This window comes from Saccharibacillus sp. O23 (assembly GCF_002205895.1).
Lineage (GTDB): Bacteria > Bacillota > Bacilli > Paenibacillales > Paenibacillaceae > Saccharibacillus.
In genome coordinates this window covers 112,347-343,032 of sequence record NZ_NJDE01000009.1, presented here as the reverse complement: position 1 = coordinate 343,032, position 230,686 = coordinate 112,347, and the positions used below count along the sequence as shown (strand labels likewise).

Sequence of the window (230,686 nt, the reverse complement as noted above, 5' to 3'; positions counted from 1 at the left end):
CCGTCGTCTGTTCTCTGGCGTCGTATTGGGTCGCTCCCCGGTATTCGATCGAGACGTTGAGCGCTTCGGCCGCGTCTTCGAACCCTTTCAAGCCGTTTTTCCAATATTCGATGCCTGACAGAAACGTGACCATCACGTAATTTTCGCCGAGATCTCCCCGCAGCGCTTCCGAACGGAACGCGCTTTCGCCGACCTGATTCGTATAGACATGCCGCGCGGCGTAAGCGAGAAAAGCCGCGATCAGCACCATGTAGAGCAGCGTCGTTTTTTTCACGGGACCGTCTCCCCTTTCGTTGTCGCAAGCGGTCTGCGCCGCCTTCTCTTTCGCTTCGGGAACCTGCAGTTCTCTAGGCCGTGTACGCAAACTTAACGACGTGCATCTTTAGTCGCCTTTTCGCCCTCCACGACGTCAGTGCCCCTTGACGTGCCCCGGCACGCCTTCGGAACCCTTCCTTGTTGAGAACGAAAATTCGCCCAAATCTGCCTCCTTCGAAGTTTGCGTACACGCCTTAGGCGTTCATGTTGATTCTATCGGATCGCCGTCCCGAAAAAAAGCGCTTTCCTTTTTAAATGGAGCAAAGCCGTACCCGCAGGAGGCGAAAGCCGCCTGACAGGTACGGCCGATGCCGCGAGAAAAGGAGATCGATAAGGATAGCGTTTGTTCCGGAGCCGAAGACGGTTACGCCACCCGTTTGTTTTTGTTGTAAATGTCGAACGCGACGGCGAGCAGCAGCACCAAGCCTTTGATCCCCTGCTGCCAGTCGATGCCGAGACCGATCAGCGACATGCCGTTGTTCAGCACGCCCATGACCAGACCGCCGATGATCGCGCCGAATACCGTACCGATGCCGCCGGAAGCCGAAGCCCCGCCGATAAAGCAGGCCGCGATCGCGTCAAGCTCGAAATTGGTACCGGCTCTCGGCGTGGCCGCGTCGAGACGGGCCGCGAAGATCAGGCCGCTGACCGCCGCCAGCACGCCCATATTGACGAAGACCCAGAAGGTCACTTTTTTCGTTTTGACGCCCGACAAGCCTGCCGCTTTCTCGTTGCCGCCCAACGCGTACACATGGCGACCCATGACCGTCTTGTTCATCATGAACGAATACGCGAGTATCAAGACGAACAGCAGCACGAGGATATTCGGAATGCCCGCGTAGCTCGCCAGCATGAAGGTGAACAAGTTCAGCACGACCGCGATCGCGACCAGTTTAAAGATGAACAAGCCGGAAGAAGACACTTCGAATTTGTATTTGAGCTGTTCGCGGCGTCCGCGAAGCTCGTTCAGGATGAACAAGACCGTGAACGCGAGGCCGGCCAGAATCGCGACCAGATTGGTCGCCGTATCGGCCAGATTCGGCACGAAGCCGGAGCTGATCTTGGTGAATCCGGTCGGGAACGGCGAGATCGACTGGCCTTCCAGCACGATCATGGTCAGACCCCGGAACAGCAGCATCCCCGCCAGCGTGACGATAAAGGCCGGAATCTTGACGTAAGCGACCCAGAATCCCTGCCAAGCTCCGATCAGACCGCCGATGACGAGCGAAGCGATCACGGCGACCCAAGCCGGAAGCTCCCAATTGACCATCATGATCGCCGACATGGCGCCGACGAACGCGGCGATCGAGCCGACGGACAAATCGATATGCCCGGTGATGATGACGAGCACCATGCCGATCGCGAGCACGAGAATGTAGCTGTTTTGCAGAATCAGGTTGGTGATATTGATCGGCTTGACGAGCAGCCCGCCCGTCAGCACCGTAAACAGAATCATGATGACGATCAGAGCGATGATCATGCCGTACTGGCGAATATTGCTTTTAAACAGTTTGTTGATCGCTTCCACGCTTAACCCCTCCAGTATTGGTCATGTATTTCATCAGCGTCTCCTGCGACGCGTTCGCCCGATCGACTTCGCCGGTCATCCGGCCCGCGTTCATCACGTAGATGCGGTCGCTGAGCCCGATGACTTCCGGAAGCTCCGACGAGATGACGATTACGGCTTTGCCCTGCGCGGCGAGTTCTTGAATGATCGTATAGATCTCGTATTTCGCGCCGACGTCGATGCCCCGGGTCGGTTCGTCCAAGATCAGCACGTCCGGTTCGGCGAAGATCCATTTGCCGAGCACGACTTTCTGCTGATTGCCGCCGCTCAGATTGCCCGTTTTTTGCAGGATGCTCGGCGCTTTGATATTCATCCGTTTCCGCATGTCTTCGGCGACCAGCACTTCTTCGCGTTCGTTGACGATCCATCGTTTCGCCAGTTTGCGGATGCCGGTCAGCGAGATATTGCGTTTGATATCGTCCATCAGGATCAAGCCGTATTCTTTGCGGTCTTCCGTCACGTAAGCGAATCCGTTCTCGATCGCTTGATTGACCGTGTCGTTGCGAATCTCTTTGCCGTGCTTGATCAGACTCCCGCTGATATTGCGTCCGTACGATTTGCCGAAGATGCTCATCGCAAGCTCCGTCCGTCCCGCGCCCATCAATCCGGCGATGCCGACGATCTCGCCTCGGCGGATCGTCATGTTGATATCGTCCAGCGCTTTGCGGTCCGGGTGATGTTCGTGATAGACCGTCCAGTTCCGCACTTCGAGCGCCACGTCGCCGATCTTCGGCGTGCGTTCCGGGTAGCGGTGCGTCATGTCCCGTCCGACCATGCCGCTGATGATCCGGTCTTCGGTCACTTGGTCTTTTTGCATATCCATCGTTTCGATCGTATGGCCGTCGCGCAGAATCGTGATCGAATCGGACACCTTCGAGACTTCGTTCAGCTTATGGGAGATCAGGATGCAGGTCATGCCTTCGCGCTTGAACTCCAACATGAGCTGAAGCAGGTTTTCGCTGTCGTTTTCGTTCAGCGCGGCGGTCGGTTCGTCGAGAATGAGCAGCTTGACCTTTTTGGAGAGCGCTTTCGCGATTTCGACCAACTGCTGCTTGCCGACGCCGATATCGCCGACGAGCGTGTTCGGGTTTTCGTTCAGCCCCACTTTGCGCAGCAGCTCTCGGGTGCCGACGATCGTTTCGTTCCAATCGACGATGCCTTTTTTCGCCCGTTCGTTGCCCAGAAAAATATTTTCCGCGATCGACAGGTACGGGATCAGCGCCAACTCTTGGTGAATGATGACGATGCCTTTCTCTTCGCTCTGCTTGATGTCTTTGAACTCGCATTTCTGTCCTTCGAACAAAATGTCCCCGTCGTAGCTGCCGTACGGGTATACGCCGCTCAATACTTTCATCAGCGTCGATTTGCCCGCGCCGTTTTCGCCGCACAGCGAATGGATCTCGCCTTTGCGCACGCGGATATTCACGTCGTCCAACGCTTTGACGCCGGGAAACGTTTTGACGATGCCGCGCATTTCCAAAATGTATTCCGTCATGATCGGCCCCTCCTATTTCAATCCGATTTCTTCCTTGGTGTAGTAGTCTTGGTCCACGATCTCCTGCTGCACGTTGTCCTTGTCGACCGATACCGGATCGAGCAGGTACGCCGGCACGACCATCACGCCGTTGTCGTACGACTCGGTATCGTTGACTTCCGCTTTCTCGCCTTTGAGCACGCTCTCGGTCATGGCGACCGTCTGCTGCGCGAGCTTGCGGGTATCTTTGAACACCGTCTGCGTCTGCTGGCCCGATACGATCGATTTGATCGAAGCCAGTTCGGCATCCTGTCCGGTGATGACCGGCAGCGGCTTGTCCGCCGATCCGTATCCGATGCCTTTGAGCGAAGACAGAATCCCGATGCTGATGCCGTCGTACGGCGAGAGCACCGCGTCCAGATGATCGCCCGAATAATAAGCGCTCAGCAGGTTGTCCATCCGCGATTGGGCGAGCGATCCGTCCCAGCGCAGCGTGGCGATCTGAGCCATCGTCGTCTGCTTGCTGCGCACGACGAGTTTGCCGGAATCGATATAAGGCTGAAGCACCGACATGGCGCCGTTATAGAAGAAGTAAGCGTTGTTGTCGTCCGGCGATCCGCCGAACAGCTCGATATTGAACGGGCCTTTGCCTTCTTTGAGTCCCAGATGGTCTTCGATATAAGAAGCTTGCAGCACGCCGACTTTGAAGTTGTCGAACGTCGAGTAGTAGCTCAAGTAAGGCGTGTTGCGAATCAGCCGGTCGTAAGCGATGACTTGAATGCCCCGGTCGTGCGCTTTGCCGATCACGTCGGTCAGCGTGTTGCCGTCCACCGCCGCGATGACGATCACGTCGACGCCTTTGGTGATCATATTCTCGATCTGCGAGATCTGATTCTCCACGACGTCTTCGGCATATTGCAGGTCGGTCTTATAGCCTTTCTCTTCGAACAGTTTCCGCATATTGCTTCCGTCCGCTACCCACCGCTCCGACGACTTCGTCGGCAGCGACAAGCCGATATACCCTTTCTCCGCGCTTCCCGCGCTGCTCTCCGCCAGATTGCAACCGGCTAGCATCGCCGTCATCATCAACGCGAGCAGAAGCGCCGCCATTTTTTTCATGCTCGGATTCCCTCCCGTACACATTTTAGATAGCGCTTCCAATTCGGAAGCGCCGTACGTGTTCTTTACGTGTTTCAGCATAGCACCCGCCGATCGGGACGGTCTTTATACGGAAACGAAGCTTTTTTATGAAAAATCAACTTTTTTGTACGAAATGGCAAAAAAAGCGCTCCTCTGGATGAGGAGCGCTTCATGCGTCGAAACTTTCCGATTTTATTCGCCGTCCGGTTTCGGGAAACTCACGATGCCGACCGAATACAGGAAGATCAAGATGATCAGCAGCGGGCAAACATACTTCAGCAGGAACATCCAAGTACGGTATATGCCGCCGCCGAGTCCCGCTTCTTCTCCGGCTCTTTTCCATGCGTAACCGGTGAACAGCGTGATGATCAGGCCGCCGACCGGCATCAGGATGTACGAAGTCGAGAAGTCGAACAGATCGAAGATCGTTTTGCCGAAAATGATCACGTTGCTGAGCGGTCCGTTCGCGCCTTCGACCGACAACGCGGACGGTACGCCGAGCAGGAATGCCAGACTCGCCATAATGATCGCCGTTTTCTTCCGGCTCCATTTCCACTGCTCCATCGCGTAAGCGACCGGCACTTCGAGGATCGAGACGGCCGAAGTCAGCGCCGCGATCGCCAGCAGCAGGAAGAAAATGCCGCCGAACAAGAAACCGAGCGGCATCTGCGCGAACGCGGCCGGCAAAGCGATGAAGGCCAGGCCGACGCCGCTGGACGGCTCCATGCCGTAAGCGAATACCGTCGGGAAGATGACCAGACCCGCGATGAACGCGTAGAGCAGGTCGCCTGTACCGATTGCGAGCGTCGCTTTGCCGAGCGATTGGTCTTTGCGCACGTAAGAACCGTAAGTCAGCATGCAGCCCATCCCGAGCGACAGCGAGAAGAACGAGTGTCCGAGCGCGATGAGGACCGATTCTTCGTTCAGCTTCGAGAAGTCCGGTTTCAGGAAGAACTCCGCTCCCGCCAGCGCGCCGGGCAGCGTCAAGGCCCGAACCATCAGGATCAGCAGCAGGATCAGGAAGCCCGGAATCAGAATCTTGTTGAACTTCTCGATGCCGCCCGATACGCCTCTGGCAATCACGTAGCCGGTAATGGCCATCACGACCGCGCTCCAGAAGATCGGCATGTAGCCGCCCGCGAAGTTCAGGAAAGTCGAAGCGTAATCCATCTTCGCGTCCGACAGCGCGCCCGCGAACGATTGGACCATATAATGCAGCGTCCAGCCCGCGACTACGCCGTAGTAAGACATGATCAGGAACGCGGTGACGATCGAGATCAAGCCGAACCATTTCCAGTGCTTTTTGTTCGTCAGGTTAAACAGCGAGGACGAAGCGTTGCCGCGTCCGCCGCGCCCGATGGTCATCTCCGCCAGCAGGATCGGCAGACCGACCACGACCAGACAGAGGATGAAGAGCAGGAAGAAAGCCGCGCCTCCGTTTTCTCCCGTAATATAAGGAAACTTCCACATGTTGCCCAGCCCGACCGAACTGCCGATCGCCGCCAAGATGAATCCGTTTTTGGAAAAGCCGGCTCCGCCCTCTCCGGGTCTTTCGCCGATCTTTGCCGAATTTTTGTCTGTGTTTGCCATTCTGTCCCCTCCGACTATGACCCTTTCAACTCTTAATCAGAGGTTTACGTTTCACTGAAACGCACACGCTTTAAGTGCGATTCAGGGGAGCGTATGCCTACCTTTAGTGTTGACAAGGTACTAGTTAGCTTTTGTTTTTCTTGATGTGATTTTGCATTGTCTCATGGTAGCGAATCAACGCGTTATTGTCTAGACTTTTATTTTGCGCGGTCAATAACAAAAAGAATATTAAATTTATAAAGTGCCTTCTTTTTGAATATCAAAAGGAAAACATACGGGTTATGCGAACAGATTGACGCTCTATCGCTTTTGCTATATGATAACGATTATCATTCGCAAAAATTCAAGATTTAAAAGGAGTTCTTTTCATGTCCGTCAAACGTTCGATATCCGTAAAGTCTTCTCTGCCTCTGCTTCTTCTGACCGGCATCCTGCTGATCTCGGGCTGCGGCTCTTCCGGAAATGCGGACTCGGCCAACGCCGCCGCGCAATCTCCGCAAAAGTCGGCTTCTGCCGAAACGTCGACCCGGACGGTTACCCACCTCAAAGGAGAAACCGCGATCCCCGCCGATCCGCAGCGGATCGCTTCGCTCGATTACCGCCTGACCGATTTCCTGCTGGCGCTCGGCCTCAAGCCTTACGCCACCGTGACGTATCCGGGCGGCGGAATGCCGCCTTATCTGGATGCTTCGGCGCTCGAAGGCGTGCAGCCGCTCGGCGACGAAGCCAATCTCGAAGCGACGCTGAAAGCGGCGCCGGACGTGATTCTGGGCCGCAAAGCGCAGGCCGATCTGTACGATCAATTGACGGCGATCGCGCCGACGATCATCGCCGATTCGCCTTCGAAAGACTGGAAGCAGGAGCTGACCGTTTACGGCGCCATGTTCGGACGGGAAAAGCAGGCCGAAGATTGGCTGAACGCTTATCGGGCGGAAGCAGAGCAGGCCGAAGCCGAGATCGCCAAAGTCGTGCCGGCAGGCTCGACCTTTCTCTATCTGCGCATCATGCCCAAAGAAATCCGCGTTCACGGACCGGAGCAGGCGCTCTCGGCCGTGCTGTACGACGATCTCGGTCTGACTCCGGCCAAAGGCGTGGAAGGACTCGACGACGTCGTGCCGATCTCGCTCGAAGTGCTGCCCGATTACGACGCCGATTATATTTTCGTCGAGACCGGCGCGCCGAAAGCGGACGGCGACAAAGACGCGGAAGACAACCGCAGCCGCATCGAACAGACTTCCGTATGGAAGAATCTCAAAGCGGTCAAAGAAGGCCATGTCTACGACATGCCGCAGTGGATCATCAGCGAAGCGCCTTATATCAAACAGAAGTCGCTGGAACTTGTGAAAAAAGCGCTGGTGCGTTAAACGGTAAACGGGCCTTTTGTTCGGAGAACGGGGATTCCGCCGCGCCGAAGGTCAGCTTGCGAACACGGAAAAAGGAAGCGGAACGAATTCCGCTTCCTTTTTCTCATTCCGCCGGAGCCTGCCGCTCCAATCCCGCGCGTTCGCGAGACGTCTCCCGTCCCGCTCCGACCGGATTCAACGTTCCCGCGCGGCCGAGTCCCGTCGCCGGCATATTGACGTAGATCGACTCGTAAGCGCCGTCTCCCACCATGTAGGTCTCGTGATAAATCCCTACCGCGTTTCCGGCTCTCGATTTGCGGTTGAAGTCTTTCCACGCCTTGAGATGTTTATCGCCGCCGCGCGCGTACTGCTCCAACTGATCGTAAGAACGCCAGTACTGCACGATCGACAACCCGCGTCCCGTCATAAAAAAAGCCGCGTCGAGAAATCCCGTTTCCTTGTTGGCGTACAGCTCTTGGAGCATCGGCCCCATCGCCCGCACGACGGGAAGCCATCGGCCGACGGCCCACCATTTATTGATCCGCACCCCGATGATGAATACGACGAAAGGTCCTTCGATCGAAGCGGTCTGACGTCCCGGAATGATTGCTGCCATGCTGTCGCCTCCTTAGTTTTATTGGCTCAATCCTGTTCCAACCGGCTCAGATGCAGCTCGTAAAATCCGCGAATATCCGTAGACGCGTATAATCTCGCCGTCAAGAACGCGCCGTAGAAGACCGTCCACAGCAGCTTGACCGCATCGTCGACTTGCAGATCCGCGGCCAACTTGCCGTCCGCTTCCGCTTCGATCATGCTGCGGCGAAACAGCGCGTACAGATCCGGCGCTTCCGATGCCTCCCGCTCGCTGCCCGGAAACAGCAGACGAATCTCGGCTTCGCTCATCTCCGGCATGCAAGGATGCATATCGTTGTGCGCCAGAAAAGCGATCAGGCTCGGCATCACGCCCGGCACGTCTTCGCTCCACTCCGCCACGCTGGCGAGCAGATGCCGAACCGCCGCGAAGCCCCGCTTGCCTTCTTTGTCGATCTCCAACGTGCGCCGCGTCAACCAGACTCGCATGAAGTAGACGAGCAGCGCTTCTTTTTGCGGAAAACATTTGAAAAAAGTTACTTTCGACGTCTCGGCTTCCCGGCAGATCTCGTCCACCATGATGTCGGCGAACTTGCGCGATTTCATCAGCAATAATCCGGTGTCGTACAGCTTGATTCGCGTTCTGGCTTTCTTGATCTCCCTCAGCGGGTAACGAGGTTCCATTCCCGGCGTTCTCCTTCCTTCGAAGCATGCATGCGCTCATGATTAACTGTCGTTCATAATTTTACTCGAGTTAACTTATAATCACAAGTTTTATTTGCCCTTGTTGTCTGGTGCCCGGCCCTTTAGAATAAAAAGACTATCGGTTTGCCCGACGGTCTCGATTACATGCAAAAGGTGGAGATTCGCAATGCCCGTTGGGCCTCTTATCAATGCTCTGGCCGTCCTGCTCGGCGGTCTGCTCGGGGCCATGCTCGGCAGCAAAGTGCCCGAACGCCTCCGACTCAATCTGCCGTTGACGCTCGGCGCGGCTTCGATGGGCATGGGCGTCGTCATGATCGCCAAAGTCCATACGCTGCCCGCGGTCGTGCTCGCTCTGCTGCTCGGCAGCGTGATCGGCGAAAGCGTTCGGCTGGAAAAAGGCATCGAATGGCTGGCCGGCAAAGCTCGCGGTCCCGTCGACCGGTTCTTCTCGGTCCAAACGTCGAGCGCCGATCCCGAAGTGTTCATGCAGCAGTTCGTCGGCATCGTCGTGCTGTTCTGCGCCAGCGGTACCGGCATCTTCGGCGCGCTGAACGAAGGCATGACCGGCGATTATACGGTGCTGCTGTCCAAGTCGTTCCTCGACTTCTGCACGGCTCTGATCTTCGCGACGTCGCTCGGCTATATCGTCCCGACGGTCGCGCTGCCTCAGGCCGTGATCCTGCTGGCTTTGTTCTTCGGAGCCGGATTGATCCTGCCGCTTACCACGCCGGAGATGATCGCCGACTTCTCGGCGGCCGGAGGCATCATCATGCTGGTCACGGGACTTCGAATCTGCGGCATCAAAGCGTTTCCGGTCGCCAATATGCTGCCCGCGCTGCTTCTGGTCATGCCGTTGTCGCACTACTGGACGATTTTGTTCGGCTGAACTCTAATCCTATTCCCCGAAAGCGAGGCCTCCTTATGTCCGGAAGAACGCTCGCCATCAGCGATATCCACGGCGAACTCGAATTGTTTGAACGTTTATTGGAAAAGACGGGTTACGACCCGGCATCCGATCGGTTGGTGCTGCTCGGCGATTATATCGACCGCGGCCCCCGATCCATGCAAACGCTGGAACGCGCGATGCGGCTGCGCGAAGCCGGAGCCGTCGTCTTGATGGGCAACCACGAAGATCTGATGCTGCGCGCGCTGGACGGCGGCGGCGAAGAAGATTGGAAACGTTGGGTCGTGCGCAACGGCGGTTACGCGACGCTTCAGAGCTACGGCTTCTCGGATCGCCAACTTCGGATCGAAACGGGCGACGCCTACCGGCGGCCCGAACTGCTCTCCGATACGTTGGAACGTCATCTGGCCTTCGTGCGAAGTCTGGACCTGTATTACGAGACCGAGCGGCATATTTTCGTGCACGCGGGAATTCCGCCCGGCAAAACGCCGGCCGAAGCCGAACGTTCCGATCTGGTCTGGATTCGCGAAGAGTTCCATAAAGGGTACGACGGCGAGAAGATCGTGATCTTCGGCCATACCCCGACGCGCGGCCTGCACGGCGATCCCGATAACGACGGTCTGTATTACGGCAGCAACCGGATCATCGGCATCGACGGCGGCGCGGTCTTCGGCGGTCAGCTTAACGCGCTGGACGTCGAGAGCGGAGAAACGTTCGATATTCAGTCGGAAAGCTCGTATTGAAACCGGAAAAAGACCGATTCGCTCGTCGTGTTCTTTTCGACGTCGGATCGCCATCGGCTGCGTTGATCTTCGAAACCGCTTAACATTCCCGCATCGAAAAGCCTCCTGCCGCAGTTCGGCAGGAGGCTTCGTTTGGTTTCTTTGCGGATTCGGAAAAAGCTTGATCCGCGCAAGACGAGCGGCAGATCAGAACTCCGGCGGCGATGCCGGTCTTACGTCCGGCGGGTCGACCGGTTGGATCTCCGGCGGACTGACCGGCTGCACGTCGGGAGGGTTCACCGGTTGAATCTCCGGCGTCTGGCCCGGTTGGACGCCCGGCGGTTCTCCCGGCTGGATCTCCGGGTGATGCGGGCGCACGCCCGGCATGTCGTCCGGATCGAATTCCGGCGGCGGCGAAGGCTGTACGCCGGGCGGTTGTTCCGGCCGGATCTCCGGTTCTTGCTCCGGACTGACGCCCGGCGGCTCGGCCGGCGTCACTTCCGGCGGCCGGCCCGGCTGCACGCCGGGCGGCTCCTGCGGTTGAATCTCCGGATCGGGGCCGGGCTCCGTGCCCGGCGGCGAAGGCTCGGGAGCGGGCGTTTCCGGCGGATCGGAAGCGCGAACGATATAATAGTCATGGGTTTCGCCGATATCCTGTCTCATCGTCAATCGTCTCCTTATGGATCGAAATGGCGTTGCATTATCGACAATATGATCCGTACAGGAGTTATTACCCTATTCCGGCCGCTTCTCCCCACCGGCAAGGCGGACAGGCGTCCGTTGGGAACGTGCGCCTTTTCCAAAAGCGAAAAGCGCTCCCTGTCGCTCGGAGCGCTTCTGCGCAAAAAAACGATATCTTCCATTCCGGCATGTTCCAAACCTTTCCTACGGAATCAAACGGCTGCGGAACTCCGCTACCGCGCTGCTCAAATCCTTTCTCGCTTTATAAACGTCATCCTGCATGCGGGCTTGATCCAATGCCCGGGCTGCCGCGTTGACCTCGCGGCGCAGCGTGCCCACGGCCGAAGCCGGATATTGTCCGGGGCGGTTGCCGCGCGGAGAATCCAGCAGAAGCCGAGCATCGCGCAGCTCGGGCAGCATGTAGAATGCTTCGGTCAAAGCGAAGTAAGATGCATTCATTTTATTGAAGATATAAGCGAGTTCCGCTTCGCCGCGAGCCGCGCCCATTCGACTGAACAGGATCTCGCTTCGGGTACGAAACGCTTCCAGCAGATTGGAATAATCCTCGTCGATATCTTTGGTTCGTTCGATTTGGGCGTTCACATGATCCCGGGTGCGAATATACGCCGTGATGTAAGTCCCCATATAAGCCTGCATATCAAGCTCGATTCGAATCGACAGGTATTCCATGTAAGCCTGCATATAAGCTTCCGGCTCCAACCCGACTATCGGTACCCGCGCGTCGAGAGCTTTAAGCTTCCCCACAGCGGAGTCGATGGCTTCCTGCGGATATTTGGCGGTCGGATTGGCTGCGGGGGTCAACACGTAATCGGTAAGGCGCTGGATATAAAACTTGATATGCGCCCCGCTGTCCATCCGCGACATAAACAGCTTATTCGCGGCCTCTTTGACTTTCTTTCGGGCTTGAGCGACCTCCGAAGCCGAAGACAGACCGTCCGCCGAGATCGTCACGGCTTGTTCCGCCAGATCCAATCCTTTTCTCCGCTGCGTTTCGTCGATCGTGCCGCTGTTCTCCTCCAAGCCCAGATCCAAAGCCAGCGCTTCCTTCAGCAGCGCCGTTTTCGCTTCTCCGCGAATATCGTTGTCCGGGAACGCCGCCTGCTGCTGCGCGGCATCCGGATTGTCCGCGGCGAATGCCGGCACCGCCGTGCAGAGCATGGCCCCGGCCAGCGCGGACATCAATATGCGACGTGCCCGTGTTTGTGTCTCGGTCGATAAGTTCAAAAGATAACCTCCTCCGTTATGTATGAGACCGACTTTAGAAAAAGCCTCCCCCATTGAATAAACCAGAAAATCCCATTCTCAATCCGCAAAAAAAAGCCCCTTTTCCGATACACGGAAAAAGAGCTTCTCGTTCCAATTTTTCGAAGCACGAATTTCGATTTACCACTCGTTCCACAATCCGCTTCCGCCGATCTTCGCGATCGATTTTTTTTGCGTGCGCCCGTGATTGAAACTCGTCGTGCGCAGCTCGTATCCCGGCTCGTCGAGCGGAAGCATCTTTTTCCACTTGCTTACGGGGTAGGTAGGCTTGCCCGGCCGAGCCATATCGACCAGCATCAAATCTTTGTGCAGCAGGTTCAGGCATTGGCCGAGCGTCAAAGCCGCGGAAGGTTCGGCGTTTTCTTGCGGCTGTACGCCGGACCGTTCCTGCTGCGGGAAAGAAGAAGAACGATTGATTTTTTCGTGATGCGATTTCATGATGTTATCCGATCTCCTTATGATCAAAATGGTTGCGAACGGCTTTAAGCTTGCGCTTTTGGCGCATCAGTTTTTCAAGATTCCTTTGGCGCGCACTTCTTTCAGCCAGCTCGGGAATTCGTTCAGCAGACGGTCGTACAATTCTTCGTCGCTCACCCGGTCCAGATCGTCCAGCGCGAAAAAGTCGGCGTTGTCCACCACGCGGCCGCGCAGGTTGTCGAGCTGCTGCAGCACGCCGTAATTCGCGTTGCCGAGACCTACGAACTGCCAGAAGATCGGCTTGTCGGAATGGGCGATCAACAGCTTCGAGATCTTCTTCGTCTCGTAGATGCCGCCGTCGCTGAAGAAAATGATATACGTCGGCGTACGGTCGTCCGGATCTTCTTTCGTGTATTTCTTGATAATGTCTTCGATGACGACGGGTTCGTTGTTGCCGAAGCCCAGCTTGCTGTTCATGTTCGGTCCCGGATAGGTCTTTTTGACGTAATCTTCGTACTCGCGCTCCGTCACGCTCGGCGCTCTCATCATCTTGCTGGCGAAGAACCAGACGTCCATGATGCCGTCGTCGTCCATCCGCGCCGAGACGGCAAGAATGCGTTCGAACGCGCGCTGCACGGTTCCTCTTTGGTAAAGCTGAGTCATGGAACCGGAAGCGTCGAAGACCACGGCTACGCGGGCTTTCTCGTGCGCGATATTCTTCTTCTCGAGCGAGATGCCCACCTTGCGTTTGAGCAGGTCGATCTTGCCGAGCGGCGCGGAAGGCTCCGGCGGAGCCGGCTTGGACGCGGCCGGTTCGGGGATCGGCGCGGGCGTCGGAGCGGCAGCCGGAACAGGCGGCGGAACCGGAGGCGCGCTTGCGGCCGGTGCCGGGGTCGTCTCTTCTTCGATCTCGACGCCGTGCGCTTCCGCCAGAGGCTTCAGCCCGCCGTTGAATCCTCGTCCGATCGCCCGCAGCTTCAAGCCCGACGCGTGGCGATACAATTCCATGAAGACCATCGAACGCTCCTGCGCAGCTTCTTTGATCTCGTACAGAATCTCTCCGTTTGCCGTTTCCGCGACGATCCGGCAGCCCTGCACGTCGGCGAAAGTACCCGTTCCGTCCAACGTCGCCGAAAATACGCATTTGGCAATCGCGGTCGGGTCCAGCTCGTTCGTGCGGATCGTGAACGCTGCGCCGTTCGGCCCGGTTCGTTCGTATCGCACCTGCCCGCCGGGACTCGCGTCTTGATTATAGAAAATGAAATAGTCGTCCGAAGGAACTTTGCCGTTCTCGCCCACCATAAAACAGCTGACATCCAGATCCGCCGGCGAGTTCCCCCACTCGACCCTCACGCGAAGCTGCTCCGTGTGCCCGATCGGCGCGTTGGCCCCCGTCGTCAATACCGTCGGTGTACTCATCTGATCGCCTCCGTATTCTCTATTGTAAAGATGGATGTGTAAGACGTATGCCTGATTCCGCCGAATCGGCGTCTCTGCTTCCTATACGCCGAATTATATCATTCCGATTCGTCGATTGCGAAAAAGGCTCGGAACATCCGTTCCCCAAGCGCGAGTCGACGCCTCCGGGGCGGGAGGCTCGACGCGGGCGTTCGGCAGAATCGAAAGTCGGCGGGATCATCGGTTTGCAGGCAAGCGGTTTGTATCGGGAAAAAGCCGGTTAATGAACGTTCAGGCACGCTCCGTCCGGTCGAACCCGATCGGCGGCAGCGGCAACGAAAGGAGCGATTAGGCATGTGGAGCGCATTGCTGTGGGGCGGCATCTCCGCTTCGGCCGTCGTATTGGGAGCGCTGGCGGCGCTGTTCCTGCGAATCGGCAAAAGATACATCGGCTGGATCATGGCGTTCGGCGTCGGCACGCTGATCGGAGCGGCCGCGTTCGAACTGCTCGGCGACGCGCTCGAAGACGGCGGCTTGACGGCGACCGCGATCGGATTTACCGTCGGCGCGCTGGTGTATACGGTATTCGACCTGATCGTCTCCCGCCGCGGCGGCTCGAACCGCAAACGTTCGGGCAGTGACGAGTCCGGTTCGAAAGCTGCCGGCGAAGCCGACCAGAGCGGACTCGGCATCTTCGCGGGCACCGTGATGGACGCCATCCCGGAATCGATCATGCTCGGCGCGAGCCTGCTCGCAGGCAAAGGCATCAGCGTCGTGCTGGTCGTCTCGATCTTCGTCAGCAATATTCCGGAAGGCTTGTCCAGTACCGTCGGCTTGCAAAAAAACGGCTATTCGCGCGGCAAAATCTTCGTCATGTGGGGCGTCGTGCTGCTGGTATCCGCGCTCGCTTCGATGGGCGGCTACCTGTTCCTCGAACAGCTGTCCGACGAGATGAAAGCCGCGATCGGCGCTTTCGCCGGCGGCGGCATCATCGCCATGCTGTGCTCGACCATGATGCCCGAAGCGTTCGAAGAGGGCGGCCCGGTAGTCGGCTTCATCGCGTCGATGGGACTGTTGACGGCGATTTTGCTTGATACGTTCTCATGATTAGACGAGAGCCGTTCAAGCTGGCTCGATACGTTCTCGTAAGATAACGAGAGCCGTTCGAGCTGGCTTGATACGTTCTCGTGATTAGACGAGATTCGTTCAAGCTAGCTCGATACGTTCTCGTAATTAGACGAGAGCCGTTCGAGCTGGCTCGATGCGTTCTCGTAACTAGACGAGAGCCGTTCAAGCTAGCTCGATGCGTTCTCGTAATTAGACGAGAGCCGTTCGAGCTAGCTCGATACGTTCTCGTGATTCGCTCAAATGCTTTTCCCTTCAATCTTCATTGCTTAAAAAGCAACGCAGACTCTCGATTTGCGGTTTATACCGCGAATCGGCGTCTCTACGTTGCTTTTTTGTCAACGTAGACGGCTAATTTCGCCTCTTCTCTTCACCTACGTTGCTTAAAAGGCAATGTAGGTCTTCAATTTACCGCCTTTTCCCCGAATCAGCGTCTCTACGTTGCTTTTTTGTCAACGTAGACAGCTAATTTCGCCTATTCTCTTCACCTACGTTGCTTAAAAGGCAATGTAGGTCTTCAATTTACCGCCTTTTCCTCGAATCGACGTCTCTACGTTGCTTTTTTGTCAACGTAGGCAGCTAATTTCGCCTATTCTCTTCACCTACGTTGCTTAAAAGGCAATGTAAGTGTCAAACGCGTCAACGACTCCGTTTGCTCCGGATCGATTTTCTTTTTCCGCTCCTTATGACGATCTCCGCCGATCGGCGTTCGCCGTTGCGTTCAGCGCAAGATGCGCAGCGCCGCAGACTCAGGCCTCCCTTACCTCTCTAACTTTCGGCCTTCGCCTCCTGCGCGGAATCTTCTTCTTTTTCGCCATTGTTGTTTACATCTCGAACGAACGCTGGTATAGTCATCCATACGATCTGGAATCCAGATCATACTATTTCCAGATCGATAAGAAAACCGTCGCCCGACGGATTCATACGGAGGGAATCATCATGTCCGACAAAGAAAAACAGCAGCGGCTCACGATCGACGCGAAGCAGAATAAGCTGCTGCAAAACGCGCTTCGGATCAAAATCATGCATGCATTGTCCAAAGAACCGATGACTTCGAAACAAGTGGCCGATTTGCTGCGCAAAACGCCGGGCAACGTCCATTATCATATCCAGCGGCTTTATGAAGGCGGGCTGTTGGAGTTGGCCGACACCCGCAACGTATCGGGCATCGTCGAGAAATATTATTCCGCCAAAGCGTCGCAGTTCCATTTTCCCGGAGCGGCGGAAGGTCAGGAGTGGGCCAAAGACGACGACGACTGGACCGGAGGCAGTCCGTTTTCCGAATACCATGCGACGCGTCTGGATCTGTCCGAGGAAGAAGCCGCACTTTTCTCCGAAGAGTTGAAGGTGTTGCTGGAAAAATGGGAGCAAAATACCGAAGGCGGCCAGGAATACGGCGTCAGTATCCGGCTGGGCCGAATCGACGGAAGCGAGGAAGGATAAATATGCTGCCCGATCTCGAAAAAACGCCGACTTCCGCGGAAACGTCTGCTGCAAAAACCGGCGGCCATGCGGCTGCGGCAGCCGCGTCGAACGCGGCAGTCGCAGCGAACGATTCCGATCCCGAAACGTCCGCTTCGCGGCTGGCCGTTTTCCTGTCTCCGCTGCGCCGCTCCAAAGCTTTTACCTATCTCTGGCTCGGCCAATGGATCGCCATGCTCGGCAGCTCGGTATCCGTCCTCATTCTGCCGATCGTCGTCTACTCGCTGACCGATTCGTCGACGGCGCTCGGATTCGCCATGACCTGCTACATGCTGCCGAACATTCTCGCGCTTCCGTTCGCCGGATGGATCGTCGACAAGACCGACCGGCTGCGTCTCGTGATGATCAGCAATTCGGCGCGGCTCGTCATCATGCTGGCGGCGGCGATCTCGATCTTCGACGGCAGCTTGACGCTGGAACGGCTGTATATCGGGCTCGTGTTCTACGGCCTGATGGAAGGCGTGTTCAATCCGGCCTACTCCGCGCTTCGCGCCGAAGTATTTACCCCGGATATCCGCAACGCGGCCAACGCGCTCAGCCAGATCAGCATTCAAGGCGTTCGCCTGCTCGGTCCCGCGCTCGGCGGCATGCTGGTCAGCGCGGCTTCGCCGGGGGCCGGATTCGCGCTCGATTCGACGACCTATTTGGTCTCGCTGATCTGCTTCGCCATGCTGGGACGGGTGCTGTCCGCGCAGCGAAAAAGCAGAAGCCAAGCAGCACGAGAAACTGCCCCTTCTTTCTTGGGCACCGACGCGGGCAAGTTCGACGACTCCGCCGCTCGGATCGGAGAAGCCGCCGAAAGAATCTCGGATGCATCCGGCGGCGCTGCCAAATCTTCCGTACTTTCGGGTTTCGGCGCGGAGTTTATGGAAGGCGTGCATGTGCTTCGCCGGCTGCCGTGGCTCTGGATCACGATCGTGGCTTTCTCGCTGCTGAACATCTGTTATACCGGCATCGTCGCGATCCTCGTGCCGTGGTTGTTCAAAGTGCATCACGGCTTATCGCCTTCCGTTTACGGCGTCGCGATGGCGGGTACGGCGGTCGGCGCCATTCTGGCGGCGGTATTGTTCGGTTCCAAACGCGATTGGAAACGCCGGGGCTTGGTCGCCTACGGCGGAGCGCTGCTCAGCGGGGTCGCCCTGCTGCTTCTGTCGGTAATCACTTGGGTCCCAGGCCTCGTCATGGCGATGGTGTTGGAAGGCTTCGGCATGATGATGTTCATGATTATCTGGGAGATCAGCTTGCAGGAGCTGGTTCCGGCCGAGAGCTTCGGCCGCGTCGCCAGTCTCGATATGCTCGGTTCGTTCGCGCTGCTTCCGGTCGGCTATCTGCTGGTCGGACGGCTGGCCGACACGATCGGCGGCATCCCGAGCATCGCGATCTTCGCCTGCGCGGGCATCGCGATTCTGCTGACCGCGCTGTGTTCGCCGCATATTCGGCGGTTCAACTGACGAAGACGTAAGTTCCGCCAAAAAAAGATCCGCTTCGGCTTTTTCGGCCGAAACGGATCTTTTTGCGCTGCTTTTATGCTGCTTTTTGCGCTGCTTTTTACACGGCTTGCTGCGCCGCTGCCGAGCTTTCCACCTTCTCAGACTTCGCGGCTGTCGAACAGCAGAATCTGCATCGTCGTCAGCACCGTTGCGCAGCCGGCCAGAATGCCGGCTCCGAGCGCCAACTGACTCCATGCGATCTCCGAACCGATCACCGTCTTGTACAAAGTGACGTATTCGGTCAGCAGAACCGGCGATACGGCCGGGAAAGCCAGACCCAATCCGTTCAGCAGCGCCAACAGCACGATACCGAGCAGGAAGCCGGAGGTCGCGCTGCGAGCCAGCGTCGAAGCGAGAGCCGCAGCGGCGCCGATCGCCGCAGCGGGCAGCAGCGTCAGCACGTAAGCGCCCAGCGCCGCCGGAAGGCCGATGCCGCCCGGAGAAGCGCCCGACAAGAACGCGGCCGCGAGCGACATGACCAGCAGGACGGCCAGCAGCCCGGCCTGATAGATCCCGATCGCCGCGATCTTGCCGATCGCGAGCGCAGGGCGGCTCACCGGACGGGTGAGCGGAATCTTCAGCTCGCCGCGCTCGCGCTCGCCGGCGAACAGATCGGCCGCCGCCATGCAGGCGGCCAGCGGCAGCAGGATATAAGCCGCGAGCGACAGCAGCGTGTACGGCAGATTATCCGGCGAGAAACGGATAAAGCTGCTTGACGTCCGGTTCAGCAGCAGAACCGCAAGCGGCACCAGCGCGATCAGCACCGGCAGCGCGCGGTATTTGAACTGCGCGAGCATCTTGCGCAGCTCGACTTCCGCCGATCGGCCGATCATCGCGCCGACGGACAGATTCGCGCCGCTGCCCGTGCGGTTCGCTTTCCCGCTTGAGGCAGCCTTTCCGGACAAGCCGCGCCGCGCTTGGCCGTCGTCTTCGGCCGCACCGCCGCCGACCTCGACCGTGCCGACGCTTCCGGCTTTCGGGTTCGCGGAGTTTGCGCCGAGAACCGCAGTTCCGGCATCCGAATAGGCCGCGTTTTCGCTTCGTACGCTCTGCCCTTTCTTCGCTCCCGATCCGATCCCTCCCGATCCGCGCTCGAATCTTTTGCCGGTCGGTCTACCCGCTTCTTGATCCGTCATGCTCATCCGACTTCCCTCCCGTTCGCGTTCGTCGCCCGCAAATAATAGCGTTCGATGCTGCCGTACTGTTCCATGACCTCCGCCACCGGCGCCCGGTCGATCAGCTGTCCTTCCCGCAGCACCGCGACATGCGTGCAGAGCTGCTCCATCTCATGCGCCAGATGGCTGGACAAGACGACCGCGCAGCCGCGTTCGCGCTCCTGCCGCAGCAGTTCCCGGAACAACGCGGTTCCTTCGATATCCATGCCGTTCGTCGGTTCGTCGAGCACCAGCAGTTCGGGCTGCGGCAGCAGAGCCGCGGCCAGCGCCAGACGCTGCTTCATGCCGACCGAGAACTTGCGGACTTTCTCCGCGCGGTAAGGCAGCAGCCCGACGCGCCCGAGCAATCCTTCGACCGCCGCCGCTTCGAAACCCGGATAGAAACGCCCCGTCAGCAGCAGGTTCTGTTCGGCCGTCAAATACGGATAAAGGCCGGGCGTCTCGATCATGCAGCCTGTCCGGGCCAGAATGCCGGGAAGCTGCTCGGCCGGGTTCATGCCCAGCAGCGAGATCGCGCCGGAGTCGGGCCGCAGCAGTCCGAGCATCGCTTTCATGGCCGTAGTCTTGCCGCTGCCGTTCGGGCCGAGCAGCCCGAGCACCTGTCCCGCTTCCACTTCGAACGACAGATTGTCCACGCCTCGCCGATTGGCGTACTTCTTCGTCAGATTTTCGATCACGACGACGGTCATCGCGTTCCCTCCTTACTCGTGACGGCCGCGGCCGAAAGGCCCGTGACCGAAACCTTCATGTCCGCTCGGCATTTCGAGCGCTTCGATTTTTTTGCCCGTTACGTCGATATCCTGCGGAACGGTCGTGCCCACGTCGCTGAACGCGCTGTCGATCGACGCTTGCAGTTCGACTTGCTGTCCGCTCTTGTCCAGACCCGATACGCCGATCGTCGTGCGGATCGCGGAGATCGCGCCGTCTTTGATCGTCGCGTCCAGACGCACGCTGTCCACGCGGCCGTCGGACGCGATCGGGAACAGGGACGCATGGTCGAAGTCCGCCCAATCCGACTGCCATTTCGCTTCTTCGCTCAGACGGTCTTCGCCGTGTTTGGCGCTCGCTTCCAGCACCGCGTTCATTGCCAAGTTCGCGAGTTCCGGAATCTGCGCGTCCGTCAGGTTCAGCGTAATCGTATCGCCGTTTTCCGAGAAACGGTTCTTGATGTCGCCCAGCAGCAGATCGCTCGCCGCTTCCGCCAATCGGAGCGCGCTAGGCGAAGCTTCGAATTCTTTGCCGCCGCGGCCTTCCGTCTCTTTCGCGTCCACCGAATAATATTGGTCGCCTTTGCGCAGGATCATTTTCCCGTTCTCGGTCGCCTGTTCGATATCCAGCGTCTTGCCGCCGATGTTAAGCTTGCCCGTCGAGTAGCTTTCTTCGCCCGCCGACTGTACTTCGAACGTCCCGCTCGCCGTGACTTTGCCGTCCTGCTTCAATTCGACCGTCGAATTCATCGTCGAGTTGTCGAGCTGCATCGTCTTGATCGCCGCCGAACGGAAATCGTCGTACGCGTTCCCGCTCGCGTAAGCCGCCGCTCCGAGGCTGGCCGTCACGACCATGCCCGCCGCCATGATTCCGATCGTTTTGTTGCGCACGCTTTTTTTCATTCTCCGTCTCTCCTCCGATTTGTAGTTTGTGGAGTGTTTCTTCGGTACATCCTTATCCTACAGCCGAGGAATAAACAGCCTTTTCACACTTTCTAAACAAACCTTAAACGGTTCGTAAATATTGTGTCCGTCCTCTTGCGTTCCTTTCCATAAAAAAGAACCCCCGCTCCAAAGCGAGAGTTCCCGTTTTGCTATTGCCGCCTTTTCCCCGTCAAGCCTTAAGCCGGTAGCCGGCGCCCCACACCGTCTGTATGATCTTGGGATCGCCCGGATTGTCTTCGATCTTCTCGCGCAGACGATTGATATGCACCGCGACCGTCGCGCTGTCGCCTACCGCGTCGTAGCCCCAGATTTTCTCGTACAGCGTTTCTTTGGCCAGCACCATATCGACGTGTTCCACCATAAACAGCAGCAGCTCGTACTCTTTGTTTTTGAGCGTCAGCTCTTCGCCTCGCACGTAGACGCGCCGCGATTGCGGACGGATCACGATCTGACCGACTTTCAGCTCGCCTCCGTCCGCCGGCAGGCCGCCCCGATTGCGAAGGCGCTCGTATTGGGCGAGATTGGCTTTGACGCGCGCCACCAGTTCTCCCGGCGAAAAAGGCTTCACGATATAGTCGTCCGCGCCCAGCCCCAATCCCCGGATCTTGTCGATGTCTTCCTGCCGCGCGGTCACCATCAGGATCGGAATATCCAGCGTCTCGCGCAGTTTGCGGCATACCGCGAACCCGTCCGCTCCCGGCAGCATGACGTCGAGCAGAATCAGATCGAATTCGCCGCTGCCGCCCCGCCGTATGCCGGTCAAGCCGTCGCCCGCGATCTCCACCGCGAATCCGTCGATCTCCAGATAATCCCGTTCGATCTCCGCGATCGCGCTATCGTCTTCGACGATCAGCACCTTTTTCCCGTTGCTCATCCGTTATTCCTCCTTGTCGGCGGCGATCGGCAGCTCGATCACGATCCGCAGACCGCCGCTCCGTCCGTGTTCTGCCCAGATCCGTCCGTTCATGAACGCGATCGCTTTCTCCGAGATCGCGAGTCCGAGCCCGCTGCCCCGGTTCGGACTGCTGCGCGAAGCGTCGCTTCGGTAGAAGACGTCGAACAGCTTCGGCAGAGCTTCGTCCGTCACGCCCGGCCCGTCGTCTTCGACTTCGATCCGCAGCGCGTCTCCGCGCTTGAACGTCTCGACCGACACCGTCACTTCCGGGCGCTCTTTGTATTTCAAACTGTTTTCCACGATATTCGCCAGCACCCGCCGGAACTGTACCGGATCGGCATGCAGCGTAACGCCTTCTTCCAATCGGCCCAGCGCGACGATCAACCCCTGCTCCGCATGCTCCTCGGCGACCGCCCGGAAGAAACTTTCCAACTCTTCGCGCAGATACAGATCTTCGGGATAATTCGGGTAATCGCCCAGATCCATTTTGGAGAACAGGAACAGCCGCGAGACCATATGGTCGATGTCTTCCGCTTTGCCTTTGATCATCTTCACGTACCGATGCTGCGCTTCTTGAGTCTTCGCGACTCCGTCCAGCAGCCCTTCGGAATACGCTTTGATCGAAGTCAGCGGCGAACGCAGATCGTGCGAGATGCCGGCGAGCAGCTCTTTACGGTTCATTTCCTGCTTCTGCACCGCCCAGACCGACTCTTTCAGCCGTCCGGCCATCTCGTTGAACGCTTCGCAGACCGGGCGGAATTCGTCTTTGCGCGCATATCGAATCCGATAGTCCAGATTGCCGTCGCGGATCTGATTGACCCCGTCCGCCAGAATCTCCAGCGGCTGACGGATCTTCTGGAATACGAACCGGGTCAAGAAGCGGCTGGTCAAAAAGACGACCGCGATCATCCCCAGCAGCAGCGCGACCGGAATCCATCCTCCGTGATGGCTGCTTCGAGTATCCTGCGTATCCTCGGGCGTCCGCGTGCTGTACAGCTCGATACGGTAACCGGTCCCGTCTTCCCCCGGAATCTGGGATACGTACAATTCTCGCCCGTTTTTGCCGACGATCCCCGTTCCGCCGAGCGAATTCAGTGCTTCGTTTAACGACGGGTCGACAAATTCTTCCGAGCCGAGCGAATATTCGGGCGTATCGCCGACTTTCTGTCCGTCGAACGTCCCGTAGACGCGCAGCGCCATATCGTTGTTCGCCAGCAGCTTCTTGACCCGGCCGATCACGAAATCGACGCGTTCGGATTGCGAAGCTTCGGGATGGGTCACGAACTGCTCGGCCGCCTGCATCACGGAGTCGCGCGCTTCGTAATAATCCTGATTGCTGCTGAATTTGAAGTCGAACTGCGACCACAAGAGCAGCGCCAGAAGCGCCGACAGCATCAGGGCGAGCACGATCGGAATGACGATCATCAAGATATTGGATATAAAAAGCCTGCGTCTAATGGTCATGGCAGATCTCCCGTTCCGCTTCGGTATGGGTATCGGGCGCACGCTCGGGCGGATCGAACGAAAATCCCGAGCCGCCGCGTACCGCCTTTACCTGCATGATAGCATGCCGGAATAACTCCGGGCTAAACGAGAGTTTAACAAATGTTAAACGGGCATGCTATAATCGGGAAAACGAATCACGAACGTGACGAAGAACGTCCTTTCGGCCTAGTGAGTTGACCGCATTGAATCTAAGGTTTTCGGGGAGCGAAACCTAACCTCTCAAGCGGTCAACGTACTGATCCCTTTTCGACTCTTGATCGGAGGTTTACGTTTGCTTGAAACGCACATGCTTAGGTGCTGTTCAGGGAAGCCTAACCTTACCTTTAAGTGTCGAACGGGCACCAGCGGCCGGGAGGGCGTTTTTTTGTGCGCGTTTCGCCGGTCGGCCGGAGCCTCTCAGTCGTCGCCTGCCGCCCGCGTTCGATCGTTACCCGCGAGCTGCCGATGGATCTGCGCGCCGGGAACGTCCGATTTTCCGCTATCCGCCATAAGTTTCGAAGCCGACCGACCATACGAGGAGGTACTTTCATTGTCGAGTAAAAATCCGAGTCTGCCCGTTTCCGCTCCTTCCCTTTCGTCCGATGCTGCCGCGCCGTCTGCGTCTGCGTCTGCGTCTGCGTCTCGTCAAACGCTCGATTCCCTGTCCGAATTCGAAACCGCTCATACGTCATTCGTTCGGCACCATCTCGCCCGTCGTTCCGGCGAGCGGCGAGGACGGCTGGAGCGAGGGCACCTCTATGCGGAAAAGCTGTTTCTGGAACAAGTCTGGTGGCCGCTCGTCGGCAGCTTCGATCATCTTCACCCGGAATACGAGATTCAAGATTGGAACCGGCGCTCGCAGTTTCTCGACTTCGCGTTCCTGCCCGCCAGCGGCGGCAAGATCGGCATCGAATGCGACGGTTTCCAGAGCCATGTCAAAGACATGGACCGCGAGAAATTCAGCTATGCGCTGAACCGCGATTCTTTTCTCACCGGGATGGGGTGGAAAATGCTGCATTTTTCGTTCGACGATATTCAGCGCCGCCCGGAAGTCTGCCGGATGCTGCTGCAGTTGAGTTTGTCGCCGGCGATGATAAGTTCGGGCTTGATCGGCTCGAAAGCGCAGAAGCCATCTGCTTCCGCCGAACGGCTGTCTCCTTTTCAAAAAGACGTGCTAAAGCTTGCTTGGCAGTTAAATCGCCCGATTCGTCCTCGCGACGTGATGGAACGCCACGACCTGAGCTTCCGCCCGGCCAGACAGCTGCTTCAAGCTCTTGTCGAACGCAATTTATTGGCTCCGCGCGCTTCCGGCAGGCAGATCCGCGGCTACGAGCCGATCGGACGATTTCCCATGCACCTTTTCGAGTAGAGGGTTCCGGCTAGCTTTCACGTTATTTATCGCAAAAAAGACTTTATCGCTCCTTCCCGTTCGGGGAGAGACGATAAAGTCTTTGCGCGTCATCGGCCGGATTGACGAAAAGGCAATCTAGCTCGCCCAAAACGGTGATTCCGCGCCGCTACGTTGCTTTTTCGTCAACGTAGAAGGGCTCGGCGGACGGATTTCGGCATGTTCGGCGTTCTACGTTGCTTAAAAGGCAATCTAGCTCGCCCAAAACGGCGGTTCCGCGCGCTACGTTGCTTTTTCGTCAACGTAGCGGGGCTCGGCGGACGGATTTCGGCATGTTCGGCGTTCTACGTTGCTTAAAAAGCAATCTAGCTCGCCCAAAAAGGTGATTCTGCGCCGCTACGTTGCTTTTCCGTCAACGTAGCGAGGCTGGGCAGACGGATTTCGGTACGTTCGGCGTTCTACGTTGCTTAAAAAGCAATCTAGCTCGCCAAAAACGCTAGTTCCACGCGGCTACGTTGCTTTTTCGTCAACGTAGCGAGGCTGGGCGGACGGATTTCGGCAGGTTCGGCGTCGACTCACCCCGCCGCGCCACCGGTTTGACCGGAAGCTTTCCGGCCGCCGCCCGCGCCTTCCGGTTCGCCCTCGCCTCCCCGCCGCTTCCGCGTGAACAGGCGCCAGCCCGTCAGCAGCGCGCCGAGCACGCAGATCGACGCCGAGACGGTGAAGACGACATGCATACCGGCGAGGAAAATATCCGGGCGGCCCGGGATCAAGCCGGTTACCCGCTGCCCCGCCTGTCCGCTCATCACGCCGAACAGCGTCGTGGTCGCGACCGCGATGCCGACGACCATGCCGAGATTGCGGATCAGCGAGTTGACGCTGCCCGCGACGCCGAGACGCGGACGCGGAACCGTCGACATGACCAGCGAGTTGTTCGGCGATTGGAACATGCCTCCGCCGAGCCCGAGCAGCGCGATAAACGAACCGACCGTGATCAGCGTGCTGCCTTCATGCAGCGACGACAATCCCGCCTGCGCGCCGACCATGAGCAGCAGCCCGATAAACGTCAGCCATTCCGAGCCGAACCGGTCGGACATGGCCCCGCTGATCGGCGCGACCACGACCATCACCAGCGGGTAGATCATCATCATCCAGCCCGCGCTGCTCGGCGACAAACCGAGAATCGATTGAAGGTAGAAAGGCGCGATGATGTTGTAGCAGAACATGCTGACGAACACCAAGAATCCGCACAGGATGCTCAGCGAGAACAGCGGATTGCGGAACAAGCTCAGATCCAGCATCGGTTCCCCGATCCGCGATTCGATGCGCAGGAAGACGAGGAACGAGGCGGCCGCGAACGCCAGCAGCGCCAGGATGCGCCAATCGCCGTAGCCCCATTCTTGACCGAGCAGGATCGCCGCGATCAACGAAACGATAAACCCGGCGAACAGCAGGCTGCCCGCGCCGTCGACGCTTTTTTTCGATGTGCGGATATCGCGGGGCAGCAGTTTCCAGCCGAGCAGGATCGCGATCAGGCCGAGCGGCACGTTGATCCAGAAGATCGATTCCCAGCCGAGCGACGAGACCATCAAGCCGCCGATCCCCGGACCGGCGATGCTGCCGAGCGAGACGAACGTACCGACGAGACCGAGCGCTTTGCCGCGTTCGTTGGCGGGGAAAATATCCGTCACGATGCCTTGGCTGTTGGCCATGGTCATCGACGCGCCGATGGCCTGTACGATTCGAGCTGCGACGAGCGTCGCCAACGATCCGCTCAGGCCGCATAACAGCGAACCGACAACGAACACGATCGTGCCGATCCGGAAGATCCGGATCTTGCCGAAAATGTCGCCGAGACGCCCGAACAGCAGAATGAACGAGCAGATCGCCATCAGATAGATGCTCGAGATCCACTGGGCATGCCCCAACTCCAAGCCCAGACTTTTCGAGATCGACGGAAGCGCCACATTGACGATGCTGCCGTCGAGGGTCGCCATAAACGTAAACAAATTCAGAATGATCAGGACCGACCAGCGGCGCTGCTGCACCGAAGGATCGTCCTGATAAGAAGAAATGGCCGGACTCATGCTGACACCTCCGCTCTTTTTGGTTGCGTACGCAACGATCAGACTCGTTCAGTGTACGCCATAACGGTTGCGAACGCAACCATTTTTCTTTATACTAGTACCTTGACCGCATTGAATTTAAGGATTGCGTTCATCGGAAACGCGCACGGGTTTAGCGCGTTTTCGAGGGGCGTAACCTAACGTCTTAAGCGGTCAAGGTACCATTATTGTAAAATCTTTACAGAAAGGAGTGCCCCGCATGACTAACGAATCTTATCCGATCGGCAAATGGATTTCGCTGCTGTACCGCCAAAATCAAAAGCGTCTGACCCAGAGACTCAAGCCTTACGGTCTCGGCGGCCAGCATGCTTTTCTCAAAAATATTCTGGAGCATCCCGGCATTCGCCAAGACCAGTTGACCATCGACCTCAAATTCGATAAAGCCACCACCGCTCGCGCCGTGCAGAATCTGGAACGGGAAGGTTATATCGAACGGCGGGCCGACGAGCAGGATCGCCGCTCCTATCTGCTATATCCCACGCAAAAAGGCTTGGACATCCGTCCCGTTCTGCAAAAACTCATGGAAGAACATAACGCCGTCGTCACCCGCAACCTGACCGCGGAAGAAGAAGCGACGCTGAAAGGACTGCTGCGCAAACTCTACGAGGACTGAAGCGGCGGCTGTTCTTTTTTACCCTGCTTATGCCGGAACATCCCGCCGATCCGATAAAAAAACGGACAGTACGCTTATGCGCGACTGTCCGTTTTGATGCGGAGAGATCATCGTACCTACCTAATCGATAAAAGGATTCAGGTTACCGCGAACCGTTTTCCATGCCGTGAAAAAGTCTGAAGCGCAGAAGAGCCGCCCGCAGCAGAAACACGCAGCCGAAGATCACGATCGCGATCCATACGTAAAGCACGGCTTCGCCGGCTCCCAGACCTTGCAGCAGACGTCCTCCGTACCACACGAGCACGAAGGCGGACGCGACGGCAGCGGCAAAAGAAAGCAGCAGGCCTCCTTTTTGCTTCGGCGTCGTGCGCCGGAGCACCGAAGCGCACGCCTGCCGGTAGCGCAGCACGTTCAGCAGCGCATAGATCAGCAGCAGCGGCATCGCAAGCGCGCCTTCGAACGCGAACAAACTCAAAGCGGTCGACGCGATCCAAATCCAACTGATCGTCGCGAAATGCCGGTCGATCATTCGCACCGAATCTCCTCCTTTCGGAACAACATTCAGGCGGGCAGGAGCATAGCGCGAAATCGCAAAAGGTTCCGCAAGCTTGAAAAGCCTGTACGTTTCGACGCTTCGCCCGCCTTATCCGTTAAACGCCCGAAACGATCGGTTCGTTACTCCCCGGCGGAAAAACGGCGTCCTTCCGGCATGTCCACGTTCGGACTCGTATCCGCTTCGTAATCCACGCCTTCCGTTTCGAACCCGAACAGACCGAAAAATTCTTTGCGGTATCCGGCCAGATCGCTCAGTTCTTCCACGTTGTCCGAAGAAATCCGCGACCAAACGTCGGCCACTTCGGCTTGCACGTCTTCGCGCATCTCCCAATCGTCGATACGGATGCGGCCTTCTTCGTCGGTCGGCACTTCGCCGCCCGCGTACAGACGTTCCGCGAACAAACGATGCGTCTGCTCGATGCAGCCTTCATGCAGCCCTTTGGCTTTCATGACTTTGTACAGCGCCGAGACGTACAGCGGCACGACCGGAATCGCCGAGCTCGACTGCGTGACCAGCGCTTTGCTGACCGACACGTAAGCCCGGCCGCCGGTCGAAGAGAGCTGCTCGCCGAGACGATGCGCCGTCGCTTCCAGATGGTCTTTGGCCCGACCGATCGTCCCTTCGCGGTAGATCGGCTTGGTCAATTCCGGACCGATATACGAGTAAGCGATCGTCGTCGCGCCGTCCGCCAGCACGCCGCCTTCGCGCAGCGCGTCGATCCACAGCTGCCAATCGTCGCCGCCCATGACGGTTACCGTCGCGGCAATCTCTTCTTCCGTCGCCGATTCGAGCGTCACTTCGCTGACTTCGCCGGTATGAAAATTCACCGTTTTGTTGGTGTATGCAGGGCCGATCGGCTTGAGTACGGAGTTGACCGTCTCGCCTGTGGCCGGGTCCGTCCGGCGAGCCGTAGCGACGCTGTACACGACCAAGTCGACTTGACCCAGTTCGGCTCTGATCACTTCGACGGTCTTCGCTTTGGTCTCGTCGGCAAAAGCGTCGCCGGTCACGCTGAACGATTTCAGTCCGGCTTCTTCCGCTTTGCGCTCGAACGCGGCCGAATTGTACCAGCCTGCCGAAGCCGTACGGGTATCGCTGCTCTTGCTCGGGCGGTATACGCCTACGGTCGCCGCTCCCGCGCCGAACGCTGCGGCGATCCGGGCCGCCAGCCCGTAACCGGTCGAAGCGCCGATCACGAGCACGTTCCGCGGGCCTTCCAGACGCGGTTTAGCCGCGATATAGTCGATTTGTTGTTGAACCTGCGCGGCGCAGCCGTCCGGGTGGGCGGTCGTGCAGATAAAACCGCGCGTTCTGGGTTTGATGATCATGGGATTGTCCCTCGCTTTTCGCTTCTTTGATAACAGGCCGATTCATCGCGCCAAACGCGAACGCACCGGCCGTTTCGTGTTTTCCATCCGTTTATTGTAACAATTTTTTCGAAATGAAGCACTCTTCTTGTTCGTTTTGTCCTTGCGCAAGGCATGCGGAACGAGAATTTGTGTCGAATGAAATACGGGCCGGATCAAACGAAAAGGCTGCCGAGAATATCTCGACAGCCGATCCGTAACGTTCGATATAGCGATTAAGGTTCATGCGGCGAAACCGAAAACGGTCGCTTCCGCCTAATCGATTCTGACTTGCGTGCCGTCTTCGAGACGCACGTAATAATGATCTTGCGACGCTTCTTCGATCGCTTCCGAAGCCCAATGCGAGGTCGGAACGTCGGCCCAGACCGGTTGAACGGAAGAAACGCCGTCCGTTCGATCCAGCATCCGGTTGATCGCCGTTACGGCTTCCGCTCTGGTCAACAGATCTTTCGGCTTGAACGTGCCGTCCGCATAACCGGTGAACACGCCGGATGCTGCCGCGGCGCCGATCGCGTCTGCCGCCCAATGACCGGCAGACACATCCGCAAAACGGTTCGGCGATGCCGCATCGACGCTGCCTTCACCGTTCGCTTTTTGCAGCGCGGCCGTCAGCATCGCCATTTCGCTTCGGGAGATCGGAGCATCCGGCCGGAAACCGCCGTCGGGATCGCCGATCATCAGCCCTTGAGAACGGACAAAGCGGATGTCTTCGGCCGCCCAATGCGAGGAACGGACGTCGGAAGGCAATGCGGAAGACGCGAGCTTGCCGGACTGCTGTCCGAAACCGAGATTGCGCGCCAGAATAGCTGCCATTTGCGCCCGCGTAACGGAAGCGTCAGGCCGGAAAGAACCGTCCGGGAAGCCTTTCATATAAGCGGCATGTCCGGAATCGCGCCAACCTTCCATATGCAGGATCGAGAAAGTACTGAATTTGGATACTCCGAATTGCAAGCCGATCTGACCGGCTTTGTACTCGACGACTTTCGGCTGCACGAGCGCTTTCTCTCCGTCGCCGTGTTCGATATACACCAGAAGATCCGACAGGTAAGCATCGCGGGCCTGTTCGTTCGCAGGCAGTACGGTATCGCGCAGCGGCAGGGTAAGATCTACCGGACGGCTCTGCATATTGGTCTCGATCGTCATCGGTCTGGCTACGACTTCCGCCGATTTGCTGCCGGCAAGCGATTGGATCAACGGTTCGCTTTTTACGCGTTTGACCAGTTCGCTTCGCTGCTGCTCGGTCTTTACCGGAATCAGTCTGAAATACAAATCGTTCGCAAAACCGTCCAGCGAAGTTTGCGGAACGAAAATTCGCGCGTTTTCCGTAAAGATCTCCAGATTCACGTCAGATGCGCCGATCGAGGAAACTGCCGCTTGCGGTACGCTCACTTCGGTCTGAGAGACTTCATCCTGTTCGTCGGGAATCATGACGCGGGCAGTCTGCTGTCCGGCCGATTTCACGGCCGACAGAGCCGATTCGGCACGTTCAGGCGTCAGTTCGACCTGATCGCTGACTCGTCCCGACGGATCGGTCGTGCGCGTGATCGGCGTAGTGCCTACGACCGCTCCGTTATCGACGCTGCCGGTCTCCACGCGCACCGTCAACTGCTTGACGGCCGGAACGGACGGCTTCAGAGTACTTGGTGTCGGGTTCGTCGGCATCGGATTCGTTGACGGCGGATCGTTCAGCACCGGATTCGTCGGTGTCGGATTGTTCGGCGTCGGATTCGTCGGTGTCGGATCGTTCGGCGTCGGATTCGTCGGTGTCGGATCGTTCGGCGTCGGATTCGTCGGTGTCGGATCGTTCGGCATCGGATTCGTCGCATTAGGCGTAAAATTCAGCGTCGCCTTTTCCCCCGGCAGCGGATTGCCCTTTGTTCCGGCTTTGATCCGCACCAGAACCGTCACGGTTCCTTCGAATAGAGGTTCGTTTTCCGGATCGTAAGCCGTCCAGTTCGTTCCGTTATCGACGGAATATTCCGTCGACTCAAGCTCTCCGTTCATCTTGTTGGCTTCGTCGTCGGCCGTCACGAGCGGTGCAGCCGGCGGCGCGAAGACCGTATACGTTTCGTTCATCTCGGAACTGACGGCCATGCCTTTTTTCGTGGCAATCGCCCGGAGGTTCATGCCGTCCGTCACCTCGATGGGATCGGTATAGAAAAGGCCTTTGAGCGGATCGGTTCCGTCGGTCGTGTAATAAATTTCCGCATCCGGAGTGGACGTGGAAAGCGCGACTTTGCTTCCCGGCATCACTGCGCCGCTAGTCGGATCGGCTGTCGGTTTCGCGGCCGGTTGAAGTTGATACGGAATTTCCGGCAGTTCGGTAAAACGGTAACGAATCGCGTCGTAATCGGAGTCGTAAGTGCTGTCTACGCCGAATCCGATCAGTTGGTCATCTTGAAGCGCAAAACCGTCGGAGTAATAATACGCATCCCCGCCGACTTCGCCGATCTTGGTATACGTAATATTCGCGGGATCGAGCGCATTGATCTTATATAATACGATAAGCCCTTTGTTCCAATTCTCGAAAGCTTCGTTGACAGCCAGAATATAGGTGCCGTCGCGCGATTGAAACAGTCCGCCGGCTTCGGCGTCATGGCTGTCTACCGTCGGAGGAATGCGCAGCACCCACTCTTTGGTCCCGTCTTCCGAGAACTTGGCGATAAACGGATTGGAGCCTCCGGCTCCGATCGGCGTGCCGTTATCCATATCCGTATCGCTCGAAGTCGTCCGGCCCGCGATGACTACGCCGGGAGAGTCGGGATACGCCGAGCGGACCGAGAAGTACGGTTGTTCGGCCTGCGAACCGCCGAACTGCTTGATGCTGCCGATCGACAAGTCTTCCCGATTCAAGTTGGCTACATAAATATCGTAAATGCCGTAACCGGCCGATTGAAACCCGCTAAAATCTCCTTCTTGTCCGGAAGATTGGCCCGAGACGAGATAACCTTCCGAAGTCTCGACGACGGTCTGCACGCTGGAATACCCTTTGTTCCCGATCATATTTTTGGCTGTTAACGTTCCGTCTTCGGCAGATACTTTAAGGATAAATCCGCAGTCGCCTTCTTTGGTGATTCCCGTAAAATCCCCGTCGCGCGGCTGCGGAGCAGGAGCGACCTGTCCCGCGTTGGCAGGAGACGTACTTCCCGAGAGCAGAAAATGCCCGTCGGACGTTTCCAATACTTGATAAGCATAATCTCTGCCTGTGCTTCCGTACGATTTTCTCCATTCTTGATTGCCGTCTCCGTCCAATTTAAGCAGAAAAACGTCTTCCTTCCCCCATTTGACCCAATCGCTTGAGTCGGTCCGGCCTGCGATCACGATGCCGCCGTCGGACGTCTTCTTGACCGAAGCCGCATAGTCGGTTCCTGTACTTCCATAGACCTGCGTCCATACGGGGAGACCGTCCGGACCGTATTTGACGATCACCATGTCCCCGCCGCCGCCGCGACCCGGCAAAGCAAAATCTCCGTCGGAAGAATTGGTATTGTAGACGGTCACCTGGCTGCCGTCTTCGTACATCAATACGGCCAATGCTTCGTCGTACAGCGTGCCTGCCGTCCGGGTGACGGTCAGATTTCCGGGTTGATCGGCATAGGCTGTTCCGATTGCGGCAAAAGGAGACAGCAGCAAAGAACAACCGAGCGTACCGATCAGCGTCCGTTTGGCAAAAAAGCGAAAGCTTTTGTTCATCGAAAAATTCCTCCAAAGTATAGGGTTTTCATCATGCTCATGGTGTATCGGCGCTTGCGATCTCTTCGTTCGCGCCGGTCTGGGACAAGTCTCCAACCTGCCCTGCGGGTGTAAGTCCCTCCTTTGTCAGAATGCCGGAGCCGGATATTTCGGTCCGCAAAAGGCCTTAGCCTTTTTATTTTCGACGGGTCTTCTCCAAAACATAATAGAAAAATCGCAAAAACCGATAAATCCGACTTTATTCACTTTTTTCGGTTACGACAAAAAGGCGGTTCCCAAAAGGGAACCGCCGGACGATACCGAAAAAATCAATTTCAGACAAGCAGTTTTTGGCGCGAGCTTGCGCCGACGGAAGGCGTACGTCCCGAAACGGCTTCGGCCGCGGCTTCCGGCGAACCTTGTCCTTCTTCTTCGCTGCGCAGGAAACGGAAATAGCTCGCGACGCTTTGCAGCCGTTTGGAACTCTCGTTGGTACGGCGCGCCTGCTCGGCGACTTCGCCGGAAGCGGCTAATACGTCCGAAGCCTGAGCGAAGATGCTTTCGGTGCCTTCGGCCGCTTCGCTGTTCGCCGCGGCGATCTCGCTGATCGCTTTGGAGAGGTTCTGTACCGAAGCGCTGAGCTGCTCGCTCGTCGCGCTGAAATCGGAGACCATGTTTTCGATATACAGCGCGTCCTGCAAATAAGCGTCGGCGTTGCTCTGCATCATCTGGTAATCGGCCGCGATTTCCGTAGTCATCAGCTTCAGCAGACGGCCGGAATGGGTCTGAAGGTTATCGACCGAACCGACTACCTTTTCCGTAACGCTATGGATCTGCTCGACCGATTGTTTGGAAGCATCGGCCAGCTTGCGGATTTCGTCCGCGACCACCGCAAAGCCTCGGCCCGCTTCTCCGGCTCTGGCGGCTTCGATCGAAGCGTTAAGAGCAAGCAGATTGGTCTGCTGGGCGATCTGAAGAATGGAATTCGCCAACTCTCGGATCATATTGACGGAATGGGATTCTTCGAGAGCGAGATCCAATTGGGTCTTGACGTCGTTGTAGACTTTGGAAGTCGTCTCGATCGACTGCGACAGATTCTCTTGCACTTCCATCGCCCGCGTGCTCACCTCTCCGGCCTGCTCGGCCCCTTCTTCGGCGCGCTTGGCGATCGAATTGACGGCCCGTTCGAACTCTTGGGTCGAAGCATCGATCTCTTCGGCCGATGCGGCCGTCTGCTGCATGCCCGCGGCCATCAGCTCGGTTGTGGAGGACACTTCGCCGAGACGATTCTCCATCAGAACGAATTTCTCTGCGGCAACCTCGTTCGCTTCGCGAAGTTCGGCCGCTTCCTTGGCTACCGCGGACAGAAGCACATGGGCCGATTCCCGCATGCGTTCCAATGCCCGGCTGAGCATTCCGGTTTCGTCGCTGCGTTCCAGATACTTATTCGCTACGCGATGCGTGAAGTCGCCGTCCGCCATTCGGTCGAGATGCGACGAAGCGTCTTGAATCGGACGGACGATGCCTTTTACAATGAAGAACAGGAGCACGAAAGAAAGGACGAAACCGAACACCGACACGACCAGAGGACCGACATGCAGGACGTTCGCCTGCTGCACGATGTCGCTCATCAACACGAAATTCAACACGGTCGGCAGCAGCATCCCCAGTACGGCGGCGGCCAATACCCGGGTGAACAAACTTCCGAACAGCAGCTTCAAACGATTCTTCATAATCTGCACCTCTTTTGTCTTTATTGATAGTCGAAAGCAAAAAGAACTTTGGACCTACTTTTTATCTGGAAACGTCACTTTCTTGTCTGTATATCGTCCGCTCCGGGATCAAACAAGGTCTTTAGATCTGGTTCTTACTATCTATTATTTATTATAGCCGAGTTAGCGGGCATTTAAACACTTGTTCACGAATTTCTCGAAATTTTATTTTTCGCAATTTAATCTAAAACATTTTCATGCGCATAACGGCGCGAAAAGGAGCTTAACGATGGAGACGATTACCCAAGCACGGTTCGAAGCGTGGACGACGGCATGGTCGGACTTGATTCGACAAATGTCCGCTTATGATTCGGGAGCGCGAGGAAGCGGCATGATCAGTCATTTCACGAACGATCCCGAGAGCTTGATCGCGGAGCTGGAAGCGCGGCTCGATGTTTCCCTGCCGGACGATCTCAAAGCGTTGATCGCTCTCGGCTACGTGCAGGCCGATATGCGCTGGAGTCTGCCCGACGGCATCCTGCTGCCTTTCGACGACGTGTTCGAAGGCGATCTGGGCTGGAATCTGGCCGAAGCGGAATTTCCGATGTTCTTCGACGAAGACGGCGAAGAAACGGAGCAGCGGCACTATTTGTCGTTCCATATGGCGCGCAACGGCGATCTGCTGCTGCTGGATCTCGAACACCCGTCGGGCACGGCCGTCGTATCTTGGTCGCACGAAGAAGACGAATTTCGGCTGCTCGCTCCTTCGCTGGCGGAATTTCTCGACCGGATTACGAAGCTCGGCATGATCGGAGCCCACGCAGAGTCTTACGTTCCGTTTCTGAGCGAAGAAGGGTTGGAACCGGACGGCGAGAACGGACGGCTCTGGCAAGCATGGCTGAAGGATTATGCCGAACTGAAGTGGCAAAACGTGCGGGGCGACCTGACGGCTTCGCTGCGGCTGATCGAGATGATCGCTTCCGAGGATGCGCCGAGAAGCGAGATCGGTCCGCTGCTGCTCGAACATCACGATATCGAAGAGGTTCTGCGCGAGTGGACGGCCCGGAACGAGACCGAAACGTCCGCCAGCAATCGTCGGGATCGGCTCATTCTGATCGGCGATGCGCTGGGCAGCGCGGCGGCGGACTGGGTCCGCTCGCTCTGGACGATTCATGCCGAAGCGCCGGCCGGATTGACGCAGGACGTTCTGCATCGTCTCACGGCCTCATGCCTGCCGGAAGAAGAAGGCCTGGCGCTCGTGCTGCGCGAGATCGAAGCGCAGAACTCCGGCGGCCGGATGCGGCCGCCGTATTCGCTCGCCGCGTTCCGCAGCCGGCGGGCCATCCCGTGGATGGAGCCGCACGTGGCATTCCCTATCGACGGCTGGGCGAGCCTGCTCGCCGATTCCCGTCCGGCGGCGGAAGACCTCGTCCGCTGGCTGCGCGGCGAAGACGCGTTGCGGATGACGGCCGTCCAAGCGATCGGCCGAATGCCAGGTGGCGAAATGCAGGCCCTCTTCGTCGGCTCAAGCGGCGAGCCGGAGCGCGCGGAGCTGCTCCGGCTGCTCGAATCGCTGCACGCGGGCGCCGTGCTGCGCAAAGAAAAAGCGGCGATCCAAGAAGCGATCGCCGCCGTTTCACGGGCCTGACGCGTACCTCGCCGCGTCCCGCCCTTAACCCCAAACCCGAAGGGCCGCGCTCGTTCCGCGGCCCTTTTGCACATCTTATACCTTAAACCGCCCCACCAGAGCTTGCAGCTCGTCCGCCAAGCGGCTGAGCGAAGACGCGCCGTGCAGCATCTCTTCGCCCGCGGCGAGTTGCTGCTCGGTCGCGGCCGCGATCTCCTGCGTGCCGCCCGAGATCTCCTGCGTCCCCATGCTGACGGTCTCGATCGAACGCGACACGTCCGCGAAGCCGTCATGCACCTGCGCCGCCGAATCGGCCATCTCGCCGGTGCGCGCCGAGACTTCGCCGATCGATTGCAGGATGCCGCCGAACTGCTGCGCTCCGTAATGGGTCGCGCCCGCGCCTTCCGCTACCCGCTGTTTGACGTCGCGCATCTTCTCTAATGCCGCCTGCGTCTCTTGTTGGATGCTGGCTGCCCGCTCCTTGATCTCGCGCGTCGATTCCGCCGACCGATCGGCCAGTTTCTTGACCTCGCCGGCCACGATGGTGAAGCCCCGGCCCGCTTCTCCGGCGCGTGCCGCTTCGATCGAAGCGTTCAGCGCGAGCATATTGGTCTGCGCGGAGATCTCGTTGATCAGCGTCGTGATCCCGTCGATCTGCTCCGCGTGAACCGCCAACTGCGCGATCCGCTCGTCCGCTTCGCCGACGGCCGACCCGATGTAGGCCATCTGCTCGTCGATCTGCACGATCGCCCGCTCGCCTTCCCCCGCCTGACGGCTCATCTCCTGCGAGAACGAAGCCACTTCCGCGGTCGAAGAAGCAATACGGGTAATGCCTTCCAGCGTACGATGCGCCGTTTGCGTGCTGCTTCCCGTGACCAGCGCCTGCTCGCCCGCGCGTTCGGCAATCTGCTGCATGGCGGCCGCGACTTGATGCGAAGTCGACTTGGACTGCTCCGCGCTGGCGGAAAACTGCTCGGAAGCGGAAGCGAGATGATCGGACGCCTCGCCGATCCGCGCGACGATTTCGCGCAGCGAGCCAACGAATCGGTTGAAGTCGCCGGCCAAAGCGCCGAACTCGTCTTGCTGGCGCAGTTCGATACGGCTGGTGAGGTCCGCTTCGCCGTGCGCGATCTCGCTCATCTGCCGTCCGAGCAGCGTCAGCGGCTTCATGATCGAACGCAGCAGCCAGAACCCCAAGCCCAGACCCGCCACGACGGTAGCCAGAACGCTGTAGAACAAAATCTTTTGGCTGCGCAGCGCTTCTTGTTTATTTTGAACTTTCATGTCGGCGACTTCCCGATCCAAACGTTCTACAAATTCATTGACCGCCGGGTCCACCTGTTCTTTGCGGAGCGTGCGCTCTTCGCCGAAATGCAGCGTTCGCGCGGCTTCCGTTTGACTCGAAGCGACGAGTTTCACCACTTGACCGTTCAATTGGATCATCTCGTCCAGTTCGCTGCCGATTTTCTCGAGCGCCGCAAGGTCGTCTCCTTGAAGCAAGGCGGCTTCGTTTTTCAACAGTTCTTCGATCTCCTGCGTTTTCTTCTGCATGCTGTCCGAGAATTCCGGATCTTCGGTCAACAGATAGCCGCGTTCGTCATTGGCGAGCCCGGTAAGACGGTATTGAAGCTGCTTGAGGAAGACTTGAGTTTCCAGTTTGCTTTCCAACCGGACCGCACTTTGTTGGCTGCGTTCGATCGAGATCAGCGACAGCGAACCGCTGCCGACCAATACCGCGATCAGTAGGAAGATCACCGCGAATAATTTCGTTCTGACTTTCATCATTCTTCCGCTCCTCGTGAAATGTCGTGAATGCTCGTGATGGAGGGCGAGCCGCGCATGGGGACCGACCGATTTGCATGCTTGCCTGTTCAAGTTATTATCGGTTGTTCGTCGTCTTTTTTTGATGCATTTTGTCGAAAAAAGTCAATTCAATAATTTGACGCAAGTTTGCGGAAATGATAATTTGGATCTTATACTTGTCGGTTTACTTTGTTTTATCCATCTTGTATCGCGGGAGGCAGCAATCGATGACTACGCAAACGACCGAATCATGGAAAAAACGGCTCGACGACGAATACGAACAGATCGTGCAGTGGCGCCGCCATATGCATGCCAATCCGGAGCTGTCTTTTCAAGAAACGAATACGGCCCGGTTCATTGCCGATACGCTCCGCAGCTTCGGTTACGAAGTGCGCACCGGCGTAGGCGGCAACGGCATCTTGGCCGATCTCGCGGGCAGCAAGCCCGGACCTCGCATCGCGCTGCGCGCCGATTTCGACGCGCTGCCGATCGACGAAGAGAACGACGTGCCGTACAAATCGCAGAATCCCGGCGTGATGCATGCTTGCGGCCACGACGGCCACACCTCGACGCTGCTCGGCGTCGCCAAAGTGCTCGCGGGACGCCAAGACGAACTGGCGGGCAGCGTGCGCTTCATCTTCCAACATGCCGAAGAGAAGCTGCCGGGCGGCGCGATCGCCATGATCGAAGCCGGCGCGCTCGATGGCGTCGACGAAGTGTACGGCGCGCATCTGGCGAGCTATATGCCGCTCGGCAAGCTGTCGGTATCCTCCGGACCTTCGATGGCGGCGGTCGATTCGTTCGCGATTACCGTTCAAGGCAAAGGCGGTCACGGAGCCAAGCCGCACCAGACCGTCGACGCGATCGTCGTCGGCAGCCAGCTCGTGACTTCGCTTCAGCACATCGTGGCGCGCCACGTGAATCCGCTGGCGTCCGCGGTCGTGACGGTCGGCGTATTCCGGGCCGGTTCGGCGTTCAACGTCATCGCGGACAAAGCGGAGATCGAAGGCACGGTCCGCAGCTTCGACCCGGAAATCCGCAAGCAGCTCGAACGCGATATCCGCGATATGGTCCACGGCATCACGCTGTCCGAACATGCGACGTACAAGCTGGATTACGTCAACGGCTACCCGGCGCTGGTCAATCCGCCGCAGCAGGCCGAAGAAGTCCGCGATATTTTCGTCCGCGAATTCGGCGAAGAGTCTCTGTACGGACTCGACGCTTCGATGGGCGCGGAAGACTTCGCGTATTATCTTCAGCATCGTCCGGGCAATTTCTTCAACGTCGGTTCCCAGAACGACAGCGAAGATACCGCCTTCCCGCATCACCATCCGCGCTTCGACATCGACGAACGCGCGCTGCGCATCGCGGCTCAAGCTTTTCTCGCGATCATCGCGGACAAACTGCTGGGCGAAGCTTGATTCCGTTTCCCTCCCGCTCGGCAGCGCCGACGGTCTCCGGAGAATTCCGGAGCGCCGTCGGCTTTTTTCTTGCGACGGCGTTTCTTCGTTTGGATAAGACGCCGCAATCCGTTAAAATAAGGAAAACGCGCCGACTCGGCGCGTACCCGACAGGAAACGGAGGAAGCTCTTATGGAATCCGAACCGATCGCCGAGGAATGGAAAAATCTGCTCCGACCTCTATCGCTTTCGGAACTGCGTCATTCGGAGCGGTTATCGACGCTGCCGACCCGCATGCGTTCGGCCGCGCCTTATCCCTATTACGGGATCGAATTCGGCGAACCTCTGTATCGCTGCGCCCTATCCGGCCGCGACTTCGTCGTGTTCGGCCGAGATCTGGGCGGTTATTACGCGGCCGACGACGGCGACGGCGACGGAACGGTGTTTTATCTGTATACGGACGACGGCCAAGCGCAAGAAGTGTTCGCGAATACTTCGCTCGAAGCTTTTTGCGCCTGCCATAACCTTTTTATCGAATACGCGAAGCGGCGGGCCGCGCGGGAGATCGAGGCCGAAGCGGCCGCCGAAGTTCTGGATCGCCTGCTGCGGGAAAAAGACCCCTCGGCGATAGAGAACGACGAGACCTTCTGGCCGATGCGCCTATACGAGCTGTCCGAAGACTTTTTCCCGCTGGACGCTTCGCGCCTCGACTTCCATCGCCGGCGATCGGAACCTCCGCCTTCCCTACTCTGACAAAGGAGCTTGAATCTTATGCATATCGACGACTTCGGCGGACGCATGAAAAATTACGAAAACGCGTTCCGCCAATACCTGCCCGGCCGCATGCCTGTCGTGATCCGGATCGACGGCTGCCATTTTCACACGTTTACCAAAGGCATGGACAAACCGTTCGACGAGCCGTTGATCGCCGTCTTCTGGGAAACGTGCAAATACCTCGCGCAAAATATCATGGGCTGCAAACTGGTCTATCATCAGAGCGACGAAATCTCGATCCTGCTGACCAACTACGACAAACTCACGACGGCTTCGTGGTTCGAAAACAATCTGCAAAAGATCGTCTCCGTAGCCGCTTCGCTTGCGACGGCCAAGTTCAACGAAGAGATCCGCACGGTATATCCCGACCGTCCGCTCGCGACGTTCGACGCCCGCGCTTGGGTGCTGCCGCAGGACGAGGTCACGAACTACTTCCTCTGGCGCCAGATGGACGCGACGAAGAACAGCGTCTCGATGGTGTCGCAGGCGCATTTCCCCCATCATGAGCTGCAAGGATTGGACGGCGGCGCGCTGCAGGACAAATTGTTCAAAGAAAAAGGCCTCAACTGGAACGACCTCCCGGTCTGGCAGAAACGCGGCGCGTGCATCGTCAAACAGGAATATCTCAAAGGAACCGCCGTTCGCCGCAAATGGGACGTCGACCTCAATACGCCGGTGTTCTCGCAGGATCGGGAATATATCAATCGTTTCGTATATACCGACCGCGAATACCCGCAGCGGCAAAAGGACGTGTAGACCATGGAATGTATCGTGCTGATCGGCATTCAGGCTTCGGGCAAATCGACGTTCTACAAAGAACGTTATCTCGATACCCATCTGCGGCTGAACATGGACATGCTGCGCACGCGCTACCGCGAGAAGCTGCTGCTGCAAGCATTCGTCGAAGCGAAGCAGCCGTTCGTCGTCGATAACACCAATCCTCTGCCGGAAGACCGGGCGAAATATATCGAAGCGGCGCGTACGCAGCGTTTCCGGATCGTCGGGTACTTTTTCGTGCCGGATTACGAAGAATCGGTTCGGCGCAACGCGCGGCGGACGGGCAAAACGCAGGTACGCGAAATCGGGATTCAGAGCGTGGCGAAAAAGCTCGTCCAACCGAATTACGCGGAAGGATTCGACGAGCTGTATGCGGTGACGTCGAAAGACGGGAGCTTCACGGTCGAGCCGATCGAAAAGGAAGAGGAAACGCAGGGCTGAAGCTTCGAATCATGCGTGCGGCTTTTGTTCTCCGAGACGTCCGGACGCTTATGAAGTAGGCCGGTTCGCTTGCTGGAGGATCTTCCGCACGAACGCCGTTTTGCCTTCGACGTAAGCGTCGATATCCGTTCGATGCGCCCGCGCGAGCTCCAGCTTGAGCCGGGCGTATTCGTCGCGCGCTTCGTCATGGTTCCGCAGGTAGTCGCGCAGCGCGAGATGTTCGAGGTAACCGGCTCCGTCGGGCGCGCAGACGTACAGATGGTAGTTCGTAAACCCGAAGTCTCTCGTCGGACGAAAAGCTTCCCGGCCTTCGATCCCCAGATTGCCTTGATGTTCGAATCCCTGCTTCGCCAGACGTTCGATGACTTCCGGCAGCACGTCCCGGCTTCGCATCACCGCGTCGAGATCGATGATCGGTTTGGCCGCAAGACCCGGAACCGACGTGCTGCCGACATGTTCGATGCCGATCAGCAGATCGCCGATCCATCCGTTCACGGCGGCCGCGATCTGTTCGAACGCCTGCGGCCAAGCGGAATCGTAAGGCACCACCTCGATGATTTTTGTTCGTTCGGCCATATTTTTTTCCTCCGTTTCGCTTTTTGCGTGTTCGCCTGTTTTTTTCGTTTTCGCTGTAGTAACTTATATACGGACGGGTTCGAAAACGCTTAACCTTTTATCGCTCCCATTGTACCCATTTTACGACACCGGAGGAAGACGCACATGGCAAGGACGCTTTTCCCGAGACTTCGCGGCAACAGCCGGGGCTGTCTGGCTTTCGAGCCTTTTTTCCTGATTCCGTACAGCATGATGGCGACTTACGCGACGCTGTACATGTACGAGCTTGGCGTGACCGAGACGAATATCGGCTGGATCACGACGCTCGGTCTGATCGTGCAGGTCATGTCGTCGTTCATGAGCGGCTATCTGACCGACCGGATGGGCCGCAAACGCGCCATTCTGACGTTCGACGTGCTCAGTTGGAGCGTGGCGATGCTGATCTTCGCTTTTTCGCAGAACATCTGGTTCTTCGTGATCGCCACCTTCATCAACGGCTTGCAGCGGGTTCCGCATGTCGCGTTCTACTGCCTGATCGTCGAAGATACCCCGCCCAAAGACCGAACCTACGTATTCACGCTGCTTCAGATCATCGGCGTGATCGGCGGTTTGTTCGCTCCGCTCGGCGGCCTGCTGGTCGACCATTACGGACTCGTATCCGGCACGCGGATCATGTACGTGCTCTGCTCGGTGCTGATGACCTTCCAGTTTATCGGGCGCCATGTCACCACGACGGAGACGGAAATGGGCTACCGCAAAATGAAAGAAACCAAAGAACTCGGACTTCGCAGCAGCCTGATCGAATACAGCGGCGCGATCCGCGACCTGTTCGCCAGCCGCAGCTTGATGCTGATCTTCGTCGTCTATATTCTGTTCAATTTCCAAGCGACGCTCAAAACGACGTATTTGTCGCTCTATCTGGCCGACTTCCTGCATGTGGACAGCGGCTTGATCTCGCTGGTGCCGGCGGTCTCTTCGATCATCATGCTGCTGGCCCTGTGGTTCATCATGCCGAAGATCCCCGCCGAAGCGGAAACGCGTTCGATGATGGCCGGTTTCGGACTGTCCGTGCTGTCGAACGTGATGCTGGTGCTCTGGCCGACTTCGAATCTGGTCTGGATCGGCTTCAGCACCGTGCTCGCCGCCGTCGGTCTGATGATCAGCTCGCCGTATCTCGAAGCGGCCGTGCAGAACGCGATCGACGACGAGAAACGCGCCAAAGTGTTCTCCATGCTGTCCGTCGTCATCCTGCTGCTCACTTCGCCGGCCGGCATCGTCGGCGGCTGGGCGTACACGCTCGATCCGCGCATTCCGATCTGGATCATCACGGGATCGTTCGCGGCGGCGTTCTTGTTCTTGATGGTGCATTTGAACCGGACGCGCAAAAGCGGAGCGGCCGTTTGACGGTCGATCGCCGCTCGCATGCCGGCCTCATTCCGATCCGTATAGGAGGAACACCATGCAGCCTGTATTTCGTCACTCTTGGACGCTAAGCGAAGAAGAAGCGGTCCGGCTGCAAACCGAGCTGGCGTCGCGCATATCCTTGCTTGATCCGCAGCCGTTCGACGTCCGCCATGTCGCGGGCGTCGACGTCGCTTACGCCAAAGAAGACGACCGGCTCGTAGCCGCGGTCGCCCTGTTGGACGCGGCAACGCTCGAAGTCGTCGAAACGGCTTGCGCCGTCGGTACGCCGTCTTTACCTTACATACCGGGCCTGTTCTCGTTCCGCGAACTGCCGCCGGTGTTGGAAGCTTTCGAACGGCTTCAGGCCTCGCCCGATCTGATCGTCTGCGACGGGCAGGGCATCGCGCATCCGCGCCGCTTCGGGCTTGCCAGCCATCTGGGGCTTCTGCTCGGCGTGCCGACGATCGGCTGCGGCAAAACGCGGTTGGTCGGCGAATACGACGAACCGGATTCCGTGCGAGGTTCGTCTTCGCCGCTGATCCATGAAGGCGATCGGGTCGGCGGCGTACTGCGCACGCAGACCGGCGTGAAGCCGATCTTCGTCTCGCCCGGCCATCTGATCTCGCCGGAAACGGCCTGCGCGTGGATGCTGAAGCTGACGCCGCGTTATCGTCTGCCGGAAACGACCCGGCAGGCGGATCAGCTTGTGCGGCGCGAGTTGAACCGTTTACCGATCCGAAAGGAGAACCGTTCATGAGCGATCTCGACAAAATGTACAAAAAAAGAATGGCGTTGTTCAAAAAACTCTACTTCTACGCGAACGGCACTTACGATCCGCAGCTCGGCGTCAGCCTGTACGACGACTCCGTCCTCTCGGACGAAGACAAAACGTTCATGCACGAAATCGGCTGGAAAGCGAACGAACCCGTTCTGCTGGAACATGATGCGCTGATGAACGACATTGCCGAGCTGGGACGCGACGAGCGGCTGTCCGAAGCCCGATTGATCGGGGAATTCGTGGCGGCCGCCGGCGACCGTTATCGGCGCGGCGTCAACGGTCCGATCAGCCTGCGTTATACGCGGCTGCTGCCGGCGCACGGTTATCGCCGCGCCCGCAAGCTCGTGTCCTGCGGCGTCTGCGGCTATTACGAACATTCGCTGACCGACTGTTCGAATCTGTCTCAGATCCGCGAATCGCTCTGGATCGGCTATTCTTGGGCTTCGCCGGTCGGCGTCTATGCGGACTTGACCGAGCGGCTGGAACTGCCGGAGGTCGTGCCGACCAAGGAAGACGCCGCCGCGCTGCGGCGTCTGCTCGAAGCCGTCGACCGGGCGGCGGACGACGAGAAACCCGGCGCGCTGGAGAAACGGCTCAGCGCGGAGAAAGTGCTGCGCGGCAACGCCGGCACCCGCCGCGCGCTGCTCAGCGTATTGGCCGAGATCGGCGTGCTGCCGAATATCGGCCTGCCGATTCGTCCGGATCGCTGGATCGATCATGAAGACATGGTCGAAGCCGGCATGGAGCTGGACACGACGCAGGGCCGCTCCGATCTGGAAATGCCGTGGGCCGGTTGGCGCGGACGCCTCGGAGTCGATTGGGAGCGGGCGAAACAGGTCTTTTGGGCGTATCTTTAAACGTTTGACGAGCGCCGAAACGAATCGGGGTAACCCAAAAAGCCGAATGCGGTTATTCCGCACTCGGCTTTTTTCGTCTTATTTACCGAAACTCGTATTGCAGCCGTTCCTCTCGCGGCAGCGTGAGTTCGCAGGCCATGATGACTTTTTCGATAGAGGACATATCCGTCTGCGCTCGAATGTCCGCCAGCAATTCGCTGTAATCTTCGGTACGGATCAGCATTCCCCGCTCGAAAACCAGGGCATGCATCTCTCGATAATCCACGATTTCGTGCATTCCTCCGCCGCGCGCGGCTTCGGGTGCTTGGCCCAGCCAGACCGTCCCCGAGTAAGGCAGCGAGAATTCCAAATCGAGGTATTGATAAAAAAGAAACGGCTTTTTTACGTGCTGCGGACGGATGCCGTTGAACGGAGGTTGTTCGATACCTTCGACGGCAAAAACCGTCAATCTGTCCAGTTTCAACTGTTCTTGTTCCACCTTAAACCGGCAATAATACCCTCGATAACAGGCGGTAAGACGATCGCTCCCGACCGGTATTCCGTAAGCGGCAGGATCGAACAATAAGCGGGGCTGAATGCCGAGCAGTTCCCAATCGTCTTTGCCGTTCCAACAAAAATCGTCGGGAATCTGCATCGTCATCCGTTACTCCTCCGTTTTCTTAAACTTCGCCACCGACCAGACGATCAGCAGAATCAATACGCCGACGCAGACCCCGATGCTCAGCCGGTTCTGCGGATCGATCACGAAGCCGGCCGCGATGACGGCCAGCAGCAGCGCCGTGATGCCCGTGATATACGGGTAACCCCAGATGCGGAAAGTCGGCTGTTTCGGATAGTGCGGACGCAGCTTGATCTGGGCCAGGCAGATCGACAACCAGACGATCAGTACGACGAAGCCCGGTACGGCCAGCAGGATCGAGAACAGATTGTCTCCGGCCACGAACGCGATGACCGCGCCGATCACCAGCACGAACGCGCAGAGTCTCAGACTGCCGACCGGTACGCCTGTAGCCGTGGTGGTTCCGAGCGCTTTCGGCGCTTCCCCCGCGGCCGCCATCGAATGAAGCATTCGCGTCGCGCCGTAGATGCTGGAGTTGGCCGCCGACAGCACCGCCGTGACCAGAATGAAGTTGATGATATGCGCCGCGCCGCTAAGCCCCGTCGCTTCGAGCACCTGCACGAACGGACTCGATTGTCCGGCAATCTGATTCCACGGAATCAGGCCGCAGATGATCAGGATCGGCAGCGTGTAGAACAGCACGACGCGCAGGATAAAGCTTTTGACGACGCGCGGCATGACTTTCTCGGCGTCTTTGGCTTCCGTCAGCGTCAGTCCGATCAGTTCGGAACCGCCGTACGAGAACATGACGACCAGCAGCGCCGAGAAGACCGACAGCCAGCCGTTGGGCAGGAATCCGCCGTGCGACGTATAATTCGTCAATCCCGGCGCATCGCCGCTCGCTCCCGGAATCAAGCCGAACAGCAGCCCCGCTCCGAGAATCACGAACACGACGATCATGGCGATCTTGATGCCGGCCAGCCAGAATTCGGTCTCGCCGAACGTCTCTACGCTCATGCGGTTGATGCCCAGAATCAGCGCCGCGCTGGCGAGGCTGAGCACCCAGAGCGGTACGCCGGGCATCCAATATTGCAGGAAAGAACCCGCCGCCGTCACTTCGATGACGCATACGCTTAACATCAGGAAGGCGTACAGCCAGCCGACGATAAACGCCGGACGCGGCCCGAATGCCTGCCGGACGAAGTCTTTCATGTTGCGGTTCGGGTAGACGCTCGCGAGCTCCGCGATCGCTCCCATGACGACCAGCAGCAGGATGCCGCCGAACAGATAGGTCAAGACGACGCCCGGACCCGCAAGCGCGATCGTTTCCGCGCTTCCTTTGAAGATGCCGGTGCCGATGACTCCTCCCATCGCCATAAAACTGATATGCCGGGGAAGCAGTTTCTTCTGAAGGTTCTCGCCCTCCGGCTTGTTGGTGGTTTCCACTAAAAGTTCCTCCGATTCTGTGCTGCTGTGATGCGAACCCGCGTTCATCGGGAGCATACTCCATCCTACACTAAAAATCGGGAAACGGCATCAGTTCGGGAAAAAAATCATCGAACTGACGCAAGTTGTTCGCAGAGGGCGGACAATCGTACACGCAAAGGAAGCTTTAGTCGATGTCGTAGATGAGCCATTTTCCGTCTTTTTTGAGCAGCGCGTATCCCGGCATCCAGAGCTCCGTCTCGCCTTCGCGTTTGATCATCGGATATACGATCGAAGCGCCGTCGGCTTCGGAATAATGAATATCGGCGATCTGCATCTCTTTGACAGGCTGCGCATTCGGTTGAAGTTCGTTCATGTTGGAGCCGGGTCCGAACAGTTTGCGGTAAGCGGCCGCGTCGCCTTCGTTCCGGTACTTGATGCTGAGGTTGATCAGCTTCGCGATCTCCAGCGCATCGCCTTCGTAGATCGATTCGTCGACAAGCGGCCCCGCGGCGCGTTCGGCGGAACGTACCTTCCACTGACCGTTTTCCGCGACTAATTCGTAGACGACGGAATAAGATTCGCCGCTTGGTTCTTCCTGAAACTCCGCGCCGATTCGCTGCGGGCCGTCTCCTTCGCTGCGCACCCGAAGCTCGAACTTCGCGATCTTGAACGAGATCCGCTTGGCCTCTTCGGGCGTATCCGAAGCGAACAGCGCCGCGTAAGCTTCCTGATCGCCCGCGTTCTGCGCACGGATCAGATCGTTCAGCAGATCGGCTTGGCCGGGCTTCAGCTGCTGCACGGTGTAATCGGATTTATCCAAATAGTCGTCTTCCCGCGTTTGTTGTTCCGTTTGCGTATCCGCTGCGGCTGCCGTTTTGACCGACTCCGCGCTTTCGGAAACGGCCTGCGGCTTCTCGGACGTCACTTTCGCCGAGTCTGCTCCGCATCCCGCCGTCAGCGTTCCGAAGACCGTAAGCGCAGCCGCGAACGTCAGTCTTTTAGTTTTAAATGTAAGTTTTCGTTTGTTAATCGGCATATGAAAAGCCCTCCCGTCACGAAATAGACGCGGAGGGCCGGATTTAAGTTGCAAAGCAGTCCTACGATTCCGCGCCGGCCAAGTCGTAAACCTGCCGAACCTCGGTTGTTCCGTCGCCGAGCGCCAGCGCGATGCCCGTGTTCAAGCCGACATCGTCTTCGACCAACAGGATCGTCCCCATGCTTTTTCCCCGCTTTCTTATGTATGACGAGCTTCCCCCGCTCCGCATGATTCATTGCCGCAGCCGCTCTTCCACTTCTTCCCGCCAGAACGTGCCGTGCGCGAACGCCGCAGGGTCGATTCGGCCGAATTCGCCTACGGCCCATCTCAGCGTATCCTGCGGGATATCGTTTTCCAGAAAAGCGTCCGGACCGTTCTCTTTGATCGTGCGTTGAACCAGTTCCGCATACACCAGCAGAAATTCCGCGAACTGCGGCACGGAAGAGTTGATGAACCATTCCGTTCCGCCGCGGTCCATCCGAATGCAGACGACCTGCGAACTTCCCGCTTTCAGACAGACCGGATCGCCGTATCCCGTCGTTCCGAGCAGCCAATAAGCGGAATATTCGCGCGGCATGCCGAACGCCGTCTTGAGATCGGACAACGTCCCTTCCCCGGAACGGAATTCCAGATAAGGCGCGGAATCCGCCGGCAGGCCGGCCTCGCATAGAAAATGCCTGGCTTCGTCCGAGAGCGGTACCGCTTCCAACGCTTCGGGATCGAAGCGCAGCAGCGGACCGTCCACGGCCGTATTCCAGGCGCTCTTAAACTGTTCCGGCGTCATCGTCACGTCCCTCACCTCCGTCTTCCCCGGTCCGCATCTAGGATGCGGCCGGCGATCAATGCCCTGCCCGGGCTTCATGGCCGCCCGTTTGTTCGGCTTCGTCGCTAAGCAGCAATTGCGCGAAGCGGTCTACCTTCGTCTCGTAAAGTTCGGCTTGCATCCGCTTGATCTCGAGCAGCGTATTGAGCACCCGACGTATGCTTCTTGCGGGAATACGCCGCAGCGCCGAAGCATAGGCCGAAATATAAGGAGCGTTCGGACGATCCGCATGCAGCAGCATCCGATGCAGCCTGACCGCCCAGCCTTCCGCTCCGGGAAACAATCCCGGCACGCCCAGCGCCAGATAACACATGCTTTCTTCGATGCCGCAGCGATCCGAGATATAGAAAATCGTTTCCAGCAGATCCCCTGCCGCGCTCGGTTCGATCACGTCGTCTTCCAACATCCGGCACAAGTCCGGAATGACGTCTGCCGAAGCGTTCTCGCACAGTTCGTTCAGAATGTCGGTGAAGCGTTCCAGTTCGTCGTCGTTTCCGTTCAGATCGCGCATCCGGTACAGTTCGTCCAACAATCTTCGGTCCGGCACCAGGGATCGCCTCCGTTTCTTTATTCTTTCGCGCATCTATATCATACCCGATCCGGCGATAAGCAAAAACCGTGCCTTATGGGCACGGTTCGATTGACAGAAGGCCGATCGGTTCGGATCGGCCTTCTTCGAAACCTCAGTCCGCCAGCGAGCTGAGCGAAGCGTACGCAAGCTGCGCGAACGAATCGGCTTCCGATCCGGACGGCAGATGAATCTCCAGCTTGTAGCCTTTGGCAGGCGTTTCCCAAAGCGCGAACTGTCCGGTTCCGTTATCGCCTTCGGCCGTCATGAATAGACGCGAGAACGAAAGCGCGGACGGAATATCGCTTCCTTTTACTTCGGACGCTTTGCCGTAGGCTTCGAGCTCCGCGGTTCCTTCTTTTTTCAGCGAAGCCAACGAATATCCTTTGGCAAGCGGCGTGACCGTCGCGTAATAATCCGGGTTCGACTTAAGCGACAAACGGTTGCGTTCGGCATCGAACTCCAGTCCGTCCAGCGCGTATAACGCATAGCCGTAGCCTTCCTGAAGTTTGCCCGTTACGTTCTTGCCGTCGATCTGGAACGATTCGGTGTCGGGGCGATCGGTGCCTTCGCCTTTTTTGCCTTGTTTGGAGACGTCTACCGGCTTCTCGTCGTCGGCTTTGGCGGAAGTTTCCGATCCTTTTCCGCTTTTGTCCGCGCCTTTGTCCGTCGTGCCTTTGTCCGCCGCGCCTTGACTGCCGTCTTTGGCGCCCGCGCCTGTGGTGCCGCCGGCCGCGGTGTCGCCTTCGGCTTTGGTATCGTCTGCCGCCGCTTTGTCGTCCGCCGCGTTCTCTTCGTCGCCGGCCGGCGCGGTAGCCGGATCTTCAATCGAACTGTTATCGTTTTGGACTGCCTCCGAATCGGCCGGTTTGTTCTGAGATGCGGAGTCCGACTCGTTTCCGCAGGCTGCCAGAGCGCCGCTCAGCAGCAGTACGCCAAGCAAGCTTGCCGCACGGGTATAAGTTTTCATAGGATTGCACCTCCTGTTGGATTTAACGATTAGTGCCTTGTTAACACTAGACGAGACTTTTCGATAAAAAGTTTCGACAAAAAGTTCGTTTTTCGCACCCCATTTTCTTAACCCTCACATCGCCGCGTGACTCAGAAAGCAGGCAAAAAGGCGCGAAATCGAAAGCCTGCCGCACTTCCGAAACGCGCAAAGAACGGCTTGGCCGCCTGCCGTCGGCCGATGCTCCGAGTATCGCTTAATGCCAAAAAAGCGAAGAAACCGGCTAAGGTTTCTTCGCTTGCGGATCTGTCCGAACACGAGGTTACGCCGCGAATCGCGAGGCCGATTTCGAAAGAAAACGTTCGGACTCGCTTTCTTTTATTCGCGGGTCTCGCTGCCGGCTTCGATCTTCACTTCGTCCGGCCGGTATACGGCCGTAAGCCTGCCGTCCGCGTCGGCCGCGAACAGCACGGAACGCTCGCTCTCCAGCGTAAACGCGTAAGAAGCGCCCGTCGCCCGGTCGCGAATCCGCACTTCCGCGTCCCACGCATATTCGGACACGAACACGTACAAGCTGCCGCCGGCGAACTTCAGCTTGCGGCCGTAGATTCCGGCCAGCTCGCCGCCGGCCGACCATTCCAGATCGTCGACGACGCCCGCCTGCTCGGCGGCGTAGCGGTACAATTCGGCGATCGGTTCGTCGCCCGCTCCCAGCTCGACCGGCAGCGGACTCCAGATCACCCGTCCTTTGCCGTTCGGAACGTCGAGTACCGTATCGGCGCGGCCTTCCGCGTCGGCCGGCACTTCCTTGAGCGTCTCCGCGATGCGGCGGCTGCCGAAAGAGACCGGCAGCCGTTTGCCGCCGATGTCCAGCATTTCTTCGCGCCGGACATTGGCCAGCGTCCGAATGCCCAGCAGCTTGTCGGCGCGATCGGACTCGTGCCAATAAGCGTCCAGTCCGACCGGTCCCGTGATGACCAGCGTCGCCTGCGTGGACTTGGCGATGCGCAGCAGTTTCTTCATCGCGTCTTCGTCCATATTATGGGGACTCGGCAGGAAGATCAGCTTCGCGGGATGCGACTTCAGCGAATCGAGCCGGTATTCCGACACCGCGCGGAACGGCAGCTTCAGGTTGTACGTCAGCACGCGCGTCATCCGGTTGGTGGCTTCGGCCGCGAACGGGCGATTGCCGAAATCGTTCGAATACGGATAAACGGCCGCGACTTCTTCCAGCTTCCGTCCGGCGAACAAATCGCGGATCTCCGCCATGAAACGACCGAAATCGTACGACACGTCGGCTTCCGGCTTCTCCGTGCCGTCCGCCCGCAGCGCGCCGATATGCGATTCGTTGGCGTTATCCATATAGAAGTTCGTGTTCCAGATCCATTGGATCGCGCCCGCCCCGCCCGTCGAGAACGCGTACGCGTATTTGCGTTCGAGGAAATTCCGCAGTTCAAGCTCGCTGCGCTTGGCCCGGCCGTCCGGCGTCTCCACGTACATGATGCCGGTCTCTTGAATCACGTTCGGCTTGTCCGGGGTCTTGGCGAACACGCCGTCCCAGACCAGACTGTCGTTCAGCCACCACGAATGCACGGTCGTATAATCGACGGCGTCTTCGTAGAACAGCGGCGACGGACGCTGCGCGCCCAGCGCTTCGTCTTGGCCCACCGTGACCAGATGGTTCGGCACCAGCTGCTTGATCGAAGCCGTCAGTTCCGCGGCCCAAGCGCTGTGCATCTCGACCGAGAACAGCGCGTAATCGAGCCAGCGCGTGCCTTTTTTGCCCCGGTGCATATCCTGCACGTCGAAGTTGATCTCTTCCGCTTCCGGAACGACCGCCGCTTCGAACGACGGAAGCTGCTCCGGCGTCATGTTCCAGTGCTCGCGAAGCTGATGGATCGATTCGTGCCGTTTCTTGAGCCAGGTCACGAACGCCGCGCGTTCGTATTCGTCCCGCATCGAGCGCGGTCCGGCGGAGAAAATCTTCGCCGGATCGAACATCGACGGCTCGTTGATCAGATCCCAATCGACATGCGTCGTCTCCGTATGGCGGCTGACGATCGAGCGGATAAACCGCTTCTGCGCTTCCACGCTCTGCGGATCGAGATAAGGATTCTTGCCTTCCCACGTCTCGGGCGTGAACGAGAAGAACGTGAACGTCACGTGCAGCTTATGTTTGGCGGCCGTCAGGAAAAAAGCGTCGATCGCCCGCAGCACTTCTTCGGACGCGTGACCGTCCACCTGCATGATATTGCGGTACGCCGTCCAGATGCCCGTGCGGATCCAGTTGATGCCCGCTTTGGCCATCGCCGCCATATCGCGGTCCCAGACCGCCGCGTTCGGCAGGAACAAGAACTTGCGCGCCACGTCGGACGTCATGTACGTCATGCCGACGATCGGCAGCGGACGTCCGTCCTGCACGAAATAATCGCGGTTCGCGGAGATCGGACTGCCCAAGGCCAGCAGCGCGTCGTCGCGGCCCCAGAATCCTTGCCTCAGCACGCGAACTTCGCCTTCCGCGGACGTCGCGATGCAGGTCGCCACGTACAGGCCCGGTTCGATATCGACCGGAATCGGGACGTGCTTCGCGGTCCAATCCTGCGTGACCGGGATTTGCAGCGTACGGGAAAAGACTTCTTCGCCGCTCGGCGCGGCCACGGACAGCTCGAACGTCCAAGTTCCGGGCGCGAGAACCGCCGGGGTGCCCGCGAGCGAGCCGGATTCGCCGAGAGTATCGGCCGAAGAAGCGCCGGACGGCGCGGCCGGATTCGCGGCCTCGCGCGCGAGCGAAGCGGCTTCGCCGCCTTGTGCGCCGGCGCCGCTCTTGGCGATGCGCCCGGTCTTGCCGCCGCTGATCAGCGCGGCGGCGGATTCGCCCTGCCCGGCGAACGCCGGGAGGTCGGCAGGCGCGCCCGCTCGCCGAATGACCTGAGCGCGCAGCGTCAGCCGCGCGCGTTCGCCCGGCTCGTAGACGGCGCTGTGCGGAGCCAGCGACAGCTCGACCGCTTCGCGCCCGCAGAACGCCGCCCAGCGGGCCAGCGCTTTAAGCCCTTCGCCTTCGGCCAGCGAGCCGTTCAGCGGACGGTTGACGAACACCCAGCGCGAGCCCGCGAACGGCCCGCGCACCTGTTCCCACAGCACGGCCGGCGCGGCTACCGGCCGGTCCGACGCGTCGTAAGCCCGCAGCAGCGGCGTGATCTTGGTGCTCATCGTGCCCGCCGAGCCCATCTGCTCCGGCAGATCGGCGTCGCGGGTCGTATGCGGCACCAGATTCCAAGTGGCGTCGAACGCGCCGGACGCGGATTCTTCGCCGGTTCCGCCGACGAACAGCCCTTCGTCGCCGTTCATCAGTGGCAGCTCGGCAGCCGCTTCCAGACGTACGGCGCGGCCGCCTTCGACCGGCAGCGTCTCATGGATGAACAGCTCTTGATGGTAGCCCGTCTGCTCCGGGCCGATCCGCCAGCGTCCGCCTTCTTGACGTACCGGACGTTTGAACGGGGCGCCGCCTACGCTCAGCAGGCCGCCGCCTTTTCTTAAGAAGCCCAGAATCGCGCTCCATGCGCTCTCCGGGAAATAAGGCGCGTGCAGATTGATCAGCACGCCGTTGCCGTCGGCAAAGTTGTCGGCCAGCGTATCGCCCAGATCGGCCGCGCTGGACACGATACCGTACGCGCCGATCTCTTTGAGCCCCGGCAGCGGTCCCGAAGCCGGGAAGCTCGGATCGCGGAAAAAGACCAGCCGTTTATTCGGCGGCTCCGCCGCTTTTTTCAAATATTGCCCATTCACAAAATGTCCTCCTTCATCGACTTGTAGACGAGCTGCGAGAACAGGCTGTTCGACCAAGCGAACCATTTGCGCGTGAAGATCGCCGGATCGTCCGCATGGAACCCTTCGTGCATGAAGCCCGTGCCCGCGTCGGTGCTCTCCAACAGTCGGATCATCTCCAGTTTCTCTTCCTTCGAGCTTGCGGTCAATCCCTGCATGGACAGCGCCATATGCCAGATATACTGCGGCGGCGTGTGCGGACTGCCGATGCCTTTGGCCGCCGTGCCTTCATAATAGAACGGATTTTCCTTGCTCAACGCGAACCGTCTCGTATTCTGATACACCGGATCGTCCGCGCCGACGTAGCCCAGATACGGAATCGACATCAATCCCGGCGTGCCGGCATCGTCTATCAGGCAGTAGTTGCCGAAGCCGTCCGTCTCGTACGCGTAGATCGGCCCGAATTCCGGATGGCGGTAAATGCCGTACAGCCGGATGCCCCGGTCGATCTCCTGCGCCAACTTTCTCAGCTCGCGCACGACGTCCTGATCGCGGTAGATCCATTCGTAGAATTCGCTCATCTGGCGCAGCGAGACGACGGCGAACATGTTCCCCGGAATATTATAATGGAAATCGCACGCGTCGTCGCTGGAACGGAATCCCGACCAGACCATCCCCGTGTAATTGACCGGCATGCCGAGCCCTTTGTTTTGCAGCGAATCGTGTTCGATGCCGTTGTCGCGGGTGAAGCGGTACGGCGACTGTTCGAAATGGTACTGCTCCGTACGGAATACGTGCACGATCGCTTCCATCGCTTGGCGAAAGTTCTCGTCGAACACGTCGGTCAGCCCGGTCTCCTGCCAATACAGATACGCCAGACGCACGACGAAGCAGAGCGAATCGATCTCGAATTTGCGTTCCCAGACCCACGGAGACATCTCGGTACCGTCGCCTTTGTTCCAATGCCAATCGTTGGCCGACTCGTTAAACGCGTTCGCGTAAGGATCGATGAGCACGTACTGCACATGGCGTTTGATCAGCCCGCCGATGATACGCTGCAAATCCGTATCTTCTTTGGCGAACGGAAGATAATGAATCACCTGCTCGACCGAATCCCGCAGCCAGCTGGCCGGAATATCGCCGGTGATCACGAAGGTCGTGCCGTCGTCCAGCAGTTTGGTCGTCGTCTGAAGCGTGTTGGGAAAACAGTTCTTGAACAGTTCCAGCAGTTTCGGCCGGTGAGCCAGCTTGGTCTCCGCTTCGCTCAGCACGTCTTGAATCGCCTGCGGCAGCTCCAGCGCGGGCATCGGAATCTTCGGCAGTCTGAATTGTTCCATTATGAATCTCTCCTTCATCGGGATCTGGGGATCGGATTGGATTAGATCGGATTGGATCGGTACGGTTTGTTCGGAGTCGCAAGTAAATGTGGTCGTTTTGCACATATTTTGCGGCTAAATTGGTCTTTTTTATTAAAATGTTGACGTTTTGCACGCTTTTTAGTTTAAAAATGCCGAAAAACGTCTATTTACGCGGAAAATCTTGACGATATGCACACATTTAGATGGATATGAGGTTTTACGGAGAAAAATGTTGACGGTATGCGCACATTTGAGCAGGTACGAAGTGTTGCGGCAAAAATGCTGAACCTATGCGCCTTTTTTATACAAAAACCGGCGCGCCGCCAAAACCGTCACGGCCGTGAAAGCGGCTTTCGGATTTGTGCGGAGCGCCGGTGCGGGTTCAGGTCCGCCGCCGCGTCACGCGCGGAGGAACTTGACCGTCTTGATCTCGTAAGGCTTGAAGTCCAGCGCTACGGCGACGCCTTCGATCAACTCGATCTCTTCGCCGTCTTCTTCCAGCGCGCCGGACAATACGGCACGGTCGAATCCCTGACGCCAGTTCAGCATCACGCTCTCGCGGCCGCCCGCCGATTCGTACAGCCGCACGATCACGCCGCTGCCGTCTTCGGCCGGTTTGACCGTATCCAGAATGACATGTTCGCCCGTATAGAGCAGCGCCGGCATGCTCGGCGACAAATCGCCTTCGTGCGCCGTCGTCCGAACGACCGGAATCTCCTGATTCAGCGCCGCCGCGGCCTGAACCGTATTCGCGCTTCTCCAATCGCCCGCGTGCGGATACAGCGAATACGTAAAGTCATGTTCGCCGATGTCCGCCTGCACGTCCGGCCACTGCGGCGCGCGCAGCAGAGACAACCGCATCACGCTGCCTTGAATATCGTAGCCGTATTTGCAATCGTTCATCAGGCTAACGCCGTATCCGCGTTCGGACACGTCCGCGAAGCGGTGGCCGCAGACTTCGAATTGGGCGCGTTCCCAGCTCGTATTGCGGTGCGTCGCGCGTTCCAGCGAGCCGAACGGAATCTCGTAGGTCGCTTTTTCCGTCAGCACGTCGACCGGGAACGCTACTTTCAGCAGCTTGTGCGCTTCATGCCACGACACATGCGTTTTGAAATCGATGCGGCGGTCGTATTTGTAGAAAATGACGTCCTGCTCGATCGTCGAACGGTTCAGCTGCCAGCGGAAACGCAGCACGTCGCGTACGCCGCCGGAAGCGATAATTTTTTTGTCCAACAGCTTGGCTTTGCCCGCAGGCTGCTGTTCGAATCGGGGATCGACGTCCCAAGCGTCCCATTCCGTCGGACGGTCATGGAAGAACTGGAACACGTTCGCCGCTTGACCCGGCTGGATCACTTCGCGGCCGGCGTTTTTGTCGACCAGCGACACGATCTCGCCGAGTTCGTTGAAACGGACCGTATAATGCGTTGTTTCCCAGACGTCCGGGAATTCGGCGGCCGAGGCGCTCGGAGTCGGCATCACGGTCGTTCCGCCCGGAATCTCTTCCGGGTCTTCGTCTTCCGAGACCGGCAGAACCGGATTGGCCGCTTCCGCTTCGTTTTCCTCGTCTCGCAGCCAGATCGTCTTATATCCCAGAGCCGGCAAATGCGGCAGGAATACGAACAACTCGCCGCTCGCTTCTTCGTAATCCGCGGCCAAGCGTTTGCCTTCGGCATCGTAAGCCGCCCGGCCGGCCGCATTTTCAATGCAGATCGTGGCAAAACGGTTCCAGCCCTGGCTGTTGAACACCACGTAAGGCGTGCCTTCGCCGCGCGTATCGATCCGGCCGGCCAACGCTTCGGTGCCGATGTTCAGCGCCTGCCGACCTTCGGCAAACACTTCCGCGTATTCCTTGTCCGAAGTGGCGTACGTCTCCGTGATCGCCGAACCCGGAATGATGTCGTGGAATTGGTTGAGCAGGATCAGCTTCCAGCCTTTGTGCAGCGATTCGAGCGCTTGTCCGTAGCCTGCGTGCTCGGTCACCTCGTCCGAGCCGTCGCCGGCCGTTCCCGCCGCGAGCACGTTCCACAGTTCCGCTTCGCGGTACAGAATCTCCGCTTTGCGGTTCGCCCTTTTGTTGTAGGCGTGCGTCGTATAAGTGCCCCGGTGCAGTTCCAGATACAGGTCGCCGCGCCACGCCGGCAGTTCCGGGTTCGCCCGGCTGATCCCGTCGAAGAATTCCGCGGCCGTGCCGTAACGGCTGCCCGGCTGTCCGACCATCAGGTCGGCGCGGTCGATATATTCGAGCATCTCGCGCGTCACGCCGCCGCCTCCGTCGCCGTGTCCGTACAGCAGCATCTGCTCGTCGTGTTTGTCTTTTTGCCGGTAAGACTGCCAGTGTTCGTCGATGTCTTTCGGACGCGTATGCTCGTTCACGCCGTGGTTCAGATACGACAGCACCGGCGTGCCGTCGATGCCGACCCAATGGAACAGATCGTACGGGAACGGGTTGGTATCGTTCCAGTTGAGTTTGGTCGTCATGAAGTAGTCCACGCCGCCGTGCTTCAAGATCTGCGGCAGCGACGCGCAGTAACCGAAGGTGTCGGGCAGCCATTCGATCTTCGAAGTCTTGCCGAATTCTTCTTGATAAAAACGCTGTCCGTACAGCATCTGGCGCATCAGCGATTCGCCGCTCGGAATGTTCAGATCGGGTTCGACCCACATGCCGCCGACCAGTTCCCAGCGTCCTTCTTTGATCCGCTCTTTGATGCGTTCGTAGAGTTCGGGATCGTTGTTTTTGACGAATTCGAACAGGATCGGCTGGCTCTGCGTGTACAGATAACCCGGATACTCGCGCATCAGCGTATCGACGCTGGAGAAAGTCCGGCTGGCTTTGCGAACCGTCTCGCGTACCGGCCACAACCAAGCGATATCGATATGCGATTGGCCGACCATGATCTCTTGGCCTTCCGCGTTGTTGCCGCCGATCTCTTTGGTGCGCGTTCTGAGACGTTCTTCGATTGCCGATACGGCCGCGCCCTCATCCACTTCTTCGTCCGACAGATTCGTAAAAGCGTCCATCGCCGCGTGCAGCGCTTCGACGAGCTTGCTTCGGCGATAATCGCTTTCCGCCAGCAGAACGGCCGAGTCGCGCACGACCGTGACCGTGTACATCAGGCTGCGCACCGGCTCGTTCGGCAGCACGATCAAGCTTCGGATGCTTTTGATCGGAGGTTTGATGGTGGCCTGCTCGTTCAGCGGATCGTACGGCTCGGGGATGATATCGAACATCTCGATCTCCAGCTCCGGTTCGCGGCCGATCGCCCGAAGATCCAGCGTCGCGTACGTATGGTTATCGTCGATGCCTTGATAAGAGTTCCCGTTCACCCGCAGCAGTCCTTCGCCGCCGCTGTCGAAGATCAGCCCCGCCGTATCGGCGTTCCAATCTTCGGGCAGCGCAAGCTTCGTGCGGAAGAAATAAGTGTACCCGTTCTTGCTCGGAAAAGGATTCAGTTCCCGGCCTTCCGGATACGGCTGCGCGTCTTTATATTCGCCGGGCAATCCGTAGACCGTCCGGGTAATGTCCCAACTCTTCAATTCTTCTTGTCTCAGCCATTGGCGCTGCGACAATTCGCGGATAAATCGTGTCAAACGCTGCATCTATCGTCTCATTCCTCTCCTGCGATTGGACTGGATTTGCTTGTGTTACTTCATTCGGTCAGCTCACTACGGTCAGTTCGACGCTCCGCGCGTCTTCGACGTTCCGTCCGATCTTCAGCCGGAACAGTCCCGGTTCCACGACCGGCACGTAATCCGGTCCGATATAACGAAGCTGCCGCTCGCCGATCTCGAATTCCACGCGGCGGCTCTGCCCCGGCTCCAGCCAGATTTTCCGGAAGCCTTTCAACTCGTTCGCCGGTCTTGTCGCGGCGCTGACCGCGTCGGAAACGTATAACTGTACGACCTCCGCTCCCGCAAGGTCGCCGGTATTGGTGACGGTCACGGACACCGTGACCGTCTTACCGGCCGCAAGGTCTTCCGGCGAGAGTCGGCTGCGCCCTCCGATCAGCATCGGCTCGGAATAATCGAAGGTCGTGTAGCTCAGCCCGTAGCCGAACGGATACCGCGGCTTCGAGTCGTCTTCCAGATACCGTTTGCCGCGCGAGCGTTTGCCCCGGTAATGCACGGGAAGCTGTCCGACTCCTTTGGGTACCGAGATCGTCAAGCGGCCCGACGGATTGACGTCGCCGAGCAGAATATCGGCGATCGCATGACCGCCTTCCTGCCCCGGATAACCGGCTTGCAGAATCGAGCCGATCTGCTCGTCCACCCACGGCTCGACGACCGGACGGCCGCCGATATAGACGACGATCACCGGCTTGCCGCCCGCCGCCGCGTAGACTTCGCGGATCAGATCGAGCTGCACGCCGGACAAGCTCAGCGTCATGCGGTCGATCCCTTCGCCGCAGTCCATGTCGCTGATCGCTTCGCCCGTGACGAGCGAAGCGCCCGTCCGCAGATCGATCGTGCCTTCGCCGAAATCGCGGGCGCTCGATCCGCCCATGACGAGCACGACCGCGTCGGCCTGCGACGCGACCTCGACGGCCCGCGCGAAGCCTTCGCGCGATTCGCCGCGCACGCGGCAGCCCGGCGCGTAGAGCACGCGCTCCGGCCCCAACCGCTCGGTCAAGCCGCGCAGCACGGTCGCGGCGCTCCCTTCCGGCTGCGGCGACGTATAATCGCCGAGCTGGTTGTAGCCTCGGTCCGCATTGGGACCGATCACGGCCACGCTGCCGATATTTTTCGGCAGCGGCAGCAGGTTCCCGTCGTTCTTGAGCAGAACGACGCTCTCCGCCGCAAGCTGCCGCGCGAGCTTGCGATGCTCGTCGCAGCCGATGATCTCGGCCGCTTTCTTGCTGTCCGCGTAAGGACGTTCGAACAAGCCGAGTTCGAATTTGAGCTTCAGCACGCGCAGCGCAGCGCGGTCGAGCACGTCCGGCTCAAGCTCGCCGGACTCCGCGGCCGCCAGCAGATAGCGGCCGAACATCTCGCCGGACATCTCCATATCGATGCCCGCCCGTATCGATTGCACGGCGGCCGCTTCGCCGCCTTCCGCCGTATCGTGTCCGCTCGCCAGCATGTCGATCGCGCCGCAGTCGGTGATGACCAGCCCGTCGAAGCCCCATTCGCCGCGCAGGACATGATCCAGCAGCTCGCGATTCGTCGTGCACGGCACGCCGTCGATCTCGTTGTACGCCGGCATGATCGAAGCCGCTCCCGCGCGAACCGCGCGTTCGAACGGATACAGATCCGTCTCGATCAATTCTCTGCGTCCCATATGTACGGGCCCCGCGTTGCGGCCTCCTTCGGAAGCCCCGTAAGCGACGAAATGCTTAAGCGTCGCCGCGACGCTGTTCTCGGCGCTCAAGCTGTCGCCTTGCAGCCCTTCGACCGCCGCGACCGCCAGCTCGCCGATCAGGAACGGATCTTCCCCGAAACATTCTTCGGTCCGGCCCCAACGAGGATCGCGCACGACGTCCAATACCGGCGAATAAGTGACCGCCCCGCCCTGCGCCCGGGTCTCCGCCGCGACCGCGCGGCACATCTCCCGGTACAGTCCGACGTTCCAAGCGCTGCCGATATTCAGCGGCACCGGAAAGACCGTCGCGCCGATCGCCATATGCCCGTGCGAACATTCTTCGCCGATCAAGAGCGGAATGCCGAGCCGCGAATGTTCTATCGCGAAGCGTTGAATATCGTTGACCGCTTCGGCGCCTTCTTCCGGCGACAACCCGGTCGCCAGCGTCACGCCCGTCCACGGATCCGCCCGAAGCGTGCCGTAAAGCGAACCGACGTCGCCCTGCCGTACCCGTTCCTTGAATTCTTCCGTCAATTCGGTACGCCCTTCCCGGCGCGAATAGGCCATCCAGCCGAACGGCTGGACGAGCTGTCCGACTTTCTCGCGATCCGTCATCGCGGCCAGCAGCTTCTCGGCCCGTTCTTCGACCGGCAGCGCCGCGTCCATCCACGGTCTAGCCGCGGCCGTTTCGACCGTTTTGTCCGTCATGCGTGTTCCTCCTTCCGAAATGCGGCTGCGCGCATACTGCGGCGCAAGCCGTCCGATCCCTGTTCGATTCGGCCTGCTCGGACCGGCCGAATCGGATTGCGGGTTGCTGTTCGCTGCGATTGCATCCTTTATTTTCGCGACTTTGCTTGGAAGCTTCGATCATTCCGAATAGGCGTTGGCGCGTCTTCGCGATCGGCTTCCGCCGTACGGTCGGCCGCGATCGATTCGTTTCTATCGCTTGATTTGCAGGCGTTCGGTTTCCGAACGCTTTGTTTCTATATTGCCTGTTGCCCGACACCGATGTCGATACAATATCGCGCCATTTCTACCGGGTCTTTGCGACTTTTTGTGCTCGCGCTTCGCGAATCGCCTATTCTTTCACCGCTCCGACCGTCAAACCCTGCACGAAGTAACGCTGGAAGAACGGATAAGCGAAAATGATCGGCAGCGTCGCGAGCACGACCATCGCCATGCGCGCCGTATCCTGCGGCAGCGAGCTAAGGGCCGCCATGCTGATATTGCTGTTGGCCGAATTCTGCTGGATAAACTGCATGCTGGATTCGATCCGCATCAGCATGGATTGCAGCGGCACCAGATTCGGATTGTCGATGTACAGCAGAGCGTTGAACCAGTCGTTCCAGTACCCCAACGTGCTGAACAAACCGATCGTCGCCAGACCGGGCAGCGATAGCGGCACGATGATCTTGAGAAAAATGCGGAATTCGCCCGCCCCGTCGATCTTGCCCGATTCGACGAGCGCGTCCGGCACGCTGGTGCTGTAGAACGTGCGCAGGATCATGATATAGAACGCGTTCATCGCCAGCGGCAGGATCAGCGCCCAGATGCTGTTTTTCAATCCGAGCAGCTGCGCCACCACCATGTAAGTCGGGATCATGCCGCCGTTGAACAGCATGGTCAGAATCGCGAATATGGAGAAAAAGCGGCGGTAACGGAAGTTTTTACGGGAAATCGCATACGCGTAGAGCGCAATCATCACCAGACTGACCGCGGTTCCGATCAGCGTGACCGCGATCGTGACGCCGTACGCTCTCAGCAGCGTGTCGCCGCTCTCGAAGATGTACCGGTACGCTTCGAGGCTCCATTTCGACGGAATGATGCGGTAGCCTTCGCTCGCCAGCACGCTTTCGTCGGTGAAGGAGATGATCACGACGAAGATAAACGGAAATACGCAGGCGATCGCGAACAGCCCGGCGATCAGGTTAAAGATCACGTTCCACAGCGGGCTGATCCGGTGGAAATCGCGCGTTTTTTTCTTGAGTCGTTCGGGTTTGGGTTGACCGGCCTTTTCGGCCTTGCGCGCCATTTGCATAACGGCACCTTCCTTTCTTTTTGCCTAGGCCGTGTACGCAAACTCGCTGAAGTGCATCTTTACCTGCCTTTTCGTCCTCTGCCGCGTCACAATTCCTCGACGTGCCCCGGCACGCCTTCGAAATCGTTCCTTGCATAGATCAAAAATTCAGCTAAATCTGCGTCCTTCGGAGTTTGCGTACACGCCCTAGTCCGATTAGTTCGTCTTAGAACAGCGCGCTGTCCTTATCCATTCGCCGGACCACGTAGTTGGAGATCATGACGAGCGCGAAGCCCACGACCGATTGATACAACCCCGCCGCCGCGCTCATGCCGATCTCGCCCGTCGTCATCAAGCCGCGGTAGACGTAGGTATCGATTACGTTGGTGACCGCGTAGAGCGTTCCCGAATCGCGCGGCACCTGATAGAACAGACCGAAGTCCGCGTAGAAAATCTTGCCGACCGCCAGCAGCGTCATGATCGTCATGATCGGCGTCAGCAGCGGGATGGTGATATTGCGGATCTGCTGCCATTTGTTCGCCCCGTCGATCATCGCCGCTTCGTAGAGCGATTTGTCGATCCCCAGAATCGCCGCCAAGTAGACGACGCTGCTGTATCCGATCGATTTCCACAAGTTGACGACGACCATGATATACGGCCAATATTTCGCTTCCGAGTACCATTGGATCGGGTCCATGCCGAACCAACCCAGAATCTGATTCAGCAGTCCGCGGTCCATGCTCAGGAAGCTGAACACGAAGTAGCCGACGATGACCCACGAGAGGAAATAAGGCAGGAACATCCCCGTCTGGTACAGCTTGGACAGCTTGCGGTTGACCAGCTCGGACAAGATAATCGCCATCAATACCGAGAAGATCAGCCCGAGCACGATAAACGCCAGATTGTAGAGCAGCGTGTTTCGCGTAATCGTGTAGGCATCGCTCGTACTGAACAGAAATTTGAAGTTGTCCCAGCCGACCCATTCGCTTCGGGCGATGCTCGCCCAGAATCCGTCGCGGTTGAACCGGTATTGTTTGAAAGCGACGATCGTGCCGGCCAGCGGCAGATAAGAGAAGAAGAAAAACCAGATCGCGCCCGGAAGCACCATGAACAGCAGCGCTTTATTGCGGTACAAATTTTTGAAAAAAGTTCCCATGATTATGCCATCCTCCTTCTGCTTGCAGACGACCGTTTACGGGTTAAAAAAAGATCGGGCGATTCTCCTGCCTCCGCCCGATCCTTTTTCGACTTCCGCCGTTCCGACTTATTTGTTTCTTTCAATTCGTTTCTTTCGGCGGCTTCCGATCCGTTATTTGCCGTTCGCGGCTTTCCATTCGTCCAATTGTTTCTGCGCTTCGGCCATGATCTTCTCCAGACCGGCGTCGTTGAACTTCTGGATCGCCTGCGGCAGATACTGATCCGGATCGACCGTGCCCGTCATCAGCGAAGACCAGAACTGTTCTTTGACGTTTTGCACGGCGGCCAGTTCGCTCGAGACGCTTTTCGGATCGAAGTTGAAGCTCAGGATCGGGGAATCGACGCCCGACTCGTTGAACTTCTTGAATTCGTCCCATTTGTTCTCCGGGTCGTTCGGGTTCAGGTAGAGCAGCATGTTATTGCCAAGCGAGTAGGACGGCATATCGTAGTTCTTGGATTCCGGCAGGTTCTCCATCCGGTTGTCGGCCGTCTTCTTGTAGTGCGTGCCTTCGATGCCGGAGTCCACCATGTTGCGCAGGACCGGATCGGTGTTCAGCAGGTTCAGGAACTGCATCGCTTTGTCCGGGTGCTCGGAGTTGGCGGAGATCGCCATCATGGAACCCTGCACGGAATTGTTCGTGATGATCGCGTCGCTGGCCGGAGTCGAAGTGACCGGGTAGCCGTAGCTGGTCGACCAGACGTTGTCCGCGAACGGCTGCGTTTGCGCGCGGTCCAGCAGCCATTTGCCGGAGGTCATCAGATCGCTCGTCGAACCCGTCGTTGCCGCTTCCGGCGCGACGTAGCCCGCTTTGTAGTATTTGTGCATCGTCGCCAGCGCTTCTTTCATTTCCGGCGTGTCGAGCACGTTCACGATCTTGTAATCCGTCGTGTCCAGCTTGACCGCCATCGGCAGGTTCTGGATCACGTAATCGTAAGGCACGTAAGGCACATAGTTTTTATCCATGGCGAACGGCGTCACGTCGGGCGCTTTCTCCTTGATCGTTTTCAGCAGCGGCTCGAGACTGTCCAACGAGCGGACGTTCTTGGTGTCGATGCCGTATTGGTCGACCAAGTTCTGGTTGAACCGCCAGACTTCCTGCTGCGGCAGTTCTTTGTTGGCCGGAATCGCGTAGTTGTGCCCGTCGACTTTCGAACCTTCGAGGAACGCCGGGTTGATCGTGTCTTTGAGCTCTTTGCCGTATTGGTCGATCAGCGAATCGAGTTCGGCAAACGCGCCTTTGCGGGCGTTCTGCACGTAATCGAAACCGCCGGACGACGTGAAAATGATATCCATCGGTTCGCCGGAAGCGACCAGCACCTGCATCTTCTGCTGATAATCGCCCCAGTCGATCATTTTCATGGTGACGCTTGCGCCGATCTTCTCGGTCGTGTATTTGCTGACTTCCGCCATGACGCTGTCGACGTCTTTCTGCGGCGTGCCGATCGTGTACCAGATCAGCTCGACCGGTTTATCCGACGTGCCCCCGCCGCTGCCCGAAGCCGAGCTTTGATTGTTCCCGCCTCCGCCGCATCCCGAGAGCGCGAGCGTCAGAGCCGTCATCGTCGCCAGCGCCGCCGTCCATCTTTTTTTGCCTTTTTGCATGAAATAGACCTCCTCTTTGGAATCCCTGTCCGGAACTTCCGTCTGTTTGTCTGCTTCCCCTACTTAGCCGTATCCTGTTCCCGATGCCTGTCTTGCCACAAGAACTATCTTTACTTTAGATCATGGAAGCACTTTCAAAAAGAATCGAAACACAATATATTCAGGTACAAAATAAAGAAAAAGACCGCGAAAACCGCGATCTCTTCCACTGAAAGGAATATATTTTTACATGAAAATGACGTGAAATACATTATGATTCGCATCGCGGCTCGGCTAACGGATCGTAGATCCCTTAGAACAGCAAATCAAGCCTTTTTTCGGCGCTAACGGAACGTCGATTCGTTAGACGCTCGAAACGGCCCTTTTTTGCTTCAAAATCGCCTGTTTTTCTTTCTAAGCGTCATCTGGTTCCGTTAGAATTCCAAACCGCCGCAAAAAGCGCTCTAAGCGTCGTCTCGTTCCGTTAGCGCGGCGGGGAGAGACGGATTCGCGGATCATAGTCGTCATGCGCTATCCCGTCGCCGCCATACGCTGGCCCGTTGCCGCCATACGCTATCCCGTCGTCGCCATACGCTGGCCCGGCATCAGCTTCGTCTTTGCCAAGGACTATTCGCCGGTTTCCGCATCTGCTTTCCGGCGACCGGCGGTCTTCTTGATTTCCTTTCTCCGCATACTCACCGATCCGATACGTTTGCTTGTCCGTCCCGTCGATTTTTCTGCCGATTCGCAGACAATCGCAGTCTTGCCGTTCTTGTCCCTTGACTTGCCGTTCGCGCACGCTCATCGCAGAGCGCACGCTCGTTCCCGATCATTGGAGCGCTTTATACTCCATCGGCGAGATGCCGACGTATTTGCGGAATTGTTTGTAGAAATAACCGGTCTCCCAGTAACCGACGCTGCGGGAGATGTCCTGCACTTTCTGGCTGGTCGTGCGGAGCTTCTCTTTGGCGCGTTCGATCCGGTATTTGTTGAGGTAATCGGTAAACGTCTCGCCCGTCTCCTTATGGAAAAGTTGGCCGAGGTAGACCGGATGGATATGATACTGCGAGCCCAGCATCTTCAGCGACAATTCTTCGCCGTAATGGGCGGCGATATGGCCGAGCACCTGCTGGATCACGGGGCTGCGGTTGTCGCGGCTGAGCAGTCCGACCGTTTCTTCGGCCGCGCGGCGCACGGCTTCGATCAATTCTTCCATATGCGAAGCGGCGCGGATGCGCTCGAGCATCTGAAGCAGCGGCTCGCCGTCGTCTTCGCGCTTGACCTCGCGCAGCACGGCGCGGAAATCCGCGCAGACGCCCAGCGCGAGATTCTGAAGTTCCCCGGGCGTCATGCCTTCCGCCCGGCTCAGCTCGGCGAAGTCTTCGCCGATCCGCCGCGCCAGCTCGCCTTGGTCGCGCGCGAGCACCAGGCGGGCATATTCCCGCCCCAAGTCCGCGCGCGCCGGCACGGACGCGCCCTCCGCCGCCCCGCCTTCAGCCGGCGGCGCGTACTCGAACAGCCGACGCTCCGGGTCGACCAGCGCGTATTCCAGCGCTTTTTTGGCCTCCGCCCGGCTGGCCGGGCCGTGCTGCGGCAGCGGTCCCGCGCCGCCCGCACCGATGCGCAGGCCGGCGTCGCCGAGCCGCTCTTCGAGCTTCCTTGCGACGCTGAGCAGCCGCTCCCGCCCCTCGCCTTCGGCGAGCGGCACCACGACGGCCGCGTCGCCGTCCATATCCCGGAAGACGACGCAGTCCCCTTCGTCTTCCAAGACCTCTTCCGCGCGACGCGCCAACTCGTCGCCGCCCTGCTCAGCGCGCAGGATCAGCACCGCCAGCCGCGGATGCCGGAACGTCAGGCCCATCAGCCCCGCGCGCTCGGCGAATTCGGCCTGAGAGATCTGCCCGGTCAGCCACCGGTGCAGCACGTTGTCGCGGATGATCCGCGCGCCGAACGCGTCGAACTTCTCTTCGCGTTCCGCCCGGCGCAGCTTCTCCGTCACGCCTTCGAGCGTCGCTTCCAATTCTTCCACGTTGATCGGTTTGAGCAGATAATTTTCGATGCCGAGCTTCATGCCTTCTTTGAGATAATCGAACTCGTTGAAGCCGCTCAGCACGATCACCTTCAATTCCGGTCGTACCTCGCGGATTCGCCGGATCAGTTCGAGTCCCGTCATCTCCGGCATGGAGATATCCGTAATCAGCAGATCCGCGGGCGTATGCTTCAGCGCTTCGAGCGCCTCCCTTCCGTCCTGCGCGCTGCCGGCGATCTTCAGTCCGAACGAAGCCCAATCGATCAGGTCCTCCAGACCTTCCGTAATAAACGGTTCGTCATCCACCAGAAATACGTTGTACATGTCCTTCCCCCTCTCCCGGATCGGGATACCGGATCTCTACCGACGTACCTTGTCCCGTTCCTTTGCTGTGTACCGCGATCCCGTATTCCGAACCGTACAGCAGCCGCAGCCGTTCATGCACGCTCCGCAGGCCGAACCCGCCTTCCGCGTCGTCTTCGCCGCCGGCCAATCCGCCGCGCAGTTCGTTCAGTTTATCGGCCGGGATGCCTCGTCCGTTATCGCGTACCCGAACCGCGATATCTCCCTGCTCCCGGGTCGCGAAGATGACGATGCGATTGTCTTCGTCGCGGCTGCGGATACCGTGAACGATATAATTTTCCACGATCGGCTGTACCGACAATCTCGGCACTTCGACGTCCTGCAGCCCGGGTTCGATCTGAATATCGTACGCCAGCCGGTCTTTGTAACGAATCCGGAACAGTTCCAGATACAAGCGGCAGGCTTCGAGTTCTTCTTTGAGCGTATGCCGTTCCTTCTGCTGCACGAAACTCTTGAACAGCATGGACAGACTGTAGATCATCTCGCCCACGTCCCGCGCTCCTTGCGAGACGGCGCGCATCCGGATCACTTCCAGCGTGTTGTACAGAAAATGCGGATTGATCCTCGCTTGAAGCGCGGCAAGTTCCGCATGCTGCTGCTTGATATCCGCTTTGTAGACCCGATCGATGTACAGATTCAGTTCGTCGAGCATATCGTCGAAGCTGGTCGCGATCTGTCCGAGTTCGTCTTCTTTCGAATCGCGAATCCGCGTTTTCAGATCGCCCCGCTTCACCCGCTGCGTCAGCCGGATGATCCGGTTCGTCCGTTTGGCGAAATTGAAAATGAACAGCGAAGGAACCAAAACGGCGAATAAAATACAGACCGCGCCCAGCGTCAGAATCGTTCCCCTCAGATTCCGGTAGGATTCGGCCGCCTCCTGCTGCGTCATGATCCCGGCCACCGTATACCCGCCCGAAGTCGATGCCAACTTGTTGAAATACAACCCGCCTTCCGGCGCCGGTCCCGAAGAAGTGACGTCATAGACCGATTCCAGCCGCTTCGCGTAAGGAAACTTTTGCCCGTAATAGATTCCCGACGTATCGAACAAGACTTGGCCGTCCGCGGACAACACGAACAAATCGCCTTTGAATTCCTGCTCGTAAGCGGTCAAAGCGCCCGACAGCCGGGCGGAATCGAACCAAACGGTGAGCTGCCCCAGATTTTTCAGCGTTTGTTTGTCGTTGACCGGCACCGTGATCGAATACATCGCCTGCGAGTTCTGTCCCAGCGTCCGGCTGACCCAAGCGTTCGGCTTCGAGACGTTCGCGTTCTCGATCGCCATCGCGTCCGGCACGTAAGATTGCGAAGCATTGACCGGAACCGTACGGAATTCGCCGTTGTCGGCGAAAGAATAGAGCGTCTGCTGTTCGCTGCTGTAGAGCACGAGCATGCGGATATCCGGTTCGCTGCTCAGCACGTTCTCCATATGCTTGCGGGCATTGGCCGAATCGAGACCCGTCTGCGAATAGCGATCGAGGCGATAGCTCAGATAGTCGGAATACGGATGGAGCAAAAAGTAGGACAGATCCAGCGACAGCGCGTCGTCCCGATAAATGTCCGGCATGATCGATTGCGCTTCGCCGATCCGCAGCCCGATATAACGGTCGATCGCGGACATGGCGGCCCGTTGATTATCCAGTTCGCGCCGCACCGCCGTTTGCGACATGGATACGAACATGAAATAAGAGAATCCGATAACGGTCACGATCGTGATGAAGGAAAACAGCAGAATGGTTTTGGTAAACAGATTGTTTTTGACGGTTCTCCGGTAAAAACCCCAAATATCCATACTTCAGCCCCTTCATGTCGTGTTTTTTCGATTATTTTCGCACTCCGGCGGTTATCTGTCCACCTGAACCGGACATAAAACTTCCATGGTATCGTTCCCTTTATCTTTTTACGATAGTGCATGTAAACCCTTTCAATAAGAGCGAAAACTAAAGATGACGTGTACAAATTAAAGAAAGCGCTTTGGAATCGAGCGATACGCAAAAAAGGCGCGCTTCGCCGGGAAGCGCGCCTTGCGATCAAGATTCCCATTCGACTGCTCGAAGCAGACGGTTCGCCATCAAAGCGAGCAGGAACTCGTCGTAATGATCTTCGCGCACGATGACTTTGTAGGTCCGGTCGGGATACGTATAAAAGATCACGTCCGTATAATCCCGATCGCTCTCGAAATGCCTACGGACCGCTTTGGCGTTCTCCCGGTACGGATGGTCTTCCGACAATCGGATCTTGAATTCGATATCGCCTTCGCTGCGGGTCTCTTCGATATTCATCCATCGCTCGTCGTATCTGTACTTCAACATGTCCGAGTCCTCCTTTATGCGCTTAAGAACATTACATCAGGTAACGCAGATAGACATAAACGCTCGAGATCGCCACCGTCAGCAGCATGATCGGAAATCCGTATTTCAAAAACTTCATGAAAGTGATCGGCTTGCCTTCTTTGGCGGACAGGCCGGCCACGATCAAGTTGGCGCTCGCTCCGATGAGCGTGCCGTTGCCGCCGAGACACGCGCCGAGCGCAAGGCTCCACCACAGCGGTTCCAGATTCGAGATCCCCATGTCGCCCATATCCCGGATCAGCGGAATCATGGTGGCGACGAACGGAATATTATCGAGGAACGCCGACGCCAACGCGCTGAACCATAGGATCAGCATCGAAGCGGCTACCGCGTCTCCTCCGGTAAGATTGACGGCTTTCTCGGCCAACACCGTAATGACGCCCGTCTCCACCAACCCGGCGACCAGCACGAATAATCCGACGAAGAAAAACAGCGTGGTCCATTCCACCCGGGCAAGCGCCTGCTCCATCGTGCGTTCGCCGGTCATCAGCAGCAGCAGAAAAGCGCCCGACATCGCCACCGTCGCCGACTCCCAACCGAAACTTTGATGCAGGAAAAATCCGAGCACCGTCAAGCCGAGCACGGCCAAACATTTTCGGAGCATCTTCCGGTCTTCCAGCAGCTCTTTCTCGTCCAATTCCATGATCCCCTGCCGCAGTTCCGGAGTCGTTTTCAACTGCTTGCGGAACAACGCGACGAAGATCGGGACCAAGACGACGAGAATGATCAGAATGACCGGCGTCAGGTTGGCGATAAACGCCATGAACGTCAGCTCCGGAACGGCGCTTCCGATCATGATGTTCGGCGGATCGCCGATCAAAGTCGCCGTCCCGCCGATATTCGATCCCAGCACCTGCGTCAGCAGATACGGGAATACCGGAACGCGAAGCTGCCTCGTAATGCTGAACGTGACCGGTACGATCAGCAGCACCGTCGTCACGTTATCCAGAAACGCCGAGCAGATCGCCGTAATGAGGAATAGCGCGATCAAGATCGCGACCGGACTGCCTTTCGCTTTTTTAGCCGCCCAGATCGCCATATAATTGAATAATCCGGTCTCGGCCGTAACGCCCACGATAATCATCATGCCGATCAACAATCCTAAAGTGTTGAAATCGATATGGTGCAGCGCCGTTTCCTGATCCACGATCCCGAGTAGCAGCAGCGCCGCTCCGCCCGCCATCGCCACAATCGTCCGGTGAATCTTCTCGGAGATGATCAGCGCGTACACGATCAGGAAAATCGCGATCGCCCAGATCGCTTGATGGTCCATACGAATCCCTCTTTCTCTCTAAGTTACAGGTCTTCCGTCTCCAAGATGACCGGGCAATGGTCGCTTCCGGTAATCAGGCAGTCGATCCGCGCGCCCGTAAGCTTCGGCGCCAGACGTTCGGAAGCGAGGAAATAATCGATTCTCCAGCCGATGTTCCGTTCTCGGACCTTCGGCATGTAGGACCACCAACTGTAGACGTCTTGCGTATCCGGATGGAAATAACGGAACGTGTCGAGGAAACCGGCGTTCAGCAGCTCGGTCATCTTGCCGCGTTCTTCGTGCGTAAATCCGGAATTGCCGATATTCGCGCGCGCGTTTTTCAGATCGATCTCTTGATGGGCCACGTTCAGATCGCCGCAGACGATGACCGGCTTGTCCGCATCGAGCTTCAGCAGATAATCGCGGAAACGGTCTTCCCATTCCAACCGGTACGGCAGACGGGTCAAGTCGCGTTTGGCGTTGGGCGTATAGACGTTGACGAGGTAAAATCCTTCGAATTCGAGCGTCAAAATCCGGCCTTCGTCTTCGGAATCGGTCTCCATGCCGTAGCGCACGGACAGCGGACGGACTTTGGTAAACACGGCGGTGCCAGAGTAGCCTTTCTTCAACGCGTAATTCCAATATTGATAATATTCGCGGGTCGGTTCGAGCTTGATCTGCCCTTCTTGAAGCTTCGTCTCCTGCACGCAGAAGATGTCGGCATCCTGAAGTTCGAAATATTCGTTAAAGCCTTTATTGACGGCCGCTCGCAGACCGTTGACGTTCCAAGAAATCAATTTCACGAATCCATTCTCCTTCTGGCGTAAGCTTGAATAACGACCTTGCGCGGACCGAAAAAAACGGCGGCTCGCTTCGGGTCCCGACTGCCAGTGTATCATATTCGGCGCGTAACGTTCAGTGGCGGATTCGCCGCGTTCCGATCCAGGGAACATTCGTTCCTTTTTCGTTGACAGCCCGAGAACGCTCGTGCTATAGTGAGGGCAATCTTAATTGAACGGCGCAGGGAAGCACCCTGCGGAGAAGGTCTGCCGACCTTTTTCCGCAGGGTGCTTTTTTTGCGTGTTCTTCCATTTCTGTCTAAGGAGTGAATTCGAATGTCCAATCGTTTATTCCATCGTCTGACACCGCTGCTGTTGATCTTCGCGCTTGCCTTCTCGTTCCCGGCTTCGGGACGCGCTTCTGCCGCCGGCGACGCCTGGGCGGCCGCGCTCTCCGGCATCGACGCGCTGTACGACGGGTATACCGCGCTGGAGACGGCCAACAAAATCGAGAAGCAGGCGATCCAAGAGCTGCGCAAAAACAGCGAAGCCCGGCTGAAGACGGTCAACGCCGCCGTCAAGGCCATCGACAAAACCAAGATCGACCGCTTGGCCGCCGAGGCCGCCGCCGCGAAAAGCAAGCATGCCGCGCTGCTGAAACAGTACGCCGATCTCGGCAAACAGGCGGCCGAGGCCCGCAAACGCAAAGACAAGAAAAACGCCGATCTGCTGGATCTCAAACGCAATAAACTCAAGCCGTCGGTCGACGCCGCCAAATCGGAGATCGCGAAAACAAAAGAAGCTCTGGCGTCCGCCAAAAAACAGGCGGCTGCCAAAGCCCAAGTCGTCAAAAACGCGCTGACGCCGGTCGCGGCGCTCAAAAAGCAGGTCACGGCGGAAAACAAAACGATCGCCGCCTACAATAAAACGCGTGCGGCGTCTTACAAACGGTACCGCGCTTCCGTCAAATCCGGCGGCGCGATCACGGCCGCGGCCGAGCTGACGCTGATGTACGCCCAGCTCGACAAGATCCACGCTTCCCAGCAGAAGATTTACGGCTGGGAGAAACAAATCGCCGCGGCGATCCAATCCGCCGCGGCCAAGATTCCGTCCTGATGCCGATTCGCGTAAGGCTTACAGCTGCTCGCCGTTCGACGCGATCACGTCTTTGTACCAATAGAAGCTTTTCTTGCGCGAACGGCTCAGATCGCCGTTGCCGTCATTGTCTTTGTTGACGTGAATGAAGCCGTAACGCTTCTTCATCTCGCCCGTCGAAGCGCTGACGAGGTCGATGCAGCCCCACATCGTATAAGCGATCAGATCGACGCCGTCGGCTACCGCTTCCTGCATCTGCACGATATGGTCGCGCAGATAATTGATCCGATAGTCGTCGTTGATCGAGCCGTCTTCTTCCACGACGTCGACCGCGCCGAGGCCGTTCTCCACGACCATAAGCGGAATCTGGTAGCGGTCGTACAGATGGTTCAGCGTATAGCGCAGACCCTGCGGGTCGATCTGCCAGCCCCAATCGGAAGCTTCCAGATACGGATTCTTCACGCCGCCGATCAAGTTGCCGCTTACGCGTTCGACGGCCGGATCGGCGCTCTCGACGATCGACATGTAATAGCTGAACGAATAGAAGTCGACGCGGCCTTCCTTGAGCGTCTGCGCGTCTTCCGGCTGCGTCCGAATCTCGATGCCCTGCTCGTCGAAGAAGCGTTTCGCGAAGCCCGGGTAAGCGCCGCGGACTTGAACGTCGCCGCAGATCATGTTGGAGATCTGGTCTTTTTTCTGCGCCAGAACGATATCGTTCGGATTGCAAGTGTTCGGATAAGTCGTCATGAACGCGATCATGCAGCCGATCTTGAAGTCCGGATTGATCGAATGGCCCAGCTTGACCGCTTTGGCGCTCGCGACGAATTGATGATGCAGCGCTTGGAAACGAACCTGCGGATCGTCGACGCCGTCCGTCAGTTCGGTCTTGCCGTCGAACAGGATGCCGGCCGCCATGTACGCGCCCATCGGCATGGTCAAGCAGTTGATCTCGTTGAAGGTCAGCCAATATTTGACCGAATCTTTGTAACGATTGAAGATCGTGTCGCAGTAGCGCACATAATGATCGATCGTTTCGCGCGAAGCCCAACCGTTGTATTTTTGCGTCAAGCCGAACGGCGTTTCGTAGTGCGAGATGGTCACCAGCGGTTCGATGCCGTATTTGTTCAATTCCGCGAATACGTCGTCGTAAAATTTCAGGCCTTCTTCGTTCGGCTGCTCGTCGTATCCGTTCGGATAGATCCGCGACCAGTTGATCGACATACGGAACATCTTGAAGCCCATCTCGGCCATCAGCGCGATATCTTCCTTGTAATGACCGTAGAAGTCGACCGCTTCGTGACTCGGATAATACGTGCCTTCTTCCAGCACGGGCGTGATGCGGCGAGGCGTCGTGCGGGTGCCTCCGGTCATCATGTCGGACGTGCTCGGGCCTTTGCCGCCTTGATTCCATCCGCCTTCGAATTGGTTGGCCGCCGTCGCGCCGCCCCAGAAGAATCCGTCTTTCATTTTCATCGTATGTTCCTCCTCATGTCGTGTTAAGCTCTCGACATCAGTGTAACATTCATACCTTGACAGCTATTGTCATGTTATAATTCCGATTATGGAACATAACCGATTATTCAAGATTCTGCTGCTGCTGTTGGAAGAGAAAAAGATCACCGCTCCGGAACTTGCGCGACGGTTCGAGGTGTCCGTCCGAACGATCTACCGGGACATCGACCGATTGAGCGCGGCCGGCATTCCCGTGTATGCGACGGCCGGCAAACACGGCGGCATTCATCTGATGGACAACTACGTCATGGACAAGTCGCTGCTGAGCGAGGAAGAACAGAACGAGATTCTGCTCGGCTTGTACAGCGTCAGCTCGATTCCCCATCTGAACGGGAATCGGATGCTGACGCGGCTGACCACCTTGTTCGATCACAAATTGGACTGGATCGAATTCGAGCATTCGCCTTGGGAGAATATTCCGGATCAAGAAATGGAACTGTTCAATAAGGTCAAGCAGGCGATCTTCGCCCGCCAGCCGCTCGCTTTTCATTATGTGGATTCCAACGGGGTCCCGAGCGAAGAAACGGCTCTGCCCGTCAAGTTGGTGTTCAAGAATCATACATGGTATTTCAGAGGATGGAAGCCAAGCCAAGAAGAGGCGGACGGACGCTTCGAGACGTTCAAGATCAAACGGGTCACGCAGCTTCGTTTCGTGCCCGGCGCCTTTCCTGCTGCCGCGGCGATGCCTTCGGCCGCCGAAGAACGGTTCCCCGACGAACGGCAGCGGCCCGCCGTCGAAGCGTTATTCTCGGAAGCTGTCGCTTATCGGGTGCGGGACCAGCTCGATCCGGCTTCGATCCGTACGGAAGCGGACGGCAGAATTCGGGTCTTTATCGACGTGGAAGTCGACGAGCGGATCTACGCGTTTCTGATGTCTTTCGGAGGGGACGTGTCCGTCGTGCGTCCCGCGCATGTTCGAGACGAATTGCTTCGTCGACATCTGCGAGCCGTAGAGCTACTGTCGGAGAGCCAAGTTCCAAAAGGCTGAATCCGAAAGCAGCGTCAGCAGCGTGCGATCAGGCAGGCGAACGATACCGACGCTAAGCGCAAGAATCAGGACGCCAAGGGTGCGCAATTCCGTTTACACTGGAACCGACCCAGAAAACAGGAGGCGTTTTGATGAAACTTCGCGATACCGATCTTCCCTTGAATTCTTCTCCGACGACGACAAATCGTTCTTCGGCAGCTATTGCCGAATTCCGCAAGCTGCATGAAACAGACGGGATCTTATTTCTCGGCAACGCTTGGGACGCCGCTTCGGCAATCGCTTTGGAACAAGCCGGGTTCTCGGCGATCGGCACCACCAGTTACGGCATCGCTCGGGCTTCGGGCATGCGCGACGGCGAAGAAGTTCCTTTCGCGCGGCAGGTGTCGATCGTTCGCGATATGGCGGAGCGCGTGAATATTCCGGTATCAGCGGACATCGAAGCGGGTTACGCTTCGGCGCACGCGGAGATCGTCGATAACGCGCTGCGCGTCGCCGACGCGGGAGCGGCCGGGCTCAATATCGAAGACTCGCCCAAAGACTGGAACGGGCTGCGCGATACCGCCGAACATGCCCGCTTGCTGAATTCGATTCGAAGCGCGCTGGATGCCCGAGGCTTCGACGGCTTTTTCCTCAATGCGCGAACGGATACCTATCTAATGCCCGGCACCTCCGAACCGCTCGAAGAAACGCTGCTTCGTCTGCGGGCTTACGCCGACAGCGGAGCGAACGGGATCTTTGTTCCCGGTTTGTCGGCAGACGCGGATATAACCGCCGTCGTTTCGGCTTCTCCGATCCCGCTGAACGTCATGTCCCTGCCGGGATTGACCTCGGTCGCCCGCCTGCAAGAACTGGGCGTCAAACGATTCAGCTTCGGCAATGCGCTAGCCGATCTGACGCTCGATTTTCTTCGAAAATCCGCCGACGCCCTGCATGCAGGACGCGACACCGGGTTCTTGTACGAGACGCTGCCGAATTGAAGCGGCATTCTTCCCGAATCCTTGCATAAAAAAGAAAGCCGGTCTGCGCGCAGACCGGCTTTCGAACGTTTTATTTCAGCGAAAAGCATCTATCTTGCGCGGCGAGCAGTCGTCTCGCGGACATGCCGATCAGAACGAAGCTTTTTCGACATGCACCGCTACCGCTTCGATCTGCGCTTTGGTCAGCTTGCCGTTGTCCGACCAGATCGTCACGAAACGGTCGCCGAGCGGGAAGGTCAGCATCTCTTTATCGGAAGGCTTATACCAGTTGCCTTTGACGCCGTTCGACAGCGTGACCGGAGTCAGATCGTAGCCGAACGAATCGTCGCGCGGCGCGATCGAGACTTTCATGTTGTCGAAGACGTAAGTGACCGAATCGCCGCCTGCGCCCACGCTTACGAATTTGTCGCCGGCCGCGGTCTGCATCGGCGCGTACGGCGTTTCGAATCCTTGGAACATCGCGAACGCTTTTTTCGCCGTTTCTTTCTGCGCCGCCGTGTACGTGACCGCCGTCAGGCCCGACTGCGTGCTGCCCGGCGTCGTTCCCGGATTCGTCGTTCCGCCTGTCGATCCGGCGCCGATCACCACTTTCTGTCCGGCCGAATCGTACGTGACCGGTACGTTCAACGCTTCGCCGAGCGCGCGGACCGGCAGATAGGTCGTATTGTTGTAGACGATCGGATCGAGCTTTTTGCCCGCCGCGTCGGTCGGCTGATAAGCTTGACCGTTCACGACGAAACCGAGTCCGTGATTGAGCTGCGCTTTGATCGTTTGAATATTGGAAGCCGCATACGCGCCGACCGAAGCGGACAAAGCCATACCGGCCACCATAGCCGTCGCGATCCATTTTTTCGTTTTCATGATAAATTCCTCCTCGGGTATCGACCTTGCGGACTGCGATTTCGCAGCGCCGGCCGTTCGTGTTTAAGGGATGCTTTTCTTTCGATGCCCTAAATATACCCGAGGATTATCTCGAAAAAGCCAATGAATTGTATCCGAGACGTAAACAATTATTTTCCGCTCTTCTTCGCGGGCGGCAGCTTGCGGGCAGGAATATCGAATCCCATGTTCAAGTCGTCGTACGATTTGGAGAACTCCGTCCGGCGCAGCGTAAGCGAAGAAGGCAGCGTCCGTACGTCTTCGATCTGCATCCGGGTTCCGCTCTCCGCATAGACGAGCCCGTATCTGTTGCCGCTGCCGTCCTCGGCTTCCCAACTGCCCGGCCCTTCGTTGACCAGCTTCGCGGTATACGGAAGTTCGAGCACCGGACCGCCGAGCTCTTCCTTCATCTCGGCTCCGACGAACGCGAACCGGTCGCCTTGGCTTTCCAGTTCCGCGGGATGTTCCGGCGACACGGCGGACGGATCGAACGTGATCCGATCGGCAATCTCGATCGGCAGAACCAGACTGTCGAGCACCAGCTTGAGCGGACGATCCATATCGGCCAGCTCCCGCAGCGAATAGATCGAGACGATTTCTTGCGCTTTTGAGGCCTTCCCGTCTCCGTAAGCCTCCGACCTCCGCACCTGCGTCCAGTACGGCATATTTTCGTCCAAACGTTCGATCGTTTTGCCTCGATCGTCTTCGATATGATACTTCATCTTCTGCCCGTCGATCTTCGCCGCGTCGATCGCTTCGCCCGGTTTGCCGTCCGCCGCTCGGAAACGGACCGAGATCCGGATCTGCGCCGGCGTTCGCTGCACGCCGAGCAGTTCCACCTTCGCGCCGTCAGGCAGAGTGAAATAAGCATCGTCGAACCGGATATTCATCATCTCTTCCCGAACTTGCGCTATACGCGTCGCGTAACGGAACGCCAGCGATTGACCGAACTGCACCGGATGAGTCGCTTCTGTTTCCTCATCCCATGAAGTCCATCCGAATACGCCGCCCCGCAGATCGATCGGACCTTCCGCTTCTTCGCGCAGCAAGTAAGTGAAAGCCTGCACGCCTTCGTATCCGCGATCGTCCCAGACATGGTCCGCCGCCTCTTCTCCGGCTGCGTCTCTCCAAAAAAAAGACTGGGCAGAGATCGTCGCCGATACGGGAACGTCTTCCCTGTCCGTCGTCCGCACGATCACCGTCGCCGTCAGCCCGTCGCTCAGCACGGCAAGCACGTCGAGTTTGTATCCGGTCGATTCGTCGCGCAGCACGATGTCCGGATATTCGGCCAATCCCGCTCGGTCGTAAGCAAGCGTACGCCCGGTCCATGCCCACTTTTCGTCAGGGTCGTGCAGCAGCTTGCCGATCCGTTCGGCCGCGGGGATGCGCCGATCGCCCGCCGTCTCTGCTTCGGGAGCGCGCAGCGCCCCGCCGTCCAGCGCATACCAGCTTGCGCCTCCGGCAAGCATCAGCGCGGCCGCGATGCCGAGCATCGCTTTTTTCCGTTTTCCGATGCTCCGATTCTGCGGTCTTCGCGTCGTTCGACCGTCGATTTCTTCCGCGGAAAGGCCGGCGGCCGAACACTCTTCCGCAAAGCTCTCGGCGGCAATCGCCTTCATGACGTTGTCCGTAAAAGAAGCGCTCGGAACTTCCGCGTACAGCATCCGCTGCATGTCGAACTGCTCGCCGCGCACCCGTTCCAGCGTTTCCCGGCAGCGGGCGCAGCTTGCCAGATGCTTTTCGAGCCGCGCCCGCTCCGCAGCGTATTCGGTTCGTCCGCCGTTTTCCAGCCCCGTTTCGAGCGCATAACGTTCCCACTCGCTGCCGTCAAAACATCTCATAGCCCGCGCCTCCTTCGTTTTGCATATTCCGATGCAGCTTCTTTTTCGCCCGATGAAGCCGATTGCGAACTTGGCCGAGCCTTAGCCCCGTCATATCGGCAATTTCTTCGTAACTCAGTTCGTTGGTGTAACGCAGCAGCAGGATCAACCGCTCCTGTTCGGACAGAGCTTCCAACATCCGGTGCACGTCGCGTCTCATCTCTTCGGCCAGCAGCAGCTTTTCCGGCGTATCTTCGTTTCGAGGTTCCGGCATCCCCGTCTCGCCTGCCGCGATCGGCCGTTTTTTCTTGGCGAAGTCTTTCATGGCGTTCACCGCGATGCTGTAGAGCCAAGCGGCGAAGCGTTCACGCTCGCGCAGCTCGCCCAATCTTCTGTACGCGCGGACGAACGTATCTTGCGACAGATCTTCGGCATCCTGATGCTTGGCTCCCATGCCTCGCAGCAGGCCGTATATTTTTCCTTTGTAGCGATCCACGATCTCCGCGTAAACTTCCGGTTCGCCTTGCGCGACCCGTCGCAGCAGCTCCGCCTCCGTCTTTCTTTCGTTCATCGGCACTCCCCCGTCTCCTTCCGTTTCCGGACGCCGATGCGCCGCCCGAAAGCCATATGCAAATAGACGAGGCTCGAACGCGAACGTCTCTTTTTTGGCGAAAAAAACGGCGTTCGAATAAGATTCTGCGAGTTCTATTAAAATTTCGTCATTTTTCGACGATAATGAACAACGACTATCTACCGAGGAGGCACAACCGTTTTGAATAGTATCAGCAAAATCTTTACCAGCTTAAGAACGAGGCTTTATCTGATTATTCTCGTGCCGCTTCTTGCGATCGGCATACTTGTCGTGCTAACGACCCGTTCGGCAGTCGAACAGGCCGCGCTCACGACCATGCAGCAGGATACGCAGCGGTTGGCCGAAAATACGGCGGCTCGGCTCGGCTCTCAAGCGGAAGCGATCCAAAGCGTTTACGCGGGCGGCGAGAACACGGAAGCCTATCGAACTTTGCGCGAAGAATTGAGTACGCTGCGCGTCCAATCGGGCGTACTCTATGCCTATATGCTCAATAAGACGGACAAAGGCTGGATCTACACCGTGGACGGCGCCGACTGGGACGACAAAGACTACAGCCCGATGGGCACCGAAGCCGCGTTCGACGCCGATGTCGAAGGGAAGATGCTTGCGGGCCAAACCGTCAATACGTCCGTCGTCCACAGCGAAGAATGGGGCTCGTTGTTCTCTTCGTTTACTCCGATCCGCGGCGAAGACGGCAAAACGATCGGTTATCTGGGGATCGACGTATCCGCGAATACGCTTCAGCAGGTGACGGACAAGACGCTCTCCTCTTCTTATCGCATCGTGGTTCCGCTGCTTGCGGCCGTCCTGCTGCTGTCCGTATTGATCATGCTGATCGTGGTCAATCGGCTGCTCAAGCAAACGGACGTCATCAAAACGGGACTGGAACAAATCGCCGAAGGCAATCTGAACGTGCAGGTCAAGCGAATGACGCAGGATCAGCTCGGCGACATCGCGGAACTGACGGCGCATATGACCGAACGGGTAGCCGGAATGATCGGCGATATTCAGAGCGGTTCGCAAACGCTCGTTCTGTCTTCGCGAACGGTTCAAGCGACCGCGGATACCAACCGTCAGCAGGCCGACGAACTGACGAGAGCGATTCGCGAGATCGCCGCAGGCTCGATGCAGCAGGCCGAACAAACGGAGCAGGCCGCCCAGTTATCGGATCGGCTCGGCACCTTGATGGACGAAGTCGCATCCTGCGTCCGCGAATTCGCCAGCATGTCCGACAAGCTCGGCTCGGTGCAGACGCAGGTGAGCCGGGAGCACGAATCGCTGCTCGGCCAGAGCCGCGACAATGCTCGGCGCGCCGGCGAACTGACCGTCTTGTCGCAAGAACTGGACGGCAAGACCCGGCTGGCCGCTTCGATCAGCGGGCAGCTGAACGATATCGTGAAGCAGACGCAGATCTTGTCGCTGAACGCTTCGATCGAAGCGTCGCGCGCGGGCGACGCGGGCAAAGGCTTCGCGGTCGTCGCCGGAGAGATGGGACGGCTCGCCCAACAGTCCAAAGATTCGATCGGAGAGATCGAGGACATTCTCGCTTCGTTCGTGGATCAAGTCGAGCGGATGAACGGCCATTTCGAAGCCAATCGGATCGGCGCAAGCGAACAAGAGACGCAAATTCACGGCTGTCTGGAGACGTTCGGCGAAGTCTCGGAAGTATCCGGCCGCATCGAAGAACTGGCCGACCGTCTCGCTCTTCGCACCCGCGACATGCAGGAGATGCGCCGCGAAACCGAGCAGCATATGAACGATATCGCCGCGGCTACCGAACAGACTTCCGCCATGTCCGAACAGGTAGCGGCAAGCGCCGACGAACAGCAGCATTCCGCGGAAGAACTGAGCGGGATCGCCCGGCAATTGTCCGAACTGTCCGGCGACATGAAGTCTTCGGCCGGACGTTTCCGGATCGCGCAGGCCGAGCCGCTCGACGCGTCGGCGGACGCGGAGCAGGCTTAGCCGTTCGCTTCGACTTCGGATACCGCATCGCTCCATAAAAAACCCGGAAGCTCCTCATATCGAGCTTCCGGGTTTTTGGCGTACCTCGGCGCAAAACGATTTCTTGCAAGCGCGGATACGGTTTTCTTTCGATTCGAAGCCGTGCGGATCGATCGTTCGCTTCCGCAAAAAGTTATTCGTTCCCGCTTTTCGCCGGACGAACGACCAGTTCGTTCACGTCGACGCCTTCCGGCTGCGAGACGGCGTACAGGATCGCTTCGGCGATCGCTCGGGCCGGCAGCGCGATACGCCGGTATTCGCGCATCGCGGCGCGCGCGTGTTCGTCCGAGATGCTGTCCGCAAGCTCCGATTCGGTCACGCCCGGCGATACGAGCGTTACGCGGATTTCGCTTCCCGTCTCCATCCGCAGTCCTTCGGAGATGGCTTTGACGGCGTATTTGGTCGCGCAGTATACGGCGGCGGTCGGCGTCACGCTGTACGCGCCGATCGAAGCGACGTTCACGAACTGCCCGCCTCCTTGACGCCGCATAACCGGAAGTCCGGACGCGATGCCGTGCAGCACGCCGCGGATATTGACGTCGATCATGCGGTTCCATTCGTCGATCTTCCGTTCTTCCAGATTGGACAGCGGCATGACGCCGGCATTGTTGACGATAACGTCGACGCGGCCGAATGTCTCTTCCGCGTAACGTACGAAGTCTTCCATGCTCCGCGCGTCCGTCACGTCCAGCTTCATGTATTTCGCGGTTCCGCCCGCCGAGCGGATCTGCGCCGCCAGCGCCTCCAAACGATCGAGCCGTCTGGCTCCGAGCAGCACTTTCGCGCCTTTTGCTGCCAGCAGCTCGGCCGCCGCTTCGCCGATCCCGCTGCTCGCTCCCGTGATCAATACGATCTTCCCTTCGATTTGCCGATTCTCCATAAGATTCGCCTCCTTATTTTTGCTCACGATAAAAGATCATTCCGCCGTGATACAAGATGTCTCCGTCGAATTCGCCGTCTGCGGTAAAACCGGTATCGTCCACGTATTCGATCCGGCTGCCCCGAATCTCGTAGCTGCCGGTATAGGCGCTGCGGCGGCTGCCTCGCGCTTCGTCGTATCTTCCGTTCGGCAGCAGTTCTTGACGAATCACGCCGTCTCCCGTCACCCACATGCCGATGTAAGGCGATGCCGCTTGCGGCTCCCGGCTTTCGTTTTTCGCGTTCATCTTCATGCCTCCTCTCGCCTGATGTCCTCTTCATTATGCGGAATCGGCCGCTCGGGGAGGTAGAACGATCGCCGCAAAAAATTGCCCGATCCGCGCAGAAAGGTTCGTTTTGCCGAAAAAGCGTTGTATAGTGGTAGCGACGAAAAACGAAGAACGAAGAATCTCGAACAAAGGAGAATGCTTATGATCGCACAGGTCCGAACCTCCGAATCCGCACGCCGAACCTTAAACGAAACCGCTCGCTTGATTGCCCGATTCTCCGACGGCGAAGGCGTTACCGATACGCGATTCCCGCCGCTGACGCTGATTCGCAACGCCGAACCGACCACGCCGATTCACACGGTCTACGAGCCGTCGATCTGCTTGGTCGCTCAAGGCAGCAAGCTGGTCCTGCTGAACGACGAAGCGTATCGGTATCGCCCTTCGCAATATTTCGCCGTATCGGTCGATCTGCCGATCTCGGGCCAAGTCACGGAAGCTTCGGCCGAGCATCCTTATCTGGCGGTGCGGCTTCGGATCGATCCGGAGCAGATTCTGGAACTGATCCGCGAGACCGGCGGCGAGCGGCGCGGCGGCGCTGCCCGCGGATTGTACGTCAGCAGCGCCGAAGCCGGGATGTCGGACGCTTTTCTTCGCCTCCTTCGCCTGCTGGAGACGCCGGAAGACCTGCCCGTGCTCGCGCCGATGGCCGCCAAAGAAATCTTGTATCGCGCGATGCGGAGCGAGCAAGGAAACGTACTGCGGCAGATGGCTCCCGGAGCCGGCCGCGCCGCGTCCGTGGCGGACGTCATCCGGCGTATCCGGGAAACGTATAACGAACCGCTGCGAATCGGGGAATTGGCGGACGAAGCCGGAATGAGCACGTCTTCGCTGCACCGTTACTTCCGCGACGTCACGGCGATGAGTCCGCTCCAATTCCAGAAGCAGATCCGTCTTCAGGAAGCCCGCCGTATGCTGCTGAACGAACCGGTCCAAGCCGCGGAAGCCGCTTTCCGGGTCGGCTACGAGAGTCCGTCGCAGTTCAACCGGGAGTACGCCCGATTATTCGGACGCCCGCCGCTGTCCGATATTCGGCGGCTCAAAGCTTTCGCGCCCGCTCTGACCGCGGGAGAAGCTTAAGTTCGTATCAAGTCGGGCGAACGCCGAAAAGGAACGTTCCGCAGAACGTTCCCGGGTGCTATCCGATATTTGATCGGTTGCCTGCGCGCCGTTCAAAAGCGACGTGCATTCATGCCCGTTTTCTGGCCGGCGCGGCGTTCGATACGACCTTATGCACATGCAGCATCAGATCCAGCAGTTCGTCTTCGGGCACGGCGTTTCCGAAGCGGCGTTCCAGATCCGAACGGATCTCGCACGCGCATTCGTAGCAATCCGGCATATGCTGCCGAAGCAGGCTTCCCAGCGTCCCGTCGGTCGCCGATGCGCGAACGCCTTCTTCCGTCGCGCGCCGTACCGAAGTCCGCATATGTTCGGCAAAACGCCGGTAGGTCAGCACCGATACGTTCGCGCTTCCGATTCCGAAGCGGCGCTCGATCGTGCCGAATGCGTTTTCGACGACCGCAAACAGCATGTCGCTTTCCCGGTTATTCGCCCGCGTCAGCCAATAAGCCGCTTCTCCTGCCAGATCTTCTCGCGCGATTACCGCGTCTTCATTGATAATTTGCGTAATTTTCATCGCTGTCGCCTCCGTTTGCTTGACTTGTCCGACGGTTGATGCCTTTAGCTTAAGGTATGACATCGATTTCAGGTCAACCGCTTTTTTTTGCTATACTTTGGAGCAAAGGGAGGCAGCGGAAGTGACCAATATCAAAGAAATCGCCAAACGCGCCGGCGTGTCTCCGTCCACGGCTTCGCGCGCGCTCAGCGGCCGGGGCTACGTCAGCGAAGAGAAAAAAAGGTTGGTTCTCGCGGCAGCCGAAGAATTCGATTACGCGCCGAACTTGAACGCCGTCTCGCTCAAAACGGGTTCGACGCGCCGGATCGGGCTGGTCGCGCCGAGATTCGCCGAGCCCGTGAGTTTGTTTACCAGCGGGTTGGTCCGTGCAGCGGAAGCAAACGGGTATACCGTCACGTTGTTCATGACCGGATCGGATATCTCCAAAGAAACGGAAGCGCTCGAAGCGCTGCGCCGCAAGCAGGTGGACGCGCTGGTCTTCGTCGTCTTCTGGAGCGATCTGTCGACGATTGCCGAATATGTCAAATACGGCCCGATCGTGTCTTGGCAGCGGCTCGTGCACGAAGCGATCCCGTCCGTGTTCATGAATCAATACGACGGTTATACGCTCGCGCTCGAACATCTGTACGCGCGCGGTTACCGCCGAATCTGCAATGTTTACGGAGACAGCCAGCGCCTGAACACGCAGAGCCGGATCGAAGCGTTCGCGGATTTCTGCCGGAAATACGATCTGGACCCGCACGCATGCCCGTCTTTTCAAAATACGGATACTTCCGGCGACGGGGAGAAGCTCGTCCGTTGGTGGCTCGAAAACGGACGGCCTGCCGACGCGTTCGCCTGCACCAACGACTGGGTCGCTTCCGGCATCGTTGCCGAAGCGCGCCGATCGGGTCTGCGGATTCCGGAAGACTTCGCGGTCTGCGGGTTCGACAACCTCGACTTCGCGCATCTGCTCGATCTGACGACGATCCATTATCCGGTAGACGAACAAGCGAATAACGCGTTCGCGATCATTCGAAGCCGGATCGAAGAGATCGAGCTGCCGACGCGTCCGCCGGTCTTCCGTCTGGTCGAGCGTTTGACGACGTGAACTGCTTCTCTTTTCTTTGCCTCTGCATGCCGAAAAAGCGCAAGGACTCCCTCGTACGGGGCCTTGCGCTTTTTCTTCTGCTTCTTAAGGATATTCCGTTCCGGTTACGCAAGCAGGAGATCGAAATCGCCGCAGCGAAATTAATTGAAGCACGGCCTGCCGATCGGAACGCCGCAGCGGCAAGCGATGGTCCTGCGCTTGAATATTCGTATTTATTACGATTTAATCAGAGAAAGACGGTCGTTTCATCACGCACAAAGGAGAATCGAACATGAACCTGAGAAACAACTTTTGGAAAAAGACGGCTGCGGCCGCGTTGGCTTTGCTGCTGCTCTTGCTGTTGGCTCTGCCGACGGGCGTCCAACGCGCCGCGGCGGCGAACGTCGATGCCAGCATCATGCTGGACGGCAAAACGATCGACGGCGCGCAGCCGCTCGTCGTCGCCGGAACCACGATGGTGCCGATTCGCGTCGTATCGGAGCAGCTCGGTTACGCCGTCAAGTGGAACCGGGCCGAGCAGCGCATCACGATCGGCAGTCCAGCCTCTCCGCTGGTGCTGACCATCGGCAGCTTGACCGCTGACTCAGGCTCCGGCAGCGTCAAACTGCTGCAAGCTCCGTTCGTGCAAGCCGAGACGACATATGTTCCGCTGCGCTTCGTCGGTTCCCAGATGGGATTATCCGTCAAATGGGATCAAGCCGCGCATACCGTCTATCTGGAATCGCCGCCTCCGGCGCCCAGCGAAACGCCCGTTCCGACGACGCCACCCGATTCTTCGCCGATGCCGACAAGTCCGGCCGCTCCGCCCGTCGTTCGCGCGTCGATCGACGGTCTATCTTTCGCCGATAACCGTTTGACGATCTCGACCAGCGCTGCCGAGGCTCCGAAGGTACAGAAATTGGACAATCCCTCGCGCATCGTCGTCGATCTTCCGGGAACCGCATTCGGTTCCGGCATGACTCAGAGCGGCACGATGAGCTCGGCGCAATCCGGCACGCTGACCGTCGAAGGTTCCGCGCTCGTCAAACAAGTGCGTTTCTCGATGTTCGACTCCGCGAATTCGACGATTCGTTTCGTGCTCGATCTGAATCAGACTTCCGTCTACAACGTATACACGCAGGGCAACCTCGTCGTCGTCGACTTGAACGGCGGCGCTGCGCCTCCTGTCAATCCGACGATTCCGGCGATTCCCGGCACGGCGCCGACTCCGCCCGTTCCGACTTCTCCCCCTGTCGACGACGGTCGGAAAACGGTCGTGATCGATCCGGGGCACGGGGATCACGATCCCGGCGGTCTGGGCGTTACGGGCGTGCAGGAGAAAGACATCGTGCTGGCGGTCGGCCTCAAAGTCGCCGATCTGCTGCGCCAAGAACCGAATATCAATCTGATCATGACCCGCGGCGACGATACGTTCGTTACGCTGGACGGCCGGGCTCAGGTCGCCAATAACGCTCAAGCGGATCTGTACTTGTCGATCCACGCGAATATCGCCAATACGGCTTCGGCCGGCGGCACCGAAACGTATTACGCCGACGCGAAACGAAGCAAAACGCTGTCGGACATCATTCAGAAACATGTGCAGGCGGCGACCGGGTTCAAAGACCGCGGATCGAAGCAGGCCAATTATCTGGTTATCCGCAAAACGACCATGCCGGCCGCGCTGGTGGAGCTCGGATTCTTGTCCAATGCCGCCGAAGAGAGCGCGATGAATCAAAGCGACTTCCAACAGAAAGTCGCGGAAGCGATCGTCGCGGGCATCAAAGAATATCTGGGCATCAACTAGTCTGTTCGTTCATTCCCGGACTCGGGCTTAACGGCCACGATCATAAACCGGGTTCCGTTCATGAATCCGTACTTTAAATGATGCATCGGCAATTCGCGCGCGGACATGTGATCGCGGCGAATCTTTGCCATATCGAACCCGATTTCCCCAAGCACTCGTTCGTCTTCTTCCGGACGCAATACTTGTACGAAGGGCAAATCGTCCAATACTCCGATTTTGCGGCTTTCCCGCCTGCGCATCCGGCGTTCGGTCGCAAGGATCAGCAGCCAAGAGAACATATAACGAATCTTGTAGTTCAGGGAACGGTTTTCTTCATATAAATAGTTTCCGTCAAATACGACCAACCGACCGCCCGGCTTAAGCACCCTGTACCATTCCGCATAAGCGCGTTCCGGCTCCGGCAAAGTCCAGACCACATCCCGACAGACGACGGCATCGAATCGATCGCTCTCGATGCCTCGCAGATCGGACGCATCTGCCAGATCGACCGGCACATCCGGGAAACCGAACCTCCGAATATTCTGCTCTGCGCGCTTGACCATGCCCGGCGAAGCATCAACGGCTTCGGGGCGGTGTCCGAGCTGCGCCAACAGAATAGAGAAGAATCCGGGGCCCGTGCCTACGTCAAGTACGCGCTGCGATGCTTGGTCGGCCAAGCCTTCGGCCAGCCGCTTTTTCCAGAAAGCCACTTCCCGCCGACTGCGAAATTGGTTATGAATCACTTTGTCGTATCCGTCGGCGCTGGAAGTCCAATACTTCGAAATAGGCTCCAGCTTGCTCATCGTCCTACCTCCAGTTCGTTCCACCGAATCGCTTCGAATGTAGTATGTCCGGCCTTCGCCTGCCGAACCCGTTTATTGTAGACGAAAAGCTCTTCCGGGTAGTACAGCGTCGCGAACATCGCCTCTTCCTTCATGCGCTTGAAGATTGCGTCATACGTCGTCTGACGTTCCGCTTCATTTGTCGACGCCAATACCGCAGCGATCATCTCTTCCAATTGTTCATCGGACCAAGCTGCCGCAGGCGCGGACGCCGTCTTGCGGAACAACGAAGACAGGAAAGAATGCGGATTATACGCATCGTCGTAAGTACGGTAGATGATGATATCGTAAGCTTTGGTCGTCCAGAGCGCGTCATAATAAGCATTCGGTTCCAACACCTGAAGATTTACGCCGATTCCGATACTTTTCAGTTCCGATTGGATCATTTCGCTCATCGTTTTCCACTCCGGATAATCGACCTGCTGAAGCACCAGATTGAAGCTTAACGGCTTGCCGTCTTTTTCCGCGATTCCGTCGCCGTCTTCATCGGCATAACCGGCCTGAGTCAGCAGCGTCTTGGCTTGTTCCGGGTCGAATCCGTAGCCTTGGCTGTTGCTTTCTGTCACGTAAGGGACCGTAGCAGGGAATAACCCTTTAGCCTCGCTGCCGATTCCGCCCATCAGATCGCGCGCGATGCTTTGTTTGTCGATAGCCAGATTGATCGCTTTACGCACGTCGAGATTCTGCAGCTGAGGATTTTTTCCGTTAAATATAAGGAAATGCGAGCTGGTTCCTGGCGATCTCAGAATATTCAGCGATTCGTCGCCTTCCAGAACAGCGAGACTTTCCAACGGCAGACGCCCCATTGCGCCTCCGGCCAAATCCACTTCCCCGCTTTGCAGCGCCAATACGCGAGACTGCGGATCAGGAATCACCTTCAAGGTGATCTTCGACAGCTTGGGAGCCTCTCCCCAATAATTCGGATTGCGCACCAGCACAGCTTCTTGGTCGGCCTTGTAGCGTTCTGCCATCCAAGCCCCCGTGCCGATCGGCTTGACGAACGTACCCTTGATATCTCCCGCCGGTTCAACGGAATTCGGACTGATCATGCGTACCGGGCGGGCAAAAGTCAGTTCGGTCAACAGCGGATAGTAGGCGCGATCGAAGGTCATTCTTATCGTATAATCGTCGATCGCTTCCAAGGTCTGCATCGCAGTAGCGACGGCGAGCGAATTGGAGGGATCGTGAACCCAGCGTTCGAACGAGAACTTCGCCGCTTCAGCGTTAAACTCCGAGCCGTCCGAAAACTTTACGCCCTTGCGAAGATGAAACGTGTACGTCTTTCCGTCTTCGGAGATATCCCAAGTTTCCGCAAGCGCCGGTTCGATTTCTCCTTTTTCCCCATAGCGAACCAGACCGTCATAGATCATGGCATGCACATCCATCGAACCTTCGTAGGCGCCTGCATCAAGCTTATCCAATCCGACATCGCGGGATACCGCAATCGTCATTTCGCCAGAAGCTTCCTGCGGCATTCCATGCGTTCCCTTCGCCGCCGGCGTCTCTGCCGCTTCATTCGAACCTCCTGCTCCTGAGCATCCGCCCAGCAGCATCGCCAACAGCGTAAACCCCGTTATCGTTTTTCTCCAAAAAGTGAATGGCATTCGTTAATCTCCTCTGTAACTTTCTATGTTTATTCGGTACGAGTGCAATTCTCCGTCAGAACATGTCCGATCTTGCGTTGTCTTGGATGTTGGGCAGGAATCGCGTCCAGCAGCATTCGGGTGTAAGGATGCCGCGCTTTCGTTTGCAGTTCTACGCCTGCTTGCCGCTCTAAAATCTCGCCTTGCCGCATGACTGCCACCCGATCGCAAAAATGCTCGATAATCGATAAATCATGGGTGATGAAGAGGTAGGATAGACGAAGCTGCTGCTTAAGTTCGCTTAACAAATGCATGGTCTGCCGCCGCAAACTGAAATCCAGACTGGAAAAGGGTTCGTCCAGAATCAAAATTTCGGGTCGCAGCACGATTGCGCGGGCAATCCCGACACGCTGCTGCTGTCCGCCGCTCAATTCAGCGGGACGTCGCACAAGGCAGGCTTCACTCAGACCCACAGACTCCAGCGCCTCCGCGCTCAACCGCCGTTGTTCGTCCCGAGAACGAATGCCCGAATTTCGCAGCGGTTCGGCCAGAATACGCGAGACATCGAATGCAGGATTAAACGACGAGAAACTGTTCTGAAAAACGATCTGCATCCGACTGCGGATCTCCCGCATTCGATTAAAGTTCCAATTCGTAATGTCCATGTCCCGGTAACGGATTCGTCCGGAAGTCGGCGCTTCCAGTCGCAGCAGCATCCGAGCCAGCGTGCTTTTGCCGCAGCCGCTTTCGCCGACCAGACCCAACGTTTCGTTTTGACGAAGTTCCAGCGATACTCCGTTGACGGCAGGCGCTTGTTCGGAGAACGGTTGATTGCGCAATCTCCGTTTCGCCCCATATACTTTTGTTAATTCGACAGCTTCCAGAAGCTTCATCCGGGTCTCCTTTCTTCAAAATCGACTGTCTAACAGCTGCTTCGTATAAGGATGTCGCGGGAAATCGAACAACGAAACGACGGGCGCGTACTCCACAATCCGCCCTGCTTGCATGACATATACGTCGTCCGCGATTTCCGCAACAACGCCCAGATCATGGGTAATCAGCAGAATACCTACGCCTTCTTGCCGGCTGATCCGGTACAACTCGTGCAGCACTTCTGCCTGAACGCTGACGTCCAGCGCCGTCGTCGGCTCGTCGGCGATCAAGAGCTTCGCTTCGGAAGCCAACGCCAACGCAATCATGATCCGTTGACACATTCCTCCGCTAAGTTCAAACGCATATTTGTACAACAGCGATTCCGCATCGGGGAGTCCGGCTTGCTGCAGGCGAACGACAGCCAATCGCCGCGCCTCTCTTTTCGACACCCGGCGATGCCGCCGAATCGTCTCGATCAAATGATTTCCGACGCTCATTACCGGATTAAGCGACTGCGCAGGGTCTTGAAAAATCATGGACATATCCCGTCCGAGCCGGGCTTTTGAGCCACCGCCGGCATCCTTCGGAAGCTCCTGTCCGTTCAACACGATTTTTCCGGCCATGATTCGTCCGGGAGGGGCGACCAGTCCCATAACGGATAGCGCAGTGACGCTTTTGCCGCTGCCGCTCTCGCCGACCAGCGCCGTGATGCGTCCCGCTTTAACGGAGAAGCTGACATCTTGAACAGCATGCAGAGCCGAGCTTCCCGATTCGAAAATAGTCGTGAGACGATGAACGCTCAACAATTCTGTACCGGTTCGCATCTTATGCCCCTCCCCTGCTCTCCGAACGCCGATCCGGGCGACGCAGCCCTTCTGCCAACAGATTAAACCCCAGCACACATCCCGCAATGGCCAGTCCGGGGTACAACATCAGACGGGGAGCAGTCTGAATATAGGCGCGGCTATCGCTCAGCATGACTCCCCATTCCGGAGCGGGCGGCTGCGCGCCAAGCCCCAGAAAGGACAAACCGGCCAGCGCCAACATGATCGTTCCCACCTCCAGCGAAGCCAATACGAGAATCGGACGAACCGCGCCGCGCAATACGTGATCGAAAGCGATGCGCAGATGAGAGGAACCGGATGCGCGCGCCGCCATGACATAATCTTTTTCCTTGAGCTGCAGTACCATTCCCCTGATGACGCGCGCATAACCGGTCCACCATACCGCGGCGAAGGCCAACAGCAGATGCAGTTCTCCCGGACCGAGCACAGCCGCAACCGCCAGCGCCAGAATCAGACTGGGGAATGCCAGCAGAACGTCGATGATTCTCATGATGATCCGATCCGTTCGACCGCCGACATAGCCCGCCAACAAACCGATCGGTATGCTGATTGCCAGCACAACGGCCAGAACGGTGAGCGAATAAAATAAGGAGAGCCGAGTTCCATAAATCAATCTGGATAGCACGCAGCGCCCCAGATGATCGGTACCCAACGGGTATTCCACGGACGGGGCCGCCAGCCGATGCGCCATATGAATCTCCAGCGGGTCCGACGGCGCCAACAACGGAGCCAATATCCCAACCGCCGCGATGCCGGCGACAAGAATCGCCCCTGTCCAAGCCGGAGCCTTCGCCTTTCCTTTCACGTCCAGCTTCATCCTTCCTATCCTTGACTCAACGCAGTTTCATTCTCGGGTCAAGCCGTCGGTAAAGCAGATCCACCGTCAGATTGACCGTGACCACAATAATGGCAGTCAGCAGCACGTAGCCTTGAATCACGATATAATCTTTGGCGTAAATGGCTTCTACCGCAAATTTGCCGATCCCCGGCCAGGCAAAAAGCGTCTCGACAATTACGGCTCCCCCCAGCAGACTGCCGATCTGCACGCCAAGCAGCGTGATGCTCGGCAGCAGCGCGTTATGCAGCGCGTGCCGAAGCAGAATGCTCGGCGTGCTTAATCCCCGCGCGCGAGCGGCCTTGATATACGGCCGTTCCAGCACCTCGATCATGCCGGTACGAATAAGCCGCACGTAAACGCCTACCATGCCGAAACCCAGCGTAACGGCCGGCAAAACCACGCTTTTGAACCCGTTCATGCCGGCAACCGGGAACCATTTCAAACGAACCGCACCGTAAAAAAGCAGCAGCAATCCCAACCAGTAGGCAGGCATGGACACACTCGATAATGCGACCCAACGGCTGATGCGATCGATCCATCCGCCTGGTCTCCAACCGGAGCCTATTCCGATCGGCAGGGCCAGCAGCAAGGCAAAGATTACGGAAGCCAGAGTCATCCCGAGCGTCGCAGGCAGACGGCTGAGTAATTCTTCGGTTACGGGCCGACCCGTCGACAAGGAGAGCCCAAGATCGAAACGAAGCACCTTTCCCAACCAATGAACATATTGAAGCGCAACCGGTTCGTTCAATCCCAGCGACTCGCGGAGCGCTTCGATCGCTTCGCGAGTCGGTTGTATGCCGTCGGTACGCAGCATAATTTCCGCCGGATCGCCGGGAGTCAGATGCATCAGGCTGAACGTAATGATCGAAACTCCCAGCAAAACGAGCAAAAGGTGAACGATTTTACGAGTAATTCGAGAAAAGAACGTTAGGGATACCTCCTCGCTAGATCGAACGATCCTATATTCCTTTTTCAAATAGTAATCATTACGATTAGTGAGTATACAAGCTTATCGCGTTTTCGTCAAACCTGCCGAAACGCAAATTTCGAAAAAAGCAGAGGCGTCGACTTTTGTTCGCATTGACTTATTAATCGTATTCATTACTATTAATAAGAGGAACTTTTCGTTTTTTATAGGCCCATTTATCTTGAAAGAACAGGAGACTGCCATGCCACACCCATCATTTCCGTCCAAAAAAGAGCGGCATCGCCGCTTCGGCTCCGTCCCGCCGACCCCCGGCAGCAAAGCGACTCGAAAAGAAGACATGACCGATCTGCAGAACGCCCTCGACGACTATCTGTTCGACATTCAAAGCGTAGGCGTGGCCGCAGTCAAGCATCCGATTCTGTTCTTGTCGCCGCTTGCTCCTTATGAACAGATGCCGATTGCGACCCTCGAACTGACGACCACGCTGGATCGCAGCAGCAAAGGCATCAATATGAGCAGGCTCACCGAACAGCTCGAAATGTATCGGGATTTCGATTTCACTTCCGATTCCGGGAAGCTTGGGCAATTTGCAAGAGATTTGGCTCAGAACATGAATCAACGCGGCGCAACCGTCAAGTTGGCATTCCCTTGGTTCTACGAGCGCACAGCGCCCGAGTCCGGTCAAACCGGTCTCGCTTATTGCGATCTCTATATGGAGATGAGTTACGAGCAAGGCATAGAGTCTCCTTTTCGACTCACTGTAGGGCTCGATGCATCCGTGACAACCTTATGTCCCTGTTCCAAAGAAATCAGCGAATACGGTGCGCATAATCAGCGCGGAACCGTACACATTCGCACGGAAGTAGACCTGAAACAATTCCATGAAAACTGGTGTCAGGTGCTGTTGGATGCTGCCGAATCGAATGCCAGCTCTATGCTGTATCCGATTCTCAAGCGAACCGACGAGAAAAAAGTGACGGAACGGGCCTATGAAAATCCGAGGTTCGTCGAAGATCTGGCCCGGCTCGTGGCGGCCGATCTGATAGAATGCCCGTTCGCAAGGCAATTCACCGTAGAATGCCGCAACGAAGAATCCATTCACCAGCATAATGCGATTGCCCGCATCGTATGGACAGAGGAAGATCAAAAACGGAGGTACTAGGAAGGCTGCATCCGTTCGCATCGATCCGCGCATTCCGGTGACCCTGTTGACCGGATTTCTTCGCTCAGGCAAAAAAACCGTCGCTGCATCAAAAAAAGCGCGATCCGTTCATCGGATCGCGCTTTTTCTCATTTCCAAAATAACCCTGCCGGGTCCAACTCAAACTGCTCCAGCTGATCTTCGAAGTCATGCCGGGGCGCAAGCGATTCCGCCATCGTCCACTGCCCGGTCTCGTCCTTGGCATAGAGGCTCCAAGCTCCCTGCTCCAAACGGAACTGGGCCAGATCCTTCCCCGTCCATCCATACTGCGGAGGCTCCGGGCGCTCCTCGGTCAACGTCACTCGATCTTCTTCCATCTTGTAGACGAGGCGAACGGCGGTCCGCATGCTCGGCGGAATTTTCTCCGCAATATAGCCTCTCAAGAGGGCTTCCATTCGTTTCGCTGTAAGAGTGTCCATGTCTGATTCTCCTTTCGATGATCCCTGCCGGTCCCTTGCCTCGATCTGAATTTATATCGCGATCAGCAGCAGATGTAGTCGTCTCCCGGCATTCCTTCCCATTTCTGAACCTGACTATTATGAACGGTATATTCGGCTCCGGGGAAAGAATCCGTTCGCGGATACTGAAACTCTCCTGCCGCCCAGATTACATAACGACTGCGAAGCACACCTTGATCGGTATCCAGTTCAAATCCGCCGCCATCCAGAGGACGAATACGTTGAACATCGACTCCAGTCTGGACCGGAAGCTTTCGATAGCGCGCTAACGCCTCCAAATAGTCGGCATATTCGTCACCGGAAGGATGCTCCGTTCCGAGCGTATAGGCCGGGGAAGTGCGCAGCGATATCGAATTAAGATCGAGCAGCCCGTAAGCATTCCCGGTAAACGAAGGCGTGATCATGCGCATTTCTTTGGGCCACAGCCGAAAAGACGCTCCGATCGTTCCCCGGTCCAAAATGGAGAATCGTCCGATGTTCAGATCCTGCAAGACACAACCGACTCCTATTCCGGCAGCTCCGGCTCCGACGACCAAGCAATCGAATTGTTCCAACTTCTTCACCTCGCGCCATCTAACAGTAATTATTACGATTTAAAACGAGCATACGGCTTTCTTTTTCTGCTGTCAAACCTTATCATAATGTTCAGCAGGGAAATTTTTTTGCCTCCCTGAAAATTTTGGCATCCTCTAGACGTCCGACTGATAGAGTGTTCCAATTGATCATCAGCGCTTGCAAAGGAGAATCAAACATGAAACTAGCCTCAACCATCTGGAAAAAAAACTTGTTTGTCGCCGCTGCACTGACTTTAATGACTTTACTCCTCCTTAACGGCGGCATCAGGCAGGCTTGGGCAGCCCCTACCTCGGGAACCAGCATCGTGCTTGACGGCAAATCCCTTGATGGCGCCGAGTCGCTTGTTCGGCAAGGAACGACAATGGTTCCGATTCGCGTCATCTCGGAACAACTCGGCTACGCCGTGAATTGGCAGAAGAGCACAGGGCATGTGACAATCGGCAGTGAACCTTCCCAGATCGTGTTAACGATCGGCAGCTTGAACGCCGATTCGCCCTTGGGCAGTATCTCATTGACGCAGGCTCCGTTTATCCAGTCCAACACTACATATGTGCCGTTAAGATTTGTCGGCACTCAGATGGGCCTTGGCGTCAAATGGGAACAAGCCTCCCAGACCGTGCTGCTCCAATCGCCGATTGAAGCACCGCCGGTTCCGCCCGCACCGGAAGCTCCTCCGGCCGTCGATAACCCGGCTGCTATCTCGATCGACAGCATAAGCTTCAGCGACAAGCGCTTGACGATCTCTGCCGGAGCCGACGTCACGCCTACACGGTTTGAATTAAACAATCCGGATCGCCTCGTTGTCGATCTGCCCGGAACAGTCTTCGGTCCGGCCCTGCTGCAAAACGAAGCGCTCGCCAGAGGAGCAGAAGCGAAACTTGCCGTGGAAAACTCTTCGTTAGTCAAACAAGTCCGTTATTCGCAGTTCAGTCAAAACCCGTCGATTGTTCGCGTGGTTATCGACCTGAACCGCAAGACCGGCTACAACCTATATACGCAGGGCAATCTGATTATCGTCGATCTGAATAACGACGGTACGGCGGCTCCGATCGACAGCAACGGGAAAAAGACCGTCGTCATTGATCCCGGCCATGGCGACCATGACTCGGGCGGTGTAGGCATCAGCAAAATTCAAGAAAAAAACATCGTGCTCAATGTAGGTCTGAAAGTAGCCGCGCTGCTTAAACAAGAACCGAATATCAACCTGATCATGACTCGCAGCGACGATACGTTCGTCACATTGACGGATCGCGCCAAGATTGCCAATGACGCAAAGGCCGATCTGTTCTTATCCATCCATGCCAATATTTCACCAAGCAGTTCGAGCGCCGGAGGAACGGAAACTTTCTATGCCGAAGCCTCGCGCAGCAAAGCATTGTCTGACGTCATCCAGAAACATGTTCTTGCCGCAACCGGATTCAAAGACCGCGGATCGAAGCAAGCCAATTATTCGGTCATTCGCAATACCAAGATGCCCGCGGCTCTCGTCGAATTGGGATTCCTCAGCAATCTGAATGAAGAAACGCTGTTGAACCAAGACGATTTCCAACAAAAAATCGCGGAAGCCATTGTAGCCGGAATCAAGGAATACTTGAATTTGTAAACGTCAATCCACAAAAAAACGGAAAGCGCATTGGCGCTTTCCGTTTTTATTTCCGCTCTAAGCCGACTTCCTCGCTAACGGTACGCCGCCGCACAGGAGCTTTCCAAGCATAACCTGCCGCTGCAGCCGCCAATACCGTACAGGTCGCATACATGATCGAAAAAGAGGTCAAATCCGCAATCGGACCCATCAGCACACCCCCAAGCGAGATCCCCAGATCGGACGTAGCGGCGAACAATCCGATTCGCATATTGCGCCCCGGACCGGTCAGCATGACCGATAAATAACTCATCAGCGTCGGATAAATTAAAGCTTGCGAGGTTCCGATGACTATCGCTCCCGTATAAAGCGGGATCGGCCCCCACTCTGCAGCCGCTGCAACCATAGCCGCGCCAACCGTCAACAGCAATAGAGCCACGCCCAGAAATAGCGAATGCCATTTGCCGTCGGAAGGCATCCGTTCTTTCCAGGCAAATCGCACAACGACCAGCGCAGCGGCTTGAAGCATCAGATAAACGCCGGCGTTGGCTTCAGGAACATTCATCGCATATAAAGGCATAAATGTCGTCATTGCGCCAAAGACGACAGAAGCCGCAATCATCAACAGGCTGCACTTCAGCAAAAAAGGATTGAGCAGCAAGCTTTTGAAGTTTTGCCGCTCTGTCGTTTTTTCGTGCTGCCTCGCTTCCTGGGGAGCCTGATCCAATTTGATCGTATAGCCGAAGATCCCGGTCGCCAGCGCGATGCCGATCATCGTCCAAGCAAAATAACCCGGTTCTCCGCCCCGCCAAATGCCCAGCGCCGCAAGAGGTCCCATGATTCCGGGGATATAGCAGAAAAGTGAATACATGGAAATTCCCTGTGAACGGTCTTTCTCCGGCAGCGCGTCAATGATTCCGATCTGCAGCGCCATCGAAAAAAACGCTGTCGAAACTCCCTGCATAATGCGCGCAGCGGCGAATCCGCCCAGCCCGATAAACGGGTAGGCAATAAGCGCAATCCCGTTCACGACCAGAATCACGCGCAGAATCCGGATCGAACCGTACTTCGTAATAAAATGCCCGGCCCAAGGACGAAACAGCATGGCAGTAAACATATAGGCCCCCATAATAAGGCCGATCTGCGTGCTCGCCGCTCCCTCAGCCTCGCCTTTAAGCGGAATGATCACATTTAGAATCGAATTCCCGCTGAAATAAAGCAAAGCCAAAAAATAAAGGCGCAAAAAAGGCCACGCCAACGCACCTTTCAACATCCCGTCCTCCATCCCGTAGGGCTTCTTACAAACAACGAATCATCACGGTTATTGAGGATAGCATACCCATCAAGTCAGCGTCAATCTCCGGCCTTGCAGCATCGGTCAGACTCGTCCGACCTTGACCGCAAGAATGAGGAGTCCATGCTCCGGCGGGCCTGTTACAATAGATACAGATGCGCGAGAGGCGCAATCGGAAAGGAGGAACGCAGATGAACGGAACGGTCGGAACGATCCGGCTTTCTTTCGAAGAAATGTGGGAGCGGATCATGGCCTGCGACGCCAGATACGACGGGATGTTCTTCACGGCGGTCAAAACGACGCGCATCTACTGCCGCCCGTCCTGTCGTTCGCGCAAGCCCAAACAGAAAAACGTCGAATTCTATCTGCATATGACCGAAGTCGAAGCCGCCGGTTACCGTCCTTGCAAACGATGCCAGCCGGAAGTGGAACATTCGCCGTGGAACGGCTTTATTCTGGAAGCCCGCTCGTTCATCGTGGATCATTACCGGGAAGACCTGCGTCTCAAAGACATCGCCGACCACGTCAAATTAAGCGCTTATTATCTGGAGCGGCTGTTCAAGCAGGAGACCGGCGAGACGCCGCGCATGTATCTGGAGAAAATCCGCGTGGACCGCGCCGCGCATCTGCTTCGGTGCAGCGAACGGCCCAATCTGGAAGTCTGCTATGAAGCGGGCTTTCGTACGCCGTCCAATTTCTATAAAGCGTTCAAGCGCCATCACGACTGTTCGCCGGGCGAATACCGCAGTCAAGGCGCGCCGATCGTCCGCGAAGCGATTCGGCGCAAAGCGCCCGAGCGCGAACTCAAAGCCGGAAACGGAAGAGCCGCGCGATGACGGGAAACAAGACGAAATTGCGGCTGTTCGGGAACGCGGCGGAAGCCGAACGGGAACTTGCGGCCAACGGCCCGCTGAGCTGGGCGGAGTGCCTGAAGCATCTGGGCCGTTCCGACGCGGAGGTCATGCACCGCATCGCGAACGGCCGGGTCTCCAAGGCCGTCGTGCTCGGCGGACGGCCGACGATGATCGAAGTCGCCGCGATCGAAGGCGGCGGCGTCGATGCGGACGAGGCACGCGTCCGCGCGGAAACAGCGGCAGGCGGTTCGGCCTGCCGCGAACGGTTCGGGCCGGACGAGAACCCGCGTCCGTTCTGCGAGACGGCCCGGCGCGACGCGCGGCTCGCGCCTGCGGTCGCCGCGCATGCGAAGCCGAGCGGGAGCGCCGCGCTGCGCATCGGCTTCCCGCACGGCGGGGAGACGCCGGAGCTGCGCGCGGCGGCCGCGGACTACGTCCGCGAATGGTTCGGTCTGGACGACGACCTGCGTCCGTTCTACGGGATGGCCCGGCGCGACGCGCTGCTCGCGCCTGCGGTCGCCGCGCACGCGGGGCTGAGACTGATCGGCATTCCCGATCTGTTCGAAGCGTTGGTCTGGTCGATCATCGGCCAGCAGATCACGCTCGGATTCGCTTACGCGATGAAGAAGCGGCTCGTCGAGACCTACGGCGAAGCCCTGCCTTTCGAGACGGCTCCGGGCGAAGCGCCGTATCGCCTGTTTCCTCGGCCCGAGCGCCTTGCCGCGCTGACGCCTGACGATCTGCGGCCGCTGCAATTCTCCGGCCGCAAAGCGGAATACGTCATCGGCATCGCGCGGATGATGGAGGAAGGCCGCCTCTCCAAGTCTTCGCTCGCGGAGACGAGCGAAGAAGAAGCCCGCGAAGCGCTGCTCGCGATCCGCGGCGTCGGAGCTTGGACGGCGGATTACGTCGGCATGAAATGCCTGCGGCGGGCCTCCGCTTTCCCGGCGACCGACGCCGGACTGCATCAAGCGCTTCGCAGCGGGCTGAATCTCGGCCGCAAACCGCTGCCCGCCGAGATCGTTCAAGCCGCCGCCCCCTGGCGCGGCCACGAAGCGTACGCCGTTTTCTATCTCTGGCAAACGCTGTTGAAGACGAACTGACCGTCGGCGATCTCGTTTGGCTTATACCGTCGTCGCCGGAACCGGCCTATCAAAACGAACCGCGGATCGCCCGCCGTTTCGCAGTCGCTCTGCATATCCTTATTTTCTGACAGGAGGATCACCGTCATGTCGATATCCGATACACTGACATCGCCTGCCCGTCGGCAGGCCGCTCCGGCAGCCGCGCCGTCCGCCGCTCTCCATCGCTTGGTCTACCTCTCGCCGCTGGGCGAGCTGATCATCGAAGGCACGGACAATGCCGTTTATTCGATTCTGTTCGCCGATACGGCGATGCCGCCCGGTTGGCCGGCGGTCAATCCGTTTCCCGACGCCTTCGCGCCCGAGGCCGAAGCAAGCGCAAGCGGCGGCGAACCGGAAACGAACGTTCCCGAGCCGCTGCTGAACTGCCGACGCCAGTTGGCGGAATATTTCCGCGGAGAGCGGCGCGAGTTCGATTTCCCGTACGCTTTCGACGGCACGCCGTTCCAGCGTTCCGTATGGACCGAATTGGCCGCCGTGCCTTACGCGGCTTCCCGGTCGTACAAAGATCTGGCCGTCGCCGTCGGCAGCGAGCGGGCCGTGCGCGCGGTCGGCTCGGCCAACGGCCGCAACAAACTGAGCATCGTGCTGCCCTGCCACCGCATCATCGGCTCGGGCGGCAAATTGACCGGCTACGCCGGCGGGCTCTGGCGCAAAGAATGGCTGCTGCGCCACGAAGAACGTTTCGGCGTGTAGCGAACTTCGAACCCTCAAACTCGTTCGAACAGGCTGTCGAGAAATTCTCGGCAGCCTGTTTTTTGGGAAGAAAAGCGACGCCCGTCTTGCCTGCCGATCAAGCGGCCAAAGCGGCCGCCGCGATATCGTCTGCCACGATCCGCATCACGTCGTTCGCATCGATCACCCCGTTCAATTCGATCGCGCGTAATCAACTTCCGTTCTCTAACGGAACGAGACGACGCTTAGAACGAAAAGGGATGGATTTTCGGCCGAAAAAGACGAAAATCGGACGGCTAAGGAATCGACGTTCCGTTAGCTAAAGCCTTTCGAAGAAAGGCACTTCGGAAGCATGAGCTAAAGCCTTTCGAAGAAAGGCACCTCGGAAGCATACGCTAAGCCTTTCGAAATCGGCTAGCTCCCTTTCGACTCCGCGACTTTCGAGCACAACCTGCGGCTGCGGTTCCTCGCAGCCTTTTGGTTTATCTTCTTCAATACTTTTTTCTCTATTATTATACTCTCCGATTTTTTATCATATTTTCATAGGTATAATTATCGATTACTATGGAATTATTATTATATAAGTCGGAGAGGAAGTCTGTTCGTGAAAAAGCGTTTCGGCGGGATCGACCGCATCTATGCGTGGCAGCTCGCCACGATCTTTATCGGCTTTATCGTATTCGGGTTCTCCGAAAACATCAAAGGGCCGGCTATTCCCCGCATTCAATTCGATTTCCGTCTGAACGAAGGCCAACTCGGCACGCTGCTCTCGCTGAACGCGCTGGGCTATCTGCTCGCTTGTTCGTTCACCGCGATTCTGGTCCGCAAATGGGGCATCAAAGCGGTCAGCATCATCGCGTTCGGTTCGATGGTCCTGTCCGGCGTGCTGATCGCGCTGTCGCATCATTATCTGTCATTCGCTTCGTCGTATTTCCTGATGTATATCGGCAACGGCATGCTGGAGATCGCGCTGGCGATCCTCGGCGCGCGCATCTTCGTCAAGAACACCGGAACCATGATGAATCTGTCGCACTTTTTCTACGGATTCAGCTCGACCGTGGCTCCGCTGATCGCGACCGGCCTGATGTCCGTCACCGTATTCGGCTGGACGCTCGATTGGCGAGGCATGTACGCGGTCGTGCTCGCGCTGTGCGTCGTTCCCATCCTGACCGCGCTGCGCAGCCGCTTCCCGGGCGACGATATCGCGCACGAAGACCGCGTTTCGCTCAAGACTTTGATGCGCGATCCGGCGCTGTGGTGGATGGTGTTGATTCTGTCTTTCGGCGTCGTCTCGGAACTTGCGGTCGGCGGCTGGTTGGTCAACTTTCTGGAAAAAGCCTACGGCTGGAGTACCGTTTCCGCTTCGGGCCTGTTATCGATCTTCTTCTTGTGTTTCTCGCTGGCCCGGCTGCTGCTCGGCCCCGTCACCGATCGGATCGGGTTCACGCTGTCGCTGATCGTGTTCGCCGGTTTCTCCGCGCTGTGCACGTTCGCGGCGATTCTCGGCGGAGAGCGGGTCGCTTTTCTGTTCGCCGCGGCCGGGATCGGGATCGCGATGATCTACCCGACGGTCATGGCGTTTATCGCCCGGCGTTATCCGCACGGCAGCGATACGGCGATCACGTTTACCGTCACGCTGATGGGCGTAGGCAGCGTGATCGGGAATTACGTCATCGGAGCCGTGATCGAAGGCGTCAAAAACGCGTTCGGCGCGGAGAGTTCCGTCGGGCTGCTGCGCGGACTTCAAGCGGGGTACGGCTTTATCGGATTATGCGCCGCGCTCAGCGCCGTCTGCGGCATCGTCTTGTACCGGTATTTGAAAAATCGGCAGGAATTGATCTGAGTTTCGTTCAGCCTGCGCGCACCCTATACAAAGAACCGTATCCGAATCTGCACGAAAAACCGCTTCGCGTATCGGCGAAGCGGTTTTTCGGCGAATATAAATCCGGCTTGGTCTTTCCTGCTGCTGAACGTCCGTTCGAACTTATCGGCTTTCTCCTCCCGTCTTCCGTAAGATCTCGCTTTCGATCCCCGAAGCGACGTTCCAAGCCGCGCCGTCGATATTCGCCAACACATGCAGCCGCGTTCCGGATTCCGCGTATACCCGGGATACCATCGAGACGCCGGGATCGAAGCCCATCAGATGCAGGCAGTCGATCTTCCCTTCGTTCAGCCTGATCCAGACTCCGTATCCGTACGCCGATCGTTCGTCTTCATAGATCTGCGGCGTCAGCATCTTCTCGGTCGTCTCCGCGGATAACAAGCGATGACTGAGCAGCGCGTCCCAGAACTTGTCCAGATCGTAAGCCGTCGTATACGCTCCGCCGTCCGGGCCGCCCACGGCCGGCAGCGAGAACAGATTCGTCCGCCAGCCGTCTTCGTCGTCGATATATCCGAGCGCAGTGCGTTCCGGCAGGCGATCGGCGCGGAAGTAGCCGGAGTCTTGCATCCCGGCCGGCTCGAACACTTCCTGCTCCACATAGTCGCGGAATCGCATGCCCGAGACGCGTTCAACGATCAACCCGAGCAGAATATAACCGGAATTGTTGTACGCGAAGCGTTCGCCCGGCTTGAACTTCATCGGCTGATCGGCGAACAGCGGCAGGAAATGTTCGACTTCCGTCATGCCGTACACCGGACGTTCCCGCCACAACTCTTCGAAGTCGTCCATGACTTCTTCGTCGAAATAATCCGGTACGCCCGAACTATGGGTCAACAGATGATGCACCGTGATCGCAGGATCGAACCGCGGAAACGCTCGGCCCGTTCCTTCCGACAACGTCGTATCGAAACTCAGTTTGCCCTGCTCGACCAATCGGCAGATCGCGACCGCGGTAAACATCTTGCAGCCCGATGCGATGCCGAAACGGGTATCCGCCTTGTTCTCCGAACGTTCGCTCCGATTGGCGAATCCGTAAGCGGCCTCGCCGATTTCCGCGCCGTTTCCGATCCGCGCGACGCCGGAAAACGGAACCTGTCCTTCGTCTCCTGCTTCGTATGCCGCCACGCTTCGCTTGATCGTTTCCGCGGCCGCTGCAAGCGACGACGATCGGCTCGCCGCATCCGTCCGCGGCGTCATGCCGATCCCGCCGTCTTTTTCTTTGCTCGAATTCATGTCTTCGATCCCTCTCTTTCTTTCCAGAACACGTCCGCCGCTTCAGCCCAACCTATGCCGTTATGTTACCGGAAACGCTCGGAACAGGATGAACCGTTCTTGCGCTCTCTCTGTCTATTCGCGGTTCGAGTTTCCCGGCGGTTGATTTCTGCCCGCAAAGTATCGCGCCCGTCCATTGAGCCGTTCCGAGCGGGCAGAGATAATAGATTCAGGAGGCGGTACACATGAATTCATTGAACTTTTCCACCAACATCGTCAGCTTGAGACACCGGAAAAAAATCACGCAGGAGCAGTTGGCCGATTTTATCGGCGTGACCAAAGCGTCCGTGTCCAAATGGGAAAACAAACAAAGCATGCCCGACATCTTGATCCTGCCTGTTCTGGCAGCTTTCTTCGACGTGACGATCGACGAACTGCTCGGGTACGAGCCGCAGCTCAGCCGGGAACAAATTCAGAAGATTTACCGCGATCTGGCGGCCGATTTCGCGAGACTTCCGTTCGAAGAAGTCATGGAACATACGCGGGAATTGATCAAAAAATATTATTCCTGCTATCCGTTCCTGCTCCAAGTGTGCGTGCTGTGGCTGAACCATTTCATGCTCGCGGAAGGACGGGAACGTCAAACGGAGATCTTAAGCTCGCTGTCCGAATTGTGCGGGCGGATCATCGAGGATTGCCGCGATATCAGCCTCTGCAACGACGCCGTCATCCTGCGCGCTTCCGTCGATATGCATCTCGGCAAAACGCTGGAAGTCGTCGAAACGCTGGAAGACATACTGAGTCCGCTGCGTTTATCCAATCAAAGCGACTCGCTATTGATTCAAGCTTACCGGATCGCGGGACAGACGGACAAAGCGAACAGCTTTACGCAAATCAGCATGTTCACCAGTCTGCTGTCGCTGGTAAGCGGCGCGACGCAGCATATCGCTATTCACGACGCCGAACTCGACGTCTGCGAAGAAACGATGCGCCGCACGGATCAGGTCATGGACGCTTACCGGCTGGAGAGCCTGCATCCCAACGTATCGGCCTTGTTCAATCTGCAAAGCGCGATCGTATACGCGACGCACGGCAAAAAAGACGAAACGCTGAACCGGCTCGCCCGCTACGCGTCCTGCGTCGCCAAACTGTCGGATCAAGAACCGATTATGCTCAAAGGCGATCGTTATTTCGATGCGATCGAATCGTGGTTCGAACAATACGAGCTGGGCAGCGGCGCGCCGAGAGACAAAAAAGTCGTCATGGACAGCGCGCTGCAAGCTTTGTCCCATCCGGCATTCGCCGCGCTGCAAGAAGACGAGAGCTTTCTCCGCATTCGCCGGAGCTTGACGGAAAGGAGCCGGACATGAACTTCGATTTCGATCTAAGCGATCTGCATGAATTTCTGCCGTTCTTGATTCCGCTGTTCGCGGTGCAGCTTGCGCTGCTGGCGATCACGCTTCGGCATATTCTGACGCACCGCACTTATAGACGCGGCAGCCGGACGCTCTGGGTGGTTGTTGCGGTCGTCGGGATGAACTTCATCGGGCCGATTCTGTATTTTCTGCTGGGGAGGGAAGAAGCTTGAACGATACGCTGATCTTGTCGAAAGTGTCCAAATCGTTCGGCGGCCGAACCGTCGTCGAAGGCGTGAGTTTCTCGGTAAGCCCGCAGACGTTGTTCGGATTCATCGGGCAGAACGGCGCGGGCAAAACGACCACGATGAAAATGATTTTGGGACTGCTGCCCGCGGATCACGGAGAAATTCGGGTGAACGGAGAAAAGGTTTCTTTCGGGCAGACGCCTACCAACCGCCATATCGGCTATCTGCCCGACGTGCCGGAGTTCTACGGATCTATGACCGCTCGCGAATATTTGGCGTTATGCGGGCGAATCACCGGGATGAATGCCGCGCAGATCGAACGCAAATCCGCGGAACTGCTGCATCTCGTCGGGCTGGAAAAAGCCGCATCGCGGATACGGGGCTTCTCGCGAGGCATGAAGCAGCGGCTCGGCATCGCGCAGGCGCTGCTGAACGATCCTTCGCTGCTGATCTGCGACGAACCGACTTCCGCTCTCGATCCGCTCGGACGCAAAGAAATTCTGGAGCTGTTGACGCTTGCCAAACAACGGACCGCGATCTTGTTCTCGTCGCATATTCTTTCGGACGTCGAGCGCGTCTGCGACGAGTTGGTCCTGCTGCATCAAGGCAAGATCGTCCGCAGCGGCACGCTTGAACAAGTCAAATCGGCCGGACGCGATCGGATCGATACGCTGGAAGTCGAATTCCGTTCGGCGGAAGAACTGGCCCGGTTCCGAACGCATTTTCCTCGCAGCCGGATCGAAACGCCTTTTACGGCACGGATCGAAGAATCGGACGAAGACGGAATACTGGATATCATGCGGATTCTGGCGGAACACCAACTGCCTGCCAAACGGATCGAGAAGCTCGAACCGAGTCTGGAAGAACTTTTCGCGGAAACGGTGCACGGATGAGAACATTGACCGCTTTTATGCACAAAGAATGGATCGAGTCGGTACGCACGGGGAAAATAACGCTGCTTGCCCTGTTGTTCGTCGTGTTCGGCATTATGAATCCGGCAGCCGCCAAATTGACGCCTTGGCTGCTGAAACAGATGGCGTCCGGCATGGCGGAAACCGGATTGTCCGTCTCCGAAGTGCGGATCGACGCGTTGACTTCATGGGCGCAGTTCTACAAAAACATGCCGATGGCGCTTCTGATCTTCGCGTTGGCATTCAGCGGCGTTCTGACGAGCGAATACGCGAAAGGCACGCTGATTCCGATCGTCGCCAAGGGAATGAGCCGACGGAACATTCTCGCTTCGAAAGGGCTGATGACCGCCGCTTATTGGACGGTCGGCTTTTGGACCAGCTACGGCATCACGTACGGATATAACGCGTTTTTTTGGGATAACGGAGCGGCGGCCCATTTAACTTTTACCGCATTCGGCTTGTACGCGTTCGGCCTTTGGCTGATCTCGCTTCTTCTGCTGTTCTCGACTTTAGCCGATTCCGGATCCGGCGTCATTCTGGGAACGGTCCTGCTGCTTGCCGCGGTCTATCTGTTGGGCCTGCTGCCGACGCTGCAGGATTACGCGCCCGTCCGGCTGCTCGAAACGGCGAAGCTTGCGGCCGGAAGCGGAGCTCCTTCGGATTATGCGGCGGCGCTGGCGGTCGCGGCTGTCTGGATCGCGGCGAATATCGGGATCGCCGCGCTTCGATTCGACCGCAAAAAAATATAGACCGCGGCAGGCGCTTCAAGCGCTTATGCCGCGGTCTTTTTTTCGGAGCAAGCTCGGATTCGCCGGTTCGGCTTAAGTCTCGTTCAGCCGTTTGCGCCGCGCTTAGGCAGCAGCGGCTTCGTCTCGTCGGCCAAACCGATCAACGCGAGCATCGTCAGCAGAATCTTCTGCACGCCGAGATGCGCGTTCGTCGGATCGTAATATTCGTTCAGCGTATGCGCTCCGCCGAAATCGCCGCCTCCGCCGAGCGTGACGGCCGGAATGCCCAGATGAATCGGAATATTGGAGTCCGTGCTGCTTGCCCCTTCCAGAATCGGACGGAACCCCATCGCCAGTCCGGAAGCGGCGGCCGCCTGCACGATCAGGCTTCCCGGCTCCTGCGAACCGGCCGGCCGATCGCCGACCCGTTCCATCCGTACTTTGATCGCATCGCTGCGGCGCCAACGAGCGTTTTCTTTTTCGGCGGCCCTGCGGAACAAACGCAGCGCTTCGGTCTCCAACTTTTCCAATTCCGCCTGCGAAGTGGAACGCATGTCGATAACGGCTTCCGCCGTCTCGGCGATCGTATTCACCGAAGTTCCTCCGCCGATCAGACCCACGTTGAAGGTCGTTTTCGGATCGCGGGGCACTTCCAGATCCGCGAATTCGGCGATCGCGCGTCCCAGCGCATGGATCGGACTCGGCGTTCCGAAACTGCCGAAGCTGTGTCCGCCGGGACCTTCGAACGTGATCTTATAGCGCTTGCTGCCCGCGGCCAAATAGGTGATCCGATCGGGAGTCCCCGGTTCGATCGAGATAAAACCGTCGATATCGTCGCGCCGCGCGAACAGCGCTTTGACGCCGCGCAGATCGCCGAGTCCTTCTTCGCCTACCGTCGCGCCGACGATCAGATCGCCTTGGGTTTGAATATTCGCTTCGTTCAGCGCGCGCAGAAGAGTCAGCACCGAGGCCAGTCCCCGCCCATCGTCGGAAATGCCCGGCGCGTACACCCGGCTGCCTTCGCGGCGCGCTTTGACGTTCGTGCCTCGCGGAAACACCGTGTCGAGATGCGCGCAGACGACCAGACGCGGCCCGCCGCCCCGGCCCGGCCGTATCCCGAATACGTTGCCGGCTTCGTCGGTCGCGATGTCGCGGACCCCCAGACCGGACAATTTGCGGGCAAACGCTTTGCCTTTTTCTTCTTCTTCGAACGTCGGCGCTTCGATCTCCGTCAGCTCGATTTGTTCTTCGGTCGTCCGATCGTTGTCGGCTTCGAGAAAATCGAAAGCCCGGCGAACGGCGGCGTGTTCGATCAATGCATGCGCGGCCGCGGTTACGGCTTCGGATACGCTGACTTTGGGCGCTCCGGCGGTTTCGGTCATAGGGGGTTCCTCCTCGGAATAAGGGTTAAGTCGGCCCGGCCCGGATCGTCCGCAAGAACGGCACGGTCCGGCAGAGCTCTGCTTCTTTAGCCTAACAGTCGGGACGCCGATCGCGCAAAATGACGCCGAACGTCAGGTTGCATGATCCAGTCCCCAATTGCACATCGCATCCAGTATCGGCATCAACGTCCGGCCTCTGGCCGTCAAAGCGTACTCGACCCGGGGAGGGGTCTCCGCGAACGCTTCGCGGCTTACGATTCCGGCAGCTTCGAGTTCTTTGAGTTGGCTGCTCAACATCTTGTGCGTGATGCCCGGCAAGCTTCGTTTGAGTTCTCCGTAACGCTGCGATTTTTCGCAGACCAGCCGGTAAATGATTCGCATTTTCCATTTGCCGCCGATCAACGACAACGTATATTCGAACGGATTGTCGTTCCGATCCTGCGCTTCGCCCGCCTGCTGCATGGTCCTCGCTCTCCTTTCGGTGCGTATCGCACTTTATTGTGCATACTGCCGGTTTCGCCGATCGGGTTCTATAATCGATTGTAACGGACTCGCGAGCCGCTCACCAGAGGAGGACTGCATATGTTGTTTACGCCGATCGAAATCGGAAATCTGCTGCTCAAAAATCGGATCATGATGGCGCCCATGGCGACGGGGTTCGCTGCCGAAGACGGCATGCTTCGGGACGAGCATCTCGTGCATTACGCGTCCCGCGCGGTCGGTCAAGCCGGCCTGGTCATGCTCGAATCGACCGCGATCTCCCGGCCGGGCAGAGGCATCCCCGCCAATCTGGGCTTGTGGGACGACGCCCAGATCGAAGCGATGCGGCAATTGAACGTCCTGCTGCATCGTATGGGTTCGAAAAGCGGCATCCAGCTCTGGCATGCCGGACGCAAAAAAGAAAACGACTCCCCGGAAGAACCGGCCCTGTCCGCGTCCGGTCTCGCTTACGAAGGCCGCCCCCGGCAAGCCATGAACGAAACGGAGATCGCCGAAGTCGTCGATTCGTTCGCGGCGGCGGCCCGGCGGGCCCGAGCCGCCGGATTCGACGCGATCGAGCTGCACGCCGCGCACGGATTTCTGATCAACGAATTTCTGTCGCCGCTGACCAATCGACGGACCGATCGGTACGGCGGAAGCCGGCGCAGCCGTTATCGGCTGCTGGGCGAGATCGTCGAAGCCGTCCGAGCGGTCTGGACAGGCGCGCTGTTCGTGCGGATCTCGGCGGAAGAATATCATCCCGAAGGCAATCATGTCGAAGACCACGTCCATTATGCGCGCTGGATGAAACAGCAAGGCGTCGATCTGATCGATTGCAGCAGCGGCGGCGTGCTGCCGGAAGCCCCGCCGGTCTATCCCGGCTATCAGGTGCCCTACGCGGAAACGATCCGCCGAGCGGCCGGGATGCCTACCGCGGCCGTCGGCTTGATCGAGACCGGCAAACAAGCCGAAGAGATCTTGCGCAACGGTCGCGCGGATCTGGTCGCGATCGGACGCGGCCTGCTGCGCAATCCGTTCTGGACCGTCGAAGCGGCCCGAAGCTTGAATATCGAACTCGAGATTCCTCGCGCGTACCGTACCGCTTGGCGAGCCTGATGACGATCCGCTGCCGCTCTGCCGGCCGCGCAAGCAGGTCGCTCAGGCCGCGCCGCAGAGCTTGAGCGCCGAACCGGGATTCGGCAATGATAAACAGGCGAACGGACTCGCTCCGTTCGCCTGTTCGCTTACGCTTCGTAACGCTTTTTCAGCCGGGCGAATCGGCGATTCTTTTCTTGCACGCCGGCGAATCCCCACACGACGCTGAACATGATCAACAGCGCCGCCGTTCCGGCGCGCAGGCCCGGCGTCAGTTCGGTCAGCATCTGCCGGGGCGAAATGCCGGTCAACATGATTCCCGACGCGACGATCGCGATCAGCAGAATCAGCGATTTGACCGATTCGGCCAACAAAGTTCCCCATTTTCCCGTCTGCGTTTTGCGCGACCAGCGGCGGTAGAAGCGCTCGTCGCTCGGTTTGCCGGCTGTCAGCCGAAAGCCTGCCCAGATTGCCGCCGCAGCCACCACCGCGTAATAGATCCCCGGATGCCCTACCGCAATCTTGAGCGGCAGCAGCAGCAGAACCGCGATCAGCCCTACGGCCGTCGCGATCCGCGTCGTTTTGTCGAATTCCATGATTCCCGTTCCTTTCCGACTTTTCTTGATCGAATCGCTTATATGCCCTAACCCTAGCATACCCCCGGCCAAAACGGAACGGAAACCGTCCAACGCGATTCCGCCCGAACGCTTGCTTCGTCGAAACGTTTGCCTTTATAATCAAACGTTAAAAAGGAAAAAAGAGGTGGGTACTCATGACCAACGAACTCTTGGACGCGCTCAAACTGCTCAAACAAAAACAATGGATCGACCTGACCCACGCGTTCGGCCCGGATTCCCCGCATTTCGCCGCTTTCGCGGCCGCCGAATTCGAGACGCTGTTCACGCATGACGACGGCTTCTTCGCTCAGCGGTTCAGTTTCCCCGGCCAATACGGCACGCATCTCGACGCGCCGATCCATTTCGTGCGGGATGCCCGTTATCTCGACGAATTGGATCTGAAAGAGTTGGTCCTGCCGCTCGTCGTGATCGACAAATCGCGGGAAGCCGCGGCAGATCCCGATTATTCCCTGTCCGTCGCCGACATCGAAGCTTTCGAAGCCGAGCACGGCGAGATCGAAGCCGGCTGCTTCGTCGCGCTGCGCACCGATTGGAGCAAGCGTTGGCCGAGTCAGGAGAAATTCGAAAACAAAGACGCCGAAGGCCGCAACCATGCGCCGGGTTGGTCGATGGAAGCGTTGAAGTTTCTGTTCGGCGAACGCCGGATTCAAGCGGTCGGGCACGAGACGTTCGATACCGATTCGGCGGCGGATTATACGAAGAACGGCGCGCTGCTCGGCGAATATTACGTACTCGAGCAGGACGCCTATCAAGTAGAGCTGCTGAAGAATCTCGATCAGGTACCGCCCAAAGGTGCCGTGATTTTCAACCTCGTGCCCAAAGCGGAAAAAGCGTCGGGCTTCCCGGTCCGGTCGTTCGCGATTCTGCCTTGAGCAGGCTGTCGGGACACGAACTCTGCCGCAGCAGCGCCGAATCCGGACTTCGATGATTTAAACCCTATCTTCGACTGCGCGCGACAAAAAAGCAGCCGTTCGTCTCGACGGACGCGGCTGCTTTTTGCTGTTTTTCGGCCGGTCGGCCGCTTTTGCGTTCGATCCGGCGGTTCGTCAGCGGACGATGCCGATCACGAATCCGTCGTAGCCTTTGCCGCCGACCGTTTGCAGCGCCGTCGCTTCGATGCGCGGTTCGTTCTCGAGCAGATCGAAGAATCGGCGTACGCCCTGTACCCGCTCGTCTTCGCTGGTTTCGTCGATCACTTCTCCGCCTCGGACGATATTGTCGCCCACGATGACGGTTCCCGGGTTCGACAGTTTCAGCGCGGCTTGCAGATACGCCGGATTGTTCGGTTTGTCGGCATCGATAAAAATGAAATCGAACGGCTCGGCGCTTTCCGCGATCAGCGCCTCCAACTGCTCGCGGGCTTCGCCGACGCGAATCTCCACGAGCCCGTCTTCGATCCCCGCGCCGCGCAGATTGCCGCGCGCGACTTCGGCATGCAGCGGCTCCAGTTCCAGCGTGACCAACCGGCCGCCTTCCGGCAGAGCGCGAGCCATCCAGATCGTGCTGTAGCCGCCGAGCGTGCCGATCTCCAGCACGCGCCGCGCTCCGTTCATGCGAACGAGCAGCTGCAGCAGCTTGCCTTGAAGCGGCGAGACGTCGTAAGCGGGAAGTCCGGCGGCTTCGTTCGTTTCGAGCGCTTGCGTCAATGCAGCGTCTTCCGGAATCAGCCGCTGCTCCAGATAACGGTCGACTTTCGCCCAAGTATGCGGACGTTCTTGCGGATTGAGGTTTTCGGTCATCAGAATCACGTTCCTCTCGTAGGGAAGATTTTCGATCAGGGAAGCGGCCGGAATTCGAAGCGGCGTTCCCCTTGCACCTTCAGTGTAGACGAAAATCAAAGATAAATATAATATATCTTCATCTCATAATCATAAATAAAAAGTATGAATGAATCGGAGGAACAGCATGATGAATTTGCACGCGCTGCGCTTATTTTACGAGACGGCTTCGCTGGGCAGCGTGACGCGCGCTTCGGAGAAACTCAACATCAGCCAGCCCGCGATCACGGCGCAGATCAAGAAGTTCGAGCAGGAACTGGCGCTTCCGCTGCTGCGCCGCGAAGGGCGCGGCATCGCTTTGACCGAAGCCGGCCGCGAAATGCATCGGTTGGCGGGCCGCCTGTTCGCGGCCGAGCGCCGCATCGAAGACTTCGCCGCGTCTTATGCGAGCGGCGAAGAAGGCAGCGTGAACATCGCCGCCACCTACCTGCCGGCGAACTTCCTGCTGCCGGGCTGGATCGCCGCCTTTAAGCGGCGGCACGAGCAGGTCGAGCTGTCGGTCACGACGACCCATGCGGGCGGCGCTTTGCAGCGCCTGCTCGACCTCAAGGCGGATCTCGCCGTCTACGGCGGCCAGCCCGAACGCCATTCGGACGAGATCGAGGCCGAAGAGCTGTTCCGCGACGAACTGTGGTTCGTCGTCGCGCCGGAGCACCGCTGCGCGAACCGCGTCGTCTCGCTCGCCGAGATGATGCGGGAGCCGTTCGTCATGCGCGGCGAAGGCAGCTCGACCCGCGAGCGGCTGTTCGCGCTGTGCCGCACGCACGGGCTGCCCACGCCCCGCGTGGCGCTGGCGTTCAGCGGCCTGCCCGAAGCGATCCGCGCGGTGGTCGCGGGCTACGGCGCGAACTTCGTCTCGTCGCTCGTGGTCCGCGATCAGGTCGCGCGGGGGGAGCTCTGCCGCGTCTTCGTCGAAGACGCCGCTTTGCAGAACGTGATCGCCGTCTGCACCCGGCGCGGCGAAGCGCTGTCCCCGGCGGCCGCGAATCTGCTGGAGCTGATCCGCAGCTTCAAGAGCGGCGCAGCCGAATAAGACCGGAGCGGCCGGCCGATTCCGCGCCGCGCGCGATGTCGGTCCGGACAGGCTCCGGTCTGTTTTATGCTATGCTTGTTTTATTCTTTCGCATGCGACCTCTTATCCTTTGATCAGCGTATGCTCCGTTCCTTCGTTCGCTTCGAGAGCGGGCAGCTCCGAAGGTTCCCCTTTCAAATACTTGTCGAAAAAGGCGGCCGCATAAGATTCGATGACCCGGTGAGCGCCGAGCGCGTCCAGACCGGACGCCGCGGACAGCAGCGGCGAATACAGCGGAGCGTCGGAAAAGCTCGTATGGTCGGCATGGCGCAGCGTCAGCACGTAATTGCCGCCTTCCGCCGCCCGGGCCTGCCGCTTCAACAGTTCGCCCACGGTCGCTTCGTACTGCTCCCGGGAAGCGCCGATCGCGGCCAACTGCTCCTCGCTCATGGCGTCCGGAGCGAACGTGCCGTCCGCGCGGATCAGCATGAACGGTCGGCCGATGCCTTCCGGCGCGCGCAGCGATCCGTAGAACCCACCGTCCATATCGATACCCGCCCGAAGCCGTTCGTCGCCCAAAAGCATCTGTACCGCGGCCGCTCCGCCCAGAGAATAACCGACGATGCCGGCGCGTTCAAGATCCAGACTCCCCGCGAACATGCCGGCCGCTTCGCCGGTATTTGCTTTCGTAGACGTTCCCCCCGAATCCGCGACTTCTTCCAGCTTATCCAGAACGAACTTGACGTCCGGTACCCAGACTTCGTCGGCCAACCGGTCGAATGCGCCGTTATCCAGCGTCTGTCCGGCATCCGCATAAAACGGCATGATCGTCCCGTCCGGAAAAACGGTCGTATTCGTTCCTCCGGCATGTTCGATGCCGACCACGATATACCCGCGCGAAGCCAGCTGTTCGGTCAGAAACGTACTTTGCCCGCTCCAGCCGCGGTTGCCGTGCGAATAGATCACGACCGGATACTTCGGTTTCTCCGCCGACAGCGGAGCGTCCGGAATCGAACGGCTTCGTACCAGCCGCATGCTGTCGAACAGCAGCGCCGGAATGTTTTCGCTGCGTCCCAACGCTTCCGCGAATGCTCGCGGATGCTCCAGATAAGGCGCGGGCTTGTCCGAAGCCTTCGCGTCCGCCGGATACCAGAACTGTACGAGCAGTTCTCTTCGCTTCCCGGAAGACTGCGCATGCACCTGCGGTCGCGACTCGTCCGTCCAAGCGTAGGTGACCGTTCCGACTCGGTAAGGCCCTTCGAGCGGCTCGAACTTGAATACCGGCAGCGCGATCGGCAGCATGACCGCCGCCGATCCGTACAACAGCGCTGCCGCTCCGGCCGCGATTCGGATGCCCGGGCGATGCCTACCTGCCTTTTCCTGCCTTTCTGTTCGCCTGCTGCGCAGCAGCAGAACGGCAGGCAGCAGCGTCAGCGCGTACAACGGAATCATCTCCCATCTTGCGCCTTCGACGACCAGATGCACGATCAGCAGCCCCGCCGACACCGCAAAAGCGGCAGCCGATCTTCTTCTACGCTTCAACGCGCCTCGACAGGCAAAGATCAGAATCGCAAGATTCGCTACAGCCAGCCAGATTTCCGTATTTCTCAAACGTCTACCTCTTCTCTTTTTATTTAACACATTCGTATTATAAAACGGTGCGCTAAATAATACAACTGTACTAAAAAATAAGGTAGGCGTGTCGACGAAAGGAGGACGACGTGAAGCTCGATCCGGAAGATTCGCCGCGGGAACGGTACCGGTAGTCCCGGTACCTTCGCGGCATGCGCAAACCTGCTCGATTAGGGTATAGTAAGAAAGGGACCGCCACCGAAAGGAGGTGAATTCCTGATGAATACGATTCATATGCTGATCGGCATTCCCGGCAGCGGCAAAAGCGTGCACGCGCGAAGACTGGAAAAAGAAACGCGCGGCGTCATCGTCTCCAGCGATGCCATACGATTACGTCTGTTCGGCGGCGAGTCCAAGCAAAAAAACACCTACGTCATTTTCGACGAGGCATTTCGCGAAATCGGACAAGCGCTAGCCGGCGGACGCGACGTGATCTTCGACGCGACGAACGTGGACCGCGATCGGCGGAGCAAGTTCCTGAAACGGTTCGCCGATTACCCGGTCGAAGCCTATTTCTTCGATACGCCGTACGAAACGGCGCAGCGGCGGATCGCGGGCCGCAAACGCAAGTTGGACGACAAGATTCTGTCCAAATACGCGAAGAATCTGCAATTTCCGCTGCTCGGCGAAGGGTTCTCGGCGGTGCATCTGGTACACGCGCAGTCCGATGAAACGGCAAACGGCTTTTCTTCGGACGATCGCGGCCGTTCGGCCGACCGGCTCGAATCCGCCGACATCGAAACGCTGCTGCGCGCGCAGGCCGGACACGACGAGCTGTTCGCCTGCCTTTCCCGTCACCCGCTGTTCGCGCAAATGCTCGGCTACGATCAAGGCAACCCGTTCCACAGCCGAACGTTGTCGCAGCACACGTACGCGGTGCTCGAATACGTGAACGCTTTTTACGAAGAAGAAGACCGCCTCGCCATGCAGTGGACGGCTCTGCTGCACGATATCGGCAAGCCTTTCTGCAAAGTGTGGAAAGAAAACCGCGGCTACTTCTCTTACTTCGGACACGAGCACGTATCGGCGTCGATCGCCTGCCATCTGTTGACCGAACTCGGTTACCCGGAAGCATTCGCGTCGGACGTGGCAAGCCGCACGGAGCTGCACATGGAGATTCTGCACGGCAAAGACGCGGGCGCGTCGAACGTCTATCACTTGATGGGCGGCGAGATGCTGGCGAAGATGTACTTTTTTGCTCAAGCCGACGAATACGGGAAATAAGAAGACCGAATCAGTACGCGAAGATCGGATCGGAAAGGATTCAACGAGGTGATTCCATGAAAATCAAATATCCCAAAACGATGCATCTGCCCTGGTCGCGCAGCTACACGGACGACGACAAGATTCTGAGGGACACGAAGCATTTCGAAGGACGGGAAGTCGTGGTCACGGAGAAAATGGACGGAGAAAACACGACCATGTATCCGGATCATATCCACGCCCGTTCGCTCGACAGCAAAGACCATTCGTCGAGACATTACGTCAAGACGCTGCACGGAGGCATCCGCTATCTGATTCCGGAAAACTGGCGGCTGTGCGGAGAAAACATGTATGCCGAACATTCGATTTATTACGACGCGCTTCCGGATTATTTCCTGCTGTTTTCCGTTTGGAACGAACGCAACGTCTGCTTGTCTTGGGACGATACGGAGCAGTTGGCGCAGGAACTCGGCATCAAGACCGTGCCGGTCCTTTATCGGGGCGTCTGGGACGAGAAAGCCGTCAAAGCTTGTTACACGCGCATCTCCGAATGCGGCGGCGAGCAGGAAGGTTACGTGGTGCGTCTGGCCGATTCGTTCGCCTATGACGAGTTCAAACGCAGCCTCGCCAAATTCGTGCGTCAGAACCATGTTCAGACCGACGATCATTGGCTCAGCAAGCCGGTGAATCCGAATCGATTGAAGTCTTCCGAACGCTAGAAAACAAATAAGCCCATTCATCGCCGAATGGACTCGAAAGGAACGATGATCATGTAATCCGCAGCGAAAGTCCCGAATTCACGAAAATCTATATTTTTCTTCGTTACATCACCCGAATCCGATTGGCTCCCGCCAACCCTCTGAGTTCCAACTGCAGGCGATCTTTCTGATCTTCCGGCACGTTCAACTCCACTCCGTAGTAATCCCGTCCGTTCTCCTGTTTGTTCCAACGAAGCTGACCTTCGAAATGCAGCGGTTCCTCGTTCAATACGAAATCGAGCGCGACGCAGATCCGATTATGCCCGACCGGAATTTCCAGCGGCAGCGAGACTAGACAGCCCGAGCGGCTGATGTCGTGCATGTAAGCCTGCACCGGCTTGCGCGGCGCGGTCGTGAAATTCAAGCTGACGATATACAACTCGAACGCGATCGGTTCATCCAATACATAACGAAACGGCGATTTTCTTCGATTTCCCGCCATGATGCGCCTCCTCCATATTCTGTCAAACCTATTTTTTCTTATATTCGGCTCGCTCGCTTGGAAAGTGAAGAGATTCTCAAGCAAGCCGGCAAAATCTCGACGAAAGTCCCTCTTTCGGGCGTCGTTTTTCGGGCAAAAAAAGAACGCCGGGACCATCGGCCCAAACGTTCTGCGCATGCCGATCGGCGCACGCAAAAAGAGAGCCTGACGGCTCCCTTGTCGTTAATGCGCCATTCAACATTTGCTTCGGATCTGCTCCCGGTACTCCGACGGCGTGCAGCCGATTTTCTTGCGGAACACCTGCGAGAAATGCCGCACGTCCGGATAGCCGACCCGCTCGGCGATATCGCCGACCTTGAGTTCGGACTCGCCGAGCATCTCCATCGCCCGGTCCAAGCGGATCTGGGTGATATACTCTTTGAATCCCTGCCCGGTCTTCTGCTTGAACAATTGGCTGAAGTAGGCCGGGTTCAGATAGACGACAGAAGCCACTTTCTCGAGCGACAATTCCGCGCCGTAGCGCGCCTTTATGTACTGCAGCGCCACTTCGACCGCCTGCTCGCCGCCGCTCGCGTAATGGTCGTAGACCTGATATTCCGACGATTCGCGCATCCGCTGCACTTCGCCGGGCACTTTCGACGGGTCTTCGATTTTGGCGGACAGCAGCAGTTGGAACGGCTTTTTCAAGTAACGTTTGAGATAATTGCGCAGTTCTTCGTTGAGCGAAGACAAGCTTTTGCCCGGAGCCAGCTTCACCAGGCCGAGCAGGCTTTTGGCGTCGATGCTCGCCACGAAGCCGCCGCCCGCCGAAGCGATCAGCTCGTTCATGACGTTTTCCACGATAAAATGCTCCAGCTTGGTGTCGCCGTCGCTCTCCACGTGCACCATCAGCAGATGGAAATCCGGGTACGCCTCGGTAAAAGAAGCCAAGTCGATGCCGCCCAGATCCAGCCCCGACGCCCAACGGGCGAACACGGCTTCGCGCAGGAAACGCAGATTCTGCTTCAGCAGTTGATTTTCTTTCGCCCGAACGTTGCTCTCCGCCACTTCTTCGCTCATTTTCTTGACGAGTTCGACCAAGATGTCTTTGCCGATCGGCTTCAGCAGATAATCGCGCGCGCCCAGCCGAACCGCTTTCTTGGCATATTCGAATTCCGAGTAAGCCGAGATCACGACCCATTTGGCGTCCGGATGCAGCGAACGCGAGACTTCCATCAGTTCCAGCCCGTTCATGCCCGGCATTAACACGTCGGTCAGCACGAGGTCGATCATCTCGCCTTTGAGCCGCTCCACCGCATCGATCGGCCCTTCGGCCAGAATGACGCGGTGCTGGGGAAAAGAGCGCTCGATCGTGCGTTGAATCCCGCTGCGGATAATCGGTTCGTCGTCGACGACGAGTATGTTCACGTCAATCCCTCCTCGTCGGGCAGCGGGAAGGTCACGCGAACCTTCGTGCCGGTGCCCGGTATGCTGTGGATGGTCAATCCGTACGCTTCTCCGTACAGCAGGCGGATACGCCGCTGCACGTTCAGCAGTCCGATTCCGGTCCGCCCGCCTTCCGATAACATTTCGGCCGCCTGCGGATAATCCAGCAGCCGTCTCAAGCGGAACAAGGTCCATTCGTCGATGCCCGCCCCGTCGTCTTCGACCACGATATGCAGACGGTCTTCTTCCGCTTGGGAATAGATGCGCAGCGTGCCGCCTTCGCGCAGCGGTTCAAGTCCGTATTTGACGGCATTTTCGACGATCGGCTGCAAAATCATCTTCGGCACGGGCGCGTCCAACCATTTCTCTTCCACGTCGATCTGCGTCAGCACGCGGCGGCCCAGCCGGGTCTCGATAATGGTCAGATACGACTTGAGCTGTTCCAGCTCGAGCCGCAAACGAACCTTCGCCCCTTCTTCCCAATCGCTGCTGTAACGGAACATTTTGGACAACGATAAAATGACCCCTTCGAGCCGATCGTCGCCGCCGCGTTCGTCCAGCATCCAATAGATCATATCGAGCGTGTTGAACAGAAAATGCGGATTGACCTGCGATTGCAGCGCTTGAAGCTGCGCGTTCTTCTCGCTGATCGACGCCTGCTTGATGCCTTCGATCAGCCCGTCCATCTCCCGCACCATGCGATTGAACGAACCGACCAGCACGTTGATCTCTTCGTAGGACTCGATATGCACCTGACCTTTGAAGTTGCCGGTCTCCACCTGCTTCATCTCGCGCACCAGCCGCTTGAACGGCAGCGAGAACGAACGCGAGACGATCGTCGACAGAATCGTCGCCGCGACGATCAGCGCGACGATGACCGTCATCAGAAACTGCTGCGTCTCCCGCAGTTCCAGCTTGAGGTCGCTCTGCGGCGAAGCGCGCAGAATGGTCCATCCGTTCTTCTCGACCTGCCCGGCGGTCAGCAGCCAATCGCCGCTCTCGCGGGCTTGAATATCGCCGGGGCGAAGCGCGCCCGGCCAATCGACAGGCACCGAAGCCCAAGCTTCCGGCTCCGAACCGGTGCGGATAATCTCGTGGCCCGAGCCGTCGCGAATCTCCACCTGCGTATTCTCGCCCAGACTGGCGTTGGACACGGCCGACGTGATCGCGTCCGCTTCGACTTCGATCAGCACGTAGCCGACCGACTTCAGTTCTTCCAGCTCGAACACCTGACGTCCGAACGCGAACACCGGACGATCCGTCCAGCCGCTCATCAGCGATTCCGGATACACGCCGAGCCAGCGGATATCGCCCTGCGAACGCTTCAACTCCATGAACCAAGCTTTGTCGGGATACGTCTGGATCGACGCTCCCGTGGAACGCACGAAGCTGTACACTTTGCCTTTGTCGCCTAAGATATGAATGCCGACGATATCGCTTCGCGAATAGAAAATGGCGCCCAGAATATCGGTGATCCGCCGCTCCGCTTGAATCTGCGCGTTGGACCCCGAAGACGGATACGACTGGCTGAGCAGCCGCATCAGTTCGCCGTTGCTGTTCAGCGTCTTGGTGACGCTGTCGTAGCCGTCGAGCAGCTGCTCGAACAAAGCGACGGTCTGGGACATGTTTTTTTCGGCCAGGGCTCCCACTTGATCCCGAACCTGCTCGGTCGCCCGCTGATAATAGACGAGGCTGACGATCAGCAGAAGACCGAGCAGGCTGAACAGGAACACGGGAAACAGCCGGCCGTAGATCGTGTTTAGGCGTTTCGTTAAGCGTCTCATGACTCCATCTTAACCCTTAACCGCACCTGCTACCATGCCTTTGGTAATTTTTTCAGCAAGCAGGAAGTACACGACGATAACCGGCAGCGCGGCAAGGACCAAGAACGCGCCGATCGCGCCGTAGTTGACCGAATATTGGCTGACGAAACTGTATACGCCGAACGGCAGCGTCTTGAGTTTTTCCGAAGAAATGAACGTCGCGGCCAAGATGTATTCGTTCCAGACGTTGATGAAAGTCAGGATGCAGACGGTCATCATCGGCGGAATGGATACCGGCAGAATGACGCTGCGGAAGATGCGGAACGCGCCCGCGCCGTCCATGATCGCGGATTCTTCGATCTCGTGCGGGATGCTTCGCAGGAAGCCGCTCAAGATGAACACGGCGATCGGCATCTGGAACGCCATATAAGGCAGGATCAGCGCCAGATGGGTATCGAGAATGTGCAGGTTCTTGAAGATGATCATCAGCGGCAGCAAGGTGCCCTGCATCGGGATCATCATGCCGAGCAGGAACAGCAGCATGACGAGTTGACCGTATTTCCAACGGAACCGCGTGATGGCGAATGCCGCCAGCGAGGACAACAGGATCACGCCGGCCATCGTGGTGATGGTCACGAACAAGCTGTTGCCGAGATAACGGAAATAGTTGCCGCCTTCGACGGCGCCTTGATAGTTGCTCCACTGCCACTGGGCCGGAAGAGCGAAGAAACTGCCCGACAGAATCTCCTCGTTCGTCTTGAGCGAGTAGATGAGCAGCCACAGCAGCGGATACAGCTGCGTGACGAGCAGGATGCCGAAGAAGACGAAAGCGATCACCGTCTTGAACGAGACTCGGCGGCCACGGACTTTAAGCGCGGGCTTGGAGCCCGCGGAACTTGCGAACTGGCTCATGGGCGCAGCCCCCTTTCCTTCATGATAAGAGGACGGCGGTTTAGGAATACCGCTTGTCCAGACGGTTGAACAGCGCGTTGATCAATACCGTGGCGATCAGGCACATGGCGATGAGCACGTTGGCGATGGCGCTTCCGTATCCGTATTTCATCGTGATGAACGACATGTTGTACATATGGCTTGCGAGCACTTCGGTCGCATGCGCGGGTCCGCCGCCGGTCATGACCATGATCAGGTCGAACGACTGGAGCGAGCCGATAAAGGACAGGACGATCGAGATCTTCAGGATCGGCAGCACCATCGGCAGCGTAATGTAACGGTCCGCCTTGAAGCCGTCGGCTCCGTCGATCTTGGCCGCCTCGTAGATTTCGCTCGGAATGTTCTGAATGCCGGTGAATTGGATCAGGATGTGATAACCGAGATACTGCCACAGCGAGACGAGAATGATCGAATAAATGGCGATCTTCGGTTCGGTCAACCACGAATGGGTCCAAGATTCCAAGCCGAGGCTGGTCAGAATCCCGTTGATCATGCCGCCCATCGAAGCCGGGTTGTAGATCGTTTTCCACAGTTGGCCGATGATGGCGACCGACAGGATGACCGGCAGGAAATAACTCGAGACCAAGAAATTCGGACGACGGACGAAACGGGTGATCAGAACCGCCACGAACAGCGCGATCGGAACTTGTACCAGCATGGAGAATCCGGCCAGCGTAAACGTCCGGCGCACGGACGGCCAGAACACGGAATCGTGCGTAAACATCTTGACGTAGTTGTGGAATCCGACGAAGGTCGATTTGCCGATGCCGTTCCAATCGAGCATGCCGCTGTAGAGCGAGACGAGGATCGGGACGAATACGAGACCGACATAGACGATCAAGCACGGCAGGATGAAGGCCGCGATCGTCCAGCGGGATACTTTTAATACATTCACGCGGAGTTCTCCTCCTTCAAGAGCGCCGCCGAAGAAGAGAAGGGACCCGCAGGTCCCTCCTTCTGTCGATTCGGCCTGCTCTTGTTATTTGTTGTCTTCGTAAGCCGCTTGCAGTTCTTTGGCTACTTCCGCCGGATCTTTCTGTTCCACGAACAGGCTTTGCGTACCCGACAGATGCGCTTGCGTCGTGCCCGGGTTCATCGTGTTGTCGAACGCCAAGTCGCCGCCTTTGACTTTTTTGAACAGATCCAGCACGTTCATCGCCATGTCGGAATAACCGGCCGCTTTGAAGTCGCCGTCCACGTTCTGCGCGATGCCGACTGCGCCTTTGGCTTCGAACGCTTCTTTCGGGAAGTTCAGCATGAAGTAGTTCAGGAAGTCTTTCGTTTCTTGCAGATGCTCGCTGTCTTTGGAGATCGCGAACGCGCTGCCCGGAGCCAGCATGAATTCGTCCGGATTGCCTTTGCCGCCGACCGTCGGGAATTGGAAGACGCCGACGTTGCCGTCTTTGCTCACTTCAGCGGTTTCGATGCCGCCCGTTGCCCAGCTGCCCATGTAGTACATGGCCGCTTTGCCCGTTTTGAACAAGTTCTCGCCCGCGTTATAGTCGAACGACGTCGCGCCGTCTTGGAACGCGCCCGCTTGGACCAGATCTTCGAACGCTTTGATGGCTGCGACGTAAGCCGGATCTTCGAACGTCTTTTTGCCGTCGAGCACGTCTTTCAGGAAGCCCGGGCCGCCGTTCGTTCTGAGCAGGATGTTCATGAACAGGAACGAACCCGTCCAGCTGTCTTTTTCGCCGATGACCATCGGCTGAATGCCTTTGCCTTTGAGCGTCTTGACGGCTTCGAGCATTTCTTCGAAGGTCGTCGGAACTTTGACGCCGCCTTCTTCCATCAGCTTCTTGTTGTAGTACACGACGCCGATGTTGTTGCCGTCCGGCAGCGCGTACAGGTTGCCGTCGAATGTATAGTAATCGAGGATGCCCGATTGGAAGGTATCCTTAAGTCCGTTTTGCTCCACCATGTCGTTCAGCGGCGCGAACAGGTCGGCGTCGACGAACGGCTGCATTTGCGCGGCCGGGTTGACGACCGTGATATCCGGCACTTCTTTGGAAGCGGCCTGCGTTTTGAGCTTCAGTTTCTGTTGGTCGGTGTTCAGCGAATCGAGTTCGATCTTGACGTTCGGATGTTCTTTCTCGTAAGCGTCGACGATCTTCTTCATCATTTGATTCTTCGGATCGCTGGCGTCCGGATAGATGTTCTGGAACGTGATGGTGATATTCTCTGCCGGTTTCGACGAGTCCGTCGACGCGTTGGCCGCAGGCTCCGTCTTGCCGCCGTCGCCGCTCGCATTGTTCGTCGTGCCCGAACCTCCGCCTCCGCAGGCGCTAAGACTGAATGCCAGGACGCCGGTCATTGCCATGCCAAACCATTTCATCTTTCTCTTTGTCACGGTATTTCCTCCCCTTGGTTCATGGTTTGAATCACCTTGCTTCGTTATTATGGCCTTACCTGTAAACGCATACAATGGAAATTATTCAGGGACGATGTTTGTTTTTTCGAGGTGCGCGGCGGTGAATCGTTTCGTTCGGAGCAAACGGCAGAGAGAAAGGGCGAACCTCGGTACGAAGCTACAAAAGATGTCATATTCTTCGCCGCGCAAAAGTGATAAAATGGTTCGGTCGGTCCGGCGGACGCTTTACGGCGGATATCCGCTTTCCCGGTTTACCGGGGTGCTTCAAAAAAGCATGCTGTTTGCCGACCTTCTTCTTAACAAGTTACCAGCTCCGTCGAAAGGAAACGTGAACATCTTGTCCAAACTACCCGATTCTTCCTCCGCAACCGGCACCGAACTCCGAAAATCGGTGACCTTCCTCGAAGCGATGGCGATCGTCGTCGGCATGATCATCGGCTCCGGCATCTTCTTGAAGCCGGGCATCGTGCTCGCCGATGCCGGTTCGTTCGGCCTGTCTATTCTGGCTTGGGGAGCCGGCGGCATCATCACGCTGGCTTCCGCCTTGTCCGTCGCCGAGATCGCGGCGACCATTCCGAGAGCCGGCGGATTATACGCCTATCTCGAAGATCTGTACGGCGAAGCCGTCGGTTTCCTGCTCGGCTGGGTGCAGGCCGTGATCTCTTACCCGGCTTCGGTCGCGGCGCTGGCGATCGCGTTCGCTTCGTATTCGGGTTATTTCCTGCCGATGAACGGCTGGCAGCAGAAGCTGCTCGCGATCGGCATCCTGCTGTTCATTCTGCTGATGAACGTCATCTCGACCAAATACGGCGGCATCATCCAACTGCTCGCCACGGCCGGCAAACTCATTCCGGTCGTCGGCATCGTGGCGTTCGGCCTGCTCTCCGGCAGCCAGCCCGGCTTCGCGGGCGTATCGGGCCTTGCGACGGGCGCGGCGGCGGGCTTCGGCGCGGCGATCCTCGGCACGCTCTGGGCTTACGACGGCTGGATCGGCGTGACCAACATGGCCGGCGAGATGAAGAACCCGGCCAAGACGCTGCCGAAAGTCATCCTGATCGGCGTGTCGTTCGTCATCGTCGTCTACGTCCTGTTCAATCTGGCGATCTTCCGTTCTCTCTCGTTCGAGCAGATCGTCTCGTCGCCGACGCCGGGCGCGGACGCGGCCCAAGCGCTGCTCGGCAGCGGAGGCGGCGCGTTCATTACGGCCGGGATCATCGTATCCGTGCTCGGCGCGCTGAACGGCTACCTGATGACCGCGGCGCGCGTCCCGCAGGCGATGGGCGAACGCGGCATCGTGCCGTTCTCCGGTTTCCTGCGCCGGATTCATCCGCGTTTCGGCACGCCGGCGAACGCGCTGATCTTCCAAGCGGCGCTCGCGATCGTCTACATCTTCTCGGGCACGTTCAATACGCTGACCGATCTGCTCGTGTTCGTGCTGTGGATCTTCTTTACGGCCGGGGTGTTCGGCGTGTTCGTCCTGCGGCGCACCGTCGGCACGGAACCGGGTCGCTACCGGGTACCTCTGTACCCGATCACTCCGATCGTCGGAATCGCGGGCGGCTTGTACATTCTCGTCAGCACGCTGATGGACAGCCCGGTTCGCTCCTTGATCGGCATCGGCATCACGCTGATCGGGCTTCCGGTCTTTTATTGGATGAAGCGGCGGACCAGATCGTAAAAGCGTTCCTTCAACCGCAAAAAGCAGCGCGTCCGCTTGGGACGACGCTGCTTTTTCGCGTTTCGCCGCAAGTTTGACGTCCCGTTAATGCTGCGTTGACTCCTGCCGAACACGGCCCGTTTATACTGAAGACGAACCCATCCATATTCCGACACTTACATGCAGAAAGAAGGCACATTCATGGGAATTCATCGTTATTTCCGCTCGCTCGACGGGCTGGAACGCATCATTCGCTGCCCCGGCAGGTTCAAGTTCGAAGAACACAGCGTGGCCGCGCATTCTTGGAAAGTCGTGCAGTACGCCAAGACGCTGGCCAACATCGAAGAACAGCACGGCGCTACGATCGATTGGAAAAAGCTTTACGAGATCACGAGCAGTCACGATTACGGAGAGATTTTTATCGGAGACATCAAAACGCCGGTCAAACATTCTTCGCCGGAACTGCGCCAGTTGATCCAGCAGGTCGAAGAAGGCATGATCGCGCATTTCATCGAAGAGCATATTCCTGAGGAATTCAAACCGATCTTCCGCAGACAGCTGCGCGAAGGCAAAGACGACTCCGTCGAAGGCTTGATTCTGGAAGTCGCCGACAAGATGGATCAGGTCTACGAAGCGTTCGCCGAACTGCAAAAAGGCAATACGGAAAAAGAATTCGTCGTCATGTACCGCAACGCGCTGGTCAAGATCAAACGGATCAAGCTGGCCTGCGTCGATTATTTCCTCGAACATATCCTCCCCGAGATGATTAATGAAGAAACGCTGTCGCCGGTCGACCTTAGAGCGATCACCGAAGAAGCGCTGGCTCAATAAAGCGCTTTTGCGCGCCATTTAGAATACCTTTTGCCAGAAACGTTCCCGGACGCCGTCCAGGGGATTTTTTGTCTTGCGGAAAGAAAAAAAAGTTCTGCCGCGACGCGCAAAAAGCCGTTTTCGCGAGGAATGGCATTCCCCCGATAACGGCCAAAATTCGCGGAAGCGCGGTCTTGACGATGTGCTACCGTTTGAGGCTCAAGCGTTTCGAGATCGCTTCGAACTGTCGCAGCACCGGCTCCACTTTGCTTGTCATCCCGCGAAGTTTCTTGAGCGCGGCAAGCCGCCGCTTCTCTTCCGCCGCGGTGCTGCCTTGGAAGATCGAATAACTCGCATGTTCCGAACCTTGGTAATACTGCACGTCGAACAACGTCCCGCTTTTCCAATCGGCCAGCAGGCTCGTATCGCTGCCCAGAATATCAAGCCGGTAATCCGCCCCGCGGTAAGAGAAGCTGTGGTCGGGATCGGCCGTCGCATGAACGACTTCGTACCCCCGGGTCCATCGATCGCCGCGAAAAACGCCGATACGGATCGTATCCGAAACGACCGGACCGCCGGGCGCTCCGATCTTCTCCCGCCATGTTCCGCTGCCGTTCATCCGATCGCCGCTCCACGTTCCCGTATAGACGATCCGATGCTCGAGACCCGTTTCCTCGTCCGTATAAACATTCGCGTATTTGCCTTCGCCGCTGCGTTTGCCGCCGACGAAGCTGCCCGAATACTGTTTGGAATCGCCCCAACGGATCGTGCCCCGTCCGTGCGGTTTGCCGCCGGCGACTTCGCCGTAATAGGTCGCGCGGGCCGAGATTTGCAGCCACTGTTTGGCCGAAGCCGCTTCCGCGACGCCGGCGTCTTTGCCGATCCCGAGAGGCGCGTCGATCAACAGCAGAGGAACGGCCAAAGCGAGAACGAGCGGAAGCGCGAATTTTTTTGACATGGATGCAAACAGTCCTTTCGACGGTGATTCCGTCCATTATAGCGCAGCCGCCGCCGAATTGTCCGCTGCTATTCGCAGGGTCTGTTGTTCCCGAACGGCGAACGCGGCGTACCGAGCCCATGTTAACGCCGGGCCGCCGATGCTTTGAGCGCGCTCAGCGCGATCGCCGAGAATTCGAGCGGCAGTTCGAGCTGCGGGTAATGGCCGCATCCTTCCATGCGAATCAGCGAAGAATGATAGATCTGCTCGTGCACGTAACGTCCCGTTCGCCGATTGAACAGATGATCCCATTCGCCTTCGACGATCACCACCGGACAAGAGATCTCGCGCAGTCGCTTGCGGGCGAGCGGGAACAGCGGACGCTGCATCGTGAGCCGCGAGCGGTAATGCACGCCGTTGGCCAGATACATGTCTTTTAACCGGGTACGGGCTCTGCGCTCTCTCGGCACGGCAAAACGCCAGAAACGGCTGCGCAGGAAACGGACCGCTCCGCGTTCGATGCCTTCGCGCTTGACCCGATGCATATCCCGCAGACGCTCCCAGACCAGACGCATCGGCGGCGGATTTCCGTTCAAGGAAGGCGCGATCAGAATAAGCTGTTCCACGTAATCGGGGTAAGCCAACGCGAAATCGATCGCTACCGCTCCGCCCGTGCAGGAACCGATGATCGAAGCCTGCCGAAGCCCGAAGTAGTCCAGAATCGCTTTCAGATCGAGGTACGGGGAAAACGTGTCGGTGATGGCGTCGCTGCGCCCGAATCCCCGCTGATCGTATCGGATAACGGTAAAACTGCGCGACAGCAGCTCGACGTGTTCGTCCCAGACGTCGAGATTGCAGTAAGCGCCGTGCAGAAGCACGAGCGGGCTTCCCTGCCCTTGCACCGATACGTTGAATTTCGCTCCGCCGATCGTATGGATTGCCGTTCGATTCATAAATGTTACCCGCCCTTCTCCGCCTGAAATTCCTTTTCTACCCGTTACCCTTCCTTGCTCCCCTGCGAATCGAACAGGCATCTTCACATTCTTGTCATTTATGATAAACTTTCATCGATACGCCTGAACGGAAAGGAGGTCGGAAGGCCGAACGATCGCGCGAATTTTTTTCTAAAATTTATTGAAACGCAATGCCGCGACGTCCGTATAACAAAGGTGCAACTGTAACGACTAACATATCTACAGGAAAGGGTTGTAACGAAATGGGCTATAGCCATCTATTCGAAATGAGCACCTTCCTCGAGGCGTTCGCGACGCCTACGGGATGGGGATTCATTCTGTCCCTGATCGTCATCGAGGGACTGTTGTCCGCGGACAACGCGCTCGTGCTGGCCGCAATCGTAAACAAGCTGCCGGAAAAACAAAGAAAAAAGGCGCTGCTCTACGGATTGTGGGGCGCTTACGTCTTCCGGATCGTCGCAATCGGAGTCGGGATCTACCTCGTCCAGATTTCCTGGGTCAAGTATATCGGCGCCGCTTACCTGCTCTGGATCGCCGTCAAACACTTCTGGGATAAATTCAGAGCGAGCGGAGACGACGACGGAGACGAAAACGAAGAAGAATCCGGTCTGCAACGATTGCTCGCCAAGACCGGTCTGAGCCTGTTCGTGCGCACGATCATCACCGTCGAAATGATGGACATCGCCTTCTCGATCGACTCGATCCTCGCCGCGTTCGCGATCTCGCCGAACCCGTGGATTCTGATCGCCGGCGGTCTGCTCGGGATTCTGATGATGCGTCTCGTCGCCACGGTCATCTTGAAGCTGATGGACAAGATTCCGGAGCTGGAGAACGCGGCTTTCGTCTTGATCTTCATCATCGGCATGAAGATGATCCTCGACACGGCAGGCGTGTACCATATGAGCCACACCACATTCTTCATCATTCTGGTTGCGGTCTTCGCGATCACTTTCGTGATCAACCGGATTCGCGTCAGCAAGAACGCGGCACACTAATGGTTTTATCGCATCCGATCTGACCTCTTCAACGGTCAAGGCATCGATCGAATCAAACGCACAGAAGCCCGAAATTTCCGGTGGTTATCGGAATTTTCGGGCTTCTTCTCTATATGAAACTGACACGAAATCTAACCCCGGCGCGAAGCCGGGAGTAGGAACGAATCAGGCTTGAGCCGCGGCCGGCACGCGCAGCGTCTTGAGCGCTCCACTCCAAGCCAAGACTTGATCAAACATGCCGTTCAGGTTGATCAAGTGCAGATCGGCCGGCTTGAACGTCGCGCCGTTCTCGAAGTCGGTGAACAGCGACAGCGCCGGATGGACGCGAACGTCGGCGACGGACAGCTCGCCCAAGATGCCGCGCAGATGTTCCGCCGCGCGCGCGCCGCCTACCGAACCGTAGCTGACGATGCCGGCAGCTTTGTTGTTCCAAGCTTCGCGAGCGTAATCAAGCGCGTTCTTGAGCGAAGCGGAGATGCTGTGGTTGTACTCTTGAACGATGAACACGAAGCCGTCGAGTTCGGCCAGCTTGGCGTTCCAAGCCGTCGCCTGTTCCGTCGCGTCGGCTTCACCGAGCAGCGGCAGGCGATAGTCGGCGATATCCACGATTTGATAGTTGGCATCGCCGCGTTCGTCGGCGATGCGTTTCACCCATTCGCCGACCTGCGGGCTGAGACGTCCTTGACGCGTGCTTCCCAAGATAATTCCGATGTTGAGCTTTTCCATGATTGATTCCTCCTAAGATTTTTAGATTCTTTTTTTTAAATTTATTTAAGTTTGTTACTAACTTTTTGTTATGAATAAATCATAGCACAGCTTTTTCGGGGTTGCAATAACTTTACTTACTTTTTTATAGAAAATATTTTTACGTAAAAAAAACCGGACGCGCCCTATCGAGGCACCTCCGGTTTTTCGGTTCTTTTTGCTTCATGATTCACGCCGCCTGCGTCGGCCGTTAAGCCTCCAAACGGAAACGATCCAGTTCGCGCTGCATTTCTTCGCGGACTTGAAGCAGTTCTTTGACTTTGCTGCCGATCTCTTCGAACGACCGCTTCTGTTCGTCGGTCGAAGCGGTAATCTCTTCGCTGCCGGCAGCCGATTGCTGCGTAACCGCGCTGATATTCTCGACCGCCTGCTGAACTTGCACGCTCAATCGGCGGGATTCTTCCATATCGCCGGACAGCTTGCCGACGCTTGCCGCGATCTGGCGAACCCGTTCGCTGATCGCCACGAACGATTCTTCGGTCGAAACCGAAGCTTCTTCTTGGCGGCGGAACAGTTCGAGGCTCTGCCCGACCGAACTTTTCACGCGGCTCATGGACACGGAGATCTCCTCGACGGCGGCGAAAATCTCGCGGGCGGACGAATCCGACTGCTCCGCAAGCTTATTGACTTCGCCCGCGACGACGGCGAATCCTCGTCCGGCTTCGCCGGCCCGCGCCGCTTCGATCGAAGCGTTCAACGACAGCAGCGTCGTCTGCTTCGCGATCTGCGCGACATGTTCCGTCATGGTGGAGATTCGAGCGGCGCTGGCTTCCAGCTCGCGCACGGTCTGTTCGACCTCCGACATCGCCGAGCGATTCACGCCGGTGATCTCCAGCTGCTCGCGCATGACCGCTTCGCCGCTCTCGACGAAGCGCAGCGCTTCTTCCGTCGCGGAAGACGATTTCACCGTCTCGGCCAGATTGGCCTCGAAATTGCGCTGCATCCCGTCGACGACTTCCACGGTATGGTTCAGGTCTTCGGCGATCCGCTGACTGCCGATCGCCAACTCTTCGGTCGAGGTCGCGACCTGCGAGACGACGTCCTGCATCATGGCGTTGCGCTCGTCCAATTCTCCCGCCACGCGGTCGAGCACGCCGCCGCTGCTCTCGATCGAACCGACGATGCCGCGCAGATTGTCGATCATGGTCGCGAAGGCGTCGTTCAATTCGTCCAGTTCGTCCCGGCCTTTGGAACGGTCCAATTGCAGCCCCAGATCGCCGTCCGCGATCCGCGCCGCCGCTTCTTTCATCCGACGCGTCCGCAGAGCCAGTTTGCGCGCGAACCGCGCGTTGAACCAACCGAGCGCGATCAGCAGCAGTACGGCTCCCGCCAACGCGATCTCCCAAGTCAGCTTGATATCCGAAGTCAGATCGGACGTATAGGCGTTATAGCGCTCTTTGGTCAACACGTCCAGCCGGTAAGCGTCGTTCTGAATGCCTTGAATGCGCGCCGCCTGCCGCTTCGCTTCGGGACTGTCCTGATTCTCCAGCGCTTTGAGCGAGCCTTCGGACAGCTCGGCGAACTTCGTCGAGATCGAAGCCAGCCAATCTTTCTGCTCCGCCGAATCGAGACTGGTGTCTTCGCTTTCGGTCAACTTTGCCAAAGTCGCTTTGACCGTCTCCAAACGGCCGGTGACTTCGGCTTTATTGCTTTCGGTCATCGAGAACGAATAACCGTTCAGCGATTGGCTGAGTCCGCCGAGATCCGCGTTCAACTGCTGCACGTTCAGCATGTCGGGCACGAGCGTCTGATTCTGCGAATTGATCTGAAGCAGTTGGAAAATGATATACCCGACCAGCGCCAGCGAAGCCACCAGCGAGATCATGGCGTTGAGAAGCAATTTACCTTGTAGTTTCATCCGCTTTTCCCTCCGTCCCGTGTTAAGGAAGCTTCACGTTAATTTTGCCCGAGACCAGACCTTCGGTCAGCTCGTCCATCTTCTTCTGCTGTTCGTCCGTCAAGTTTACGACCCGGATCGGAGCCAGTCCGACCCCCTTCTCTTTCAGGCCGAATACCATGTCTTTCACGGGGAACTTGCCTTTATTTTCGTTAAACGTCTTCACCGCGCTGAAGATCGAGTTGTCCACGTTTTTGATCATGGAGGTGACGACTGCCTTTTCCGCGATAAAAAATTGATCCGTATCGACGCCGATCGCGTATTTGCCGCGGCTTTGCGCTTCTTGGAGCGCGCCTACGCCGGTCAGGCCCGCGACGGTATAGATCACGTCCGCCCCGTCGTCTTGAATCATGGAAGCGGCGATCGAAGCGCCGAGCTTCGTATTGCCGAAGTCGCCCGCATAAACGACTTTGACCTGCGCGTTCGGATTGACCGCTTTCGCGCCCTGCTCGTAACCGGCTTGGAACTTCTTGAGCAGATCCGATTCGACGCCGCCGAGAAATCCGATATGGTCGGTTCGGGTCGTCAGAGCCGCCAATGCGCCTGCCAGATAGCTGCCTTCTTCCGCTTTGAACGTGATCGAAGCGACATTCGGCAGTTCCGACGTATCGTCCACGATCAAATACTGCTTATCCGGGTTGGCTTTGGCCGACGCTTCCAGACTTTCTTTGACCATATAACCCAAGCCGATGATCAGATCGTTATCTTTTTCTACCAGCTGCTTGAACGCGTCGTCGTAAGTTCCGGCCTTCCCGATCTCCCGGTAGTCGAACAAGACGCCGTCTTCGTCGCGCGCTTTCATCAAACCGCGAAACGCGGCATCGCTGTAGGATTGGTCTCCCAGACCGACATCGGACAGTACGACTCCGATCTCCGGCCGTTCTTCGGCGCTTGCCGCTTGCGGCTGCTGAGAACCGCATGCCGCGAGCAGCAGCATCGAACCCAGCAGCGGAATCCAGAGAACCCGTTTCGCTTTGTTGCTCTTTTGCATGCTTACACCCCTATCTATTGTCTGAACATCCTTTACCTTTATCGCCGAATTCCCGCTAACTTGTTAGAGATAAGGAAAGTTTTCATGTCAGATTTGCAGAGATTCGATAAAAACGGCGGCCGGAACGCGAAAAAGGAAGACCGAAAGGTTCGGTCTTCCTTTTTCGTCTTTCCCGGCTTATTGCGAGTCCGTTTCCGCGCCGCCAAGCTCGATGACTGGATCCGGTTCTTCGCTGTATCCGTTCAGCAAGTCGCGATCACTGTGCAAAAACGCGCCTCCGGACATCGGCTCCAGCAGCCATTTGCCGTCCGAACCTTTGATCGCGACGAAGACTTTGTCCAGCACGGAAGTGCCCGGCGCGAGCAGGTCGTCCGCAGGAGCGGTACGCGCGATCGACGCATAGACCCATGCCCCGCTGCTGCCGGCATGATCGAATACGACCGCTTTGTTCAACCGGTAATCGTAATTTTCGTGAATGAACGTGCTGCCTACCGTGTATACGATATCTTTGAAAGTCGGGAACAGCGACATTTTCTGCAATTCGTCAAGCCTCATCAAGGCGACCACGCCTTCCGCGTCTTCTTCGTCCAGAGCTTTTACATAAGCACCAACCAATTCTCGGATAGCCGCTTTATCGGCAGCGCCGATTTTCGGATCTTCTTTCTCGGCGACGCTTTTGTAGTTCGGATATTCGGTTTCGTAACGGTCTTTCGAAGAGTCGACTTCCCAAGAGCGATCGAAGGTTCGATACAATTGGACTTCCGCATGGATGATCGTATCGAAAAGATTTCGGTCTCCGTCTTCCGTCGAGATGCCTCGCGGCACAAACACCTTCGCCGTTACCGTAGCGGTATCTCCCGAGGTCTCCAATTTCAAATCGGATATTTTACCCGCGTAATATTGCCCGATCTCCGCTTTTGCGGCATTCAAAATTTTCTTTTGGACCGATGCCGAAAGCTGGACTTCGTTTTCCATAATATAAATCGTGCCGGATTCGACATCGAAATCGGCGCTGAACGCCTCCGATTGATTGAACGTTTCGAGCAGAACCATTACGTTTCCGCCATCGTTCGTAACCGTAGGCGCGTAAGCATATTTGAACAACTTTCCGTCGACGTAAATTTTGCGGTTTTTGACGTCTACCGTTATTTTAGCCGCTTCCGATACCGCCTTGATTTGCTTTTTCGCTTTATCGTACGACACGTCAAACCCCAAGGCCCGCGCCGCGCTCGCGAAATCGATATAGATATCTCCGTTCTCCATGATCGGAAACGCGCTCGGCGAAATCTCCTCTCCCGCTACTTCGGTTCGAACCGGCCACAACATCGTTTCCGCCGCCTGCGCCGGCAAGCTGACCGCGAGCAGCGATACCGCCAAAGCCGCAACCGTCCCTTTTCGGATCAAATTTTTCTTCAAATTCTTTCCGCGTGTCCGTCTCATCTTTTGTTATCCCCTGTTCTCGATTAAAGTGCATGCGCTTTAAAGCAATTCGGCAACCATCGAACGATTCCTTCCGGGCTGAAGGCCTAACGAATAATTTTCGAATCGGACAAAGCAGGGTCGAAAACCACTCCTACAATCCGACATTTTTCGCTATAATAATGAGCATTAGGTCACTTCAAGCTCCTATCGAATTATGGGACACTTAACAGACGGAAATCGATCAAGGAATCGGGGGCAAGGAAAGTTGGGGAGAAGCTTGGATATTTTGAAACGCAATCACGTAACCGTTCTCGGCAGCGGAGAACGGACGCTTGTGTTCGGGCACGGTTTCGGCTGCGATCAGAAGATGTGGAGACTCGTCGCTCCGCGTTTCGCCGATCGCTACCGCGTCGTTCTGTTCGATTATGTAGGTTCGGGCCTGTCGCAGTTGGATCAATACGATCCGGCCAAATACGGCAGCCTTGCAGGCTATAGCCGCGATCTGCTGGACGTCATGGAAGCGTTGGAGCTTCGCGATGCCGTGTTCGTAGGCCATTCGGTGAGCAGCATGATCGGAGCGATGGCTTCGATCCGGCATCCGGAGTATTTCGAACGGCTGGTCATGGTCGGTCCGTCTCCTCGGTATCTGAACGATCCGCCGGGTTATTACGGCGGATTCGACCGGGACGATATCGACGAGCTGTTGGAGATGATGCAGCTCAATTTCAGCGGATGGGCCAGCTATATGGCGCCCGCCGCCATGCAAAACGGAGATCGGCGGGAACTGTCCGACGAATTGGAGCGGCAGTTCGCGTCGCGCGATCCGCGCATCGCCCGCCAATTCGCCGAAGTGACGTTCTACTCCGACTGCCGCGATATCCTTGGCGAAGTGCAGACTCCGACGCTCATTCTGCAATGCGCGGAAGACAGCATCGCGCCGCTCGAAGTCGGCGATTATCTGCACAAACACTTAAACGGCAGCACGCTGAACCGGATGACGGCCAAAGGCCATTATCCGCAGCTCAGCCAGCCGGACGAAACGTTCGAACGCATCGATCATTATTTAGCCGGTCTATAGACTTCTCGTCGGATCGCTGGAAAGGCAGTTTACTTCATGGATAATCAACTGGACCGCGCGCCCGGCGGATACGTATCGTTCTCGGAATCCGGATTCGTGCAGTCGGTCAACCGCACGTTTCTGGATATGCTCGGCATAAAAGAAGCCGAAGAACTGATCGGCCGCCACGTCGAAACGATCATGTCGGCGACCAATAAAATGTTTTTCCATACGTATTTCTATCCGCATATTCAACTCTACGGACGCATCGACGAGATGTATTTCTCGTTCCGTTCGGCCGACCGGCAGATCATTCCGGTGCTGCTTAACGGCGTGCGGCAGGAACGGGACGGACAGGTCTTTATCGACTGCGTCGCTCTTCTCATGCGCAAACGGCTGGAGTACGAGAAAGACACGCTGCGCAGCAAGCGGCAGTTGGAAGAACTGTACGCGGCGACGACCGAGATGAACGCGCAGCTTCAATCGCTGCACGCCGAGTACGAACGCAAACAGCAGGCGCTGACGGAAATGAATCGCGGCTTGCAGGCTCTGGCTTCGACCGATCCGTTAACCGGTCTCCATAACCGGCGGTTCTTCCAAGATTGCCTGCGCGGCGAGCTGCTCGCCTGCCGCAACAACGGCGCTTCGCTGTCGCTGCTGATCGTCGATATCGACCATTTCAAACGGATCAACGACACGTACGGGCATCCGGTCGGCGATTTCGTGCTGATCGAGCTGGCTCGCCTGCTGCGGGACTCGACAGGCGCCGGCAGCATCTGCGCCCGCTTCGGCGGCGAAGAATTCGTCGTGCTGCTGCCCGCGACCGGGCAAGCGGAAGCCGTCGCCGTCGCCGAACGGGCGCGATCCGCGATCGCCGAGACGCCGCTCGGCTCGCATCGCGTCACCGTCAGCATTGGCGTCGATACGGTCCTTCCGGATTCGACCGAAGCATCGCTGCTGGAGCGCGCGGATCTGGCGTTGTACGCTTCGAAAAGCGGCGGACGCAACCGCACGACGCATGCGAACGACCTGCCGAACGCGAACGACCTCCCGCCTACGAACGATCTGTCGAACGCATAGAACGGCGGACGAACCGATCCCGAACCTTCGAATCCCGCTTTTGCCGCGGCGTTCGAAGGTTCTTTTCGTCGTTAGAGAGCCGAGCGCGGCCGCCGCGGCATCGTACCGCAATCGTTCGGCCGCGCCCCCGAATACCAGAAATTCCTCTCCGGCTTTCTCTTTTTCTTTCGGCTTCTCTGGTCAGGGCTTTTTTGCTTGCTTGCCGAGTTTTCGGGACGTTGGTCCTCGTTCTTTAAGACCTTTTTTACGATTTGAGCAAGATTCGACCAATTCCTGAATAAATCAAACAGGAAATTGGTAAAAACGGTCCGAATAAGTATGACCATGCTCGGCTTTGCCGATCGGAAAGTCCACTAGAGACAGACAGAGGAGAGATCAGAAATGGTTGGAAGAAAAAGAAAACCCGGAGCCGAAAGCGGGAAACGTTCGAAACGTCGGATCGCTGCCGCGCTGGCGCTGCTGCTGTCGCTCGGCGAAGGCGCCAATATCGGCTGGGCGGCCGCTCCGGCCTCGTCGACACATGCCGAAGCGTCGGAAACGGTCCGGCTGCTGTCGCAGAATCGTCCGATGTATGCTTCTTCTTCGCTCGGAGGCGGCACGCCGAATCTGGCCGCCGACGGCGACGCTTCGACCCGTTGGGAAAGCGCGTGGCAGAAAGATCCGCAGTGGATCTACGTCGATCTGGGCGCGGAAGCGGATATTTCGCGGATCGAGATCGATTGGGAGAACGCCTACTCGTCCGCTTATCGGATTCAAGTGTCGAGCGACGAACTGAACTGGCGGGACGTCTACGAGACTTCGCAAGGCGCGGGCGGCAAAGAAATCGTCAAGCCGACCGGATCTTCAACAGGACGATACGTCCGGCTCTACAGCACGAAGCGTTCTCAGCAGGCGTACGGCGTCTCGATCTGGGAATTCCGGGTGTACGGCACGGGCGGATCGAACGTCGATCCGAGACCGGCGGCGGCCAATCTGGCGCTGCATCGGCCGGTCGAAGTCTCTTCGTTGGAGATCGACGAGCATCTGAACAAGCCAGAGAACGAACGTCCGCAGCCGAGAGACTATCTGGCCGAGGGCGCGACCGACGGCGATCGCGGCACCCGGTGGGCTTCCAAGTTCGAAACGGACGGCTGGATCTCGGTCGATCTGGGCGAATCGAAGCGGATCGGCGGCGTGAATTTCGATTGGGAGAACTCGTACGCCCGCGCGTACGATATCCTCGTCTCCGACGACAACGAGCATTGGAAGACCGTCTATCGCCAGCTCGACGGCTCCGGCAAGAAAGAGCATGTGCCGCTGTACGCGGAAGGCCGCTACGTCAAAATGCAGGGCCTCGCCCGTTCCAACGGTTACGGCTACTCGCTGTTCGAATTCGAGGTGCTGGAATACCGCGAAGGCGACGAACGACCGGTCTACGAGATTCCGGCGATTCCGCAGGCGGAAACCGTGCAGGTCGGATCGGGCAGCTACGAGATCGGCGATCTGTCGCAGCTCGAACCGCGCAGTCCCAAGTTTGCGGCGGACGATCTGAAGGCGCCTTTCCCGTCCAACGATTGGTGGCAGTCGCTGCTGATCTTCAATCTGGGCGAAAGCAACGGCGTGATCACGCTGCCTTTCAAAAGCAAATATACGGCGATGGGCCTCGCCGTCGCGACGCCGGGCGCGGGCTTCGCGTCTTCGGACGGCGGTTCGGTCAACGCGGACGGCGATCCGGATCTGTACCTGAACGCATCGTCTATCGACCCGTCGAAGATTCGCTCCACCGTCACGGGGTACGGCGACTATTCGGTCGACGTCATGCTGAGCGACGACGAGACGCCGAAGATGCGGACCACCTTCGTCAAAGGTTCGCCGTATCTGTACAGCACGTTCGAGCAGCCGGATTCCGTCGTGCTGCGCGCGGCGAATCTGACGCGTCTCTACGATGCGGACGGCCGGACGGTCGAGCTGGAAGACGGCGGCGTCTTGACGGCGGACCATATCGGGATCGAGATTACGAACACCGACCGAGCGCCTGCGCCGCAGACGTTCCGGAGACAGTACGGATTATTCGCGCCTCCCGGAACCACGTTCATGAAATTGGGCGATACGCTCAAGATCAAGTTCGCCGAAGGAGACGGCTATCTGTCGCTGGCGGCGCTGCCGTCCACGGAAGATCTGCCGATGTATTACCGGCACGGCTACGCTTTCGTGACCGATACGCGCGTGGATTATCGTTACGACGCGGCTTCGGCGCTCGTCACCACCGATTTCTCGGCGACGACGCAGCTCAAGCGCGAAGGCTTCCCGAACGAGACGCTCGCCGCGCTGCTGCCGCATCAATGGAAGATCGCGAAGTCGGAACTGACCGATCTGACGTACCCGTCGATTCGCGGCACGCTCAAAGTGCATGAAGGCAACACGTTCACGACGCAGGACCGTTTCGGCGGGTTGGTTCCGCAGTTCGCGGAGCCGGACGGATCGGAACGTTATTCCCGCGTGGAGCTCAGCGCCTATCTGGATCTGCTCGACGCGGACATCGCGGGCGGACTGATGAGCGAAGATCCGTATTGGCAGGGCAAAAAGCTGCATCCGCTGGCGATGGGCGTATTGGTCAGCGACCAGATCGGCGATACGCAGCGGCGCGACGCTTACCTGAAAACGCTGCGCGGCATTTTGACCGACTGGTACACGTATTCCCCGGACGAGCCTAAGCATTCGTATTATTTCCATTACTCGCCGGCTTGGGGTTCGATCTTCCCGTATGCCAGCGGCTTCGGCGTGAATACGGGGCTGACGGACCACCATTTCACGTACGGCTATTACGTATTCGCTTCGGCGGTGCTGGCGCAGTACGACGAGAGCTTCAAACAGGAATACGGCGGCATGGTCGAGCATCTGATCCGCGACTACGCCAATCCGTCGCGCACCGACGATCTGTATCCGTGGATGCGCAACTTCGATCCGTACGAAGGCCATTCGTGGGCCGGTGGCTTCGCCGACAACGCGAGCGGCAACAATCAGGAAGCGGCCGGCGAAGCGCTCTTCGGCTGGGTCGGACAATTCATGTGGGGCGAAGCGACCGGCAACGACGATTACCGCGACGCCGCGATCTGGGGCTTCACGACGGAGATCAAAGCCGCCGAGCAGTATTGGTTCGATTACGACGGCGACAATTTCCTGCCGGGATACGCCCATGCTTCGGCCGGCCAAGTCTACGGCAGCGCGTATGCGTACACCACCTTCTTCTCCGGCGAACCCGAGCAGATCTACGGCATTCATTGGCTGCCGCTCGGCGAATGGATGTCTTATTACGGACGCGATCCGCAGAAAGCGGCAGATCTCTACGACGGAATGCTGGCGGATATCCGTAAACAAAGCGGCGGCAGCGCCGAAGCCGAGCGGAGCTGGCAGCATATCATCTGGCCGTTCCAAGCCCTGAGCGATTCGGAAGCGGTCTTGGACAAATGGGACCCGAGCGTGATGCAGGCGAACGAGATCTTTAACGCCTATTGGTTCACCCACGCGATGAACGCGCTGGGCAGCCGCGCCCAAGACGTCTGGAGCGACGATCCGGCCGTCACGACGTATCGCAAAAACGGCGTCTATTCCGCGGAGGTCTGGAATCCGTCCGCCGAACCGAAAACGGTCGGCTTCTATAAAGAAAGCGGAAAAATCGGTTCGGCCGTCGTGCCTGCCAAAACGCTGGCGCAGGTCGATCCGACGAAAGATTCCGTCGTCGTGCCGGACGACCAGTCCGGCATCCGTTATCTGGACCGCTCCGAATGGACGTTGACCGCTTCCTCCGAACAAGGCAGCGATCCGGTCTCGAACATGATCGACGGCAGCTTGTCGACGCGTTGGACGTCCGGCTCCGCGCAGAATCCGTCGCAATGGTTCCAAGTCGATCTCGGCTCGAAGCAGAGCTTCGACACGCTGTTCATGAACTCCGGCACGAGCGGCGGCGATTACGCCCGCGGGTATCGGGTGTTCGTGTCGGAAGACGGCGAAGATTGGGGCGAGCCCGTCGCTTCGGGAGAAGGCCGGTCTTCGGGTATCGCGGTCGAATTGGGCGCGCGTCAGGCTCGGTATATCCGCGTCGAATCGACGACGAGCGCCGACAACTGGTGGTCCATCGCCGAACTGCGCGTCGCTTCGTTCGGCGGCGGAAACGGCGGACCGCCGCAGCCCGAGACTCCGCTTCCGGGCGGACCGGGCAGCCGCGATCAATGGCGGGCGACCGCTTTCGCGCAGAACGGCGACGAGACGCCCGAAGCGATGCTGGACGGCGACGCGTCTACCCGCTGGGCTTCCGGCCGTCCGCAAACGAACGGACAGTGGGTAACCGTCGATCTGGGCGGCACGGCCGCGATCGATACGGTCGTCATCGACGCCGGAGGATCGGCCGACGACGCGGCGGACGGTTATCGGGTCATGCTGTCGCAGGACGGCCGCTCTTGGAGCGAACCGGTCGCCGCGGGGCGCAAAAACGGCGCTTCCGTCGTACGCGCCACGTTCGCCGCGCAAACCGCCCGCTACGTCAAAATCGTGCAGACCGGCGAATCGTCCAACTGGTGGTCGATCGCCGAACTCGACGTGCAGCTTAACGGAACAGGCAAACTGAAAGCTTTGACTCCCGACGGTTGGAATCTGGAAGCTTCGTCTTCCGCCTCCGGCGAAGAACCGGCTGCCGTACTCGACGGCGATGCCGGCACGCGGTGGTCGAGCGGCGAACCGCAGCGCGAAGGTCAACGGCTGACGCTCGACTTCGGCCGACCGACCGAATTCAGTCAGATCCTGCTGGACAGCGCCGGAAGTCCCGACGATTACGCGCGCGCTTATGCCGTATACGTCTCGGACGACGGCACGGACTGGGGACAGCCTGTCGCGACGATGCAAGGAACAGGCGCTCGGACCGTCGCTTCGTTCGCGCCGCGGCTTGCCCGTTACGCGCGAATCGAACTGACGGCTTCGCATGCGCAGTGGTGGTCGGTATCCGGATTGACCGTATTCGCGCCGGACAGCGGCGGCGCCCTGCCGGACGACGGCCTGCCGACGCTGCTGGATCGCACGGACTGGACCGTGACGACTTCCATGCCGGAGCGCGAAGATTACCCGATCGCCGCCATGCTTGACGGCGACGTTTCCAGCCGTTGGTCTTCCGGCGAAACGCAGACGGCGGGCCAATGGATCGCGATCGATCTGGGCGAAGCCGCGACGTTCTCCCGCGTTCGCTTAGCCTCCGCTTCCGCGCCGGACGATTATGCCCGCGCATACGCGGTCGAGACTTCGGCCGACGGGATCGAATGGACAGCGGCAGCATCCGGAGAAGGAAGCGCAGACGGCATCGACGCGGCGTTCGACGCGCCGCGAACGGCGCGTTACCTGCGGATCGCGCAGAACGGAACCGCGGATTACTGGTGGTCGGTCTCCGAATTGAACGTATACCGCTGATTCATGACGCATCAATAGCCGTCCCGGCTTGCCGAATCGTTCGGTTCGCCGGGACGGCTTTTTGCGTTTATGATAGAATTGAATTCGATTTGACGCGAAAAGGAGCGATTGATCCATGCAAACGATAAGTCTCGACCTCGCGAAGCGGGACGCCGATACGCTTGACGCTTTGACCGGACTTTGGGAACGCTCTGTCTGCGCCACGCACGATTTCCTTTCGGCCGCCGAGATCGAAAGCATCCGTCCCGAGGTCCGCGCCGGATTGCAGCAGATTCCGGTGCTGCTCGTCTGCCTGAACGGCGAAGAAGACGTCTCCGAGCCGGCCGGGTTTCTCGGCGTTGCCGAACGAAAAGTCGAAATGCTGTTCGTGGACCCCGCCGCCAGAGGACGCGGCGTCGGCAGCCTGCTGATGCGCGAAGCCGCCGAACGGACCGGAGCGGACGAAGTCGACGTCAACGAACAGAATCCGCAGGCCGTCGGATTTTACGAACATCTGGGATACCGCGTATTCGCGCGGTCGGAAACGGACGATCAAGGCCGACCGTTTCCCATCCTGCATCTGAGAAGGGATAAGAACGCTCAGTCTTCGCTGTGCAGCAGCTCGTCCACGAAGCCGTAAAACGTATCCGGGTCGCTCAAATGCACGTTATGATTGGCGTTCGGCATTTCGCGGACGATCGCGTGTTTGAGCAGGCTTTTCGCCTTCTCCCATACGTCGTCCGGCATGTCTTCGCCGTACTTCGCCCGGACCAACAGCGTCGGACATTCGATCCGCGGCAGCATGCCGTACCAGTCGACGTTGTACGCGATATTGGCCGCCATCGCCCGGCCGCTGAACATCATACCGTAGCCTTCGGGCGTCTCGACCAAGCTGTTCATGAAATATTCGACGCCGAGCGGATCTCCGAGCGTTTCGCGCATGAACCGCCGGGCTTCGGCAAGATCCGAAAAAGGCATCGGCCAGCTTCCCGTAAACGGATCGCGATCCGGAATTTCTTCCGGCGGCGCTTCGAGTCTCTGCGGCGGCCCGGCCGGCGTTTTGTCCAGAATGGCGACTTTGTTTACGCGATCCGGAAACATGACGGCGGCGTGCGCGGCGATCTGCGCGCCCATCGAGTGCCCGAGCAGCACGCAGGATTCGATGCCCAGCGCGTCCAACAGCCCTACCGCGTCTTCCGCCATCTCTTCCGCCGTATACCGGGACAGCGGCTTATCGCTTAAGCCGTGTCCCCGTTGGTCGGGCGCGATCACCCGATACTGCTGCCCGTAACGGCGCATCAGATCCGCCCAGACCTCTCCTCTTCCCCATCGTCCGTGCAGACACAGAATCGCCGGTCCTTCCGTTTCCGTATCCAGCACGAAAAGCTCGACGTTATTCAAAATCACCTTTTTGCGAATAATCGATACTGACACCCTTCTTCCTCCGTTCGATCGCTTTTCTTTTATTGTATCAGCCCGAAAGAAATTCGAACATGCGCTCCCTTTACGTTTTCTTCCGACTTCCATCGATACGTTTTCATTGTATAGACATATTTTTCGGGACTTTCGTCTCAGATTTTAAAGCCTCTTGATTTTGGTAACGTTTGCTTATAAGGTCTTATTTAAGCTCATAATTTAAAATTTCACGAGGAGGCACTAATCATGAAGAAAAAAACCATGGCGGCCCTGATCGGAACAGGGATGTTTTTCAGTATGGGGGTCGGCGCGTTCGCCGCGTCCAATCTTCAGCCGATCCAAGCGTTTCTGAATCCCGGCTTGAAAATTCAGGTGAACGGTCAAGCGTTCGCTTCCAAAGAAGCTCCGATTACATACAAGAACACCACGTATCTGCCGCTTCGTTCGATGGCCGACGCGTTGGACGTTCCGGTCCGTTATAACGCGGCTCAGGGAACGGTTCAGATCGGCGAACAAACGGCGGGCGTACCGATCGCGGACGGATTCTCCAATATGTACCAAACGAAAGATCCGGATAAGACCGTCTACAACGGCAAAGATTACAAAGAAGTCTTCTACGACGACGCGACCGGAAAACGGGAAAGCAGCTTCATGCTGTATCCGAAAAAGAAATACGCGACGCTCGTGCTTCAAGCGGCGGCGATCAATCAAGATATCGAAAAATTCGTCGTGCTCGACAGCGATACGCGCAAAGAACTGAAATCGACGGCCGTCGCGCGCGGCGAAGGCCTCAAAACGATCACCGTCAACATCTCCGGCTCGAACTCGCTGTACGTGTACGGCGAACTCAAAGACGGCGGCAAACTGTTTATTCCGTTGACGACTTCGTATTATAAGTAAGAAGCGCGAGCATCGATTCCATGAACGAAAAATACGAATTTCCTCGGGTAATGAAACTGCGCTACGACGGCCCTTCCCGTAACGTCGGCTTCGACTTCTGCCCGTCGTCGCTTAGCGGGGAAGATCTCGACGAGCGATGCGTGTTTATGTACGAAGACGATGCCGAATTCGTGATCTCGAAGCTGCGCGGCCGTTATCCGCTGATCGATCCGCAAAGCGGCGAGGTTCAAGAGAAGTTCGATCCCTGCTGGGATAACCCGATCCCCCGCCCCGTCTGGCTCGACATCGCGAACGAACTCGAAACGCTGCGAACCGAGGAGGCGGAAGAAGCCGAGTTCGTGCGGACCTTCGCGCGGTGGCTTCGCCAAGCGCTGGAAGTCGGCGATTACGTGACGGTGACCGGTAATTTGTAGGCAAAAAGAGGAGCGGTCTCTAAGACCGCTCCTCTTCTTCTACCCACTCGCGAAGCGCAGACAACTTGTCGTCCCAATACCCTTCGAAAAAAGACAGCCAATCGCCGATCTGCTTGAGCGGTTCCACGCGCAGTCGGTACCGGGTCTGCCGTCCGACGCGGCGGCTGTCGACCAGTCCCGCGTTCGCGAGCACATGCAGATGTTTGTTGACCGCCGTGCGGCTGATCGGAAACCGCTCCGCGATCGCGGCGATCGGCAGTTCGCCTTCCGCCAGCAGCTTCAGCATGGCCCGCCGGCTCGGGTCGGCGATCGCTTGAAAAATATCGTGTTCCGGCGCACCCATGACTCAGACGGTTCCGCCCACGTAATCGACCAGATTCCGCCGTACGATGTTTTCCCAGCCTCCGTCCATAATGCCTCGAACGACCGAATGCGGCTGTCCGAATTCCGTGTGCGCGTCGGCGTCCCAACCGGAATGAATCAGCGTAAAACGAGTGCCTCCGCCTGCCGTCTCTTCCAGCTCGAACGTCAGCGTCCAGTCTTTGCCCCAATCGAAAGACAGCCGATGCGGCGACTCCAGTTCCGTCACGCGGCAGGGCGATTCGCCGAACTGCGCCGAGCGCACGACGAATTCATGTCCCTTTTTCGCTTCGAAATTGTTATCCATCCACCAAGCTTTGAGTCCTTCCGACGTGGATACGGCCTGCCAGACTTTGGCGATCGGCGCTTTCAATTCTACCGTTTTGCGAATTTCAGGCAGCTTTTGCTCGGATTTTTCCATTAAGAGTTCCTCCGTATTCGATTTCCGAATGATTTTCTTTTTATTATAACACCTTAAGGTGTCGTTTTCTCGCAAAATTGAAATTCCGTTTCTTATCCCCTTACAATGACAGAAAGCAGGCAAAGAAGGGCTTGCATGCAGACGACGAGAGGAGTTCGAGAACATGGATTGGCAGCACAGGCGGATCTGGAACGATTTATCTTCGGAGGTCAAACAGCAGCGGATGAGCGAATTGGAAGCGACTTTGCCGAAAGGCTTCGAATTCGTGCGGACGGAAACGTTCGAACGCTTCGGGCAGTCGTCGGAGACCGGCGTTTTTCTCTACGGAGGTGCCGAGTTTCTGTTCGTGCCGGGCGACGAAGCCGGGTTGGGATGGGACGGAGAATCGATGGACGCAGAACGGCTCGAAATGTTCGGCCGCTCGTTCGGCATGTCGCCGGAAGAAACGAAAACCGCGCTGCGAAGCCAAATGTCGCCTGTTCGCGAAGTCTCGATCCGCCCGATGCTGGTGGAGCGCGCTTTCTCTTCCGCGGGCTGGTTCGATTACGATCCGAGCAAGCTGGACCCCGAAGAAGACGACGATCTGCTCGAAGAACTCGAACATTTCCGGCAGATGCCGCAGCAGAGTCTGGAGATCTATCAATTCGCGCGCATGGAGCGGGTCGAAGGCGAGATCCGTTTGCAATTGTTCGACGACAGCGAGACGTACGAGGAGTGGCGGGAAGATCTGATCGCCGACCCGTTCGACCTGCCGACCGAAGACGAATGGGAATATGTTTACGCGGCGGGCGCCCGTACGCTGTTTCCGTGGGGAGACCGGATCGAACCTTCGATGCGGCTGAAATATTTCTCCGGCACGACTTCGTCCCAAGACGGCCCGATCGTTTACGATTTGGAGCAGCCGAACGTATTCGGCCTGCGCTTTTCCGGCGATCCTTATCGCAAAGAATTGGTCGTGACGCCAAGCGGCGTACGGGGCAAAGGCGGCGACGGCGGAGCTTCTTTGCACGGCGGACTGGGACGGGAACTCGGGTATCTGCCTGTCGCCACGGCTTTCCGCGATCCGTACGAACACGAACTGGACTGGCCGGAGCTGCTGGACGGTGTCGTGTATCGGCGCATCGTGCGGCTCTGACGCTTCAGGTATGGACGGCACGGAAGAACGGCTTCGCCCGAACCGCCGGTTGCGGGAGGCGAAATCAAATACGCCCTTCCCCGCTTTGAACGGGAAAGAGCGTACCTATTAAGATCGATTCACTTAAACTCCATGCAAAAGCCGGGCCGCGAAGCTTCAAGATGCGCCGAGCTGCGCGGCAGCGGTCCTAGGGGTATGCTCGTTCGAATCGGCGATCCCATGAAGCTGCGTTTTCGCTCAGACGCCTTGCGATACCGGTTCGCGATTCGCCGGAGCGTCTTGCGCCGACTTGGCTTCCGGACGTTCTTCTTCGCGCGCGGTATGCAGTTCTTGTTCGTTCTGGTGAAGCTCCTTGAGCATATTCCGGTAAATGTGCGCTTCCTGGCGGTTCAATCCGTCGCGGTTTTCTTTCAAGATCCAGTTCTCCATCGTCTTCTTCAGAATCTCGCTTTTCCGTTCCAGCACTTCCGTATAACTCAATGTTCTTCATCCTTTCGCGATTCTCGATTTCCGACGCCGGAAGCCTCTGCGAGGTCACATCCGACGTAACGTTTATCATTATACGGGAAAGGAGCCGCCGTCCCAACGCAGCTCAGTCGGCCTCTCCTCGGGCAAGAACTCCTGAGCGCGGCAGACTCGGACTCAGCGGGCGAGTTCGTAAATGTGCGGCCGGATGCTCCCGTTTACGGGCGGATACGGAAGATGTGCCGATCGGAAAAGAATCGAAAGCAGACTTCTATGGCTGAGCCGCGATCTGTTCGGCAACGGCGACCAGTTCTTCCACGCTGTCGTCCCACGAAGAGATCAGCAGCGCTTCGTTTCCGATCCGGAAATGAACCACTCGGCGGAATTCCCCGTCGACGGCGATCGCTTCTTGACCGCCGATGGTCACATTTAGCGTGGGTTCTTTGTACAGCGAAGGAATCTGCCGGAAAAATTTCGCGTTTTCTTCAGGGGTGCCTGAATACTGGATTGCTGCATACTGACGACCGCTCTGGGTAAAATAAGTCGCCGATTGACGCAAGCCGCTGCCGAAGTCATTTGTTCCGATCCCTTTATGCGTCATCGTCAAGCCGTCGGAATCGATCAACGAGTCCGGCAGGAGACTTTTTTCACGCGGAGCCGACTCTTGCGGCACATCGTATGTCGGAGCTTCTTGTTCCGCTTCGATCTCGGGCTCTTCCTTGATTACGGTATTCGTATCGATCACTTTCGTTTCCGAAGCTTCGGCCGACGTCTCGGCAGGCTGATCCGCGTAAGCCTGATAAGCTAATCCGCTCCCGCCTAATACCAGCACGCCCGCTACTCCCGCCGCAATCCATCCTTTTTTCACTTTATTCCCTCCCGATAAAAGTCGTAGTTCCATAGATTGAACGCGCTACCCTCCTATAAAATTTGTTTAAATTTTCTCACCTTCCTGTATATGCTTTTTATTTGACCAACGGTTTACTTTTTATAACAATTAATTTTCTCAAAACGGTAGTAATCCCGACTAAATCGGTGTACAATATCGGAAAATATCTAACCGAAAGCTTACATAAGGATGGTCCTGCCTATGATCTCATTATCTCGCATCAACGTTACGTTCAACATCGGCTCGCGCACCGTCGAAGCCGCTCGGGATATCGATCTGCACGTGAACGAAGGCGACGTGTTCGGCATCGTCGGGTACAGCGGCGCGGGCAAGAGCACGCTCGTACGCGTGATGAATCTGCTTCAACGCCCGACGTCCGGCGAAGTCACGGTCAACGGTCAGAATCTGCTGGCGCTGCGGCCTCGAGAACTGCGCACGGCGCGCAAGAAAATCGGGATGATCTTCCAGCATTTCAATCTGATGAAGTCCCGCACCGTCTACGACAACGTTCTCTACCCGCTCAAGAGCGCGCGGATGCCCAAGAAAGACAAAGACCGCAAAGTCCGCGAACTGCTCGAACTGGTCGGCTTGTTCGACAAACTCGGCGCTTACCCGTCCCAACTGTCCGGCGGGCAGAAGCAGCGCGTCGCGATCGCCCGGGCGCTCGCCAACGATCCGCGCATTCTGCTCTGCGACGAAGCGACCAGCGCGCTCGATCCCAAGACCACGCTGTCGATCCTCGACCTGCTGCGCGACCTGAATCGCAAGCTCGGTCTGACGATCGTGATCATCACCCACGAGATGCAGGTCGTCAAAGAAATCTGCAACAAAGTCGCGGTGATGGAAGAAGGCCGGATCGTCGAACAAGGCGATATCGTCCCGATCTTCAGCGATCCGAAGCAGCCGCTGACGCGCGACTTTATCCATACGGCGACGCATTTCGGGCAGACGGTAGAGAAGATCATGTCGCATCCGTCGCTGACCCGCATGAGCGAGAACGATCGGCTGTGCAAAATCTCGTTCGTCGGCGAACGCACCGGCGAAGCGGTCGTGTCCGATATCGCTTCCCGCTTCGGCGTCTCGGCCAACATCTTGTTCGGCAACGTGGAGATTCTTCAGCAGACCCCGGTCGGCAGCCTGATCGTCGTCCTCTCGGGCGGACGCGCGGAACTCGACAAAGCGCTGGCTTACCTCCGTTCGCTGGGCGTCGAGGTCGAACAACTGCCTTCGCCGTCCGCATTGACACCGGAAGGAGGTGAACGCATCGGATGAACGATTGGCTGAACCGTTATCTGCCCAATGTCATGGACAATCTCGACGATATCTGGGAAAGTACTTATGAGACCGTCTATATGGTCTTCATGACTTCGCTGTTCTCGGCGATCTTCGGCATCGCGCTCGGCGTCATTCTGGTCGCGACCGACAAAGGCGGCGTGCTGGCAAACAAATGGGTCTATGGTATTCTGGAGAAGATCGTGAACTTCTTCCGCTCCGTTCCGTTCATCATTCTGATCGCGCTCGTCGTTCCGGTCACGCGGCTGATCACGGGCACGTCGATCGGGATGAACGCGGCGATCGTGCCGCTGGTGATCGGGATCGTGCCTTTTTACGCCAGGCAGATTCAGAACGCGCTGCTCGAAGTCGACCCCGGCATCATCGAAGCGACGCAGGCGATGGGATCGAGCCCGCTCGAGATCATCTTCCGCGTCTATCTCAAAGAAGGCCTGACCGGCATCGTCCGCGCTTCCTCGGTGACGGTCATCAACTTGATCGGCCTCACCACGATGGCGGGCGCGATCGGCTCCGGCGGACTCGGCAGCCTCGCGATCAACAAAGGCTATAACCGTTTCCAGCTCGATATCACGTTCGTGGCGACCGCGCTGATTCTGCTGCTCGTGTTCGTCTGTCAGTTTATCGGCGACTACTTCACGCGCAAATCGGCTCATTGAACCGCGCAGCCGCTCTATGCGATCGAAACGTATCGCTTCGCAATCTTGGGATGGTCGGCCGAACCGGAGTTCGGGGCGCATCCCAGACCTTATCAACAGAACCCATATTTAAGAAAAGAGGAATGAATCATTATGGCAAAAGTCGAAAGCTTCCAACTGGATCATACGATCGTAAAGGCTCCTTACGTCCGCGCGGCGGGCGTCGAGCATGACGAAAAAGGCAGCACCGTGCAAAAATACGATCTGCGTTTCCTGCAACCGAACGAAGACGCGCTGCCGACGGCTGCCGTGCATACGCTGGAGCATCTGCTGGCGACTTACCTGCGCGACGAACTGACAGGGATCATCGATATCTCCCCGATGGGCTGCCGCACCGGTTTCTATATGATTCTCTGGAACGAACATTCGCCGGAAGAAGTCGCGACCGCGCTGGAGAAAACGCTGCGCCTCGTGCTCGAAACGACGGAAGTCCCTGCGGTATCGGCGCTGGAATGCGGCAACTATCGCGACCATTCCTTGTTCTCCGCTCAGGAATACGCGCGTCAAGTGCTGGAAGCCGGCATCAGCCGCGATCCGTTCAACCGGGTATTTTAAGCGATGATCGCGATCGACCTCACGGGCAAAACGGTCGTCGTCACCGGCGGCGGTTCGGGCATCGGAGCGGGGATCGTCGAGTTGTTTCTGGAGAGCGGCGCGAGAGTGGTCTCCGCCGACCTCCGCTTCTCGGACGATCATGCCGTCGAAGGCGACCGTCTGGCGACCATGCGTCTCGATCTGTCCAGCACCGACGACGTGGAACGCTGGTTCGACCTGATCCTGGAACGCGAAGGCGTGCCGGACGTGCTCGTGAACTGCGCCGGAATCTCGACGATGGATTACGTGATCGAGAGCAAGACCGAAGATTGGGAAAAAGTATTCGCGATCAACTCGACGGGCCTATACGTGGCGTCCAAACGCGCGGCGCGCGCGATGGCCGACACGAACAAACCGGGCAGCATCATTCAGATCGCGTCGCAGGCGGGCAAGAACGGCTATCGCGCGATGGGCGGATACTGCGCGTCCAAACATGCGGTGCTCGGCTTGACCAAAGTGATGGCGGTCGAACTGGCTTCGCAAGGCATTCGCGTCAATGCCGTATGTCCGGGCATCGTGGAAACGGCCATGAAGCATCGCGAACGGATCGAAGGCGGCCTGATTCGCGGCATGACGGCGGAAGAGATCTACGAAGAAGACTGCTCGCAAGTCCCGCTGGGCCGCACCGCGCAGCCTCGGGATGTGGCGAATGTGGTCCTGTTCCTCGCAAGTCCGCTCGCTTCGTATATGACGGGACAGGCGATCAACGTGACCGGCGGCATGACGATGCACTGACGAAAGCTTGCGGGATGCAGCGGAACGAACAGGCCTGTTCAAGGTTCGCCTCGCTTTTTCGACATACCTCTTCACTCTATCGCTTCGATGCGTTACCGATGGAATACTGTATTTACACATAGAAAATCATGGGGGGAAAGAAACATGAAAAAGCAATGGTTCGCGGGGATGGCGCTCAGCGCCTTGGTGGTACTGGCCGCTTGCGGCAACGATTCGGCGACGAACGGAGGTTCGAGCGCCGCGGCCTCGTCGGACGGCACGCAGACGATCACGATCGGTTCGATGGGTTCCGACGCGCAGATCTGGGAGCATATCGCGGATTCTCAAGCGGCCAAAGACGCCAAGCTCGATATCAAAGTCAAAGAGATCGACGGCGGCGTCGAGCTGAACAACGCGACCAAAGAAGGCGAAGTCGACGTCAACGCGTTCCAATCGTGGGCGTACCTCGTCAGCTACAACAAAGACAGCGGCGCGAAGCTGGCGGCGATCGCCACCACTTATCTCGAACCGATGGGCATCTACTCCAGCAAGATCAAAGACATCAAAGACGTGCCGGACGGCGCGTTGGTCGCGCTGGCCGACAACCCGGCCAATACCGCCCGCGGACTGCTGCTGCTGCAAGCGGCCGGCCTGGTCAAACTCAAAGACGGCTTCGACGTCGGCACGGGCGGCACCGACGACGTGGCGGAGAACCCGCATAACCTCAAATTCGAACTGATCGACGACACGACCGGGCCGCGCGTCATCCAAGACGTGGATCTCGTGCTGATCGGCAACACGATCGCGCTCGAAGGCGGCTTGAACGTGCTCAAAGATTCGCTGTTCCACGAAGAAGTCTCGGTGGACACCAAAGCGAACATCAACGTGCTGGCAACCGCGGACGATAAGAAAAACGATGCGGGACTGCTCAAATTGGGCGAATTGTACCACAGCGAAGATACCCAGCAGTATATCGAAAAAGAGTTCGGCGGCACCAAAGTGGACGTGAACAAGCCGATCTCCTACCTCGAAGAAAAATAAGCGGAGGTCCATTCATGAAAATCGCAGTCATCTGCGCGATGGAAGAAGAAATCGCTCCGCTGCGCGAGCGATCCTCGATCGGCGCGCGCGAAGTAACCGGCAAAACCATTATCGAGCATGCGATCTGGGAAGGCGAAGAACTGCTGCTCGTCGAATGCGGCATCGGCAAAGCCAACGCCGCCGTCGGCGCGGCGCTGCTCGCGGATCGCCATCGCCCCGATCTGATCATCAACTCCGGTTCGGCCGGCGCGTTCGACCCTTCGCTTGCCGTAGGCGACGTGGTCGTGCCGACCACCTACGTCTACGGAGACGTGGACGCGACCTGTTTCGGCTATGCTTGGGGGCAGATGCCTCAGATGCCGGCGGCCTACGACATCGACGAGGCTTGGCTGGGCCGCCTGCGCGGGATCGCGCGGGAGCAAGCGCATGCTCTGCCTTACCGAATCGATTTCGGTCTGGCGCTGACGCTGGATTCGTTCATGAGCGACGGCGACCGCGTGCAAGGCATTCTGGCGCAGCAGCCGGAGACGAAAGTATCCGATATGGAAGGTCTGGCGATCGTCGAAGTCGGACAGCGCTACGGCATCCCGGTCGTCGCCGTCAAAGCCGTGTCCGATATCGCCGGACACGGCGCGGAATCCGCCGACAGCTTCGACGAGAACGTCGACTTGGCCGGACGCCATGCGGTGCAGTTCACGGAACTGCTGATCCGCGCGGCTCGCGGGGAACGTGCCGAGAATCGAGCAGCGGAAGTCTGATCGCGTTACCTTGTTCGTTTGGGCGAGAAGCGGCAGGACCGAACGCAGTCGGGAGCAAGTACGAGCCGGCTCGCTCCGTCCCGCCTGCATGCTCCTCTTTCCGGACAGCTTAAAGCCTCGTGCATTTTGCACGAGGCTTTTCGGCGCGTTTACGGTTGCGATAAAGTCGGACTCGGCAGAATCGATGATCGGACGGATCTCAAGCGCCGCCGCCCAGAAAACTTTTTTCGATCAGCTCGAGCTGGGCTTCCAGCGAGATTGGGTCGTTATAGAACGATCCTTTGGGATCGATCCAGAACACCCGGTCGTTCTTGACCGCATCGAGCGATTTCCATACCGGGCTGTCGTAGACCACGTTCGCGTCCCCGTCGTCCCACCCCCAATTGCTGGTGAAGATATAATCGCCCGCGTAATCCGGCAGCTTTTCCAATGACAGGTCGCCGCCGAATCCGTCGCCTTCGATCAGCGTCTCGCGGATGATATCCGGCGCTTTCAAGCCCAGATCGTCGTACAGAATTTCGCCGCCGCGTCCGCCTTTGTTGCCCCAAGCGTAGATGCCTTTGGCATAAGGCTGAAGAATCGAGACGGTACGGTCGCCGACCACTGCCTGAATCTTCGGTTTGACTTCGGCGATCTTCGCGTTCCATTTTTCGATCCATTCCTGCGCCTGCGCTTCTTTGCCCGTGATCTTGCCGAATTCCGTCAGCAGTTCCTGCGGAGGCAGCGCCCCGTATTTCAGCCGCACGACCGGAGCGATCTTCCGGAGCTGCTCGTAATCGCTCGGCTCGATATAATCGAACGCGATGATCAGATCCGGATTTTGCGCCAAAACGACCTCTGCCGTCGGCTTGCTCCCCAGATCGGCGACGCCGTCTACCAATCCTTCGTGGTACGGATTCTGCAGCGAATCGCGAATCGCCGCTACCGGCTTCACGCCGAGCGCCAGCAGATCGCCGATCGAACTGCCCGTAAGGTCGACGATCCGCTTGGGCTCGGCAGGGACGGTTACGTCGCCCGTGCTGTCTTTGTAGACCCGCGTCGCCGCTTGGCTCGCTTCGCCGCCCGCGTTTTCGGCCGAGACGTTTTTCTCCGCCCCCGCCGCTGCGCCTGCCGTGCCCGAACTTGTCGTATTGTTCCCCGTTCCCGAGCACGCGCTCAATACCAACACGCCGCATAACGCGATCATGACCATCGCAGCGGATGTTCTTTTTCTCATCGGCAATTCCCCTCTTCGGCTCAAGTGATAATGATTCTCAACACTTTCGCCATTGTAGCATCGCCGCTTTGCTCCTACAAGGGCAGATTTCGGATAGAGAGCGGGCAATTCCGGTACGGGCAAACCTTGCGACAGCAGCGCCTTGTAACGAACAGGAGGGATTCCGTAATGCTTTTTGAACGCTCGGCCGAAACTATGCGCGTCCGGATAACCGCAGCGTTCCGCCAACTGTTGAAAAGACAGATCGTAACGGCTCAGTTCGTCGGCTGCCCGTTCCATGCGCATATGCGTCAGCACGCGCATCGGACTCGCGTTCAGCCGCCGCTTGAACGATTTGCTCAATAAACTGACGCTGCATCCGAAACGCCTCGCCAATTCTTCGAGGGTAACCGGTTCCCCGCAGCGGCGATGCAGATCGAGCAGGACTTGATGCAGCAGGTCGAACCGCTCCGGTCCTTCCTGACGCAGCCGCCTCTGCCGCATCAATTCGTGCTGGAAAGTCGCGAATACCGCTCGCGCGCGCAGTTTGTCGAGCGGATCGCCGCTCTGCCAATCTTCGAACAGCCGATCCGCCAGACTCGACAGCTCGGCCGGAAACAGCGGATCGAACGCGTACTGTTCGGCGAACGGATTCGCTTCTTCCAACTGTCGGCGCAGCCGTTTGGACAGCGGCAGCATCAGCTCTCCCCGATATAACACCAGCATATATTCGCAATCTTCCGATGCCGACATTCGCAGGCGTGCTCCTTTGCCCCCGTGAACCCATTGATTGCGCTTCGAATCCGTCTGCCAATCGTCCAGGCGCAAACGAAGCTTTCCTTGCCGGATCATGACGAAAGCGCTCGCCGGAAGCCGGTAATCCCGTTCTCCCCCGTCGGCTTCCAGCCTCTCGATCCGGACGTCTTGAAGCTTGACCGCCGCGTTCGCCCAGAGGCGAATCTGTTCGTCCCCGTTCACTCCGTTCCCGTTCCCCCTTTCGCTACTGCCGCGCCGACTCCCGCATCATGTCCATAATCTTCCGCGTCGTATTCACGTTTCTTACCGTCATCTGCGCATACAGCTTCGAACCGACCAACTTGTTCATTCCGCTGCGTCCCGCGTCTTCGCGGCTTACGGCATACAGCAGGGCGCGCGGAGCGGCGATCAGCGTGCCGATCCCCGGCGTCAGCGGAAGAGCGCTCGCCGCTTCGGCTTCGTCCGTTCCTTCCCACAAGAAAAACACGTCGCTCTTCATCTCTTCGCCGTTGCTCCAATCTTCGGGCAGCTTAGCCAAGATCGCTTCCATCTCGTCGAGACTGCGGATCAGCACGCGGATATTCAATCCGAACTCCGTCAGAATGGCCGCTTCGAGTACCGCGGGCAGTTCCGTTTGAGCGAGCAGATCGTTCGCGAACACGATATTGCCCGAGTTGATATACGTCTTGACATGCTCCATGCCCGCCGCTTCGAAAGCCGTTTTGAGCCGTTTCATCTCCACTTTGTTGTTGCCGCCTACGTTGATTCCGCGCAGCAGCGCCGCATAGATCATGATCGTTCCTCCTTGACCGTCTCGTTTATTGCCGTGCGATTCCCGGTATTATGTATGCCAAGAACTTGCGATAGAATCGATTACAGTATACCGAAAAAGAAAGCCCCCTGCATGCTCATGCAGAGGGCTTCGTCTATCCGATGCACATAAACTTAGCGCAGATCCACGCCCGTCAGTTCGGCCGACAGATCCCATAAGCGCTTCGCTTCTTCCGGGTCGGCCGCGTACGCTTTGACGCCGGTGCGCGGACCGCCTTCCTGCGTCATCTCGGCGATATCGCAATCTTCGCAGTACACGCCGCCTTTGCCGTCAAGCTGCGGCGAAGTCGCGGCCCAGACCTGAGTAGCCGCGCCCTGCTCCGGCGTTTTGAATCCGGGATTGACTCCGTTGCCTTCTTCGTCCACCCATTTGAGCGCGACCATCTCTTCCCGGCTCATATGCCGCTGAAGCGGAGTCAGGATGCCGCCCGGATGCACGGAGAAAGCCCGCACGCCGTGCGGCGCTCCGAGCCGGTCCAATTCGACCGCGAACAGCGCGTTCGCCGTTTTGGACTGGCCGTAAGCTTCGAATTTGACGTAGTTGCCTTCGAAGTTCAGATTGTCCCAACGGATCGGCGAAGCGTGATGACCCGTCGACGAAGTCGCGACCACGCGCGCGCCGCCGCCGGCTTTGAGCAGCGGCCACAAGCGGTTGATCAGCGCAAAATGCCCCAGATGATTGGTCGCGAATTGCAGCTCCCAACCGGGACCGACCCGCGTTTCCGGACTTGCCATGACTCCGGCGTTCAGAATCGCCAGATCGATGCTGCGTCCGCTATCGAGCATACGGTCCGCGAAGGCTTGCACGCTGTCCAGATCGGACAGATCGAGCGTGTCCACCTCGACGCGCTCCACGCCGGACAGCGCTTCGCGCGCGGCTTCCGGACGGCGGGCCGGTACGATCACGTGCGCGCCGGCTTTGACCAGCGCTTTGGTCGTCTCAAGTCCGAGACCCGAATATCCGCCGGTCACGAGCGCCAGTTTGCCGGACAGGTCGATGCCTTCGAGGACTTCGTCCGCCGTGCTTCGAAGACCGAAGCCGGAACCGATCTTGTGCTGCGGCGTTTTCGCATAGGTTTGTTCCATTCTGATTCGCTCCTTTGAGTGGGGGGTTATTTTGCTGATTTCACTTTATCAGTTAGAGTTCACTTGAAGTCAAGCAAGCCGCCGCGTTTCTTTGACTTCAAAATTTTATTTACAAACCGACGGTCTGTTTTTATAATGATCTTAATCTTTTATCCGTCACATGCGCGTATCGTTTGATCCGAAGGAGGAATCGAAATGAAACAAGAAGAACGCCGCGAGCAGACGCTGAGGACGCTGCTGGACACGGTCAAAGAGTTGGTCAAAGAGAAAGGCTGCCACTCCGTCACGATGAAAGACATCATGGATCGGTCGAATCTGTCCAAAGGCGCGATTTTCCATTATGTCAAAAGCAAAGACGAGTTGTTCGTGCGGGTGCTTCGCGAACGGCTGGAAGAAACGGACCGCGGCTTCCGCAGCGAAGTCGATGCCGACGCGCCGTCGTTCGCCGACCCGATGCGGAAGATTGCCGACAGTATCTCGGTCTACGAGAATCCGGAAGACCCGACGAACAAGATTCTGCTCTATTTGCTGGGCAAAGAAGATCAGCCTATGATCGCGGAAGCGCTCAAAGCGTATTACGAGCGCTCCGTCGATCTCTCGCGTCAGTGGATCGAGACGGGGCAGCGGCACGGCGTGATCTCAAGCGAGGTCGATCCGGCCCGAACCGCCGACCTGTTCGTTCTGCTGACGACGGGCCTGCGCGTGCGGGCTTCGATTCCGGGCGCGCCTCGGCGGTTCGATGCGCGGACGTTCGCCGAATGGATCTCCGACCTGCTGCAGCCCCGGAAGGAGCGGTAATCGTGATTCCTTTCTACGCGCTTATCGCCTCGTTTCTTCTGTTCAGAATGCTCGGCTTGATCGGCGTCGCGCATTTCGCGGGTTGGCAGACGTCGCTGCAAGCGGCTTCGGCGGTCATGCTGCTGCTCGGCGCGTCCGCCCATTGGGGAAGCAAACGCGCCGACCTCATCCGCATGGTGCCGAAAACGTTCCCCCGTCCCGGGTTGATCGTCACTTTGACCGGTCTGCTGGAGATCGCGGGAGCGATCGGCCTGCTGCTGCCCGCTACCTCGCGAGCCGCTTCGATCGGGCTTGCGCTGCTGCTGGCCGCCATGTTTCCGGCCAACGTGCTGGCGGCGCGCGAGCGGCTGACGATCGGAGGCAGACCGGTGCCGAAACTGCTTACGCGCACGCTTGTACAGCTCTTTTTTATCGTCGCGGTGCTGCTGGCCGGATGATGCCCGTCTCCTTGTGTCGACCGCGTTCTCCGCAAACTTATTTTATTTACACGTTGGATACAATTCGGTTCAAAGACCGATACATTCAAGGTTTAAGATAAGTTCAAGCCAAGAAAAACAGACACGAAGGAGATGGATTATTTATGCGTTACCCGCAATGGATCGCGGCTTCCCTCGCCGCAGGCGTACTTCTCACAGGAACCGTATCGGCTCAGTCGGCTTCGGCCGCGGCAAGCACGGGCAAGCAGACGACGGCCGTCACATCGGCCGCTGCCGCCTCCGCTTCCCAGAAGCTGAACTTTACGCTGAGCGACGTGAATTATTCGGCCGCCCAATACAAGAGCATCGTCAAAGCTTACGCCGCTTTCGAAGGATTCGAGACGCCGTACGTGCCGACGCGCATGATCACGGGCGACTCGTTCAAAAAGGTCGCGGTCAGCGGAGACAGCGTCACGTTCTTGTTCAAATACATGAGAGTGTCCGTATCCGCCCGCGACGATTCCTACAGCTACAAAGGCACGACCGTCACGCTGCCGAACTCCAACAACGTAAAAGGCAAATGGTACAAAGTCGGCGGCACGGACATGCTGACCTTCCCGCTCAAAGACCGTTTCGTGACGATCTACGCCCCTGCCCACTCGCTCAGCAAAACGAAGCTGGAGCATGTGGCCGTCGACGTCACTCGCTACCAGCCTTAAGTCTTAAGACGGCAAAGATTCGGGAGCGGGCCGCGCGCATTTTCAAACGCGGCGGCTCCGCGATTCTTCCGGACTTGCCCTGCGAAAAGCCCCGACTTCCGTACGGAAGATCGGGGCTTTTCGCGTTTTTTGTTCGTTTTGTCCGTTCGTTTTGTCCATCATTTTGTCCGCTTGCTTCGATCGAGGTCGGCGTTATGCGATCGCGAAGCTGCGGCTATGCCTGCTGCCGATCGCGCCGATCCGCCTGTTCTTCTTCCGCTCCCGAAGGAAGCGACAAGCTGAAGCGCGCTCCGCCGAGCGGCGACTTCGCGTAGGTCAGCTCGCCGCCTAGCCGCAGCGCGATCTGGCTGCTGATCGCGAGGCCGAGGCCGGTAATCCCGTTGCGGCCGGTATAGAATCGCTTGAATACGGCTTCCGCCTCGTCTTCGGCGAGTCCGGGACCGTCGTCGTCCACATGCAGCATCCAGCCGCTGTCGCCTTTTCGCTCCAACAAGACCGATACTTCCGCTTGCGTATGCCGTACCGCGTTTTGCAGCAGATTCAAGACCAGACGAAACAACTGCTCGCCGGTCGTTCGTACGGTTAGCGGCCCGCCCGCAAGCGACAAGGTCAAGCTCCGCGCCGAAGCCGCAGGCCGCATCAGGCCGAGCGCTTCCTGAACGAGCGCGTCGAGTTCGATCGGCTGCGTGGGCCAAGCCTCGTCCAGCGCTTCCAGCCGGGATAAGGTCAGCAGCTTGTCGACCATCTCGACCATCCGCCGGGACTGCGACGCGATCACTTCCAAGCCTTCTTCCTGATCGACGACCCCGTCGCGGATCGCGTAGCTGTAACCGTCGATCGACATCAGCGGCGTCCGAAGCTCGTGCGAGACGTTTTGCAGAAATTCGACTTGATGTTTCTGATGTTCGGAGATCCGTTCGGCCATAAAGCGGAACGTGCGGCCCAGATCGCCGATCTCGCCGGGCAGATCATCGGGCAGCGCGTCGGCTTGCGGCCTGCCCGGCTCGTAACGGTCGACCGCTTCTTTCAGACGGTTCAGCGGCTTCAGGATATACGAGACGGTCAGCAGGCCGATCAGCAGAATGATCACGAAGCTGACGGCCGTGGACAGCAGCGTCGTTCTCAGGATCGAACCGTACAGCCCCCGCACCGACGACATCGGCGAATACAGGAAGATCCGGTACGGAAGATCGTTGAGCTTGGCCTGCGTATACAGCACTTTGCTGCCGTCCACCTTGCCGATTCCTTCGTTGTTGTAGACCGGGTTATGCAGCGTTTGGCCGATCTCCGAAGCATTGCTGGCGCTGACGACCCGCTGCTGATCGTCGAGAATCAAATAATCCGCGTCGAGCATGACGTCGCGCACGACGTAATTGAAATCGACGCGATCCAGTTCGCCGAGCCCGCCGTCGTTTAGGACGTGCAGCGCTTTGCGAACCTGTCCGTGCAGTTGGACTTTGACCTGATTGATCATCAAGTCGTCGATCAGGCGGACGAACAAGCCGAGCGTGACCGCGATCGTGACCAGCACCGCCGCCGACATGGAGATCAGCAGTTTCCCGCGAATGGTCCGCATGGCTATACCTGCCGAATCGACGCTTTGTAGCCGAATCCCCAGACCGTATCGATATGCAAAGTAGACGCGTATTCCGCCAGTTTGCGCCGGACGCGTTTGACCAGATCGTCGACCACGCGCACATCGCCGAGGAAGTCGTAATTCCAGACCTGCCGAATCAGATACTCCCGTTCGAAAGGACGTTCCGGATGCGAAGCGAGAAACAGCAGCAGATCGAACTCCCGGGAGGTCAGCGCGACCTCGGTCGAACCGATCCGGACCTGACGGAATTCGGGGTCGATTCGGACGTTGCCCGCCGTGCAGATCCGGTTTTCTTTGCGCGCCGCTTCCGCCGAACCCGACGACTGCGTCAAACGCAGCATCGCTTTGACCCGTCCCACGAGCTCCCTCGGATTAAAAGGCTTGCTCAGAAAATCGCTGCATCCCAATTCCAGTCCTTGAATCCGGTCGCTCTCCTCGCCCCGCGCCGAGATCATGATGATCGGCATCTCCGTGAACGTGCGCAGCTCGGTCAGCAGCGTCAATCCGTCGATGCCGGGCATCATAATGTCCAGAATCAGACAATCCGGCCGCTCGCCGCGAATATGCGCCGAGAGCGTCCGGCCGTCCGAGAACGACGCGACCTCGTATCCTTCTTTTCGCAAATATTCGGACAACAGCTGAAGAATAAACAGATCGTCGTCCACTACCGCAATTTTGCTCATACGTCTTCTCTCCCCGGTTATGGTCATGCCGCTCTGCCGGATCCGTATGTCGGAACGCGGGAAACGCAGCTTGCTTGATCTTTACTATAAAAGAACGAGAGGCGGGAATCCAATTTGGATTCCTGCCTCTCGTTTACGGTGCTTCGCTGACCGAGCGATCGGCGACCGGGTGCGGTCTGCGCTCGAAAAAAGGCTTACTTTTTGGTTTTAGCGGCAGGTTTTACGGTTTTGGTCGTTTTGGCGGCAGCCGGAGTCGTTTTTACCTTTTTGCCCGCAACCGGTTTTACGGTTTTCGGCGCGCTTTTGACCGAAGATTTCGCGACTGCCGGTTTAGCGGCCGTGACTTTGGCTTTCGTTGCGGCTGCGCTTTTGACCGGAGCTTTCGTCAGCACGCGAGCGGCTTTGGCTTTTTTCGTTGTAACTTTTACGTGTTTCGCAGTAACGGCTTTTTTGTGCGCGGCCGCTTTGTGATGCGCTTTTTTGTGATGAAGCTTTTTGTGAGCCGCTTTTTTGTGCTTAGCGGTTTTGTGGGCAGCTTTCTTATGTGTTTTTTTGCTGTGCGCCGCCGTTTTGTGCGAAGTCGTTTTGTGAGCGGCGGTTTTCGGTGCCGTCTTCGTGCTTGCCGGAGTCTTGGCGGCGGTCGTTTTGGCCGGAGCTTTGGTCACCGGAGCGGTCTGATGAGTCGCAGCGGCCGGTTTGACGGACGTCGTCGTTTTGGCAGGAGCGGCCGTGTTCGTTTTGGCAGCCGGTTTGGTCGTCGTCGCAGCCGGTTTAGCGGTAGGCGTTTTAGTCGCTGCCGGAGCGGCGGACGTCGTCGTTTTGGCGGGAACGGTGGTAACCGGTTTGGCCGGAGCGCTCGCCGCGAAAGCACTTGCGCTTCCTCCCATCAAGCTGATTGCGGTCAATACGGCTGCTGCGTTTTTTGTCCATTTTTTCATTTGGAATCACCTCTTGTTCGGATTTGTTTCTAGCTTATCAGCCAAGTTCGGGATTTCTGCGGAAGAAGTGTGGGAAAACTGTATGAAAAAAAGACGGACGAAAAAAGGCCGAATCTGTACGCGATCCGATACAAAAAGCGAGAAAGTTCCGTCTCTACGACAGAGGCGAAAACAGGCCCTTTCCCGGACCTTCTTCGCCGTTTGTTGAAAACCGTTTGAAAAAGGAGACCACGATGTTTAAATCCCGCAAAACGATCGGGGCAGCGACTCTGATCTATACCGTTTTGATTCTTTATTTTATGTTTTTCGCTTTCGGCCGGGCCGATTCCGGGGCAGGAGACGGAAGTTACACGTTTATTTGGGTACCCGGCAACTTCCTCAAACTGCCCGATCTGCCCGATCTCCTGCCGCCGACCGTGATGGATCTGGTCAGCATCGGAAATATCGCGGCGTTCGTTCCGTTCGGCATCCTGATTCCTTTGCTGCGCCCGATGACGTTCGTTCGTTTCCTGATCGGATTCGTCTTAGCCATTCTCGTTCTGGAGACGATTCAAGCGTTAACGTTCCTCGGCAGTTTCGATGTGGACGACGTCTTGCGCAATACGCTCGGCGCGTGCATCGGATTCGCGGCTTACCGGATGGCGGTTCGCGGACCGGATATGCGGCGAAAAGTCATGCTGGCATGCCTGTCCGTAGCCGTGCTGTTCATCGGCGTATGGGGCGTCGGCTTCGGAATCGACAAAGCGTTCGCCAAAACTCCCGCACCGTTCACGGCCGTCACCGAACGGGAAGGCGGCAGTCCGGAAGCGGCAGCAAGCGAGAAGCTTAAGCCTTTCGAAATCGGAGGTCGGCAGATCGTTCCCGAATTCAACCTTTACGATTCCGGAGCTTCGTCCAAGCAAACGTACACGTATCGTTTAGATCCCGAAGAACTTCGGTTTAGTTTGCAATACGGTATCCCCGACGGCGCCGAGTTCAAAGGCTCGATCAGCGCTTCCGTGGACGGCCGAGAGATTCTCTCCAATTCCGAAGAATATCAAGGCCATACGCCTCAGACTTTCGAATGGGAGTTCGAAAAAGGCGGCGTGCTGACGATCACCGTGGAAGGCAGCGAGAAAGTATGGGACGTCGGTTATCGAAAGATGCAGTATTTCTGGCAGTAATCCGATCCCGCTCCGCCCCTAACAAAAAAGCGATCCGCCCGTCTTCCGGTGCGAGATCGCTTGTTTTTTTGCGTAAAACTCTTATTCGGCTTCTTCCGATTCTTCGCGGGTCTCCGTCCATTCGATCGCTTCTCCGCGCTGCTGCCTCATCCGGATATTTTCCGTGCCCCAACGGCACATCACCGCCACGATCTCGTTCGCGGTCACGCCGTATGCCGTCAGCCGGTATTCGACCTTGGGCGGCATCTGCTCGTATACTTTGCGTTCGACCAGCCCGTCCCGTTCCAGTTCGCGAAGCTGCTGGATCAACACTTTCTCCGAGATGCCTTCAATGCCGCGGCGAAGTTCGCCCGTCCGCTTCACGCCGGTCATCAGCAGGCAGATAATCAGCGCTTTCCATTTGCCTCCGATGATTTCGAGCGTGGCTTCGATCCCCATATTATAGGTTTTCATCTTCGTCCCCACCTCCGTTTGCCGCTGCCGACGTTCCCGTAAAAGTCTATTATCCCATCGTTCGTATACCCGGTCCAGTACGTACCTTGAGGTAAGCTTCTTACTTCATTGTGCGTATTTTCATCCAGCCGAATCGGGTGCATAATAAGCGGCATCCCGCAATGATCCACAATAATGATCGAACCAAAGGAGACTCGACCATGAACAAAACTCTGGTGATCCTCGCTCATCCGAATATCGAAACGTCCCGCGTGAACCGCCGTTGGCGCGAAGAACTGCTGCGGCATTCGGATCGGATCGACGTACACGAATTATACGCCGCCTATTCCGATTGGCAGATCGATGTGTGGCAGGAACAAGAACGGCTGGAACGATACGACCGCGTCATCTTGCAGTTTCCGCTTTATTGGTACAGCTGCCCGCCTCTGCTCAAAAAGTGGTTCGACGACGTATGGACTTACGGCTCGAGCGGTACCAAACTTCGCGGCAAATCGATCGGAACGGCGATCTCGATCGGAGACCAAAAGGCCAATTATCTGCCGGAAGGCGGCGTCTCCTTCACCGTCGACCAGATCCTCGCTCCGTTCAAAGCCAGCCTCCGCCATGTCGGCGCGATCGAACTGCCGCCTTTCGCTTTGTTCGGCGCTTCGTTCCGGGTGAGCGATCAAGAGGTTGAAAACAGCGCGGCGGCTTATGTCGAGTATGTATCGAATAGGGCCGGAGCGGCTTGCGAATCGATCTGATTCGGGGAGCAAACGAAAAAAAGCCGTCAGCGTAGATAAACGCCGGCGGCTTTGGGATGAAAGAACGGCTCAGACCGCTTTCTCCGGTTTCGGCACTTCGACCCCGTTCAGGATCAGACGCAGGTTAATGTCCGCTTTGAGCGAGTCGGAGACCGCGCAGTATTTCTCTTCGGCCATCAGCAGCGCTTTCCAGATCCGGTAATCGGGAACGGTCCCGTCGATACGGAAAAACAGATCGATCGACGTGAAGCCCGAAGGATTCGTTTCTTTGCGCGTTCCGTCCGCTTGGATCTCGATCCGGCTGATGTCGGACAAAAACCGGTCCAAAATCATCGTGATGTCGATCCCCATGCAGCCGCCGAGTCCGGCCAGCAGCAGCTCCATCGGCGTCATGCCTTCGCCGTTTCCGCCGTATTTCGGCGTCGCGTCCATGCCTACGGAATAACCGGACGGCCCGGTCGAATCGAACTTGCGGCCGCCTTTCCAGATTGTCGATACGTTCATGATAAGCTAACCTTCTTTCTTCATGCTTAAACTTTACTTTGACTTAAATTTCATTGATTTGACGCAGGAACTTCCGTGTCCGTTCCTGCTGCGGATCTTCGAAAAAGCGCTGCGGAGCCGCTTCTTCGACAATATTCCCTTCGGCCATCAGGACGACTTTGCTTGCCACTTCGCGGGCGAATTTCATCTCGTGCGACACGACCAGCATGGTCATGCCTTCTTGAGCCAGCTCCCTCATGACGCTGAGCACTTCGCCGACCAATTCGGGGTCCAGCGCGGAAGTCGGTTCGTCGAACAGCATGACGGCCGGTTCCATCGCCAGCGAGCGCGCGATCGCGACCCGCTGCTGCTGCCCGCCCGAGAGACGGGACGGATAATAATCTTCCCGCTCCGCAAGCCCGACGCGGTCGAGCAGTTTGCGGCCGATCGCGACAGCCTGCTCTTTAGGCAGCTTTTTCACCGTAACCAGACCTTCGGTCACGTTGCCGAGCGCCGTCATATGCGGATAGAGATTGAACTGCTGGAACACCATGCCGCTCTGTCTGCGAATCTCCCGCGTCGCCTGCTGGCGCGCGCGCTTGGAAGCCGAAGCGTCCACGCGAATTCCGTTCACTTCGAAACTGCCGCCGGAGATGTCTTCCAGACCGTTCAGGCAGCGCAGCAGCGTACTTTTGCCCGAGCCGCTCGGTCCCAAGACGACCACGATATCGCGCGCGGCGACTTGAAGATCGATGCTTTTGAGCACTTCGAGATTCTGAAAATGTTTGGACAAACCTGTCGTCGTGATCATCGCGTCATCTCCATGTTCAGTAAGCTTTGGATAACCGGCGTTCGAAGCGTTCCAGAATGAACGACAATCCGGTGCTCATCACCCAATAGATGACGCCGATCGCCAGATAAAAAGGCATGTATTGATAATACTGCGCGATCAGCAGCTGCGCTTGGCGAAGCAGTTCGCTGACTGTAATGACTGACACAAGCGACGTTTCCTTCAGCATCCCGATAAACGTATTGCCCATCGGCGGGATCGCGATACGCATCGCTTGAGGGAGCACGACGCGGCGCATCGCCTGCCACGGCGTCATTCCGGTCGAATAAGCGGCTTCCAACTGTCCTTTGGGAACCGAGAGAATCGCGCCGCGAAACGTCTCGGACAGATAAGCGCCGGCGTTTACGCTGAGCGCGATATAAGCAGCCGTGAGCGAACCGAGCGTAATGCCGTAATCCACGACGCCGTAATAAATAATGACGATCTGCACCAGAAGCGGCGTGCCCCGGATGATCGAGACGTACACGCGGGCCAACCAGCGGATCGGCCGATTGCCTTTGAGTCTGGCGATCGCGACGACCAATCCGATGATCAGTCCGAAGAACATTGAGACGATTGTCAGCAATAAGGTAAAACCTGCGCCCTTCAGCAAGAAGGGCAGATTATCGAACACGAGCTGCATGAATTCTACCGCCTTTCTGCCGGAGGGCGAGTGTTTCGACGTTTATTTGGACGGCGCTTCGCCGAACCATTTTTTGAAGATCGTATCGTACGTGCCGTCCGACTTCATGTCCGCCAGCGCTTTGTTCATCGCTTCTTGCAGCTCGGCGTTGTCTTTGCGAAGAGCGATGCCGGCTTCGTCCGATTTGATCGGTTCGCCTACGGCTTTGATCTTGAACCCGTTCTCGTCCACGATCGGCTTGAGCGCGTACAGATTGTTGATCGTCGCGTCGATACGGCCCGCATCCAGATCTTTCAGCGACGTAATGACGTCGTCGTAAGTCTTGATGTCGAAATCGCCGACTTTCGGCAGCACTTCGGTGCGCAGATACGTTTCGTCGTTGGTGCCGAGTCCCACGCCGACCTTTTTCCCTTTGAAGTCTTCCAGCTTGGTAATGTCGTTATTGTTTTCGTTCACGATGATCTTGACTTCGTTGGTGATGTAACCGTCCGTGAAATCGATTTGTTTTTTGCGTTCGTCGGTAATCGTCACTTGGCTGACCACGACGTCGAACTTTTTGGCTTGCAGGCTCGGGATCAAGCCGGAGAATTCCTGCGTCGTGAATTCCGCTTTGACTCCGATCCGCTTGGCGATTTCTTTGGCGATATCCGGATCGAAACCGTCGACTTCTTTTTGTTCGTTCAAGAACGTATAAGGCGGATAAGTGCCCATCGTGCCGACCTTGATCACGCCGTCTTTTTTGATCTGCTCCAATTCGTTCGCGGATGCCGTCCCCGAATTCGAACCTCCTCCTCCGCATGCGCTCAGCACCAAGCTCAGCGAAGTCAATGTCGCGAGTGTAAGGCCCGCCAATTTACGTTTCATCATCTTGTTTATCCCCTTATCGTTATCTTGATTTTCCCATCAATCCGTAGAACTCGAAATTCGCCAATTCGCTCGCCAACTGTTCGGCGGTCGACTCGACAATCTTACTGTGCATATCGCCCGAATCGAACAGCCAGCGCGACAGCAGCCCTTCGCACATGCTCATCAAGAGAGCGGCGCGAAGCTCGACATCGATGCTCTCCGGCAGCATATGCAGCTCTTTCGCTCGGCGAATATTGCGCCTGAAGCCTTGTTCCATCGCGTTCCGCGCAGCGGAAATGCTCTGCCGGATCGTCTGATCCGCTCCGTTGCCCATCAGCAGGATCTCCATCAGATGGCGATTCTGCTCGGCGAACCCGAACAATCGGAGAAACAAAGCTTCCGAAGCCTGCACCATATCCTCGAGATCGCCGGGATCCTGCCGATAGCCTCGGTCGATCACCTGAAGCAGACGCTCTTTGCCCTGCTCGATAATCTCCAGCCCGATCGCTTCTTTGCTTTTGAAATGCCAGTAGAACGTGCCCTGCGCGACGCCCGCTTCGGAGACGATGTCGGATATTTTCGTTTGATGGTAGCCGAGTCTGGCGAACTTCTCCAACGCGATCTCCATCAACTGCGCTTTTCGATCGATCGATTCTTTGCCTTTTTCCTCATTCGATTCCTCGTTAGGCAATCTGCATCTCCCTCCCGATTGACGAGTCAGTCAGTATTTATTTTTAAATCCTATGGGATAACTCAGGTATTGTCAAGTGGATTTCTTTTAAGAAAAAGCACCCCAAGAAAAAGCCCGCGTCCGGCGCGGGCTTTTTTCATTCTGCTTAAGCGCTCAACCCTCCGTCTACCGGCAGCACGACCCCGGTTACGAAAGAAGACTCGTCGCTCAACAGCCACGATGCCGCCTGCGCGATTTCGATCGGTTCGGCGGCGCGCCGGAGAGGGGTCTTGCCGCTGATCTGCTCGATAATCTCCGGATTGATCGACACCCATTGCTGAATCATATCGGTCATCGTCGTTCCCGGAGCGATCGCGTTGACGCGGATTCCGGAAGGTCCGTATTCGACGGCGGCCGTTTGAGTCAGGCTGTTGACCGCTCGTTTGGCGGCTCCGTAAGCGCCCAAGCCCGGGTTGCCTTTCAGGCTTCCGACGCTGCTCGTGTTGACGATCGATCCGCTGCCTGCCGTCTCGAGGATGGCTTTGATTTGAGCTTTCATGCATAACCAAACGCCTTTGTAGTTCACGGATTGGATCACGTCGAAATCTTCTTCTTGTTCATCGATCAGCGATGCTACGTTAATTGCTATTCCCGCATTGTTAAAAGCGCCATCAAGCCGTCCGTATCGCTCTACCGTGAATCGCACGGCCCGTTCGACGCTGCTTGCCTGCGACAGATCTGCCGCAAAATACGCCGCTTCTCCGCCCGATGCCGCAATCTCGTCTCTGACCGCGATCAATTGAGCTTCCGTTCTGGCTGCCAAAACGACGGAAGCGCCTTGCCCGGCGAAAAGTCGGGCCGCTTCCGCCCCGATCCCGCGTCCTGCGCCGGTGATCATGATTACTTTGTTGGCCAATCGGTTATTCGAAGTTGTCGTCATCTTCATTCTCCTCGTATACGAAATGGTTGAACGCGTCAACTGCCTTGAGTATACTTTGAGCATTAAGCGACAACGATAACCTGCTTTAGGGTAGGCTTTCGAGTGACAGGATAAGGAGGACTCGACGTGAATGACGACGAACGCCGACTCGCGCTAGGCAACTTTTTGCGAAACGCCAGATCCAAGATTTCTCCGGTCGAGGTCGGCCTTGCGTCCGGAAGCCGCCGTCGAATCCAAGGCTTGCGGCGAGAAGAAGTCGCGGCAATCGCCAATATCGGGCTCTCGTGGTATATCCGACTCGAACAAGGGCGCGATATTCATCCGTCGGCGAGCGTGCTGGAAAGTTTGGCGTCGGCCCTCCGGTTAACGCCCAACGAACGCCGGCATCTGTTTATGCTCGGCGGCGAATCTTTGCCTGCTCAACCGACGATCGACGACGAACCGATCAACCCGCTGATTCGGAATATGATGAACGAGCTGAACGTCAATCCGGCTTACGTGATCGGGAAAAAGTGGGACTTCCTCGCTTGGAATCCGGCAGCCGAAGCGATCTTTCAGATCGAGCGTTCGCGGCCTCCTTACCCTCGCAATCTGATCTGGCGACAATTCACCGATCCGGTATGGCGAAAAGGATCCGAAGATTGGGAAAGAGTCTCGCAGCGCATGGTGGCCGAGTTTCGCACTTCCAGGGCCCGCTACTTGCATGATGCTTCGTTCGGCCGATTGATCGAAGATCTGAAAAACGCCAGTTCCGATTTCGGCCGAATGTGGCAGCATCACGAAGCGCCCAGCTCGCTGGATGGTTACAAAAAGCTGCTGCATCCCGTGTTGGGCGCGCTCGAATTCGATCAGATCACGCTGCAATTCCCGAACGAGCCGGATCAACGAATGATGGTCTACATGCCGCTGCCGGAGACCAAAGCGCGTTTGCAGCCCTATTTGATTCAAACGTACAACTAGCCCGTATACGCAAACTCGCCGATCATTTTCCGACGTTGACGATTTGTCCCACCCATGCCGGCTCCGCCGCTGCGGCGCGGATCAGGCAGTCGGCGCAATCCGCGAACGGCAGCGGTCGGAACGGGGCGATGCGCGCCGACGGGCCTGCGGTATAGTTCGGATCGGAAGCCGTATGACTCAGCCCTGCCGGTCTTACGATCACCCACTCCAAATCGCTTCGCCGTACGACCTGCTCGGCCGCGCTTTTGTCTCGGATCGCTTTCGAGAAGACGCGGCGATTGACGCCCAATAGCAACCGATTGCCGGCGGATAGCTCTTGGCCGCTGCTCAACCCGATCCCGCTCTGCATCACGAAACGCTTAACGCCCGCGCGCCGACACGCTTCAACGATGTTCGGAATCCCCTCCGACATGACCGTTCCCGGCGAGAAATTCGACGTGAGGGTATTCAGAATTCCTCTGGGCGCGGCGCCGCTCGACGGACCGATGCAGCTGATGACCGCATCCGCGCCGGCCACGGCCGCGGCCAGACTCGACGCGTTCAGCACATCTCCTTGCCGGACGGTAAGCCGCTCGGCAGAAGGAACGGCTTCCGGACGTCTAGCTACGGCGATCACCTCGTGCCCCTGTTCAAGCGCTCTTTCCACCGCGTATTTCCCGGTTCCTCCCGTTGCTCCGATAATCGCAATTTTCATTCGTACGGCTCCTTTTTATCGATCATTCTCGCAATTCTGTTGCTTTCGCACGTCTATAAATGCACAATAGTGTATTAAGTAACGTCTATGTATCATTGTATAAAGGAAAAGAAAGCTCGCAATTGACAAACAATCGCGCTGCGCGCATTAATGCGCGACTTCTGCGGTAATGTGCATTTATTTTCGGAAAAAGCGGTGAGAATATGGTAGCAAACGTAGATCGAAGAATACGCAAATCGCAAGAAGCGATCAAAAAAGCCGTAATCGAATTGATGATCGAAAAAAACTTCGACCGCATTACGCTGCAGGACATCTCGGATCGGGCCGACGTCAGCCGAAGAACCGTCTATCTGCATTACGCGGACAAATTCGATCTGCTGGACAAACTGCTCGAAGAGCATATCCGAGAGCTGCGGGAATTGTGCGATCAGGTGGACGAGGACGCCGAATATAAGGAGATCGTTTTGCTGTGGTTCGAGTATTTGGAACAGCATTACGTTTTCTTTTCCGCGATGCTGGCGAGCAAAGGAAGCCTGTTTTTCCATAATCGATTCCTTGCTTTTTTCCTTGAGGAGTTAGGGGAGAAACAAACCGACGGCGAGACGGTCGATACGCAATTTCTGGGAGCCGCTATCGTGGGGATCGTGGAATGGTGGTTCAAACACGAAAAACCCCTATCGCCTGCGTTCATGGCAGAGCGGGTCGGGGCGTTGTTGGAACGGAATCTTGAAGCGGAGATGCCGCCTAAGTGAGAGACGCTGGGATGATAGTCATTCAACAAATAAAGATCCGATATGTCTTGTTTGACAAAGCCTAAACAAGGCTATAAATTATATACAAGACGTTTCGTTTCTTAATTAAAGGAGACACGAAATGGACAATGTAAAACGCAAGCCCGGAAGACCGCCAAGCCAACATTCTCGTCAAGCGATATTTGTTGCTGCGATGAAATTGTTAAAGGAGCAAGGCCTGCGCAAAATGACGATCGACAAAGTCGCTGAACAAGCAGGAGTTAGCAAAGCCACGATTTATCGTTGGTGGAACGACAAAGTACAGATGTCTATGGATGCATTTTTGTATCATGTGCAGTTAGAAGGAATTATCGAAGACAAAGGAAATTTTGTTGACGATTGTGCGGATTGGTTCGGCAAGTTGAACCAGTTTTATGCCAGCGAGGAAGGTCATATTTTAGCGCAGATTATTATTGAGAGCCAGAGTGCTCAGGAATTATTGCTGCCATTTCAAAATACTCTGCATGACTTATTGCTCAGCAAATGTAGAGTAATCTGGGACCGTGCGGCAGCGCGTGGAGAGGTGGACGATCAAATCCCTGCCGACCCTGTGATAGAGCTGCTCTATTCCCCCTCCAGCGCACGCATGCTATCCAGCAAACCACCTTTAGACGATAATGCTAATCTCGAGATGATTCGCATTATTTATAACGGTATCAAAAAGCCTTAATGGTTTTTTAGACTATACAGAAGATACAGATACAGGGGAATTTGAAGGAGGAATCATCTATGGATATTTTGAAAAACATGCAGACAAACGGACTTAAGCTTGCTATGGCTGGAATTGTAGCAGTAGGTTCTCTTACGGCAGCGACTGCTGTATGGCCTTCGTCAACTCATGCGCAGACAGCCACATCTTCGGCTGCGCAACAGAATGGAGCAGAGCTGCTTAAGGAGCTTTATAAACCGGCACTGAAAGGACATTTTCCGCAAGCAAATGGGAATCCTGTCGATAAACTCGTTGTAGGCGATACGACTCGGGCTTCGGCAATGAAAATCTACGGAAAACCGAGTACTCCGCGTACAAGCGCATCCGGCTACGATACCTATAAAGCCGAGATGGGCACGCCCGGTTATGCGCTATCCTACGATAAGTCTGACGTATTAAAAGAAATTCGTTATCTCGGTACACAGGTAGAACGCAAGCAGACGATCGGCAGCATCACGATGAGTGTACTCCAAAAAAACTGGTACGCCCCAAGCTCTGCAACCACGATAACGAGCAGCGGCAAAAAGCAAACCAAACTCACGTATAACCGAGGTAACTATAAGCTGGAATTCGTTTATAACAGCCCGAACGATCTCGATCATATTAATTTGTCGAAAAAATAATTTTGCCGTTCATTAATATCAGCAGCAAAAGAGCCCGCGGCGACGCGGGCTCTTTCCTTTTTCGAAAATCCGAAAATCTTCTCCTCCGTTCTTTGCCTATCCGCTCAATTCCGAGCAAAATCAGGCGTTGGTATCGGCCATAGCCGGAAGGTGAATCTCTTTGACGCAGGCCGCCGCGGATAAACCGATCAGGCAGTTCGTCAAATCGACGACGTCCTGCAAAGGAATGCGCGTCCCTCCATAAGCTTCCAATGCGCGCTCCCGCCCCGCCGCATAAGGAATTTCCGCAGCCAGCTCGCCCGGATTGATGCAGGTGACGGCGATCCGGTCTTGACGCAAATGTTCGCGCAGCGCTTCGCCGATGCCGCGGATCGCGAATTTCGAAGCCACGAAGGTCACTTGGGCATTGTTGCCGTTGCTCAATCCCGCCGTCGAGCCGATCAGGATGATCTTGCCGGCATTCGCTTGACGCAGATTCGGCAGCAGGCCCTGCAAGCACACGATCGCGGACGTAATATTGGTCTGAATCATGCGGCTGATATGCTCAGGCTCGTCGCGATCGAAGCTGTAGTGCTCTTCGAACCCTTCTTTTTCCCAAATGCCCACATTGTAAACGGCCACGTCCAGCCGCTCTTGTCGAACGTACTCGAAAATCGTATCGGCGGCTTCCGGTTGGGACAAGTCGGCCGGAATCCAGATTCTTTCCGCGCCGTCTTCCAGATCGAGGCTGGACGGACGGCTTCGCGAGACCAACCACATTTTATCCCCGCTCTTAACGAGGCCTCTGGCAAAAGCGTCTCCGAGTCCTTGGCTGGCTCCGAAGATCAAGTAACTTTTCATCGTTGGTTCTCCTTTATATGCTCGATCCCGAGCAAAATCAGCTTTATCCCGAAATCAAACGCTTCGTCGCTCCCCATCAGCTCGAATATGCCGTTTCTGAACAGTCTCCGGAACAACCCCGCATCCTCTTCGCTCATCGTATCCAGAAGCGTGTTCATCTCGCCGTACGGAACTTCTCCCCGTTCCTCGAGCACGGCTTCGATGTTGCGTTGATGCTGTTCCTTGTCCATCACGAAATGAAGCACATAGTTGGTCAAGGTCAGAGTCGCCTGAAATTTCTGCTCCGGCTCAAGCGGCGACGACTCGAAACAGAGCAGCAGCCGATTCGTGAACCGGATCGTATCGGGTTCATGCGGCAGCGTGATCATCATGAGCTGCGCCGAACAAGGATAGCGGCCGAGCACATCGCGCATCGTAACCGTCAGATCCGTAAGCTGCTTTTTCCAGTCTCCTTCGGCGCGAAATTCGTCCACGATCATCTTGGAGATTTGATTGGCCAAACGCTGATAAAGATCCTGCTTGCTTTTGAAGTACCAGTATAGGGAAGGAGCCTGAATCCCCAAGCGATCGGCCAGCTTGCGCATACTGAATTTCTCGATCGTTCCTTCCTCCAAGAGCGCCCAAGAAGCTTCCAAAATTTTGTCTTCCGAAATTTGAAGCGGCTGCTTTTTCATCGGACCCGTCCTTTTATCGAAATTTTTATCTAACAGTGTAAGTTTGTGCTTTACAACACCCTATACGCATGATATCATCTAACACTGTAAGGTACAAACTAACACCGTTAGACAGTCGGTTCGGATGTCCGTCGTATTTAGTCAACCCCCTCAATCAAACGAAGAAAGCCGGGATTTCCATGGACGCAGAAAATCTGCATTATTTCGAAAAAGCACCGATCGCCAAAGCCGTCGCCCATTTTTCCTTACCTATGATGCTGGGCATGTCGATGAGCGTGATTTATTCGATTTTGAACGCTTATTTCCTCGGTACTCTCCACAATACGGCGATGCTGACCGCTCTTGCGCTGACGCTTCCGCTGTTCGCGCTCATCATGGCACTGGGCAATCTGATCGGTATGGGCAGCGGCACTTTCATCTCCCGTCTGCTCGGCGAGAAACGGTACGACGACGTCAAGCATGTCTCTTCTTTCGCTTTTTACGGCAGTCTGTTTCTCGGTCTGATCGCGATGGCGGCGGGCCTCCTGCTGATTGATCCGATCGTTCACGGTCTGGGCGCCACCCCCGACTCCTTCGGTTTCACCAAAGATTACGTCATCGTTATGCTGATCGGTTCGCCGATCGTCGTCTTGTTCTTCGCTTTGGAAAATGTCGTGCGCGCGGAAGGCGCGGCTATCGCTTCGATGATCGGGATGATCTTGAGCGTGGTCGTGAATATCGCGCTCGATGCGCTGGTGATCTTCGTGCTGCATTGGGGAGTGATCGGGGTCGCGTCGGCCACGGTCGTGTCCAACTTGGTGGCAAGCGGCTATTATGCTTTTCATATCGGGGCCAAAAGCCGGTTCCTGACTCTCTCGCCCAAATGGTTCAAAGCGACGAAGGAGATCATGAGCAACGTGTTCAAAATCGGCGTACCCGTGTTCGTCATGAGTCTGTTTCTGGGCGCGATGTCGCTTATCCTGAATCTTTTTCTGATCGGGTACGGCGATCAGGCGGCGGCCGCTTACGGCATCTCGTCGCGCCTGCTCCAGTTCCCCGAATTCATTCTGATGGGACTCTGCGAAGGCGTCGTGCCGTTGATCGCGTTCACGTTCACCGCGAACCGGCTGCGCATGAAGCAGACCATCGGCTTTACGATCAAAATGATGATCGCCTTGGCGTTCGCTTTCGGGATCATCGTTTACCTGATCTCCGATAATCTGATCGGCTTGTTCACGAACGACCCGCAGCTGATCGAGATGGGCAGCTATATCCTGAACGTCACGTTCCTGTCCCTGTTCATTTCGGGAGCGACCACTCTGTTTACCGGCATCTTCCAAGCGACCGCGCAGGGAACCGCCGCCTTCGTCATGTCGATCATACAGGGCGTGACGCTGATTCCGACGCTCTACATCGCCAATCAGCTGCACGGCTTCCACGGCGTCGTCTGGTCGCTCGTCATTGCCGACGCCGTCGCGTTCGTCGTCGGCGGGCTGATGCTGATCGCGCTGCGTCACAAGCTGCAGCCGGATCTGGAGGCGCTGACGCAGTGAAACGGCGTTTAGAGTGGATAGGCAAAAGAATAAAATCCGCTGAGCAGTTCGCATCTGTAGGTTTAAATTTGTTCACAAAAAAAGCCCGCGTTTTTCGCGGGCTTTTTCGCTTCGTTATTCCGATTGACTCGTCCTGCGCGCAGTAGAGTTCCCTTTACCTTCAGGCTGCGGTTTACGCAGTTTCCGGCAGTTTCCGAGTCTCGCTGTCATCGGAAGAAGAGACCAGCTCGCTGAGTCCGACGATCAGGCTTTCGAGTTCGCGGAAACTGTCGACCATCTGTTTCGTGAGGTTGCGCTGTTCGTCCATGCCGGCCAAAATCTCTTCCGCCGCGGCGCTGGATTGCTCGGTCAGGCCGGAGATCTCCGTGACTTCGCCCACCACATGTTCGGAAGAATCTTTCATCGTCACGGAGCTGCTTTCGATATGCGAAGCCTGCGTCAGCACGTCGCGGGAGCTTGCGTCGATCGCGCGGAACGCTTGCTCGGCCGTATGCACCACGTCCCTGCTTTCTTCGAGCGAAGCGCGCATCGTATCGAAACGCTCGGTCAGTTCGTGCGTGCGTCCTTGAAGACGCGCGAGGATCGCGGCAACGTCCGTCGCCGACTGTCCGGAATGCTCGGCAAGCTTGCGGACTTCGTCGGAAACCACCGCGAATCCTTTGCCGTGCTCGCCCGCCCGCGCCGCTTCGATCGCCGCGTTCAGCGCGAGCAGATTCGTTTGGCGGGCGATATCGGAGATGCCGTTCAGGATCGCGGTCATCGATTCGCTTTCTTGACTGAAACTCTGCATATCGTGAGCAGCCGTCTTCATAGCGTCGTACAGGCTGTCCATTCGCGTGTTCAGCATATCCATCTTCGAACTTCCGACCTGCGTGCTTCCCGCCATATCCGCAGAGATGTCTTTCATTTGCTGCGAATAAGCCGCCACGTCCCGAATATGGGCGTCCGTCAGAGCCAGCGATTCCGAGATTTCCGCCACGCTGGCCGCCTGTACTTCGACGCCTCGCGCAACTTCGCCGAAGCCCACCGTGATCTCGTCCGAGATCGCGACGGTGTTATTCACTTTCTGCTTGAATCCGTCCGTGAATACCGTCAAGCCTTCGACCGATTCTTTGACGCGATCCAGCATGGCTTCGACGCGCGCTTGAGACTGCTCGATTTCTTCCCGGCGCTTCTCGCCGTTCAGGAACAGCTTTTTGTTCACGCGCGATACCGTGATCAAGATGATTCCCGACACCGCGAACATGCTCAAATTCGTCAGATCGTTAAATAAAACGGCCGAGTCCGACGCAGGCTTGAGGATCATATGAACGATAAAATAAACCAGCGTTATCGCGAAAGAGATATTGTAATGTTTGCTGTTCGGGTACAGCAGCAGAGGCAGCAGGATCAGAATGCCCTGTACGAAGTTGATCTGTTCCAGATTGATTCCGATTGCGCTCAAAACGATCCATACCGTGACGATCCAAGGAATGACCCGGATGCCTTTTTTGGTGAAGTTAGCGATCGTGACACCCAACGGGATGATCATCGAGATCAATACGACCGGCCAGACTTCCGGCACAACGAAAGCCAACCCCGTACTGATCGAGAGAATGGCCCACATCATGTAACTCACCAATTTGTTGCGTTTCCAAAGAATAATGTCTTTACGATCCATTTTCCGATTCCGTCCTTTGCGTCATGATCGAATTTCTTTTTTTGGTGTAGAACGTTTTCGGTAAAACGATTCCTTCCGGATCGACGAAGCGCAGCGCCATTTGCTCTCCGGAATCTTTCTTATCGCATACTTTTACGCAGTACTTCCTACATATCGGAATATTCCGGCAAGTTATTGAGCTTTTATGAAAATTTTCATTGGTCTAAATCTAATTTTTGCCAACATAAATTTATCCATCAAAAAAGCCCGCGTACCTCGCGGGCTTCCCTACTCTAAACCAACTTCTAGACCTCTTCCCCCGTCGCGATCGGATTATCCCCGTACGAGATCCAATCGCTCCAACTTCCGGCATACAGCCGCACGCTGGTGAAGCCCGCTTCTTCCAGCGCCAGCACGTTCGGGCACGCGCTTACGCCGGAGCCGCAGTAGACGACGATCTCCGCGTCTTTGTCGATCGCTTCGAAGTGCTTTTCCAGCTCTTCTTTGCTTTTGAACATTCCGTTCTCGTCGATCAGATCTCTCCAGAAGAAGTTGACCGCGCCAGGGATATGTCCGCCGATCGGGTCCATCGCCTCGTTCTGGCCGAGATAGCGGTCGTGCGAGCGGGAATCGATCAGCACGGGGGTGAAAAACACGGCCGGATTCGCCGCCGCCGACGCTTCTTCGTTCAGTTCTCCCCGCTCCGCCGCCAGTTCTTCTTCTACGCCTTCGACGATCTGTTCCGCTTTGATCGTGCCGACGATCCGCTGCACTTCGTTGACGTCCGTCAGCAGATGATGCTGCACGTTCGGCACGAAAGTCGCCGGCACGCGGACCGCCTGTTTGTCGTCGACCGGGAAACCGCCTTTTTTCCACGCGCTCAGTCCGCCGTCCAGCACCGCCACGTTCTCGTGCCCCATCCAGCGCAGCATCCACCACATCCGGGCCGCGTTCATGCCGTCTTCGGTGTCGTACACGATCACTCGCGTATCGTTTCCGATGCCCGCTTTCGCCAGACGCGCCGCGAATTCTTCCGGATCGGGCAGCGGATGACGGCCGCCGTGATCGCCTGCGGGCGCGGACAAGTCTTTTTTCAAATCGAAATAAATCGCGCCCGGGATATGCTCCCACCCGTAAGCTTGGCGTCCGGACTCCGGCTGGTCCAGCATGAACCGGCAGTCCACGATCGTCTGCTCGGGTTCGTAGAGACGGGCCAGCAGCCATTTGGGCGATACGATGTTTTGCATGTGATGTTCTCCTCTCCGCTTGCGAACTTTCCCATAAGAATAGCACCTTCGCCGGGCGAAAGCCATCAAGGCCTCCTTTTCAAAAAGCTCCTCGAAATTTTATTGATCGGGTTAACCATAACGTGATGCTGCACGGTTACGAAAGGTTATGGTATAGTAAGAAGTAATACATTCAGGAGGGAGGCAGCAGACTTGGGAAGGCGCTTAATCGCACGTTTTATCGTAAACCGTCGTTGATCACCGTTTCTTTGACCTGTCTCTTTCGTACGGAATCCGCAACGAAGAGGCGACTTTGTTCGTAATAGCTAAAAAATCGCTGGAGGTGAATCCCTCGTACGAGGGAACTTATTGGACTCAATGACAATCGTCAATTTATTGATTTTGGCCGTGCTGCTCGCGCTGACCGCGTTTTTCGTCGCATCGGAATTCGCCGTCGTCAAGGTCCGCGCTTCGCGTCTGGACCAGTTGATCTCGGAAGGCAACAAGAAAGCGATCACGGCGAAAAAGGTCGCGGGCGACCTCGACTACTACCTGTCCGCGTGTCAGCTCGGCATTACCGTCACGGCGCTCGGACTCGGCGCGATCGGCAAACCGGCCGTCAAGCTTCTGCTGTATCCGGTCTTCGACTGGCTGAACGCTTCGGACTCCACGGCTTCGGTCGTCTCGTACGCGATCGCCTTTTTCTTGGTGACGTTCCTGCACGTGGTCGTCGGCGAGATGGCTCCGAAAACGCTGGCGATCCAGTTTGCCGAGAAGATGACTTTGATGCTCGCCGGTCCGCTCTACTGGTTCGGACGCGTCATGTACCCGTTCATCTGGGCGCTTAACGGCGCGGCGCGCGTGCTGCTGCGGATGTTCGGCGTCAAGCCGGCCGGCCACGAAGAGGTCTACTCGGAAGACGAGCTGAAGATCATCATGGCGCAGAGCTACGAAGGCGGCGAAATCAATGAAACGAAGCTGTCCTATATGGAAAACGTATTCTCGTTCGACGAACGGGTCGCGCGCGATATCATGGTCCCGCGTACGCAGCTCGTCACGATCGATAAAGACATGGATTATGCCCAATTGATCGCGGTGCTCGACGAGAACAACTACACCCGTTATCCCGTGACCGAAGAAGGCAGCAAAGACCGGATCGTCGGCGTGGTCAACGCCAAGAAGATGCTGCCGCATATCATCGCCGGACGGGCGCGCAGGCTGGAAGAATTCATCCGCCGCATTCCGATCGTGTCGGAAGCGACGCCGATCCAGGAAACGATGATCAAGATGCAGCAGGAACGGATGCATATCGCGCTCGTCGTCGACGAATACGGCGGCACCGCCGGAATCGTGACGATGGAAGACGTGCTGGAAGAATTGGTCGGCGAGATCCGCGACGAATTCGACGCCGACGAGATCGCCGAGATCCGTCAGACGGGCGATCGCGAATACGTGGTCAGCGGACGCGTGCTGCTCGACGAGCTGGAGAAGCGTTTCGGCGTACAGTTCGAAGAACGCAGCGATACCGATACCATCGGAGGCTGGATGCAGCACCGCATGGGCACGGCCGCCGGCGAAGGCGAACTGTTGGTCGAAGGCGACCACGTCTGGACCATCGCGGAGAAAGACGATCTTCACATTAAGCAGGTGCGGCTGAATTATCCCGAGCAGTAACGTTCGGCCTCTTCATTTATGACCCGTATGACTGATCTATCTTTTTAATCTTGAAACCGCTGGAGGTGAATCCCTCGTACGAGGGAATTTATTGGACGGACTAATTGCGTTAAACCTGTTTCTGGTCGCCGTGTTTATCGGGCTTACGGCCTTCTTCGTCGGCGCGGAGTTCGCGATTCTGAAAGTGCGGATGTCGCGGCTGGATCAACTGATCGCGGACGGCAACAAGAAGGCGGTCATGGCGAAAAAAGTGGCGCAGGACCTCGACTACTACCTGTCCGCGTGTCAGCTCGGCATCACCATTACGGCGCTCGTGCTCGGCGCGCTCGGCGAGCCGACGGTCGAGAAACTGCTGCATCCGGTATTCGAACGTTTCGACGTGCCGGAAGCGATCGCGACCGTATTGTCGTACGGCATCGCGCTCGCCGTCGTGACGTTCCTGCACGTCGTCATCGGCGAACTGGCTCCCAAGACGCTCGCGATTCAATTCGCCGAGAAAATGACGTTGATGCTCGCGCCGTCGCTGTACCGTTTCGGCCGCATGACCGCTCCGTTCATCCGTCTGCTGAACGGTTCGGCTACGCTGCTGCTCCGCTTGTTCGGCGTTAAGCCGGCGGGACACGAATCGGTCCATTCGGAAGAAGAGTTGAAATGGCTGGTCGAACAGAGTTACGAGAGCGGCGAGATCAACCAGACCGAACAGGCCTATCTGCAAAACATTTTCGCGTTCGACGATCGGCTGCTGCGCGAGATCATGATCCCGGCGGACAAGATCGTCAAGATCGCCAAAGAACTGCCGCAGAGCGAATTGATCGAGAAGCTCAGTCTGCACGAATATACCCGTTATCCGGTGACCAACGGCAATCCGGACGCTTTTATCGGGTTCGTGCACAGCAAAGAAATCTTGACCGCGATCGCGGCGGGCCGCGACGGCCGGATCGAAGGCTTTATCCATAAGCTGCCGCGGTTCGTCGAGACCGCCACGCTGCGCGAAGTGATGCTCAGCATGCAGCAGAACCGCGTGCATATGGCTTCGGTCATGGATCCCGCAGGAAATACCATCGGCCTTGTGACGATGGAAGACATTCTGGAAGAGATCGTCGGCGATATGCGCGACGAAGCGGACGGCGTCAGACTGCCGCTCGCTCCGCTGTAAGGCTCTCCCGATCGAACGAGCAACTGGAATAGAAAACAATAAAAAAGCCCCGAATTCCGCCAACGTGGAATCCGGGGCTTTCTCTTATCCCGACCGTATATTCCGATCGCCTCTTCGGATCATGTGCTCCGGTCTTCTGCTTTGACCATCCCAAGCTGTCCGAATGTTCGGATCGTCGAGACGATCCCGAACCTGTCCGGCATGACGATCCGGCTGCGGCTTCCCTTTACGGCCGCGCGACCAGCTTATCCAGCGCGGCCTGCGCTTCCGCGCCCGTCACGAGCCGGTTCGGCTCGAACTTGCCGGAAGCCCCGCCGGGCAGGATGCCGGCAGCCGAGACCCGCGCGATCGCGCCGGCGGCCCAGTGGCCGGCCGGAACGTCCGCGTAAGCCCGCGAAGCCGGGCTCCCCGCTCCGCTTCCGCCGCTCTCGCCCGCGGCTCCGCCGAGCACCCGGTCGGCCAGTACCGCGAGCTGCGCGCGCGTCACGAACCGCTCCGGCGCGAAGCGGCCGTCGCCCACGCCCTGCATAAGATCCGCGGCCGCCGTCTGGCGGATCGCCAAGTCTTGGGCGGAAGCCGCCGTATCGGCGTAAACCGAAGCGCTAAGCACTTCTTCGAGGCCGAGCTTGGCCGCCAGCGCGCCGGCCAATTCGCCGCGCGTCACCGCTTCGCCGCCGCTGAGCATCGCTGCCGGTTTCGGCTGGGCTTTGCGCTGCGCGAACAGCCAATCCAACATGTCTTTGTCGTTGAACACCGGTACCCACGACCAATGTTTGAGACCGCCGTAGAAGCGGTTCGCCTCCATAAACGCATCGTCGTAGATCGTCAGCTTCGCCTGCGACGAACCCATTTCCGTCAGCGCTTCGTAAGCCAACGTGCTGGTGCGGCTGTCGGTCGTCGGATCGTTCTTCGCATGCACGATCCAGATCGGCGTATCCGTCAGATCTTTCAATTCGCGCTTGAACGGTTCGACCGTTCCTTTGTAATCCGCGACGGCGTCTTTGGCCGCGATCGCGATCGCGCCGGCGAACTTGTTCGGATACTGCATCAGGAAACGGAACGTGCCGCCTCCGCCGCTGGACGGGCCGACCACGTAGATCCGCTGCGGATCGACTTTGCCTTCCGCGACCAGACGGTCGATCAGTTCGACCTGCACTTCGAAATAATCCTGCATGCGGCGCAGTTCTTCTTCGTTATCGTAGATCGCCCAACCGTAGTTGGCCGGGAACTGAACGGCCAGTACCGACGTCTCGTAGCCGGATTCGCTCCAGACCGTCGCGCCGCGGTTTTCCGTCAACTGCTTGAGATTGTCGCTGCCGACTTCGCCGCCGCCGTGCAGCCAGACGACGAGCGGCTGCGGCTGGGCGCCTTCGGCCAATTTCAACCGATAATTCAGGCTCTCCCCGTTCGTGCCCGTGATCTTGCCCGCTTCGAAATCGTCTACCGTGCGCGTCTCGACCGTCGCTACTTTTTTGGCGTCGAACGACAGTTCCGGATACCGCTCGCTGACCACGGCGAACGGCGAGACGTGACCGCCCGGATACTTGAACGGTTTGACCGTAAGAGACAGGACGTTCCCGTTTTGCGTCACGCGGATGCCGTCGTCTTCGTAATTGTTCTGGACCAGTTCGCCCGCCGCGTTAAGCGGATATCCGTCGTAGTTGCCCGTCACGTCGAAATCCGAAGCTTGAAGCCCCGCGTAGCTTTTGCCGGCGGGGAGCACCAGATCGAACGATTCGACCATCTGCCCCGCGTCGCCGATGTAAGTATGCGCGGTGATCTTCGGCTGCGAGACGTCGCCCGCAGGTTCGGCGGCGTTCGCCGGTCCGACCGCGATCAGCGGCGCGCCCAGCGTCAGCGCGGCCATCAAGGTAAAGCTTGTTCTCTTTTTCATAAGTATCCCCTCCGCATGAATGAAGACTTTCGATGCCGGAACGCAAAAAAACCCAAACGGCGTCCGCAGAAGGGAGATTTCCCTTTCTGCCGACCCGATCAGGTTTTGCCCGTGAAGCGGTCACAATCCGTCATCGTTGAGTTTACCCTAACAAAAAATGAAAGCGTCGTCAATTTTCTTCCGAAAACCGGTCGCGAAACCGGTCGCGTTTGCGATTCGCGGCGTTTCTCGCAATTTCCGTGCCTGTTCCTCGCGAATATGGGTAATAGAGTTATTGAGAGAGTTGGGTCCCGCGCGCGCAAGTTTGACTTTGAGCCGCCGGAAAGCCTATATTTTTTACAGAATCTTCATTTATCGATTATCGATCCTGAACATTCCATCCCCGAGGAGGTCTATCTTATGATCGCAAAAGACATGATTGACAAAGAATGGAGCGCCGAAGAAGTGAAACAGATGCTCGAAGAGCATCGCGCTTTCTTCGATACCGACCGCACCCGCAGCTACAAATTCCGGATGCGCCGGTTGGAGAAGCTCAAAGCCGCTATCCAGCGCTACGAGCCGGCTCTGATCGAAGCGCTTCAAGCGGACCTCGGCAAATCGGCGTTCGAATCGTATACGACCGAGATCGGCTTCGTGCTGAGCAGCATCGGCGAGATCAGCAAAGAACTGTACCGCTTCTGCAAACCGCAGCGCGTGCCGACGCCGATCACGCTGGCCGGCGCGAGCAGCTTCATCATCAACGACCCTTACGGAACCGTGCTGATCATCGGACCGTTCAACTATCCGTTCCAGCTCGTGATGGAACCGTTGGTCGGCGCGATCGCGGCCGGCAACTGCGCGGTCATCAAGATGTCCGAGAGCACGCCGAACGTCTCCGCGATCCTCAAGCAGCTGCTGTCCGACGTGTTCGAAGACCATTACGTGCGCGTGCTCGACGGCGGCAAAGACACGGTCGAAGCGCTGATCAACTCGCCGTTCGATTACATCTTCTTCACCGGCAGCACCGAAGTCGGACGCGTCGTCGCGCAGGCGGCGGCCAAGCAGTTGATTCCGGTCACGCTGGAACTGGGCGGCAAAAGCCCCGTCATCGTCGACAAGCAGGCCGATATCCGCATGGCGGCCAAACGCATCATCTGGGGCAAACTCGTCAATGCCGGCCAGACCTGCATCGCGCCGGATTACGTGCTGGTGCACGAGAGCAAGAAAGTTCAGCTCCTGATCGCCCTCAAGAACGCCATCCGCGAATTCTTGGGCGAAGACATGTGGAGCAGCCCGGACTTCGGCCGGATCATCAACGAGAAACATTACGATCGTCTGATGAAGATGCTCGACACGGACAAAGACCGGATCATCTTCGGCGGAAACGGCGACCGGGAAACGCGGTTCGTCGAGCCTACGCTGCTGGACGTCGATTCGTGGGATGCCGCGAGCATGCAGGAAGAAATCTTCGGTCCGATCCTGCCGATCTTGACTTACGACGATATCGAAGACGCGATTCGTCAGATCAACGCCCATCCGCATCCGCTGGCGCTGTATCTGTTCACGCTGGATACGCAGGTGCAAGAACGCGTGCTGGAGAAAGTTCCGTTCGGCGGCGGCTGCATTAACGATACCTTGATGCATATCACCAACCCGCATCTGCCGTTCGGCGGCGTCGGCGCATCCGGCATCGGCTCTTACCACGGCGTCTACAGCCTGAGAACGTTCTCGCATCAGAAGAGCATCGTGAAGAAAGTTTCCGCCGAGAGCGGCACGACCTTCATCTTCCCTCCTTACAGCGAGGAGCATCTGAAACTGGCGAAGAAAATCATCAAATAATATTCTGCCGGGAAAAAGAAACACCGATTCCGTTACCGAACCGTTCTTTTCGCGTCGTCAGGCGCGAGGAGAACGGCTTTTCCCCGTACGCGCCCGCGCGCCGGGAAGCCTGACGGGTACGCGATTTTGAACTCGGGATACGGCTATGCAACCTTTCGGAGGCGAGCGGCGTCTGAGGCCATGAAGAACAATAAACGAAGCGGAATTTCATCTTCCGGCAGGCTGCTGCATGCGAAGTCCGATCGGCTTCGCATGGCAGCGGCGCTCCCGCCTATGCGCCCTTTCCGCCATCCCGAGGAGGCTCGAATCATGAATAAGAAAAGCATAAGCTCCGTATTGGCCGTATCCGTATTGTCTTTGTCGCTGGGCGGCCAACTCTTCGCGGCCGGCGCCGGCTTCGGCGATCTGCAAGGCGTAACGGGCCAAGAAAAGATCGATTCGCTCAAAAGCGAAGGACTGGTCAAAGGAGTGAGCGCGACGATGTTCAATCCCCAATCCGTGCTGACCAACGCGCAGGGCGTCCAGTTTATTGCCGGAGGCTTGCAGCTCAGTCTGGCGGCGATCACGTTCGAAGCCGGCAAAGTCCCGACGGCGCACGACCTGTTCCCGGCGGTCGACAACAAAGCTTGGTACGCCGAAGCTTTCTTGAACGCTTCGCTGAACGGCGTGGACATTCCGAAATCCGTCGATCCGTCGGCCAAGATGACCAAAGAAGCTTATGTCAGCTATCTCATGCAGGCCGTCGAGAAAAGCGGCAATCTGCCGATGATCAAAGTCGTCCCTGCGGCGATCGCCGACGAAGATCAGATCACGCCGGAATATCAAGGCGCGATCCAACGCGCGATCGTCAGAGGACTGGTTCCGCTCGACGCCGACGGCAAGTTCCGTCCGAAGTCCGAGATCACCCGCGCTCAAGCGGCCGTCATGCTGTACGATGCGGTCGAATACCTGAAGCAGCAGCCTGAAGCTCCGGCGCCTTCCGCTCCGGACAGCGGCGATCAGACGGCCGAATAAGCGATCCGGCCGCGGCCGGATTCGCCGCCTGCATAAATGCGCGGCAGATCCGGCTGCGAATCCCAGTGACAGCAAAGAAAAGCGCGCCGCAGCGGCTCGACGGAAACCTGCGCGAACGAATAGCTTTGGGAATCGGCTCGTTTCCGTTGGCTAAGTTGACAAAATAGCAGCCGACAGCCCGCAATAGTCAGCCGATTCGAGGAGGTTCGAGGTTACGTTGACGATTCGGCAACGTAGGACCGACAAACGGAAGCTGTTCGGAAGCCACGCTGCCGATTAAGCAACGTAGAAGCCAAAATCGACAGCTATTCGGCAGCTTTGCTTTGCTACGTTGCTTTTTAAGCAATGTAAGCCAGCCGGCAGGCGAAAATACTCGCTCTACGTTGCTTTTTCGGCAACGTAGAATCGCTCGCTGATGAACGAACGCCGGTTCGACGCCCGGCGCAGCAAAAAGGTCTTCCCCGACGGAAGACCTGATACAAAGTACTGGATCATGAAAGATCGAATTCGGTCTTTCGTTCGCGAAGACAGGATTTCGGTTACACCCGCGGCCCCTTGAGAAAGGGGCCGTTTTATTTGGACCTATACCTATGCGATCGACGGACTTTACGCAAGCCGTCGAAGCGTTCCGCAGCGCCGCCTGAATAAAGCCTGCCGGCAAGCCTCGGTCCCCGCTTCCGTCCTAACTTTCCGTCTACAGTTCTCTCACTTCCGACAAAGCCGCTTTCAATTCCTCGTCCAGACGTTCGCGGAATCCTTGCCAGCTCTCCTCGTCGGCTTCCAGCGCCTCGGGACCGTACGCTTCGGCGATCTGAATCCGAACGTGCCGGTCGTTGACCTCGCCCAGCCGCTTCTGAACGTCTTTGAAGCGCTCCGCTTCTTGAAGCTGCTTGTCGTCGAGCGCGAACGAAGCGGCTTCCGCCGTATAGCGGCAGCGCTTGGCCGCGATCCGTACCTGATGCAGCGCGTTCAGCGCTTCTTCGCTGTACCGGCCTTCCCGATCCGCCGTCACTTGGTAGACGTGCCGACGCTTGCGGTAATCGTCTTTCAATTCGCGGAGGCTTCCGCGAACATCCGCTTCGGCTGCCAGTTCCGGTAGGCTTTCTTCGAGGAAAGCTTTCCATTTCCGGTCCAGACCTTTGTTGACGATCTTCGGCAGTTTGCGGCTCAGCTTCTTGCGCTGTCCGCGCCGTTCTTCTTTCTCCAGCTTCGCCATGCGCTTGAACAAAGCCGCTTCCGCGTCCCGTCCTTCGTTTTTGGCCTGTTTGCGCAGCTCTTTGAATTCGCCGATCAGCACATCGGCGTCGCGCACGCGTCCGAAGCGCTTCTGCGCCCGCTTGATCGGCCGGTACAACCCGGTCTGTTCGTCCGGGTCCAGCACTTGCAGCAGCGTCAGCAGCTTGCGCGCGCTCACTCGGGCCTGATGAATATCTTCTTCGTCGTAATCTTTCAGCGCCGCGCGGCTGCGGCGGCGGAATTCCGCATACAATTCGCCGAGCGCTTCGCTCCATAAACTCGTCTGCTCCGGGGCGACTGCTGCACCTTCATTTTCATGTTCGCGTCCCATATGACCGACTCCTTCGCGTTGGACTCCCTCTGCGTTTCTCGCTTTCTTTCTTTATTATTACCCGATCTGCCGCTTCATATCCTGCTGGATAAGTCCGGAATTTTGTCGACGGTGCCTCTTTTCCGTCCGAAGGCATCGATTCGGGGCGAACAAATAAAAAGCTGCCGAGAACCTCTCGGCAGCTTCGAACTTTCGAACCTTCGGCATTTCCGAATCCTTGCCGATCGGTTATTATTTTTCGCGAATCACGATCTTGCCTTTGGCATGATGGCTTTCGCTTTTCGCATGCGCGTCGCGCACGCCCTGTTCGTTCAACCAGTAGGTCGAATCGATCACCGGCTTCAGTTTGCCTTTTTTGATCATATCGGCCAATTTCTCGAGCTGCTCGCCTTTGGGTTCCATCATGAAATGCGCCGTATGGATGCCGAGATCTTTGGCGAGGCTTTCGTCGGGTTTTTCCAAGATCGAGACCAGATGGCCGCCGGGCTTCAGCACTTTGAAGCTCTTATGCTGAATATCGCCGCCCATCGTATCGAGTACCATATCGTAATCCGAGAGCACCTCGGAGAAGTCTTCTTCTTTGTAATTGATAAAATGATCCACGCCGAGCGATTTCAACAATTCTTCGTTCTCCGCGCTGGCCGTGGACGCGACGGTCGCGCCCAAGCATTTGGCGATCTGGATCGCCATCGTGCCGACGCCGCCCGCTCCCGCATGGATCAGCACTTTGTCGCCCGCTTTGACTTTGCCGTGATCCACCAGCGCCTGCCACGCCGTCAGACCCGCCAGCGGAACCGCCGCCGCTTCTTCGTAGCTCAGATTCTCCGGCTTTTTCACGACCACGTCCGCGTCTACCGCGACGTACTGCGCGTAAGTGCCGAATACCCTCGGACGGGCAAATACCGGATCGCGCGGCTTGAAACGGCTGACGTTATCTCCAACTTCTTTGACGATGCCCGCGACGTCTCCGCCGAGAATCAGCGGAAACTCGCCGGCCGCCGCTCCCATCGCGCCTTCGCGAATCTTCGTATCTACCGGGTTTACCGAGGTCGCATACACTTTGATCAGGATCTGGTTGGCATCGATCTTCGGTTCGGGTACGTTCTGTTCCTGCAGCTTATCAGGTCCGCCAAACTCTTCAATTACGATTGCCTTCAAATACATCCTCACCTTTCTGTAGCAGGTTGGCCGTGCTTCCAATGCTATTACCCCTGCCGTCTCGGACAGATTCATCCGAACGGTAAAAACCCTTCTTCCGTATCGGAAAAAGGGTTCGAACAGTCTTGTTTCAACATTGTCAAGCCGAGCTTCCCGTTCCGAAGAACCGGGCATGAAGCCGACTTGTCCGCTTAATATAACCTTTTCTAGCTTCTCTGTCTTTCCAAGACGCGAACGCCGTAAGGCGGAAGCCGAAGCTCCGGATCGGCCTGCCTTCCGCTCTCCAGATCGAAGTAAGCCCGGCCATCCAGCGGGAAGACGACGGCGTTCGGCGTGTAGTTCTGCACGAATACGAAGTCGTGTTCCCCGTCGGTCCGCAGATGTGCCGAAGTCCCTGCCGGGAACGTTACGTTCAAGCTCCGCGCCACTCCCGCACGCTGCACGAGAGCCGACAAGAAATCGTCGTCGAACGTACCGCCGGCGCGCGCCGCCACATAATACGCTTCGCCTTCGCCGAAGGCGTTCACGGTCAGCGCAGGTCTGTCCGCATAGAAATCGGACGCGTATTCGCCGAGGCTTTGCGCCCCTTCCAGATGAATCAGATCGCAGATCTCGGAAATCTCGTATTCGCCGGACAGTCCGAGCGCTCCGTTTCCGTTCAGGCGTAGCGCGTTGCGGTCGCGGTCATGCAGGCCTTCAAGCTCTTCCGACCAGATGCCGAGCACCTTGCGCAGCGGGCCCGGGAATCCGCCGAGGAAGCACAGATCCGTCTCGTTCACGATGCCCGACCAATAGGTCACGACCAACGTGCCGCCGTTCTCGACGAACTTCTCCAATCGTTCGCCCACGCCTTCGCGCACCATATAGAGCATCGGAGCGACGATCAATTTGTATTTGGCAAAGTCCGCGTCCATGCTGATCATGTCCGTCGGCACGCCGAGCTTCCAGAGCGCTTCATGCTGTTTCTGCACCGTTTCTTCGTATTTGACGCCTTTGTTGCGCGGTCCCTGCGAATCTTTGACCGCCCAACGGTTCTCCCAATCGAAGATGATCGCGGCTTCCGCCGGAACCGAAGTGCCGACGATCCGGTCCATGCCTTCGAGCGCCGCGCCTACGTCCGTGACGTCCTTGAAGACGCGCGTATGCTCGTGACCGACATGGTCGACGACCGCGCCGTGCAGCTTCTCGCTGGAACCGCGGCTTTTGCGCCATTGGAAATACTGCACGCTGTCCGAACCGTGCGCCACGGCTTGCAGCGAAGCCAGCAGATGCATGCCCGGACGTTTGAGCTTGCTCACGTCCTGCCAGTTGGTCAAGCTCGGCGTGCTCTCCATCAGCAGGAAAGGTTGGCCGCCTTTGATCGAACGCACGATATCGTGCATCATGGCGATCTTCGCCGCTTGGGTCGATTCTTCGTCGGCGTCGTGCCAAGTCGGATAGCTGTCCCAAGACAAGAAGTCGAGCGCGTCGGCGAATTTCCAGTAATCCAACCCTTCGTAGAATTCCATAAAGTTGGTCGTGACCGGCAGGTTCGGATTAACGGCCTTGAGCGGCGCGGTCTCGTGCTTCACGAAATCGACCGTGCGCTGCGTGACGAAACGCCGCCAATCGAGATTCATCGCATGGACCTGCTTCTCTCCGTGCGGAGCCGGCGATTCGACCTGCGACCAGTCCGTGACGGTATGGCTCCAGAACGTGGTCCACCAAGCGTGGTTCAATTCGTCGAGCGTGCCGTATTTATCCTGCAAAAATTTGCGGAATTCCGCTTGGCACAGCTCGCAGTGGCAGTCTCCGCCGAACTCGTTGGAGATATGCCAACCGATGATCGCCGGATGATCGGAATACCGTTCGGCCAGCTTGGTATTGATGATTCGCGTCTTCTCGCGGTACACCGGCGAAGTCGGACAGTGATTATGCCGGAATCCGAACAGATTGCGCACCCGATTCTCTTCGGTCCGCAGCACTTCCGGATATTTCTGCGCCATCCAAGCCGGACGCGCGCCGCTCGGCGTCGCGAGAAAAGCGTAGATGCCGTTCGCCGCGAAACGCTCCAGCACTTGATCCATCCATTCGAACGTAAACACGCCTTCTTCCGGTTCGAGCATCGCCCAAGAGAAGATGCCGATCGACATCACGTTGCATTTCGCGAGCTTCATCAAACGGATGTCTTCTTCGAGAACTTCGGGATATCGGAGCCACTGTTCCGGATTATAGTCGGCCCCGTGCAGCATGCGCGGGATCTTGTCGCTTACGGGCGGGTATACGTAGGTCATATTGGGTCACTCTCCTAGATAGGTGGTGGGTGGGGTGGAGGCGGTTGGGAGGCGCTGCGGACAAAGGGGGCTTCGATCGCTGTCGAAAACGGATTCCCTTGATTTTGTTAAACATTACTTGTGGTAGGGAATCCATTTTCAGCCTATGCTTCCGGCGTGACTTTCCTCCGGAAAGTCTTTAGGCGAACGCTGACGCTTCTCCGCTCCCCCTTTGTCCTCCGCTCGGTCAACCGCCGTGGTGTTAGTTAGTAAAAAATAAAAGCTTCTCGCAAAGACTTCGCCTTCTTTACAGCAATCCCTTTAACTCTTTTTCCGTTCGCCTATATTCGGCGAACGGAAGCCCTTCCCCTCTTCCAAGCGAGGGGAAGGGCTGATTCTAAGACGCGGACGTGCGAACGAAGCGGAGGGCGAAGGAGTCGAAGGTCGCCTTTGAGCGTGAGTGAGACAGCGACCGCAGACCCTTCGTCCCGGAGCGCCTTCGTACGCACTATGCTCCGCGCCGCGAAAGGGTCAGCCCTTGACCGAGCCCAACGTCATCCCTTTCACGAAATACTTTTGCAGGAACGGATACACGATCAGGATCGGCGCGCTGCCGATAAAGATCTGCGCGGCTTTGACGGTCGTTTGCGAGATCAGTTCCAGTTCTTTCGGATCGACGCTCATGGAGCTCATATCGCGCTGAATGATGACCGTTTGCAGGAACGTCGCGAGCGGGAAGTCTTTGGCGTTATTCAGGTAGAGCAAGCCGTCGAACCAAGAGTTCCAATGGAAGACCATGCTGAACAGCGCCACGGTCGCGATAGAAGGCATCGAGATCGGCAGGAAGATGCTGAACAGCGTCCGGAAATGGCCCGCGCCGTCGATCAATGCCGCTTCTTCCAGCTCTTTCGGAATGCCGCGGAAGAAGTTGAGCATCAGGATCACGAGGAACGTATTGACCGCGCCCGGCAGCACCAGCACCCAGAACGAGTTGATCAAGCCGAGTTTTTGAATGACGATGTAAAAAGGAACCAGACCGCCGTTGAAGATCATGCTGAACACGAAAATCCACGAGTACGCGTTGCGGCCCCGAAACACGCTGTTTTCTTTGGACAAGGCGTACGCCGCCAAGAACGTAATGAGCAGCGTGATCGCCGTGCCGACGACCGTCCGCAGCACCGAGACCCAGAGCGAGTGCAGGAACAGCGGGTTCGCCGCCGTTTTTTTATAAGCTTCCAGCGAAAATCCGACCGGCCACAAGCTGACCAGATTCGCGTCCGCCGCCGATTTGGCGCTGAAAGAAACGGCCAATACGTGGATCAGCGGAATGATGCAGAGTACGGCGAGAAAGACCAGAAAACACGTATTGAAAATGCTGAAGATGCGATAACCTCTCGTTTTATGATACATGGAAATCCCTCTTTCCCCGAAGACGGGCCGCGCATAGACGCGGCGTCCGGATTAGAAAATGCGATACCCGGCCCATTTGTAGGCGAGGCGGTACGAGATCAGGATCAAGACCATGCTGATCACCGACTTGAACAGTCCGACGGCGGTGCCGAAGCCCATTTCGCCGCTCAGGATCGCGGTCCGATAAACGAACGTATCGATGATGTCACCTTTCTCGTACACGAGCGGATTGTACAAGTTGAAGATCTGGTCGAAGCCGGCGTTCAGGACGTTGCCCAGCGCCAGCGTACCGACGACCATGAGGATCGGCAGCAGCGAAGGCACGGTAATGTGCAGCGTCTGCTTGAAACGGGTCGCTCCGTCGATCTCGGCCGCTTCGTACTGCGAAGGATCGATGCCGGTCAGCGCGGCGAGGAAGATGATCGTGCTGTAGCCGAACTCTTTCCAAATATCCGAGATGACCACCGTAACCCGGAACAAATCGTTGTCGCCGAGGAAGAAATACGGCCCGAGGCCGAAAAATCCGAGCGCCCGGTTGACCAATCCGCCGGTGGAGAGCAGATCGATCAGGATGCCGCCGAGGATTACCCAAGACAGGAAGTGGGGCAGATAAACGAGCGTCTGGATGCCGCGCTGCAAAGCCGTCTTGCGGACTTCGTTCAGCAGGATCGCGAACACGAACGGGACGATCAGGTTAAACACCAATTTGAGTACGGCGATGATCAGCGTGTTCCAGATGACCTGCACGCTGTCTTCGCGTTCGAACAAGTAGCGGAAGTTGTCCAGTCCTACCCACTGCGAACCGCTGATGCCGAGCCACGGTTTGTAATCTTGAAAAGCCATCACGATGCCGCCCATCGGAATATAACTGAAGATGATCAGGAAGATCATCGCGGGGAGCAGCATCAGGTGAAACGGCCAAGTTTTCTTTAGAGTCTTCAAACGTCATTCCTCCTTCGGCTAAAAAAAGGCAGGGGAAAGCAAAGGCCGCAGGGCAATCCTTCCCCGCCGCCTTCGATTTCCGCGTATGCCGCAGATCGCTTCGAATGTCTTCGCAGTTGATCCGCCGTCGTCCCGGCGCCGGCCGCTTCGAAGCGGACCGGGCCGAAACCGGCGTGCTGCGGATTACTTTTTGACCTGATCGTACCAGGCGTTGACTTCGCTCGTGATCTGGTCGCCGCCGCCGGCTTTCCAGGTCGTCACGAATTCGTCGAAGGCATCGGCCGGCTTTTTGCCGTAGATGATCTCGTTGAACGTCTGATTCTCCATTTTGTTCAGGTAATCCATTTTGCTTTTCATCGTTGCGGTCGTCGGGCCGGTGAACATGTCTTTGAACGAAATGTCTTTTTGCGCCAGCAGCACTTGTGCCGCTTCAGGCGTTTGCGGTCCGTAGTTGACGGCTACGTCTTTCTCCATCTTGGTCTTCGGTTCGTTGCCTTCCGCCAGACTTTGCAGAGCTTTCATCTGAGCGTCCGGAATACGCGCGCCGTCGCGAACGAGCAGGTAACGGACCACGTTCACGTAACCGCCGTCGATCTTGTCGGTCGGCACTTGTTTGCCGTTGGCGTCAAGCTGGTAATCGTAACCCGCGAACAAGCCGTTGTCGTACTGGCTGCCCGGAGCCGGGTTCGCGTAGTTGTCGAACAGGTAGTTCTGATACGTGAAGAAAGCTTCCGGATGTTCCATGCCTTTCTTGATCAACGTAACGCCGTTGGTGAACTGCGTGCCGTGTCTCATCGCTTTGCCGTCCGGACCCGTCGGAATTTCGATCGGTTTCCATACCGCGCCCGGCGCGTTTTTGACCGTGTCGCCCAGCGGCCAGCCGCTCATCCAGTAAGGTCCCGGGATGATGCCCGCCGTACCCGCGACGGCCGGTTCGGACGTTTTGTTCTCGTCCCACAGCGCGGCTTCCTGCGGAATATAACCTTTTTGGAGCCATTCGTTCAGTTTGACCAGACCTTGCTTCATGCCCGGTTGAACCGACCCGTAAGCGAGCTTGCCGTCTTCGCCGACGTTCCACTGCTGCGGCAGCGTGCCGTAAGCGCCGAAGATCCAAGACGGATCGCCCATCCAAGTATTCATCGAATTCTTGAAGCCGATGCTCAGCGGAACGACTTTGTCCGGGGACAGGCCGTCCGGGTTCTGGTTCTTGAACGCGTCCATGACTTTCTCCAGCTCGTCGATCGTTTTCGGCGCTTTGAGGTTCAGCTTGTCGAGCCAGTCTTGGCGAATCCAGAGCAGGTAATCGTGGTTATACGCGTAATCGAGTACCGGAATGCCCATTTTCTTGCCGTCGCGCATATACGCGTTCCAGACGTTCGGATCTTGATCCATCGCTTCTTTCCAAGTCTTGGACGCGTATTTGTCGAACAGCGGACCGACTTCTTCGTACATGCCCGAGTCGATCAGATCCTGCGCGATCTGATTGTCGGCGGTGCCGATCGTCAGCACGTCGGGCATATCCTGTCCCGAAGACATCGCCAGACGAAGCTTCGTGCCGAACGCGCCGTTGGTGTCGGTGACGGACCAGAGCGATTTGATATCGATGCCGAATTGCTCTTTGGCCCATTTGGTGGCGACGCTGTTCTCGATCGTTTCGCCGTTCTTGAATGTCAGAGCCGGATCGACGCCCCACGCCGTGGAGATCGTGACCGGCGGATCGTATTTTTCTTTGTATACGTTCTCAACGCTCGGCGCGGTACTCGCCGCGTTTTCTTCGCTTTTGCCGCCTCCGGAGCAGCCTGCCAACGTCGTGGCCAGCATCGCGCTCGCGGCCAGCAGCGGCAGCCATCTTTTGCCGGATATCGCTTTCATGTTGTGTCCCCCTTGTGTCATCTGCTTGCTTCTTTATTATAGGTTCGGGCAGCCGGACGGCCTATGTCGCGTTTGCAAGATTTCTGCACCTTTGGCAAGGGAGTGATGCAACTAAGACCGCCGCCGAAACAATCGCCCCTGCCGCTCAGCATGGATCATGCTTTGCGGCAGGGGCGTTTCGGCTTACCGTTAAAGTCAAAAGAGGGCGCTGAAACAGTCGCACAACCTGCTTAGCATGTGCCATGCTTCGCAGGTTATGCGTTTCAGCTTAACTCCCTAAATTCATTCGGAGTCATTCCGTATTGTTTCTTGAACATCTTGCTGAAATACTGAGGATTCTGATATCCCAACTCGCCGGTGATCTCGTAGATCTTCTTCGAGGAATGACGCAGCAGATGGGCGGCGCGTTCCATCCGCATCCGGATGATATAATCGCCCAAAGCTTCGCCGGTCTCGGCTTTGTAGATCTTCGACAGATAAACGGGATGCAGAAAGACTTGATCGGCCAGCGTCTTGACGGACAAATCGCCGTCGAGGCCGGTGCCGACCAGTTGGCGGACGCGGCTGACGATCTTGCTGCGGCCTTCGCCGCCTCCGCTGCTGGCCATCTGCCGGGCCAAGCTGTCGAGCAGGCCCACGCCCCAAGCGCGCAGTCGCTGCGGATGCTGCACCAGACCGCGCGCCAAGACGGGATCGAAACCTTCGTCGCCGCCGAGTTCGCCGACCGGCTGGCCTTCGCGGTGCGAGATGAACAAGAACGCGTTGGTCATCCACAGATAGATCTCGTACATCGACGGCCCGGCCAGACCGGCGCGTTCCGCGGCTTCGAAGACGCCCGACATCTTGCTTCGGGCTTCTTCCCATTGATGCGATTCCAACAGATGCAGCAGCGTAGGCGGCGCATACATCAGTTCCGCCACCCCGCCGCGAACTTCCGCCGCGCTAGGCAAGGCGGCAGAGCCGGAGCCTGTACGATCATCCGCTTCGGGATCGGCATAGACGGTACGCCCGCCGATGCCCGCGGCGTACAGCGAGCCGAGCGTTCGCCGGTAAGCGGCGGCCGGGCCGCTGCCGCCCAGTTCGAATACCGAAGAGACGGCAAGCGAGATCTCGCCTTTGAGATACAGGCGGATATGTTCCCGCAGCGTATCGAGCCGGCGGTCGAGCCCGCGCGCCGTCTCGTGCAGCGCGGCCGCTCCGCCGCTCTCGCCCGGCTGGAGCAGCAGCACCAGACAGCCGTGCGGTCCGCTCCCGTGCCAGAGCGGCTGCCCGCGCAGCACTTCTTCGGCGATATTGCCCGCCGCGAAATCCATCAGTTCCAGCGAAGGCGCGTCCATCGCCGCGAAACGTCCTTCCAGCCGGGCGAGCAGCATCAAGGTCGGCTGCCCCGCGCGCAGCGGCAGTTCGTACGCGGAGAACTGTTCGCTCAGCGCCTGCGGGCCGAGCTCGCGGCCCAGCAGCAGCTCGTGCAGCAGATTCTCGCGCAGCACTTTGTAATCGGATTTGCGGCTGTACAGCAGCCGATGCACCTTGTCGAATTCGTCCCATTCTTCGCGCAGCGAATCGATCGCTTCGGATACGGCCGCGACGAATTCGTCGTCGTCCACGGGCTTCAGCACGTAGTCGCTGGCCCGAAGTTGAAGCGCCTTTTTTGCATAAGCAAAGTCGCTATGGCCCGTCAGCAGAATGCAGCGGACGCCCGGCCAGCGCCGTCCGATCTCTTCGATCAACTGCAAGCCGTCCATGCCCGGCATGCGAATATCGGTCACGACCAGATCGACCGCTTCTTCCTCCATGATCGCCAACGCTTCCGCGCCCGAAGCGGCGCGCCGCACGACGCTCACGCCGATCTCTTCCCACGGAATCGTCAATTCCAGACTCTCCGTCACATAGGTCTCGTCATCCACGAGCAGCACTTCGATCATCTCGTTGTCCCCTTTCTTGCGCTACGACGGCCGACGCGTCGGCTGCCGTTCGTCTTCGCGCCGCGTATTCCATCCGAGCGTCACGGCCAACCCGCCGAGCGGAGACTGCGCCGTGCGTACTCCGGCTTCGCGTCCGCCGCGAAGCTGAAGCCGTTGATTGACGTTCCATAATCCGCAGCCGGTCTCTTCGCTCATCGGCTCGGCCAGACTGCGCTCCAAGTCTTCCCTGCCTTTTTCGTCGAGTCCTCCGCCGTTGTCTTCGACGGTCAATACGACTTCGCCGTCTTCCGCCAAGTGTCCGGAGATTCGAATCTCGCCCGCTTCCGCGTGCGGCTCGATCCCGTGGATCACGGCGTTCTCGACCAGCGGCTGAAGCATCAGCGGCGGCACGTACAGATCCAGCAGTTCGTCCGGCAGTTCGATCGCGTAATTCAGCCGGTTCATGCGCATCTTCTGGATCTCCAGATAATGCCGAACGAATTCGACTTCTTCGCGCAGCGGTACCACTTCCCGCTCCTGCCGCGTGGTATACCGGTAATACCGGGACAAGCTGTGCGACATCGCGACGACCGCGTCCACCCGTCCGAGCTTCGCCATACTGGTGACGAACGACAGACAATTATAGAAGAAATGCGGATTGATCTGCGATTGAAGCTGCTTGAGCCTCGCTTCTTTGACATGCAGCTGTTCCAGATAGACGTGTTCGAACAGATTCTGAATCTGCGCGACCATCCGGTTGAAACGATCCGACAAGAAGCTGAATTCGTTGCGTCCTCTCGCCTTGATCCGCACGGCGTAGTCTTCGCTCTCCAGACGTTGGAAACCGCGGATCAACTGGCGAATCGGAATCTGTACCTGCACGTACAGCATATAAGCGGCGGCCGAACCCATCACGAGCAGCGTCAAGATCGACGAGTAGAACAGCAGATTCGATTTTCGGATCGGCTCCAACATGTCGGCCATCGGCATGTAATCGATCAGATACCAGCCGGTTTCTTTGGAGAGCACGATGCTGACCATATACGTTTCTCCGTCCAAGCGCACCGTCAGGTTGTCGCTTTCCGGCAGCGGCGAAGCCTTGAGTTTGCCGAGCAGCCGGTCCGTCAATTCATGCTCCGAAGTCCGGTTGTAGATCACGCCCATATCCGACCGGTAATAAAAAGGATCGTGACGCCCGTCGGTCTTGAACTTGTCCAGCATGTTCTGAATATTGCGGCTGTCGAATTCGAGTTCGACGATCGTTTCCGCATTCAGCGCAGGATCGGCGACGCCGTAAGGCGCGACCGTGAACCAAGAGAACCGGAAAATGTCTTCGTTGCCGTCTTTGGCCGGCGTCACCTGCCAACCGGGCTTGATCTCCGCTTTCAACTCGCTCGGATCGTAGCTTGCCGCGTCGTTCTCCGATACCACCCGGCGAAGCGACGGCGAATACAGATGCAGACGGCTTTTCCAATTGGACGAACTTTCTTGAATGCTGAGTTTGTTCTGGATGCGTTTGACCAGATTGATCTCGTCGAGATCGAAATAACCGCCGTTCACGTACATTTTGCGGAAGCTCTCGATGTCCGGGTCGTGGATCAGCAGATTCGGCCAAGACGCGAGCAGCTCGATATCGGTATTGACCTGATTTTGGAAAAAGACAAGCTGGTTGCGGTTCGATTCGCCCAGTTCCTGCCTCAGTACGTCGGTCGTCGTTTTGTTGGAATAGCCGTAGAGCAGCGCGACCGGAATCCACATCAGGATCAGAATGACGATCATTTTGGTAAAAAGGTTGGCTCGGGGCATCGGAGTCTCCTCCCTCTCGGTGAAATGCCGCAAGCCGCCGAGCAGGCGGCGAAGCAAGCTCACTAATTGTAAGCGGTAACAGGAGTTCCGACAAGAGCGGGATTACAACTTTTCGTGTGTTTTGATAGCGAAAAAGAAGCCGTTCGGGGAACGGCTTCTTGGAATGTCGAGAAAGCGGCATAGGCGGAAGGAAGTAAGACGACGGAGAGCGGAATCGGTCAGCGCAGGCAGGCTAACGGATCGTCGATCTCTTAGAAGCGTAAAACGCTCCCTTTTGAAATTCTAACGGATCGTCGATTCCTTAGCCGTCCGATTCGCTTCTTTTCGGGCTGAAAATCAGCCTTTTTTCATTCTAAGCGTCATCTGAATCCGTTAGAATCGCAAAACCGCTCCGAATGCGCGCTAAGCGTCATCTCGATCTGTTAGAACTGCCGAGCAACCGCCTCCGAAACGCAAAAAAGCCCGGGTTTCCGCAGAAACCCGGGTCTGTGCCGCTGCACGATCAATCTTCGCCGCCGCCCAATCTGAACTTCGCGATCAGTTCCCGAAGTTCCAGCGCCATCTCGTTCAATTCTTCCGAAGAAGCGGACACTTGATTCAGCGATTCGCGTTGAATCTGCGAAGCTTGGCTGACTTCGATCGCGCTGCCCGCCGACGTCTTGGCGATATTCGCAAGTTCCGATACGGACGCCAATACTTCTTCCGAACTGGCGGACATCTGCTCCGTGACGGCGGACATGTCTTCGGTCTGCGACGATACGCTGCCGATCGAAGCGGCGATCCGGCCGAACGCTTCGCCGGTCTCCTGCGACAGTTCGAGTCCGGCCTGCACTTCGCGCATGCCTTCTTCCATCAGCACGACGGCTTCGTCGGTATCGCGAATCATCAGATTCAGCGTCTCCGAGATCTGTCCGGCCGATTGGGCGGACTGATCCGCCAGCTTGCGGACTTCTTCGGCCACCACGGCGAATCCTTTGCCGTGTTCGCCGGCCCGCGCCGCTTCGATCGCCGCGTTCAGCGCGAGCAGATTCGTTTGCGAAGCGATGCCCGAGATCATCGAAGCCATGCCTTCGATCTCGCGCGAACGTTCTTGCAGCCGGCGGATTCGCCGCGAAGAACGGCCGACCGATTCGCTGATCGTGGACATCTGTCCGCCTACGCGTTCGATCTTGCCGCCGCCCGACCCGGCTTCTTCTTTCATCTCCGATGCGGCTTCCGACAAACGAAACGCCGTCTGGGCGATCTCTTGGATCGCGCGGGCCATTTCTTCCATGACTCTGGCGGTTTCTTCGGCCGCTTTCTCCTGCGTTTGCGCTCCGATATTCACGCGGTCCGCCGCTTCGAGCACGCCGTCTTGAATGCGCAGATTCTGCTCCACGCCGCTCTTGAGCGCGGAAGAAGAATCGGCCGCTTGGCGGGCTTTATGCTGCACGCCCGAGATAATACGCTCGAACTCGCCGGCCATATCGGCGAATTTGCGGTTCAGGTCGCCGAAGTCGTCGCGCCGGTCGGTGGACAAGTTTACGTTCAGATCGCCTTCGTTCATACGTCCGATCGCGCCGAACAGATCCCGCATCGGACGCATCGCCCGGTGCATCAAGAAGAATTGAATGACCAAGACTGCCAGCATGCAGAGCGCCATAACCAGCAGCGAAGCCCGCAGAAATTCCTGCGTGTTGCGCGCGATATCCGTCGCGTCGATATCGAGACCGAACAGCGCGATGACCTGACCGGATTCGTTCTCGACCGGCTGAATCACGCTGACCCAGCTTCCGTAGGTGTCGGTGTAGACGTTCGTGGCGGCCGCAGTCTTCGTTTCGACCGCTTCCGCCATCGACCGCTTCATCTCGTCCGGATTCTCGTACATCATGCCCGGCGTCATGCCGTCCTGAATCATATGCGTAGGCAGGCCGACCGTGATCGATTGTTTCGCTCCGTCTTCCATCTTCGCGTCGAATACGTAAGCTTGCGCAATGTTCGGGTTCAAGTCGGAGACTTCGTCCAAGCGCTTCGTCAACTGCTGCTCCGCTTCGGTTCCCGGCCGGGGATCGAGCGCGGCCTGCGCGATCAATTCCGGGCCGACCTGTTTGCTTGCGTACGCCGCGACCCCTTCGTATTGGCTGTGCAAGCTGTCCAGCGCCATCTTTTGCTGGAGCCAAGCCGTCATCCCCGTCAACAATCCTCCGACCAGCAAGATCCCGGCGGCAACCGTCAGCATGTTTTTCGCAAAAAAAGTAAGTTTGAATTTGGCTTTCATCCGAAGTCCTCCTGCCTGTTCCGATATCGTTCCTTCTTCCCTTTCTTCGACAAAAAACTCCGAATCGTAAAGAGGAAGTTTTCCGAACATACCAAAAGCCGCCCGAATCTTTCGGACGGCTTGCTTTTCGGCGGAAAACGAAAATTCGCTTCCTCTTATATGATCTTTTTACGTTACCCTTCTTTTTCCGTCAACAGGTTCAAGAACTGCGACGCGCGATCGCTGGAAGGATTACGCAGTACCTGCTCCGGCGACCCCTGCTCCAGAATCTTGCCTCCGTCCATCAAGACGACCGTGTCGGCCGCTTCGGCGGCGAACTTCATCTCGTGCGTCACGACAACCATCGTCATGCCTTCGGCCGCGAGCTCCTTCATGACTTTCAGCACTTCGCCGACCAGCTCGGGATCGAGCGCCGAAGTCGGTTCGTCGAACAGCATGACTTCCGGATCGGTCGCCAGCGCGCGGGCGATCCCGACGCGCTGCTGCTGGCCGCCGGACAGCTGATGCGGATAAGAATCTTCTTTGCCGGCCAAGCCGACTTTGGCGAGCAGAGCTGCGGAGCGCTTGCGCGCTTCTTCTTTGTTCTTTTTCTGCACGACGATCTGGGCTTCCATCACGTTCTCGAGCGCCGTCTTATGCGGGAACAGATTATACGATTGGAACACCATGCCGGTGCTCTGACGCAGCTTCAGCACCTGCGGCTTGGCCGGTTTGCGGCCGCCGTCGAAGCTCAACTCCGTCTCGCCTAGCTTGAGCGAACCCGCGTCGGGCATCTCCAGCAGATTCAGGCATCGCAGCAGCGTCGTTTTGCCGGAACCGGACGGGCCGATGATCACGAGCACCTTGCCTTTTTCCAGCGACAGATCGATGCCTTTGAGCACTTCGAGAGAACCGAATGCTTTATGCAAGTTGCGAATTTCGATCATGGGACTTATCTCCTCTCGTCCGAGTTAGCGGGTCGAGAAACGGGCCAGCCGCTTCTCCATCACGCTCTGCAGCGCGTTAAGCACGGTGCAGATCACCAGATACAACACGGCGACTTCGCTGTATACGAGCAGCGATTCGTACGTGGTCGAGACAATCTGCTTGGCTACTTGGAACATGTCGATTACCGTGATTGTAAAAGCGAGCGATGTATCTTTCACGAGGCTGATAAACGAGTTCGACAGCGGCGGTACGGATACGCGTGCGGCCTGCGGCAGAATGATGCGCCATAAAGCTTGTCCGCGCGTCATGCCGAGCGAATACGCGGCTTCCCATTGCCCGTTCGAAATGGACTGGATCGCGCCGCGCACCACTTCGGAGTTATACGCGCCCATATTCAACGAAAACGCGATAATCGCCGCCGAGAACGGATCGAATTCGATTCCGATATTCGGCAAGCCGTAGAAGATGATGAATAATTGGACCAGCAGCGGGGTGCCGCGAATGATCCAGACGTAGATCCCGGCAATCTGGCTGAGCACCGGGATTTTCCATAGTCGGACTAGCGCGACCACGACCGCCAATACTAATCCCAGCGCGAACGAGATCAGCGCCAGCGTAATCGTGTAATGCAGGGCGGCTTTGATCATCGGCAGCAGCGAATCGATCAAAATCTGAATTTTTCGGTCATCCATAATCGTTAGGCCCCTCTCTAGGCGAAATCGGGCTTCGCGCCTGCCGACGCGCCCTTAGACAAACGAAGCGGGGCTGCCCCGGGACCCGCTGCGCGAATCCGGGATAGCCCCTGTGCGGAAATTCCGCGAATGTTTTCCTTGAATTATTTCGAAACGTCTTCGCCGAAGTATTTCTCGGAGATCTTGGCGTAAGTGCCGTCGCTGTGCATATCGGCGAGCGCTTTGTTGGCCGCTTCGACGAGTTCCGGGCTGTTTTTCGCGAATACGGCGCCGCTTTGCGAAGCGTCGTCCGTTTCGGCCACGACTTTCAGCGCGATGTCCGGTTTTTGTTTCTTCAGGTCGAGGAACGACAGGTTATCGTTGATCGTCGCGTCCACGCGGCCGGAGTTCAGCAGTTCGATCGCTTGGTTGAAACCTTCGATCGGCACGATTTCCGCGCCGTTCGATTTGGCGATATCGGCCAGGTTGCTGGTCAGCGATTGCGCGGACTTTTTGCCTTTGAGATCGGCCAACGATTTGATGTCGGTATTGTCGTTACGCACGATCAGCACCGCGCCGGAAGAGATATAAGCGTCGGAGAAATCGTATTTTTCTTTGCGGTCGTCGCGGATCGAGACTTCGTTGAATACCGCGTCGAAACGTTTGGCGTCGATGCCCGCGAGCAGGCTGTCCCACGGCGCTTCCACGAATTCCGGCTCCGCGCCGATCCGTTTGGCGACTTCGCGGGCGATATCCACGTCGAATCCGGTCAACGCGCCGCTGCTGTCGTGGAACGTGAACGGCGGGTACGTGCCTTCGGTGCCGATGATCATTTTGCCGGAGCTTTTGATCTTCTCCAGCGAATTGGTCGCGGCGGCCGTGTTCTCGCTGCTCGCGCTTTCGTTATTCGTAGCGGCGCTGCTGCCGGTACTGCTGCTGCCGCTGTTTCCGCAAGCCGCCAGCATCAGGGTCATCAGGATGGCAACAAGGCCGATCAAAGTCGTTTTTCTCATGGTGAATTCCTCCGATTGGGTGAATGGGTACGACCCTGCTTCCTCGGCAGCTTACGCGTCGGGAAATATTTAGGTCGTGCAAGATTGAATTTTACGTCCTTACCATTTGAAAGTCAATAGATTTTCGGGTAATTCCGATTAATTTCATCAACTTTTCTGAAAGCCTGAGAAAACCGTTATTTCTTATGATTTTTCGCGAGTACCGAGCAGGCGCGTAAACAAGCCGCTATCCGTTTAAATAAGTAAGAAGACTTATGCCGCCCGGACCTACATATCCGCAGCTTCCGTCTCGACGCCCTGCCGAAATCCGTTCGAACGGCCTAAGACGCCCGAACGTTCGCGCAGGAGCTTTATTTCAGCAAGTAGGAGGACGTTTATGTTCAAGAATCGCTTTTTCGTCATCGGTGCGGGCGTAGCCCTGATCCTGCTCATCATTTTCCTCGGCACGCTGGTCAAGTTCATCTTCACCCCCGTCGTATCGCTGGTCAGCTCGCTGGTCGTTCCGCTGCTGATCGCCGCATTCTTCTATTACCCGCTGCGGCCGTTGGTTCGTTATCTGGAACGTAAAAAATGGCGGCGTTCGTGGTCAGTCATGCTGATCTTCGCCATCTTCATTCTGCTTATCGCGGGATCGTCGCTGTGGGTCTGGCCGACGCTGCGCGATCAGATCGAAAGCTTCGTCGAGAACGCGCCGCAGCTTGCGCAGGACGCCGTCAATCAAGTCCAGATGCTTCAGAACAACCCGACGATCAGCCGTTTCATTCCGAGCGACTCGGCTCAGAACAAAGAGATTCTGGACCGCCTGTCCGGCGTGCTGGACACTTCGCTCAACTGGCTCTCGTCCAATCTGACGGGCATGTTCTCGTTTATCTCCAGTTTCGTATTGGTGATCGCCACTTTCCCGATCCTGCTCTACTTCCTGCTGCGCGACGATCATAAGCTGCCTCCGCAGCTCATGAAGATTTTCCCGGCCAATCAGAAAGACGACGGAAAAGTGATGTTGAACGAAATGGACGATGCGCTGAACAGCTTTATCGCCGGGCGGGTCATCGTCAATCTGCTGCTATGCGTGCTGCTCTATATCGGCTTCGTGATCATCGATCTGCCTTATTCGCTGCTGCTGGTCATCATCTCGTTCTTCCTGAATTTCATTCCGTTCATCGGCGCTTTCCTCGCCGGAGTTCCGGTCGGGATCGTCGGGCTGATCGAGTCGCCGAGCATGGCGATCTGGTCGATCGTCATCGTTATCGTGGCGCAGTTGATCCAGAACAATCTGCTCGAACCGCTCGTGTTCGGCAAACAGCTCGATATGCACCCGCTCACCGTCATCGTGCTGCTGCTCGTCGGCGGAGACGTCATGGGCATTCTGGGCATGCTGATCTGCATCCCGATCTATATGGTGGTGAAGATCGCGATCCGGCACGGATACCAGATGTACGTCAAAAGCAAAATCAAACAAGACTTCACTTGAAAATTCGAATAAATTAAACCGTACGAAACGATTCGAAACAGCTCAAGCAATTTTTTACACCTATTTTCGCAATTTCCAAGTTTCGCTTTCATTCGGAAGTTTAAACAGATAGAGAAAGCAAGGTTATGTCGAGTCGGCTATCGGTTCAAGATCAAGCATCCAAGGGGGAGTAAGGACATGCATCGGAAAATTATCGGGATTTTTGGCATGCGGGCAGAAGCGGCGAGCGCGATCGACGACTTGAAACGGATCGGGTACCGACCGGACGACATTTCGGTCGTGATTCATAATGCCGAAGAAGCTCGCAAATTCGAAGACGAGACGGCCACGATGGTTCAAGAAGGCGCAACGGGCGGCGCGGCGACGGGGGGAGTCATCGGCGGCATCGGAGGACTGCTTGCCGGATTGGGAGCTTTGACCATTCCGGGGATCGGACCGCTTCTGGCGGCCGGGCCTTTGGCGGCGGCATTGGCCGGGACGGCGGTCGGAGCAGCCGGCGGCGGCTTGATCGGCGGACTGATCGGGCTGGGCATTCCGGAACACGAAGCGAAAGAATACGACGCGATGGTCGGCAAAGGCCGCATCCTCGTCGCGGTCGATGCCGAAGAAAGCAATCGCATGGACGTTTATCGCATTTTCCAAAACAACAATTCCTTGAATCGACGCTACGACGAAGAACTGGCCAACCCTCGCGCGACGGCTGCCCAAACTTCGTCTTACCGCGATATGCCGGCGATGGGCGCCAGCAATCTGGACGCCAATCGCATGGACAACGATTTAAGCGATATGAATACCGGGCTGGCTAGCCCGGCCGATCTGGAGAACGATCGAAGCCGTAAGCTTCATCGGAAGTAAGAAGCGCGGTACCGAAGGAGGAAGAAGGATGGCCCAGAGAGTCGTAGGCGTATTTCTGACCGAGCGCGAAGCCGCAGAAGTGGTCGAAGATCTGAAAAAGCACGGCTTCGATACGGAGAATCTGTCCGTGATCACAAGAAACCGCGAAGAAGCGGACGCGATCATCGATCCCGTCCATACCAAAGCTCCCGAAGGAGCAGCCGGCGGCGCGGCCGCGGGAGGCCTTCTCGGCGGAGTGGGCGGTCTGTTGGTAGGTCTGGGCGCACTGGCGATTCCCGGCATCGGTCCTCTGCTCGCGGCCGGCCCGATCGCCGCGGCGTTGGCCGGGATCGCGGTAGGCGCGACGGGCGGCGGGCTGGTCGGAGGCCTGATCGGACTCGGAATCTCCGAAGACGATGCCAAACTCTACGACGAACATGTCGGAAGCGGACGCGTCTTGGTGATCGTGGATGCCGAAGAGCCGCGGCGAGGCGAAGCGGAAGAGCTGTTCCGCAGCCATTACGCGCTGAATTATACCCGGATCGGTGCCGGAAGCGATAACGACAATCTGACCGTCGCTCCGCCGCATTCTCCCTCTTCATCCGATCCGCTGCCTTCTGTCGGAGAGTCCTCCTTGTCCGATCCGAACGAATCGGACAAGCGCGCGAGCGACGATCGTATCGATCTTCCTTCGCGCGCCGAACATGATTCGCGTTGAACGGTGAATAAAGTTAAGCGGCCGTCCCTTTTCGGGAACGGTCGCTTTTTTGTCGCGGCGTTCGATTTTCGGGACTTTCGTAGCGCTCGCCCGCCTTTTCCTCTTCCATGTTCGGCTTCGAGCCGCCGCCCCGAATTCCGCGTCTTCGCTCTCGGCCTTCCGCTGCTTTCGGGAAACTCGCGAACGAGCATAAACCCTTGTGGTTCAAGGGTTTGTTTCGCAAACGTTTTCTGTTCGCCATTGTGTCCAAAATCGAAATTTTTCTTTCGAAATCGACTTTTTCAGGACTAAAATCGACCTTTTTTTATGTATTCTCTCTACAAGGTTAGGGGCTTTTTGCCGATAATGGGAGTAGGTCCAACGCACCGATTCATCAAATACATAAACGGGGGAAGTGAGCGTTTGAACAATCTGGATCATGTCATCCATCAGAGAAACAAGATCGTTATGGGACTGCTTTGGGGCGTCGCCCTGCTGATCGGTCCGGTAAGCTTCGGTCTCGGGCTGCCTATGCAGATCGTCGGCGGAACTTTGGTCGCGTTCGTGCTTGTATTTACCGTTCTTACTTTGAGAAAGAAAGCGCTGCATATTCTTCCTTACGCGGTAGCCGTCTTCTCCGCCGCTTGTCAGGCCGTCGCTCAACTCGACAGCATCAACGTCATGTCGGCTATTCTTCCGGCCGTATTGCTGCTGCTTTATCCGCGTTACCGTTACGTGCTGGCGTATTCGTCCTTGACGACCCTTGCCATTCTCGTATCGTGGCTGCGCGGTTCGGCCTTTTTTGTTCCGGAAAGCCCGCTCGTCTCGCTGATCTTCAGCGTAGCCGTATTCGTCATCGTTTCGGCCGTCGCGGTGACGATCGGCGCGTTGAACGAGAAGCTGTTCGCCGACCTCGCCAAACAGCAGGAACGCAGCGTCACGGATGCGCGCAAACTCGATAGCGTCTTTACCCAAATCAAGACATCCGTAGACGAACTGAGCCGGTTCGCGCGCAAATCGAAAGAAAACATTACGCTGAACGAGCTGATTACCGGAGAAATCACCAATGCGTTTACTCAGGTGGCTCAAGGCGCGGAAAGCCAAGCCGACAGCGTATCGGAAATCACGGACAAGATGTCGAACAGCGACCGCGAGATCGACGGCGTCGTGCAGAATTCTTCGATCATGCGCGATTTGTCCGAGCATACCGCCAATGTCACGCAGGAAGGCGCGGGCCGCATGGTCGAACTGCGTTCCCAGATCGACCAAGTCTACTCGGTCATGAACGATACCGCTCATGACATGGAATCGTTCCGCGAACAGAATCGCCAAATCGCCCAGATCCTGTCCACGATCTCCGAGATCGCCAGCCAAACCAATTTGCTCGCGCTCAACGCGGCGATCGAAGCGGCGCGCGCCGGCGAAGCCGGTCGCGGATTCGCGGTCGTCTCCGACGAAGTCCGCAAATTGGCCGAACACTCCCGCGAATCGGCCGAACAGATCGGCGGCATCTTGAACGAACTTCAGGGCGGAACCGAAAGGCTCATGACGCTGGTTCTCCGCGGACGTTCCGCCGTCGAGCACAGCCGAGGCGCCGCGCAGCGTTCGGAAGATGCGCTGAGCGAGATCAACCAAAATACGCATAAATTGCTGGATCAAGCGGGAGAAGTGGAGAACCGTTCCGAGAAGATGAAAGTCGCTTCGCTCGAAGTGTCTTCCCAGGCGGTCGCCATCTCCGCCGTTACGCAGCAGACCAATGCCGCCATGGAAGAGATCCTTGCCGGCATGAGCGAACAGAAATATATCACGGGACAGATGTCCGCCAGCTTCTCCCAACTGGAGAAATTGATCGGCAGCTTGCAGGAATTGACGAGTCTTTCGAACGAGATCGCCGCCGAAGACGCTTCTCTTCCCAAAGGAACCGAGCGCAAGAAAAAACGCCGCGGCAAACTTCAAGAAGAACAACCCGTCCCGATCGAAAACACGATCGCGGGTTAACGTTCCGATCTGACGCGCTTCCCACGATTACGAAAATCCTTTCCGTTTCCGCGACGCGGTCCGACGGGAAGGATTTTTTGGCGAACCTGCAAGCAAAACATCCTCCGATCGAAACGCTTCAAAGACCGTCGCATACAATGAAATCGATAATCTGGAAAAAATTATTGAAAATTAGGTCCGGAGATATTATTCTATAATGTGATAAAGACTTATGTACTTATTTCCAAAGGGGTCCATTCTCTCTAAGCTCGAACGAATCACGCCAACAGTCCTAGTACCGCTCCTCACCTTTCGAATATAACGTCCGTCACTTGATGTTTTCATCCTAGAGGAGGTCTTTTGGCATGTCCAACATAGATCAGATATCGGAACAAAATCTTGATCCCCCCGCTTCTCTGTCGACGGACGGCACGATCGGAATCCGGGAAGGTTCCTTGTACGTATCGAATCCCGACGAAGACGGGGCTTACGCCGTACTGATCCCGCTCCCGCCGCTTCGGTGGTGGTTGAACGGCGTAGAAGTGCAAACGGCTTCGCCTGTACGAACCGCCGACAAGATCGAATGGGAACGCGTTTCCGAACCGCTGTACGAGATCCAAGTCTCGCCGGACCGCATGCAGGCCGCGATCCGCGTATTCTCGGAAACCGAATATGCATGGAAGCTTCAAGATGCGCCTCCCGCCGCTTCTTTGTCTCCGACAGCGGCCGCGGATTTCGAACGGGTCGTCCGCCGGTTGGAGATTGCCGAGATCATGAGCGAGATCGGCAAGCTCGGCATCCGCAAAAACTTGAACGTCTCCGCCGTCGTGCAAGCGCTTCAAGAAGCGCAGGGCTCATGGGTGACTTTCGCGGTCGGCGAAGCTCCGATTCCCGGCGAAGATGCCGTGCTCGAACTTTTTTTCGAAGAGAAGATCGAAAATGCTTTTGAAGAAGCCGGAGGTTCTCTCGATTATCGCAATCATCTGCGGATTCCTTCCGTACAGATCGGGGAACCGCTCGCCAAACTCAGACGGGCAAAGCACGGAAGCGCGGGCTGCGACGTCTACGGCGAACCGATCGCGCCGCCGCCCGTTCGAGAGATCGAAGTTCGCGCCCGGCAGCATGTCGAGATGCAGGAAGACGATTTGTTCGTCGCCGCCAAAGCCGGACGCCCCTGCGTTACCGGCGACTCGTTATGTTATCTGGACATCTCCGACGCCTATGTCGTTGCGGGCGACGTGGACTTGAAGACCGGGCATATCATCTTCTCGGGCGATGTGTCCATTCAAGGAAACGTGACCGATAATATGATCGTCGAGTCGCTGGGGAACGTGTATGTGTCCGGAGGGGTATACCATTCGATGATCACGGCCGCCGGCAGCATCATCGTTCAAGGCAGCACGATCAGCAGTCGGCTGTATTCCGGCAGCTTCGGCCTTTCCTTTAACCGCCTGTTTCATTTGTCGGGGCAGCTCAAAGACGAGATTGCCATGCTGGTTCATGCGGCGCGCCTTCTTCAAGCCGAAACGTCCCGACGCGGACAAGTCGCCCGTTACGGCCAAATCGTTCTGCTGCTGCTCAAAACGAAGTTCAAAAATATTCAGAACAATATCCGGGAACTGCTTCAAGTCTTGATTACCGTGCAGCGCGGCACCGGTTCGTCGTCCAACGAATTCGCCGACACGCTGAATCTGATGCTATCGCCGGTTCAGATGATCGAATCGCTCGAAGAAAGCCAGCTTTTAAGGCTGCAAGCCGACTTGGGACGCGAGCATGCCTTCGTCAACGACATGCAGCAGAACGACTCGCATATCGAATTGTCGCGCTGCCAGACCAGCACGATCAAATCGAACGGCGATATCACGATCCACCGCGAAGGCGTGCTGCAAAGCGACCTGTACGCGACCGGGTCGATCCGCTTCAATCATCCGTCTTCCGTGTGCCGAGGCTCCTGCCTCGAGTCCGAAGAAGACATCCTTGCGCGCACCGTAGGCAGTGCCGGCGGCGCGCCTTGCATCCTCCGAGCGAAGCACAGCATCTACGTCTACCGCATGTTCGAAGGAAAGATCAGCATCGACGGCTTAAACCGCGATATTCTGAGTCCGATGCAGGACTATACGTTCGGCCATCGCGATTCCGCGGCGGCGGCTTACGGCTGAGCGGAGAATGCGCACCGCTATCGGCTGCGTACAGGAGCAAACGAAAAAGGGCAGCGAAGAGAAATCTTCGCTGCCCTTTTTCTGTTCTCGCGGGACGCGCCGTCTTGCTTGTCCGCAGAGTACGGCTGCTGGTTCAGGCCTTCTATTCGGTCTCGTTGACCGATCCGTTCAGATGGCCGTTCAGCTTCGCAAGCAGCTTCTCGAGGGCCGCTCCCCGATGGCTGATCCGCTGTTTCTCTTCGACGCTGAGTTCGGCCATCGTCCGTTCGTACTGCGGCACGAAGAACAGAGGATCGTAACCGAAGCCGCCCTGCCCGGCCGTCTCGGACGTGATCCATCCTTCGACTTCGCCTTCAGATTCGACGCGTCTTCCCGTCGCCGGATCGTACAGCGCCAAAGCGCAGACGAACCGGGCCGGACTGAGCAGCGGCTGCTCGGTGTCGTCGCCTTGACGAAGCCGGATCAGCTCGTCCAACAGTTTGGCGTTGTTGGCCGCGTCGTTGCCGTGCTCCCCGGCATAACGCGCCGAGTAGATCCCCGGCGCGCCGTCCAGCCGTTCGACGCACAATCCCGAATCGTCGGCCAATACGGTCAAATTCAAGAAATCGCCGATTTCCTTAGCTTTTTTGAACGCGTTCTCCGCAAAGCTGTTCCCGTCTTCCACGACTTCCGGCGCATCGGGATATTCGTGCAGGCTGCGAACTTCTTTGCCCAGCGGGGCCAATGCATGACGGAACTCCCGTACCTTCCCCATATTGCGGGTCGCCACGACCACGATGTCGCGATCCGATGCTCCTGCCGCTTCGCTCATGCCAGTCCTCCGATCTCGGGATTGCCGATCTTCGGCGCGTTCGCGCCGAGCGCTTCTTTCTGTACAAAGATCATCTGCCGGACGCCCAGCTCGCCGAGTTCCAGCATGGCGTTCAGTTCGTCGCGGCTGAACGGTCGTTCTTCGCCGGTTCCCTGAAGTTCGACGAAGGCTCCCGCGCCGGTCATGACCACGTTCATGTCCACCGCCGCGCTGCTGTCTTCGTCGTAACGCAGATCCAGCAGAGCTTCGCCGTCGACCACGCCTACGCTGACCGAAGCCAAAAAGTCGGTAATCGGGTAGCGCTTGAGCTTGCCCTGCGCTTCCAGCTTGTTGACCGCCAAGCACATCGCCACGAACGCGCCGGTGATCGACGTGGTGCGCGTGCCTCCGTCCGCTTGAATCACGTCGCAATCGACCGTGATCGTGCGCTCGCCGAGCGCTTGCAGATCCACGACCGAACGCAGCGCGCGGGCGATCAGCCGCTGAATTTCCATCGTCCGTCCGCCCAACTTGCCTTTGGAAGCTTCGCGGATATTGCGGGTATGGGTCGCTCGCGGCAGCATCGAATATTCCGCGGTGACCCAGCCTCGTCCTTGTCCTTTCATGAACGGAGGCACTTTCTCTTCGACCGTCGCGTTGCAGATGACTTTGGTGTCGCCCACTTCGATCTGAACCGAACCTTCCGCGTATTTGTTCGTGTTGACCTCGATCTTGACCGGGCGAATCTCGTCCGGTCTTCTGTCGTTCCTGCTCACTCTTTCGTCCTCCAATAGTCGCCTTCGCGACGTTTCGTTCCCTTCATTCTAGCAAAATCGATCGCTCTTCGCACACGGCAAAACGATTTCGGCGGGATTTTGATTCAGAAACGTCGAATATGTACAGATGTTAGGTATACGGAAAGGCGGCCCCGGCCGTACCTGTCCTACCCTATCCGAACCATTTTATAAAAACCGAGGTGACCGTCATGCAAACTCCGGAACAACCGACGCCCAAAGAAGAAAAAATGGGCATTCCCGAACGCCAAGCTTATTCGCTCAACAGCCGCAAAGTCGCCGAAGCGACGCGAAGCTGGCTGGAGCAGCGCGGCGTCAAGACCGAAGAGATCGCCGAACTGGTCATGTTTTTGCAGAAAAAATATTACCCGAACTTGACCATGGAAGAGTGCGTGCACAACGTCGAGAAAGTGCTCGAGAAACGCGAAGTCCAAAATGCCGTCTTGACCGGCATCCAGCTCGACGTGCTTGCCGAAGAAGGCAAACTGCTGTCTCCGCTGCAAGAAATGATCAAGAACGACGAAGGCTTGTACGGCGTGGACGAAATCCTCGCCTTGTCGATCGTGAACGTATACGGAAGCATCGGCTTGACCAACTTCGGCTATGTGGACAAACTGAAACCCGGCGTGCTGGAGCGGCTCAACGACAAAAGCTTGGGTCCGGTGCATACGTATCTCGACGATATCGTCGGCGCGATCGCTTCGGCGGCCAGCAGCCGCATCGCCCATAACAAACAGAGCGAGCGCGAAGTCGAGATCGAACTGCCGAAAGAACCGGGCGAAGATTAAGCCGAACCGGATCGCGATCCGACCCGAACGCGCATCAGACGGACGCCGAGGAACGCGCTAACGCGCGAACAGACCTCGGCGTCTTCGTTTGCGGTAGAAAGGCTCGCAGTCCGCTTCGAAATAATGTTCCAGCCCGCTCGTGCCGTCGAGCCGCAGAAAATCGACGGGCGGATCGGGCACCCGTGCGCTCGAAGCCCGGCGTCCGGCCGCCCGCACGACTTCTTCCCAGTTCCCGTCGGTTTCGACGGCGATCAACGTATGCGGAGGATCTCCCGTAGCCGGATTATAGTAATGCGCGTTGTAAGCCAACTTGACGCTCGGCAGCTCGTCGAACACTTCCGCCAATTCTTCCAGCAGTTCGTCAGGCTCTTTTTCCGGACGTCCGATCATCATCTGCGTTTCGCGTTCGATCGTATGGGTCCGAGGAATGCCGAATAAACTGCCGTCCAGAATGGCTTCGATCTCCGAAGCCGGAAACTCTTTGCCGACTGCTCCCCCCGGATTCAGCCAGACGTCCGAGCCCCGGACCAATTCGAACAGATCCATCGCGTTGACGGACAAATAACGCATCTCCCGGTCGATCGATTGCTGAAGCATCCGCAACGAACTGAACACGGGAATATAAGCTTTTCCTTCCAACTCGACGCTGGGCAAGCGCACCGTGGTCTTCTCTTTCAGAACGCCCTCGCGGGTCGGCATCTCTCCGCCCATATGCAAGGTATATAGCTCCGAGCGTCGAAGTTCCTCGTAAAATTCCATTCTGCGAGACGGATCGTCCGCGGCGGCAGCCAACGTGCGTTCGAGTTTGTTTTGAGGCTCGAAACTCATAAATACCCTCCTCTTCCCTTTCGTCCTTCTCCCCGCTTGCTTGTTTGCTTCGTCACAATTTCGCCAAAAAAAGGCTAAGAAACGTTTCATTGGATATTTTATACCCGTTTGTTGTCCGAATCAAAAAAAAGGACTCCCCGAATCCGGGAAATCCTTCTCAAGTCCTGCATCGGTTGCGACTTCGGCAGCGCATTCCGAAAAGAGTCCCGTAAGGACTCACATCGATCTTCTCTCCGCTTCCTCGTCTTCGCGATTGCTGATTTCTTCGAAACCGTCGTCTCTCGGACCGACATAGCCCCGCAGCACGTCGTCGTAATAATCGTCGTAATCGTACCAGTCTTCATAAAGGTCGGATCTTTTCTCCAGCATCGAGATCTCCTCCTTCTCTTGACGTCGAGTCTCGGAACCTGAAGTCCGAACTCGCGCAAAGGTTTCGGGAATCCGCGAACGACCGCGCCTTGAAACGGGCATCCGCTTCATCGCCGTTATGAAGTCTTTCTACGGCCAGAATACCAGCGCTCGCGCCGATCGTCAAAAAGCCCTATCTTCGCTCAGAGCCGCCGAAACGCAATAAAGCCGCAGTGCCCGGAAAACAAGCGGGCACTGCGGCGAATATCGCGTTTTTGCGCGTTTATGCTGGCGTAGACTCGAAGATTTCGATTTACATCGATTTGGTCAGCGTAATCATCCAATTGCTGCTGTCGACGTTGAAGTTCCAACCCAGCAGGCCGGTGATGAAGCGCAGCGGCACGACCGTGCGGCCGTTTTCGTCCGCGAATACTTCGTGGCCGATGGATTGTCTTTTGCCGTTGACTTCCATGAAGTCTTTACCCAACCAGAACTTCAGCGTATCGTTACCGGCCATGACCGTAACTTGGTTCGCTTTCTTGTCCCATTTCACGTTGGCGCCGATGCCTTCGCTCAGGAAGCGCAGCGGAACGTAAGTCGTGTTATCCCAAACGCGCGGCATGGTGTCCATCTTGGTCGTTTTGCCGTTCAGCGTCAGGTTCGGGCTGCCGATCTGCATCTTGACCGTCATCATGGACGGAGCCGGTGCAGGAGTCGGGGTAGGCGTAGGTGCAGGCGTCGGCATCGGAGCCGCTTCTTGGAAGTTCGAGTTGAACTGGTCGACGATCGCGCCGCTCAGCAGCTTGCCTACGCCGAACATCAGCGCATAGCCTTCGCGTTCCGTTTTGTACGAACCGGTGTAATTCTTAGCCGCATATTGGTCCAGAACCTGCTGTACTTGGTTCTCGTGCGTCGTCAGACCTTGCAGCGCGCCGGCTTCCGGAATGCGTCCTTCGGTCGCGGTGCTCAGGAAAGCCGCCATTTCTTTGGTGAATTTGGTGATTTGGGCTTTGGCTGCCGTAATCGCCGCTTGGTCCCCGCTCTTCACGGCCGCTACGTACTGCGCTTGCACGTTGATATGGTCGGTCGTCCAGAGCTTCTCGAATTGGTCTGCTCCCGCTTGACCGTAGACCGAAGCGATCGCGGCTTTGAAGTCTTTGGTGTTGGCGGCTTCCGTCGTCACGAGCGCGTTGCTGCTGGCCGTCATGCCGTCATACTGCTCTTGCATTTGCAGCGTGGCGAGCGCGAAGTGTTCGGCGAACAGATGGTTCAGCGCCGATCTCAGATCGCCGGCTTTGGTATCCGGTTTGGTATTTTGGAATTTCTCCGGCATTTGCGTCGTGATGGCCGTCGACAGCGCTTTGCTGATCGTGAACATCTCGTTCAGGCCTTCGCGATAAGCCATGTAGGCTCCCGCATAATCGCCGGATACGTATTTGTCGAACGCTTCTTGGACTTGGTCTTCGTGGAGACGCAGAACTTTCTCGGCCGTCGCCTGCGGCAGTTTGCCGCCCGTTGCCGTTCCGAGGAAAGCGGAGAATTCTTTGACGAATTTCTCGACGTTCGCTTCGGCCGTCTTGCGAGCCGCCATATCGCCCGATTTGGTCGCCTTCACCAGATCGTCTGTATATTTGTTATGGGCGCGGAAGATGCGTCCGAACTCTTCGGCTCCCGCTTTGCCGTACAGCGATTCGATCGCCGGCAGCATATCGAGCGCGTTCTGGTCGAGCGCCTGATAAGCGGCTGCCGCATCCGGCGTGCCTTCGTACGCTTTGATCATCGCGTCGACGGCCAGTTGATAATGTTCGGAGAGCAGGTTGTCCAGCGCGGCTCTCAGTTCGACGGCCGGCGTGTCGATCGTCGCTTTCATCATGGTCGATTGAGCGGCCGTGGCCGCGATGTTCGTCGTCGCTGCCGCAGCTTGTACCGGAGCGGCCCCCGCCACCGTCGGAACGACCAGCGCCAGACCCAGAACAGGAACGGCCAATTTCTTCACGTTGAACTTCTTCGATTCGAGATTCTTCACATTGAACATTTTAAACATCTTAATCCCTCCAGTTGTGTGTGTATCTAGCAAGTGTGGTTGAGTATTGATCTGTGTTTTTGTTTGTTCTTGTGTCTCTCGCTTACATCCGATGAAACGCAGGCTTCGAAAATTTGGATCACCGAATTTTAAAATTTTTTAAAATCTTTTTTGGAAAGACTCGATTTGTTTGCCTGAGCAAATAAGTTTACCACAATCTTTTGGACAGTAATTCAGTTGTCGACTCTTTTTATATACACAGGGTTCGAAAGAACTAATCAAGCCGAAAGAGATATTTCAAATTTTATTTTTTGCGTCCATCTGATTCATTTCTCGAGACTTTAGGCGCAAGAAAAAACCCGCCTCCGATAAGAAGCGGGCCAAAAATGCGATTCGTTTCGAGCCAAGCGGTGCCTGCCGATACTTCGGCATGGGTCGCTTCGGACTCATTCCGCCGCTCGCGCGCGGAACGCGACCCGTTCGCCGGCGTCTTGTCCGACGATGCGTCCGCGGTCTTGCAGCTCGACCAGATGGGCGATCGTTTCCGACAACGCGAACCTCAGTTGATGAATGCCGAGCGAATCGCCGAATACGGCGGTGCAGATCCCGTAAGCGTCCGTTCCGTCCGGTCGCTCCCGAACCAAAGCTTCCATCCGATCCAAGCGTTCTTCGTGGTGAGCGAGCAGTTGGCGGGTGCGCTCCGCGAAGTTCCCGAACGGATCGCGATGGCCCGGAAACGCATTGGAGACCTCCAGCGCGCCGAGGACGCGCAGACCGTCGAGATACGAACGAAGCGGATGCCCGTCCCCCTCCGGGTTATACGAAACATTCGGCGAGATGCGCGGCAGCACGGCGTCCCCGCACAGAATCGTCCCCGTTGATTCTTCGTAAAACGACAGATGGCCTTCCGCGTGCCCGCCGGTCTCGATCGGCTGCCACAAACGTCCGCCGAAGCGGATCGGCAGCCCGGATTCGATCACGGAGATCTCCGGCTGCGGCGTCACCTGCGGCAGAAATCCGGCCAGATGTTCCGGAAGCTCCGCCAAACGCTCGGGAGCCATGCCGTGACGCCGATAGAGGGAGATCGCAGGCTCGGTCAACGCCCGCGTCTCCCTCTCTTCTTGAACGCTGCCCCAACTGCGCCAAGCCGCTTCGCTGGCCGCTCTCGACATCCAGACCTGCGCGCCGCTCCGCTGCTGAAGCCATCCGGCCAAGCCGTAATGATCCGGATGATGATGCGTCAGCACGATCGAAGCGATGTCCGGCTCGCGAATCCCGAGTTCGCTCAGCGCCGCTTCCCATACCGCTTCGTTCTCGGCCGAACGCGGCCCCGGATCGACGATCGTCCAACCGTCTTCCCCGTGAAGGACATAGCTGTTCACCCAGCGCAGCGGAAACGCCATATGCAGGCGTACGCGCGCGATTTCGTTATAACGGGTCACTTGTGGTTTGTTCATCTTTTGCGTCCTCGTCCTCTCCTGACTTGCCGGCCGCTTCGCCGCAAAACGTTCGCTTTATCCTCGGCTGTTTTTGTTCATCGCCAAGATGGCGTTCAGCAGATGAAGTTTGCGAATCGGCTTGGTGACGATCGAGCGGAAACGGCTTCTTTCTTCATCCTCCACTTTTTCGCCCAAACGCGCAAGCAGAAACGCGTGCGGACGCGGATTTTCCATCAATGTCCGGAAATGCTCGTTCCCGTCTACCGAACTCCGGTCGGCGAGCAGCAGATCAAAAGCGCCGTCTCCCGCCCGCTTCGCCAGTTCTTCGTCCATATCCGCCGCGGATTCTACCGAAGCGCCCCAGCCGCCTAGATTGCCCGCGATAATGCTTCGGGACGTCTCTTCGCGATCGATCACCAGCAGCTTCATTCCGCTCAATACATCGTCTTCGAACGGAATGGAAGGCAGGTCGGTATATCGTTCGAAGGAGAGCAAGATCTCGACCGTGGTTCCTTCTTCGGCCGTGCTGGTCACTTCGATCCGCCCGCCGAGCAGTTCGATCAAATTCTTGGTGATGTTCAAACCGAGCCCCGCCCCGTCGTAATGACGGATCGACGCTTCGTGCACCTGCGTATATACGTCGAAGATCCGCGTCAATTGTTCTTCCGACATGCCGATCCCCGTATCGCGTACCGCGAATCCCACGACGATGCGGTCCGGCTCCAACGAAGGCATGCGCTTCAATTGGAACACGATCTCGCCTTCGTGCGTGAACTTGATCGCGTTTTGCAGCAAATTCAGAAAGATCTGCCGGACCTTGACCACGTCTCCGACGACAAAAAGCGGAATTTCCGATTCCACGTCCAGCACCACTTCCACGTTCTTATCGAAAGCGCGCGGCGCAAGCATATAAATCAAGTCTTCGATCGTGTTGATCAGGTCGAACGGATTGTGCGCGATCGTCATCTTGCCCGCTTCCAGACGGCTCATGTCCAGAATCCCGTTGACCAGTTCAAGCAGCGATTCGTTGCTCCCGCGGATAATCTTCAAATATTCGTTTTGTTCTTCCGTCAATTCGGTCTCGCTCAGCAGTTCGCTCATCGCGACGATGCCGTTGACCGGATTGCGGATTTCGTGGCTGAGCACCGCCACGAAATTGGACTTGTCTTTGGAATCCTTTTCCGCAGCCTCGCGTTTTGCCCGCTCCTCTTCCAGCAGCAATCGCAGATGCTCCAGCTCTATGCGACACTCTTGTCCGGATTGTTCAAGCTCTTTTATCTGTTGGATATGATGTTCGTTTTTCGACATCGGTATGCACCTCTTCAAGCAAGCATAATGGTGCTATATACCCATATTATCTGCATTTAGAACCTTTTTCCGACAAAAATCATCCGCGAAGAATCCGTCTCGTACCGTTTCTCGTCATAATCGCCGCGCACTTCGTCGATCTCCAACTCGGCTTCGGCCAGCAGCTCTTTGAACTCGTCCAGCGTATACAGTTTGACCCGTTCGTCGTATTCGCGCGGTTCGCCGTCTTCCTTGTTTTCGGGAATGATCGTGATATGCTTCTTGACGTATCCGTCTTCGATCTTCCGCCGTTCTTCGATCTTGAGCCCTTCTTCTTCCCGTTCGGTAAAAGGCTTCAGATGACGCTCCACATGCGGCGGATTCATGAAATCGATGATATAGCGGCCGCCCGGACGCAGCACCCGCCGAATCTCTTGCAGCACGCGCAGATGTTCCCGGTCTTCTTTGAAATAGCCGAACGAGGTAAACAGATTCGCGACCGCATCGAATTCGCCGTCCGCGAAAGGCAGCTCGCGCATATCGCCCTGCACCCATTTCACGTTTTCCGATCCTTCTTCGTTTTTCGCTTCCTCCAGCAGCACGTCCGACAGGTCCATGCCCGTCACGTCATAGCCTTTTTCCGCCAGCGACAGCGAATGCCGGCCCATGCCGCAGCACAGATCGAGCACCTTCGCGCCGGGGTCCAGTTTCAACCACGAGATCATCTCGTGCACTTCGTGCGCCGCTCCCTGTTCGTCCCGATAGTTGTAGACTCTCAGATAATCTTCGCCGAAACTTTCTTCGTACCATGCGCTCATCGTTCGCGTCGCCTCCCGCAAGTTGTCGTTTGTCGGACGCCGACCTGAACGAATGTTCGCGGCCGCGCCTCCAATCTTATATGTACACGCAAAAAGGCGGGATGATCCGCCGATCGGATTCCCGCCTTCATATTTCGCGTTCGCCGAGCGGCGCCGAATCAGAGATGCACGATGTTCATCTCCAGCCGTCCGTCGTAATCGAACTGCCTTCTCCCGTCTTCGGTAACGCGGCGCGCGGGCGAACGGCCCGATACGATCCGCAGCGCGCTGATCGCAAGCGCCGCCGCGTCGAGCAGATCGTCGCAGGCCGCTTGTTTTCTCGGAAAAAGCGTCGTCAGACGTTCCGATTCCGCTTGCTTGATGCCGGCTTGTTCGAGAATGGCGAAACGTTCCGCTAATCCTTCCGCCGTCTTCTTGCCGTGCAGCGGCGCTTCGCCCGCGTTCAATCGCATAAAAGCGACTTCCGGATGCGACTCCGCAAGCGGAAGCGCGAAGGCGCCGGATTCTTCCGGCGTCAGATGCTGCGCGATAAAGTCGTCCAGTTCGCGAATCTTCGGCAAAATGTTCAGACTCTGGCTGCTGAGCTTGCGTTCGGTCGCCGCCGCGTTGGCCGCCGAAGGATCGTCGGAGCGCAGCGCTTGTCTGGCGGGAACGGGAAATACGCTGGATTTGCGCCGCTTAGGAAGCAGTTTGCGGCAGTCGCGGTCGCAGTTCCGGTCTTCGACGCGATTGCGGATTCCGTCCGCGCCTTCCGGCAGGCCGATCGGCATATCGATCAGCACAAGATCGCGCGAAGCGAGCGGCTTCAGCGCTTCCCACAACGAAGAGATGTCCGGGTAAACGCCTGCCGTCAGCTCGGGCCGTCCGCCTGTCTGCGGATTGCCGCTTTCTTCGAGAACGACCGCGATCCAGCCGCCGGGACAGCCGTCCACGCCGATGCCGCGATAACCGCGTGCAGGCCGGTCCGAGTCCGGCGCGGCAGATCGGCCCGATTCGTCGAATCGAAGATTCGGATCGGGCGAAAGCGAAGCGTTCCCGCACGGATATGCGTTTTTTTTCATTCCGCGGCCTGCCGATCGAGATAAGTCCGCAGAATCGCCAGATCCCGCGCGCGGATGAAAGCTCCGACGTACGTCTTCGGACGATCGCTCTCCATCAGGCGTACCGCCTCTTCCGGCGCGGTCCACATCGGCGCGAATCCGGCCGCCTGCTCGCTCTTCGTCAACTCGGGCGCGGACGGAGAACCGATCGATCGCGCTTCGTAAGCGTAAGAGAACTGTTTGCGACGATGACCGGCCACGTATTCGATCGTCATGCCGATCGCTTCGCCGATCTCGATATTCGCTCCGACTTCTTCTTGCAGCTCGCGCCGCAGCGCCGCATACGCGTCTTCGTCGCCCTCGATGCCTCCGCCCGGCAGCTTGTGGTAGTCGTCCCTTTCGACGCGCATCAGCGCGATTCGGCCTTCCGCATCCGCCAATACGGCGCGCGCGGCTTGGCGCAGCCCGTAATTCCGCTCGTCGGCGATCGGAGCGATCGACCGCTCTTGCGTTTCGGCGGCAGGCCAAGGCAGATCGGCATCGCGAATGACGGCAAGAAGCGGAAGTTTGAGGTAATCGAACAGCAAGAAATCGGAAGCGGGATCCGGACAGTTCTCGCCGACTTTCACGTAACCGGCATGCCGGTAAAAACGATGATTGCGTTCGCTTCCGGCCGGCGTATCGAGCGACCACTCTTTCGCTTCGGGATGTCTTTGCTCGATCGCGGCGAGCGTAGCCGACCCGATCCCTCGGCCGTGCAGCGAGGGATCGACGAACAGCGAACCCAGACGGAAACGGCCGTCGCCCAGATCGAAGATCCGTGCGCCTCCGGCAAGCCGTTCGCCCGCGAAGATCGCCAGATACGAGCCGTCGGCCATTCCTTGTTCATGCCACTCGCGCGTTTCGATGCCTTGCGGCATTGTTCCGTAACGCTGCAAATCCGGGGCAAAAGCTTCGATCGCGATCCGGCGCAGCGCTTCCATATCTTCCGTGCGTGCCGCCGCGAGCGTGATCGGTTCCTGATTACGATTAACGGACATCGCCTTCTCTCCTCTGACCTCGTTCTTATCATTCATTCCGTTCGATCGTTTATCTCTGGCGCAGTTCTTTGACGATCTGCTCCAAACGATGCGCGATTTTTTCCTGCTGATCGGCATCCCTTTTCAATCGCTTATCGATATCGACGAGCTTGATGATAACGATCAACAGCAGAATAAGTAAAATGATTCCCATGTTTCCTCCTTTTCGAACTTCGTTCTCCGATGATTTTCCGGTTCAACGTTCAGTCGGGGGCGCGGTCGCCTGCCTCTGTTTCGGATTGCGCGCGGTTCGCGTCGAATGCCTCTCCGCGCAGGCGAATCTCGTTTGCGTCGTTTCGCCACTTCCGGCCGAGCGCTTCGAACAGTCTCGCTCCGAGCAGCAGCAGGCCGATTCCGATCAACAGGATCGATAGCCAGAACATCGGAGAACCGCCGCTATCTGCCAGCGCGGTCATATAACGACCGGGAGGAGTATACCAAGAATAGATCTGCGGCATGTACAGCACCGCGGCGATATGCACACCCACGTACAACAAGCTTCCGCCGAGCAGCAGCAGACCGCCGACCCAAATCGTCTCCGTTCTTTTCATATGCGGCACTCTCCTCCTTATGGTTTCGGATACCGGAAGAACGGCCGTTCGGCGGAATTCGTTACGGAAAAATCCGATCCGTTCAATATTCCGACAGGTCGGCGCGATGGAAAATCCGCACGATAGCCTCAGCGTCCGGAACTCCCAAGTCGCGGTAAGAGCGCAGAAGACCCGCGAACATTCTCTTGTCCAGTATAGCAAGACAAGGATTCCATCGCAGGAAAAACAAACATTGTTCAAGTTCTTCGCGGCGGACGTCACGGCGAAGACGCAAAAAAACGCGCCCGGCAGCAGATTCGCCGGGCGCGTCGAGAACGCATGATAGATGCAATAGACAGATTCAGTTCCGGATCGGATTCGACTACACGACGCTACGGATCGCAACCGGATAAACGACCGTATATTCCGCGCCGCCGATCCACTCGCGGCGGACGAAATCGCGGCCGCGCGCGACCACGCGATCCGCATACACTTCGACCTGCAGACCTTCGCTTCCGGTCAGATGTTCGTCGCCGTCCGTCCAGAGGTACGCAACGGAAGACGCGTTGAACATCGACGGCATCCGTCCATGCCCGTCAAACATCGTCCGCGCGGCTTCGAGCTGCCAATGCGTATGGCCGGAGAACAAGATCGCCTGCGGATAGGCGGCCAGCGCTTCGCTCAAAGCGGCGTCCTGATTGACGCCGTGCCAGCCCTGCGCTTCCGTCGAACCGGCTACCGTGTTCTTCAGCGGTTGATGCAGGAAGACGAAGATCGGCTTGTCCGCCGAAGCGTCTTCGCCGAGACGGTCGCGCAGCCATTCCAGCTGCGCGCCGGACAGGTCGCAGTCTTTGGGGTGCGGGCTTTCGCTGCCCAGAAAGATAAAATGATACCCGCCCAGCCAATGGTCGTGGTAAGGCGCGGCTTCGCCGGTTCCTTCGGCGAATCTCGCCATCCGCCGTTCCCACAGTTCGCGGGCGCGTCCCTCCGCTTCCGCCGTACCGGTCAACCGGGCGGCCATGCCCGCCAGATCCAGCCCCAGCTCGGCCGCCGCCTCGGCCAGCGATTCCGCCGCGTTCGCCGGACTCGGCGCAGAAGCCGCGCCGGCTTGTTCCCGCCCGTCCGCCTCGGACGATCCGACGTTCGGTCGGATTTCCGCGCCGTATTCGCCGTCCGTCCCTCGTTCGCTTTCCGCGCTCGAACCTTCCGCTCTCTCCCGGAACCGCCCGTCCAGCGCTTCTTCGACTTCCGGTCCGTTCAGCGCGCTAAGATCCACGGGCAGGCCGTTTTCTTCCCATAGCACCGCTCCGATATCGTGGTTGCCGAGCGTGACGTACAGTTCCGGCAGACCGGCCGGACGTTCGTTCCACAGACGCCGGAATTCGCGGTATTCCGCCGCCAGCCCGCGGTCCGTCACGTCTCCGACGTGCATGATCCCGAGGCTTCCCGCGCCGAAGGAAGCGAGGTCTTCCAGCGCGTTCTCGAAATGCCGGTTATGGATATGTCCGGCATCGTCGCGGATATGCGTGTCCGTAATCACCTGAAAAACGGCCAACGGCAGCGCCGGCGCGTCGGCACTCCCCGCCTGCTCCCGCCGTTTTTCCGCCTCGTTCGCTCCTGCTTCGATGCCGTTTGCCGTTTCCTTCTGCTCGCCGTATCGTTCCATGCGATCTCCTCCGTTTTGCGCCGCGTATTTTTCGAAGCTGCCTGCCGTCAAGATTCGCTCCATTTCAGCCCCATGATTCCGATCAAGATAAAACCCATCCACACCAAAGAACCCAACTTCAAACGCTCGCCGAACAGAAAATGGCCCGCGATCCCGATCAACGTGATGCCCACGCCCGACCAGATCGCGTACGCGACGCCGAGCGGGATATGTTTGACCGAGAAGTTCAGCAGCGTAAAGCTCGCTCCGTAACACGCGAACATGAGCACCGACGGCCACATCCGGGTAAATCCGTCGGATACTTTCATCAATAAAGTCCCGCTCAGTTCCAGCGCGATCGCCAGCGCTAGCAGCGTCCAGCCGAGCGAGGCCTGCGAACCCGCTTCCGCCGCGTTCATTCCGTCACCCGGCTCTCGTTCGGCCGTTCGGTTCGCAGCTCGGAGAGCGACAAGACCGTCCGATCCGCCGAAGGCAGCGCCGAGGCTTCGCCGATGCCGATCTTCAGCCGCACGCCCGCCGCACGCGCCATCGCCATATCGCCTTCGGTATCCCCGATCACGATCGCATGCTCCGGCGCTACGCCGAGCCGCTCGCAGGCCAGCAGACACAGATCCGGATACGGTTTGCCGCGCTCCGCTTGATCCGTGCCGACGACGGCCGCGAAATACGTATCGATGCCCAGCCAGCGCAGATGCTTAAGCGCGCTGTCCGTCTCGTCCGCCGTGACCACGGCCATCGGAATCCCGGCTTTCCGGCCGTTATCCAATAAATCCTGCACGCCGGGCAGCAGCTTCGCGGGGCGAACCTGCTCCAGTTCGGCGTCCGCCGAACGCAAACAATCGCGCACGATCACTTTCGCTTCGGCCCACGACAACCCCGCCGCGTAGCCCTGCCAAGCCAGAATCGCGTACAATTCGTCCATCGTGCCCATCGCCAGCGGTCCGCGCCGGTCGTAATCGATCGTTCGCCCTTCCCCGTCCTGCTCCGTTCCCCAGATCGACGGGATCTCCCCGCGTTCAAGCCGAAGTCCTCGCTCGCTCAGCGCCGCTTCGAAATGCCGCAGCGCCGTATCCGTCCAGCATCCCCACATCGCCGTAAAATCCAGCAGCGTGCCGTCCTTGTCGAACAAGATCGCTTGCGCCTGCCCGATCGGGTCGTCCCCTTTTCGTTGACCGTCCGTCATCCTTTACCCCTCCCGTACCTGATACTGCTGCAGCAAAACCGCAGGGCCGCGCCGTCCGCGCGTCCTCTGCGGTCTTATGATTCCTATTCGCCGAAACGAATTATTTCGCGACGCGATCCAGCTCGCTTTGCGCTTTGGCCTGCGCTTCTTTAAGCGCCTGCTCGGCCGGCATATTGTTGATCTGCACCTGATCGGCCGCTACTTTGAGCGCATCCGTGATCTTGCCGCCCGTCGGATCGAGGAACGGAACCGAAGCGTGCGAAGCCTGCTGGAGCGGAACGCTGATCTGCGGATTTTTCTCGCTGAACGCTTTGAACGCCGGATCTTCGAGCGCCGATTGGCGAACCGCGATATATCCGGTTTTCATGGACCAGTCGGCCGTATTCTCAGGCTGCATGAAATACGTGAACCATTTGAACGCCGCCTGCTGCTGGTCCGGGCTTGCTTTCGCGACGATGCCGGCTTGAATCGCGCTTGCGACCGGTTTGCCTTCGCCTACGCCTTCCCAGCCGGGCTGCTGCATCGCGGCCACGACGTTGAAGTCCAGATCGCCTTGGTCGCCGCTCGAACCCGTGTAGCCCGCCGCTTTATTTTTCATCACGTCGTCGATCGTTTTGTACCAATACTCCCAGCCTTGACCGCCGGAATGAATCCGCATGATCTGATCTTCGTGAATCCATTTGCGGAACTGTTCCCACGTCTCCACCCACTCAGGCGAGTCGATCGTAACCGTCTTGCCGTCTTCGCTCAGCACGCTGCCGCCTCGGCTGAGCGCCGCGTCGGTCATATTACCTTCGCCCCACATCGGTTCCCAACCGTAGAACGTCGTTTTGCCGCCTTCTTTTTTGGTCATTTTCGCCGCCGCGTCCGCCAGCGCTTCCCATGTGGTCAAGCTCGCCGGATCGATGCCCGCGGCTTGAAGCGCGTCTTTGCGGTAGTACATGACCTGCGTGGTGCCGTACATCGGCAGGAAATACTGTTTGCCGTCCACTTTGCCTTGATCGAGGAACGTCTGCACGAAATCTTCTTTTTTGAAATTCGGATCGGCCGCGATCAAGTCGTCCAGCGAAGCGTAATAGCCTTTGCGCGCCCAATCCACGTTCGAGCTGAGCACCGCCGCCGGGACGTTGTTCGACGCGATCGCCGCTTGAAGCTTCTGCTCGGTTTCCGTATAGTCGGCCTGCGCGATCCCTTTGACCACGACTTCCTTTTGCGAAGCGTTAAACGCGTCGATCTTCGCTTTCATGTTATCGCCCAGATTGCCGCCGAGTCCGTACCAGAATTCGATCTCGACCGGCTTGGACGATTCGGAAGACGCCGGAGCGGAGCTTGCGGAAGCGCTCGGCGTTTGACCGGTTTGCGAAGAACCGCACGCCGCCAGCAGGGTGAAGCTTGCCGCGAGCAGCATCGACATGCCGCTTTTCCAACTTACCTTCATGCCGCCCGGCTTTTTCATGTCGAAACGCGTGACGTTCTGACCTTGTTTCATTCGTTGTTCTCCTCCAATTAGGTACGGAATGTGGGTGAATCAGTTCTTATTGACGCCGGCCGACATATTGACGCTCTGCATGATCGTTTTCTGCGCGAACAGGAACAAGATCAGCAGCGGAGCGATGGTGAACGCGCTGGCGGCCATGATCTGCGGCCAAGCCAGACCGTAAGCGCCGCCTTCGACGAAGAAACTTCGCAGTCCCGCCGAGACGAGACGCAGATCCGGATCTTTGGTGATGAGCATCGGCCAGAAATAATTGTTGTACTGTTCGATGAACGTAATCAGGATCATGACCGCGAACGAAGAACGGATCAGCGGCGCCATGACCGTCCACAGAATCCGGAAATGCGAGGCTCCGTCGAGCTGTCCGGCTTCGACCAGTTCGTGCGAGACTTGCAGGAACGCCTGACGCAGCAGGAAGATCGCGAACACGCTCACGCAGTTGGAGACGATCAGCCCCGCATAGCTGTCGAGCAGATGCAGTTCGTTCAGCACCAGATAGCTCGGCAGATAGACCGCCGTGCTCGGGATCATGTAGCCGACCAGCACGATTCCGGTAAACGAGCTTTTGAGCCGGAAATTCATATGGGTCAGCGCGTAAGCCATCATGCTGGCGTTGACGACCTGAATGACGCAGATCGCGACCGCCACGAACACGCTGTTGAACATGTAGCGGGCGAACGGCGCGGAGTTCCATGCATCGGCATAATTGCTCCAGTTGATCGCTTCGGGCCAGAAGGTCGGCGGGAAACGCCAGATCTCGTCGTTCGTTTTCAGTCCGCTCGTCACCATCCAGTAGAACGGGAACGCCATCGCGAGGCTGATTACCGCGAGCAGGACGTAGCGGAACATACGCCAGAACTTTTCGCCGAAAGGCACGGCTTTTCGGCTCCGCTCCCGTCCGAGGTTGCGGCCGAGTTCGCGTTTGGGCTTCATTTTGCTTGCTTCGGTCAGGTTCATGAGTAGTGCACCAGGCGTCGGCTGAACAGGAACGACAGTCCCGACAGCAGCACGCAGATCAGAATGATGATGACGGCGATCGCCGAAGCTTCGCCGACGTTGAACGATTCGAAAGCCGACTGGTAATACATATAGAGCAAAGTACGCGTAGAACCGGCCGGTCCGCCCTGCGTCATGACGTTGATCTGGTCGTACGCTTGCAGCGACTGGATCGTCAGGATGATCGACAAGAACAGCGTGGTCGGCGAGATCAGCGGCAGCGTGATCGCCCGAAACTTGTCCCAGCCGCCCGCCCCGTCGATCGAGGCCGCTTCCATCAGATCCGCAGGCAGATTGCGCAGCGCCACCAGATAGAACACCATCGACCAGCCGATCGATTTCCAGATCGTGACGATCATGACCGCTACCAGCGCCCACGTCGGATCCTGCAGCCAACCGACCGGCGAGACGCCGATCCAACCGAGCACCAGATTCGCCAAGCCCACGTCCGGTTCGAAGATCCAAGACCAAGCGATCGACACGGCGACGGTCGGCGTGACCCACGGCGAGAACATCATCGCCCGGAACAGTCCGGTCGAAGGCAGTTTGCTGTTCATCAGCAGCGCCAGCGCCAGTCCTCCGACGATGATCGGAATCACCGTGCCGAGACCGAACAGCAGCGTAACCTTCAGCGCTTGATAGAAATCGGCGTGCGTCAGCAGGTAGACATAGTTGTCCAGACCGACGAACAGCTTGTTAGGACTCATGAAGTCCCACTCGGTAAAGCTCAGGTACACGATGTAGCCGAGCGGCCCGAGCCAGAACAGCAGCAGCGGAACCAGAGCCGGCAGCGTGAACAGCACCGCTTCGCCTTCCCGAATCGTTTTCAGACGCAATCTCTTCACTCCTTATGTTCAATTTTTTCTGATCGCTTGCGTATGTAGAGCGTTTTTTCGTTTCTCTTTTTCTTCTGTACAAAAATGATTGTACATTCGTTTTGAAAAATGCAGATTATCCGTGTGTTAAATCGCGAGGGTTTCATGTAAAATATGAGCAGAACGAAACAGGGGAAAATCTGCCGGAATTCGGTTCGGAGGTGACATTGTGGAAAAGAAATCCGCCGGGGCGTCCGTTTCGCCTCAACCGCCGGAGCGGCAGGAACTTCGGAAGAAAGTCATCGAATCGATCGCGACGACGATGGACCTGTACGGCGTCAATCATTCGTTCGGCCAGCTCTACGGCATCATGTATTTCGAAGATCGGCCGATGACCTTGGAAGAAATGAAAGATTATATGCAGATGAGCAAAAGCAATATGAGCTACGCGGTACGTTCGCTGACCGAGTCGAAGATGATCTACAAACTCGACGAGAAAAAAGACCGCAAAGACCAGTACGTCGCCGAGACCGACTTTTTCCGCACGTTCCGCAACTTCTTCGGAGCCAAGCTTCAGCGCGAAGTGGACGTGATGCTGGCGAGCATCCGCGAAGC

At 57.6% G+C, this 230,686-nt stretch carries 204 protein-coding genes (2 of these 204 only partly in view); 75 read left to right on the top strand and 129 right to left on the bottom strand.

Features of this window, described 5'->3' with window-relative positions; all coding sequences use genetic code 11:
- From CDO73_RS13535 to CDO73_RS13515, 5 genes are all read right to left on the bottom strand, one after another.
- Positions 1-274, bottom strand: the start of a protein-coding gene (locus CDO73_RS13535; protein ID WP_088489046.1) for a substrate-binding domain-containing protein. Its footprint begins 737 nt before the window's first position; the window shows 274 of its 1,011 coding nt (coding positions 1-274); it begins with the start codon at positions 272-274; the stop codon falls past the left edge of the window.
- Between the two features lie 405 nt (positions 275-679).
- On the bottom strand, positions 680-1,843 hold the full coding sequence (gene mmsB, locus CDO73_RS13530) for a multiple monosaccharide ABC transporter permease (protein ID WP_088489045.1): 1,164 nt from the start codon (positions 1,841-1,843) through the stop codon (positions 680-682).
- Positions 1,818-3,377, bottom strand: coding sequence for a multiple monosaccharide ABC transporter ATP-binding protein (mmsA, locus tag CDO73_RS13525; RefSeq protein ID WP_088489044.1), 1,560 nt, complete (start codon positions 3,375-3,377; stop codon positions 1,818-1,820). Before mmsA ends, mmsB begins: the two co-directional genes overlap by 26 nt.
- Before the next feature lie 12 nt (positions 3,378-3,389).
- Positions 3,390-4,475 (bottom strand): multiple monosaccharide ABC transporter substrate-binding protein, encoded by a 1,086-nt coding sequence (gene chvE, locus CDO73_RS13520; protein WP_088489043.1) that lies wholly within the window; start codon positions 4,473-4,475, stop codon positions 3,390-3,392.
- 213 nt (positions 4,476-4,688) lie between these two features.
- On the bottom strand, positions 4,689-6,086 hold the full coding sequence (locus CDO73_RS13515; protein WP_088489042.1) for a sodium-dependent transporter: 1,398 nt from the start codon (positions 6,084-6,086) through the stop codon (positions 4,689-4,691).
- A gap of 368 nt (positions 6,087-6,454) precedes the next feature.
- On the opposite strand from CDO73_RS13515, the gene CDO73_RS13510 reads away from it, so the two are divergent.
- Positions 6,455-7,450: an ABC transporter substrate-binding protein gene (locus CDO73_RS13510; RefSeq protein ID WP_088489041.1), complete on the top strand. Its 996-nt coding sequence runs from the start codon at positions 6,455-6,457 to the stop codon at positions 7,448-7,450.
- Between the two features lie 103 nt (positions 7,451-7,553).
- On the opposite strand, the gene CDO73_RS13505 is transcribed toward CDO73_RS13510, so the two are convergent.
- Together CDO73_RS13505 and CDO73_RS13500 are read right to left on the bottom strand one after the other, a co-directional pair.
- Positions 7,554-8,045 (bottom strand): DUF4188 domain-containing protein, encoded by a 492-nt coding sequence (locus CDO73_RS13505; protein WP_088489040.1) that lies wholly within the window; start codon positions 8,043-8,045, stop codon positions 7,554-7,556.
- 26 nt (positions 8,046-8,071) lie between these two features.
- On the bottom strand, positions 8,072-8,704 hold the full coding sequence (locus CDO73_RS13500) for a TetR/AcrR family transcriptional regulator (protein WP_088489039.1): 633 nt from the start codon (positions 8,702-8,704) through the stop codon (positions 8,072-8,074).
- A 187-nt stretch (positions 8,705-8,891) separates the two neighbouring features.
- On the opposite strand from CDO73_RS13500, the gene CDO73_RS13495 reads away from it, so the two are divergent.
- Both CDO73_RS13495 and CDO73_RS13490 read left to right on the top strand, forming a co-directional pair.
- Positions 8,892-9,611 (top strand): DUF554 domain-containing protein, encoded by a 720-nt coding sequence (locus tag CDO73_RS13495; RefSeq protein ID WP_088489038.1) that lies wholly within the window; start codon positions 8,892-8,894, stop codon positions 9,609-9,611.
- A gap of 35 nt (positions 9,612-9,646) precedes the next feature.
- Positions 9,647-10,372 (top strand): metallophosphoesterase, encoded by a 726-nt coding sequence (locus CDO73_RS13490; protein WP_088489037.1) that lies wholly within the window; start codon positions 9,647-9,649, stop codon positions 10,370-10,372.
- A 186-nt stretch (positions 10,373-10,558) separates the two neighbouring features.
- Here CDO73_RS13490 and CDO73_RS13485 read toward each other — a convergent pair whose 3' ends face one another.
- From CDO73_RS13485 to CDO73_RS13470, 4 genes are all read right to left on the bottom strand, one after another.
- A complete protein-coding gene (locus tag CDO73_RS13485) occupies positions 10,559-11,014 on the bottom strand; it encodes a hypothetical protein (protein WP_088489036.1) in 456 nt (151 codons plus the stop codon).
- A 222-nt stretch (positions 11,015-11,236) separates the two neighbouring features.
- The gene (locus tag CDO73_RS13480) at positions 11,237-12,277 is read right to left on the bottom strand and encodes a hypothetical protein (RefSeq protein WP_143536130.1); all 1,041 of its coding nucleotides are present in this window, start codon (positions 12,275-12,277) and stop codon (positions 11,237-11,239) included.
- Between the two features lie 159 nt (positions 12,278-12,436).
- Positions 12,437-12,754, bottom strand: coding sequence for a hypothetical protein (locus CDO73_RS13475; RefSeq protein WP_256972687.1), 318 nt, complete (start codon positions 12,752-12,754; stop codon positions 12,437-12,439).
- A gap of 66 nt (positions 12,755-12,820) precedes the next feature.
- Positions 12,821-14,152, bottom strand: coding sequence for a VWA domain-containing protein (locus CDO73_RS13470; RefSeq protein ID WP_088489034.1), 1,332 nt, complete (start codon positions 14,150-14,152; stop codon positions 12,821-12,823).
- Between the two features lie 333 nt (positions 14,153-14,485).
- Between CDO73_RS13470 and CDO73_RS26775 the strand changes: the two genes are divergently transcribed.
- The 3 genes from CDO73_RS26775 (at position 14,486) to CDO73_RS13455 (ending at position 18,189) form a co-directional block, all read left to right on the top strand.
- Entirely contained in the window at positions 14,486-15,238 is a 753-nt protein-coding gene (locus CDO73_RS26775) for a ZIP family metal transporter (protein ID WP_088489033.1), read from the top strand.
- Between the two features lie 957 nt (positions 15,239-16,195).
- Positions 16,196-16,699 (top strand): winged helix-turn-helix domain-containing protein, encoded by a 504-nt coding sequence (locus CDO73_RS13460; protein WP_088489032.1) that lies wholly within the window; start codon positions 16,196-16,198, stop codon positions 16,697-16,699.
- Positions 16,700-16,911: 212 nt separating this feature from the next.
- Complete coding sequence (locus CDO73_RS13455) at positions 16,912-18,189, top strand: MFS transporter (protein WP_373446981.1); 1,278 nt, start codon at positions 16,912-16,914, stop codon at positions 18,187-18,189.
- A 137-nt stretch (positions 18,190-18,326) separates the two neighbouring features.
- On the opposite strand, the gene CDO73_RS13450 is transcribed toward CDO73_RS13455, so the two are convergent.
- The 5 genes from CDO73_RS13450 to CDO73_RS13430 all read right to left on the bottom strand — a co-directional run bounded on the left by CDO73_RS13450 (position 18,327) and on the right by CDO73_RS13430 (position 23,414).
- On the bottom strand, positions 18,327-19,370 hold the full coding sequence (locus tag CDO73_RS13450) for an ABC transporter permease (protein WP_088489030.1): 1,044 nt from the start codon (positions 19,368-19,370) through the stop codon (positions 18,327-18,329).
- Entirely contained in the window at positions 19,367-20,092 is a 726-nt protein-coding gene (locus CDO73_RS13445) for an ABC transporter ATP-binding protein (protein ID WP_088489029.1), read from the bottom strand. Before CDO73_RS13445 ends, CDO73_RS13450 begins: the two co-directional genes overlap by 4 nt.
- 12 nt (positions 20,093-20,104) lie before the next feature.
- Positions 20,105-21,013, bottom strand: a complete 909-nt coding sequence (locus tag CDO73_RS13440) for a hypothetical protein (protein WP_088489028.1) — start codon at positions 21,011-21,013, stop codon at positions 20,105-20,107.
- A gap of 211 nt (positions 21,014-21,224) precedes the next feature.
- A complete protein-coding gene (locus tag CDO73_RS13435; RefSeq protein ID WP_088489027.1) occupies positions 21,225-21,929 on the bottom strand; it encodes a response regulator transcription factor in 705 nt (234 codons plus the stop codon).
- A 3-nt stretch (positions 21,930-21,932) separates the two neighbouring features.
- Positions 21,933-23,414, bottom strand: coding sequence for a sensor histidine kinase (locus CDO73_RS13430; RefSeq protein WP_088489026.1), 1,482 nt, complete (start codon positions 23,412-23,414; stop codon positions 21,933-21,935).
- 682 nt (positions 23,415-24,096) lie between these two features.
- On the opposite strand from CDO73_RS13430, the gene CDO73_RS13425 reads away from it, so the two are divergent.
- Positions 24,097-24,804 carry a PDDEXK family nuclease gene (locus tag CDO73_RS13425; RefSeq protein WP_088489143.1) on the top strand — a complete coding sequence of 236 codons (708 nt, stop codon included), beginning with the start codon at positions 24,097-24,099 and terminating at the stop codon, positions 24,802-24,804.
- A 554-nt stretch (positions 24,805-25,358) separates the two neighbouring features.
- Here CDO73_RS13425 and CDO73_RS13420 read toward each other — a convergent pair.
- Entirely contained in the window at positions 25,359-26,870 is a 1,512-nt protein-coding gene (locus tag CDO73_RS13420) for an MFS transporter (protein WP_088489025.1), read from the bottom strand.
- Positions 26,871-27,108: 238 nt separating this feature from the next.
- Between CDO73_RS13420 and CDO73_RS13415 the strand changes: the two genes are divergently transcribed.
- Positions 27,109-27,522, top strand: coding sequence for a MarR family winged helix-turn-helix transcriptional regulator (locus CDO73_RS13415; protein ID WP_088489024.1), 414 nt, complete (start codon positions 27,109-27,111; stop codon positions 27,520-27,522).
- 142 nt (positions 27,523-27,664) lie between these two features.
- On the opposite strand, the gene CDO73_RS13410 is transcribed toward CDO73_RS13415, so the two are convergent.
- The 4 genes from CDO73_RS13410 to CDO73_RS13395 form a co-directional block, all read right to left on the bottom strand.
- The gene (locus CDO73_RS13410) at positions 27,665-28,051 is read right to left on the bottom strand and encodes a hypothetical protein (RefSeq protein ID WP_088489023.1); all 387 of its coding nucleotides are present in this window, start codon (positions 28,049-28,051) and stop codon (positions 27,665-27,667) included.
- Between the two features lie 146 nt (positions 28,052-28,197).
- Positions 28,198-29,406 carry an enoyl-ACP reductase FabV gene (gene fabV, locus CDO73_RS13405; RefSeq protein WP_088489022.1) on the bottom strand — a complete coding sequence of 403 codons (1,209 nt, stop codon included), beginning with the start codon at positions 29,404-29,406 and terminating at the stop codon, positions 28,198-28,200.
- A gap of 294 nt (positions 29,407-29,700) precedes the next feature.
- Positions 29,701-33,138, bottom strand: a complete 3,438-nt coding sequence (locus CDO73_RS13400) for a DUF4073 domain-containing protein (RefSeq protein ID WP_088489021.1) — start codon at positions 33,136-33,138, stop codon at positions 29,701-29,703.
- A gap of 314 nt (positions 33,139-33,452) precedes the next feature.
- The gene (locus CDO73_RS13395) at positions 33,453-34,850 is read right to left on the bottom strand and encodes a methyl-accepting chemotaxis protein (RefSeq protein ID WP_088489020.1); all 1,398 of its coding nucleotides are present in this window, start codon (positions 34,848-34,850) and stop codon (positions 33,453-33,455) included.
- A gap of 268 nt (positions 34,851-35,118) precedes the next feature.
- On the opposite strand from CDO73_RS13395, the gene CDO73_RS13390 reads away from it, so the two are divergent.
- A complete protein-coding gene (locus CDO73_RS13390; protein WP_088489019.1) occupies positions 35,119-36,477 on the top strand; it encodes an SMI1/KNR4 family protein in 1,359 nt (452 codons plus the stop codon).
- A 75-nt stretch (positions 36,478-36,552) separates the two neighbouring features.
- Here CDO73_RS13390 and CDO73_RS13385 read toward each other — a convergent pair whose 3' ends face one another.
- Entirely contained in the window at positions 36,553-38,241 is a 1,689-nt protein-coding gene (locus CDO73_RS13385) for a methyl-accepting chemotaxis protein (protein WP_088489018.1), read from the bottom strand.
- A gap of 245 nt (positions 38,242-38,486) precedes the next feature.
- Between CDO73_RS13385 and CDO73_RS13380 the strand changes: the two genes are divergently transcribed.
- From CDO73_RS13380 to CDO73_RS13365, 4 genes are all read left to right on the top strand, one after another.
- On the top strand, positions 38,487-39,680 hold the full coding sequence (locus CDO73_RS13380; protein ID WP_088489017.1) for a M20 metallopeptidase family protein: 1,194 nt from the start codon (positions 38,487-38,489) through the stop codon (positions 39,678-39,680).
- Between the two features lie 171 nt (positions 39,681-39,851).
- Complete coding sequence (locus tag CDO73_RS13375) at positions 39,852-40,412, top strand: SUKH-4 family immunity protein (RefSeq protein ID WP_088489016.1); 561 nt, start codon at positions 39,852-39,854, stop codon at positions 40,410-40,412.
- Between the two features lie 18 nt (positions 40,413-40,430).
- Positions 40,431-41,189: a tRNA(His) guanylyltransferase Thg1 family protein gene (locus CDO73_RS13370; RefSeq protein ID WP_088489015.1), complete on the top strand. Its 759-nt coding sequence runs from the start codon at positions 40,431-40,433 to the stop codon at positions 41,187-41,189.
- A 3-nt stretch (positions 41,190-41,192) separates the two neighbouring features.
- Complete coding sequence (locus tag CDO73_RS13365; protein ID WP_088489014.1) at positions 41,193-41,651, top strand: AAA family ATPase; 459 nt, start codon at positions 41,193-41,195, stop codon at positions 41,649-41,651.
- A gap of 48 nt (positions 41,652-41,699) precedes the next feature.
- Here the strand turns inward: CDO73_RS13365 and CDO73_RS13360 are convergent, their stop codons facing one another.
- Entirely contained in the window at positions 41,700-42,227 is a 528-nt protein-coding gene (locus CDO73_RS13360) for a GrpB family protein (protein WP_088489013.1), read from the bottom strand.
- 144 nt (positions 42,228-42,371) lie between these two features.
- Here CDO73_RS13360 and CDO73_RS13355 point away from each other — a divergent pair, with 144 nt between their 5' ends.
- The 3 genes from CDO73_RS13355 to CDO73_RS13345 are packed head-to-tail and all read left to right on the top strand — an operon-like array spanning position 42,372 to position 45,245.
- Positions 42,372-43,610, top strand: a complete 1,239-nt coding sequence (locus CDO73_RS13355) for an MFS transporter (RefSeq protein WP_088489012.1) — start codon at positions 42,372-42,374, stop codon at positions 43,608-43,610.
- Positions 43,611-43,665: 55 nt separating this feature from the next.
- On the top strand, positions 43,666-44,367 hold the full coding sequence (gene nfi / locus CDO73_RS13350; protein WP_088489011.1) for a deoxyribonuclease V: 702 nt from the start codon (positions 43,666-43,668) through the stop codon (positions 44,365-44,367).
- A complete protein-coding gene (locus CDO73_RS13345) occupies positions 44,364-45,245 on the top strand; it encodes a hypothetical protein (RefSeq protein ID WP_088489010.1) in 882 nt (293 codons plus the stop codon). Before nfi ends, CDO73_RS13345 begins: the two co-directional genes overlap by 4 nt.
- Positions 45,246-45,327: 82 nt before the next feature.
- Here CDO73_RS13345 and CDO73_RS13340 read toward each other — a convergent pair whose 3' ends face one another.
- From CDO73_RS13340 to CDO73_RS13250, 18 genes are all read right to left on the bottom strand, one after another.
- The gene (locus tag CDO73_RS13340) at positions 45,328-45,885 is read right to left on the bottom strand and encodes a hypothetical protein (RefSeq protein ID WP_088489009.1); all 558 of its coding nucleotides are present in this window, start codon (positions 45,883-45,885) and stop codon (positions 45,328-45,330) included.
- Positions 45,886-45,888: 3 nt separating this feature from the next.
- Positions 45,889-47,181 carry an amino acid permease gene (locus CDO73_RS13335; RefSeq protein ID WP_256972697.1) on the bottom strand — a complete coding sequence of 431 codons (1,293 nt, stop codon included), beginning with the start codon at positions 47,179-47,181 and terminating at the stop codon, positions 45,889-45,891.
- Between the two features lie 235 nt (positions 47,182-47,416).
- Positions 47,417-48,268 carry a hypothetical protein gene (locus tag CDO73_RS13330; protein ID WP_088489007.1) on the bottom strand — a complete coding sequence of 284 codons (852 nt, stop codon included), beginning with the start codon at positions 48,266-48,268 and terminating at the stop codon, positions 47,417-47,419.
- A 232-nt stretch (positions 48,269-48,500) separates the two neighbouring features.
- Positions 48,501-49,052 carry an SUKH-4 family immunity protein gene (locus tag CDO73_RS13325; RefSeq protein ID WP_256972696.1) on the bottom strand — a complete coding sequence of 184 codons (552 nt, stop codon included), beginning with the start codon at positions 49,050-49,052 and terminating at the stop codon, positions 48,501-48,503.
- 55 nt (positions 49,053-49,107) lie between these two features.
- Positions 49,108-49,638, bottom strand: a complete 531-nt coding sequence (locus CDO73_RS13320) for a hypothetical protein (protein WP_088489005.1) — start codon at positions 49,636-49,638, stop codon at positions 49,108-49,110.
- Positions 49,639-49,774: 136 nt separating this feature from the next.
- On the bottom strand, positions 49,775-50,629 hold the full coding sequence (locus tag CDO73_RS13315; protein ID WP_088489004.1) for a hypothetical protein: 855 nt from the start codon (positions 50,627-50,629) through the stop codon (positions 49,775-49,777).
- 357 nt (positions 50,630-50,986) lie between these two features.
- Positions 50,987-54,394: a beta-galactosidase gene (locus CDO73_RS13310; RefSeq protein WP_088489003.1), complete on the bottom strand. Its 3,408-nt coding sequence runs from the start codon at positions 54,392-54,394 to the stop codon at positions 50,987-50,989.
- Positions 54,391-55,710 (bottom strand): glycoside hydrolase family 125 protein, encoded by a 1,320-nt coding sequence (locus CDO73_RS13305; RefSeq protein WP_088489002.1) that lies wholly within the window; start codon positions 55,708-55,710, stop codon positions 54,391-54,393. The genes CDO73_RS13310 and CDO73_RS13305 overlap by 4 nt, the downstream gene beginning before the upstream one ends.
- Before the next feature lie 420 nt (positions 55,711-56,130).
- Complete coding sequence (locus CDO73_RS13300; RefSeq protein ID WP_088489001.1) at positions 56,131-59,328, bottom strand: alpha-mannosidase; 3,198 nt, start codon at positions 59,326-59,328, stop codon at positions 56,131-56,133.
- 58 nt (positions 59,329-59,386) lie between these two features.
- Positions 59,387-61,735: a glycoside hydrolase family 3 N-terminal domain-containing protein gene (locus CDO73_RS13295; RefSeq protein WP_179218695.1), complete on the bottom strand. Its 2,349-nt coding sequence runs from the start codon at positions 61,733-61,735 to the stop codon at positions 59,387-59,389.
- 370 nt (positions 61,736-62,105) lie between these two features.
- Complete coding sequence (locus CDO73_RS13290) at positions 62,106-63,065, bottom strand: carbohydrate ABC transporter permease (protein ID WP_373446979.1); 960 nt, start codon at positions 63,063-63,065, stop codon at positions 62,106-62,108.
- Between the two features lie 205 nt (positions 63,066-63,270).
- Complete coding sequence (locus CDO73_RS13285; protein ID WP_088489000.1) at positions 63,271-64,200, bottom strand: ABC transporter permease; 930 nt, start codon at positions 64,198-64,200, stop codon at positions 63,271-63,273.
- Between the two features lie 153 nt (positions 64,201-64,353).
- Entirely contained in the window at positions 64,354-65,844 is a 1,491-nt protein-coding gene (locus CDO73_RS13280; protein ID WP_088488999.1) for an ABC transporter substrate-binding protein, read from the bottom strand.
- A gap of 808 nt (positions 65,845-66,652) precedes the next feature.
- Entirely contained in the window at positions 66,653-68,176 is a 1,524-nt protein-coding gene (locus CDO73_RS13270; RefSeq protein ID WP_088488997.1) for a response regulator transcription factor, read from the bottom strand.
- A complete protein-coding gene (locus CDO73_RS13265) occupies positions 68,151-70,004 on the bottom strand; it encodes a sensor histidine kinase (RefSeq protein ID WP_088488996.1) in 1,854 nt (617 codons plus the stop codon). The genes CDO73_RS13270 and CDO73_RS13265 overlap by 26 nt, the downstream gene beginning before the upstream one ends.
- Positions 70,005-70,242: 238 nt before the next feature.
- Complete coding sequence (locus tag CDO73_RS13260) at positions 70,243-70,524, bottom strand: hypothetical protein (RefSeq protein WP_088488995.1); 282 nt, start codon at positions 70,522-70,524, stop codon at positions 70,243-70,245.
- A gap of 31 nt (positions 70,525-70,555) precedes the next feature.
- Positions 70,556-71,836 carry an ArsB/NhaD family transporter gene (locus CDO73_RS13255; protein ID WP_088488994.1) on the bottom strand — a complete coding sequence of 427 codons (1,281 nt, stop codon included), beginning with the start codon at positions 71,834-71,836 and terminating at the stop codon, positions 70,556-70,558.
- A 23-nt stretch (positions 71,837-71,859) separates the two neighbouring features.
- On the bottom strand, positions 71,860-72,618 hold the full coding sequence (locus tag CDO73_RS13250; RefSeq protein ID WP_088488993.1) for an exodeoxyribonuclease III: 759 nt from the start codon (positions 72,616-72,618) through the stop codon (positions 71,860-71,862).
- 312 nt (positions 72,619-72,930) lie between these two features.
- Between CDO73_RS13250 and CDO73_RS13245 the strand changes: the two genes are divergently transcribed.
- A complete protein-coding gene (locus CDO73_RS13245; protein WP_088488992.1) occupies positions 72,931-73,710 on the top strand; it encodes a hypothetical protein in 780 nt (259 codons plus the stop codon).
- Between the two features lie 18 nt (positions 73,711-73,728).
- Here the strand turns inward: CDO73_RS13245 and CDO73_RS13240 are convergent, their stop codons facing one another.
- Positions 73,729-75,162, bottom strand: a complete 1,434-nt coding sequence (locus CDO73_RS13240; protein WP_088488991.1) for a glycoside hydrolase family 1 protein — start codon at positions 75,160-75,162, stop codon at positions 73,729-73,731.
- Positions 75,163-75,250: 88 nt separating this feature from the next.
- Between CDO73_RS13240 and CDO73_RS13235 the strand changes: the two genes are divergently transcribed.
- A complete protein-coding gene (locus tag CDO73_RS13235) occupies positions 75,251-76,189 on the top strand; it encodes a helix-turn-helix transcriptional regulator (RefSeq protein WP_256972686.1) in 939 nt (312 codons plus the stop codon).
- A 131-nt stretch (positions 76,190-76,320) separates the two neighbouring features.
- Positions 76,321-77,166 (top strand): isocitrate lyase/PEP mutase family protein, encoded by an 846-nt coding sequence (locus tag CDO73_RS13230; protein WP_088488990.1) that lies wholly within the window; start codon positions 76,321-76,323, stop codon positions 77,164-77,166.
- Between the two features lie 129 nt (positions 77,167-77,295).
- Here the strand turns inward: CDO73_RS13230 and CDO73_RS13225 are convergent, their stop codons facing one another.
- From CDO73_RS13225 to CDO73_RS13215, 3 genes are all read right to left on the bottom strand, one after another.
- On the bottom strand, positions 77,296-78,027 hold the full coding sequence (locus CDO73_RS13225) for a stalk domain-containing protein (RefSeq protein WP_088488989.1): 732 nt from the start codon (positions 78,025-78,027) through the stop codon (positions 77,296-77,298).
- Positions 78,028-78,176: 149 nt separating this feature from the next.
- The gene (locus CDO73_RS13220; RefSeq protein ID WP_088488988.1) at positions 78,177-79,886 is read right to left on the bottom strand and encodes an anti-sigma factor family protein; all 1,710 of its coding nucleotides are present in this window, start codon (positions 79,884-79,886) and stop codon (positions 78,177-78,179) included.
- On the bottom strand, positions 79,873-80,436 hold the full coding sequence (locus CDO73_RS13215; RefSeq protein WP_088489139.1) for an RNA polymerase sigma factor: 564 nt from the start codon (positions 80,434-80,436) through the stop codon (positions 79,873-79,875). The genes CDO73_RS13220 and CDO73_RS13215 overlap by 14 nt, the downstream gene beginning before the upstream one ends.
- A gap of 201 nt (positions 80,437-80,637) precedes the next feature.
- On the opposite strand from CDO73_RS13215, the gene CDO73_RS13210 reads away from it, so the two are divergent.
- Complete coding sequence (locus CDO73_RS13210) at positions 80,638-82,422, top strand: methyl-accepting chemotaxis protein (RefSeq protein WP_088488987.1); 1,785 nt, start codon at positions 80,638-80,640, stop codon at positions 82,420-82,422.
- A gap of 172 nt (positions 82,423-82,594) precedes the next feature.
- Here CDO73_RS13210 and CDO73_RS13205 read toward each other — a convergent pair whose 3' ends face one another.
- Together CDO73_RS13205 and CDO73_RS13200 are read right to left on the bottom strand one after the other, a co-directional pair.
- Positions 82,595-83,341 carry an SDR family oxidoreductase gene (locus tag CDO73_RS13205; RefSeq protein ID WP_088488986.1) on the bottom strand — a complete coding sequence of 249 codons (747 nt, stop codon included), beginning with the start codon at positions 83,339-83,341 and terminating at the stop codon, positions 82,595-82,597.
- 13 nt (positions 83,342-83,354) lie between these two features.
- On the bottom strand, positions 83,355-83,633 hold the full coding sequence (locus CDO73_RS13200; RefSeq protein ID WP_088488985.1) for an Atu4866 domain-containing protein: 279 nt from the start codon (positions 83,631-83,633) through the stop codon (positions 83,355-83,357).
- 177 nt (positions 83,634-83,810) lie between these two features.
- Between CDO73_RS13200 and CDO73_RS13195 the strand changes: the two genes are divergently transcribed.
- The gene (locus CDO73_RS13195; RefSeq protein ID WP_088488984.1) at positions 83,811-84,746 is read left to right on the top strand and encodes an AraC family transcriptional regulator; all 936 of its coding nucleotides are present in this window, start codon (positions 83,811-83,813) and stop codon (positions 84,744-84,746) included.
- A 109-nt stretch (positions 84,747-84,855) separates the two neighbouring features.
- Here CDO73_RS13195 and CDO73_RS13190 read toward each other — a convergent pair whose 3' ends face one another.
- On the bottom strand, positions 84,856-85,302 hold the full coding sequence (locus CDO73_RS13190; protein WP_179218694.1) for a PRD domain-containing protein: 447 nt from the start codon (positions 85,300-85,302) through the stop codon (positions 84,856-84,858).
- 121 nt (positions 85,303-85,423) lie between these two features.
- Here CDO73_RS13190 and CDO73_RS13185 point away from each other — a divergent pair, with 121 nt between their 5' ends.
- Positions 85,424-86,392 carry a LacI family DNA-binding transcriptional regulator gene (locus CDO73_RS13185; protein ID WP_088488982.1) on the top strand — a complete coding sequence of 323 codons (969 nt, stop codon included), beginning with the start codon at positions 85,424-85,426 and terminating at the stop codon, positions 86,390-86,392.
- A gap of 271 nt (positions 86,393-86,663) precedes the next feature.
- Positions 86,664-88,175: an N-acetylmuramoyl-L-alanine amidase family protein gene (locus CDO73_RS13180; RefSeq protein ID WP_088488981.1), complete on the top strand. Its 1,512-nt coding sequence runs from the start codon at positions 86,664-86,666 to the stop codon at positions 88,173-88,175.
- On the opposite strand, the gene CDO73_RS13175 is transcribed toward CDO73_RS13180, so the two are convergent.
- From CDO73_RS13175 to nikB, 6 genes are all read right to left on the bottom strand, one after another.
- The gene (locus CDO73_RS13175) at positions 88,172-88,957 is read right to left on the bottom strand and encodes a class I SAM-dependent methyltransferase (RefSeq protein ID WP_088488980.1); all 786 of its coding nucleotides are present in this window, start codon (positions 88,955-88,957) and stop codon (positions 88,172-88,174) included. The genes CDO73_RS13180 and CDO73_RS13175 overlap by 4 nt on opposite strands.
- The gene (nikA, locus tag CDO73_RS13170; RefSeq protein ID WP_088488979.1) at positions 88,954-90,600 is read right to left on the bottom strand and encodes a nickel ABC transporter substrate-binding protein; all 1,647 of its coding nucleotides are present in this window, start codon (positions 90,598-90,600) and stop codon (positions 88,954-88,956) included. Before nikA ends, CDO73_RS13175 begins: the two co-directional genes overlap by 4 nt.
- A 29-nt stretch (positions 90,601-90,629) precedes the next feature.
- Positions 90,630-91,472: an ABC transporter ATP-binding protein gene (locus tag CDO73_RS13165; protein WP_088488978.1), complete on the bottom strand. Its 843-nt coding sequence runs from the start codon at positions 91,470-91,472 to the stop codon at positions 90,630-90,632.
- A 15-nt stretch (positions 91,473-91,487) separates the two neighbouring features.
- Entirely contained in the window at positions 91,488-92,276 is a 789-nt protein-coding gene (locus CDO73_RS13160; protein ID WP_088488977.1) for an ABC transporter ATP-binding protein, read from the bottom strand.
- Between the two features lies 1 nt (position 92,277).
- Positions 92,278-93,030, bottom strand: coding sequence for a nickel transporter permease (gene nikC / locus CDO73_RS13155; RefSeq protein ID WP_256972685.1), 753 nt, complete (start codon positions 93,028-93,030; stop codon positions 92,278-92,280).
- A gap of 100 nt (positions 93,031-93,130) precedes the next feature.
- Entirely contained in the window at positions 93,131-94,111 is a 981-nt protein-coding gene (gene nikB / locus CDO73_RS13150) for a nickel ABC transporter permease (RefSeq protein ID WP_256972684.1), read from the bottom strand.
- A gap of 193 nt (positions 94,112-94,304) precedes the next feature.
- Here nikB and folE2 point away from each other — a divergent pair, with 193 nt between their 5' ends.
- A complete protein-coding gene (gene folE2, locus CDO73_RS13145) occupies positions 94,305-95,225 on the top strand; it encodes a GTP cyclohydrolase FolE2 (protein ID WP_088488974.1) in 921 nt (306 codons plus the stop codon).
- A gap of 128 nt (positions 95,226-95,353) precedes the next feature.
- On the opposite strand, the gene CDO73_RS13140 is transcribed toward folE2, so the two are convergent.
- Together CDO73_RS13140 and CDO73_RS13135 are read right to left on the bottom strand one after the other, a co-directional pair.
- Positions 95,354-95,683, bottom strand: a complete 330-nt coding sequence (locus CDO73_RS13140) for a DUF3024 domain-containing protein (RefSeq protein WP_088488973.1) — start codon at positions 95,681-95,683, stop codon at positions 95,354-95,356.
- A 62-nt stretch (positions 95,684-95,745) separates the two neighbouring features.
- Positions 95,746-96,285 (bottom strand): NAD(P)-binding domain-containing protein, encoded by a 540-nt coding sequence (locus CDO73_RS13135; RefSeq protein WP_256972683.1) that lies wholly within the window; start codon positions 96,283-96,285, stop codon positions 95,746-95,748.
- Between the two features lie 188 nt (positions 96,286-96,473).
- On the opposite strand from CDO73_RS13135, the gene CDO73_RS13130 reads away from it, so the two are divergent.
- The gene (locus tag CDO73_RS13130) at positions 96,474-97,901 is read left to right on the top strand and encodes an N-acetylmuramoyl-L-alanine amidase family protein (RefSeq protein ID WP_088488971.1); all 1,428 of its coding nucleotides are present in this window, start codon (positions 96,474-96,476) and stop codon (positions 97,899-97,901) included.
- A gap of 46 nt (positions 97,902-97,947) precedes the next feature.
- Here CDO73_RS13130 and cntE read toward each other — a convergent pair whose 3' ends face one another.
- The gene (gene cntE / locus CDO73_RS13125; protein WP_256972682.1) at positions 97,948-99,165 is read right to left on the bottom strand and encodes a staphylopine family metallophore export MFS transporter CntE; all 1,218 of its coding nucleotides are present in this window, start codon (positions 99,163-99,165) and stop codon (positions 97,948-97,950) included.
- 200 nt (positions 99,166-99,365) lie between these two features.
- On the opposite strand from cntE, the gene CDO73_RS13120 reads away from it, so the two are divergent.
- From CDO73_RS13120 to CDO73_RS13105, 4 genes are all read left to right on the top strand, one after another.
- Positions 99,366-100,010 carry a bifunctional transcriptional activator/DNA repair enzyme AdaA gene (locus tag CDO73_RS13120; RefSeq protein ID WP_088488970.1) on the top strand — a complete coding sequence of 215 codons (645 nt, stop codon included), beginning with the start codon at positions 99,366-99,368 and terminating at the stop codon, positions 100,008-100,010.
- Complete coding sequence (locus CDO73_RS13115; RefSeq protein ID WP_088488969.1) at positions 100,007-101,131, top strand: DNA-3-methyladenine glycosylase 2; 1,125 nt, start codon at positions 100,007-100,009, stop codon at positions 101,129-101,131. Before CDO73_RS13120 ends, CDO73_RS13115 begins: the two co-directional genes overlap by 4 nt.
- A gap of 126 nt (positions 101,132-101,257) precedes the next feature.
- Positions 101,258-101,866, top strand: coding sequence for a methylated-DNA--[protein]-cysteine S-methyltransferase (locus tag CDO73_RS13110; RefSeq protein WP_088488968.1), 609 nt, complete (start codon positions 101,258-101,260; stop codon positions 101,864-101,866).
- 583 nt (positions 101,867-102,449) lie between these two features.
- Complete coding sequence (locus CDO73_RS13105; protein WP_088488967.1) at positions 102,450-103,688, top strand: MFS transporter; 1,239 nt, start codon at positions 102,450-102,452, stop codon at positions 103,686-103,688.
- A 141-nt stretch (positions 103,689-103,829) separates the two neighbouring features.
- Here CDO73_RS13105 and CDO73_RS13100 read toward each other — a convergent pair whose 3' ends face one another.
- Positions 103,830-104,960, bottom strand: coding sequence for a serine hydrolase domain-containing protein (locus CDO73_RS13100; protein ID WP_256972681.1), 1,131 nt, complete (start codon positions 104,958-104,960; stop codon positions 103,830-103,832).
- Positions 104,961-105,184: 224 nt separating this feature from the next.
- Here CDO73_RS13100 and CDO73_RS13095 point away from each other — a divergent pair, with 224 nt between their 5' ends.
- The 4 genes from CDO73_RS13095 to CDO73_RS13080 are packed head-to-tail and all read left to right on the top strand — an operon-like array spanning position 105,185 to position 108,202.
- Entirely contained in the window at positions 105,185-106,309 is a 1,125-nt protein-coding gene (locus tag CDO73_RS13095; protein ID WP_088488966.1) for a helix-turn-helix domain-containing protein, read from the top strand.
- Positions 106,306-106,527 (top strand): PLDc N-terminal domain-containing protein, encoded by a 222-nt coding sequence (locus CDO73_RS13090; protein ID WP_088488965.1) that lies wholly within the window; start codon positions 106,306-106,308, stop codon positions 106,525-106,527. The genes CDO73_RS13095 and CDO73_RS13090 overlap by 4 nt, the downstream gene beginning before the upstream one ends.
- Positions 106,524-107,435, top strand: a complete 912-nt coding sequence (locus CDO73_RS13085) for an ABC transporter ATP-binding protein (protein WP_088488964.1) — start codon at positions 106,524-106,526, stop codon at positions 107,433-107,435. Before CDO73_RS13090 ends, CDO73_RS13085 begins: the two co-directional genes overlap by 4 nt.
- Complete coding sequence (locus tag CDO73_RS13080) at positions 107,432-108,202, top strand: ABC transporter permease subunit (RefSeq protein ID WP_088488963.1); 771 nt, start codon at positions 107,432-107,434, stop codon at positions 108,200-108,202. Before CDO73_RS13085 ends, CDO73_RS13080 begins: the two co-directional genes overlap by 4 nt.
- Before the next feature lie 83 nt (positions 108,203-108,285).
- Here the strand turns inward: CDO73_RS13080 and CDO73_RS13075 are convergent, their stop codons facing one another.
- Together CDO73_RS13075 and CDO73_RS13070 are read right to left on the bottom strand one after the other, a co-directional pair.
- Positions 108,286-109,563 carry a M20/M25/M40 family metallo-hydrolase gene (locus tag CDO73_RS13075; protein ID WP_088488962.1) on the bottom strand — a complete coding sequence of 426 codons (1,278 nt, stop codon included), beginning with the start codon at positions 109,561-109,563 and terminating at the stop codon, positions 108,286-108,288.
- A 132-nt stretch (positions 109,564-109,695) separates the two neighbouring features.
- The gene (locus CDO73_RS13070; protein ID WP_088488961.1) at positions 109,696-110,025 is read right to left on the bottom strand and encodes a winged helix-turn-helix transcriptional regulator; all 330 of its coding nucleotides are present in this window, start codon (positions 110,023-110,025) and stop codon (positions 109,696-109,698) included.
- Between the two features lie 120 nt (positions 110,026-110,145).
- On the opposite strand from CDO73_RS13070, the gene namA reads away from it, so the two are divergent.
- A complete protein-coding gene (namA, locus tag CDO73_RS13065; protein ID WP_088488960.1) occupies positions 110,146-111,159 on the top strand; it encodes an NADPH dehydrogenase NamA in 1,014 nt (337 codons plus the stop codon).
- Between the two features lie 128 nt (positions 111,160-111,287).
- On the opposite strand, the gene CDO73_RS13060 is transcribed toward namA, so the two are convergent.
- Positions 111,288-111,734 carry a hypothetical protein gene (locus CDO73_RS13060; protein ID WP_088488959.1) on the bottom strand — a complete coding sequence of 149 codons (447 nt, stop codon included), beginning with the start codon at positions 111,732-111,734 and terminating at the stop codon, positions 111,288-111,290.
- Between the two features lie 176 nt (positions 111,735-111,910).
- Here CDO73_RS13060 and CDO73_RS13055 point away from each other — a divergent pair, with 176 nt between their 5' ends.
- Positions 111,911-112,648, top strand: a complete 738-nt coding sequence (locus CDO73_RS13055) for a cyclase family protein (protein WP_088488958.1) — start codon at positions 111,911-111,913, stop codon at positions 112,646-112,648.
- Between the two features lie 174 nt (positions 112,649-112,822).
- Here the strand turns inward: CDO73_RS13055 and CDO73_RS13050 are convergent, their stop codons facing one another.
- Positions 112,823-113,515 (bottom strand): O-methyltransferase, encoded by a 693-nt coding sequence (locus CDO73_RS13050; RefSeq protein ID WP_088488957.1) that lies wholly within the window; start codon positions 113,513-113,515, stop codon positions 112,823-112,825.
- 169 nt (positions 113,516-113,684) lie between these two features.
- Here CDO73_RS13050 and CDO73_RS13045 point away from each other — a divergent pair, with 169 nt between their 5' ends.
- A complete protein-coding gene (locus CDO73_RS13045) occupies positions 113,685-114,587 on the top strand; it encodes a LysR family transcriptional regulator (RefSeq protein ID WP_088488956.1) in 903 nt (300 codons plus the stop codon).
- A gap of 102 nt (positions 114,588-114,689) precedes the next feature.
- Here CDO73_RS13045 and CDO73_RS13040 read toward each other — a convergent pair whose 3' ends face one another.
- A complete protein-coding gene (locus CDO73_RS13040; RefSeq protein WP_179218693.1) occupies positions 114,690-116,177 on the bottom strand; it encodes an alpha/beta hydrolase family protein in 1,488 nt (495 codons plus the stop codon).
- Between the two features lie 240 nt (positions 116,178-116,417).
- On the opposite strand from CDO73_RS13040, the gene CDO73_RS13035 reads away from it, so the two are divergent.
- Entirely contained in the window at positions 116,418-117,422 is a 1,005-nt protein-coding gene (locus CDO73_RS13035) for an AAA family ATPase (RefSeq protein WP_088488954.1), read from the top strand.
- A 56-nt stretch (positions 117,423-117,478) separates the two neighbouring features.
- The gene (locus CDO73_RS13030) at positions 117,479-118,120 is read left to right on the top strand and encodes an RNA ligase family protein (protein WP_088488953.1); all 642 of its coding nucleotides are present in this window, start codon (positions 117,479-117,481) and stop codon (positions 118,118-118,120) included.
- Positions 118,121-118,223: 103 nt separating this feature from the next.
- Here CDO73_RS13030 and CDO73_RS13025 read toward each other — a convergent pair whose 3' ends face one another.
- The 6 genes from CDO73_RS13025 to CDO73_RS13000 form a co-directional block, all read right to left on the bottom strand.
- Positions 118,224-118,601 (bottom strand): PilZ domain-containing protein, encoded by a 378-nt coding sequence (locus CDO73_RS13025; RefSeq protein ID WP_088488952.1) that lies wholly within the window; start codon positions 118,599-118,601, stop codon positions 118,224-118,226.
- 234 nt (positions 118,602-118,835) lie between these two features.
- Positions 118,836-120,008, bottom strand: coding sequence for a response regulator transcription factor (locus CDO73_RS13020; RefSeq protein ID WP_088488951.1), 1,173 nt, complete (start codon positions 120,006-120,008; stop codon positions 118,836-118,838).
- Complete coding sequence (locus CDO73_RS13015) at positions 120,005-121,810, bottom strand: sensor histidine kinase (RefSeq protein ID WP_088488950.1); 1,806 nt, start codon at positions 121,808-121,810, stop codon at positions 120,005-120,007. The genes CDO73_RS13020 and CDO73_RS13015 overlap by 4 nt, the downstream gene beginning before the upstream one ends.
- Positions 121,811-121,819: 9 nt before the next feature.
- Positions 121,820-122,701 carry a carbohydrate ABC transporter permease gene (locus CDO73_RS13010; RefSeq protein WP_179218692.1) on the bottom strand — a complete coding sequence of 294 codons (882 nt, stop codon included), beginning with the start codon at positions 122,699-122,701 and terminating at the stop codon, positions 121,820-121,822.
- A gap of 40 nt (positions 122,702-122,741) precedes the next feature.
- Positions 122,742-123,635, bottom strand: coding sequence for a carbohydrate ABC transporter permease (locus CDO73_RS13005; protein ID WP_088488949.1), 894 nt, complete (start codon positions 123,633-123,635; stop codon positions 122,742-122,744).
- 84 nt (positions 123,636-123,719) lie between these two features.
- Entirely contained in the window at positions 123,720-125,075 is a 1,356-nt protein-coding gene (locus CDO73_RS13000) for an extracellular solute-binding protein (protein ID WP_088488948.1), read from the bottom strand.
- A 373-nt stretch (positions 125,076-125,448) separates the two neighbouring features.
- On the opposite strand from CDO73_RS13000, the gene CDO73_RS12995 reads away from it, so the two are divergent.
- Positions 125,449-126,789, top strand: coding sequence for an APC family permease (locus tag CDO73_RS12995; protein ID WP_088489135.1), 1,341 nt, complete (start codon positions 125,449-125,451; stop codon positions 126,787-126,789).
- A 180-nt stretch (positions 126,790-126,969) separates the two neighbouring features.
- On the top strand, positions 126,970-127,599 hold the full coding sequence (locus CDO73_RS12990; protein ID WP_088488947.1) for a YfbR-like 5'-deoxynucleotidase: 630 nt from the start codon (positions 126,970-126,972) through the stop codon (positions 127,597-127,599).
- Between the two features lie 184 nt (positions 127,600-127,783).
- Here the strand turns inward: CDO73_RS12990 and CDO73_RS12985 are convergent, their stop codons facing one another.
- Together CDO73_RS12985 and CDO73_RS12980 are read right to left on the bottom strand one after the other, a co-directional pair.
- Positions 127,784-128,536 (bottom strand): MORN repeat-containing protein, encoded by a 753-nt coding sequence (locus CDO73_RS12985; protein ID WP_088488946.1) that lies wholly within the window; start codon positions 128,534-128,536, stop codon positions 127,784-127,786.
- A 122-nt stretch (positions 128,537-128,658) separates the two neighbouring features.
- Complete coding sequence (locus CDO73_RS12980; RefSeq protein ID WP_179218691.1) at positions 128,659-129,468, bottom strand: alpha/beta fold hydrolase; 810 nt, start codon at positions 129,466-129,468, stop codon at positions 128,659-128,661.
- Positions 129,469-129,731: 263 nt separating this feature from the next.
- On the opposite strand from CDO73_RS12980, the gene CDO73_RS12975 reads away from it, so the two are divergent.
- Positions 129,732-130,484, top strand: a complete 753-nt coding sequence (locus CDO73_RS12975) for a TerC family protein (RefSeq protein WP_088488944.1) — start codon at positions 129,732-129,734, stop codon at positions 130,482-130,484.
- A gap of 165 nt (positions 130,485-130,649) precedes the next feature.
- Here CDO73_RS12975 and CDO73_RS12970 read toward each other — a convergent pair whose 3' ends face one another.
- The 4 genes from CDO73_RS12970 to CDO73_RS12955 all read right to left on the bottom strand — a co-directional run bounded on the left by CDO73_RS12970 (position 130,650) and on the right by CDO73_RS12955 (position 135,577).
- On the bottom strand, positions 130,650-131,210 hold the full coding sequence (locus CDO73_RS12970; RefSeq protein ID WP_088488943.1) for an NADPH-dependent FMN reductase: 561 nt from the start codon (positions 131,208-131,210) through the stop codon (positions 130,650-130,652).
- A gap of 229 nt (positions 131,211-131,439) precedes the next feature.
- Positions 131,440-133,107 (bottom strand): methyl-accepting chemotaxis protein, encoded by a 1,668-nt coding sequence (locus CDO73_RS12965; RefSeq protein WP_088488942.1) that lies wholly within the window; start codon positions 133,105-133,107, stop codon positions 131,440-131,442.
- Positions 133,108-133,129: 22 nt separating this feature from the next.
- Entirely contained in the window at positions 133,130-134,137 is a 1,008-nt protein-coding gene (locus CDO73_RS12960; RefSeq protein ID WP_088488941.1) for a BMP family lipoprotein, read from the bottom strand.
- A 177-nt stretch (positions 134,138-134,314) separates the two neighbouring features.
- Positions 134,315-135,577 (bottom strand): stalk domain-containing protein, encoded by a 1,263-nt coding sequence (locus tag CDO73_RS12955; protein ID WP_088488940.1) that lies wholly within the window; start codon positions 135,575-135,577, stop codon positions 134,315-134,317.
- A gap of 247 nt (positions 135,578-135,824) precedes the next feature.
- Here CDO73_RS12955 and CDO73_RS12950 point away from each other — a divergent pair, with 247 nt between their 5' ends.
- The 4 genes from CDO73_RS12950 to CDO73_RS12935 all read left to right on the top strand — a co-directional run bounded on the left by CDO73_RS12950 (position 135,825) and on the right by CDO73_RS12935 (position 143,748).
- On the top strand, positions 135,825-136,637 hold the full coding sequence (locus CDO73_RS12950) for an alpha/beta fold hydrolase (protein ID WP_256972680.1): 813 nt from the start codon (positions 135,825-135,827) through the stop codon (positions 136,635-136,637).
- A gap of 36 nt (positions 136,638-136,673) precedes the next feature.
- Positions 136,674-137,696 (top strand): sensor domain-containing diguanylate cyclase, encoded by a 1,023-nt coding sequence (locus CDO73_RS12945; protein WP_088488938.1) that lies wholly within the window; start codon positions 136,674-136,676, stop codon positions 137,694-137,696.
- Positions 137,697-138,077: 381 nt separating this feature from the next.
- Positions 138,078-143,129 (top strand): discoidin domain-containing protein, encoded by a 5,052-nt coding sequence (locus tag CDO73_RS12940; protein ID WP_088488937.1) that lies wholly within the window; start codon positions 138,078-138,080, stop codon positions 143,127-143,129.
- 115 nt (positions 143,130-143,244) lie between these two features.
- On the top strand, positions 143,245-143,748 hold the full coding sequence (locus tag CDO73_RS12935; RefSeq protein ID WP_088488936.1) for a GNAT family N-acetyltransferase: 504 nt from the start codon (positions 143,245-143,247) through the stop codon (positions 143,746-143,748).
- Here CDO73_RS12935 and CDO73_RS12930 read toward each other — a convergent pair.
- Entirely contained in the window at positions 143,709-144,542 is an 834-nt protein-coding gene (locus CDO73_RS12930) for an alpha/beta fold hydrolase (RefSeq protein ID WP_218821625.1), read from the bottom strand. The genes CDO73_RS12935 and CDO73_RS12930 overlap by 40 nt on opposite strands.
- A gap of 228 nt (positions 144,543-144,770) precedes the next feature.
- On the opposite strand from CDO73_RS12930, the gene CDO73_RS12925 reads away from it, so the two are divergent.
- Positions 144,771-145,424 (top strand): stalk domain-containing protein, encoded by a 654-nt coding sequence (locus CDO73_RS12925; RefSeq protein ID WP_088488934.1) that lies wholly within the window; start codon positions 144,771-144,773, stop codon positions 145,422-145,424.
- A 20-nt stretch (positions 145,425-145,444) separates the two neighbouring features.
- On the top strand, positions 145,445-145,837 hold the full coding sequence (locus CDO73_RS12920; RefSeq protein WP_088488933.1) for a hypothetical protein: 393 nt from the start codon (positions 145,445-145,447) through the stop codon (positions 145,835-145,837).
- A gap of 19 nt (positions 145,838-145,856) precedes the next feature.
- On the opposite strand, the gene CDO73_RS12915 is transcribed toward CDO73_RS12920, so the two are convergent.
- Positions 145,857-146,180, bottom strand: coding sequence for an ArsR/SmtB family transcription factor (locus CDO73_RS12915; RefSeq protein ID WP_088488932.1), 324 nt, complete (start codon positions 146,178-146,180; stop codon positions 145,857-145,859).
- Between the two features lie 3 nt (positions 146,181-146,183).
- Complete coding sequence (locus tag CDO73_RS12910; protein WP_088488931.1) at positions 146,184-146,618, bottom strand: SRPBCC family protein; 435 nt, start codon at positions 146,616-146,618, stop codon at positions 146,184-146,186.
- Between the two features lie 163 nt (positions 146,619-146,781).
- Here CDO73_RS12910 and CDO73_RS12905 point away from each other — a divergent pair, with 163 nt between their 5' ends.
- Entirely contained in the window at positions 146,782-147,753 is a 972-nt protein-coding gene (locus CDO73_RS12905; protein ID WP_088488930.1) for a formylglycine-generating enzyme family protein, read from the top strand.
- Between the two features lie 237 nt (positions 147,754-147,990).
- Here CDO73_RS12905 and CDO73_RS12900 read toward each other — a convergent pair whose 3' ends face one another.
- Positions 147,991-148,233 (bottom strand): hypothetical protein, encoded by a 243-nt coding sequence (locus CDO73_RS12900; RefSeq protein ID WP_088488929.1) that lies wholly within the window; start codon positions 148,231-148,233, stop codon positions 147,991-147,993.
- A 256-nt stretch (positions 148,234-148,489) separates the two neighbouring features.
- The gene (locus CDO73_RS12895) at positions 148,490-149,086 is read right to left on the bottom strand and encodes a hypothetical protein (RefSeq protein WP_088488928.1); all 597 of its coding nucleotides are present in this window, start codon (positions 149,084-149,086) and stop codon (positions 148,490-148,492) included.
- Between the two features lie 222 nt (positions 149,087-149,308).
- Between CDO73_RS12895 and CDO73_RS12890 the strand changes: the two genes are divergently transcribed.
- The 6 genes from CDO73_RS12890 to mtnN all read left to right on the top strand — a co-directional run bounded on the left by CDO73_RS12890 (position 149,309) and on the right by mtnN (position 154,202).
- Positions 149,309-150,379 carry a methionine ABC transporter ATP-binding protein gene (locus CDO73_RS12890; RefSeq protein ID WP_088488927.1) on the top strand — a complete coding sequence of 357 codons (1,071 nt, stop codon included), beginning with the start codon at positions 149,309-149,311 and terminating at the stop codon, positions 150,377-150,379.
- Entirely contained in the window at positions 150,376-151,056 is a 681-nt protein-coding gene (locus CDO73_RS12885) for a methionine ABC transporter permease (protein ID WP_088488926.1), read from the top strand. Before CDO73_RS12890 ends, CDO73_RS12885 begins: the two co-directional genes overlap by 4 nt.
- Positions 151,057-151,188: 132 nt before the next feature.
- On the top strand, positions 151,189-151,650 hold the full coding sequence (locus CDO73_RS12880; RefSeq protein ID WP_088488925.1) for an S-ribosylhomocysteine lyase: 462 nt from the start codon (positions 151,189-151,191) through the stop codon (positions 151,648-151,650).
- 3 nt (positions 151,651-151,653) lie between these two features.
- The gene (locus tag CDO73_RS12875) at positions 151,654-152,424 is read left to right on the top strand and encodes an SDR family NAD(P)-dependent oxidoreductase (RefSeq protein WP_088488924.1); all 771 of its coding nucleotides are present in this window, start codon (positions 151,654-151,656) and stop codon (positions 152,422-152,424) included.
- Between the two features lie 144 nt (positions 152,425-152,568).
- Positions 152,569-153,444: a MetQ/NlpA family ABC transporter substrate-binding protein gene (locus CDO73_RS12870; protein ID WP_088488923.1), complete on the top strand. Its 876-nt coding sequence runs from the start codon at positions 152,569-152,571 to the stop codon at positions 153,442-153,444.
- 14 nt (positions 153,445-153,458) lie between these two features.
- The gene (mtnN, locus tag CDO73_RS12865; RefSeq protein WP_088488922.1) at positions 153,459-154,202 is read left to right on the top strand and encodes a 5'-methylthioadenosine/S-adenosylhomocysteine nucleosidase; all 744 of its coding nucleotides are present in this window, start codon (positions 153,459-153,461) and stop codon (positions 154,200-154,202) included.
- 199 nt (positions 154,203-154,401) lie between these two features.
- On the opposite strand, the gene CDO73_RS12860 is transcribed toward mtnN, so the two are convergent.
- The 3 genes from CDO73_RS12860 to CDO73_RS12850 all read right to left on the bottom strand — a co-directional run bounded on the left by CDO73_RS12860 (position 154,402) and on the right by CDO73_RS12850 (position 158,070).
- Positions 154,402-156,375: an AraC family transcriptional regulator gene (locus tag CDO73_RS12860; RefSeq protein WP_088488921.1), complete on the bottom strand. Its 1,974-nt coding sequence runs from the start codon at positions 156,373-156,375 to the stop codon at positions 154,402-154,404.
- A 22-nt stretch (positions 156,376-156,397) separates the two neighbouring features.
- Entirely contained in the window at positions 156,398-156,946 is a 549-nt protein-coding gene (locus CDO73_RS12855) for a DUF1697 domain-containing protein (protein WP_088488920.1), read from the bottom strand.
- A 152-nt stretch (positions 156,947-157,098) separates the two neighbouring features.
- Positions 157,099-158,070, bottom strand: a complete 972-nt coding sequence (locus CDO73_RS12850; protein WP_088488919.1) for an SDR family NAD(P)-dependent oxidoreductase — start codon at positions 158,068-158,070, stop codon at positions 157,099-157,101.
- Positions 158,071-158,265: 195 nt separating this feature from the next.
- Here CDO73_RS12850 and CDO73_RS12845 point away from each other — a divergent pair, with 195 nt between their 5' ends.
- From CDO73_RS12845 to CDO73_RS12835, 3 genes are all read left to right on the top strand, one after another.
- The gene (locus CDO73_RS12845) at positions 158,266-158,868 is read left to right on the top strand and encodes a TetR/AcrR family transcriptional regulator (protein WP_088488918.1); all 603 of its coding nucleotides are present in this window, start codon (positions 158,266-158,268) and stop codon (positions 158,866-158,868) included.
- 2 nt (positions 158,869-158,870) lie between these two features.
- Positions 158,871-159,305: a DoxX family protein gene (locus CDO73_RS12840; protein ID WP_088488917.1), complete on the top strand. Its 435-nt coding sequence runs from the start codon at positions 158,871-158,873 to the stop codon at positions 159,303-159,305.
- 143 nt (positions 159,306-159,448) lie between these two features.
- Positions 159,449-160,003 carry a hypothetical protein gene (locus CDO73_RS12835; protein ID WP_088488916.1) on the top strand — a complete coding sequence of 185 codons (555 nt, stop codon included), beginning with the start codon at positions 159,449-159,451 and terminating at the stop codon, positions 160,001-160,003.
- Positions 160,004-160,217: 214 nt separating this feature from the next.
- On the opposite strand, the gene CDO73_RS12830 is transcribed toward CDO73_RS12835, so the two are convergent.
- The 3 genes from CDO73_RS12830 to CDO73_RS12820 form a co-directional block, all read right to left on the bottom strand.
- On the bottom strand, positions 160,218-161,579 hold the full coding sequence (locus tag CDO73_RS12830; protein ID WP_088488915.1) for a sensor histidine kinase: 1,362 nt from the start codon (positions 161,577-161,579) through the stop codon (positions 160,218-160,220).
- A 2-nt stretch (positions 161,580-161,581) separates the two neighbouring features.
- Positions 161,582-162,283 carry a response regulator transcription factor gene (locus tag CDO73_RS12825; protein WP_088488914.1) on the bottom strand — a complete coding sequence of 234 codons (702 nt, stop codon included), beginning with the start codon at positions 162,281-162,283 and terminating at the stop codon, positions 161,582-161,584.
- Between the two features lie 194 nt (positions 162,284-162,477).
- Positions 162,478-163,221, bottom strand: coding sequence for a hypothetical protein (locus tag CDO73_RS12820; RefSeq protein WP_088488913.1), 744 nt, complete (start codon positions 163,219-163,221; stop codon positions 162,478-162,480).
- Positions 163,222-163,454: 233 nt separating this feature from the next.
- On the opposite strand from CDO73_RS12820, the gene CDO73_RS12815 reads away from it, so the two are divergent.
- Entirely contained in the window at positions 163,455-164,384 is a 930-nt protein-coding gene (locus CDO73_RS12815) for a VanZ family protein (RefSeq protein WP_088488912.1), read from the top strand.
- 81 nt (positions 164,385-164,465) lie between these two features.
- Here the strand turns inward: CDO73_RS12815 and CDO73_RS12810 are convergent, their stop codons facing one another.
- Positions 164,466-164,837 carry a winged helix-turn-helix transcriptional regulator gene (locus tag CDO73_RS12810; protein ID WP_088488911.1) on the bottom strand — a complete coding sequence of 124 codons (372 nt, stop codon included), beginning with the start codon at positions 164,835-164,837 and terminating at the stop codon, positions 164,466-164,468.
- 200 nt (positions 164,838-165,037) lie between these two features.
- On the opposite strand from CDO73_RS12810, the gene CDO73_RS12805 reads away from it, so the two are divergent.
- Complete coding sequence (locus CDO73_RS12805; RefSeq protein WP_088488910.1) at positions 165,038-165,580, top strand: NAD(P)H-dependent oxidoreductase; 543 nt, start codon at positions 165,038-165,040, stop codon at positions 165,578-165,580.
- A 69-nt stretch (positions 165,581-165,649) separates the two neighbouring features.
- Here CDO73_RS12805 and CDO73_RS12800 read toward each other — a convergent pair whose 3' ends face one another.
- The 6 genes from CDO73_RS12800 to CDO73_RS12775 form a co-directional block, all read right to left on the bottom strand.
- Positions 165,650-166,084: an OsmC family protein gene (locus tag CDO73_RS12800; RefSeq protein WP_088488909.1), complete on the bottom strand. Its 435-nt coding sequence runs from the start codon at positions 166,082-166,084 to the stop codon at positions 165,650-165,652.
- A 43-nt stretch (positions 166,085-166,127) separates the two neighbouring features.
- Positions 166,128-166,874: an amino acid ABC transporter ATP-binding protein gene (locus tag CDO73_RS12795; RefSeq protein WP_088488908.1), complete on the bottom strand. Its 747-nt coding sequence runs from the start codon at positions 166,872-166,874 to the stop codon at positions 166,128-166,130.
- 16 nt (positions 166,875-166,890) lie between these two features.
- Positions 166,891-167,535 (bottom strand): amino acid ABC transporter permease, encoded by a 645-nt coding sequence (locus tag CDO73_RS12790; protein WP_088488907.1) that lies wholly within the window; start codon positions 167,533-167,535, stop codon positions 166,891-166,893.
- A gap of 42 nt (positions 167,536-167,577) precedes the next feature.
- Positions 167,578-168,399 carry a substrate-binding periplasmic protein gene (locus CDO73_RS12785; RefSeq protein ID WP_088489134.1) on the bottom strand — a complete coding sequence of 274 codons (822 nt, stop codon included), beginning with the start codon at positions 168,397-168,399 and terminating at the stop codon, positions 167,578-167,580.
- 22 nt (positions 168,400-168,421) lie between these two features.
- Positions 168,422-169,009 carry a TetR/AcrR family transcriptional regulator gene (locus CDO73_RS12780; RefSeq protein WP_088489133.1) on the bottom strand — a complete coding sequence of 196 codons (588 nt, stop codon included), beginning with the start codon at positions 169,007-169,009 and terminating at the stop codon, positions 168,422-168,424.
- A gap of 208 nt (positions 169,010-169,217) precedes the next feature.
- Positions 169,218-169,991 (bottom strand): SDR family NAD(P)-dependent oxidoreductase, encoded by a 774-nt coding sequence (locus tag CDO73_RS12775; RefSeq protein ID WP_088488906.1) that lies wholly within the window; start codon positions 169,989-169,991, stop codon positions 169,218-169,220.
- A 126-nt stretch (positions 169,992-170,117) separates the two neighbouring features.
- Between CDO73_RS12775 and CDO73_RS12770 the strand changes: the two genes are divergently transcribed.
- Positions 170,118-170,951 (top strand): helix-turn-helix transcriptional regulator, encoded by an 834-nt coding sequence (locus CDO73_RS12770; RefSeq protein WP_088488905.1) that lies wholly within the window; start codon positions 170,118-170,120, stop codon positions 170,949-170,951.
- A 22-nt stretch (positions 170,952-170,973) separates the two neighbouring features.
- Here CDO73_RS12770 and CDO73_RS12765 read toward each other — a convergent pair whose 3' ends face one another.
- Positions 170,974-171,645, bottom strand: a complete 672-nt coding sequence (locus CDO73_RS12765; protein ID WP_088488904.1) for an NAD(P)-dependent oxidoreductase — start codon at positions 171,643-171,645, stop codon at positions 170,974-170,976.
- A gap of 203 nt (positions 171,646-171,848) precedes the next feature.
- Between CDO73_RS12765 and CDO73_RS12760 the strand changes: the two genes are divergently transcribed.
- From CDO73_RS12760 to CDO73_RS12750, 3 genes are all read left to right on the top strand, one after another.
- Positions 171,849-172,397, top strand: coding sequence for a TetR/AcrR family transcriptional regulator (locus CDO73_RS12760; RefSeq protein WP_088488903.1), 549 nt, complete (start codon positions 171,849-171,851; stop codon positions 172,395-172,397).
- A gap of 121 nt (positions 172,398-172,518) precedes the next feature.
- Positions 172,519-173,106 (top strand): TetR/AcrR family transcriptional regulator, encoded by a 588-nt coding sequence (locus tag CDO73_RS12755; RefSeq protein WP_088488902.1) that lies wholly within the window; start codon positions 172,519-172,521, stop codon positions 173,104-173,106.
- Positions 173,107-173,165: 59 nt separating this feature from the next.
- Positions 173,166-173,768: a YjgB family protein gene (locus CDO73_RS12750; protein ID WP_088488901.1), complete on the top strand. Its 603-nt coding sequence runs from the start codon at positions 173,166-173,168 to the stop codon at positions 173,766-173,768.
- A gap of 120 nt (positions 173,769-173,888) precedes the next feature.
- On the opposite strand, the gene CDO73_RS12745 is transcribed toward CDO73_RS12750, so the two are convergent.
- The gene (locus tag CDO73_RS12745; RefSeq protein WP_088488900.1) at positions 173,889-174,608 is read right to left on the bottom strand and encodes an SDR family NAD(P)-dependent oxidoreductase; all 720 of its coding nucleotides are present in this window, start codon (positions 174,606-174,608) and stop codon (positions 173,889-173,891) included.
- On the bottom strand, positions 174,605-175,282 hold the full coding sequence (locus tag CDO73_RS12740; protein WP_088488899.1) for a TetR/AcrR family transcriptional regulator: 678 nt from the start codon (positions 175,280-175,282) through the stop codon (positions 174,605-174,607). The genes CDO73_RS12745 and CDO73_RS12740 overlap by 4 nt, the downstream gene beginning before the upstream one ends.
- A gap of 179 nt (positions 175,283-175,461) precedes the next feature.
- Between CDO73_RS12740 and CDO73_RS12735 the strand changes: the two genes are divergently transcribed.
- Complete coding sequence (locus tag CDO73_RS12735; protein ID WP_088488898.1) at positions 175,462-176,814, top strand: MATE family efflux transporter; 1,353 nt, start codon at positions 175,462-175,464, stop codon at positions 176,812-176,814.
- Positions 176,815-176,986: 172 nt separating this feature from the next.
- On the opposite strand, the gene CDO73_RS12730 is transcribed toward CDO73_RS12735, so the two are convergent.
- Both CDO73_RS12730 and CDO73_RS12725 read right to left on the bottom strand, forming a co-directional pair.
- Positions 176,987-178,474 carry a methyl-accepting chemotaxis protein gene (locus CDO73_RS12730; protein ID WP_088488897.1) on the bottom strand — a complete coding sequence of 496 codons (1,488 nt, stop codon included), beginning with the start codon at positions 178,472-178,474 and terminating at the stop codon, positions 176,987-176,989.
- A gap of 284 nt (positions 178,475-178,758) precedes the next feature.
- Positions 178,759-179,700 (bottom strand): sulfurtransferase, encoded by a 942-nt coding sequence (locus CDO73_RS12725; RefSeq protein ID WP_088488896.1) that lies wholly within the window; start codon positions 179,698-179,700, stop codon positions 178,759-178,761.
- A gap of 348 nt (positions 179,701-180,048) precedes the next feature.
- Between CDO73_RS12725 and CDO73_RS12720 the strand changes: the two genes are divergently transcribed.
- Positions 180,049-181,353 (top strand): hemolysin family protein, encoded by a 1,305-nt coding sequence (locus tag CDO73_RS12720; protein ID WP_088488895.1) that lies wholly within the window; start codon positions 180,049-180,051, stop codon positions 181,351-181,353.
- Between the two features lie 91 nt (positions 181,354-181,444).
- Complete coding sequence (locus tag CDO73_RS12715) at positions 181,445-182,509, top strand: hemolysin family protein (RefSeq protein WP_088488894.1); 1,065 nt, start codon at positions 181,445-181,447, stop codon at positions 182,507-182,509.
- A gap of 226 nt (positions 182,510-182,735) precedes the next feature.
- Here CDO73_RS12715 and CDO73_RS12710 read toward each other — a convergent pair whose 3' ends face one another.
- Positions 182,736-184,403 (bottom strand): S-layer homology domain-containing protein, encoded by a 1,668-nt coding sequence (locus CDO73_RS12710; protein ID WP_088488893.1) that lies wholly within the window; start codon positions 184,401-184,403, stop codon positions 182,736-182,738.
- Between the two features lie 399 nt (positions 184,404-184,802).
- Between CDO73_RS12710 and CDO73_RS12705 the strand changes: the two genes are divergently transcribed.
- Positions 184,803-186,221, top strand: coding sequence for an aldehyde dehydrogenase (locus CDO73_RS12705; RefSeq protein WP_088488892.1), 1,419 nt, complete (start codon positions 184,803-184,805; stop codon positions 186,219-186,221).
- Positions 186,222-186,530: 309 nt separating this feature from the next.
- Positions 186,531-187,235, top strand: a complete 705-nt coding sequence (locus CDO73_RS12700; RefSeq protein WP_088488891.1) for an S-layer homology domain-containing protein — start codon at positions 186,531-186,533, stop codon at positions 187,233-187,235.
- Between the two features lie 694 nt (positions 187,236-187,929).
- On the opposite strand, the gene CDO73_RS12695 is transcribed toward CDO73_RS12700, so the two are convergent.
- From CDO73_RS12695 to CDO73_RS12640, 12 genes are all read right to left on the bottom strand, one after another.
- Positions 187,930-188,802, bottom strand: coding sequence for a CHAD domain-containing protein (locus CDO73_RS12695; protein WP_088488890.1), 873 nt, complete (start codon positions 188,800-188,802; stop codon positions 187,930-187,932).
- 231 nt (positions 188,803-189,033) lie between these two features.
- Positions 189,034-189,960, bottom strand: coding sequence for an NADP-dependent oxidoreductase (locus tag CDO73_RS12690; protein ID WP_088489132.1), 927 nt, complete (start codon positions 189,958-189,960; stop codon positions 189,034-189,036).
- Between the two features lie 206 nt (positions 189,961-190,166).
- Positions 190,167-192,233, bottom strand: coding sequence for a beta-galactosidase (locus tag CDO73_RS12685; RefSeq protein WP_088488889.1), 2,067 nt, complete (start codon positions 192,231-192,233; stop codon positions 190,167-190,169).
- 510 nt (positions 192,234-192,743) lie between these two features.
- A complete protein-coding gene (locus tag CDO73_RS12680; RefSeq protein WP_088488888.1) occupies positions 192,744-193,622 on the bottom strand; it encodes a carbohydrate ABC transporter permease in 879 nt (292 codons plus the stop codon).
- 51 nt (positions 193,623-193,673) lie between these two features.
- On the bottom strand, positions 193,674-194,564 hold the full coding sequence (locus CDO73_RS12675; RefSeq protein ID WP_088488887.1) for an ABC transporter permease: 891 nt from the start codon (positions 194,562-194,564) through the stop codon (positions 193,674-193,676).
- Positions 194,565-194,747: 183 nt separating this feature from the next.
- A complete protein-coding gene (locus CDO73_RS12670; protein WP_088488886.1) occupies positions 194,748-196,436 on the bottom strand; it encodes a type 2 periplasmic-binding domain-containing protein in 1,689 nt (562 codons plus the stop codon).
- A 263-nt stretch (positions 196,437-196,699) separates the two neighbouring features.
- Positions 196,700-198,361, bottom strand: a complete 1,662-nt coding sequence (locus tag CDO73_RS12665; RefSeq protein ID WP_088488885.1) for a response regulator transcription factor — start codon at positions 198,359-198,361, stop codon at positions 196,700-196,702.
- 21 nt (positions 198,362-198,382) lie between these two features.
- A complete protein-coding gene (locus tag CDO73_RS12660; RefSeq protein ID WP_088488884.1) occupies positions 198,383-200,146 on the bottom strand; it encodes a sensor histidine kinase in 1,764 nt (587 codons plus the stop codon).
- A gap of 502 nt (positions 200,147-200,648) precedes the next feature.
- Positions 200,649-202,403 (bottom strand): methyl-accepting chemotaxis protein, encoded by a 1,755-nt coding sequence (locus tag CDO73_RS12655; RefSeq protein WP_088489131.1) that lies wholly within the window; start codon positions 202,401-202,403, stop codon positions 200,649-200,651.
- A 173-nt stretch (positions 202,404-202,576) separates the two neighbouring features.
- Positions 202,577-203,329 carry an amino acid ABC transporter ATP-binding protein gene (locus tag CDO73_RS12650; RefSeq protein ID WP_088488883.1) on the bottom strand — a complete coding sequence of 251 codons (753 nt, stop codon included), beginning with the start codon at positions 203,327-203,329 and terminating at the stop codon, positions 202,577-202,579.
- Between the two features lie 24 nt (positions 203,330-203,353).
- Positions 203,354-204,022 carry an amino acid ABC transporter permease gene (locus tag CDO73_RS12645; RefSeq protein WP_088488882.1) on the bottom strand — a complete coding sequence of 223 codons (669 nt, stop codon included), beginning with the start codon at positions 204,020-204,022 and terminating at the stop codon, positions 203,354-203,356.
- Positions 204,023-204,165: 143 nt separating this feature from the next.
- Complete coding sequence (locus CDO73_RS12640; RefSeq protein WP_088488881.1) at positions 204,166-205,014, bottom strand: amino acid ABC transporter substrate-binding protein; 849 nt, start codon at positions 205,012-205,014, stop codon at positions 204,166-204,168.
- Between the two features lie 376 nt (positions 205,015-205,390).
- On the opposite strand from CDO73_RS12640, the gene CDO73_RS12635 reads away from it, so the two are divergent.
- The 5 genes from CDO73_RS12635 (at position 205,391) to CDO73_RS12610 (ending at position 212,152) form a co-directional block, all read left to right on the top strand.
- Positions 205,391-206,485 (top strand): AI-2E family transporter, encoded by a 1,095-nt coding sequence (locus CDO73_RS12635; protein WP_088488880.1) that lies wholly within the window; start codon positions 205,391-205,393, stop codon positions 206,483-206,485.
- Between the two features lie 177 nt (positions 206,486-206,662).
- Complete coding sequence (locus tag CDO73_RS12630) at positions 206,663-207,340, top strand: general stress protein (RefSeq protein WP_088488879.1); 678 nt, start codon at positions 206,663-206,665, stop codon at positions 207,338-207,340.
- 28 nt (positions 207,341-207,368) lie between these two features.
- On the top strand, positions 207,369-208,037 hold the full coding sequence (locus CDO73_RS12625) for a general stress protein (protein ID WP_088488878.1): 669 nt from the start codon (positions 207,369-207,371) through the stop codon (positions 208,035-208,037).
- A 402-nt stretch (positions 208,038-208,439) separates the two neighbouring features.
- A complete protein-coding gene (locus CDO73_RS12615; protein WP_179218690.1) occupies positions 208,440-210,014 on the top strand; it encodes a methyl-accepting chemotaxis protein in 1,575 nt (524 codons plus the stop codon).
- A gap of 344 nt (positions 210,015-210,358) precedes the next feature.
- Positions 210,359-212,152, top strand: a complete 1,794-nt coding sequence (locus CDO73_RS12610; RefSeq protein ID WP_088488875.1) for a flagellar assembly protein A — start codon at positions 210,359-210,361, stop codon at positions 212,150-212,152.
- A gap of 142 nt (positions 212,153-212,294) precedes the next feature.
- Here CDO73_RS12610 and CDO73_RS12605 read toward each other — a convergent pair whose 3' ends face one another.
- Both CDO73_RS12605 and rph read right to left on the bottom strand, forming a co-directional pair.
- Entirely contained in the window at positions 212,295-212,963 is a 669-nt protein-coding gene (locus CDO73_RS12605) for an XTP/dITP diphosphatase (protein WP_088488874.1), read from the bottom strand.
- Complete coding sequence (gene rph, locus CDO73_RS12600) at positions 212,960-213,718, bottom strand: ribonuclease PH (RefSeq protein ID WP_088489130.1); 759 nt, start codon at positions 213,716-213,718, stop codon at positions 212,960-212,962. Before rph ends, CDO73_RS12605 begins: the two co-directional genes overlap by 4 nt.
- Before the next feature lie 248 nt (positions 213,719-213,966).
- On the opposite strand from rph, the gene CDO73_RS12595 reads away from it, so the two are divergent.
- Positions 213,967-214,524, top strand: a complete 558-nt coding sequence (locus tag CDO73_RS12595; protein WP_088489129.1) for a phosphatidylglycerophosphatase A family protein — start codon at positions 213,967-213,969, stop codon at positions 214,522-214,524.
- Positions 214,525-214,581: 57 nt separating this feature from the next.
- On the opposite strand, the gene CDO73_RS12590 is transcribed toward CDO73_RS12595, so the two are convergent.
- The 16 genes from CDO73_RS12590 to CDO73_RS12525 all read right to left on the bottom strand — a co-directional run bounded on the left by CDO73_RS12590 (position 214,582) and on the right by CDO73_RS12525 (position 230,092).
- Positions 214,582-215,352 carry an enhanced serine sensitivity protein SseB C-terminal domain-containing protein gene (locus CDO73_RS12590; RefSeq protein WP_179218689.1) on the bottom strand — a complete coding sequence of 257 codons (771 nt, stop codon included), beginning with the start codon at positions 215,350-215,352 and terminating at the stop codon, positions 214,582-214,584.
- Positions 215,353-215,568: 216 nt separating this feature from the next.
- The gene (locus CDO73_RS26770; protein ID WP_179218688.1) at positions 215,569-215,721 is read right to left on the bottom strand and encodes a hypothetical protein; all 153 of its coding nucleotides are present in this window, start codon (positions 215,719-215,721) and stop codon (positions 215,569-215,571) included.
- Between the two features lie 292 nt (positions 215,722-216,013).
- A complete protein-coding gene (locus tag CDO73_RS12585; RefSeq protein WP_088488872.1) occupies positions 216,014-217,744 on the bottom strand; it encodes a copper amine oxidase N-terminal domain-containing protein in 1,731 nt (576 codons plus the stop codon).
- A 425-nt stretch (positions 217,745-218,169) separates the two neighbouring features.
- Complete coding sequence (locus CDO73_RS12580) at positions 218,170-219,180, bottom strand: MBL fold metallo-hydrolase (protein ID WP_088488871.1); 1,011 nt, start codon at positions 219,178-219,180, stop codon at positions 218,170-218,172.
- A 57-nt stretch (positions 219,181-219,237) separates the two neighbouring features.
- The gene (locus CDO73_RS12575) at positions 219,238-220,470 is read right to left on the bottom strand and encodes an ATP-binding response regulator (RefSeq protein WP_088488870.1); all 1,233 of its coding nucleotides are present in this window, start codon (positions 220,468-220,470) and stop codon (positions 219,238-219,240) included.
- Positions 220,471-220,526: 56 nt separating this feature from the next.
- On the bottom strand, positions 220,527-221,267 hold the full coding sequence (locus CDO73_RS12570; RefSeq protein ID WP_088488869.1) for a class I SAM-dependent methyltransferase: 741 nt from the start codon (positions 221,265-221,267) through the stop codon (positions 220,527-220,529).
- Positions 221,268-221,425: 158 nt separating this feature from the next.
- Positions 221,426-222,328, bottom strand: coding sequence for a DUF429 domain-containing protein (locus tag CDO73_RS12565; protein WP_088488868.1), 903 nt, complete (start codon positions 222,326-222,328; stop codon positions 221,426-221,428).
- On the bottom strand, positions 222,325-223,347 hold the full coding sequence (locus CDO73_RS12560) for a bifunctional GNAT family N-acetyltransferase/NUDIX hydrolase (protein ID WP_179218687.1): 1,023 nt from the start codon (positions 223,345-223,347) through the stop codon (positions 222,325-222,327). Before CDO73_RS12560 ends, CDO73_RS12565 begins: the two co-directional genes overlap by 4 nt.
- 49 nt (positions 223,348-223,396) lie before the next feature.
- Complete coding sequence (locus CDO73_RS26765; protein ID WP_179218686.1) at positions 223,397-223,540, bottom strand: hypothetical protein; 144 nt, start codon at positions 223,538-223,540, stop codon at positions 223,397-223,399.
- A 49-nt stretch (positions 223,541-223,589) separates the two neighbouring features.
- Positions 223,590-223,937, bottom strand: a complete 348-nt coding sequence (locus CDO73_RS12555; protein WP_088488866.1) for a hypothetical protein — start codon at positions 223,935-223,937, stop codon at positions 223,590-223,592.
- Positions 223,938-224,298: 361 nt separating this feature from the next.
- Complete coding sequence (locus CDO73_RS12550) at positions 224,299-225,582, bottom strand: metallophosphoesterase family protein (protein ID WP_179218685.1); 1,284 nt, start codon at positions 225,580-225,582, stop codon at positions 224,299-224,301.
- 47 nt (positions 225,583-225,629) lie between these two features.
- Positions 225,630-225,980: a DMT family transporter gene (locus CDO73_RS12545; RefSeq protein WP_088488864.1), complete on the bottom strand. Its 351-nt coding sequence runs from the start codon at positions 225,978-225,980 to the stop codon at positions 225,630-225,632.
- Entirely contained in the window at positions 225,977-226,765 is a 789-nt protein-coding gene (locus CDO73_RS12540; RefSeq protein ID WP_088488863.1) for an HAD family hydrolase, read from the bottom strand. The genes CDO73_RS12545 and CDO73_RS12540 overlap by 4 nt, the downstream gene beginning before the upstream one ends.
- 100 nt (positions 226,766-226,865) lie before the next feature.
- Positions 226,866-228,203 carry an ABC transporter substrate-binding protein gene (locus CDO73_RS12535; protein ID WP_373446980.1) on the bottom strand — a complete coding sequence of 446 codons (1,338 nt, stop codon included), beginning with the start codon at positions 228,201-228,203 and terminating at the stop codon, positions 226,866-226,868.
- Positions 228,204-228,293: 90 nt separating this feature from the next.
- On the bottom strand, positions 228,294-229,109 hold the full coding sequence (locus CDO73_RS12530) for a carbohydrate ABC transporter permease (protein ID WP_256972695.1): 816 nt from the start codon (positions 229,107-229,109) through the stop codon (positions 228,294-228,296).
- Between the two features lie 104 nt (positions 229,110-229,213).
- The gene (locus CDO73_RS12525) at positions 229,214-230,092 is read right to left on the bottom strand and encodes a carbohydrate ABC transporter permease (RefSeq protein WP_088488861.1); all 879 of its coding nucleotides are present in this window, start codon (positions 230,090-230,092) and stop codon (positions 229,214-229,216) included.
- A 208-nt stretch (positions 230,093-230,300) separates the two neighbouring features.
- On the opposite strand from CDO73_RS12525, the gene CDO73_RS12520 reads away from it, so the two are divergent.
- Positions 230,301-230,686: the 5' portion of a GbsR/MarR family transcriptional regulator gene (locus tag CDO73_RS12520; RefSeq protein WP_088488860.1), read on the top strand. It continues 211 nt past the right edge of the window; 386 of the gene's 597 nt are visible here — the first part of the coding sequence; its start codon is at positions 230,301-230,303; its stop codon lies beyond the right edge, outside the window.

Excerpts from the sequence above, each read along its gene's own strand:
- CDO73_RS12905 (WP_088488930.1), top strand. The coding sequence starts at position 146,782 with ATGGATTGGCAGCACAGGCGGATCTGGAACGATTTATCTTCGGAGGTC.
- CDO73_RS12655 (WP_088489131.1), bottom strand. The coding sequence starts at position 202,403 with ATGAAAGCCAAATTCAAACTTACTTTTTTTGCGAAAAACATGCTGACG.
- cntE (WP_256972682.1), bottom strand. The coding sequence starts at position 99,165 with ATGGAGGACGGGATGTTGAAAGGTGCGTTGGCGTGGCCTTTTTTGCGC.
- CDO73_RS12540 (WP_088488863.1), bottom strand. The coding sequence starts at position 226,765 with ATGACGGACGGTCAACGAAAAGGGGACGACCCGATCGGGCAGGCGCAA.
- CDO73_RS12890 (WP_088488927.1), top strand. The coding sequence starts at position 149,309 with ATGATCTCATTATCTCGCATCAACGTTACGTTCAACATCGGCTCGCGC.
- fabV (WP_088489022.1), bottom strand. The coding sequence starts at position 29,406 with ATGATCATCAAACCCAGAACGCGCGGTTTTATCTGCACGACCGCCCAC.
- CDO73_RS13345 (WP_088489010.1), top strand. The coding sequence starts at position 44,364 with ATGAGCGATCTCGACAAAATGTACAAAAAAAGAATGGCGTTGTTCAAA.
- CDO73_RS12815 (WP_088488912.1), top strand. The coding sequence starts at position 163,455 with ATGTTTAAATCCCGCAAAACGATCGGGGCAGCGACTCTGATCTATACC.
- CDO73_RS13300 (WP_088489001.1), bottom strand. The coding sequence starts at position 59,328 with ATGCAGCGTTTGACACGATTTATCCGCGAATTGTCGCAGCGCCAATGG.
- CDO73_RS12555 (WP_088488866.1), bottom strand. The coding sequence starts at position 223,937 with ATGAAAAGAACGGAGACGATTTGGGTCGGCGGTCTGCTGCTGCTCGGC.
- CDO73_RS13200 (WP_088488985.1), bottom strand. The coding sequence starts at position 83,633 with ATGAAGATGAACGCGAAAAACGAAAGCCGGGAGCCGCAAGCGGCATCG.
- CDO73_RS12645 (WP_088488882.1), bottom strand. The coding sequence starts at position 204,022 with ATGGATGACCGAAAAATTCAGATTTTGATCGATTCGCTGCTGCCGATG.
- CDO73_RS13115 (WP_088488969.1), top strand. The coding sequence starts at position 100,007 with ATGACGGGAAACAAGACGAAATTGCGGCTGTTCGGGAACGCGGCGGAA.
- CDO73_RS13165 (WP_088488978.1), bottom strand. The coding sequence starts at position 91,472 with ATGAAGCTTCTGGAAGCTGTCGAATTAACAAAAGTATATGGGGCGAAA.
- CDO73_RS13205 (WP_088488986.1), bottom strand. The coding sequence starts at position 83,341 with ATGGAGAATCGGCAAATCGAAGGGAAGATCGTATTGATCACGGGAGCG.
- CDO73_RS12705 (WP_088488892.1), top strand. The coding sequence starts at position 184,803 with ATGATCGCAAAAGACATGATTGACAAAGAATGGAGCGCCGAAGAAGTG.
- CDO73_RS12875 (WP_088488924.1), top strand. The coding sequence starts at position 151,654 with ATGATCGCGATCGACCTCACGGGCAAAACGGTCGTCGTCACCGGCGGC.
- CDO73_RS13075 (WP_088488962.1), bottom strand. The coding sequence starts at position 109,563 with ATGACCGAAACCGCCGGAGCGCCCAAAGTCAGCGTATCCGAAGCCGTA.
- CDO73_RS13245 (WP_088488992.1), top strand. The coding sequence starts at position 72,931 with ATGTCCAATCGTTTATTCCATCGTCTGACACCGCTGCTGTTGATCTTC.
- CDO73_RS12985 (WP_088488946.1), bottom strand. The coding sequence starts at position 128,536 with ATGTCAAAAAAATTCGCGCTTCCGCTCGTTCTCGCTTTGGCCGTTCCT.
- CDO73_RS12980 (WP_179218691.1), bottom strand. The coding sequence starts at position 129,468 with ATGAATCGAACGGCAATCCATACGATCGGCGGAGCGAAATTCAACGTA.
- CDO73_RS13450 (WP_088489030.1), bottom strand. The coding sequence starts at position 19,370 with ATGAGCATGACGGATCAAGAAGCGGGTAGACCGACCGGCAAAAGATTC.
- CDO73_RS13330 (WP_088489007.1), bottom strand. The coding sequence starts at position 48,268 with ATGCCGATTAACAAACGAAAACTTACATTTAAAACTAAAAGACTGACG.
- CDO73_RS12940 (WP_088488937.1), top strand. The coding sequence starts at position 138,078 with ATGGTTGGAAGAAAAAGAAAACCCGGAGCCGAAAGCGGGAAACGTTCG.
- CDO73_RS12660 (WP_088488884.1), bottom strand. The coding sequence starts at position 200,146 with ATGCCCCGAGCCAACCTTTTTACCAAAATGATCGTCATTCTGATCCTG.
- CDO73_RS12650 (WP_088488883.1), bottom strand. The coding sequence starts at position 203,329 with ATGATCGAAATTCGCAACTTGCATAAAGCATTCGGTTCTCTCGAAGTG.
- nikA (WP_088488979.1), bottom strand. The coding sequence starts at position 90,600 with ATGCCATTCACTTTTTGGAGAAAAACGATAACGGGGTTTACGCTGTTG.
- CDO73_RS13485 (WP_088489036.1), bottom strand. The coding sequence starts at position 11,014 with ATGAGACAGGATATCGGCGAAACCCATGACTATTATATCGTTCGCGCT.
- CDO73_RS12835 (WP_088488916.1), top strand. The coding sequence starts at position 159,449 with ATGCGTTACCCGCAATGGATCGCGGCTTCCCTCGCCGCAGGCGTACTT.
- CDO73_RS13060 (WP_088488959.1), bottom strand. The coding sequence starts at position 111,734 with ATGGAATTCGACAAAACGACGCGGATCGCGACGGCCGTAGGGCTGATC.
- CDO73_RS12580 (WP_088488871.1), bottom strand. The coding sequence starts at position 219,180 with ATGAACAAACCACAAGTGACCCGTTATAACGAAATCGCGCGCGTACGC.
- CDO73_RS13080 (WP_088488963.1), top strand. The coding sequence starts at position 107,432 with ATGAGAACATTGACCGCTTTTATGCACAAAGAATGGATCGAGTCGGTA.
- CDO73_RS12850 (WP_088488919.1), bottom strand. The coding sequence starts at position 158,070 with ATGGAACAAACCTATGCGAAAACGCCGCAGCACAAGATCGGTTCCGGC.
- CDO73_RS13470 (WP_088489034.1), bottom strand. The coding sequence starts at position 14,152 with ATGAGTACACCGACGGTATTGACGACGGGGGCCAACGCGCCGATCGGG.
- CDO73_RS13430 (WP_088489026.1), bottom strand. The coding sequence starts at position 23,414 with ATGACCATTAGACGCAGGCTTTTTATATCCAATATCTTGATGATCGTC.
- CDO73_RS12635 (WP_088488880.1), top strand. The coding sequence starts at position 205,391 with ATGTTCAAGAATCGCTTTTTCGTCATCGGTGCGGGCGTAGCCCTGATC.
- CDO73_RS13500 (WP_088489039.1), bottom strand. The coding sequence starts at position 8,704 with ATGGAACCTCGTTACCCGCTGAGGGAGATCAAGAAAGCCAGAACGCGA.
- CDO73_RS13055 (WP_088488958.1), top strand. The coding sequence starts at position 111,911 with ATGACCAACGAACTCTTGGACGCGCTCAAACTGCTCAAACAAAAACAA.
- CDO73_RS13240 (WP_088488991.1), bottom strand. The coding sequence starts at position 75,162 with ATGAAAATGAAAGACGGATTCTTCTGGGGCGGCGCGACGGCGGCCAAC.
- CDO73_RS13415 (WP_088489024.1), top strand. The coding sequence starts at position 27,109 with ATGACTAACGAATCTTATCCGATCGGCAAATGGATTTCGCTGCTGTAC.
- CDO73_RS26770 (WP_179218688.1), bottom strand. The coding sequence starts at position 215,721 with ATGCTGGAGAAAAGATCCGACCTTTATGAAGACTGGTACGATTACGAC.
- CDO73_RS13495 (WP_088489038.1), top strand. The coding sequence starts at position 8,892 with ATGCCCGTTGGGCCTCTTATCAATGCTCTGGCCGTCCTGCTCGGCGGT.
- CDO73_RS26765 (WP_179218686.1), bottom strand. The coding sequence starts at position 223,540 with ATGGGAATCATTTTACTTATTCTGCTGTTGATCGTTATCATCAAGCTC.
- CDO73_RS12605 (WP_088488874.1), bottom strand. The coding sequence starts at position 212,963 with ATGAGCGAAGCGGCAGGAGCATCGGATCGCGACATCGTGGTCGTGGCG.
- CDO73_RS12880 (WP_088488925.1), top strand. The coding sequence starts at position 151,189 with ATGGCAAAAGTCGAAAGCTTCCAACTGGATCATACGATCGTAAAGGCT.
- CDO73_RS13445 (WP_088489029.1), bottom strand. The coding sequence starts at position 20,092 with ATGACCGTCGTCGTGATCGAAAATCTGACGAAGAAGTACGCCAATCGG.
- CDO73_RS13110 (WP_088488968.1), top strand. The coding sequence starts at position 101,258 with ATGTCGATATCCGATACACTGACATCGCCTGCCCGTCGGCAGGCCGCT.
- CDO73_RS12610 (WP_088488875.1), top strand. The coding sequence starts at position 210,359 with ATGTCCAACATAGATCAGATATCGGAACAAAATCTTGATCCCCCCGCT.
- CDO73_RS13305 (WP_088489002.1), bottom strand. The coding sequence starts at position 55,710 with ATGGAACAATTCAGACTGCCGAAGATTCCGATGCCCGCGCTGGAGCTG.
- CDO73_RS12820 (WP_088488913.1), bottom strand. The coding sequence starts at position 163,221 with ATGAAAAAATGGACAAAAAACGCAGCAGCCGTATTGACCGCAATCAGC.
- CDO73_RS13410 (WP_088489023.1), bottom strand. The coding sequence starts at position 28,051 with ATGATCGACCGGCATTTCGCGACGATCAGTTGGATTTGGATCGCGTCG.
- CDO73_RS12765 (WP_088488904.1), bottom strand. The coding sequence starts at position 171,645 with ATGAAAATTGCGATTATCGGAGCAACGGGAGGAACCGGGAAATACGCG.
- CDO73_RS13490 (WP_088489037.1), top strand. The coding sequence starts at position 9,647 with ATGTCCGGAAGAACGCTCGCCATCAGCGATATCCACGGCGAACTCGAA.
- CDO73_RS13195 (WP_088488984.1), top strand. The coding sequence starts at position 83,811 with ATGATCGCACAGGTCCGAACCTCCGAATCCGCACGCCGAACCTTAAAC.
- CDO73_RS12730 (WP_088488897.1), bottom strand. The coding sequence starts at position 178,474 with ATGGATCGTAAAGACATTATTCTTTGGAAACGCAACAAATTGGTGAGT.
- CDO73_RS13000 (WP_088488948.1), bottom strand. The coding sequence starts at position 125,075 with ATGAAATGGTTTGGCATGGCAATGACCGGCGTCCTGGCATTCAGTCTT.
- CDO73_RS12780 (WP_088489133.1), bottom strand. The coding sequence starts at position 169,009 with ATGGAGATCGCGTTGGAGAAGTTCGCCAGACTCGGCTACCATCAAACG.
- CDO73_RS13025 (WP_088488952.1), bottom strand. The coding sequence starts at position 118,601 with ATGGCGGGAAATCGAAGAAAATCGCCGTTTCGTTATGTATTGGATGAA.
- CDO73_RS12975 (WP_088488944.1), top strand. The coding sequence starts at position 129,732 with ATGGGCTATAGCCATCTATTCGAAATGAGCACCTTCCTCGAGGCGTTC.
- CDO73_RS13215 (WP_088489139.1), bottom strand. The coding sequence starts at position 80,436 with ATGAACGAAAGAAAGACGGAGGCGGAGCTGCTGCGACGGGTCGCGCAA.
- CDO73_RS12845 (WP_088488918.1), top strand. The coding sequence starts at position 158,266 with ATGAAACAAGAAGAACGCCGCGAGCAGACGCTGAGGACGCTGCTGGAC.
- CDO73_RS13435 (WP_088489027.1), bottom strand. The coding sequence starts at position 21,929 with ATGAGCAACGGGAAAAAGGTGCTGATCGTCGAAGACGATAGCGCGATC.
- CDO73_RS12745 (WP_088488900.1), bottom strand. The coding sequence starts at position 174,608 with ATGAAAAGTTACTTGATCTTCGGAGCCAGCCAAGGACTCGGAGACGCT.
- CDO73_RS12935 (WP_088488936.1), top strand. The coding sequence starts at position 143,245 with ATGCAAACGATAAGTCTCGACCTCGCGAAGCGGGACGCCGATACGCTT.
- CDO73_RS12710 (WP_088488893.1), bottom strand. The coding sequence starts at position 184,403 with ATGAAAAAGAGAACAAGCTTTACCTTGATGGCCGCGCTGACGCTGGGC.
- CDO73_RS12670 (WP_088488886.1), bottom strand. The coding sequence starts at position 196,436 with ATGAAAGCGATATCCGGCAAAAGATGGCTGCCGCTGCTGGCCGCGAGC.
- CDO73_RS26775 (WP_088489033.1), top strand. The coding sequence starts at position 14,486 with ATGTGGAGCGCATTGCTGTGGGGCGGCATCTCCGCTTCGGCCGTCGTA.
- CDO73_RS13355 (WP_088489012.1), top strand. The coding sequence starts at position 42,372 with ATGGCAAGGACGCTTTTCCCGAGACTTCGCGGCAACAGCCGGGGCTGT.
- CDO73_RS13050 (WP_088488957.1), bottom strand. The coding sequence starts at position 113,515 with ATGACCGAAAACCTCAATCCGCAAGAACGTCCGCATACTTGGGCGAAA.
- CDO73_RS12805 (WP_088488910.1), top strand. The coding sequence starts at position 165,038 with ATGAACAAAACTCTGGTGATCCTCGCTCATCCGAATATCGAAACGTCC.
- CDO73_RS13255 (WP_088488994.1), bottom strand. The coding sequence starts at position 71,836 with ATGGACCATCAAGCGATCTGGGCGATCGCGATTTTCCTGATCGTGTAC.
- CDO73_RS12830 (WP_088488915.1), bottom strand. The coding sequence starts at position 161,579 with ATGCGGACCATTCGCGGGAAACTGCTGATCTCCATGTCGGCGGCGGTG.
- CDO73_RS12915 (WP_088488932.1), bottom strand. The coding sequence starts at position 146,180 with ATGGGTGCGCCGGAACACGATATTTTTCAAGCGATCGCCGACCCGAGC.
- CDO73_RS13070 (WP_088488961.1), bottom strand. The coding sequence starts at position 110,025 with ATGCAGCAGGCGGGCGAAGCGCAGGATCGGAACGACAATCCGTTCGAA.
- CDO73_RS13035 (WP_088488954.1), top strand. The coding sequence starts at position 116,418 with ATGAATACGATTCATATGCTGATCGGCATTCCCGGCAGCGGCAAAAGC.
- CDO73_RS13505 (WP_088489040.1), bottom strand. The coding sequence starts at position 8,045 with ATGGCAGCAATCATTCCGGGACGTCAGACCGCTTCGATCGAAGGACCT.
- CDO73_RS12855 (WP_088488920.1), bottom strand. The coding sequence starts at position 156,946 with ATGATCTATGCGGCGCTGCTGCGCGGAATCAACGTAGGCGGCAACAAC.
- CDO73_RS12530 (WP_256972695.1), bottom strand. The coding sequence starts at position 229,109 with ATGTTCCGCTACGTCCTGCTCGCGGTAATCAGCCTCGCGATGGCGTTC.
- CDO73_RS13175 (WP_088488980.1), bottom strand. The coding sequence starts at position 88,957 with ATGAGCAAGCTGGAGCCTATTTCGAAGTATTGGACTTCCAGCGCCGAC.
- CDO73_RS12925 (WP_088488934.1), top strand. The coding sequence starts at position 144,771 with ATGAAGAAAAAAACCATGGCGGCCCTGATCGGAACAGGGATGTTTTTC.
- CDO73_RS12885 (WP_088488926.1), top strand. The coding sequence starts at position 150,376 with ATGAACGATTGGCTGAACCGTTATCTGCCCAATGTCATGGACAATCTC.
- CDO73_RS13295 (WP_179218695.1), bottom strand. The coding sequence starts at position 61,735 with ATGACGGACAAAACGGTCGAAACGGCCGCGGCTAGACCGTGGATGGAC.
- CDO73_RS12800 (WP_088488909.1), bottom strand. The coding sequence starts at position 166,084 with ATGAACGTATCGACAATCTGGAAAGGCGGCCGCAAGTTCGATTCGACC.
- CDO73_RS12945 (WP_088488938.1), top strand. The coding sequence starts at position 136,674 with ATGGATAATCAACTGGACCGCGCGCCCGGCGGATACGTATCGTTCTCG.
- CDO73_RS13400 (WP_088489021.1), bottom strand. The coding sequence starts at position 33,138 with ATGAACAAAAGCTTTCGCTTTTTTGCCAAACGGACGCTGATCGGTACG.
- CDO73_RS13090 (WP_088488965.1), top strand. The coding sequence starts at position 106,306 with ATGAACTTCGATTTCGATCTAAGCGATCTGCATGAATTTCTGCCGTTC.
- CDO73_RS12595 (WP_088489129.1), top strand. The coding sequence starts at position 213,967 with ATGGGCATTCCCGAACGCCAAGCTTATTCGCTCAACAGCCGCAAAGTC.
- CDO73_RS12700 (WP_088488891.1), top strand. The coding sequence starts at position 186,531 with ATGAATAAGAAAAGCATAAGCTCCGTATTGGCCGTATCCGTATTGTCT.
- CDO73_RS12680 (WP_088488888.1), bottom strand. The coding sequence starts at position 193,622 with ATGTATCATAAAACGAGAGGTTATCGCATCTTCAGCATTTTCAATACG.
- CDO73_RS12970 (WP_088488943.1), bottom strand. The coding sequence starts at position 131,210 with ATGGAAAAGCTCAACATCGGAATTATCTTGGGAAGCACGCGTCAAGGA.
- CDO73_RS13265 (WP_088488996.1), bottom strand. The coding sequence starts at position 70,004 with ATGGATATTTGGGGTTTTTACCGGAGAACCGTCAAAAACAATCTGTTT.
- CDO73_RS13475 (WP_256972687.1), bottom strand. The coding sequence starts at position 12,754 with ATGAAATCGCATCACGAAAAAATCAATCGTTCTTCTTCTTTCCCGCAG.
- CDO73_RS13420 (WP_088489025.1), bottom strand. The coding sequence starts at position 26,870 with ATGAGTCCGGCCATTTCTTCTTATCAGGACGATCCTTCGGTGCAGCAG.
- CDO73_RS12725 (WP_088488896.1), bottom strand. The coding sequence starts at position 179,700 with ATGCAAAACATCGTATCGCCCAAATGGCTGCTGGCCCGTCTCTACGAA.
- CDO73_RS13160 (WP_088488977.1), bottom strand. The coding sequence starts at position 92,276 with ATGCGAACCGGTACAGAATTGTTGAGCGTTCATCGTCTCACGACTATT.
- CDO73_RS12625 (WP_088488878.1), top strand. The coding sequence starts at position 207,369 with ATGGCCCAGAGAGTCGTAGGCGTATTTCTGACCGAGCGCGAAGCCGCA.
- folE2 (WP_088488974.1), top strand. The coding sequence starts at position 94,305 with ATGCCACACCCATCATTTCCGTCCAAAAAAGAGCGGCATCGCCGCTTC.
- CDO73_RS12960 (WP_088488941.1), bottom strand. The coding sequence starts at position 134,137 with ATGCAAAAGAGCAACAAAGCGAAACGGGTTCTCTGGATTCCGCTGCTG.
- CDO73_RS12910 (WP_088488931.1), bottom strand. The coding sequence starts at position 146,618 with ATGGAAAAATCCGAGCAAAAGCTGCCTGAAATTCGCAAAACGGTAGAA.
- CDO73_RS13260 (WP_088488995.1), bottom strand. The coding sequence starts at position 70,524 with ATGTTGAAGTACAGATACGACGAGCGATGGATGAATATCGAAGAGACC.
- nfi (WP_088489011.1), top strand. The coding sequence starts at position 43,666 with ATGCAGCCTGTATTTCGTCACTCTTGGACGCTAAGCGAAGAAGAAGCG.
- CDO73_RS13370 (WP_088489015.1), top strand. The coding sequence starts at position 40,431 with ATGCATATCGACGACTTCGGCGGACGCATGAAAAATTACGAAAACGCG.
- CDO73_RS12790 (WP_088488907.1), bottom strand. The coding sequence starts at position 167,535 with ATGCAGCTCGTGTTCGATAATCTGCCCTTCTTGCTGAAGGGCGCAGGT.
- CDO73_RS13365 (WP_088489014.1), top strand. The coding sequence starts at position 41,193 with ATGGAATGTATCGTGCTGATCGGCATTCAGGCTTCGGGCAAATCGACG.
- CDO73_RS13180 (WP_088488981.1), top strand. The coding sequence starts at position 86,664 with ATGAACCTGAGAAACAACTTTTGGAAAAAGACGGCTGCGGCCGCGTTG.
- CDO73_RS13010 (WP_179218692.1), bottom strand. The coding sequence starts at position 122,701 with ATGAGCCAGTTCGCAAGTTCCGCGGGCTCCAAGCCCGCGCTTAAAGTC.
- chvE (WP_088489043.1), bottom strand. The coding sequence starts at position 4,475 with ATGAAAAAAATGGCGGCGCTTCTGCTCGCGTTGATGATGACGGCGATG.
- CDO73_RS12750 (WP_088488901.1), top strand. The coding sequence starts at position 173,166 with ATGGATATTTTGAAAAACATGCAGACAAACGGACTTAAGCTTGCTATG.
- CDO73_RS13230 (WP_088488990.1), top strand. The coding sequence starts at position 76,321 with ATGAAACTTCGCGATACCGATCTTCCCTTGAATTCTTCTCCGACGACG.
- CDO73_RS13515 (WP_088489042.1), bottom strand. The coding sequence starts at position 6,086 with ATGGCAAACACAGACAAAAATTCGGCAAAGATCGGCGAAAGACCCGGA.
- CDO73_RS13380 (WP_088489017.1), top strand. The coding sequence starts at position 38,487 with ATGACTACGCAAACGACCGAATCATGGAAAAAACGGCTCGACGACGAA.
- CDO73_RS12775 (WP_088488906.1), bottom strand. The coding sequence starts at position 169,991 with ATGACGACAACTTCGAATAACCGATTGGCCAACAAAGTAATCATGATC.
- CDO73_RS12550 (WP_179218685.1), bottom strand. The coding sequence starts at position 225,582 with ATGGAACGATACGGCGAGCAGAAGGAAACGGCAAACGGCATCGAAGCA.
- CDO73_RS13220 (WP_088488988.1), bottom strand. The coding sequence starts at position 79,886 with ATGAGATGTTTTGACGGCAGCGAGTGGGAACGTTATGCGCTCGAAACG.
- CDO73_RS13335 (WP_256972697.1), bottom strand. The coding sequence starts at position 47,181 with ATGGCGATGGGAGGAGTCATCGGCACCGGCATCTTCAAAGGAAGCGCG.
- CDO73_RS12570 (WP_088488869.1), bottom strand. The coding sequence starts at position 221,267 with ATGAGCGCATGGTACGAAGAAAGTTTCGGCGAAGATTATCTGAGAGTC.
- CDO73_RS13280 (WP_088488999.1), bottom strand. The coding sequence starts at position 65,844 with ATGCAAAAAGGCAAAAAAAGATGGACGGCGGCGCTGGCGACGATGACG.
- CDO73_RS13045 (WP_088488956.1), top strand. The coding sequence starts at position 113,685 with ATGAATTTGCACGCGCTGCGCTTATTTTACGAGACGGCTTCGCTGGGC.
- CDO73_RS13290 (WP_373446979.1), bottom strand. The coding sequence starts at position 63,065 with ATGCAAATGGCGCGCAAGGCCGAAAAGGCCGGTCAACCCAAACCCGAA.
- CDO73_RS12870 (WP_088488923.1), top strand. The coding sequence starts at position 152,569 with ATGAAAAAGCAATGGTTCGCGGGGATGGCGCTCAGCGCCTTGGTGGTA.
- CDO73_RS12825 (WP_088488914.1), bottom strand. The coding sequence starts at position 162,283 with ATGAGCAAAATTGCGGTAGTGGACGACGATCTGTTTATTCTTCAGCTG.
- CDO73_RS13390 (WP_088489019.1), top strand. The coding sequence starts at position 35,119 with ATGGAGACGATTACCCAAGCACGGTTCGAAGCGTGGACGACGGCATGG.
- CDO73_RS13325 (WP_256972696.1), bottom strand. The coding sequence starts at position 49,052 with ATGACGCCGGAACAGTTTAAGAGCGCCTGGAATACGGCCGTGGACGGT.
- CDO73_RS13130 (WP_088488971.1), top strand. The coding sequence starts at position 96,474 with ATGAAACTAGCCTCAACCATCTGGAAAAAAAACTTGTTTGTCGCCGCT.
- CDO73_RS13395 (WP_088489020.1), bottom strand. The coding sequence starts at position 34,850 with ATGAAGAATCGTTTGAAGCTGCTGTTCGGAAGTTTGTTCACCCGGGTA.
- CDO73_RS13385 (WP_088489018.1), bottom strand. The coding sequence starts at position 38,241 with ATGATGAAAGTCAGAACGAAATTATTCGCGGTGATCTTCCTACTGATC.
- CDO73_RS12785 (WP_088489134.1), bottom strand. The coding sequence starts at position 168,399 with ATGAAACGTAAATTGGCGGGCCTTACACTCGCGACATTGACTTCGCTG.
- CDO73_RS12545 (WP_088488864.1), bottom strand. The coding sequence starts at position 225,980 with ATGAACGCGGCGGAAGCGGGTTCGCAGGCCTCGCTCGGCTGGACGCTG.
- CDO73_RS12590 (WP_179218689.1), bottom strand. The coding sequence starts at position 215,352 with ATGAGTTTCGAGCCTCAAAACAAACTCGAACGCACGTTGGCTGCCGCC.
- CDO73_RS12740 (WP_088488899.1), bottom strand. The coding sequence starts at position 175,282 with ATGAAAAAGCAGCCGCTTCAAATTTCGGAAGACAAAATTTTGGAAGCT.
- CDO73_RS13460 (WP_088489032.1), top strand. The coding sequence starts at position 16,196 with ATGTCCGACAAAGAAAAACAGCAGCGGCTCACGATCGACGCGAAGCAG.
- CDO73_RS13235 (WP_256972686.1), top strand. The coding sequence starts at position 75,251 with ATGGAACATAACCGATTATTCAAGATTCTGCTGCTGCTGTTGGAAGAG.
- mmsA (WP_088489044.1), bottom strand. The coding sequence starts at position 3,377 with ATGACGGAATACATTTTGGAAATGCGCGGCATCGTCAAAACGTTTCCC.
- CDO73_RS13285 (WP_088489000.1), bottom strand. The coding sequence starts at position 64,200 with ATGGGAACTTTTTTCAAAAATTTGTACCGCAATAAAGCGCTGCTGTTC.
- CDO73_RS12810 (WP_088488911.1), bottom strand. The coding sequence starts at position 164,837 with ATGAAAACCTATAATATGGGGATCGAAGCCACGCTCGAAATCATCGGA.
- CDO73_RS12565 (WP_088488868.1), bottom strand. The coding sequence starts at position 222,328 with ATGAAAAAAAACGCATATCCGTGCGGGAACGCTTCGCTTTCGCCCGAT.
- CDO73_RS12795 (WP_088488908.1), bottom strand. The coding sequence starts at position 166,874 with ATGATCACGACGACAGGTTTGTCCAAACATTTTCAGAATCTCGAAGTG.
- CDO73_RS12685 (WP_088488889.1), bottom strand. The coding sequence starts at position 192,233 with ATGACCTACGTATACCCGCCCGTAAGCGACAAGATCCCGCGCATGCTG.
- CDO73_RS13360 (WP_088489013.1), bottom strand. The coding sequence starts at position 42,227 with ATGGCCGAACGAACAAAAATCATCGAGGTGGTGCCTTACGATTCCGCT.
- CDO73_RS13375 (WP_088489016.1), top strand. The coding sequence starts at position 39,852 with ATGGAATCCGAACCGATCGCCGAGGAATGGAAAAATCTGCTCCGACCT.
- CDO73_RS12575 (WP_088488870.1), bottom strand. The coding sequence starts at position 220,470 with ATGTCGAAAAACGAACATCATATCCAACAGATAAAAGAGCTTGAACAA.
- CDO73_RS12665 (WP_088488885.1), bottom strand. The coding sequence starts at position 198,361 with ATGATCGAAGTGCTGCTCGTGGATGACGAGACCTATGTGACGGAGAGT.
- mtnN (WP_088488922.1), top strand. The coding sequence starts at position 153,459 with ATGAAAATCGCAGTCATCTGCGCGATGGAAGAAGAAATCGCTCCGCTG.
- CDO73_RS12920 (WP_088488933.1), top strand. The coding sequence starts at position 145,445 with ATGAACGAAAAATACGAATTTCCTCGGGTAATGAAACTGCGCTACGAC.
- CDO73_RS12965 (WP_088488942.1), bottom strand. The coding sequence starts at position 133,107 with ATGAAACTACAAGGTAAATTGCTTCTCAACGCCATGATCTCGCTGGTG.
- CDO73_RS13225 (WP_088488989.1), bottom strand. The coding sequence starts at position 78,027 with ATGAAAACGAAAAAATGGATCGCGACGGCTATGGTGGCCGGTATGGCT.
- CDO73_RS13100 (WP_256972681.1), bottom strand. The coding sequence starts at position 104,960 with ATGAATTCGAGCAAAGAAAAAGACGGCGGGATCGGCATGACGCCGCGG.
- CDO73_RS12585 (WP_088488872.1), bottom strand. The coding sequence starts at position 217,744 with ATGTTTAAAATGTTCAATGTGAAGAATCTCGAATCGAAGAAGTTCAAC.
- CDO73_RS13015 (WP_088488950.1), bottom strand. The coding sequence starts at position 121,810 with ATGAGACGCTTAACGAAACGCCTAAACACGATCTACGGCCGGCTGTTT.
- CDO73_RS13455 (WP_373446981.1), top strand. The coding sequence starts at position 16,912 with ATGCTCGGCAGCTCGGTATCCGTCCTCATTCTGCCGATCGTCGTCTAC.
- CDO73_RS13270 (WP_088488997.1), bottom strand. The coding sequence starts at position 68,176 with ATGTACAACGTATTTCTGGTGGATGACGAACCGTTTATTACGGAAGGT.
- CDO73_RS12735 (WP_088488898.1), top strand. The coding sequence starts at position 175,462 with ATGGACGCAGAAAATCTGCATTATTTCGAAAAAGCACCGATCGCCAAA.
- CDO73_RS12535 (WP_373446980.1), bottom strand. The coding sequence starts at position 228,203 with ATGAAGGTAAGTTGGAAAAGCGGCATGTCGATGCTGCTCGCGGCAAGC.
- CDO73_RS13315 (WP_088489004.1), bottom strand. The coding sequence starts at position 50,629 with ATGAAAACTTATACCCGTGCGGCAAGCTTGCTTGGCGTACTGCTGCTG.
- CDO73_RS12760 (WP_088488903.1), top strand. The coding sequence starts at position 171,849 with ATGGTAGCAAACGTAGATCGAAGAATACGCAAATCGCAAGAAGCGATC.
- CDO73_RS12640 (WP_088488881.1), bottom strand. The coding sequence starts at position 205,014 with ATGAGAAAAACGACTTTGATCGGCCTTGTTGCCATCCTGATGACCCTG.
- CDO73_RS13140 (WP_088488973.1), bottom strand. The coding sequence starts at position 95,683 with ATGGACACTCTTACAGCGAAACGAATGGAAGCCCTCTTGAGAGGCTAT.
- namA (WP_088488960.1), top strand. The coding sequence starts at position 110,146 with ATGTTGTTTACGCCGATCGAAATCGGAAATCTGCTGCTCAAAAATCGG.
- CDO73_RS13190 (WP_179218694.1), bottom strand. The coding sequence starts at position 85,302 with ATGAAAATTACGCAAATTATCAATGAAGACGCGGTAATCGCGCGAGAA.
- CDO73_RS12955 (WP_088488940.1), bottom strand. The coding sequence starts at position 135,577 with ATGAGACGGACACGCGGAAAGAATTTGAAGAAAAATTTGATCCGAAAA.
- CDO73_RS12630 (WP_088488879.1), top strand. The coding sequence starts at position 206,663 with ATGCATCGGAAAATTATCGGGATTTTTGGCATGCGGGCAGAAGCGGCG.
- CDO73_RS13340 (WP_088489009.1), bottom strand. The coding sequence starts at position 45,885 with ATGACGATGCAGATTCCCGACGATTTTTGTTGGAACGGCAAAGACGAT.
- CDO73_RS13095 (WP_088488966.1), top strand. The coding sequence starts at position 105,185 with ATGAATTCATTGAACTTTTCCACCAACATCGTCAGCTTGAGACACCGG.
- CDO73_RS13440 (WP_088489028.1), bottom strand. The coding sequence starts at position 21,013 with ATGAAAAAAAGCGTGCGCAACAAAACGATCGGAATCATGGCGGCGGGC.
- CDO73_RS12560 (WP_179218687.1), bottom strand. The coding sequence starts at position 223,347 with ATGTCCGTTAATCGTAATCAGGAACCGATCACGCTCGCGGCGGCACGC.
- CDO73_RS13120 (WP_088488970.1), top strand. The coding sequence starts at position 99,366 with ATGAACGGAACGGTCGGAACGATCCGGCTTTCTTTCGAAGAAATGTGG.
- CDO73_RS13030 (WP_088488953.1), top strand. The coding sequence starts at position 117,479 with ATGAAAATCAAATATCCCAAAACGATGCATCTGCCCTGGTCGCGCAGC.
- CDO73_RS13510 (WP_088489041.1), top strand. The coding sequence starts at position 6,455 with ATGTCCGTCAAACGTTCGATATCCGTAAAGTCTTCTCTGCCTCTGCTT.
- CDO73_RS12755 (WP_088488902.1), top strand. The coding sequence starts at position 172,519 with ATGGACAATGTAAAACGCAAGCCCGGAAGACCGCCAAGCCAACATTCT.
- CDO73_RS12695 (WP_088488890.1), bottom strand. The coding sequence starts at position 188,802 with ATGGGACGCGAACATGAAAATGAAGGTGCAGCAGTCGCCCCGGAGCAG.
- CDO73_RS12990 (WP_088488947.1), top strand. The coding sequence starts at position 126,970 with ATGGGAATTCATCGTTATTTCCGCTCGCTCGACGGGCTGGAACGCATC.